195 protein-coding genes, 5 tRNA genes, 3 pseudogenes and 2 riboswitches (2 of these 205 cut by a window edge) are annotated in these 227,879 nt (G+C 71.9%); of the genes and pseudogenes, 144 read left to right on the top strand and 59 right to left on the bottom strand.

The features are described from left to right. Together ACIQFX_RS29225 and ACIQFX_RS29220 are read right to left on the bottom strand one after the other, a co-directional pair. A protein-coding gene (locus ACIQFX_RS29225) for a M4 family metallopeptidase (protein WP_402469309.1) crosses the window boundary here: on the bottom strand, nucleotides 1-382 show its start. The gene continues 1,649 nt to the left of window position 1, outside the view; 382 of the gene's 2,031 nt are visible here — the first part of the coding sequence; its start codon is at nucleotides 380-382; its stop codon lies off the left edge, out of view. 204 nt (nucleotides 383-586) lie between these two features. Continuing rightward, nucleotides 587-1,483, bottom strand: a complete 897-nt coding sequence (locus ACIQFX_RS29220) for a TetR/AcrR family transcriptional regulator C-terminal domain-containing protein (protein WP_402469307.1) — start codon at nucleotides 1,481-1,483, stop codon at nucleotides 587-589. Between the two features lie 125 nt (nucleotides 1,484-1,608). Between ACIQFX_RS29220 and ACIQFX_RS29215 the strand changes: the two genes are divergently transcribed. Further along, on the top strand, nucleotides 1,609-3,096 hold the full coding sequence (locus ACIQFX_RS29215; RefSeq protein WP_402469304.1) for an MFS transporter: 1,488 nt from the start codon (nucleotides 1,609-1,611) through the stop codon (nucleotides 3,094-3,096). Between the two features lie 106 nt (nucleotides 3,097-3,202). Here the strand turns inward: ACIQFX_RS29215 and ACIQFX_RS29210 are convergent. Both ACIQFX_RS29210 and glgX read right to left on the bottom strand, forming a co-directional pair. Next, nucleotides 3,203-6,840: pseudogene (locus ACIQFX_RS29210) on the bottom strand (ATP-binding cassette domain-containing protein); the annotation flags it as partial. A 372-nt stretch (nucleotides 6,841-7,212) separates the two neighbouring features. Beyond that, the gene (gene glgX, locus ACIQFX_RS29205) at nucleotides 7,213-9,417 is read right to left on the bottom strand and encodes a glycogen debranching protein GlgX (RefSeq protein ID WP_402469302.1); all 2,205 of its coding nucleotides are present in this window, start codon (nucleotides 9,415-9,417) and stop codon (nucleotides 7,213-7,215) included. Between the two features lie 164 nt (nucleotides 9,418-9,581). Between glgX and ACIQFX_RS29200 the strand changes: the two genes are divergently transcribed. The 6 genes from ACIQFX_RS29200 (at nucleotide 9,582) to ACIQFX_RS29175 (ending at nucleotide 16,087) form a co-directional block, all read left to right on the top strand. Next, nucleotides 9,582-10,799 (top strand): Ig-like domain-containing protein, encoded by a 1,218-nt coding sequence (locus tag ACIQFX_RS29200; protein WP_402469299.1) that lies wholly within the window; start codon nucleotides 9,582-9,584, stop codon nucleotides 10,797-10,799. A gap of 176 nt (nucleotides 10,800-10,975) precedes the next feature. Next, nucleotides 10,976-12,241, top strand: coding sequence for an Ig-like domain-containing protein (locus ACIQFX_RS29195; protein ID WP_402469295.1), 1,266 nt, complete (start codon nucleotides 10,976-10,978; stop codon nucleotides 12,239-12,241). 90 nt (nucleotides 12,242-12,331) lie between these two features. Beyond that, entirely contained in the window at nucleotides 12,332-13,099 is a 768-nt protein-coding gene (locus tag ACIQFX_RS29190) for an enoyl-CoA hydratase/isomerase family protein (RefSeq protein ID WP_402469292.1), read from the top strand. A gap of 97 nt (nucleotides 13,100-13,196) precedes the next feature. After that, complete coding sequence (locus ACIQFX_RS29185; protein ID WP_402469289.1) at nucleotides 13,197-13,703, top strand: ATP-binding protein; 507 nt, start codon at nucleotides 13,197-13,199, stop codon at nucleotides 13,701-13,703. A 396-nt stretch (nucleotides 13,704-14,099) separates the two neighbouring features. Beyond that, nucleotides 14,100-14,906 (top strand): polysaccharide deacetylase family protein, encoded by an 807-nt coding sequence (locus tag ACIQFX_RS29180; protein WP_402469286.1) that lies wholly within the window; start codon nucleotides 14,100-14,102, stop codon nucleotides 14,904-14,906. Beyond that, the gene (locus tag ACIQFX_RS29175; protein ID WP_402469284.1) at nucleotides 14,906-16,087 is read left to right on the top strand and encodes a PQQ-binding-like beta-propeller repeat protein; all 1,182 of its coding nucleotides are present in this window, start codon (nucleotides 14,906-14,908) and stop codon (nucleotides 16,085-16,087) included. Before ACIQFX_RS29180 ends, ACIQFX_RS29175 begins: the two co-directional genes overlap by 1 nt. Before the next feature lie 101 nt (nucleotides 16,088-16,188). On the opposite strand, the gene ACIQFX_RS29170 is transcribed toward ACIQFX_RS29175, so the two are convergent. Next, nucleotides 16,189-16,824 carry a GNAT family N-acetyltransferase gene (locus tag ACIQFX_RS29170; protein WP_189830808.1) on the bottom strand — a complete coding sequence of 212 codons (636 nt, stop codon included), beginning with the start codon at nucleotides 16,822-16,824 and terminating at the stop codon, nucleotides 16,189-16,191. Nucleotides 16,825-16,898: 74 nt separating this feature from the next. Here ACIQFX_RS29170 and ACIQFX_RS29165 point away from each other — a divergent pair, with 74 nt between their 5' ends. Continuing rightward, nucleotides 16,899-17,114: an EF-hand domain-containing protein gene (locus ACIQFX_RS29165; protein ID WP_189830809.1), complete on the top strand. Its 216-nt coding sequence runs from the start codon at nucleotides 16,899-16,901 to the stop codon at nucleotides 17,112-17,114. Between the two features lie 73 nt (nucleotides 17,115-17,187). After that, a pseudogene (locus tag ACIQFX_RS29160) lies at nucleotides 17,188-17,679 on the top strand (CopD family protein); the annotation flags it as partial. A gap of 295 nt (nucleotides 17,680-17,974) precedes the next feature. Here ACIQFX_RS29160 and ACIQFX_RS29155 read toward each other — a convergent pair. From ACIQFX_RS29155 to gcvT, 5 genes are all read right to left on the bottom strand, one after another. Continuing rightward, a complete protein-coding gene (locus tag ACIQFX_RS29155) occupies nucleotides 17,975-18,250 on the bottom strand; it encodes a hypothetical protein (RefSeq protein ID WP_402469281.1) in 276 nt (91 codons plus the stop codon). Nucleotides 18,251-18,535: 285 nt separating this feature from the next. Further along, complete coding sequence (locus tag ACIQFX_RS29150; protein ID WP_402469278.1) at nucleotides 18,536-19,906, bottom strand: L-serine ammonia-lyase; 1,371 nt, start codon at nucleotides 19,904-19,906, stop codon at nucleotides 18,536-18,538. A 139-nt stretch (nucleotides 19,907-20,045) separates the two neighbouring features. Further along, nucleotides 20,046-21,314 carry a serine hydroxymethyltransferase gene (gene glyA, locus ACIQFX_RS29145; protein WP_402469275.1) on the bottom strand — a complete coding sequence of 423 codons (1,269 nt, stop codon included), beginning with the start codon at nucleotides 21,312-21,314 and terminating at the stop codon, nucleotides 20,046-20,048. Nucleotides 21,315-21,338: 24 nt separating this feature from the next. Next, entirely contained in the window at nucleotides 21,339-21,716 is a 378-nt protein-coding gene (gene gcvH, locus ACIQFX_RS29140) for a glycine cleavage system protein GcvH (RefSeq protein ID WP_376490566.1), read from the bottom strand. Nucleotides 21,717-21,793: 77 nt separating this feature from the next. Beyond that, on the bottom strand, nucleotides 21,794-22,909 hold the full coding sequence (gene gcvT, locus ACIQFX_RS29135; RefSeq protein WP_402469272.1) for a glycine cleavage system aminomethyltransferase GcvT: 1,116 nt from the start codon (nucleotides 22,907-22,909) through the stop codon (nucleotides 21,794-21,796). A gap of 172 nt (nucleotides 22,910-23,081) precedes the next feature. Further along, nucleotides 23,082-23,182, bottom strand: a riboswitch (glycine riboswitch). A gap of 160 nt (nucleotides 23,183-23,342) precedes the next feature. On the opposite strand from gcvT, the gene ACIQFX_RS29130 reads away from it, so the two are divergent. The 11 genes from ACIQFX_RS29130 (at nucleotide 23,343) to ACIQFX_RS29080 (ending at nucleotide 35,565) form a co-directional block, all read left to right on the top strand. Continuing rightward, nucleotides 23,343-24,005, top strand: a complete 663-nt coding sequence (locus ACIQFX_RS29130) for an AAA family ATPase (RefSeq protein ID WP_402469269.1) — start codon at nucleotides 23,343-23,345, stop codon at nucleotides 24,003-24,005. A gap of 110 nt (nucleotides 24,006-24,115) precedes the next feature. After that, complete coding sequence (locus tag ACIQFX_RS29125) at nucleotides 24,116-24,856, top strand: enhanced serine sensitivity protein SseB (RefSeq protein ID WP_402469266.1); 741 nt, start codon at nucleotides 24,116-24,118, stop codon at nucleotides 24,854-24,856. Nucleotides 24,857-24,971: 115 nt separating this feature from the next. After that, the gene (locus tag ACIQFX_RS29120; RefSeq protein WP_402469363.1) at nucleotides 24,972-25,763 is read left to right on the top strand and encodes an enhanced serine sensitivity protein SseB C-terminal domain-containing protein; all 792 of its coding nucleotides are present in this window, start codon (nucleotides 24,972-24,974) and stop codon (nucleotides 25,761-25,763) included. A gap of 361 nt (nucleotides 25,764-26,124) precedes the next feature. Continuing rightward, nucleotides 26,125-27,153 (top strand): ABC transporter permease, encoded by a 1,029-nt coding sequence (locus tag ACIQFX_RS29115; RefSeq protein ID WP_402469264.1) that lies wholly within the window; start codon nucleotides 26,125-26,127, stop codon nucleotides 27,151-27,153. Nucleotides 27,154-27,263: 110 nt separating this feature from the next. Continuing rightward, nucleotides 27,264-29,030: an ABC transporter substrate-binding protein gene (locus ACIQFX_RS29110; protein ID WP_402469261.1), complete on the top strand. Its 1,767-nt coding sequence runs from the start codon at nucleotides 27,264-27,266 to the stop codon at nucleotides 29,028-29,030. 114 nt (nucleotides 29,031-29,144) lie between these two features. Beyond that, on the top strand, nucleotides 29,145-30,143 hold the full coding sequence (locus ACIQFX_RS29105) for an ABC transporter permease (RefSeq protein WP_402469259.1): 999 nt from the start codon (nucleotides 29,145-29,147) through the stop codon (nucleotides 30,141-30,143). Next, nucleotides 30,140-31,243, top strand: coding sequence for an ABC transporter ATP-binding protein (locus tag ACIQFX_RS29100; protein ID WP_402469256.1), 1,104 nt, complete (start codon nucleotides 30,140-30,142; stop codon nucleotides 31,241-31,243). The genes ACIQFX_RS29105 and ACIQFX_RS29100 overlap by 4 nt, the downstream gene beginning before the upstream one ends. Before the next feature lie 8 nt (nucleotides 31,244-31,251). Beyond that, nucleotides 31,252-32,439, top strand: coding sequence for an ABC transporter ATP-binding protein (locus ACIQFX_RS29095; protein ID WP_402469361.1), 1,188 nt, complete (start codon nucleotides 31,252-31,254; stop codon nucleotides 32,437-32,439). A 145-nt stretch (nucleotides 32,440-32,584) separates the two neighbouring features. Further along, on the top strand, nucleotides 32,585-33,262 hold the full coding sequence (locus ACIQFX_RS29090) for a trimeric intracellular cation channel family protein (RefSeq protein WP_402469252.1): 678 nt from the start codon (nucleotides 32,585-32,587) through the stop codon (nucleotides 33,260-33,262). 23 nt (nucleotides 33,263-33,285) lie between these two features. Continuing rightward, nucleotides 33,286-34,149: a thioesterase family protein gene (locus ACIQFX_RS29085; protein ID WP_402469249.1), complete on the top strand. Its 864-nt coding sequence runs from the start codon at nucleotides 33,286-33,288 to the stop codon at nucleotides 34,147-34,149. A 252-nt stretch (nucleotides 34,150-34,401) separates the two neighbouring features. Then, nucleotides 34,402-35,565 carry a cysteine desulfurase family protein gene (locus ACIQFX_RS29080; protein WP_402469247.1) on the top strand — a complete coding sequence of 388 codons (1,164 nt, stop codon included), beginning with the start codon at nucleotides 34,402-34,404 and terminating at the stop codon, nucleotides 35,563-35,565. A 168-nt stretch (nucleotides 35,566-35,733) separates the two neighbouring features. Here ACIQFX_RS29080 and ACIQFX_RS29075 read toward each other — a convergent pair whose 3' ends face one another. Continuing rightward, nucleotides 35,734-36,402, bottom strand: a complete 669-nt coding sequence (locus ACIQFX_RS29075; RefSeq protein ID WP_402469244.1) for an N-acetylmuramoyl-L-alanine amidase — start codon at nucleotides 36,400-36,402, stop codon at nucleotides 35,734-35,736. A 61-nt stretch (nucleotides 36,403-36,463) separates the two neighbouring features. Here ACIQFX_RS29075 and mnmA point away from each other — a divergent pair, with 61 nt between their 5' ends. Then, on the top strand, nucleotides 36,464-37,591 hold the full coding sequence (gene mnmA, locus ACIQFX_RS29070) for a tRNA 2-thiouridine(34) synthase MnmA (RefSeq protein WP_402469241.1): 1,128 nt from the start codon (nucleotides 36,464-36,466) through the stop codon (nucleotides 37,589-37,591). 144 nt (nucleotides 37,592-37,735) lie between these two features. On the opposite strand, the gene ACIQFX_RS29065 is transcribed toward mnmA, so the two are convergent. Further along, the gene (locus ACIQFX_RS29065; protein ID WP_402469358.1) at nucleotides 37,736-38,593 is read right to left on the bottom strand and encodes an alpha/beta fold hydrolase; all 858 of its coding nucleotides are present in this window, start codon (nucleotides 38,591-38,593) and stop codon (nucleotides 37,736-37,738) included. Between the two features lie 98 nt (nucleotides 38,594-38,691). On the opposite strand from ACIQFX_RS29065, the gene ACIQFX_RS29060 reads away from it, so the two are divergent. The 15 genes from ACIQFX_RS29060 (at nucleotide 38,692) to ACIQFX_RS28990 (ending at nucleotide 58,754) form a co-directional block, all read left to right on the top strand. Further along, nucleotides 38,692-39,231, top strand: a complete 540-nt coding sequence (locus ACIQFX_RS29060) for a TIGR00730 family Rossman fold protein (RefSeq protein ID WP_402469238.1) — start codon at nucleotides 38,692-38,694, stop codon at nucleotides 39,229-39,231. A 7-nt stretch (nucleotides 39,232-39,238) separates the two neighbouring features. Beyond that, the gene (locus ACIQFX_RS29055) at nucleotides 39,239-39,937 is read left to right on the top strand and encodes an SDR family oxidoreductase (protein WP_402469236.1); all 699 of its coding nucleotides are present in this window, start codon (nucleotides 39,239-39,241) and stop codon (nucleotides 39,935-39,937) included. Nucleotides 39,938-40,077: 140 nt separating this feature from the next. Next, nucleotides 40,078-41,076, top strand: a complete 999-nt coding sequence (locus ACIQFX_RS29050; RefSeq protein ID WP_402469356.1) for a methionine synthase — start codon at nucleotides 40,078-40,080, stop codon at nucleotides 41,074-41,076. Between the two features lie 32 nt (nucleotides 41,077-41,108). Continuing rightward, nucleotides 41,109-43,289 carry an NAD-dependent DNA ligase LigA gene (gene ligA / locus ACIQFX_RS29045; RefSeq protein ID WP_402469233.1) on the top strand — a complete coding sequence of 727 codons (2,181 nt, stop codon included), beginning with the start codon at nucleotides 41,109-41,111 and terminating at the stop codon, nucleotides 43,287-43,289. A gap of 253 nt (nucleotides 43,290-43,542) precedes the next feature. Continuing rightward, nucleotides 43,543-45,657, top strand: a complete 2,115-nt coding sequence (locus tag ACIQFX_RS29040) for a putative bifunctional diguanylate cyclase/phosphodiesterase (RefSeq protein ID WP_402469231.1) — start codon at nucleotides 43,543-43,545, stop codon at nucleotides 45,655-45,657. 94 nt (nucleotides 45,658-45,751) lie between these two features. Continuing rightward, a complete protein-coding gene (gene gatC / locus ACIQFX_RS29035; protein WP_056567875.1) occupies nucleotides 45,752-46,048 on the top strand; it encodes an Asp-tRNA(Asn)/Glu-tRNA(Gln) amidotransferase subunit GatC in 297 nt (98 codons plus the stop codon). A gap of 6 nt (nucleotides 46,049-46,054) precedes the next feature. Continuing rightward, complete coding sequence (gene gatA, locus ACIQFX_RS29030) at nucleotides 46,055-47,554, top strand: Asp-tRNA(Asn)/Glu-tRNA(Gln) amidotransferase subunit GatA (RefSeq protein ID WP_402469227.1); 1,500 nt, start codon at nucleotides 46,055-46,057, stop codon at nucleotides 47,552-47,554. After that, nucleotides 47,551-47,796 (top strand): hypothetical protein, encoded by a 246-nt coding sequence (locus ACIQFX_RS29025; RefSeq protein WP_402469225.1) that lies wholly within the window; start codon nucleotides 47,551-47,553, stop codon nucleotides 47,794-47,796. The genes gatA and ACIQFX_RS29025 overlap by 4 nt, the downstream gene beginning before the upstream one ends. Nucleotides 47,797-47,825: 29 nt before the next feature. Continuing rightward, nucleotides 47,826-49,337, top strand: a complete 1,512-nt coding sequence (gene gatB / locus ACIQFX_RS29020; protein WP_402469223.1) for an Asp-tRNA(Asn)/Glu-tRNA(Gln) amidotransferase subunit GatB — start codon at nucleotides 47,826-47,828, stop codon at nucleotides 49,335-49,337. Nucleotides 49,338-49,586: 249 nt separating this feature from the next. After that, nucleotides 49,587-51,665: a phosphocholine-specific phospholipase C gene (locus ACIQFX_RS29015; protein ID WP_402469221.1), complete on the top strand. Its 2,079-nt coding sequence runs from the start codon at nucleotides 49,587-49,589 to the stop codon at nucleotides 51,663-51,665. A gap of 181 nt (nucleotides 51,666-51,846) precedes the next feature. Next, nucleotides 51,847-54,087 carry an MMPL family transporter gene (locus ACIQFX_RS29010; RefSeq protein ID WP_402469218.1) on the top strand — a complete coding sequence of 747 codons (2,241 nt, stop codon included), beginning with the start codon at nucleotides 51,847-51,849 and terminating at the stop codon, nucleotides 54,085-54,087. Further along, complete coding sequence (locus ACIQFX_RS29005; protein WP_402469215.1) at nucleotides 54,065-54,631, top strand: GNAT family N-acetyltransferase; 567 nt, start codon at nucleotides 54,065-54,067, stop codon at nucleotides 54,629-54,631. The genes ACIQFX_RS29010 and ACIQFX_RS29005 overlap by 23 nt, the downstream gene beginning before the upstream one ends. A gap of 35 nt (nucleotides 54,632-54,666) precedes the next feature. After that, entirely contained in the window at nucleotides 54,667-55,311 is a 645-nt protein-coding gene (locus ACIQFX_RS29000) for a hypothetical protein (RefSeq protein ID WP_402469211.1), read from the top strand. Between the two features lie 181 nt (nucleotides 55,312-55,492). Further along, nucleotides 55,493-55,690, top strand: a complete 198-nt coding sequence (locus ACIQFX_RS28995) for a hypothetical protein (RefSeq protein ID WP_402469209.1) — start codon at nucleotides 55,493-55,495, stop codon at nucleotides 55,688-55,690. A 7-nt stretch (nucleotides 55,691-55,697) separates the two neighbouring features. Beyond that, nucleotides 55,698-58,754 carry an AAA family ATPase gene (locus ACIQFX_RS28990; protein ID WP_402469207.1) on the top strand — a complete coding sequence of 1,019 codons (3,057 nt, stop codon included), beginning with the start codon at nucleotides 55,698-55,700 and terminating at the stop codon, nucleotides 58,752-58,754. On the opposite strand, the gene ACIQFX_RS28985 is transcribed toward ACIQFX_RS28990, so the two are convergent. The 3 genes from ACIQFX_RS28985 to ACIQFX_RS28975 all read right to left on the bottom strand — a co-directional run bounded on the left by ACIQFX_RS28985 (nucleotide 58,638) and on the right by ACIQFX_RS28975 (nucleotide 61,197). Then, on the bottom strand, nucleotides 58,638-58,943 hold the full coding sequence (locus ACIQFX_RS28985) for a DUF6191 domain-containing protein (RefSeq protein WP_402469354.1): 306 nt from the start codon (nucleotides 58,941-58,943) through the stop codon (nucleotides 58,638-58,640). The two genes, ACIQFX_RS28990 and ACIQFX_RS28985, sit on opposite strands and share 117 nt — an antisense overlap. A gap of 13 nt (nucleotides 58,944-58,956) precedes the next feature. Then, a complete protein-coding gene (locus tag ACIQFX_RS28980; RefSeq protein ID WP_402469205.1) occupies nucleotides 58,957-60,099 on the bottom strand; it encodes a PQQ-dependent sugar dehydrogenase in 1,143 nt (380 codons plus the stop codon). 96 nt (nucleotides 60,100-60,195) lie between these two features. Continuing rightward, nucleotides 60,196-61,197, bottom strand: a complete 1,002-nt coding sequence (locus ACIQFX_RS28975; protein WP_402469203.1) for an aldo/keto reductase — start codon at nucleotides 61,195-61,197, stop codon at nucleotides 60,196-60,198. 75 nt (nucleotides 61,198-61,272) lie between these two features. Here ACIQFX_RS28975 and ACIQFX_RS28970 point away from each other — a divergent pair, with 75 nt between their 5' ends. The 7 genes from ACIQFX_RS28970 to ACIQFX_RS28940 all read left to right on the top strand — a co-directional run bounded on the left by ACIQFX_RS28970 (nucleotide 61,273) and on the right by ACIQFX_RS28940 (nucleotide 72,094). Beyond that, nucleotides 61,273-62,238 (top strand): 2-hydroxyacid dehydrogenase, encoded by a 966-nt coding sequence (locus ACIQFX_RS28970; protein WP_402469201.1) that lies wholly within the window; start codon nucleotides 61,273-61,275, stop codon nucleotides 62,236-62,238. Between the two features lie 758 nt (nucleotides 62,239-62,996). Continuing rightward, on the top strand, nucleotides 62,997-65,837 hold the full coding sequence (locus ACIQFX_RS28965; RefSeq protein WP_402469198.1) for a putative bifunctional diguanylate cyclase/phosphodiesterase: 2,841 nt from the start codon (nucleotides 62,997-62,999) through the stop codon (nucleotides 65,835-65,837). Nucleotides 65,838-66,065: 228 nt separating this feature from the next. Next, nucleotides 66,066-67,916 carry an acetolactate synthase large subunit gene (locus tag ACIQFX_RS28960; protein ID WP_402469195.1) on the top strand — a complete coding sequence of 617 codons (1,851 nt, stop codon included), beginning with the start codon at nucleotides 66,066-66,068 and terminating at the stop codon, nucleotides 67,914-67,916. 31 nt (nucleotides 67,917-67,947) lie between these two features. Further along, complete coding sequence (ilvN, locus tag ACIQFX_RS28955; protein ID WP_017236011.1) at nucleotides 67,948-68,475, top strand: acetolactate synthase small subunit; 528 nt, start codon at nucleotides 67,948-67,950, stop codon at nucleotides 68,473-68,475. Nucleotides 68,476-68,594: 119 nt separating this feature from the next. Beyond that, on the top strand, nucleotides 68,595-69,596 hold the full coding sequence (ilvC, locus tag ACIQFX_RS28950; protein ID WP_017236010.1) for a ketol-acid reductoisomerase: 1,002 nt from the start codon (nucleotides 68,595-68,597) through the stop codon (nucleotides 69,594-69,596). 236 nt (nucleotides 69,597-69,832) lie between these two features. Then, complete coding sequence (gene serA / locus ACIQFX_RS28945; protein WP_402469191.1) at nucleotides 69,833-71,422, top strand: phosphoglycerate dehydrogenase; 1,590 nt, start codon at nucleotides 69,833-69,835, stop codon at nucleotides 71,420-71,422. A 90-nt stretch (nucleotides 71,423-71,512) separates the two neighbouring features. Continuing rightward, a complete protein-coding gene (locus tag ACIQFX_RS28940) occupies nucleotides 71,513-72,094 on the top strand; it encodes a TetR/AcrR family transcriptional regulator (protein ID WP_402469189.1) in 582 nt (193 codons plus the stop codon). On the opposite strand, the gene ACIQFX_RS28935 is transcribed toward ACIQFX_RS28940, so the two are convergent. Both ACIQFX_RS28935 and ACIQFX_RS28930 read right to left on the bottom strand, forming a co-directional pair. Then, on the bottom strand, nucleotides 72,075-73,058 hold the full coding sequence (locus ACIQFX_RS28935) for an NAD(P)-dependent alcohol dehydrogenase (RefSeq protein ID WP_402469186.1): 984 nt from the start codon (nucleotides 73,056-73,058) through the stop codon (nucleotides 72,075-72,077). The genes ACIQFX_RS28940 and ACIQFX_RS28935 overlap by 20 nt on opposite strands. Nucleotides 73,059-73,179: 121 nt before the next feature. After that, on the bottom strand, nucleotides 73,180-74,292 hold the full coding sequence (locus tag ACIQFX_RS28930; protein WP_402469184.1) for a PucR family transcriptional regulator: 1,113 nt from the start codon (nucleotides 74,290-74,292) through the stop codon (nucleotides 73,180-73,182). Between the two features lie 182 nt (nucleotides 74,293-74,474). Here ACIQFX_RS28930 and ACIQFX_RS28925 point away from each other — a divergent pair, with 182 nt between their 5' ends. Together ACIQFX_RS28925 and pruA are read left to right on the top strand one after the other, a co-directional pair. Beyond that, entirely contained in the window at nucleotides 74,475-75,401 is a 927-nt protein-coding gene (locus tag ACIQFX_RS28925) for a proline dehydrogenase family protein (protein WP_402469181.1), read from the top strand. Between the two features lie 30 nt (nucleotides 75,402-75,431). Then, nucleotides 75,432-77,063, top strand: coding sequence for an L-glutamate gamma-semialdehyde dehydrogenase (gene pruA / locus ACIQFX_RS28920; RefSeq protein WP_402469178.1), 1,632 nt, complete (start codon nucleotides 75,432-75,434; stop codon nucleotides 77,061-77,063). A gap of 74 nt (nucleotides 77,064-77,137) precedes the next feature. Here pruA and ACIQFX_RS28915 read toward each other — a convergent pair whose 3' ends face one another. Then, entirely contained in the window at nucleotides 77,138-78,019 is an 882-nt protein-coding gene (locus ACIQFX_RS28915; protein ID WP_402469175.1) for an alpha/beta fold hydrolase, read from the bottom strand. A 125-nt stretch (nucleotides 78,020-78,144) separates the two neighbouring features. On the opposite strand from ACIQFX_RS28915, the gene ACIQFX_RS28910 reads away from it, so the two are divergent. Continuing rightward, complete coding sequence (locus ACIQFX_RS28910; RefSeq protein ID WP_402469173.1) at nucleotides 78,145-78,681, top strand: GNAT family N-acetyltransferase; 537 nt, start codon at nucleotides 78,145-78,147, stop codon at nucleotides 78,679-78,681. Between the two features lie 134 nt (nucleotides 78,682-78,815). Here ACIQFX_RS28910 and ACIQFX_RS28905 read toward each other — a convergent pair whose 3' ends face one another. Next, nucleotides 78,816-79,823 carry a zinc-binding dehydrogenase gene (locus tag ACIQFX_RS28905; RefSeq protein ID WP_402469171.1) on the bottom strand — a complete coding sequence of 336 codons (1,008 nt, stop codon included), beginning with the start codon at nucleotides 79,821-79,823 and terminating at the stop codon, nucleotides 78,816-78,818. 101 nt (nucleotides 79,824-79,924) lie between these two features. Between ACIQFX_RS28905 and ACIQFX_RS28900 the strand changes: the two genes are divergently transcribed. From ACIQFX_RS28900 to ACIQFX_RS28885, 4 genes are all read left to right on the top strand, one after another. Next, entirely contained in the window at nucleotides 79,925-80,800 is an 876-nt protein-coding gene (locus ACIQFX_RS28900; RefSeq protein WP_402469168.1) for a LysR family transcriptional regulator, read from the top strand. Nucleotides 80,801-81,030: 230 nt separating this feature from the next. Continuing rightward, the gene (locus ACIQFX_RS28895; RefSeq protein ID WP_376482920.1) at nucleotides 81,031-81,162 is read left to right on the top strand and encodes a hypothetical protein; all 132 of its coding nucleotides are present in this window, start codon (nucleotides 81,031-81,033) and stop codon (nucleotides 81,160-81,162) included. Nucleotides 81,163-81,252: 90 nt separating this feature from the next. After that, nucleotides 81,253-82,293 (top strand): 3-isopropylmalate dehydrogenase, encoded by a 1,041-nt coding sequence (locus ACIQFX_RS28890; RefSeq protein WP_402469166.1) that lies wholly within the window; start codon nucleotides 81,253-81,255, stop codon nucleotides 82,291-82,293. Nucleotides 82,294-82,548: 255 nt separating this feature from the next. Beyond that, nucleotides 82,549-83,637 carry a branched-chain amino acid aminotransferase gene (locus ACIQFX_RS28885; protein ID WP_402469164.1) on the top strand — a complete coding sequence of 363 codons (1,089 nt, stop codon included), beginning with the start codon at nucleotides 82,549-82,551 and terminating at the stop codon, nucleotides 83,635-83,637. A 3-nt stretch (nucleotides 83,638-83,640) separates the two neighbouring features. On the opposite strand, the gene ACIQFX_RS28880 is transcribed toward ACIQFX_RS28885, so the two are convergent. Further along, nucleotides 83,641-85,062 (bottom strand): cytosine permease, encoded by a 1,422-nt coding sequence (locus ACIQFX_RS28880; protein ID WP_402469161.1) that lies wholly within the window; start codon nucleotides 85,060-85,062, stop codon nucleotides 83,641-83,643. 143 nt (nucleotides 85,063-85,205) lie between these two features. Between ACIQFX_RS28880 and ACIQFX_RS28875 the strand changes: the two genes are divergently transcribed. The 5 genes from ACIQFX_RS28875 to ACIQFX_RS28855 all read left to right on the top strand — a co-directional run bounded on the left by ACIQFX_RS28875 (nucleotide 85,206) and on the right by ACIQFX_RS28855 (nucleotide 91,568). After that, on the top strand, nucleotides 85,206-86,222 hold the full coding sequence (locus ACIQFX_RS28875; protein WP_402469158.1) for an agmatine/peptidylarginine deiminase: 1,017 nt from the start codon (nucleotides 85,206-85,208) through the stop codon (nucleotides 86,220-86,222). A 117-nt stretch (nucleotides 86,223-86,339) separates the two neighbouring features. Then, nucleotides 86,340-86,879, top strand: coding sequence for a TetR/AcrR family transcriptional regulator (locus tag ACIQFX_RS28870; RefSeq protein WP_402469352.1), 540 nt, complete (start codon nucleotides 86,340-86,342; stop codon nucleotides 86,877-86,879). Between the two features lie 81 nt (nucleotides 86,880-86,960). Next, nucleotides 86,961-88,289 (top strand): MFS transporter, encoded by a 1,329-nt coding sequence (locus tag ACIQFX_RS28865; RefSeq protein ID WP_402469156.1) that lies wholly within the window; start codon nucleotides 86,961-86,963, stop codon nucleotides 88,287-88,289. 281 nt (nucleotides 88,290-88,570) lie between these two features. After that, nucleotides 88,571-90,187, top strand: a complete 1,617-nt coding sequence (gene cimA / locus ACIQFX_RS28860; RefSeq protein ID WP_402469153.1) for a citramalate synthase — start codon at nucleotides 88,571-88,573, stop codon at nucleotides 90,185-90,187. Nucleotides 90,188-90,230: 43 nt separating this feature from the next. Beyond that, nucleotides 90,231-91,568 (top strand): hypothetical protein, encoded by a 1,338-nt coding sequence (locus tag ACIQFX_RS28855; RefSeq protein ID WP_402469151.1) that lies wholly within the window; start codon nucleotides 90,231-90,233, stop codon nucleotides 91,566-91,568. A gap of 46 nt (nucleotides 91,569-91,614) precedes the next feature. On the opposite strand, the gene dnaN is transcribed toward ACIQFX_RS28855, so the two are convergent. Further along, entirely contained in the window at nucleotides 91,615-92,718 is a 1,104-nt protein-coding gene (gene dnaN / locus ACIQFX_RS28850) for a DNA polymerase III subunit beta (RefSeq protein WP_402469149.1), read from the bottom strand. 159 nt (nucleotides 92,719-92,877) lie between these two features. On the opposite strand from dnaN, the gene ACIQFX_RS28845 reads away from it, so the two are divergent. Then, nucleotides 92,878-94,029, top strand: coding sequence for a serine hydrolase domain-containing protein (locus ACIQFX_RS28845; protein ID WP_402469146.1), 1,152 nt, complete (start codon nucleotides 92,878-92,880; stop codon nucleotides 94,027-94,029). A gap of 159 nt (nucleotides 94,030-94,188) precedes the next feature. Here the strand turns inward: ACIQFX_RS28845 and ACIQFX_RS28840 are convergent, their stop codons facing one another. Then, nucleotides 94,189-94,800, bottom strand: a complete 612-nt coding sequence (locus tag ACIQFX_RS28840; protein WP_402469143.1) for a YceI family protein — start codon at nucleotides 94,798-94,800, stop codon at nucleotides 94,189-94,191. A gap of 225 nt (nucleotides 94,801-95,025) precedes the next feature. On the opposite strand from ACIQFX_RS28840, the gene ACIQFX_RS28835 reads away from it, so the two are divergent. The 4 genes from ACIQFX_RS28835 to ACIQFX_RS28820 all read left to right on the top strand — a co-directional run bounded on the left by ACIQFX_RS28835 (nucleotide 95,026) and on the right by ACIQFX_RS28820 (nucleotide 101,562). Next, nucleotides 95,026-95,535: a hypothetical protein gene (locus tag ACIQFX_RS28835; protein WP_402469141.1), complete on the top strand. Its 510-nt coding sequence runs from the start codon at nucleotides 95,026-95,028 to the stop codon at nucleotides 95,533-95,535. A gap of 128 nt (nucleotides 95,536-95,663) precedes the next feature. Then, nucleotides 95,664-99,527 carry an endo-alpha-N-acetylgalactosaminidase family protein gene (locus tag ACIQFX_RS28830; protein ID WP_402469139.1) on the top strand — a complete coding sequence of 1,288 codons (3,864 nt, stop codon included), beginning with the start codon at nucleotides 95,664-95,666 and terminating at the stop codon, nucleotides 99,525-99,527. Between the two features lie 236 nt (nucleotides 99,528-99,763). After that, nucleotides 99,764-101,347: an acyl-CoA carboxylase subunit beta gene (locus tag ACIQFX_RS28825; protein ID WP_402469137.1), complete on the top strand. Its 1,584-nt coding sequence runs from the start codon at nucleotides 99,764-99,766 to the stop codon at nucleotides 101,345-101,347. Nucleotides 101,348-101,361: 14 nt separating this feature from the next. Then, nucleotides 101,362-101,562, top strand: a complete 201-nt coding sequence (locus ACIQFX_RS28820) for an acyl-CoA carboxylase subunit epsilon (RefSeq protein WP_402469134.1) — start codon at nucleotides 101,362-101,364, stop codon at nucleotides 101,560-101,562. Nucleotides 101,563-101,697: 135 nt separating this feature from the next. Here the strand turns inward: ACIQFX_RS28820 and ACIQFX_RS28815 are convergent, their stop codons facing one another. The 8 genes from ACIQFX_RS28815 to ACIQFX_RS28780 all read right to left on the bottom strand — a co-directional run bounded on the left by ACIQFX_RS28815 (nucleotide 101,698) and on the right by ACIQFX_RS28780 (nucleotide 112,329). After that, the gene (locus ACIQFX_RS28815) at nucleotides 101,698-102,279 is read right to left on the bottom strand and encodes an ATP/GTP-binding protein (protein WP_017235983.1); all 582 of its coding nucleotides are present in this window, start codon (nucleotides 102,277-102,279) and stop codon (nucleotides 101,698-101,700) included. Beyond that, nucleotides 102,260-102,811 carry a DUF742 domain-containing protein gene (locus tag ACIQFX_RS28810; RefSeq protein WP_402469131.1) on the bottom strand — a complete coding sequence of 184 codons (552 nt, stop codon included), beginning with the start codon at nucleotides 102,809-102,811 and terminating at the stop codon, nucleotides 102,260-102,262. The genes ACIQFX_RS28815 and ACIQFX_RS28810 overlap by 20 nt, the downstream gene beginning before the upstream one ends. A 106-nt stretch (nucleotides 102,812-102,917) precedes the next feature. Further along, complete coding sequence (locus tag ACIQFX_RS28805) at nucleotides 102,918-103,331, bottom strand: roadblock/LC7 domain-containing protein (RefSeq protein ID WP_026057603.1); 414 nt, start codon at nucleotides 103,329-103,331, stop codon at nucleotides 102,918-102,920. Nucleotides 103,332-103,338: 7 nt separating this feature from the next. Further along, the gene (locus tag ACIQFX_RS28800; protein ID WP_402469128.1) at nucleotides 103,339-106,578 is read right to left on the bottom strand and encodes a nitrate- and nitrite sensing domain-containing protein; all 3,240 of its coding nucleotides are present in this window, start codon (nucleotides 106,576-106,578) and stop codon (nucleotides 103,339-103,341) included. 348 nt (nucleotides 106,579-106,926) lie between these two features. Next, nucleotides 106,927-107,508 carry an ATP/GTP-binding protein gene (locus tag ACIQFX_RS28795; RefSeq protein ID WP_367823048.1) on the bottom strand — a complete coding sequence of 194 codons (582 nt, stop codon included), beginning with the start codon at nucleotides 107,506-107,508 and terminating at the stop codon, nucleotides 106,927-106,929. Beyond that, complete coding sequence (locus ACIQFX_RS28790) at nucleotides 107,489-107,893, bottom strand: DUF742 domain-containing protein (RefSeq protein WP_017235980.1); 405 nt, start codon at nucleotides 107,891-107,893, stop codon at nucleotides 107,489-107,491. The genes ACIQFX_RS28795 and ACIQFX_RS28790 overlap by 20 nt, the downstream gene beginning before the upstream one ends. A 158-nt stretch (nucleotides 107,894-108,051) precedes the next feature. Beyond that, nucleotides 108,052-108,465, bottom strand: a complete 414-nt coding sequence (locus tag ACIQFX_RS28785) for a roadblock/LC7 domain-containing protein (protein ID WP_030496942.1) — start codon at nucleotides 108,463-108,465, stop codon at nucleotides 108,052-108,054. Nucleotides 108,466-108,474: 9 nt separating this feature from the next. Continuing rightward, nucleotides 108,475-112,329, bottom strand: coding sequence for a nitrate- and nitrite sensing domain-containing protein (locus ACIQFX_RS28780; RefSeq protein ID WP_402469124.1), 3,855 nt, complete (start codon nucleotides 112,327-112,329; stop codon nucleotides 108,475-108,477). Nucleotides 112,330-112,898: 569 nt separating this feature from the next. Here ACIQFX_RS28780 and ACIQFX_RS28775 point away from each other — a divergent pair. The 9 genes from ACIQFX_RS28775 to ACIQFX_RS28735 all read left to right on the top strand — a co-directional run bounded on the left by ACIQFX_RS28775 (nucleotide 112,899) and on the right by ACIQFX_RS28735 (nucleotide 116,953). Next, nucleotides 112,899-113,102: a hypothetical protein gene (locus tag ACIQFX_RS28775; RefSeq protein WP_402469350.1), complete on the top strand. Its 204-nt coding sequence runs from the start codon at nucleotides 112,899-112,901 to the stop codon at nucleotides 113,100-113,102. A gap of 118 nt (nucleotides 113,103-113,220) precedes the next feature. After that, complete coding sequence (locus ACIQFX_RS28770; RefSeq protein ID WP_402469121.1) at nucleotides 113,221-114,006, top strand: fumarylacetoacetate hydrolase family protein; 786 nt, start codon at nucleotides 113,221-113,223, stop codon at nucleotides 114,004-114,006. Then, entirely contained in the window at nucleotides 113,999-115,474 is a 1,476-nt protein-coding gene (gltX, locus tag ACIQFX_RS28765; protein WP_402469118.1) for a glutamate--tRNA ligase, read from the top strand. Before ACIQFX_RS28770 ends, gltX begins: the two co-directional genes overlap by 8 nt. A gap of 117 nt (nucleotides 115,475-115,591) precedes the next feature. Continuing rightward, entirely contained in the window at nucleotides 115,592-116,314 is a 723-nt protein-coding gene (locus tag ACIQFX_RS28760) for an HAD family hydrolase (protein WP_402469115.1), read from the top strand. A gap of 95 nt (nucleotides 116,315-116,409) precedes the next feature. Next, nucleotides 116,410-116,481 (top strand) — tRNA-Gln (locus tag ACIQFX_RS28755). Between the two features lie 42 nt (nucleotides 116,482-116,523). Further along, a tRNA-Glu gene (locus ACIQFX_RS28750) sits at nucleotides 116,524-116,596 on the top strand. An 84-nt stretch (nucleotides 116,597-116,680) separates the two neighbouring features. Beyond that, nucleotides 116,681-116,753 (top strand) — tRNA-Glu (locus ACIQFX_RS28745). 14 nt (nucleotides 116,754-116,767) lie between these two features. Further along, nucleotides 116,768-116,839, top strand: a tRNA-Gln gene (locus ACIQFX_RS28740). A 41-nt stretch (nucleotides 116,840-116,880) separates the two neighbouring features. Next, nucleotides 116,881-116,953 (top strand) — tRNA-Glu (locus ACIQFX_RS28735). A gap of 145 nt (nucleotides 116,954-117,098) precedes the next feature. Here ACIQFX_RS28735 and ndgR read toward each other — a convergent pair. Continuing rightward, nucleotides 117,099-117,815 (bottom strand): IclR family transcriptional regulator NdgR, encoded by a 717-nt coding sequence (gene ndgR, locus ACIQFX_RS28730; RefSeq protein ID WP_017235973.1) that lies wholly within the window; start codon nucleotides 117,813-117,815, stop codon nucleotides 117,099-117,101. Between the two features lie 140 nt (nucleotides 117,816-117,955). On the opposite strand from ndgR, the gene leuC reads away from it, so the two are divergent. The 4 genes from leuC (at nucleotide 117,956) to ACIQFX_RS28710 (ending at nucleotide 121,160) form a co-directional block, all read left to right on the top strand. Next, complete coding sequence (leuC, locus tag ACIQFX_RS28725) at nucleotides 117,956-119,380, top strand: 3-isopropylmalate dehydratase large subunit (RefSeq protein WP_402469113.1); 1,425 nt, start codon at nucleotides 117,956-117,958, stop codon at nucleotides 119,378-119,380. A 6-nt stretch (nucleotides 119,381-119,386) separates the two neighbouring features. After that, the gene (gene leuD, locus ACIQFX_RS28720; RefSeq protein ID WP_402469110.1) at nucleotides 119,387-119,980 is read left to right on the top strand and encodes a 3-isopropylmalate dehydratase small subunit; all 594 of its coding nucleotides are present in this window, start codon (nucleotides 119,387-119,389) and stop codon (nucleotides 119,978-119,980) included. 104 nt (nucleotides 119,981-120,084) lie between these two features. Further along, entirely contained in the window at nucleotides 120,085-120,312 is a 228-nt protein-coding gene (locus ACIQFX_RS28715) for a hypothetical protein (RefSeq protein WP_030206244.1), read from the top strand. 143 nt (nucleotides 120,313-120,455) lie between these two features. Further along, a complete protein-coding gene (locus tag ACIQFX_RS28710) occupies nucleotides 120,456-121,160 on the top strand; it encodes an HU family DNA-binding protein (RefSeq protein ID WP_402469108.1) in 705 nt (234 codons plus the stop codon). A 92-nt stretch (nucleotides 121,161-121,252) separates the two neighbouring features. On the opposite strand, the gene ACIQFX_RS28705 is transcribed toward ACIQFX_RS28710, so the two are convergent. Beyond that, nucleotides 121,253-121,462: a hypothetical protein gene (locus tag ACIQFX_RS28705; RefSeq protein WP_367824174.1), complete on the bottom strand. Its 210-nt coding sequence runs from the start codon at nucleotides 121,460-121,462 to the stop codon at nucleotides 121,253-121,255. A 10-nt stretch (nucleotides 121,463-121,472) separates the two neighbouring features. Further along, entirely contained in the window at nucleotides 121,473-122,120 is a 648-nt protein-coding gene (gene cofC, locus ACIQFX_RS28700) for a 2-phospho-L-lactate guanylyltransferase (RefSeq protein WP_402469104.1), read from the bottom strand. 125 nt (nucleotides 122,121-122,245) lie between these two features. Here cofC and ACIQFX_RS28695 point away from each other — a divergent pair, with 125 nt between their 5' ends. The 3 genes from ACIQFX_RS28695 to ACIQFX_RS28685 all read left to right on the top strand — a co-directional run bounded on the left by ACIQFX_RS28695 (nucleotide 122,246) and on the right by ACIQFX_RS28685 (nucleotide 125,402). Then, the gene (locus ACIQFX_RS28695; protein WP_402469102.1) at nucleotides 122,246-122,998 is read left to right on the top strand and encodes a lysophospholipid acyltransferase family protein; all 753 of its coding nucleotides are present in this window, start codon (nucleotides 122,246-122,248) and stop codon (nucleotides 122,996-122,998) included. Further along, nucleotides 122,995-123,996: an NAD(P)H-dependent glycerol-3-phosphate dehydrogenase gene (locus ACIQFX_RS28690; protein WP_402469099.1), complete on the top strand. Its 1,002-nt coding sequence runs from the start codon at nucleotides 122,995-122,997 to the stop codon at nucleotides 123,994-123,996. Before ACIQFX_RS28695 ends, ACIQFX_RS28690 begins: the two co-directional genes overlap by 4 nt. 266 nt (nucleotides 123,997-124,262) lie before the next feature. Beyond that, nucleotides 124,263-125,402, top strand: a complete 1,140-nt coding sequence (locus tag ACIQFX_RS28685) for a D-alanine--D-alanine ligase family protein (RefSeq protein ID WP_402469097.1) — start codon at nucleotides 124,263-124,265, stop codon at nucleotides 125,400-125,402. A gap of 31 nt (nucleotides 125,403-125,433) precedes the next feature. On the opposite strand, the gene ACIQFX_RS28680 is transcribed toward ACIQFX_RS28685, so the two are convergent. Next, on the bottom strand, nucleotides 125,434-125,928 hold the full coding sequence (locus ACIQFX_RS28680; protein ID WP_402469347.1) for a DUF3515 domain-containing protein: 495 nt from the start codon (nucleotides 125,926-125,928) through the stop codon (nucleotides 125,434-125,436). Nucleotides 125,929-125,951: 23 nt separating this feature from the next. Further along, nucleotides 125,952-126,185, bottom strand: a complete 234-nt coding sequence (locus ACIQFX_RS28675) for an Lrp/AsnC family transcriptional regulator (RefSeq protein ID WP_015036438.1) — start codon at nucleotides 126,183-126,185, stop codon at nucleotides 125,952-125,954. Nucleotides 126,186-126,418: 233 nt separating this feature from the next. Between ACIQFX_RS28675 and ACIQFX_RS28670 the strand changes: the two genes are divergently transcribed. Together ACIQFX_RS28670 and thiD are read left to right on the top strand one after the other, a co-directional pair. Continuing rightward, nucleotides 126,419-127,381 carry a thiamine-phosphate kinase gene (locus ACIQFX_RS28670; protein ID WP_017235962.1) on the top strand — a complete coding sequence of 321 codons (963 nt, stop codon included), beginning with the start codon at nucleotides 126,419-126,421 and terminating at the stop codon, nucleotides 127,379-127,381. Beyond that, a complete protein-coding gene (thiD, locus tag ACIQFX_RS28665; RefSeq protein ID WP_402469092.1) occupies nucleotides 127,378-128,178 on the top strand; it encodes a bifunctional hydroxymethylpyrimidine kinase/phosphomethylpyrimidine kinase in 801 nt (266 codons plus the stop codon). The genes ACIQFX_RS28670 and thiD overlap by 4 nt, the downstream gene beginning before the upstream one ends. Nucleotides 128,179-128,302: 124 nt before the next feature. On the opposite strand, the gene rpmB is transcribed toward thiD, so the two are convergent. After that, nucleotides 128,303-128,488: a 50S ribosomal protein L28 gene (gene rpmB, locus ACIQFX_RS28660; protein WP_003957616.1), complete on the bottom strand. Its 186-nt coding sequence runs from the start codon at nucleotides 128,486-128,488 to the stop codon at nucleotides 128,303-128,305. Nucleotides 128,489-128,724: 236 nt separating this feature from the next. Here rpmB and ACIQFX_RS28655 point away from each other — a divergent pair, with 236 nt between their 5' ends. The 9 genes from ACIQFX_RS28655 (at nucleotide 128,725) to mutM (ending at nucleotide 138,653) form a co-directional block, all read left to right on the top strand. Continuing rightward, nucleotides 128,725-130,344, top strand: coding sequence for a DAK2 domain-containing protein (locus ACIQFX_RS28655; protein WP_402469090.1), 1,620 nt, complete (start codon nucleotides 128,725-128,727; stop codon nucleotides 130,342-130,344). Nucleotides 130,345-130,403: 59 nt separating this feature from the next. Beyond that, complete coding sequence (locus ACIQFX_RS28650; protein WP_402469087.1) at nucleotides 130,404-133,613, top strand: helicase-related protein; 3,210 nt, start codon at nucleotides 130,404-130,406, stop codon at nucleotides 133,611-133,613. 67 nt (nucleotides 133,614-133,680) lie between these two features. Beyond that, a complete protein-coding gene (rsmD, locus tag ACIQFX_RS28645; protein WP_402469085.1) occupies nucleotides 133,681-134,265 on the top strand; it encodes a 16S rRNA (guanine(966)-N(2))-methyltransferase RsmD in 585 nt (194 codons plus the stop codon). A 26-nt stretch (nucleotides 134,266-134,291) separates the two neighbouring features. After that, on the top strand, nucleotides 134,292-134,771 hold the full coding sequence (gene coaD / locus ACIQFX_RS28640; protein ID WP_402469344.1) for a pantetheine-phosphate adenylyltransferase: 480 nt from the start codon (nucleotides 134,292-134,294) through the stop codon (nucleotides 134,769-134,771). A 110-nt stretch (nucleotides 134,772-134,881) separates the two neighbouring features. Beyond that, nucleotides 134,882-135,907 (top strand): ATP synthase F0 subunit B, encoded by a 1,026-nt coding sequence (locus ACIQFX_RS28635; protein ID WP_402469083.1) that lies wholly within the window; start codon nucleotides 134,882-134,884, stop codon nucleotides 135,905-135,907. A 128-nt stretch (nucleotides 135,908-136,035) separates the two neighbouring features. Next, nucleotides 136,036-136,689, top strand: coding sequence for a YceD family protein (locus ACIQFX_RS28630; protein WP_402469341.1), 654 nt, complete (start codon nucleotides 136,036-136,038; stop codon nucleotides 136,687-136,689). Nucleotides 136,690-136,691: 2 nt separating this feature from the next. Then, nucleotides 136,692-136,865 carry a 50S ribosomal protein L32 gene (rpmF, locus tag ACIQFX_RS28625; protein ID WP_015036448.1) on the top strand — a complete coding sequence of 58 codons (174 nt, stop codon included), beginning with the start codon at nucleotides 136,692-136,694 and terminating at the stop codon, nucleotides 136,863-136,865. Between the two features lie 19 nt (nucleotides 136,866-136,884). Next, a complete protein-coding gene (gene rnc / locus ACIQFX_RS28620; RefSeq protein WP_402469081.1) occupies nucleotides 136,885-137,679 on the top strand; it encodes a ribonuclease III in 795 nt (264 codons plus the stop codon). 113 nt (nucleotides 137,680-137,792) lie between these two features. Beyond that, nucleotides 137,793-138,653 (top strand): bifunctional DNA-formamidopyrimidine glycosylase/DNA-(apurinic or apyrimidinic site) lyase, encoded by an 861-nt coding sequence (gene mutM / locus ACIQFX_RS28615; RefSeq protein WP_402469078.1) that lies wholly within the window; start codon nucleotides 137,793-137,795, stop codon nucleotides 138,651-138,653. A gap of 145 nt (nucleotides 138,654-138,798) precedes the next feature. Here mutM and ACIQFX_RS28610 read toward each other — a convergent pair whose 3' ends face one another. Further along, nucleotides 138,799-139,185 (bottom strand): winged helix-turn-helix transcriptional regulator, encoded by a 387-nt coding sequence (locus tag ACIQFX_RS28610; protein WP_402469076.1) that lies wholly within the window; start codon nucleotides 139,183-139,185, stop codon nucleotides 138,799-138,801. A 132-nt stretch (nucleotides 139,186-139,317) separates the two neighbouring features. Here ACIQFX_RS28610 and ACIQFX_RS28605 point away from each other — a divergent pair, with 132 nt between their 5' ends. Next, complete coding sequence (locus tag ACIQFX_RS28605) at nucleotides 139,318-139,902, top strand: flavodoxin family protein (RefSeq protein ID WP_376489076.1); 585 nt, start codon at nucleotides 139,318-139,320, stop codon at nucleotides 139,900-139,902. 262 nt (nucleotides 139,903-140,164) lie between these two features. Here ACIQFX_RS28605 and ACIQFX_RS28600 read toward each other — a convergent pair whose 3' ends face one another. Both ACIQFX_RS28600 and ACIQFX_RS28595 read right to left on the bottom strand, forming a co-directional pair. Beyond that, nucleotides 140,165-140,389, bottom strand: a complete 225-nt coding sequence (locus tag ACIQFX_RS28600) for a cold-shock protein (protein WP_402469074.1) — start codon at nucleotides 140,387-140,389, stop codon at nucleotides 140,165-140,167. Nucleotides 140,390-140,778: 389 nt separating this feature from the next. Further along, the gene (locus tag ACIQFX_RS28595) at nucleotides 140,779-141,249 is read right to left on the bottom strand and encodes a DUF4231 domain-containing protein (RefSeq protein ID WP_402469072.1); all 471 of its coding nucleotides are present in this window, start codon (nucleotides 141,247-141,249) and stop codon (nucleotides 140,779-140,781) included. A gap of 1,893 nt (nucleotides 141,250-143,142) precedes the next feature. Here ACIQFX_RS28595 and ACIQFX_RS28590 point away from each other — a divergent pair. After that, nucleotides 143,143-143,502, top strand: a pseudogene (locus ACIQFX_RS28590) (tyrosine-type recombinase/integrase); the annotation flags it as partial. Between the two features lie 20 nt (nucleotides 143,503-143,522). On the opposite strand, the gene ACIQFX_RS28585 reads toward ACIQFX_RS28590, so the two are convergent. Then, entirely contained in the window at nucleotides 143,523-144,458 is a 936-nt protein-coding gene (locus ACIQFX_RS28585; RefSeq protein ID WP_402469070.1) for a CAP domain-containing protein, read from the bottom strand. A 181-nt stretch (nucleotides 144,459-144,639) separates the two neighbouring features. On the opposite strand from ACIQFX_RS28585, the gene ACIQFX_RS28580 reads away from it, so the two are divergent. The 4 genes from ACIQFX_RS28580 to ACIQFX_RS28565 all read left to right on the top strand — a co-directional run bounded on the left by ACIQFX_RS28580 (nucleotide 144,640) and on the right by ACIQFX_RS28565 (nucleotide 151,062). Next, nucleotides 144,640-144,921 (top strand): acylphosphatase, encoded by a 282-nt coding sequence (locus ACIQFX_RS28580; protein ID WP_078905263.1) that lies wholly within the window; start codon nucleotides 144,640-144,642, stop codon nucleotides 144,919-144,921. A gap of 389 nt (nucleotides 144,922-145,310) precedes the next feature. Further along, nucleotides 145,311-145,529, top strand: coding sequence for a hypothetical protein (locus ACIQFX_RS28575; protein ID WP_015036455.1), 219 nt, complete (start codon nucleotides 145,311-145,313; stop codon nucleotides 145,527-145,529). 166 nt (nucleotides 145,530-145,695) lie between these two features. Further along, complete coding sequence (locus tag ACIQFX_RS28570) at nucleotides 145,696-149,448, top strand: AAA family ATPase (protein ID WP_402469067.1); 3,753 nt, start codon at nucleotides 145,696-145,698, stop codon at nucleotides 149,446-149,448. 204 nt (nucleotides 149,449-149,652) lie between these two features. Then, the gene (locus tag ACIQFX_RS28565; RefSeq protein ID WP_402469338.1) at nucleotides 149,653-151,062 is read left to right on the top strand and encodes a sugar porter family MFS transporter; all 1,410 of its coding nucleotides are present in this window, start codon (nucleotides 149,653-149,655) and stop codon (nucleotides 151,060-151,062) included. A 77-nt stretch (nucleotides 151,063-151,139) separates the two neighbouring features. On the opposite strand, the gene ACIQFX_RS28560 is transcribed toward ACIQFX_RS28565, so the two are convergent. Then, nucleotides 151,140-152,111, bottom strand: coding sequence for an LLM class flavin-dependent oxidoreductase (locus ACIQFX_RS28560; protein WP_402469064.1), 972 nt, complete (start codon nucleotides 152,109-152,111; stop codon nucleotides 151,140-151,142). A gap of 200 nt (nucleotides 152,112-152,311) precedes the next feature. Here ACIQFX_RS28560 and ftsY point away from each other — a divergent pair, with 200 nt between their 5' ends. Continuing rightward, nucleotides 152,312-153,526 carry a signal recognition particle-docking protein FtsY gene (gene ftsY, locus ACIQFX_RS28555; RefSeq protein WP_402469061.1) on the top strand — a complete coding sequence of 405 codons (1,215 nt, stop codon included), beginning with the start codon at nucleotides 152,312-152,314 and terminating at the stop codon, nucleotides 153,524-153,526. A gap of 72 nt (nucleotides 153,527-153,598) precedes the next feature. On the opposite strand, the gene ACIQFX_RS28550 is transcribed toward ftsY, so the two are convergent. Next, the gene (locus ACIQFX_RS28550) at nucleotides 153,599-154,252 is read right to left on the bottom strand and encodes a bifunctional DNA primase/polymerase (protein WP_402469059.1); all 654 of its coding nucleotides are present in this window, start codon (nucleotides 154,250-154,252) and stop codon (nucleotides 153,599-153,601) included. Between the two features lie 427 nt (nucleotides 154,253-154,679). On the opposite strand from ACIQFX_RS28550, the gene ACIQFX_RS28545 reads away from it, so the two are divergent. The 6 genes from ACIQFX_RS28545 to ftsH all read left to right on the top strand — a co-directional run bounded on the left by ACIQFX_RS28545 (nucleotide 154,680) and on the right by ftsH (nucleotide 164,462). After that, the gene (locus tag ACIQFX_RS28545; protein WP_402469056.1) at nucleotides 154,680-156,155 is read left to right on the top strand and encodes a hypothetical protein; all 1,476 of its coding nucleotides are present in this window, start codon (nucleotides 154,680-154,682) and stop codon (nucleotides 156,153-156,155) included. A gap of 325 nt (nucleotides 156,156-156,480) precedes the next feature. Then, nucleotides 156,481-157,830 carry an ammonium transporter gene (locus ACIQFX_RS28540; RefSeq protein WP_402469054.1) on the top strand — a complete coding sequence of 450 codons (1,350 nt, stop codon included), beginning with the start codon at nucleotides 156,481-156,483 and terminating at the stop codon, nucleotides 157,828-157,830. Then, nucleotides 157,827-158,165, top strand: a complete 339-nt coding sequence (locus ACIQFX_RS28535) for a P-II family nitrogen regulator (protein ID WP_004924863.1) — start codon at nucleotides 157,827-157,829, stop codon at nucleotides 158,163-158,165. The genes ACIQFX_RS28540 and ACIQFX_RS28535 overlap by 4 nt, the downstream gene beginning before the upstream one ends. Nucleotides 158,166-158,186: 21 nt before the next feature. Beyond that, on the top strand, nucleotides 158,187-160,628 hold the full coding sequence (locus ACIQFX_RS28530; RefSeq protein ID WP_402469051.1) for a [protein-PII] uridylyltransferase: 2,442 nt from the start codon (nucleotides 158,187-158,189) through the stop codon (nucleotides 160,626-160,628). A gap of 225 nt (nucleotides 160,629-160,853) precedes the next feature. After that, nucleotides 160,854-162,407, top strand: coding sequence for a signal recognition particle protein (ffh, locus tag ACIQFX_RS28525; RefSeq protein WP_402469048.1), 1,554 nt, complete (start codon nucleotides 160,854-160,856; stop codon nucleotides 162,405-162,407). A gap of 132 nt (nucleotides 162,408-162,539) precedes the next feature. Then, nucleotides 162,540-164,462 (top strand): ATP-dependent zinc metalloprotease FtsH, encoded by a 1,923-nt coding sequence (gene ftsH, locus ACIQFX_RS28520; protein ID WP_402469046.1) that lies wholly within the window; start codon nucleotides 162,540-162,542, stop codon nucleotides 164,460-164,462. Between the two features lie 9 nt (nucleotides 164,463-164,471). Here the strand turns inward: ftsH and ACIQFX_RS28515 are convergent, their stop codons facing one another. After that, nucleotides 164,472-165,197, bottom strand: coding sequence for a methyltransferase domain-containing protein (locus tag ACIQFX_RS28515; protein ID WP_402469042.1), 726 nt, complete (start codon nucleotides 165,195-165,197; stop codon nucleotides 164,472-164,474). Between the two features lie 401 nt (nucleotides 165,198-165,598). Between ACIQFX_RS28515 and ACIQFX_RS28510 the strand changes: the two genes are divergently transcribed. From ACIQFX_RS28510 to ACIQFX_RS28430, 17 genes are all read left to right on the top strand, one after another. Beyond that, nucleotides 165,599-166,192 carry a hypothetical protein gene (locus ACIQFX_RS28510; RefSeq protein ID WP_402469039.1) on the top strand — a complete coding sequence of 198 codons (594 nt, stop codon included), beginning with the start codon at nucleotides 165,599-165,601 and terminating at the stop codon, nucleotides 166,190-166,192. 154 nt (nucleotides 166,193-166,346) lie between these two features. Beyond that, entirely contained in the window at nucleotides 166,347-166,790 is a 444-nt protein-coding gene (gene rpsP / locus ACIQFX_RS28505; protein ID WP_030325634.1) for a 30S ribosomal protein S16, read from the top strand. A 2-nt stretch (nucleotides 166,791-166,792) separates the two neighbouring features. Continuing rightward, entirely contained in the window at nucleotides 166,793-167,032 is a 240-nt protein-coding gene (locus tag ACIQFX_RS28500; RefSeq protein WP_005311361.1) for an RNA-binding protein, read from the top strand. Nucleotides 167,033-167,151: 119 nt separating this feature from the next. Next, nucleotides 167,152-167,712: a ribosome maturation factor RimM gene (gene rimM / locus ACIQFX_RS28495; RefSeq protein ID WP_402469037.1), complete on the top strand. Its 561-nt coding sequence runs from the start codon at nucleotides 167,152-167,154 to the stop codon at nucleotides 167,710-167,712. Further along, entirely contained in the window at nucleotides 167,709-168,530 is an 822-nt protein-coding gene (gene trmD, locus ACIQFX_RS28490; RefSeq protein WP_402469034.1) for a tRNA (guanosine(37)-N1)-methyltransferase TrmD, read from the top strand. Before rimM ends, trmD begins: the two co-directional genes overlap by 4 nt. A gap of 126 nt (nucleotides 168,531-168,656) precedes the next feature. Next, nucleotides 168,657-169,007 carry a 50S ribosomal protein L19 gene (rplS, locus tag ACIQFX_RS28485; protein ID WP_317874030.1) on the top strand — a complete coding sequence of 117 codons (351 nt, stop codon included), beginning with the start codon at nucleotides 168,657-168,659 and terminating at the stop codon, nucleotides 169,005-169,007. A 69-nt stretch (nucleotides 169,008-169,076) separates the two neighbouring features. Beyond that, on the top strand, nucleotides 169,077-169,853 hold the full coding sequence (lepB, locus tag ACIQFX_RS28480) for a signal peptidase I (RefSeq protein ID WP_402469030.1): 777 nt from the start codon (nucleotides 169,077-169,079) through the stop codon (nucleotides 169,851-169,853). Next, nucleotides 169,846-170,847 (top strand): signal peptidase I, encoded by a 1,002-nt coding sequence (gene lepB / locus ACIQFX_RS28475; RefSeq protein ID WP_402469028.1) that lies wholly within the window; start codon nucleotides 169,846-169,848, stop codon nucleotides 170,845-170,847. The genes lepB (ACIQFX_RS28480) and lepB (ACIQFX_RS28475) overlap by 8 nt, the downstream gene beginning before the upstream one ends. Further along, the gene (gene lepB / locus ACIQFX_RS28470) at nucleotides 170,816-171,715 is read left to right on the top strand and encodes a signal peptidase I (protein WP_402469335.1); all 900 of its coding nucleotides are present in this window, start codon (nucleotides 170,816-170,818) and stop codon (nucleotides 171,713-171,715) included. The genes lepB (ACIQFX_RS28475) and lepB (ACIQFX_RS28470) overlap by 32 nt, the downstream gene beginning before the upstream one ends. Nucleotides 171,716-171,769: 54 nt before the next feature. Continuing rightward, nucleotides 171,770-172,537, top strand: a complete 768-nt coding sequence (gene lepB / locus ACIQFX_RS28465) for a signal peptidase I (RefSeq protein ID WP_402469026.1) — start codon at nucleotides 171,770-171,772, stop codon at nucleotides 172,535-172,537. Then, nucleotides 172,534-173,061 carry an NUDIX hydrolase gene (locus ACIQFX_RS28460; protein ID WP_402469023.1) on the top strand — a complete coding sequence of 176 codons (528 nt, stop codon included), beginning with the start codon at nucleotides 172,534-172,536 and terminating at the stop codon, nucleotides 173,059-173,061. Before lepB (ACIQFX_RS28465) ends, ACIQFX_RS28460 begins: the two co-directional genes overlap by 4 nt. A gap of 55 nt (nucleotides 173,062-173,116) precedes the next feature. Next, a complete protein-coding gene (locus ACIQFX_RS28455) occupies nucleotides 173,117-173,425 on the top strand; it encodes a DUF2469 domain-containing protein (RefSeq protein ID WP_005311352.1) in 309 nt (102 codons plus the stop codon). Between the two features lie 144 nt (nucleotides 173,426-173,569). Beyond that, a complete protein-coding gene (locus tag ACIQFX_RS28450) occupies nucleotides 173,570-173,935 on the top strand; it encodes a YraN family protein (RefSeq protein ID WP_402469021.1) in 366 nt (121 codons plus the stop codon). Beyond that, nucleotides 173,935-175,548: a YifB family Mg chelatase-like AAA ATPase gene (locus ACIQFX_RS28445; RefSeq protein ID WP_402469018.1), complete on the top strand. Its 1,614-nt coding sequence runs from the start codon at nucleotides 173,935-173,937 to the stop codon at nucleotides 175,546-175,548. The genes ACIQFX_RS28450 and ACIQFX_RS28445 overlap by 1 nt, the downstream gene beginning before the upstream one ends. Next, a complete protein-coding gene (gene dprA, locus ACIQFX_RS28440; protein WP_402469014.1) occupies nucleotides 175,545-176,894 on the top strand; it encodes a DNA-processing protein DprA in 1,350 nt (449 codons plus the stop codon). Before ACIQFX_RS28445 ends, dprA begins: the two co-directional genes overlap by 4 nt. Nucleotides 176,895-177,133: 239 nt before the next feature. After that, complete coding sequence (gene whiG, locus ACIQFX_RS28435; RefSeq protein ID WP_402469011.1) at nucleotides 177,134-177,970, top strand: RNA polymerase sigma factor WhiG; 837 nt, start codon at nucleotides 177,134-177,136, stop codon at nucleotides 177,968-177,970. Nucleotides 177,971-178,023: 53 nt separating this feature from the next. Beyond that, on the top strand, nucleotides 178,024-178,617 hold the full coding sequence (locus tag ACIQFX_RS28430; RefSeq protein ID WP_402469332.1) for a TetR/AcrR family transcriptional regulator: 594 nt from the start codon (nucleotides 178,024-178,026) through the stop codon (nucleotides 178,615-178,617). Nucleotides 178,618-178,768: 151 nt separating this feature from the next. On the opposite strand, the gene ACIQFX_RS28425 is transcribed toward ACIQFX_RS28430, so the two are convergent. Continuing rightward, nucleotides 178,769-179,242, bottom strand: coding sequence for a peptidoglycan DD-metalloendopeptidase family protein (locus ACIQFX_RS28425; RefSeq protein WP_402469009.1), 474 nt, complete (start codon nucleotides 179,240-179,242; stop codon nucleotides 178,769-178,771). A 253-nt stretch (nucleotides 179,243-179,495) separates the two neighbouring features. On the opposite strand from ACIQFX_RS28425, the gene rpsB reads away from it, so the two are divergent. The 10 genes from rpsB (at nucleotide 179,496) to ACIQFX_RS28375 (ending at nucleotide 191,037) form a co-directional block, all read left to right on the top strand. Beyond that, the gene (rpsB, locus tag ACIQFX_RS28420) at nucleotides 179,496-180,392 is read left to right on the top strand and encodes a 30S ribosomal protein S2 (RefSeq protein WP_376480832.1); all 897 of its coding nucleotides are present in this window, start codon (nucleotides 179,496-179,498) and stop codon (nucleotides 180,390-180,392) included. A gap of 102 nt (nucleotides 180,393-180,494) precedes the next feature. Next, nucleotides 180,495-181,331: a translation elongation factor Ts gene (tsf, locus tag ACIQFX_RS28415; RefSeq protein WP_402469006.1), complete on the top strand. Its 837-nt coding sequence runs from the start codon at nucleotides 180,495-180,497 to the stop codon at nucleotides 181,329-181,331. Between the two features lie 163 nt (nucleotides 181,332-181,494). Next, complete coding sequence (gene pyrH, locus ACIQFX_RS28410) at nucleotides 181,495-182,259, top strand: UMP kinase (protein ID WP_055646001.1); 765 nt, start codon at nucleotides 181,495-181,497, stop codon at nucleotides 182,257-182,259. A 95-nt stretch (nucleotides 182,260-182,354) separates the two neighbouring features. Beyond that, nucleotides 182,355-182,912 carry a ribosome recycling factor gene (frr, locus tag ACIQFX_RS28405; RefSeq protein WP_026057589.1) on the top strand — a complete coding sequence of 186 codons (558 nt, stop codon included), beginning with the start codon at nucleotides 182,355-182,357 and terminating at the stop codon, nucleotides 182,910-182,912. Further along, entirely contained in the window at nucleotides 182,912-184,015 is a 1,104-nt protein-coding gene (locus ACIQFX_RS28400) for a phosphatidate cytidylyltransferase (protein ID WP_402469003.1), read from the top strand. Before frr ends, ACIQFX_RS28400 begins: the two co-directional genes overlap by 1 nt. Before the next feature lie 131 nt (nucleotides 184,016-184,146). Next, the gene (locus ACIQFX_RS28395) at nucleotides 184,147-185,766 is read left to right on the top strand and encodes an MFS transporter (RefSeq protein WP_402469000.1); all 1,620 of its coding nucleotides are present in this window, start codon (nucleotides 184,147-184,149) and stop codon (nucleotides 185,764-185,766) included. 58 nt (nucleotides 185,767-185,824) lie between these two features. Then, on the top strand, nucleotides 185,825-186,931 hold the full coding sequence (gene rlmN / locus ACIQFX_RS28390; RefSeq protein ID WP_402468997.1) for a 23S rRNA (adenine(2503)-C(2))-methyltransferase RlmN: 1,107 nt from the start codon (nucleotides 185,825-185,827) through the stop codon (nucleotides 186,929-186,931). Nucleotides 186,932-186,960: 29 nt separating this feature from the next. Next, nucleotides 186,961-187,071, top strand: a riboswitch (TPP riboswitch). Nucleotides 187,072-187,142: 71 nt separating this feature from the next. Next, nucleotides 187,143-188,237: a thiamine ABC transporter substrate binding subunit gene (locus ACIQFX_RS28385; RefSeq protein WP_402468995.1), complete on the top strand. Its 1,095-nt coding sequence runs from the start codon at nucleotides 187,143-187,145 to the stop codon at nucleotides 188,235-188,237. 38 nt (nucleotides 188,238-188,275) lie between these two features. After that, nucleotides 188,276-189,889 carry an ABC transporter permease gene (locus ACIQFX_RS28380; protein WP_402469329.1) on the top strand — a complete coding sequence of 538 codons (1,614 nt, stop codon included), beginning with the start codon at nucleotides 188,276-188,278 and terminating at the stop codon, nucleotides 189,887-189,889. Continuing rightward, a complete protein-coding gene (locus tag ACIQFX_RS28375) occupies nucleotides 189,889-191,037 on the top strand; it encodes an ABC transporter ATP-binding protein (RefSeq protein ID WP_402468992.1) in 1,149 nt (382 codons plus the stop codon). Before ACIQFX_RS28380 ends, ACIQFX_RS28375 begins: the two co-directional genes overlap by 1 nt. A gap of 246 nt (nucleotides 191,038-191,283) precedes the next feature. Here ACIQFX_RS28375 and ACIQFX_RS28370 read toward each other — a convergent pair whose 3' ends face one another. The 5 genes from ACIQFX_RS28370 to ACIQFX_RS28350 all read right to left on the bottom strand — a co-directional run bounded on the left by ACIQFX_RS28370 (nucleotide 191,284) and on the right by ACIQFX_RS28350 (nucleotide 196,428). Continuing rightward, nucleotides 191,284-192,423, bottom strand: coding sequence for an LOG family protein (locus ACIQFX_RS28370; RefSeq protein WP_402468989.1), 1,140 nt, complete (start codon nucleotides 192,421-192,423; stop codon nucleotides 191,284-191,286). Between the two features lie 49 nt (nucleotides 192,424-192,472). Continuing rightward, nucleotides 192,473-193,621 carry a hypothetical protein gene (locus ACIQFX_RS28365; protein ID WP_402468986.1) on the bottom strand — a complete coding sequence of 383 codons (1,149 nt, stop codon included), beginning with the start codon at nucleotides 193,619-193,621 and terminating at the stop codon, nucleotides 192,473-192,475. Next, on the bottom strand, nucleotides 193,603-194,331 hold the full coding sequence (locus ACIQFX_RS28360) for an ABC transporter ATP-binding protein (protein ID WP_402469326.1): 729 nt from the start codon (nucleotides 194,329-194,331) through the stop codon (nucleotides 193,603-193,605). The genes ACIQFX_RS28365 and ACIQFX_RS28360 overlap by 19 nt, the downstream gene beginning before the upstream one ends. A gap of 226 nt (nucleotides 194,332-194,557) precedes the next feature. Then, on the bottom strand, nucleotides 194,558-195,937 hold the full coding sequence (locus tag ACIQFX_RS28355; protein ID WP_402468983.1) for an aspartate aminotransferase family protein: 1,380 nt from the start codon (nucleotides 195,935-195,937) through the stop codon (nucleotides 194,558-194,560). Then, a complete protein-coding gene (locus tag ACIQFX_RS28350) occupies nucleotides 195,922-196,428 on the bottom strand; it encodes an Lrp/AsnC family transcriptional regulator (RefSeq protein ID WP_402468980.1) in 507 nt (168 codons plus the stop codon). The genes ACIQFX_RS28355 and ACIQFX_RS28350 overlap by 16 nt, the downstream gene beginning before the upstream one ends. Before the next feature lie 190 nt (nucleotides 196,429-196,618). Here ACIQFX_RS28350 and ACIQFX_RS28345 point away from each other — a divergent pair, with 190 nt between their 5' ends. From ACIQFX_RS28345 to ACIQFX_RS28335, 3 genes are all read left to right on the top strand, one after another. Next, complete coding sequence (locus ACIQFX_RS28345; RefSeq protein WP_402468977.1) at nucleotides 196,619-198,055, top strand: gamma-aminobutyraldehyde dehydrogenase; 1,437 nt, start codon at nucleotides 196,619-196,621, stop codon at nucleotides 198,053-198,055. Between the two features lie 147 nt (nucleotides 198,056-198,202). Beyond that, nucleotides 198,203-199,366, top strand: coding sequence for a spermidine/putrescine ABC transporter substrate-binding protein (locus ACIQFX_RS28340; protein WP_402469323.1), 1,164 nt, complete (start codon nucleotides 198,203-198,205; stop codon nucleotides 199,364-199,366). 109 nt (nucleotides 199,367-199,475) lie between these two features. Further along, a complete protein-coding gene (locus ACIQFX_RS28335; RefSeq protein WP_402468974.1) occupies nucleotides 199,476-200,021 on the top strand; it encodes a hypothetical protein in 546 nt (181 codons plus the stop codon). Here ACIQFX_RS28335 and ACIQFX_RS28330 read toward each other — a convergent pair. The 5 genes from ACIQFX_RS28330 to ACIQFX_RS28310 all read right to left on the bottom strand — a co-directional run bounded on the left by ACIQFX_RS28330 (nucleotide 200,018) and on the right by ACIQFX_RS28310 (nucleotide 205,042). Beyond that, nucleotides 200,018-201,202: a serine hydrolase domain-containing protein gene (locus ACIQFX_RS28330; protein ID WP_402468971.1), complete on the bottom strand. Its 1,185-nt coding sequence runs from the start codon at nucleotides 201,200-201,202 to the stop codon at nucleotides 200,018-200,020. The genes ACIQFX_RS28335 and ACIQFX_RS28330 overlap by 4 nt on opposite strands. A 128-nt stretch (nucleotides 201,203-201,330) precedes the next feature. After that, nucleotides 201,331-202,014 carry a response regulator gene (locus ACIQFX_RS28325; protein ID WP_402468968.1) on the bottom strand — a complete coding sequence of 228 codons (684 nt, stop codon included), beginning with the start codon at nucleotides 202,012-202,014 and terminating at the stop codon, nucleotides 201,331-201,333. Beyond that, nucleotides 202,011-203,180, bottom strand: coding sequence for a sensor histidine kinase (locus ACIQFX_RS28320; protein WP_402468965.1), 1,170 nt, complete (start codon nucleotides 203,178-203,180; stop codon nucleotides 202,011-202,013). The genes ACIQFX_RS28325 and ACIQFX_RS28320 overlap by 4 nt, the downstream gene beginning before the upstream one ends. A gap of 121 nt (nucleotides 203,181-203,301) precedes the next feature. Continuing rightward, complete coding sequence (locus tag ACIQFX_RS28315; protein WP_402468962.1) at nucleotides 203,302-203,991, bottom strand: glycerophosphodiester phosphodiesterase; 690 nt, start codon at nucleotides 203,989-203,991, stop codon at nucleotides 203,302-203,304. Nucleotides 203,992-204,010: 19 nt separating this feature from the next. Next, the gene (locus ACIQFX_RS28310; protein ID WP_402468959.1) at nucleotides 204,011-205,042 is read right to left on the bottom strand and encodes an adenosine deaminase; all 1,032 of its coding nucleotides are present in this window, start codon (nucleotides 205,040-205,042) and stop codon (nucleotides 204,011-204,013) included. A gap of 75 nt (nucleotides 205,043-205,117) precedes the next feature. Here ACIQFX_RS28310 and ACIQFX_RS28305 point away from each other — a divergent pair, with 75 nt between their 5' ends. Beyond that, nucleotides 205,118-205,810: a DUF4190 domain-containing protein gene (locus ACIQFX_RS28305; RefSeq protein ID WP_402468956.1), complete on the top strand. Its 693-nt coding sequence runs from the start codon at nucleotides 205,118-205,120 to the stop codon at nucleotides 205,808-205,810. Nucleotides 205,811-205,977: 167 nt separating this feature from the next. Here the strand turns inward: ACIQFX_RS28305 and ACIQFX_RS28300 are convergent, their stop codons facing one another. After that, entirely contained in the window at nucleotides 205,978-206,526 is a 549-nt protein-coding gene (locus ACIQFX_RS28300; RefSeq protein ID WP_402468953.1) for an NADAR family protein, read from the bottom strand. Between the two features lie 175 nt (nucleotides 206,527-206,701). On the opposite strand from ACIQFX_RS28300, the gene ACIQFX_RS28295 reads away from it, so the two are divergent. The 8 genes from ACIQFX_RS28295 to ACIQFX_RS28260 all read left to right on the top strand — a co-directional run bounded on the left by ACIQFX_RS28295 (nucleotide 206,702) and on the right by ACIQFX_RS28260 (nucleotide 216,484). Continuing rightward, nucleotides 206,702-208,216, top strand: a complete 1,515-nt coding sequence (locus ACIQFX_RS28295) for a gamma-aminobutyraldehyde dehydrogenase (protein WP_402468950.1) — start codon at nucleotides 206,702-206,704, stop codon at nucleotides 208,214-208,216. 49 nt (nucleotides 208,217-208,265) lie between these two features. Further along, nucleotides 208,266-209,513, top strand: a complete 1,248-nt coding sequence (locus ACIQFX_RS28290) for a PotD/PotF family extracellular solute-binding protein (RefSeq protein ID WP_402468947.1) — start codon at nucleotides 208,266-208,268, stop codon at nucleotides 209,511-209,513. A 44-nt stretch (nucleotides 209,514-209,557) separates the two neighbouring features. Continuing rightward, nucleotides 209,558-210,727, top strand: coding sequence for an ABC transporter ATP-binding protein (locus tag ACIQFX_RS28285; protein WP_402468944.1), 1,170 nt, complete (start codon nucleotides 209,558-209,560; stop codon nucleotides 210,725-210,727). Further along, complete coding sequence (locus ACIQFX_RS28280; RefSeq protein ID WP_402468941.1) at nucleotides 210,724-211,653, top strand: ABC transporter permease; 930 nt, start codon at nucleotides 210,724-210,726, stop codon at nucleotides 211,651-211,653. Before ACIQFX_RS28285 ends, ACIQFX_RS28280 begins: the two co-directional genes overlap by 4 nt. Beyond that, nucleotides 211,653-212,450 (top strand): ABC transporter permease, encoded by a 798-nt coding sequence (locus tag ACIQFX_RS28275; protein WP_402468938.1) that lies wholly within the window; start codon nucleotides 211,653-211,655, stop codon nucleotides 212,448-212,450. Before ACIQFX_RS28280 ends, ACIQFX_RS28275 begins: the two co-directional genes overlap by 1 nt. A 36-nt stretch (nucleotides 212,451-212,486) precedes the next feature. Next, nucleotides 212,487-213,905, top strand: coding sequence for an NAD(P)/FAD-dependent oxidoreductase (locus tag ACIQFX_RS28270; protein WP_402468935.1), 1,419 nt, complete (start codon nucleotides 212,487-212,489; stop codon nucleotides 213,903-213,905). 115 nt (nucleotides 213,906-214,020) lie between these two features. Continuing rightward, nucleotides 214,021-214,500 carry a hypothetical protein gene (locus ACIQFX_RS28265; protein WP_402468931.1) on the top strand — a complete coding sequence of 160 codons (480 nt, stop codon included), beginning with the start codon at nucleotides 214,021-214,023 and terminating at the stop codon, nucleotides 214,498-214,500. A 244-nt stretch (nucleotides 214,501-214,744) separates the two neighbouring features. Then, nucleotides 214,745-216,484, top strand: a complete 1,740-nt coding sequence (locus ACIQFX_RS28260; protein ID WP_402469320.1) for a chitinase — start codon at nucleotides 214,745-214,747, stop codon at nucleotides 216,482-216,484. On the opposite strand, the gene ACIQFX_RS28255 is transcribed toward ACIQFX_RS28260, so the two are convergent. Both ACIQFX_RS28255 and gabT read right to left on the bottom strand, forming a co-directional pair. After that, the gene (locus ACIQFX_RS28255; protein WP_402468928.1) at nucleotides 216,420-217,184 is read right to left on the bottom strand and encodes a phosphatase PAP2 family protein; all 765 of its coding nucleotides are present in this window, start codon (nucleotides 217,182-217,184) and stop codon (nucleotides 216,420-216,422) included. The two genes, ACIQFX_RS28260 and ACIQFX_RS28255, sit on opposite strands and share 65 nt — an antisense overlap. 118 nt (nucleotides 217,185-217,302) lie before the next feature. After that, nucleotides 217,303-218,637: a 4-aminobutyrate--2-oxoglutarate transaminase gene (gene gabT / locus ACIQFX_RS28250; RefSeq protein ID WP_402468925.1), complete on the bottom strand. Its 1,335-nt coding sequence runs from the start codon at nucleotides 218,635-218,637 to the stop codon at nucleotides 217,303-217,305. A gap of 349 nt (nucleotides 218,638-218,986) precedes the next feature. On the opposite strand from gabT, the gene ACIQFX_RS28245 reads away from it, so the two are divergent. Beyond that, nucleotides 218,987-221,218, top strand: a complete 2,232-nt coding sequence (locus ACIQFX_RS28245; RefSeq protein WP_402469318.1) for an ATP/GTP-binding protein — start codon at nucleotides 218,987-218,989, stop codon at nucleotides 221,216-221,218. Between the two features lie 173 nt (nucleotides 221,219-221,391). Then, on the top strand, nucleotides 221,392-222,945 hold the full coding sequence (locus ACIQFX_RS28240) for a PucR family transcriptional regulator (protein ID WP_402468922.1): 1,554 nt from the start codon (nucleotides 221,392-221,394) through the stop codon (nucleotides 222,943-222,945). A 236-nt stretch (nucleotides 222,946-223,181) separates the two neighbouring features. Here ACIQFX_RS28240 and ACIQFX_RS28235 read toward each other — a convergent pair whose 3' ends face one another. After that, nucleotides 223,182-223,397 (bottom strand): hypothetical protein, encoded by a 216-nt coding sequence (locus ACIQFX_RS28235; protein ID WP_402468920.1) that lies wholly within the window; start codon nucleotides 223,395-223,397, stop codon nucleotides 223,182-223,184. Nucleotides 223,398-223,550: 153 nt separating this feature from the next. Here ACIQFX_RS28235 and ACIQFX_RS28230 point away from each other — a divergent pair, with 153 nt between their 5' ends. Next, nucleotides 223,551-224,522, top strand: a complete 972-nt coding sequence (locus ACIQFX_RS28230; RefSeq protein WP_402468917.1) for an EamA family transporter — start codon at nucleotides 223,551-223,553, stop codon at nucleotides 224,520-224,522. A gap of 184 nt (nucleotides 224,523-224,706) precedes the next feature. Continuing rightward, entirely contained in the window at nucleotides 224,707-226,152 is a 1,446-nt protein-coding gene (locus ACIQFX_RS28225) for an aldehyde dehydrogenase family protein (protein WP_402468914.1), read from the top strand. Nucleotides 226,153-226,377: 225 nt separating this feature from the next. Here the strand turns inward: ACIQFX_RS28225 and ACIQFX_RS28220 are convergent, their stop codons facing one another. Then, nucleotides 226,378-226,680 (bottom strand): putative quinol monooxygenase, encoded by a 303-nt coding sequence (locus ACIQFX_RS28220; RefSeq protein WP_402468912.1) that lies wholly within the window; start codon nucleotides 226,678-226,680, stop codon nucleotides 226,378-226,380. A gap of 251 nt (nucleotides 226,681-226,931) precedes the next feature. On the opposite strand from ACIQFX_RS28220, the gene ACIQFX_RS28215 reads away from it, so the two are divergent. Next, nucleotides 226,932-227,879, top strand: the 5' end (the start) of a protein-coding gene (locus ACIQFX_RS28215) for an acyl-CoA dehydrogenase family protein (protein ID WP_402468910.1). Its footprint extends 975 nt past the window's final position; the window shows 948 of its 1,923 coding nt (coding positions 1-948); its start codon is at nucleotides 226,932-226,934; the stop codon falls past the right edge of the window.

Below are 227,879 nucleotides of genomic sequence, written 5' to 3'. Positions count from 1 at the left end.
CCTTGGACTCCTCGACGATCAGGTCGCCGCCCAGGACGGGCAGTCCGGCGTAGGTGCGCTCGTAGCGCGTGTGGGTCGTGCCGTCGCGGTCCTGCACGACGTCGCGGACGACCAGCTTCTCCTGGGCGCCGAGGCCGAGGGACTTGGCCGTGGCGGCCTTGTCGGCGTCGGCCGCCTTGATGAGCGCGATGCGCTCGGCGGGGGTGAGGTCGGCCGGGAGCTTGCCGGGGTTCGCCGAGGTGCCCTGCTGGGCCTGGGGGGCGGCGCTCCAGGGGGAGTTCGCCGCGGTGGCGGAACCCGTCTGGACGCCGACGGCGATCATGGCGGCGGCGGCGATCAGAGCGCCGGTCGCGGTGGCACGACGGCTGGGCGTGGATCTCACGCAGACTCCTTATGCGAGGGGGGTACCGGCGGACTTGGGTGAGCCCGTCCGGGCGGAGCAAGGAGAGCTGTGGAGCACGTGCGGGTGAAGCGCTGAACATTGATGCGAAGGACCGGGGAGAGAGTGACAGGAATGACGGGGACCTGTCAGGAGCGCATCGACAAGTTGGCCGGAAATCGTCCGCTGCCCGTACGTCGGTGTTCGTTAACCGGACGTTTCGCCGATCATGGCCGCGATGCCGTCCAACGTTCTGCGGAGCCCGAATTCGAAGAACGAATCCAGGTCCAGACCGAAGCCTCCGGCGCTGGTCACCGCCGCGAGCTCCGGGTACGAGCCGGCCGCCTGGATCGCGTCGAACCGTGGCTCATTCTGTTCCATCCACTCGCCGTCGGAGATCCCCGTGTCCTGGCGCGCCTGCTCCTCCAGATCGTCCGCCATCGACAGGCCCTGGACGTACGCGAAGATCAGCAGATGGGCGTGGAGCTTGTCCGAGGGCGACAGCGGCGTGCCCCGCAGCGCCCGCAGCACCCACTCCGTGTACGCCATCGCGTTCGGCGTCGCGACCGGCCGCGTGAACGAGGCCATCGCGTGCGCCATCCACCGGTGCCGGGTGTACACCGCCCGCAACCAGCGCGCCCCCACCTCCAGCCCCGTCCGCCAGTCCGCCGGCACCGGACCCAGCGGCACCTCCCCGCACGCCGCGTCCGCCATCAGCCGCACCAGCTCGGCCTTGCCCGGCACATGGCGGTACAGCGTCATCGTCGACACCCCCAGGACCGTCGCCACCCGCCGCATCGTCAGCGCGTTCAGCCCCTCGGCGTCGGCGAGTTCGAGCGCGGCGGCCACGAGCCGCTCCCGCGACAGGGGCGCCGCGTCCGGATCCGCGAGGGCGACGACCATCGTGCCCACGCCCGGCTCCGCCCGTACGAGACCCTCCTGGCGCAGCACCCCCAGCGCCTTCGTCGCCGTGGCCATCGCCACGCCCCACTCGCGGGTGATGGCCCGCGTCGACGGCACCAGCGCGCCCGGGAGCAGCTCGCCGGTCCGGATGCGGCGGCGGAGCTCGGCGGCGATGGAGAGGTAGGGCGGAGGAGTCGGCACGGCGGGGAGTGTACTAGTGCGGTCGAGACGGTGTACGCGGTGCCGAACTGCGGCTTCCCGGCCACCGTCCGAGGTGCACTAGGGCGGGAGTGGCGCCGTACACCACTGGCTGCTTCCTTCCCCCCATGACACTCACCGCGAGCCCCGGACCCACGACAGGACCCGACCGCGCCGGCCGGCGCGAATGGACCGCGCTCGGCGTGCTCATGCTGCCGCTGCTCCTCGTCTCCATGGACGTCTCCGTCCTCTACTTCGCGATCCCCGCCATCGCCGCCGACCTCCGCCCCGGCGCGACCCAGCAGCTGTGGATCCTCGACATGTACGGCTTCGTGCTCGCCGGACTCCTCGTCACCATGGGAGCCCTCGGCGACCGCGTCGGACGCCGCAGGCTCCTCCTCCTCGGCGCCGCCCTCTTCGGCGTCGCCTCGGGCGCCGCCGCCTACGCCCACACCCCCGGCGCCCTCATCGGCGCCCGCGCGCTCCTCGGCGTCGCCGGCGCCTGCCTCATGCCGTCCACCCTCGCCCTCATCCGCACCCTCTTCCGGGACGCGGCCCAGCGCGCCAAGGCCGTCACCCTGTGGACCGCCGTCATGGCGAGCGGCATCTCGCTCGGGCCCGTCGTCAGCGGAGCGCTCCTCGAACACTTCTGGTGGGGCTCGGTGTTCCTCGTCAACCTGCCCGCGATGCTGCTGCTGCTCGTCCTCGCGCCCCTGCTGCTGCCCGAGTCCAAGCCGGCCTCGGGCGGCGGCCGGTTCGACCTCGTCAGCGCCGGGCTCTCCCTCGCCGCCCTGCTGCCGCTGATCCACGGCGTCAAGGAACTCGCCCAGGACGGCTGGGCGCCCCTGCCCGCGCTCGGCGTGACCTTCGGGCTGTTCCTCGCCCTCGTCTTCGCCCGCCGCCAGGCCCGCCTCGCCCACCCCATGGTCGACCCGGGGCTCCTCCGGACCCCCGCCTACGGCGGGTCGCTCCTCGTCAACCTGCTCGCCATGGCCGCGACCGTCGGCTACGCCGTCTTCCTCACCCAGTACCTCCAGTCCGTCCTCGGCCAGAGCCCCCTCGAAGCGGCCCTGTGGAGCCTCGTCCCCACCGGCGGCGTCCTGCTCGCCGCGCCGGTCGCCGCGGTGCTCGCCGGACGGATCGACCGGGCGTACGTCATGGGCGGCGGGCTCCTCGTCTCCGCCGCCGGGTTCGGCTGGCTGGCCGCCGTCGACCGGGCCACGCCGTTCTGGGCCGTCCTCGTCGGAAGCGCCGTGTACGCCTCCGGGCTCGTGTCGGCCATGACCCTCGCCAACGAACTCGCCCTCGGCGCCGCGCTGCCCGAGCGCGCGGGATCCGCCGCCGCCGTCATGGAGGCGGGGCAGGAACTCGGCGGGGCGCTCGGCATGGCGCTGCTCGGCTCCCTGGGCGCGGTCGTCTACACGGCGGCCGTGCCCGCGACCGCGCCCGCCGCCGCCCGGGAGACCCTGGGCGGCGCGCTGGGCGGTTCGCCGGCCGTGCTCGACGCGGCCCGCACGGCGTTCGTCGACTCCATGGGGGCCGCGGCCGCGGGCGCCGCCCTCCTGATGCTGATCGCGGCGGGCTCGGCGGTACGACTGCTCCGGCGGCGGGCGTGAGGCGGCGGGCGTGAGGCCGGCAGGGCGTGAGGCCGGCAGGCGTGAGAGGGGCGTCGGGCCGGCGGCGGGCCGAGGCGGCCCGCCCGGTGCCGCCCCGCCCGGCGCGTCAGCCCACCAGGCTGTCGCGCCAGGCCTGGTGGAGACCGGCGTAGTGGCCGTCGCCGGCGACGAGCGAGCGGGGGCTGCCGTCCTCGACGATGCGGCCCGCGTCCATGACGAGGACCCGGTCCGCCACCTCGACGGTGGACAGCCGGTGGGCGATGACGACGGCGGTCCGGCCGGCCAGGACGGTGTCCATGGCCTGCTGGACGGCCCGCTCGCCCGGCACGTCCAGGGAACTGGTGGCCTCGTCGAGGATGAGGACGGCCGGGTCCGCGAGGAGGGCGCGGGCGAAGGCGACCAGCTGGCGCTGGCCGGCCGAGATGCGGCCGCCGCGCTTGCGGACGTCCGTGTCGTAGCCGTCGGGGAGGGCCGCGATGAAGTCGTGGGCGCCGATGGCCTTGGCCGCCGCCTCGATCTCGTCGCGGCTCGCGTCCGGGCGGCCGATCGCGATGTTCTCGGCGACCGTCCCCGAGAACAGGAAGGCCTCCTGGGTGACCATGACGACCCCGCGCCGGAGGTCCGGCGTGCTCAGGTCGCGCAGGTCGACCCCGTCCAGGAGGACCCGGCCCTCGGTGGGGTCGTAGAAGCGGGCGAGGAGCTTGGCGAGCGTCGACTTGCCGGCGCCGGTGGCGCCGACGACGGCCACCGTCTGGCCCGCGGGGACGGTCAGGTCGAAGCGGGGGAGGACCTCGCCGCCCGTGCGGTAGGCGAACCGGACCCCGTCGAAGACGACCTCGCGGCCCGGGGTGCCCGTGCGCCCGGGGAGGGCGCGGGGCGCGGTCGTCTCGGGCACGCCCGGCTCCTGGGCGAGGAGGCCGGCGATCTTGGCGAGGGACGCGGCCGCCGACTCGTAGGAGTTGAGGAACATGCCGAGCCGGTCGATGGGGTCGTACAGGCGCCGCATGTAGAGCACGGCGGCGGCCAGGACGCCCAGGGCCAGGGAGCCGTCGGCGACGCGGTACGCCCCCCAGAGGCACATGCCGGCGACCGCCGTGTTCGCGACCAGGCGGGAGCCGACGACGTAGCGGGCCATCTCCAGGAGGGCGTCGCCGTTGCTGATCTCGTGGCGGTGGTTGAGGACGGCGAACTCGGCGTCGTTGACCGCCTCGCGGCGGAACGCGCGGACCGGGCGGATGCCGTTCATCGTCTCCGCGAACTTCACGATCACGCCCGCGATGGCCGTGGAGCGCTCGGTGTAGACCTGGCCGACCCGCCGGCGGTAGCTGCCGACCAGCAGGTACAGCGGTGCGAAGGAGAGGACGGCCACCGCGCCGATGCCCAGGTCGAGCCAGAGGAGGACGAGGGAGATGGAGACGAAGGAGAGGACCACGCCGACGAGTTCCTGGAGCCCCTCGGACAGGAGCTCGCGCAGGGACTCGACGTCGGTGGTGGAGCGCGAGATCAGCCGGCCCGAGGTGTAGCGCTCGTGGAAGTCGACGCTCAGCACCTGCGCGTGGCGGAAGATCCGGCCCCGCAGGTCGAGCAGCACGTCCTGGTTGACGCGGGCGGCGCCCCGGACGAAGACGTACTGGAGGAGTCCGGACAGGGCCGCGCAGAGCAGGTAGCCGAGCGCCACCGCGATGACGGGGCCGTGGTCGCCGGCCCGGAAGGCCGGGACGCCGCGGTCGATGGCGTACGCGACGAGCAGCGGGCCCGCCTGGACGGCGCCCTCCTTCACCAGGAGGACGAGCGCGGCGAGCGCGACCCGGGCCCGGTGCGCGGCGAGCAGGGAGCGCAGGAGCGCGCCCGTCGCGCCGCGCGGGGCGGGCAGGTCGTCCTGGTCGAAGGGGTCGGACGGCGGGGCGGACCCCTTTGCGGGCTTCTTCTCGAGGGTGGTGTCCGTCATCGCTTCTCCTGGGTCCCGCCGGACATCAGCCAGGCGTACTCCTCGCTGCTCCGCAGCAGTTCCTGGTGGGTGCCGACCGCCGCGATGCGGCCCCGGGACAGCAGCGCGACCCGGTCGGCGAGCATGACCGTCGACGGGCGGTGCGCCACGACCAGGGCCGTCGTCTCGCGCAGGACCTCCCGCAGGGCGGCCTCGACCCGGGCCTCGGTGTGGACGTCCAGCGCCGACAGCGGGTCGTCCAGGACCAGGAACCGGGGGCGGCCGACGACCGCCCGCGCCAGGGCGAGCCGCTGCCGCTGGCCGCCCGAGAGGCTCAGGCCCTGCTCGCCGACCTCGGTGGCGACGCCCTCGGGCAGCCGGTCGACGAAGGCGTTCGCCTGGGCCACGCCCAGGGCGCGCCGCAGTTCCGGCTCGCCGGCGGTCTCCCCGGCGCCCATCAGGACGTTGTCGCCGATGCTCGCCGAGAAGAGCGTGGGCTCCTCGAAGGCCATCGACACCAGGGACCGCAGTCGCGCGCGGTCCATCAGGGCGATGTCCTCGCCGTCCAGCAGGATCCGGCCGCCGGTCGTCTCGTGCAGGCGGGGGACGAGCGCGGTGAGCGTCGTCTTGCCGGAACCGGTGCCGCCGACCAGGGCGAGGGTCTCGCCGGGCCGGATGTGGAGGTCGACGCCGTCGAGGACGGGCGGGGCGTCGTCGGGCGCGTCGGGGTAGCGGAACGTCACTCCCTCGAAGCGCACCCCGCCCGGGCCGCCGTCCGCGGACGCCGTCGCCGAGGCGGTGTCCGCTTCCTCCTCGGCGTCCATCACCTCGAAGTACCGTTCGGTGGCGGTCGCCGCCTCCTGGCTCATCGCCAGCAGGAAGCCGATCGACTCCACCGGCCAGCGCAGCGCGAGCGCCGTCGACAGGAAGGCGACGAGGGTGCCCGCCGACAGGTCGCCGTCGGCGACCTGCACGGTGCCCAGGACGAGCGCCGCTCCGATGGCCAGCTCGGGTACGACGGTGATGACCGCCCAGATCATCGCGAGCAGCCGCGCCTTGGCCAGCTCGGTGCCGCGCAGCCGCTCCGAGAGCGCCCGGAAGGCCTCCGCCTGGCTGCGGTGCCGGCCGAAGCCCTTGACGATCCGGATGCCGAGGACGCTCTCCTCCACGACCGTCGTCAGGTCGCCGACCTGGTCCTGGGCCCGCCGCGCCACCACCCCGTAGCGGTTCTCGAACAGCGAGCAGACGATCACCAGCGGCAGCACGGGCGTGAGCAGCACCAGGCCGAGCGACCAGTCCTGGGCGAGGAGCAGCACATAGCCCGCGATGATGGTGACGCCGTTGACCAGCAGGAACGTCAGCGGGAACGCCAGGAACATCCGCACCAGCATCAGGTCGGTCGTCCCGCGCGAGAGCAGCTGCCCCGAGGCCCAGCGGTCGTGGAAGGCGATCGGGAGCCGCTGGAGCTTCCGGTACAGATCGGCCCGCATCCCGGCTTCGACGGCCGACAGGGGCCGTGCCACCAGCCACCGCCGGAAGCCGAACAGCACCGCCTCCGCGATGCCGAGGAGCAGCAGGCCGAGCGCCCCCCACCACACGCCGCCCGGGTCCCGGTCCGCGACCGGCCCGTCCACCATCCACTTCAGCACGAGCGGGATCACGAGCGACAGGCACGACGCGACGACCGCCACGACCGCCGCCGTGAACCACCGCCCCCGCACGGGTCGTACGTACGGCCACAGCCGGAGCAGGACGCGCACCGCCGACCGGTCGGCGGTGCGCGGGGGATTCACTGGGTTCACAGGTTCCTCGGGCATCAGGTCCGACTTTACGGTTCACCACTGACACGTCTCATCCGGTTTTCCGGCCGTACCCGCCGGCCGTACCCGCCGGCCGTACCCGCCGGCCGTACCCGCCGGCCGTATCTGACGGCCGTACCCGCCGGCCGCCCCCGCCGGTCGCGGCACCGCGCGTGCGCGCAGGGTCAACGAGCCGTGCGCCGTGCGCCAAAGACAGGGGTGAGGACGTGCCCCGACACTGATCGGACGCGCGGGCCGTCGCACGGGGGCTCGAAGGACGGCCCGCCGCACGGGTGCTTCCGCGGGCCGCGTCCCGGCCCGCGGCGACGAGCACCCCCGCTCCGCCCGGCCACCGCCGTCGCGCCGTGGTGGCCGGGCCAGGAGTGTCCGTCAGGCCCCGACCCGCAGCAGGACCGTCGAGCGGGCGCCCACCGTGATCGTGCCGCCGCCCTCGTGGAGGGTGCCGGGCGCGCGGGACTGGTCGGTGCGCGCGGTGTCCACGACGAGTTCGTACGTCGCCGCCCAGGGAGGTCCCGGGAGACGGAACTCGAGGGGCCGCGGGCCCGCGTGGAGGACGGCGAGGAAGCTGTCGTCGGTGATCCGCTCGCCGCGCTCGTCGCGGCCCGGGATGTCGCGGCCCGACAGGTACAGGCCGAGGGTGGCGGTGGGCGCGTACCAGTCCCGCTCGGTCATCTCGGTGCCCTCGGCGGTGAACCAGGCGAGGTCCCGCAGTCCGTCCGCGCGCTGCGGCCGGCCGGAGAAGAAGGCCCTGCGGCGCAGCACCGGGTGGCGGTGGCGCAGGGCGAGGAGCCGGCGGGTCAGGGCGAGGAGCTGGCCGCGGCCCGGGTCGTCCGGCAGGGACCAGTCGAGCCAGCCGATCTCGTTGTCCTGGCAGTACGCGTTGTTGTTGCCGCCCTGGGTGCGGCCGGTCTCGTCGCCGGCGACGAGCATCGGCACCCCGGTGGACAGCAGGAGGGTGGTGAGCAGGTTGCGCTGCTGGCGCAGCCGCAGCGCGTTGGTCCCGGGGTCGTCGGTCTCGCCCTCGGTGCCGCAGTTCCAGGAGCGGTTGTCGTGGGTGCCGTCCCGGTTGCCCTCGCCGTTGGCCTCGTTGTGCTTGCGCTCGTACGTGACGAGGTCGCGGAGGGTGAAGCCGTCGTGCGCGGTGACGAAGTTGACGGAGGCGTAGGGCCGCCGCCCGCCCCAGGCGTACAGGTCGCTGGAGCCGGAGAGCCGGTAGCCGAGGTCCCGCACGTCGGGCAGCGCGCCCCGCCAGAAGTCCCGTACGGCGTCCCGGTAGCGGTCGTTCCACTCGGTCCAGAGCGGTGGGAACGCGCCGACCTGGTAGCCGCCGTTGCCGACGTCCCACGGTTCGGCGATGAGCTTGACCCGGCGCAGCACCGGGTCCTGGGCGATCACGGCGAGGAACGGCGACAGCATGTCGACGTCGTGCATGGAGCGGGCGAGGGCCGCCGCCAGGTCGAAGCGGAAGCCGTCGACACCCATCTCGGTCACCCAGTACCGCAGCGAGTCGGTGATGAGCCGCAGCACCTGGGGCTGCACGACGTGCAGGGTGTTGCCGCAGCCCGTGTAGTCCGCGTACCGGCGGGCGTCGGACTGGAGCCGGTAGTAGCCGCGGTTGTCGATGCCCTTCAGGGAGAGGGTGGGGCCGAGCTCGCCGGCCTCCGCCGTGTGGTTGTAGACGACGTCGAGGATGACCTCGATCCCGGCCGCGTGCAGGGCCCGCACCATCCGCTTGAACTCGCCGACCTGCTGCCCCGCCGTCCCGGACGAGGAGTAGCCCGCGTGCGGGGCGAAGTAGCCGACCGAGTTGTAGCCCCAGTAGTTGCGCAGCCCGCGCCGCAGCAGGTGGTCCTCGTGCGCGAACTGGTGCACCGGCAGCAGCTCGACCGCCGTCACCCCGAGCCCCGTGAGGTGCTCGATCGCCGCCGGGTGCGCGAGCCCCGCGTACGTGCCCCGCAGGTGCTCGGGGATGCCGGGGTGGAGCTTGGTGAAGCCCTTGACGTGCACCTCGTAGATGACGGAGTCCTGCCAGGGCGTCTTGGGCCTGCGGTCGTCCGACCAGTCGTCGTCGTCGTGGACGACGACCCCCTTCGGCACGTGCGGGGCGGAGTCCCGCTCGTCGCGGACGGTGTCGGCCACGTGCTGCTGCGGCCAGTCCCTGACGTGTCCGTACGCCTCCGGGGGCAGCGCGGCGAAGTCGCCGTCGACGGCCCGCGCGTACGGGTCGAGGAGCAGCTTCGCCGGGTTCCAGCGGGCGCCCGTCCACGGGTCCCAGCGGCCGTGCACCCGGTAGCCGTACCGCTGCCCCGCTCCGACGCCCGGCACGAAGCCGTGCCAGATCTCGTGGGTCAGCTCGGTCAGCGGCAGCCGCGTCTCCGTGCCGTCCGCCTCGAAGAGGCACAGTTCGACGGCCTCCGCGCCGCCCGCCCACAGGGCGAAGTTGGTGCCCGCCGTCCCGCCCGGACCGACCCGGCAGCGGGCGCCGAGCGGCGTCGGCGCACCCGGCCATACGGGTGGCACCGCCCGCTCCGGGGCATGCTCGGATACCGCCTCCTGCTCGGCTGCGCTCGCCACCGTCCCGGCCTCCCGCGGCTCGTCGGGCCCGCACCCGCGGGAGCGGCGGCGTCCCGGCCGCCGCTCCCGCGCGTGGTTCTCCCCCTGTTCTGCCCGGACGGCCGGGCTCCCAACATGCCCCGCACGCACGTTTCCCCTGGAGGGTGGCCGTCGTTGGGCCGAGCGTGAATCGAGTATGGAAGCGGACGAGGTACGCCCTGGCGGTCGCGGGACTGGTCGCCGGCCTTGCGGGCTGCACAGGGGCGGACGGCGGAGGGGGCATCGACATCTCCCTGCCGGGCAAGGCGCGGGCCCCCGGCGACGTCATCCGGGTGAGCCCGGAGGACGGCAGCAAGGCGGTTCCGGCGGAGGGCCCGGTCGAGGTGCGGATCGACAGCGGCCGGCTGGAACGGGTGACGGTCGTGCAGGTCGAGGACGCCCAGCGGACCCGGATCGCCGGGGAGATCTCCGCGGACGGGCTGCGCTGGCGGCCGAAGGCGGACACCCGGCTCGCGCTGTCCGCGAAGTACAGCGTGGACGCGGTCGCGCTCGACGCGCACGGGCGCCGCTCGGCCCGCCACACCACCTTCACCACGGTGGTGCCGGAGAGCCGCTTCATCGGCTACTTCAAGCCGGAGAACCGTTCCACGGTCGGCACCGGCATGATCGTCTCCTTCGGCTTCAACCGGCCCGTCGAGAACCGGGCCGCGGTCGAGCGGGCCATCCGCGTCACCTCCGTGCCGCCGGTGGAGGTGGTCGGCCACTGGTTCGGCAAGGAGCGGCTCGACTTCCGCCCCGCCGCGTACTGGCGGCCCGGCACGAAGGTCACCGTCGAGCTCGGCCTGCGGGACGTCGAGGGGGCGCCCGGCGTGTACGGCATCCAGCGCAAGAAGATCGGCTTCACCATCGGCCGCTCCCAGGTCTCCACCGTCGACGCCGCCGAGCACACCATGGTGGTCCGGCGGGACGGCGAGGTCCTGGCCACCGTGCCGATCACCGCGGGAGCGCCGAAGACGACCACGTACAACGGCAGGATGGTCGTCACGGAGCTGTACGACGTGACGCGGATGGACGGCCGGACCGTCGGCTTCGGCGGCGAGTACGACATCAAGGACGTGCCGCACGCGATGCGCCTCACCGACTCGGGCACCTTCCTGCACGGCAACTACTGGGCCGCGGCCTCCACCTTCGGCTCCGCCAACGTCAGCCACGGCTGCGTGGGGCTGCGCGACGACAAGGGCGGCAGCGCCGACTCGCCCGCGGGCTGGTTCTTCGACCGGACGCTCATCGGCGACGTGGTCGAGGTGGTCAACTCCCGCGACAGGACGGTCGCTCCCGACAACGGCCTCGGAGGCTGGAACCTGGACTGGAAGCAGTGGCGGGAGGGCTCCGCGCTCGACTGACCGGCCGCCTTCCCCCCGCGCCGCCGTTCCTAGCACGTCGACTGGGACTGAACGGTGACATTTACGAGGAACTTTCGTGTCCTGCGGTGTGATTATCTAGCGCTGTGTGCGCGGATGGATGCGCACGGGGGTGGGGCCGTGGCGGTTGCCAGGCCGTGCGAGGGGAGACGACCACAGTGAACGGGCAGCCGATATCGGGGGCATCGGTAGGCGCGACGGCGCGGCGCGGCCGGCGGCGCGGAGGCGTCCGCCTCCAGGCCGTGGCGGCGGGAGCGCTGCTCCTCGTGCTCACCGCCTGCGGCGGCGGGACCGCCGACGGCGGTACGGGCGGCGGGCAGGGCCCGGCGGCCCAGGGCGGCGGCAAGCAGGACAACGCGGCCTCCCAGGCGGTCGTCACGATCCTTCCGAAGGACGGCGCCGACGCGGTCGCCACCAGCGGCGCCCTCAAGGTCACCGCGGAGCAGGGCAAGCTGACCACGGTCACGGTCGCCGACTCCAAGGGCACCGAGGTCGAGGGCAAGATCGCGGCGGACGGCGCCAGCTGGTCGCCCACCGCCCACCTGGCCGCGGGCACCCAGTACAAGGTCCACGCCATCGCGAAGGACGGCGAGGGCCGCGAGTCGGCGAAGGACACCACCTTCACCACGCTGGTCCCGAAGAACACCTTCATCGGCCACTACACGCCGGAGGACGGTTCGACCGTCGGCGTCGGCATGCCGGTCTCCATCAACTTCACCCGGGGCATCACCGACCCGGAGGCCGTCGAGAAGGCCATCAAGGTCACGGCCGAGCCGGCCGTGCAGATCGAGGGCCACTGGTTCGGCAACGACCGCCTCGACTTCCGCCCGGAGAAGTACTGGGCCGCCGGCACCAAGGTGACCGTGCACCTCAACCTGGACGGTGTCGAGGGCCGCCCGGGCGTCTACGGCAAGCAGAAGAAGACGATCAGCTTCACCATCGGCCGCCGCCAGGTCTCCACCGTCGACGCGACCGCCAAGACGATGAAGGTCGAGCGCGACGGCGCCATCATCAAGACGCTGCCCATCACCGCGGGCGCCCCGTCCACGACCACGTACAACGGTCAGATGGTCATCAGCGAGAAGTACAAGGTGACGCGCATGAACGGCGCCACCGTCGGCTTCGGCGGCGAGTACGACATCAAGGACGTGCCGCACGCCATGCGCCTGTCCAACTCGGGCACGTTCGTGCACGGCAACTACTGGGCCCCGGCCTCCACCTTCGGCTCCACGAACGTCAGCCACGGCTGCGTCGGCCTGCAGGACGCGCGCGGCGCGGGCGACAGCTCGACCCCGGCGGCCTGGTTCTTCGACCGCTCGCTCATCGGCGACGTCGTCATCGTGAAGAACTCCAAGGACAAGCAGATCAAGCCGGAGAACGGCCTGAACGGCTGGAACATGGACTGGTCGGAGTGGATCGCCTAGGCGGTCCCGTCCCGAGCGACCGATGAGGGACCCGGTGCTGTGAGCAACAGCACCGGGTCCCTCCGCGTTAACGCCGACTAACCTTCCCCCATGACTGTGAACCTCGAAGTCGCCGAAGGCGTCGGCACGATCCGCCTCGACCGCCCCCCGATGAACGCCCTGGACATCGCCACCCAGGACCGGCTGCGCGAGCTGGCCCAGGAGCTGACCGACCGCGACGACGTGCGGGCCGTGGTCCTGTACGGCGGCGAGAAGGTGTTCGCTGCCGGTGCGGACATCAAGGAGATGCAGGTCATGGACCACGTGGCCATGGTCAAGCGGTCGCGCGCCCTCCAGGACTCCTTCACCGCCATCGCCCGCATCCCCAAGCCCGTCGTGGCCGCGATCACCGGTTACGCGCTCGGCGGCGGCTGCGAGCTCGCGCTCTGCGCCGACTACCGGATCGCCGCCGACAACGCGAAGCTGGGCCAGCCGGAGATCCTGCTCGGCCTGATCCCGGGCGCGGGCGGCACCCAGCGCCTGTCGCGGCTGATCGGCCCCTCCCGGGCCAAGGACCTCATCTTCACCGGCCGGATGGTGAAGGCCGACGAGGCCCTGACGCTCGGTCTGGTCGACCGGGTCGTCCCGGCCGCCGAGGTGTACGAGCAGGCGCACGCCTGGGCCGCCAAGCTGGCGCAGGGCCCGGCCGTCGCCCTGCGGGCCGCCAAGGAGGCGATCGACCAGGGCCTGGAGGCCGACATCGACACCGGCCTGGCCATCGAGCGCACCTGGTTCGCGGGCCTGTTCGCGACCGAGGACCGCGAGCGCGGGATGCGCAGCTTCGTCGAGGAGGGCCCGGGCAAGGCGAAGTTCGCCTGACGTGTGCCCCGGCGCGTCACCCGGAAGGTGATCCCGCGGGGGCCGATTCCACCGGAACGGCCCCCGCGGAGGGCTTCGTGCGGCCATGATGGGGGGCATGGCGGGCCTGGAGGGTAGGGAACAACCTTGGCAGCGCGGCAGCGCCGCCGCCGCGCGCTGGTCACCGGCCGCGGAGGACGAACAGGCCGCCGAAGCAGTGGAGTTGTACGGCAATCCGGCCGAGGAGGACGTCCGGCTGCCGTCCCGGCCCGAATCGGCGTGGGTGGCCCGCAGGCTGACCCAGCACGTGATCCTGCGTCAGTGGGGCCTCGGCCCGCAGATCGCCGAGCACGCGGTGCTCCTCGTCTCGGAGCTCGTGGGGAACGCGGTCCGGCACACCGGCGCCCGGGTCTTCGCGCTGCGGCTCCAGCGTCGCCGAGGCTGGATCCGGATCGAGGTCCGGGACCCCTCGCGCGGGCTGCCCTGCCTGATGCCGGTGCACGAGCTCGACACGAGCGGCCGCGGGCTCTTCCTCGTGGACAAGCTCTCGGACCGCTGGGGCGTGGACCTGGCGCCGCGTGGCAAGACGACGTGGTTCGAGATGCGCGTCGCCGACCGCCCCTGAGTGCGCCCTCCCGACCGCCCCCGCACGCACGGAAGCCCCCGTGTGCCGTGGTGGGGCGCCTGGGGGCTTCCGTGTGATGCGCCGTGGACGGGGGGGTGTATCCACGGCAGCTATGTCGACCTGGCCCGGGTCAATGGGGGTCGGTGACTCCGACTATGTCAGACGGGTGGCCTTCCCGCCAAAAGTCCCTACCGGGGCAATCAAGGTCAAAACAGGACGGTTTAATAGTGAATCGTTGGTGACGTGTAGCACTCGCCTTGTAAATAGTGAATGACTATGCGGTTCACTGCTTGTTTGCCCGGCCCGTCCGCATGCTGGACGCCCTTGCGAGGGTCGCAAACGTCCTGAAATGGCCTAATCGTAATAAATCGAGCCAGATCCCCCTTGAATGGTCGCGTGAAGCCGACCGACCGCCGAGGAGCCCTCCGGGCGGGCGCGGCCGCCGCCGTCGCGGGAGCCCTCGCCACCGCCTGCGGTACGGAACCCCGCCCCGCACCCACCCCCGCCGCCGCACGGCGCCCCGCGCCCACCTCCACCCCCGCCGCCGTGCGGCGTCCCGCCCCCGCGCCCGCCGTCGCCCCCGCGCCCCGCCGGTTCCCCGGCCTGCCCGACGAGATCGCGCACGGCCCCCGCGACCGGCCCCGGGTCGCCCTGACCTTCCACGGACAGGGCGACCCCGCCCTCGCCCGCACCCTCCTCGGCCAGGCGGAGAAGGCGGGCGCCCGCGTCACCGTCCTCGCCGTCGGCAGCTGGCTCGACGACCACCCCGCCCTCGCCCGCCGCGTCCTCGACGGCGGACACGACCTCGGCAACCACACCCAGCGCCACCTCGACATCAACGCCATGACCGAGGCCGAGGCCCACGCCGAGATCGAGGCCTGCGCCGCCCGGCTGCGGCGCCTCACCGGCTCCGTCGGCAGCTGGTTCCGGCCCTCCCGGACCCGGCACGCCGCCCCCGCCGTCCTGCGCGCGGCCCACCGCGCCGGATACCCGCACGTCCTCTCGTACGACGTCGACTCCCTCGACTTCACCGCGCCCGACGCCGCCACCGTCGTCCGCGACGTCACCGGGGCCGTCCGGGCAGGCTCCGTCGTCAGCCTGCACTTCGGCCACCCGGTCACCGCCGCCGCGCTGCCCCTCCTCCTCGCCGACCTCGACCGCCGCGGACTGCGCGCGGTCACCACCACGGAGCTGCTGACCTGATGGCCCACCCCACGAAGAGAACCAGGACCCTCCTCGCCGCCGCGCTCCTCGCCGCCCTCGCGGGCTGCGGCACCGGGGACCCCGGCGGCGGCGCCACGGCCGTGAAGAAGGCGGCCGCCCCCGCCGTGCCCAAACCCGCCGCCGCCCCCGCCGGACTGCCCGGCATGCCGCCCCTGCTCGACCCGAACGACGTCTACGCCGCCGACCGGCCCGGCCGGCTCTCCCCGGTGGTGCGGAACTTCCCCTCCCGGGTCTACGTCCCGAACACCAACTCCAACACCGTCTCGGTCATCGACCCCGCCACCTACAAGGTCGTCGAGACCATCCCGGTCGGCGTCCAGCCCCAGCACGTCGTCCCGTCCTGGGACCTGAAGACCCTCTGGGTCAACAACAACCGGGGCCACACCCTCACCCCCATCGACCCCGCCACCGGCGTCGCCGGCAAGCCCGTCGAGGTCCACGACCCGTACAACCTCTACTTCACGCCCGACGGCAAGTACGCCGTCGTCATGGCGTCCCTCGACCGCGAACTCGTCTTCCGCGACCCGCACACCATGGAGCGGAGGAAGTCCGTCCCGGTGAGCTGCTACGGCGTCAACCACGCCGACTTCTCCGCCGACGGGCGCTACTTCGTCGTCTCCTGCGAGTTCTCCGGCGAACTCCTCAAGGTCGACACCGAGAAGATGGAGGTGGTCGGCCAGCTGAAACTGCCCTTCGAGGGCGCCATGCCGCAGGACGTGAAGATCTCCCCGGACGGGAAGACCTTCTACGTCGCCGACATGATGGCCCACGGCATGTGGGTGCTCGACGGCGAGAAGTTCACCGTCCCCAGCCTGCTGCCCACCGGCAAGGGCGCCCACGGCCTCTACGTCAGCCGGGACTCGCGCGAGATGTACGTGCCCAACCGCGGCGAGGGCTCCGTCTCCGTCTTCGACTTCGCGCAGAACAAGCTCACCAAGAAGTGGCGGCTCCCCGACGGCGGTTCGCCCGACATGGGCGGGGTCTCCGCCGACGGCAAGGTCCTCTGGCTCTCCGGCCGGTACGACTCCGAGGTCTACGCCATCGACACCACCACCGGCCGGCAGATCGCCCGCATCCCGGTCGGCGGCGGCCCCCACGGCCTCGCCGTCTACCCCCAGCCCGGCCGCTACTCCCTCGGCCACACGGGCGTCTTCCGCTAGCGGCCGCCCGGACGGACAGGTCTGTCGGCCCGCGGTCCGTCGGCCCGCGGTTCCGTCAGCCCGCGGTCCGTCGGTCCGGGGCCCGTCGGTCCGGGGTTCCGTCAGCCCGCGATGAGCAGGGCCTCCGACGCCACCGGGCGGTAGCCGGCCGCCTGGAAGGCCCGGACGCTGCGGGCGTTGCCGGGGGACTGCTGGGCCCACACCACGTCGCCGGGCGTGAGGTGGCGGGCCGCCGTGGCCAGCGCGCGGCCCAGCCCCCGGTGACGGACCTCCTCGTCCACCTCGACCGCCGCCTCCCAGCGGCCCGCGACGCCCCGGCCCAGGACCAGCACCCCGCCGTCGGCCGCCCACACCCGGACGTCGTCGCGGAACTTCAGGGCCCGCGCCACCCGGGGGTGCTCAGGGTCCTCGATCTCGCGGAGCTCCAGCGGGGGAGCGCCCGGCAGGCGGTCGGCCACCGTCAGGAGGTCGATCGTGTTCATGTGCAGGCCGGTGCGGGCCATCAGGGCAACCAGGAAGGCCGGGTTCATGCTCGCCGCGAGCGGGTCGCTCGACGTGGCCGCCAGCTCGGCCCGCACCCATGCCGGGTCGGCGTCCGTGAAGACCACCGAGTGGGCGGTGAAGGCCAGCACCCCGGCGTCCCGGGGGTTCGGTGGGGGCACCACCGTCGTCGTGCCGTCCGGGGCGGGGAACCGTCCGCTCGCCGCGTCCGCCAGGATCCGTGCGACCTCGTTCATACCCCCATCATCCGGCAGCGGCGGGCCAGCTAATCTGACCCCCGTCAGATAAGCACCGAGAAGGGGCGGAAGCAGTGGCGGACATCGAGTCGGCACGTACGGCATTCAACCAGTTCGACGCGGACGGCGACGGCTTCATCACCGCCGCGGAGTACAAGAGCCTCATGGCGCGCCACGGCGACTTCCACGTCACCGAGACGGTCGCCGAGGTCCTCATCAAGCAGCGTGACGACAACGGCGACGGCGTCCTGTCCTGGGACGAGTTCTGGGCGCACTACAACAAGGCCTGACCCGCCCGCCCGGGTGGGCGCCGCAACACCGAGTTGCCGCCCGCCCGGGGCCCGGTGACGACCGTCCGGTGACGCTTCCCGGCGACCCGGCCTCGCCGTCCTGCCGCTCGCCGTCGCCGTCGGCGCCGAGGCGATGCGCGCCCATCCCGAGGCGCACCAGCAGGTCCTCGGGACCTGCCTGACCGTCGTCCACCTCACGGCCGCCTCGCTGTGGGTGGGCACCCTCCTGTACGTGCTCCGCACCATGGGGCTGCGCGGCGGCGGACGGCAGGTGCTGGTCCGCTACGCCCGGACGGCCGCCCGGGCGTACGCCGCGCTGGTGGTCACCGGGACCGCCTCGACGCTCCGCAGGCTGCCGCCGGACGCCGTCCCGAGCACCGCCTACGGCCGGCTCCTCCTCGTGAAGCTGGTGCTCTTCGGCGGGGCCGGCCTGCTTGCGCTCGCCGCCCGCGGCCGGATGCTGTCCGGCGGGAACGCCCAGGCGCCCGCGCGGGCCGAGGCCTCCGTGCTCGTGGCGATCGTGCTCGTCTCGGCGCTGCTCACCGTGGTCCCGGATCCGCACGGGCTCGTGCCCCGAGGCCGGGCGCCCCGGGGGCGTCGGCCCCGCGGGGAGACGTGGAAGGACGAGCCCCAGAGCACGAGCGCCGCACCCAGGCCCACCACCGCCCGGACCGTCTCCGCGGAGGCGCCCGCCGCGAGGGCGGCGAGCCCGGTCGGCGCGACCGCCGCCAGGAGGATCGCGGTCCAGGTGTACTGCCGCTGGTCGAAGAGACGGGCCGGCGGGAAGAAGTGCAGGCCCACGACGAGGGCGGTCCCGATCGGGATCGGCTCCGGCCGGCCCGAGGCGTTCGACGCGGCGATCACCGCGAAGACCGCGACCACTTCGGCCGCGTTGACCAGACCGACCCCCGGTTCCACTTCTCGGGCAGCCGTACGGTGCGCCTCACGGGCCCGGCGGTGCCCCGGAAGGCCACGACCACCGCACCGGCCGACACCAGGGCCGCCACGACGCCGACCGGCAGGGCGGCGGGGGTGCCCGAGCCGCCCGCGAGCGCCCAGACCAGGGCGAACGCGGCGAGGACGATCGCGCCCCTGCGCCGCAGGCTCCGCGTGAGGTCGAGGCAGGCGGCGGCCACGTGTTCGATGGTCAGGGCGCGGACACTGCAGCGGAAACCCGACCGCGGTGCCGGTTTCCGCCGACCCCTCGGGGGATCGGCCCAGACCTATTGTGCGGCGATCCCTGCGGCTCGTACGCCGAATGCCAGGCCGCGGGCCGGGCCGGCTACCGGATCCGGGGCCCGGTCTTCTCCTGCCGGCCCTTCAGCGCCGACCGCCCGGACGTCATCGTCCCCCGGGTCCGCGCCTGACGCGGCACGGCCGGCCCCGGGCAACCCCGGGGCCGGCCGTGCCGGGTGAACGGTTCAGCACTCGATGATGTTCACCGCGAGACCACCGCGCGCGGTCTCCTTGTACTTGACGCTCATGTCGGCGCCCGTCTCCTTCATGGTCTTGATGACCTTGTCGAGGGAGACCAGGTGGCTGCCGTCGCCGCGCATCGACATCTTGGCCGCCGTGACGGCCTTGACCGCCGCCATGCCGTTCCGCTCGATGCACGGGATCTGGACCAGGCCGCCGACCGGGTCGCAGGTCAGGCCCAGGTTGTGCTCCATGCCGATCTCGGCGGCGTTCTCCACCTGCTCCGGGCTGCCGCCCAGGACCTCGGCGAGAGCACCCGCCGCCATCGAGCAGGCCGAGCCGACCTCGCCCTGGCAGCCGACCTCGGCGCCGGAGATCGAGGCGTTCTCCTTGAAGAGCATGCCGACCGCGCCGGCCGCCAGCATGAAGCGGACGATGCCGTCGTCGTCGGCGCCGGGCACGAAGTTCATGTAGTAGTGCAGGACGGCGGGGATGATGCCCGCCGCGCCGTTCGTCGGGGCGGTGACCACCCGGCCGCCCGCCGCGTTCTCCTCGTTCACGGCCATCGCGTAGAGGGTGATCCACTCCATCGCGTGCGCGGTCGGGTCGCCCTCGGAGCGCAGCTTGCGGGCCAGGGTGGAGGCGCGGCGGCGGACCTTCAGGCCGCCGGGCAGGATGCCCTCGCGGGACATGCCGCGCGAGACGCAGGCCTGCATGACCCGCCAGATCTCCAGGAGGCCCTCGCGGATCTCCTCCTCGGTGCGCCAGGCCTTCTCGTTCTCCAGCATCAGCGAGGAGATCGAGAGACCGGTCTCCTTCGCGAGGCGCAGCAGCTCGTCACCGGTCCGGAAGGGGTACTTCAGGACGGTGTCGTCGGGGACGATCGGGTTCTCGCCCTGCACGGCGTCCTCGTCCACGACGAAGCCGCCGCCGACCGAGTAGTACGTCTTCTCCAGGACGAGCCCGCCCTCCGCGTCGTACGCGAAGACCGTCATGCCGTTGGCGTGGTACGGGAGCGCCTTGCGCCGGTGCAGGATCAGGTCGGCGTCGAAGTCGAAGGGGATCTCGTGGGCGCCGAGCAGATTGATCCGGCCGCTCTCCTTGATCCGCTCGAACTCCTCGTCGGCGGTCTCGACGTTCACGGTGCGGGGCGAGTTGCCCTCCAGGCCGAGGAGCACCGCCTTGGGGGTGCCGTGGCCGTGGCCGGTCGCGCCCAGCGAGCCGTACAGCTCCGCTCGTATCGTCGCCGTGTGGGCGAGCAGGCCCTCGTTCTTCAGTCGGCGCGCGAACATCCGCGCCGCGCGCATGGGCCCCACCGTGTGGGAGCTCGACGGGCCGATGCCGATCGAGAACAGGTCGAAGACCGAGATGGCCACGGGAGGACTCCTTGTGGGGGGCTAGACGCCGTTGTCTGCCGGGGTGGAGCAGAAAGGCTGAGCATGGGACGGGGCACCGCGCTCACTGTCCAGTGTGCGCGGTGCCCCGGAGCTTTCGTACGAACAAAAGCGTACGAAATTACTTCAGGCCGGGGTACAGCGGGTGCTTGTCCGCCAGGGCGGTCACCCGGGCCTTGAGCGCCTCGGCCTTGTCGGCGTCGAAGCCCGGCTTCAGGGTCTCCGCGATGATGTCGGCGACCTCGGTGAAGTCGTCCGCCTGGAAACCGCGGGTCGCGAGCGCCGGCGTGCCGATGCGCAGACCGGAGGTGACCATCGGCGGGCGCGGGTCGTTCGGAACGGCGTTCCGGTTGACCGTGATGCCGACCTCGTGGAGGCGGTCCTCGGCCTGCTGGCCGTCCAGCTCGCTGTCGCGCAGGTCGACGAGGAGCAGGTGCACGTCCGTGCCGCCGGACAGGACCGAGACGCCGTGCGCGGTGACGTCGTCCTGGACCAGGCGCTCGGCGATGATGCGGGCGCCGTCCAGGGTGCGCTGCTGGCGCTCCTTGAACTCCTCCGAGGCCGCGACCTTGAAGGAGACGGCCTTGGCCGCGATCACGTGCTCCAGCGGGCCGCCCTGGAAGCCGGGGAAGACCGAGGAGTTCAGCTTCTTCGCGAACTCCTTCTTCGCGAGGATGATGCCGCCGCGGGGGCCGCCGAGTGTCTTGTGCGTGGTGGAGGTCACCACGTCCGCGTACGGGACCGGGTTCGGGTGCAGACCGGCCGCGACCAGGCCCGCGAAGTGGGCCATGTCGACCCACAGCTTCGCCTCGACCTCGTCGGCGATCCGGCGGAACTCCGCGAAGTCCAGCTGGCGCGGGTAGGCGGACCAGCCCGCGATGATCACCTTCGGGCGGTGCTCCTTGGCGAGGCGCTCGACCTCGGCCATGTCGACCAGGCCGGCCTCGTCCACGTGGTACGCGACCACGTTGAACTGCTTGCCCGAGAAGTTCAGGCGCATGCCGTGGGTCAGGTGACCGCCGTGCGCCAGGTCCAGGCCCAGGATCGTGTCGCCGGGCTGGGCGATGGCGAACAGGGCGGCCTGGTTCGCGGAGGCGCCGGAGTGGGGCTGGACGTTGGCGTACTCGGCGCCGAACAGGTCCTTGATCCGGTCGATCGCGATCTGCTCGGCCACGTCGACGTGCTCGCAGCCGCCGTAGTAGCGGCGGCCCGGGTAGCCCTCGGCGTACTTGTTGGTGAGGACGGAGCCCTGGGCCTCCATGACGGCGACCGGAGCGAAGTTCTCCGACGCGATCATCTCGAGGGTGGACTGCTGACGGCGGAGCTCGGCGTCGACGGCGGCGGCGACGTCGGGGTCCAGCTCGTGGAGGGGAGTGTTCAGAAGCGACATGAATCGATCCCTTGGGGGTCTCGGTTAGCCGGCGGTGAAGGCGGTGTACTCGTCGGCGGAGAGCAGGTCCTTCGGCTCGTCCGCGAGGCGCACCTTGAACAGCCAGCCGCCCTCGAACGGGGCGGTGTTCACCAGCGCCGGGTCGTCGACGACGTCCTGGTTCGCCTCGACGACCTCGCCGGTCACCGGGGAGTACAGCTCGCTGACGGACTTGGTCGACTCCAGCTCGCCACATTCCTCGCCCGCGGTCACGGTGCTGCCGACCTCGGGGAGCTGGACGTACACGATGTCGCCGAGCGCGTTCGCCGCGTGCTCGGTGATGCCGACGGTCGCGACGCCGTCAACGGCGTCCGTCAGCCACTCGTGCTCCTTGCTGTAGCGAAGCTGCTGGGGGTTGCTCATGGCCTGATTCTCCTGGATCGGGGGAGTACTGATGTACGTGGGTCTTGCGGGGTGAGACGCCGGGTGAGACGAATGCGTCACTTCTGGCGCTTGTAGAACGGCAGCGCCACGACCTCGTAGGGCTCGTGGGTGCCGCGGATGTCCACACCTACACCCGCGGTGCCGGGAGCAGCGTGCGCCGCGTCGACGTACGCGATGGCGATCGGCTTGCCGAGGGTCGGGGACGGGGCGCCCGAGGTGATCTCGCCGACGACCTCGCCGCCGGAGACGACCGGGAAGCCGGCGCGCGGGACGCGGCGGCCCTCGGCGATCAGGCCGACCAGCTTGCGCGGCGGGGCGGTCTCGGCGCGCTCGGCGGCGGCCTCCAGCGCCTTGCGGCCGACGAAGTCGCCGGGCTTCTCGAACTTCACGACCCGGCCGAGACCCGCGTCGAAGGGGGTGAGGGCGGTGGTGAGCTCGTGGCCGTACAGCGGCATGCCCGCCTCCAGGCGGAGCGTGTCACGGCAGGACAGGCCGCAGGGGATCAGGCCGACGCCCGCGCCCGCCTCGGTCAGCGCCGTCCAGACGCCCTCCGCGTGCTCCGGCTTCAGGAACAGCTCGAAGCCGTCCTCACCGGTGTAGCCGGTACGGGCGATCAGCGCGGGCACGCCCGCGACCGTGCCGGGCAGACCGGCGTAGTACTTCAGGCCGTCCAGGTCGGCGTCGGTGATCGACTTCAGGATGCCGGGGGACTCCGGGCCCTGGACCGCGATCAGGGCGTACGCGTCGCGGTCGTCGCGGACCTCGGCGTCGAAGCCCTCCGCGCGGGCCACCAGCGCGTCCAGGACGATCTGCGCGTTGGAGGCGTTGGCGACGACCATGTACTCCGTCTCGCCGAGGCGGTAGACGATCAGGTCGTCGAGGATGCCGCCGTCCTCCTGGCAGATCATCGTGTAGCGGGCGCGGCCGTTGCCCACCGTGGAGATGTTGCCGACGAGGGCGTAGTCCAACAGGTCGACGGCCTGCGGGCCGGTGACCGTGATCTCGCCCATGTGGGAGAGGTCGAAGAGGCCGGCCTTCGTGCGGACGGCGTTGTGCTCGTCGCGCTCGCTGGCGTACCGCAGCGGCATGTCCCAGCCCGCGAAGTCGGTCATGGTCGCGCCCAGCGAACGATGCAGGGTATCGAGGGCGGTCAGACGGGGGGCAGTGCTCATGGGGTGGCTCCCGGGTCCCAAGGGCGTGATCGGTGACGAAACACATGACGGCGAGGACGTCCTCCCCATCTGTCATGGAACCTGAGAGGTTCACCGAGAGCATCTCGTCACCGAGAGATCGGCTTGCACCTTGGGTGGGGACACGGCACGGTGTCCCGCTTTTCAGATCTGCCTCATCCGCGCGGTACGGGGCCTGAGAGATTCAAGGGAGGGTCTTGCTCCTTCGGCGTCCGGACGCCCTGGGGCGGCCCGGAACTCTCCCGCGCGGATTCGAGCGGCCGGTATGCGATTGTGTGGCGACTGTGCGCGCCTGGCGGGCACATCATTGCACGCGGTGTCGGCGGGGCAAATCGCTTGTGTCTCATTACCGTTTCTTTACACTTTGTGGGCAAGGGTCTCCTCAGGTCTCCTGAGACCCGACAGGGGGAGAACGATGAGGATCGAGCACACCGGCGCGTACGCGACCGGCACCGGCATACCGGCCCAGCGGGCCCGCGCCAGGACGCGCCGCCGCGGCCGGCTCCTGCGCGACCTCCGCGAGCGCGGCGGCCGCGGCCCCAGGGCCCTCGTCTTCGCCGCCGGCGACCTCGTCGTCGTCTCCGGCCTGCCCGGCAGCGGCAAGTCCACCCTCATGAAGCGCGCCGCCGAGGGCCACGGCATCGACTCCCAGGACACCCGCGAGCGCTGGGAGGCCCGCATGCCCCGCCTCCTGCCGTACGCCGTCTACCGCCCCCTCGTCCGCCTCGCGCACTACGCCGGGCTCCGCCGCGTCCTGCGCTCCGGCGCGAGCGCGATCGTCCACGACTGCGGCACCCAGTCCTGGGTGCGCGGCTGGCTCGCCCGCGCGGCCCGCCGCCGGGGCGGCGCCCTGCACCTCGTCCTCCTCGACGTGACCCCGGACACCGCGCGCGCCGGGCAGGACGCCCGGGGCCGCGGCGTCTCCGCCTACGCCTTCGCCCGCCACCGGCGGGCCGTCGGCCGGCTGCTGCGGGCCGCCGAGGCCGGCCGCCTCCCGCCCGGCTGCGCCTCCGTCACCCTCCTCGACCGCGCCGCCGCCGACACCCTCCGCCGCATCTCCTTCCGCGACGCCGTCTGACCGCTGCGGGGGCCCGTACCCTCCCTTTTGGCCACGGCGGTGCCGGGGCGGCGTTAGGGTGCTGCCGGGCGGCCGGTACGGCAGGCCGTGCGAGAAGGGGAAACGCGACCGTGGACGTGACGTGGCCGGGCAACGAGCTCGAAGAGGTCCTTGCCGCCTCACTCGGCAACCCCGCGGCGGGAGGCCGGCTCGTCGAGGTGCTGGGCCGCAGCCAGGTCTGGGTGCCCCTGCCGAACGGCGGCGGACCCGACAGCCCCGACCTCGACCTCCCCACCATGGAGATCGACGGCGCGGCCTACGTCCCCGTCTTCAGCTCCGAGCAGCAGTTCCTCGCCTGTGTCGGTGACCACATGTCGTTCGCCGTCGCCCCCGCCCGCGACTTCGCCCGCGGCCTGCCCCCGCAGCTCGGCATCGCCCTGAACCCGGGCGGCGCCGCCGGGGTCCCGCTGCCCCCGCCCGCCGTCGCCGAACTCTGCCGCACCGGCCGCACCCCGCTCGACGGCCCCGCCACCGGCGGCCGCGTCCGGCTCTTCGAGCCCGACTGGCAGGACGACCCCGTCGACTTCCTCGCCGCGGCCTCCGCCGAGTTCGAGGCCACCGGCGTCGTCACCAGCGCCCGCCGCGCGCTCGCCAGCGTCGAGGGCACCGAACCCGCCCTCTTCATCGGCGTCCAGCTCGCCCACTGGGAGGGTGCCGACCGCAACGCGCCCCTGGACGCCCTCGGCCGCGCGCTCGGCCGGGTCGAGGTCGCCTGGCCGGTCAACCTCATCCTGCTCGACATGGCGCAGGACCCGGTCGGCGACTGGATGCTGGAGCGGGTGCGCCCGTTCTACCAGCGCGCCGCCGTGTGAGCGGCCCCCTGTTTAAGCTGAACTGACCGGTGAGCCGAGCCGACCAGGCAGCGGCACGGAAGCCGCGCGGAAGCCGCGCGGACATGGTGGACGGAATGAGGGGCGGGGACCCATGGTGAGCGCGTCAGGCACCGCTGCGGCCGGCGAGGTCGAGCGCATGCTGCGCGAGGTGGCACCCGGACGCTACGACGCGTACGAGCAGTTGCTGCACGCCCTCGCCGACGGCGAACTCTGGATGCTGCTCTGGCACGGTTCGCCCGGCTCCTCCGACGCCCAGTACGGGAACATGGAGGTCGACGGCTTCGGCTACGCGCCCTGCGTCACCTCCCCCCAGGAACTCGCCGCCTCCGGCTGGAACCGCGCCCACGAGCTCGTCACCGGCCGCGACATCGCCCGCGCCCTCTACCCCGACCGCTGGGGCGTCTGGCTGAATCCGCACGCCCCCGGCGGCGGCGTCGGCATCCCCTGGGCCGACCTGCGCCGGATCGCGACCGGCCTCGACCGGATGCCCGCCGGACCGCTCCGCGTCTCCGAGCCGGCCCTGGAGATCCCGCAGTTCTACGCCCTGCTCACGCAGAACGCGCACCGCACCCCGGCCGTCCGGGCGCTGCGCCGCGGCTGGGTGCAGCCTGCGCTCGGCTCCCCGTACCTCGTCATCGGCCTCGACCTGTACGACACCTCCGCGGCGGCCGTCGACACGGTCCGCTCGATGATGCGCCAGTCGATCGGCTCCGTACCGGACGGGCTGCCCGTCTCGACGGTCGCCCTCTCCGACGCGTACGACCCGGTGGCGCTCTGGCTGCGGGCGAACGCGCGCCCGTTCTACGACCGCGAGGCGCACGCGGGCCGCGGTTCCGCCCCCGTTCCGGGGTACGGATACCCGCCGCAGGCGCCGTCCGGATACTGAGACACCTCGCTTCTCCCGTACGCCCCGGAGGCCCCGCAAGGCCTCTTCGGGGCCTTTCTTTCGCCCCAATTGAGGTGCCCAAAGGCCTCGTTGGGCGACATGCCCGATTGTGGTGAAGAGGACCCGAGATGGTCCGCTCACGTGATCACGACGTCCGGATAACGGAAGTCGCAGCACCGCATCACGTTTGAGCAAACATTCCTCGTCAGGGCTGGCGGGTGATCGCAAGCGCATTGAAGACTCCCCGGAACACCGGGTGTTCGGCTCCTTTCGAGCAGATGCCCAGCAGGTTGTTCCACCGAGCCGCTACCCGCGGCGGGCAAGGGCCGGCTACCGGCGGCCGAGAGGGGTCCTCACCACGATGACGGCACCACTGCACGAGACGAGTGCGGGCGAGGCGACCGCCACCGTCGACGGCGCGCCCGACGCACCCGGCACCCCGGACGGAACCGGCGCGGCCGCCAAGGCGATCGAGGGCCGCTCGCCCTGGAAGATCGCCTGGACCCGCCTCAAGCGCGACAAGCTCGCCCTCGCCGGCGCCGTCGTCGTCGGCTTCCTGGTCCTGGTCGCGATCTTCGCCCCGGTCATCGTCGGCCTCCTCGGCCACCCGCCGGACGAGTTCCACGAGGACCAGATCGACCCGCTCTTCGGCACCCCGATCGGCTCCTGGGGCGGCGTCAGCTCCGAGTTCCTCTTCGGGGTCGAGCCCGTCAACGGCCGCGACGTCTTCAGCCGCATCGTCTACGGCGCCCGGATCTCGCTGCTCGTCGCCTTCCTGGCGGCGGTCTTCGCGGTCGCCCTCGGCACGGTGCTCGGCATCATCGCCGGCTACTTCGGCGGCTGGATCGACGCGGCCCTCAGCCGGGTCATGGACGTCATGCTCGCCTTCCCGCAGCTGCTCTTCACGATCGCCCTGGTCTCGGTGCTGCCGAACAAGCTCCTCGGACTCGACGGATCGGGCGTCCGCATCGCCGCCCTGGTGCTCGTGATCGGCTTCTTCGGCTGGCCGTACGTGGGCCGCATCGTCCGCGGCCAGACCCTCTCGCTACGCAACCGCGAGTACGTCGAGGCCGCCCAGAGCCTGGGCGCCGGCCGCTTCTACATCCTGCGCCGCGAGCTGCTGCCCAACTTGATCGCACCGATCACGGTGTACGCGACCCTCATGATTCCCACCAACATCCTCACCGAAGCGGCGCTCAGCTTCCTCGGCGCGGGTGTGAAGCCTCCCACCGCGTCCTGGGGGCAGATGCTGTCGACGGCCATCACCACCTACGAAGCGGACCCCCTCTTCATGGTGATCCCCGGCCTCGCGATCTTCATCACCGTCCTGGCGTTCAACCTCTTCGGCGACGGCGTGCGTGACGCGCTCGACCCGAAGGGCTCCCGCTGACCGTTCGCCGACGACACGCAAGACCCGCCCCTGCCGCTGGCGACAGGAGGCCCATCCCCACTCGGCGGACCGCCGTAACGGCCGCCACTATCCCGGAGGTTGTTGGACCCATGCTGAAGAGCTCCCAGCGCAGAATCGCCGCGGGCGCGCTGCTTGCCGCGGCCACGATGGTTGCCGCCACGGCTTGTGGTGGCGGTGCCAAGTCCGGTGACGGCGGCAACGGCAAGGCGAGCGCGGCCGGCTTCAACGCCGCCGTGAACAAGGTCGCCAGCCCCTCCACCAAGAAGGGCGGCGAGCTGAAGTTCATCGGCTCGCAGGAGGCCGACTCGTGGGACCCGCAGCGCGGTTACTACGGCTTCGTGTGGGACTTCCAGCGCTACTACACGCGCCAGCTCGTCACCTTCAAGGCCGAGCCGGGCTCCGCCTCCACCGAGCTCGTCCCGGACCTCGCCACCGACGCCGGCAAGATCTCGGCGGACGGCCTCACCTACACCTTCACGCTGAAGGACGGGGTGGCCTGGGAGGACGGCAAGCCGATCACCTCCAAGGACATCAAGTACGGCATCGAGCGCATCTGGGCCCAGGACGTCATCTCCGGCGGCCCGATCTACCTCCAGCAGGTCCTCGACCCCAAGGGCGAGTACAAGGGCCCCTACAAGGACACCTCCGCGGACAAGCTCGGCCTGAAGGCCATCGAGACCCCGGACGACAAGACCATCATCTTCAAGCTGCCGGTCGCCAACGGCGACTTCCTGCAGATGCTGGCCATGCCCGCCGCCTCCCCGGTCCGCCAGGACAAGGACACCAAGGCCAAGTACGGCCTGAACGTCTTCTCCTCCGGCCCGTACAAGTGGCAGTCGTACACGCCGAACAAGTCCATGAAGCTGGTCCGCAACGACAAGTGGGACCAGAAGACGGACACCGTCCGCAAGGCGCTCCCCGACACCATCAGCGTCACGTTCACCACGAACGCCGACGACATGGACAACCGCCTGATCGAGGGCGAGTACGACCTCGACATCAACGCGACCGGTGTCGGCGCCTCCGCCCGCCAGAAGGTGCTCCAGCAGCACAAGGAGAACGCGGACAACCCGCAGACGGGCTTCATCCGCTACGCGGTCTTCCCGCAGACGGTCATCCCCAACATCGAGTGCCGCAAGGCGATCATCTACGCCGCCGACTCGAAGTCCCTCCAGACCGCCCGCGGTGGCCCGCAGGCCGGTGGCGACATCGCCACCAACATGCTCCCGCCGGGGCTGAAGGGTGCCGACGCGAAGGCCGACCCGTACGGCAAGCTCGGCGGCGCGCCGGACCTGGCCAAGGCCAAGGAAGCGCTCGCGAAGTGCGGCAAGCCGAACGGCTTCAAGACCACGATCGCGGTCCGCAACAACAAGAAGATCGAGATCGCGACCGCCGAGTCCCTCCAGCAGTCGCTGAAGGCCGTCGGCATCGAGGCCGAGATCGACCAGTTCGACGGCGCCCAGACCTCCGGCATCATCGGTTCGCCGAAGGTCGTCAAGGACAAGGGCTACGGCATCATCATCATGGGCTGGGGCGCCGACTTCCCGACCGGTCAGGGCTTCCTCCAGCCGCTGGTCGACGGCCGCTTCATCCTGCAGAGCGGTAACAACAACTTCTCCGAGCTGAACGACAAGGCCATCAACGGCCTGTTCGACCAGGCGCTGAAGGAGACCGACCCCGACAAGGCCGGCGAGCTCTACAAGCAGATCAACACGAAGGTGTCGGAGGCCGCGGTCTACCTGCCCTTCACCCACGAGAAGAACATCATCTGGCGCAGCTCCCGGCTGACCAACGTCTACACGGCGGACGCCTACAACGGCCGCTACGACTACGCGTCGCTCGGCGTCGTCAAGTAATCCGACCCGCTCCACCGGCGCACCACCCGCCGCCAGGTCCGAAGGGCAGGTGATGGCCGTGGGCGGCCGCCGGGGAACCCGATCGGGTTCCCCGGCCGCCGACCGGCCGACCGCATGCTTGCATACATAATCCGACGGCTCTTCGCAGTCGTCGTGATGCTGCTCGTCGTCACGCTCGTGACGCTCAGCATCTTCTTCCTCATCCCCAAGATGACCGGCAGCGACCCTGCCGCGATGTTCGTCGGCAAGCAGGCGGATCCGGCTTCCATCGAGGCCGTCCGGCAGAAGCTGGGCCTGGACGAGCCGATCCTGGTGCAGTTCTGGCACTTCGTCTCCGGCATCTTCGTCGGCCGGGACTACACCGGCGGCGGCGACACGATCCACTGCGCCGCGCCGTGCTTCGGCTACTCGTTCCGCACCGAGCAGGACGTCTCGACGATGCTCGTCGACGCGTTCCCGGTCACCCTCTCCATGGTCATCGGCGCCGCCGTGCTGTGGCTGGTGCTCGGCGTCTCCACGGGTGTGGTCTCCGCGCTCAAGCGGGGCACGATCGTCGACCGCGCGGCGATGATCACCGCGCTGGCCGGCGTCTCGCTCCCCATCTTCTTCACCGCCATGCTGGCGATGCTCGTCTTCCGCACCCAGCTGGGCTGGCTCAACGCCAGCTACGTGCCGATCACCGAGTCCTTCGGCGGCTGGTTCGGCGGCCTGCTCCTGCCGTGGGTCACCCTCGCCTTCCTGTACGCGGCGATGTACGCGCGGCTCACCCGCGCCACCATGCTGGAGGTCCTCGGCGAGGACTACATCCGCACCGCCCGGGCCAAGGGCCTGCCGGAGGCCGTCGTGCTCGGCAAGCACGCCATGCGCTCCACCATGACCCCGATCCTGACCATCTTCGGCATGGACCTCGGCGCCCTCGTCGGCGGCGCGATCCTGACGGAGACCGCGTTCAGCCTGCACGGCCTCGGCGGCCTCGCCATCAAGGGCGTGAGCGAGCGCGACCTGCCGCTGATCCTGGCCGTCACCCTCATCACCGCCGCGTGCGTCGTCATCGCGAACCTCGTGGTGGACCTGCTGTACGCGGTGATCGACCCCCGAGTGAGGCTCGCATGACGGACAAGCTGACGAAGACGGGCGCGGCGGTGGGCGAACCCGTCGCCACCGGCTCCGCCCCCTCCGACGCGTTCCTCGACGTCCGCGACCTGAAGATCCACTTCCCGACCGACGACGGTCTGGTCAAGTCGGTCGACGGCCTCAGCTTCCAGCTGGAGAAGGGCAAGACCCTCGGCATCGTGGGCGAGTCCGGCTCCGGCAAGTCGGTCACCTCGCTCGGCATCATGGGCCTCCACACGGTCGGCCAGTACGGCCGCCAGAAGGCGCGGATCTCCGGCGAGATCTGGCTGAACGGCCGCGAGCTGCTCTCCGCGGACCCGGACGAGGTCCGCCGGATGCGCGGCCGCGAGATGGCGATGATCTTCCAGGACCCGCTGTCCGCGATGCACCCGTACTACACGGTCGGTCACCAGATCGTGGAGGCTTACCGGGTCCACCACCCCGTCGACAAGAAGACGGCCCGCCGTCGGGCCGTCGAACTCCTCGACCGGGTCGGCATCCCCGAGCCCGACAAGCGGTTCGACAACTACCCGCACGAGTTCTCGGGCGGCATGCGCCAGCGCGCGATGATCGCCATGGCGCTCGTCAACAACCCCGAACTGCTCATCGCCGACGAGCCGACCACCGCGCTCGACGTCACCGTGCAGGCCCAGATCCTCGACCTGATGCGGGACCTCCAGAAGGAGTTCGGCTCGGCGGTCGTCATCATCACCCACGACCTCGGCGTCGTCGCCGAGCTCGCCGACGACATCCTCGTCATGTACGGCGGGCGCTGCGTCGAACGGGGCCCGGCCGAGTCCGTCTTCTACGAGCCGCAGCACCCCTACACCTGGGGCCTGCTCGGCTCGATGCCGAGGATCGACCGCGACCAGACCGACCGGCTCATCCCGGTCAAGGGCAACCCGCCCAGCCTCATCAACATCCCGAGCGGCTGCGCCTTCAACCCCCGCTGCCCGTACGCGGACGTCCCCAAGGGCGGCATCACCCGCACCCAGCGGCCCGAACTGGCCCTGGCCGGAGAGCGCCACTACTCGGCCTGCCACATGCCGCAGGAGGAGCGCACCCGCATCTGGACCGAAGAGATTGCGCCGAAACTGTGAGCGACAACATGGAACCCCTGCTCAGGGTCAGCGGCCTGAAGAAGCACTTCCCCATCAGGAAGGGGCTTCTCCAGCGCCAGACCGGCGCGGTCAAGGCGGTCGACGGGATCGACTTCGAGGTCTACCCCGGTGAGACCCTCGGCGTCGTCGGCGAGTCCGGCTGCGGCAAGTCCACGATGGGCCGGCTCATCACCCGGCTCCTCGAACCCACCGACGGCACCGTCGAGTTCCAGGGCACGGACATCTCCCACCTCGGCGTCGCGGGCATGCGGCCGTTCCGCCGGGACATCCAGATGATCTTCCAGGACCCGTACGGCTCGCTGAACCCGCGCCACACGGTCGGCACGATCGTCTCCGCGCCGTTCAAGCTCCAGGGCGTCGTGCCCGAGGGCGGCGTGAAGAAGGAGGTCCAGCGCCTCCTCGGCCTGGTCGGCCTCAACCCCGAGCACTACAACCGCTACCCGCACGAGTTCTCCGGCGGCCAGCGCCAGCGCATCGGCATCGCCCGCGCGCTCGCCCTCAAGCCGAAGCTCGTCGTCGCGGACGAGCCCGTCTCCGCCCTGGACGTCTCCATCCAGGCGCAGGTGGTCAACCTCCTGGACGACCTCCAGCAGGAGCTCGGCCTCACGTACGTGATCATCGCGCACGACCTCTCGGTCATCCGCCACGTCTCGGACCGCATCGCCGTCATGTACCTCGGCAAGGTCGTCGAGCTCGCGGACCGCAAGTCGCTGTACGAGAACCCGATGCACCCGTACACCCGCGCCCTGATGTCGGCGGTCCCCATCCCGGACCCCCGCCGCCGCGGCGGCAAGAACGAGCGCATCCTCCTCACCGGCGACGTCCCGTCCCCGATCGCCCCGCCCCCGGGCTGCCGCTTCCACACCCGCTGCTGGAAGGCCACCGACCTCTGCCGGACCCAGGAGCCGCCGCTCATCGAGCTCCGCCCCGGCCAGCGCGTCGCGTGCCACCACCCGGAGAACGCGGAGTCCCTGACCGTTCCCGCCGCGCGCGAGTCGGTCGAGGTGGTGATCACCCCGAAGCCGGAGCCGTCGGAGCCGGTGGTGGCCGAGGACGAGGCTGCTGAGGGCGAGGCCGCTGAGGCCTCCTCGAAGCCCGCCTCCGAGGACGCTTCTGAGCCCGCCTCCGAGCCCGCTTCCGAGTCCGTCTCCGAGGGCGACGCGCCGAAGGCGTGACCCCCCGAGGGCCCCGAGGCCCCCGGCGCCCCACGGTGCCGGGGGCCTCTGCCGTGCCCGCGACCACCCGCCCGGTGACGGGCGTCGGCGGCCCCGTGGTGGGGCGGGCGCGTGGGGCCAGGGGGACAACCGGGACAATGGGCGCGTGCTCCACGATCTGTTCAGCCCCGATGTCCAGCACGCCCTGGACCTCGTCGGCATCTTCGTCTTCGCCATCTCCGGCGCCCTCCTCGCCGTCCGCAAGAACTTCGACGTCTTCGGCATCGCCGTCCTCGCCGAGGTCACCGCGCTCGGCGGCGGCCTCTTCCGCGACCTGGTCATCGGCGCGGTGCCGCCCGCCGCGTTCACGGACCTCGGGTACTTCCTGATGCCGCTGGTCGCGGCCGTCCTGGTCTTCTTCCTGCACCCGGAGGTCGAGCGGACGCAGACGGCGGTGAACGTCTTCGACGCGGCGGGCCTGGGGCTGTTCTGCGTGACGGGGACGACGAAGGCGTACGACTACGGGCTCGGGCTGACGTCCTCCGCCGCGCTGGGCCTGGCGACCGCCGTCGGCGGCGGTGTGCTGCGCGACGTGCTGGCGAACGAGGTGCCCTCGCTGCTCCGCTGGGACCGCGACCTGTACGCCGTGCCGGCGATCGTGGGGGCGACGATGGTGGTGCTGTGCATCCGCTTCGACATGCTGAACGCCTTCACCAGCGGCACCGCCGTCCTCACGGCCTTCGTGCTCCGCCTGCTGGCGATGCGGTACCACTGGCGGGCGCCGCGCGCCTGGAACCGCCGTTCGTCCGCACGGGAGGAGCCGGAAAAAGCTACCGCTCAGTAATTACCTGCGGTACCGTCGAAACCATGAGCACGAGCACCGAGACGAACCACCGGGCGAGCGCCGTCGCCACCAGCGAGTTCGACCGCGACACCGCCGTCACCCTCCGGGAGCCCGGCGTCTACGACGCGGACCTCTCCGCCGGCTGGACGATCATCCACGCCGTCAACGGCGGCTACCTCCTCGCCCTGCTCGGCCGCGCCCTCGGCGACCACCTCCCGCACCCCGACCCGTTCACGATCTCGGCGCACTACCTCACGCCGTCCGTGCCCGGCCCCGCGGTGATCCGCGCCGAGACGGTCCGCACCGGCCGGTCGCTCTCCACGGGCCAGGCGTCCCTCTTCCAGTACGCCGAGGACGGCACCGAGGTCGAGCGGATCCGCGTCCTCGCCTCCTACGGCGACCTCGACGCCCTCACGGACGACGTCCGCACCAGCGCGGCGCCCCCGGCGATGGCCGCGATCGAGAACTGCTTCAGCGCCGCCGACAACCCGGCTCCGCGGATCCCCGGCTCGTCCGCCATCGCCGACCGCCTCGACCTCCGCCTCGACCCGGCCTGCGTCGGCTGGGCGGTCGGCGCCCCGTCCGGCAAGGGCGAGATGCGCGCGTGGTTCGGCCTCGCCGACGGCCGCGAGCCCGACGCGCTGTCCCTGCTCCTCACCGTCGACGCCCTGCCGCCGACCTCCTTCGAGCTGGGCCTCAAGGGCTGGACCCCGACCGTCGAGCTCACCACCCACGTCCGCTGCCGCCCGGCCCCCGGCCCGCTGCGCGTCTCCATCACCACCCGCAACCTCGCCGGCGGCTTCCTCGAAGAGGACGCCGAGGTCTGGGACAGCGCCGACCGACTCGTCGCCCAGTCCCGCCAGCTGGCCCGCGCCCCGCGCGACTGAACCCGGGAGACGGCGCACTCCGGGCGCCCGTGCCGTGGCGGGTGCCCTGTGCGGCCGTGCCTGGTGGGTGCCCGTGCAGGCCCGCGCTGCGGCGGGTGCCCTGCGCGGCCCGTTCCGTGGTGGGCACCTCGTACGGCCCGTGCCGTGGCGGGTGCCCTGTGCGGCCTGCGCCGTGGTGGGCGCCCCGTGTGGCCGCGCCTGGTGGGCGCCCCGTACTGCCGTGCCGTGGTGGGCTCGTAGAATCGACCCACCATGGCTTACCTCGACCACGCCGCGACCACGCCCATGCTGCCCGAGGCGATCGAGGCGATGACCGCCCAGCTCGCCGTCACGGGCAACGCCTCCTCCCTGCACGCCCCCGGCCGACGGGCCAGGCGGACCGTCGAGGAGGGGCGCGAGACGCTCGCCGCCGCGCTCGGCGCGCGGCCGAGCGAGGTGGTGTTCACCTCCGGCGGCACGGAGGCCGACAACCTCGCCGTGAAGGGCCTGTACTGGGCCCGCCGGGACGCCGACCCCCGCCGCACCCGCGTGCTCGCCAGCCCGGTGGAGCACCATGCCGTGCTCGACGCCGTCGACTGGCTCGCCGCGCACGAGGGCGCCGACGTGGAGTACCTGCCGGTGGACCGGTACGGCCGGGTGCGCCCCGAGGCGCTCCGCGAGGCGATCGCCCGCGATCCGGGGTCCGTCGCCCTGGCCACCGTGATGTGGGCCAACAACGAGATCGGCACCGTCATGCCGGTCCGCGAACTCGCCGACGCGGCGGCCGAGTTCGGCGTACCGCTGCACGCCGACGCCGTCCAGGCCGTCGGTCAGGTGCCGGTCGACTTCGCCGCCTCCGGCCTCGCCGCGATGACCGTCTCGGGCCACAAGATCGGCGGCCCCTACGGGATCGGCGCGCTGCTCCTGGGCCGCGAGCACACCCCCGTACCCGTGCTGCACGGCGGCGGCCAGGAGCGGCACGTCCGCTCGGGCACCCTCGACGTGCCCGCGGTCGCCGCGTTCGCCGTGGCGGCCGAGCTCGCGACCGAGCGGCGCGAGGAGTTCGCCCGGGAGGTCGGCGCCCTGCGGGACGAGCTCGTCGCCGCCGTCCGCGCGGTCGTCCCCGACGCGATCCTCGGCGGCGACCCCGTCGAACGGCTCCCCGCCAACGCCCACTTCACCTTCCCGGGCTGCGAGGGCGACTCCCTGCTCCTGCTGCTCGACGCGGCCGGCATCGCCTGCTCCACCGGCTCCGCCTGCACCGCCGGCATCGCCCAGCCCAGCCACGTCCTCCTCGCCACCGGCACCGACCCGGACCTCGCCCGCGGCACCCTGCGCTTCTCCCTCGGCCACACCTCCACCAAGGAGGACGTGGCCGCGGTCGCCGACGCCATCGGCCCGGCCGTGGAACGCGCCCGAACCGCCGGCCTCAGCTGACCACCACAACCCCCGCCGTCGGCCCGAACCGAGGCGCTGCCGGCCTCAACTGACCGCCACCGTCACCGCCGGCCCGAACCGAGGGCCGCACCCGGTCTGCGCCGCCGGGTCGCGCGCCGCCGGGTCGCGTGTCGGCGAGCGCCGTCCCCGCCGCCCGGCGGCACGCCCTCACGCGGTCTTCTTCGACGCCTCGCGCACGAGCTTCAGGTAGCGGTCCCAGTCCCAGTGCGGGCCCGGGTCGGTGTGGTCGCTGCCCTCGACCTCCACGTGCCCGATGATGTGCTCCCGGTCGACGGGTATCCCGTGGCGGGCGCATATGTCGGCCGTGAGCCGCGCCGACCCCGCGTACATCGCCGCGGTGAAGTCCCGCGGCCGGTCGACGAAGCCCTCGTGCTCGATGCCGATGCTGCGCTCGTTCATGTCGCGGTTGCCGGCGTGGAAGGCGACGTCGAGCTCCCGGATCATCTGCGCCACGTGACCGTCCTTGCGGACCACGTAGTGGGCGGCGGCCCCGTGCCCCGGGTTCTTGAAGACCTTCAGGGCGGTCGCGTAGCTGCCCTGGACGACGTGGATCACGACCCGGTCGATCCGGTAGTCGTCCGGCCGGTCGGCCCGGCGCCAGTTCGCCCGCGCCGCCGCCGTCCACTCGGCGCCCTTGTGGTCGAGCTCGCCTTGGACCCGCTTCTTCTCCGTTCCCGGCAGCCGCCACCAGAACCGCGCGAGCTCGTCCTTGGCCAGCGCGCCGGCGCCGAGCACCGCCACACCGCCGCCGAGCAGCACCGCGCGCCGCCCCACCCGCCTGCCGGACGCGTCCGACCTCTTGCCCTTGCTCCCCATGCCACCGAGAACGCTTACTCCCGCGCCTCCGGTTCCCGGCGCCCCGTACCCTGGTAGGGCTATGACTCAGACTCCGCCCCCGCGCCCCCTCCGCGTCCTCGCCGCCATGTCGGGCGGAGTGGACTCCGCCGTCGCCGCCGCCCGTGCCGCCGAGGCGGGCCACGACGTGACCGGCGTGCACCTCGCCCTCTCCGCGAACCCGCAGTCCTTCCGCACCGGAGCCCGCGGCTGCTGCACGATCGAGGACTCGCGCGACGCGCGCCGGGCGGCCGACGTCATCGGCATCCCGTTCTACGTGTGGGACCTGGCCGAGCGCTTCCGCGAGGACGTCGTCGACGACTTCGTCGCGGAGTACGAGGCCGGCCGCACGCCCAACCCGTGCCTGCGCTGCAACGAGAAGATCAAGTTCGCGGCGCTGCTCGACAAGGCGCTCGCGCTCGGCTTCGACGCGGTCTGCACCGGCCACTACGCCACCGTCGTCCTGAACGAGGACGGCACCCGCGAGCTGCACCGGGCCTCCGACGAGGCCAAGGACCAGTCGTACGTCCTCGGCGTGCTGGACGAGAAGCAGCTCGCGCACGCGATGTTCCCGCTGGGCGACACCCTCACCACCAAGGACGAGATCCGGGAGGAGGCCGAGCGGCGCGGGCTCGCCGTCGCGAAGAAGCCCGACAGCCACGACATCTGCTTCATCGCCGACGGCGACACGCAGGGCTTCCTCGCCTCCCGCCTCGGCAAGGCGGAGGGCGACATCGTCGACGAGGCCGGCAACCGGATCGGCAGCCACGAGGGCGCGTACGGCTTCACCATCGGACAGCGCAAGGGCCTGCGGATCGGCCACCCGGCCGCGGACGGCAAGCCCCGCTACGTCCTCGACATCTCGCCCGTGAACAACACCGTCACGGTCGGCCCCGCCGAGGCCCTCGACGTCACCGCCCTCACCGCGATCAAGCCCCGCTGGTGCGGCACCGCCCCGGACGGCCCCGGCCGCTACACCGCCCAGCTCCGCGCCCACGGCGGCGAGACGCCGGTCGACGCGCTGATGGAGGACGGCGAGCTGAAGGTCTCCTTCGACGAGCCCGTCCGCGGCGTCGCCCCCGGCCAGGCCATCGTCCTCTACGACGGCACCCGTGTGGTCGGCTCCGCCACCATCGCCACGACGGTACGCCGCACCCCGACCCCCGCGTAGCCCGGGCCCGCACCCCGACCCAGGGCCGCACCCCGGCTCCCGGGTGGCCCCGGGGCGCGCCCCGACCCCGTAGCCCCGGCCCGCCCCAGGATCCCGCGTGGCCCCGGGGCGCGCCCCGGCTCCCGCGTGGCCCGCCGGAGCGTTCTACGCCACCCCCGCGGCCTCCCTGTCCTCGGTCAGGAACTCCTCGACGACCGGGGCCAGGACGTGCGGGGCGACCTCATGGGTCTGGCCCGTCAGAGTGCGGTGCCGGGCCCGGGGGAGGGCCGCCGCCAGGGCACGCGCCGCCTGCCGGGTCCCCACCGGGCTGGCACCCCCGTCGACCACGAGCACGCGCGCGTGGACCCGGGCGAGCCACCGCTCCGGCACCCGCCCGTCGCTGTCTCCGTCTCCGTCTCCGACGCCGACACCAAGGCCGACGCCGTCTCCGACGACGACGACGTCGTACGCGAGCATGCGGGCCGCCTCCGCGATGCCCGGCCGCAGTTCCGTCACCCCGGGCGGCGGCCCCGGGGACCCCGCCGAGTGCGCCAGGAACAGGTCGAGCGCCGCCGCCCGCCGCCCCCGGTCGAGCAGGGCGGCCACGCGCCGCCACCGCTCGCGCTCCTCCGCCGCGTACGGAGGCTCGTACAGGGACACCGGACCCGCGGGCACGCCGGCGGCGACCGCGGCGAGGGCCAGTGCGCCTCCCGTGCCCGTCCCGTGCAGGGCGGCCCCCGCCCCCGCCTCCCCGACGACCGCCGCGAGGTCCTCGATCTCCCGCTCCACCGCGTACGGCCGGGTGTCACCGCTCGCGCCGCGGCCCCTCCGGTCGTACGCCACGACCGAGAAGCGCCCGGCCAGGAGCCCGCCGAGGGCCCGCTCGCCCGCGGCCGTGCCCAGGGCGCCGCTCACCAGGACGAGCGGCGGCCCGTCCCCGTACCGCTCGTACGCGATCGGCGTCCCGTCCCGTGACGTGACCCGCCCCCGGATCCTGCCCGGCGTGGTGCTCACCTCGTCCATGGCAGGGCAGACCGAGGACGTCACCGGAACTCATCGCCGCCCGGCGGTATTCGTCGAAGAAAATCAGTAGGCGCTGGTCAGGGCCTACGGTGGAGCGCATGAACATCTGCGTCTTCCTCTCCGCCGCCGACCTCGACGAGCGCTACACGGCCCCCGCCCGCGACTTCGCCCGCCTCCTCGGCAAGGCCGGCCACACCCTCGTCTGGGGCGGCTCGGACACCGGCCTCATGAAGGTCGTGGCGGACGGCGTCCAGGAAGCGGGCGGTCGACTCGTCGGCGTCTCCGTCGACTTCCTCGCCCACAAGGCCCGTCCGGACGCGGACGAGATGGTCGTCTCCGAGGACCTGGCCGCCCGCAAGGCCCTGCTCCTCGCCAAGTCCGACGCCGTCGTGGTCATGGTCGGTGGCACCGGCACCCTCGACGAGGCCACCGAGATCCTGGAGCTGAAGAAGCACGGCAAGCACACCAAGCCCGTCGTCCTCCTCAACACCGCCGGCTTCTACGACGGCCTGAAGACCCAGTTCCACCGCATGGAAGCCGAGGGCTTCCTCCCGCTGCCCCTCACCGACCTGGTCTTCTTCGCGGACGACGGCCCGACCGCCCTCGCCCACCTGGAGGAGAACATCGCCTCCCGCTGATGCGAGCATGGTGCCCATGGCTACTCATGTGATCACCGGAGCCGGTTCCGGCATCGGCGCGGCCGTCGCGCGCCGTCTGCACGCGCGCGGGGACGAGCTCGTGCTGCACGCGCGCGACGCGGGGCGGGCCAAGGAGCTCGCTGCGCAGTTCCCCGGCGCGCGGACGCTGGTGGGGGACCTCGCCGACCCGGACCGGCTGTCCTGGGCGTTCTCGCACCAGACCATGCCCGAGCGGGTCGACAGCCTGCTGCACATCGCGGGCGTGGTCGACCTCGGCCCGATCGGCGAGCTCACCCCGAAGACCTGGCACCACCAGCTCAACGTCAACCTCGTCGCCCCGGCCGAGCTGACCCGCCACCTCCTGCCCCAGCTGCGGGTCTCGCAGGGCCACGTCGTGTTCGTGAACTCCGGTGCCGGGCTGACCGCGCACGGCGAGTGGGGCGCGTACGCGGCCTCCAAGCACGGCCTCAAGGCCCTCGCGGACGCCCTGCGCCACGAGGAGCACGCCAACGGCGTGCGGGTCACCTCCGTCTACCCGGGGCGCACCGCGAGCCCCATGCAGGCGAAGGTGCACCAGCAGGAGGGCAAGGAGTACGACCCGTCGAGGTGGATCGACCCCGAGTCCGTCGCGACGGCTATCCTCACCGCGATCGACCTGCCGCGCGACGCCGAGATCAACGACCTCACCGTCCGCCCGGGACGGTAGACATGGGCGAGACGACAGACCGCGAGACGACGGGCCGCGACACCACGGGCCGCGACACCACGGGCCGCGACACCACGGGCCGCGACACCACGGGCCGCGGGACGACGGGCGGCGGGACGACGGGCGGCGGGACGAAGGACATGAGCGACACGAAGCCCTGGGGTCCGGCCACCGGCGTCGGCTCGCTGCCCGGCGGTGACGCCCGCGAGGCCGCGAAGGCCGCCACCGGATCGTTCGAGGACTTCCCTTTCCTCCCCGAGCTGCCGGCCCGCGGCCCGGGTGCCGACATGATCGGCCGGACCATCGGGATGCTCGTCGACCTCTACGCGCACGTGGAGCCCAGCGGCTGGCGCGTCAGCGACCGGCCCGGCCGCGACACCAAGCGCGCCCGCTCCTGGCTCGGCGAGGACCTGGACGCCCTGGAGGAGTTCACCCAGGGGTACGAGGGCCCGCTCAAGGTGCAGGCCGTGGGGCCGTGGACGCTTGCCGCCGCCCTCGAACTGCGCGGCGGGGAGGCGGCCCTCGGCGACGCGGGCGCCTGCCGCGACCTCGTCGGCTCCCTCGCCGAGGGGCTCCACGGGCACCTCGCCGAGCTGCGCAAGCGCGTCCCGGGGGCCAGGCCCGTCCTCCAGCTCGACGAGCCCTCGCTCACCGCGGTGCTGCGCGGCCGGGTCCGTACGGCCAGCGGCTACCGCACCTACCGGGCCGTCGACCGCCAGGTCGTGGAGAGCGCCCTGCGGGACGTGGTCGCCGTCCACGACGGGCCGGTCGTCGTCCACTCCTGCGCCCCCGACGTCCCCTTCGCCCTGCTGCGGCGGTCCGGCGTCGCCGGCGTCTCGTTCGACTTCGGGCTGCTCACCGAACGTGACGAGGAGCCGATCGGCGAGGCCGTGGAGGCCGGGACGAAGCTGCTCGCCGGTGTGGTGCCGTCCACTGACGGCCCGTTGTCGGACCCGGGCGGTAGCGTCATGGGTGTCAGGACGCTGTGGCGCAGGCTGGGGCTGAATCCGGGGACTCTCGCCGAGTCCGTGGTCGTCACCCCCACGTGCGGGCTCGCGGGCGCTTCGCCCGCCTATGCCCGTGCGGCGCTGGCGCACTGCGCCCGGGCGGCGAAGTCGCTCGCGGACAACCCGGAGTGACCGGGTTCCGAGGTACGGGAGGACGGACGAAGGTGGCAGTCGAACAGGGGGCCCTGCCCGCCGAGGCACGGGAGAAGCACGCCGACCTCGCCGAACAGGTCGAGGAGCACCGCTTCCGGTACTACGTGAAGGACCAGCCGGTCATCAGCGACGGCGAGTTCGACAAGCTCCTGCGCGCGCTCGAGGCGCTGGAGGAGGAGTACCCGGAACTGCGGACCCCGGACTCGCCGACCCAGAAGGTCGCGGGGCAGTACGAGACCGAGTTCACCTCCGTCGAGCACCGGGAGCGCATGCTCTCCCTGGACAACGCCTTCGACGACGAGGAGCTGGCCACCTGGGCCGAGCGGGTCGCGCGGGACGTCGGCACCCCCGACTTCCACTACCTGTGCGAGCTCAAGGTCGACGGCCTCGCGGTCAACCTCACGTACGAGCACGGGCGGTTGACCCGCGCCGCCACCCGCGGCGACGGCCGCACGGGCGAGGACATCACGCCCAACGTGCGGACGATCGCCGACGTCCCGGAGCGGCTGCGCGGCGACCGCGTCCCGGACCTCGTGGAGATCCGCGGCGAGGTCTACTTCCCGATGGAGGGCTTCGAGGGGCTCAACGCCCGTCTGGTGGCGGCCGGCGACAAGCCCTTCGCCAACCCGCGCAACGCGGCGGCCGGCTCCCTCCGCCAGAAGGACCCGAAGGTCACCGCCTCCCGCCCGCTCCACATGGTCGTCCACGGCATCGGCGCCCGCGAGGGCTTCGACATCTCCCGGCTCTCGGAGGCGTACGCGCTGCTGCACGAGTGGGGGCTGCCCACCGCCCGGCACAACCGGGTGGTCGACTCGCTCGACGGGGTGCGCGAGTTCATCGCGTACTTCGGGGAGAACCGTCACTCCGTGGAGCACGAGATCGACGGGGTGGTCGTCAAGCTCGACGAGATCCCGCTCCAGGGCCGGCTCGGCTCCACGGCCCGCGCCCCGCGCTGGGCCATCGCGTGGAAGTACGCGCCGGAGGAGGTCAACACCAGGCTGGTCGACATCAAGGTCGGCGTCGGCCGGACCGGGCGCGTCACGCCGTACGCGCAGGTGGAGCCGGTGACCGTGGCCGGTTCCGAGGTCGAGTTCGCCACCCTCCACAACCAGGAGGTGGTGAAGGCCAAGGGCGTGCTGATCGGTGACACGGTCGTGCTGCGCAAGGCGGGCGACGTCATTCCGGAGATCCTCGGTCCGGTCGCCGACCTGCGGGACGGCACCGAGCGGGAGTTCGTGATGCCGGCCGAGTGCCCGGAGTGCGGGACGCCGCTGAAGGCGATGAAGGAGGGCGACATCGACCTCCGCTGCCCGAACGCCCGGACCTGCCCGGCGCAGCTGCGCGAGCGGGTCTTCTTCCTGGCCGGGCGGCAGTGCCTGGACATCGAGAGCTTCGGCAAGGTGGCCGCGGCGGCGCTCACCCGCCCACTGGAGCCGGCCGAGGCGCCCCTGGTGGACGAGGGCGACCTCTTCGACCTGACCATCGAGCAGCTGCTGCCGATCAAGGCGTACGTCCTCGACCAGGACAGCGGACTGCCCAAGCGGGACCCGAAGACCGGCGAGGAGAAGATCGTCACGGTCTTCGCCAACCAGAAGGGCGAGCCGAAGAAGAACGCCCTGGCGATGCTGGAGAACATCGCGGCGGCGAAGACCCGCCCGCTGGCCCGGTTCATCAACGGGCTCTCCATCCGGCACGTCGGGCCGGTCGCGGCCGAGGCGCTGGCCCGCGAGTTCCGCTCCCTGGAGCGGATCGAGCAGGCGAGCGAGGAGGAGCTGGCGGCCGTGGACGGCGTCGGCGGGATCATCGCGACCGCGGTGAAGCAGTGGTTCGCCGAGGAGTGGCACCGCGAGATCGTGCGCAAGTGGCGGGCCGCCGGAGTCACCCTGGAGGACGAGGGGGCCGGGGAGGACGAGGGGCCGCGTCCGCTGGAAGGCCTCACGGTCGTGGTGACCGGCACCCTGGAGAAGTTCACCAGGGATGGCGCAAAAGAGTCGCTCCAGGGCCTCGGAGCGAAGGTGACCGGTTCCGTTTCGAAGAAGACCCACTTCGTGGTGGTCGGCGAAAACCCTGGTTCGAAGTACGACAAGGCGATGCAGCTGAAGGTTCCGGTTCTGGACGAGGAAGGCTTCTCCGTCCTGCTCGAACAAGGGCCCGAGGCCGCCCGGGAGGCCGCGGTCCCGGTCGCCGAGTAGCCGCCCGCCACCCCGCGGAAGTTCACCCGTTCGGCGCATACCAGATCGTTACGGGTGGCCGGGTCGCATTCGGGCAAGAGAAGGAGAGCGCTGCCCGTCGGAGCCCTCGGCGGCCTAGGGTGGTGACCGTGCGTCTCGTCCCGCACGGCCGCCGGGGGCTCCGCCCCGCCGCGCGCCGGCCGGACGACGGACGGCCGCGTCACCGCGACCCCGCGCACACCCGACGGCACCGCCGCCTGTGAGAGGGACGGGAATGGAACCGACCGAGAGCGCCGCCCCGGTCCCACGGCCACACGGCCGTGCGGTCACCCCGGACTTCACCTCCCGGCTGCCCGCAGCCGTGGTGGGCATCGCCGTCGTCGTGCTCGTCGTCGGGCTCCAGCAAGCCCTGAGCACCGGTCACGGACTCTTCCCCGGCGGGGTCCCCGGCTGGTCCCTCGCCCTCCTCGCCGGCCTCATCGTCGGCCACCTGGTCGCCCTCGGCCGCGACCGCTGGTGGGGCGGCACCGGCTCCGGCGCCGCCCTCACCCTCGCCGTCCTGCTCCTGTACGGCTGGGTCCCCGCCGGCCTCGTCTCGCTGACCGTCGTCGCCCTCGTCGGCGCCGCCCGCAGTCACCGCTGGCGCCAGGGCGTGCTGCACGGCGCCGCCGACGTCCTCGGCGTGGCCGCCGCCGCCCTCGTCCTCGGTCTCTTCGGAGACGTACCGACCGTCGAAGTGCCCTGGCAGCCCCTCGACTGGACCATCGGGGACCTCCCGGAAGTCGTCCTCGCCGCGGGCGCCTACCTCGTGGTGACCCGGCTCCTCCTGTGGTACACCCTCGCGCCTCAGGGCCGGGGCCTGCCCACCGTCGCCCGCAGCGCCCTCCTCCGGCAGGGCCTCGTCGCCGTCGCCCTGCTCGGCATCGCCCCGCTCATCTGCGTCGTCGCCGCCAGCCGGCCGGTACTGCTGCCGCTCTTCGCCGTCCCCCTCATCGCCCTCGACTCCACCCTGTGGATCGCCCGCGCCCGCGCCGAGGAGCAGCTCCGCGACCCGCTCACCGGGCTCCCCAACCGCCAGTGGCTCCTGGAGCGGGCCTGGACCGCCCTGGAGGAGGCCGAGGGCGAAGGGGCCCGCGCCGCCCTCGTCCTGATCGACCTCGACCGCTTCCGCTCGGTCAACGACACCCTCGGACACCTCGCGGGCGACCGACTGCTCCTCCAGATCGCCGAACGGCTCCGCCTCGCCCTGCCCCGCGGCGCCGAGGCCGCCCGGCTCGGCGGCGACGAGTTCGCCGTCCTGCTGCCCACCGCCGACTCCACCACCAGCGCCCAGCGGGTCGCCCGCCACCTCGTCGCCGAACTCTCCTCCCCGCTCGACCTCGACGGACTCACCCTCGTCCTGGAGGCCAGCGCCGGCGTCGCCGTCTTCCCCGACCACGCCCTCGACGCCGAAGGCCTGCTGCGCCGCGCCGACGTCGCCATGTACCAGGCCAAGCGGGACCGCACCGGCGTCGAGGTCTACGAGTCCAAGCGCGACTCCAACACCCCCGACCGGCTCGGCCTCCTCGGCGACCTCCGCCGCGCCCTCGACGCCGGCGAGGTCGAACTCCACTACCAGCCCAAGGTCCGCTTCGACGGCCAGGTCGCCGGCCTGGAGGCGCTCGTCCGCTGGGTCCACCCCGAGCGCGGCAAGGTCCCGCCTGACGAGTTCATCGCCATCGCCGAGTCCTCCGGCCTGATGCCGCACCTCACCGAGTACGTCCTGGAGACCGCGCTCGCCCAGGTGGCCCGCTGGCGCGCCCAGGGCCTCAACGTCCCGGTCGCCGTCAACGTCTCCCCGCGCGACGTCCACACCCCCGGCTTCGCCGGCGCCGTCGCCGCCCGGCTCGCCCGCCACGGCGTCCCGGCCGGCGCCCTCCAGCTGGAGATAACGGAGCACGTCCTCCTGGAGGACCCCCAGCGGGCCGCCGACACGCTGAACGGCCTCACCGGCCACGGCGTCAAGATGTCCCTCGACGACTTCGGCACCGGCTACTCCTCCCTCGTCCACCTCCGCCGGCTGCCCGTCAGCGAACTGAAGATCGACCGCTCCTTCGTCGCACGGCTCGCCGTCGACACCGAGGACGCCGAGATCGTCCGCTGCACCGTCGACCTCGCCCACTCCCTCGGCCTGCTCGTCGTCGCCGAGGGCGTCGAGGACGACGAGACCTGGGAACGCCTCCGCGACCTCGGCTGCGACGCCGTCCAGGGCTGGCTCGTCGCCGCCGCCATGCCGCCCGTCGAAGCCACCGCCTGGCTCCTCGCCCGCGGCGAGCACGGCTGGCGCCGCCCCGCCGACCTCGCCGCCCAGGTCGACCTGGACCACCCCTCGGGCCAGGTCGTGCAGTGACCGACCCCGTCCGGGGGCAAACCGTTTCACGGGCAGCGGTGTCAGCCCCATAGGATTGGGCCAACACCATCAAGCTCACCCCGTGAGGATCCGCATGCCTGGCATCACGCGCGAGGAGGTCGCCCACCTCGCACGGCTGGCGCGTCTGGAGCTGCGCGGCGAAGAACTCGACCACTTCGCCGGTCAGCTCGACGACATCATCGGCGCGGTCGCCCGCGTCGCCGAGGTCGCCGACCAAGACGTACCGCCGACCTCCCACCCGCTGCCGCTGACCAATGTCATGCGCGCGGACGAGGTCCGTCCGTCGCTCACCCCCGAGCAGGCGCTCTCCGGCGCCCCGGCCCAGGAGCAGCAGCGTTTCAAGGTGCCGCAGATCCTGGGGGAGGACTAAGAAGTCATGACGGACAACACCATCATCAAGCTCACGGCCGCCGAGATCGCCGGGAAGATCGCCGCGGGCGAGCTCACCGCCGTCGAGGTCACCGAGGCCCACCTCGCCCGCATCGAGGCCGTCGACGAGAAGGTCCACGCCTTCCTGCACGTCGACCGCGAGGGCGCCCTCGCGCAGGCGCGCGCCGTCGACGAGAAGCGCGCCCGGGGCGAGAAGCTCGGCCCGCTGGCCGGTGTGCCGCTCGCGCTCAAGGACATCTTCACCACGCTCGGCATGCCGACGACCGTGGGCTCGAAGATCCTCGAGGGCTGGATCCCGCCGTACGACGCGACCTTGGTCAAGAACCTGAAGGCCGCCGACGTCGTCATCCTCGGCAAGACCAACATGGACGAGTTCGCGATGGGCTCCTCCACGGAGAACAGCGCCTACGGCCCGACCGGCAACCCCTGGGACCTGACCCGGATCCCCGGCGGCTCCGGCGGCGGCTCCTCGGCCGCCCTCGCCGCGTACGAGGCCCCGCTCGCCATCGGCACGGACACCGGCGGTTCGATCCGCCAGCCCGCCGCCGTCACCGGCACCGTCGGCGTCAAGCCGACCTACGGCGCGGTCTCCCGCTTCGGCATGGTGGCCTTCTCGTCCTCCCTCGACCAGGGCGGCCCCTGCGCCCGTACGGTCCTGGACGCGGCCCTCCTGCACGAGGCCATCGCCGGGCACGACCCGCTCGACTCGACCTCCATCGACGCCGAGGTCCCGCAGGTCGTCGAGGCCGCGCGCAACGGCTCGGTCGCCGGCATGCGCGTCGGCGTCGTCAAGCAGTTCCGCGGCGAGGGCTACCAGGCCGGTGTCGTGCAGCGCTTCGACGAGTCCGTCGAGCTGCTCAAGGAGCTGGGCGCCGAGATCGTCGAGCTGGACTGCCCGACGTTCGACCTCGCCCTTTCGGCGTACTACCTGATCGCGCCCTCCGAGTGCTCCTCGAACCTGGCCCGCTTCGACGCCATGCGCTACGGCCTGCGGGTCGGCGACGACGGCACGCGGTCCGCCGAGGACGTCACCGCCCTCACCCGTGAGGCCGGTTTCGGCGACGAGGTCAAGCGCCGCATCATCCTGGGCACGTACGCGCTGAGCTCCGGCTACTACGACGCGTACTACGGCTCGGCCCAGAAGGTCCGCACCCTCATCACCCGCGAGTTCGAGAAGGCCTTCGAGGAGGTGGACGTGATCGTCTCCCCGACGACGCCCACCACCGCCTTCCCGATCGGCGAGCGTGCCGACGACCCGATGGCGATGTACCTCGCGGACCTGTGCACGATCCCGACCAACCTGGCCGGCAACGCCGCCATGTCGCTGCCCTGCGGCCTGGCGCCCGAGGACGGTCTGCCGGTCGGCCTGCAGATCATCGCTCCCGCCATGAAGGACGACCGTCTGTACAAGGTCGGCGCCGCCGTCGAGGCCGCCTTCGTGGAAAAGTGGGGGCACCCGCTGCTCGAGGAGGCTCCGTCGCTGTGAGTACCAGTGCACTGCAGAAGGCCAAGGGCTTCAAGAAGTCCAAGACCGGCACGTACCTGTCCATCGGCACCACCGCGTTCGGCCTGCTGAACGTGGTCAAGCGGGGCCGTGCGGCCCGCAGTGAGCACGACACGCTCAAGCTGGTCGACGCCGTCGTGTCCGCCGCCGCCATCGCCACCGGCGTCGCTCTCCTCGTGCGCGAGCTCAAGCGCATCGGTGACGACGACGTCCTGTTCGGCTGAGACCGAAGGCATCAGAGGGAATTCTCACCGTGACTGTCACTGAACTGCTGTCGTACGACGCGGCCCTCGCGGCGTTCGACCCCGTCATGGGCCTGGAGGTCCATGTCGAGCTCGGCACCAAGACCAAGATGTTCTGCGGCTGCTCGACCGAGCTGGGTGCGGAGCCGAACTCGCAGACGTGCCCGACCTGCCTCGGCCTGCCCGGCTCGCTGCCGGTCGTCAACGCGATCGGCGTCGAGTCCGCCGTCAAGATCGGCCTCGCGCTGAACTGCGAGATCGCCGAGTGGTGCCGCTTCGCCCGGAAGAACTACTTCTATCCGGACATGCCGAAGAACTTCCAGACCTCCCAGTACGACGAGCCGATCGCCTTCAACGGCTACCTGGACGTCCAGCTGGAGGACGGCGAGATCTTCCGCGTGGAGATCGAGCGCGCCCACATGGAGGAGGACACCGGCAAGTCCACCCACATCGGTGGCGCGACCGGCCGCATCCACGGCGCCTCGCACTCGCTGCTCGACTACAACCGGGCCGGCATCCCGCTCATCGAGATCGTCACCAAGCCGATCGAGGGTGCGGGCGAGCGGGCCCCCGAGGTCGCCAAGGCGTACGTCGCCGAGCTGCGCGAGCTGATCCGAGCCCTGGGCGTCTCCGAGGCGCGCATGGACAAGGGCCAGATGCGCTGCGACGTGAACCTGTCGCTGCGTCCGAACGGCACCAAGAAGTTCGGCACCCGTTCGGAGACGAAGAACGTCAACTCGCTCCGTTCGGTGGAGCGTGCGGCGCGCTTCGAGATCCAGCGCCACGCGGCCGTGCTGACCTCCGGTGGCACGATCGTGCAGGAGACCCGTCACTTCCACGAGGACGACGGCTCCACGACCTCCGGCCGCATCAAGGACAACGCCGAGGACTACCGGTACTTCCCGGAGCCCGACCTCGTCCCCGTCGCCCCGGCCCGCGAGTGGGTCGAGGAGCTCCGGAAGGGGCTGCCCGAGCTGCCGCGCGTGCGCCGGAACCGGCTCCGCGAGGAGTGGGGCGTGTCCGAGCTGGAGATGCAGTCGATCCTCAACGCGGGGGCGGTCGACCCGATCGTCGCCACGATCGAGGCCGGCGCGGACGCGGCCTCGGCCCGCAAGTGGTGGATGGGCGAGCTCGCCCGCAACGCCAACGAGCAGGGCGTGTCCCTCGAAGAGCTGGCGATCACGCCGGCGGACGTGGCCCGGGTCTCGGCCCTGGTCGCCTCGGGTGACCTCAACGACAAGCTGGCCCGTCAGGTCATCGAGGGCGTCCTCGCCGGCGAGGGCACCCCGGACGCGGTCGTCGAGAAGCGCGGTCTGAAGGTCGTCTCCGACGACGGCGCGCTCGGCGCGGCCGTCGACGAGGCCATCGCGGGCAACGCGGGCATCGCCGACAAGATCCGCGGCGGCAAGGTCGCCGCGGTCGGCGCCCTGGTCGGCGCGGTCATGAAGGCCACCCGCGGCCAGGCGGACGCGGCGAAGGTCAAGGACCTGATCCTGGAGAAGCTGGGCGTCACCGAGGGCTGATCCCCTCCCGGGGACCTCGTACGAGGGCGGTACGGCTGTCGCGAGACGGCGGTACCGCCCTCTGTCCTTGCCCGGGGTCCGGGCGGGTACCGCTGCCCGGGCCCTCTGTGGCCGTTCATCGCCATGTCCCCGCGGGGTCTTCTCGCCGTCACCGCGTCTCACTACCGTCCCCGGCGTACCACCCAATGGCTCGAAGGCGAACCATTGGTCGTCTACTGGAGGTCGGTCTTGTCCCCCGAGAAGTCCCGGATGTCCCGCAGAAGGCTGCTCGCGCTGGGCGGAGGCGCCGTCGGCGCGGCCGCGGCGGGATCGCTGCTGCCGCCGTCGCTGCAGGCGGCGATGGCCGCGGAGCCCCCGGCCGGGGGGATGGCGGCGGTGCGGCACGTGGTGGTCCTGATGCAGGAGAACCGTTCCTTCGACCACTACTTCGGCACCCTCCGCGGCGTCCGCGGATTCGGCGACCGCAACGCGATCGAACTGCCCTCCGGTCGACCGGTCTTCGAGCAGCCGGCCGCGCTCGGCCGGACCGTGCTGCCCTTCCCGATCCGCGCCGCCGCCGAGGCGCAGCGCAAGGACCTCCAGTACATCGGCGACCTCGACCACTCCTGGGGCGGCGGCGCCAAGGCCTGGCGCGGCGGCTGGATGGACGGCTGGGTCTCGGCCAAGACCGCGGCGACCATGGCGTACTACGACCGGCAGGACATCCCCCTGCACTACGAGCTCGCCGACACCTTCACCGTCTGCGACGCCTACCACTCGTCGATCCACACCTCGACGAGCCCCAACCGCAACCACCTGTGGTCCGGCTGGACCGGCTTCGAGGCCGACGGCAGCCGGGCCGTCACCAACGCCGCCTACGCCGAGGGCACCCACCCCGGCTACGGCTGGTCCACCTACGCCGAGCGCCTCGAAGCGGCCGGGCGGAGCTGGAAGACGTACACCGAGTGGGAGAACTTCACCGACAACAACATCGAGTTCTTCACCACCTTCAAGGACATCGCCCGCAAGGCGCTCGCCAAGACCGGCGGGCACACCTTCATGGAGTCCTTCTACGCCGCCGTCCGCGACACCGACGACGCCGCCGAGCGGACCAGGCTCCTCGGCCTCCTGGAGGAGGGCGTCGCCGACCTGACCGCGGCCGAGCGCTCCCTCTTCGAGCGCGGGCTGCGCCGCGTCGAGTCCGGCACCCTCGCCGACGCCTTCCGCGCCGACGTCGCCGCCGGCACGCTCCCCGAGGTCTCCTACCTCGTCCCCTCCGCGATCGACTCCGAGCACCCCGGCTCCTCCTCGCCGGTCGCCTCCGCCACCCTCGTCTACAAGGTGCTCGACGCCCTCGGCGCGCACCCGGACGTGTGGCGCCACACCGTCGTCCTGATCAACTACGACGAGAACGACGGCTTCTTCGACCACGTGCCGCCGCCGGTCCCGCCCGCCGAGGACACGGACGAGCGCTGGAAGGGGCAGCCCACCGGCCTCGGCATCCGGGTCCCGCTGCTCGTCGTCTCGCCCTGGTCCGTCGGCGGCTACGTCTGCTCCGAGACCTTCGACCACACCTCCGTGGTCCGCTTCCTGGAGCGGCTCACCGGCGTCCGGGAGCCCAACATCACCCCCTGGCGCCGGGCCGTCACCGGCGACCTCACCTCCGCCTTCGACTTCCGGCGGGGCCGCCGGCAGCCGCCCGTCGACCGGCCGGGGCCGATCCCGCCGTTCACCGGCCGCTGGCGGCCGCAGCCCCCTGCCGTGCAGCGGATGCCGCTCCAGGAGCCCGGCGTCCGCCCGGCCCGCCCCCTGCCGTACCAGCCGGACGCCTCCGCCACGACCGGTGCCGGTTCCGTGACCGTCACGCTCGGCAACACGGGCAGGGCGAGCGCGCACTTCGCCCTCTACCCGTACGCGGGCGAGTTCGCCGTCCCGCAGCACCGGGACGTCCGGGGGACGGGGGAGTGGACCGTCCCCGTCCCGGGCGAGCGCTACCGCTTCACGATCACCGGCCCCAACGGCTTCCGCCGCGAGTTCGAGGGCCCCGCGACGGGCGGCGCCGAGGTGGCCTCGCGCATCGACCACCACGACCGCGACCTGCACGTCACCCTGCGCAACATGGGCACCGAGCGGCTGACCTTCACGATCAGGCCGCTGGGGTACGTGGACGAGGACGACCTCGTCGACTGGACCCGGACCGTCACGGTGAAGCCCGGGAAGACCCGTACCGTCGTGCACTCGGCCGCCGACGCGCACGGCTGGTACGACGTCGAGGTGACCGCGCCCGCCGGCTTCCGCCGCCGGCTGATGGGGCACATCGAGAACGGTCGCCCGAGCGTCTCCGGGTGATGCCCGCGGCGGGTGCGGGGAGCCCGGGACCCCGGTCCCTTATCCCCCGCACACGCCTGTGAGCATCGACACGAAAGGGGCAAACGATCACGTTTGGCTGTAAGAGTGGACGCACGTAGGTCATGCGTTCTTCTCGGGCTGTTCCCGTGCAAGATCCACGAACCACCAGGGAGCACGTCCTTTGGCAGCCATCGCCCGATGGTGCATCCGGCACCGTCTCGTCGTCGTCCTCCTGTGGCTCCTCGCGCTCGGCGGGGTCGGCACGGGCGCGGTCATCGCCGGCAGCGCCTACTCCAACGACTACGAGGTGCCCGGCACCGAGTCCGGCCGCGCCACCGCCCTCCTCGACCAGGGCTTCCACGGCCTCGGCGGCGACAGCGACACCATCGTCTGGCACACCGACCGAGGCAGCGTCCGCGCCGACGCCGTCGAGCAGCGGATGACCGCGATGCTCGACAAGGCCGCCGACCTGCCCGGCATCGCCGCCGTCACCTCCCCGTACGGGGCCACGACCGGCCAGATCAGCGAGGACGGGCGCACCGCCTACGCCACCGTCACCTTCGACGAGCAGGCCGACGACATCCCCGAGGCCCAGGCCCGCGCCCTCGTCGACACCGCGAAGGCCGCCGAGGACGACGGGCTCCAGGTCGAGCTCGGCGGCAGCGCCGTCGCCCTCACCGAGGCGCCCGGCGGACACATCGCCGAGGTCGTCGGCGTCGCCGTCGCGGCCGTCGTCCTCTTCCTCGCCTTCGGCTCCCTCGCCGCCTCCGCGCTCCCCATCGCGACCGCGCTCGTCAGCGTCGGCATCGCGTACTCCGGGATCGTGCTCCTCGGCCATCTGATGACCGTCGCCGACTTCGCCCCCATGCTCGGCATGCTGGTCGGCCTCGGCGTCGGCATCGACTACGCGCTCTTCATCGTGACCAGGCACCGCAAGGGCCTCAAACGCGGACGCCCGGTCGCCGAGGCGGCCGAGACCGCCGTCGCCACCACCGGCCGTGCCGTCGTCTTCGCCGGGGCCACCGTCTGCATCGCGCTGCTCGGCATGCTGATCCTGCGGCTCGGCTTCCTCAACGGCGTCGCCATCGCCGCCTCCCTCACCGTCGTCCTCACGGTCGCCGCCTCCGTCACCCTGCTGCCCGCGCTGCTCTCGTTCATCGGCCCGCGGGCGCTGTCCCGGCGCGAGCGGCGGACGCTCGCCGAGCACGGGCCGGCACCCGAGCTCCCCACCGGCTTCGCGGCCCGCTGGTCCGCCTTCGTCGAGCGCCACCCCAAGCTCCTGGGGGCCGTGGCCGTCGTCGTCATGGGCGTCCTGGCGCTGCCGACCCTCTCGCTCCACCTGGGCACCTCCGACCAGGGCAACAACCCGGCCACCGCGACCACGCGCCAGGCGTACGATCTGCTCGCCGAGGGCTTCGGGCCGGGCGTCAACGGGCCCCTCACCCTCGTCGCCGGGATCGACGGCGCCGACGACCGGGTCGCCCTCGACGCGCTCCCGGCCGCGCTCTCCGCCACCCGCGGGGTCGCCTCCGTTTCCCCGGTCACCTACAACGGCGCCGGCGACACGGCCGTGCTCACCGTCGTCCCCGACTCCTCGCCGCAGTCCAAGGCCACCAGCGAGCTCGTCGACCGGCTCCGCCAGGACGTCCTCCCGGATGCCGAGGCCGGCACCTCCCTCCAGGTGCACGTCGGCGGTGTCACCGCCTCGTACGACGACTTCGCCGAGATCATCGTCGGCAAGCTCCCGCTCTTCGTCGGCGTGGTCATCGCCCTGGGCTGCCTGCTGCTCCTGCTCGCCTTCCGCTCGATCGGCATCCCGCTCAAGGCCGCCGCCATGAACGTCGCCGCCGTCGCGGCCGCCTTCGGCATCGTCGTGGCGATCTTCCAGTGGGGCTGGGGGAGCGAGCTCCTCGGCCTCGGCAGCGCCGGGCCCATCGAGCCCTTCCTCCCCGTGATCATGGTCTCGGTGCTCTTCGGCCTCTCCATGGACTACCAGGTCTTCCTGGTCAGCCGGATGTACGAGGAGTGGCTGGAGACCGGCGACAACCGGCGGGCGGTCCGGGTCGGCCTCGCCGAGACCAGCCGGGTGATCAACTCCGCCGCCGTCATCATGATCTCGGTGTTCCTCGCCTTCGTGCTCTCCGGCGACCGGGTCATCGCGATGTTCGGCATCGCGCTCGCGGCGGCCGTCGCCCTCGACGCCTTCGTCCTGCGCACGCTCCTCGTCCCCGCGCTCATGCACCTGCTCGGCGGGGCGAACTGGTGGCTGCCGAAGAGCCTCGACCGTGTCCTGCCCCGGATCAGCATCGAGCCGCCCGAGTGCCGGGTGGCCGCCGACACCCGTGCGAAGATCCCGGGACAGCGTGTGACGGCTCCGGCCGCGGAGGAGAGGAACGACGATGTTCGCGACATCGCTGGGTGACGACGGCGCCGAGCTGCGGCCCCTCGAGCCCTGGCAGGCGGAGGAGTTCCTCGCCCACATGGACCGGGGCCGGGAGTTCATCGGGCGGCACATCGCCCTCCCCGACTTCGTCGCGGACCTCGACTCCGCCCGCGCCTACCTCACCTCGTACGCCGAGAAGGCCGCGAAGGACACCGGACGCCTCTACGGCGTCTGGGCCGACGGCACCCTCGTCGGCGGCGCCCTCTTCCGGATCTTCGACGCCGCCGGCGGGACCGCCGAGGCGGGCTGCTGGCTGGAGCCGTCCGCCGCCGGGAAGGGCCTGATCACCCGGGCCTGCAAGGCCATCATCGACTGGGCGATCGAGGAGCGCGGCATCCACCGCGTCGAATGGCTCGCCTCCTCGGCGAACGGGCCGAGCATCGCCGTCGCCCGCCGCCTCGGCATGACCAGGGACGGCGTGCTGCGGGAGAACTACCTCTACCGCGGCAACCGCTCGGACACGGAGGTCTGGTCCGTCCTCGCCCCCGAATGGCGCGCGGCGAAGGCGGCGGCCGCTTCTTAAGGCCGCTCTCATGTGGGCCCCCTAGCGTGCGCCGCATGGACATCAAGACGACCGAGAAGACCGAGAAGACCGCAGAGAAGGCGTCGCCGGCGGAGGCCGAGGAGGCCGCCGCCGAAACCGCCGGGACCGTGGCCGAAGCCGTGGACGCCCCTGCGGCCGAAACCGCCGAGGGCGTGCGCGACGCCTCGGACGGCGACCCGAAGGCCGCCCCGAGCGGTGCCGCGGACGAGGACGGCCTCGACGACGAGCTCGACGACGAGGCCGACGACGAGCTCGACGACGAGACCGTCGGGGCGGAAACGGCCGGCGGCACCGGTACCGGCGCCGCCGCGGTCGTCTCCGCCGCCCTCGGCGCCGTCGCGCTCACCGGCACCTGGACCGGCAAGGTCGTCTCCGAGCGCGAGACGCTCATCGGGCAGATCACCACCTCCCAGAGCGGCTCCCCGGCCCAGCAGATCTCCGAGATCTACGGCGACGCCTGGCACAGCACCGCACTGGTGAACGGCGTCTTCGCCCTGCTCGCACTGATCGTCGCCCTCGTCGTGCTCACCCTTCCCCGGCGCGCCGGCTGGGTCCGCGCCGTCGCCGTCGCCGGCGCCGTCCTGGGCGGCCTGGGCCTCCTCCTGTCGATCGGCACCTACTTCGACCTGTTCCTGACCCTCCCGACCGCGGGCTCCTGAGGCGGGTCGGGTGGCTCCTGAGGGGGGTCCCAGGTCCGCCTAAGGCCCTCCCGGGCCCCGCCTAAGGACCCCCGTACGCCGAACATGCGGCAGTCGACCGATGTGGCCGCACCCCCTGGGAAACGAGAGTGGAGGCATCGCAAGGAGCGATACCGAAACCGAGAAGACCAGGGAGCACCCCGTGTTCGAGTACGAACTCCAGCGCATGAACCACGCCGAGCTCATCCGCCGGGCCGCCGCCGAGCGCCTGTCGCACGAGGCCGCCGAGGCCGCCGGCGCCACCCGGGGCCTGCGCCTCTTCGGCCGTCGGCACGGCGACCACGGAACGGAGGGGCAGGTGAACGGCGGCGAACACGGCCGCTTCGTCCGGGCCGCGTGACCCCCTTATGAGCGACAGCGCGGATGGTTGTGCGATGCTCGGCGCCGTGGAGACCAGGTCAGTCAGCCCCGTCTTCGTCGGCCGGGCCGGCGAACTCACCGCCCTCACCGAGGCGCTCTCCCGCGCGACCGCGGGAGAGCCGCAGGCCCTGCTCATCGGCGGCGAGGCGGGCGTCGGCAAGACCCGGCTCATCGAGGAGTTCCTCGACACGGCCTGCGACCGGGGGGCCGTCGTCGCCGTCGGCGGCTGCGTCGAACTCGGCGCCGACGGACTGCCCTTCGCGCCCTTCGCCACCGCCCTGCGCTCGCTCCGCCGCAAGCTCCCCGACGAACTGAACGCCGCCGCCGACGGCCACCAGGGCGAACTCGCCCGCCTGCTGCCCGAACTGGGCGACCCCGGCAGCCACGAGCCCTCCGACGAGGACTCCACCGCCCGCCTCTTCGAACTCACCGTACGGCTCCTGGAACGGCTCGCCGCCGACCGTACGATCGTGCTCGTCCTGGAGGACCTGCACTGGGCCGACACCTCCACCCGGCACCTGTTCACGTACCTCCTGCGCACCCTGCGCCGCGGCCGGATCGTGGTCGTCGCCAGCTACCGCGCCGACGACATCCACCGCCGCCACCCGCTGCGCCCCCTCCTCGCCGAACTCGACCGGCTCCGCACCATCCGCCGCATCGAACTCGCCCGCTTCACCCGCGCCGAGGTGCACCGCCAGCTCACCGGCATCCTCGCCGCCGAACCCGACCCCGGCCTCGTCGAAGAGGTCTTCGAACGCTCCGACGGCAACGCCTTCTTCGTCGAGGAGCTCGTCGTCTCCCACGAGAACGGCTGCGCCGTCGGCCAGCTCAGCGACTCCCTGCGCGACCTCCTGCTGGTCCGGGTCGAGACGCTCCCCGAAGACGCCCAGCGGGTCACCAGGATCGTCGCCGAAGGCGGCTCCACCGTCGAGTACGGGCTGCTCGCCGCCGTCGCCCGGCTCACCGAGGACGAACTCATCGAGGCGCTGCGGGCCTGCGTCGGCGCCAACATCCTGCTCGCCGTCCCCGACGGCGACGGCTACCGCTTCCGCCACTCCCTGGTCCGCGAGGCCGTCAGCGACGACCTGCTCCCCGGCGAACGCTCCCGCATCAACCGGCACTACGCCGAGGTCCTGGAAGCCGGCCCCGGGCTCGTCCGCCCCCACGAGCGCACCACCCGGCTCGCCACGTACTGGTACCACGCGCACGTCCCGGAGAAGGCCCTCCCCGCCGTCCTCCGGGCCTCCGTCGAGACCCGCAAGCGCCACGCCTACGCCGAGCAGCTCAGCCTCCTCGAACGGGCCATGGAGCTCTGGGACAAGGTCCCCACCGAGACGCGCGACTCGCTGCGCCCCATCGACTACGCCGACGCCTACCCCGCCTGCGGCTGCGACCCCGAGACCACCTCGCTGCGCTACCTCGACCTGCTCGCCGAGGCCGCCGTCGCCGCCCGGCTCAGCGGAGAGCGGGAGCGGGCCGCGAAGATCTGCCGGACGGCGCTCCGGATCCTCGACGGCGACGAGAGCGACCCGCTGCGCGCCGCCTGGTTCTGGACGGAGATGGCCCGGCTCCAGTCGAACCTCGGCCGGGGCGACGGCTGGCCCGAGATCGCCCGCGCCCAGGAACTCGTCAAGGGCCTCCCGCCGTCCGCCGTCCACGCCACCGTCCTGGTCGGCGCGGCCGGCTGGGGCATGCTCCGCAACCCCGGCCCCGACGCCCTCGCCGCCGCCGAACGCGCCGTCGAGTACGCCCGGTTCGTCAAGGCCGAGGCCATCGAGCTGAACGCCCGCATCACCCTCGGCACCATCATGGTGTCGGCCGGCGACACCGAGGGCGGACTCGCCGCCATGAGCGAGGCGCTCGAACGGACCATCGCCCTCGGCCAGTTCCACGAGGCCGCCCGCGCCCATGTGAACCTCTCCTCCTCCATGGAGTCCCTCGGCCGCTCCCGCGAGGCCGTGGAGACGGCCACCACCGGCATCGAACTGGCCCGCTCCCGCGGCCTCGTCGACAGCGCGGGCTGGATCCGCGCCAACCTCGCCGAGTCGCTCCTCTCGCTCGGCGAGTGGGAACGCAGCAAGGAGGAGGCCGAGGTGCTGCTCCGCTCCGCGGCCGGCAGCACCAAGCCGGGCGGCACGGCCCTGCTCCAGCTCGCCCACCTCGCCACCTTCCGCGGCGAGCCGGCCAGGGCCGCCGAGCACCTCGCCGAGGCCCGCACGCGCTACGGCTCCCGCGACCCCATCCCGCAGTACACCCTGCCCATGGCACAGGCCGAGATCGCCGCCGCCGCCGCGGAGGGACGCCTCGCGGACGTACGGGACCACCTCGCCGCCACCGCCGCGACCGGCTTCCCGCCCGGCACCCACCGCTACGGCTGGCCGCTCGTCCTCACCGCCGTCACCGCCGAGGCCGACAGCCGCGGACTGCCCGCCGCCGACGAGGGCCGCGCCGACGCCCTGGCCCTCGTCCGCAGCTGCGTCCGCGCCCTCGCCACCCCCGCCCCGATCTGGCAGGCCTACTCCCTGCAGGTGTCCGAGGAGCTCGCCCGCGCCGAGAACCGCGAGACCGCCGCCCGCTGGGCCGAGGTCGTCGCCGCCTACGAGCCGCTCGAACGCCCGCACGAGCTGGCCCGCGCCCGCCACCGCCTCGCCGACGCCCTGCTCGTCGAGGGCGGCCGCCGCGAGGAGGCCGCGGCCCTGCTCCGCGAGGCCCACGCCACCGCCGTCCGCCTCGGCGCCCGCCCGCTCCGCGAGGACACGGAACTCCTCGCCGCCCGTGCCCGCCTCTCCCTCGCCCCCGAGAAGCCCGCCCCGGCACCGGCGGAGCCCGGCGACGACAGCTTCGGCCTGACGCCCCGGGAACAGGACGTCCTGAGGCTGGTCGCGGCCGGCCGCACCAACCGCCAGATAGCCGAGGAGCTGTTCATCTCACCGAAGACGGCCAGCGTCCACGTCTCCAACATCCTCGCCAAGCTCGGCGTCGCCGGCCGCGGCGAGGCCGCCGCCCTCGCCCACCGCCTCCACCTCCTCGACGCGCCCCTCTGACCCCGGGCGGGGAGCCGGAACCGCGCCGGCGCCGGGGACCCGTATCGTCACGCGGCCCGAGCTCAGGTCTATCGGGCCGCGCGCCGGATCGGCGTCCCCCGGGTCCTCCCGGGTCAGGGCCTCTCTGCGCCGCTCATCCTCGATGTGCCTGCGTGCGGGCGCGAAGAACTCGTCCAGTCCACCGAACACGGTCACCGCCTCCTCACCTCACCTCCAGCCGGAGGATCCTGTCGTCCCCGGGCTCGGGCGTCCCCCGGGTGTCGGTCTCGCTCGTCACCAGCCAGAGCCGGTCGCCGCCCGCCGCCACCACCGTGCGCAGACGCCCGTACTCACCCGACAGGAACGCCTCCGGGTCCCCCGAACGTTCCGCTCCGGAAAGCGGCACGCGCCACAGCCGCTCGCCCCTGAGCCCGGCCATCCAGATCGCGCCCCGCGCGTACGCGATCCCGCTGGGGGAGGCCTCCGAGGTCGGCCACTGCGCCACCGGGTCCACGAACCCCGCGCGCCCGGCCCGCCCCTCGGCCTCCGGCCAGCCGTAGTTCCGCCCGGGCTCGATCAGGTTCAGCTCGTCCCAGGTGTTCTGCCCGAACTCGGCCGCCCAGAGCCGCCCCTCCGCGTCCCAGGCGATCCCCTGCACATTGCGGTGGCCGTACGAGTAGACCACCGACCCGGGGAAGGGATTGCCCGGCGCCGGTCTGCCCTCCGGGGTCATGCGCAGGATCTTCCCGCCCAGCGAGGAGCGGTCCTGGGAGAGCCCCGTCCGGCCCGTCTCGCCCGTCCCCGCGTACAGCATGCCGTCCGGTCCGAACGCGATCCGCCCGCCGTCGTGCACGAACCCCTTCGGGATGCCGGTCAGCACCGGCTGCGGCGCCCCGAGCGCGTCGCCGGCCCCGCCGCCGTACCGCATGCGCACGATGCGGTTGTCGGAGGCGGCCGTCAGGTACGCGTACACCCAGCCGTCCCGGACCGCGAGGCCCAGGAGCCCGCCCTCCCCGCCCGGCACGACCCCCGGCACCTCGCCGAGGACGGTCCTCGCGCCGGTCCGCCCGTCCACCCGGGTGATCGTCCGCTCGTCCCGCGAGGACACCAGCAGGTCCCCGTCGGGCAGCTGGGCGAGCCCCCAGGGCGACTCGAGCCCGTCGGTGAGGGTGCCCGCCACGGACACCCTCCCGCCGGCGGGCGCGGTCGCCGATCCCGAGGGCGAGGCGGGCGGGGACGCCGGCGCCGAGGCCGACGTCGGCGGAGCCGCACCGGGCTGCTCCTCGGTTCCTCCCGAGGAGCAGCCGGCCACGAGGACCAGCACGGCGGCGCCCCACAGGGCCTTCACAACAGCAGGACGGCTCATGGTCCGGTCCCTTCGACGAGTCGAGCGGCATCCCTTCACTCTTGATACACCGCTCGACCCGATCAGGTTCCCGGTCGCCGCCGAGCTCCACCCGGTTCAGTCCCAGGAACCCCGCGGGGCCGGAAGCGCGGCGATCTCCGCGAGGTCCTCCGCCGTCAGCCGCAGCCCGGCCGCCCGCGCGTTCTCCACCACCCACCGCTCCCGCTTCGCCCCCGGCACCGGCACGACGTGCGCGCCGCGGCCGAGCACCCACGCCAGCGCCACCTGCGCGGGGGTGACGTCCGCCCCGTGCCGCGCGGCCACCCGCCGCAGCCCCGCCACCAGCGGCTGGTTCGCGGCCATCATCTCCGCCGTGAAGCGGGGGTGCCGGGCGCGCGGGTCGTCCGGCTCGAAGCCGCCGCCGGGGGTGAGGGTCCCGGTCAGGAACCCGTTCCCCAGGGGCATCGCCGCGAGGAAGCCGACGCCCCGCGCCTCGCACCACGGCAGCAGGCGCGCCAGCGCCTCCGGCGACCACACGGACAGCTCGGCCTGCACCGCCGCCACCGGGAAGACCTGCTGGATCCGCTCCAGTTGGCGGATCGTTCCCTCGAACCGGTCACGGACCGCGCCGCGGCGGGCCGACCGGGCGCCGACCGCGCACAGCCCGAGCGCCCGTACCTTGCCCGCCGACACCAGCTCGGCCATGGCGCCCCAGGTCTCCTCGACCGGCACCTCGGGGTCGGCCCGGTGCAGCTGGTAGAGGTCGATCACATCGGTCTGGAGCCGCCGCAGCGAGGCGTCGCACGCCCGACGCACGTACCCGGGACTGCCGTTGGCGACGACGTGCCCGTCGCCGACGAGCAGTCCGCACTTCGTCGAGACGAAGGCCTCCGCCCGACGCTCCTTCAACACCCGCCCCAACATCAGCTCGTTGGTGAACGGTCCGTACATGTCGGCGGTGTCGAGCAGGGTCACCCCGGCGTCAAGTGCCGCGTGCACGGCCCGTGATGAGAGGTCCCCCCGCTGCTGCGAACGGCTGTAGGCCCAGCTCATCGGCATGCACCCCAGGCCGATCGCACCCACGTCGAGCGCCGTCGCCCCGATAGTCCTGCGCTCCACCTGCCGGTACCCCTCCCTGTGCCGTCCCCCAAAGTAACCAATGGCGCGCGGGATTCTTCGCATAGCCTCCCGGTCATGAGATTCGAAGACACGGCCGCCGACGTGTGGCTTCCGGTTCCCGCGGAAGAGATCGAGGGACTCCCCGCCCCGGACGCGTCGGGCCTGAACTACCGTTTCTGGGACGGCGGGCCCGATTTCCCCGCCGATCCGGCGCGCTGCGCCTTCTACGTGGTGCCGTACATGAAGGGGCAGGAGATCGCGGTCCGGCCGCTGGCCGCGATGACCTCGCTCCGGGCCGTGCAGACCCTGTCCGCGGGCATCGACCACGTCACGCCCGGCATCGGCCTGCTGCCGCCGGGCGTCGCCCTGTGCAACGCGAAGGGCGTCCACGAGGCCAGCACGGCCGAGCTCACCCTCGCGCTGATCCTGGCCTCGCTGCGCGGCATCCCCGGGTTCGTGCGCGGCCAGGACGCCGAGGAGTGGCGGGCGGGCTTCTACCCCGCCCTCGCCGACAAGTCCGTCCTGATCGTGGGGTACGGGTCGATCGGCGCCGCCATCGAGGACCGGCTCGCGCCCTTCGAATGTGCGCGGGTGGCGCGCGTCGCACGCTCCGCGCGCGCCACGGAGCGCGGTCCGGTCCAGGCGCTCACCGAGCTCCCCGCGCTTCTTCCGGAGGCGGACGTGGTCGTCCTCTCCACGCCGCTCACCCCCGCCACCAGGCACCTCGCCGACGCCGGCTTCCTGGCGCGGATGAAGGACGGCGCCCTCCTGGTGAACGTCGCCCGCGGGCCGGTCGTCGACACGGCCGCGCTGCTCAAGGAGGTCGAGAGCGGCAGGATCACGGCGGCACTGGATGTCACCGACCCGGAACCGCTGCCGGCCGGGCACCCGTTGTGGCACGCTCCCGGTGTCCTGATCAGCCCGCACGTGGGAGGTTCCACCTCGGCCTTCATGCCGCGCGCGAAGCGGCTGATCGCCGGACAGCTGCGGCGCTTCGCGGCGGGTGAGGAGCTGGTCAACGTGCTGCTCACCACCGGCTGAGCGGTGGCGGGCCGCCCCCGGGACGAGGGGGCCGGACGGGTGAAGCGCGCCCCGACACGCGCGGCGCGCAAGCCCCCCGATGGTCACTGAGAGTACTGCGACCCTGTCCCTGAGTGACGGTCCTGGTGTATCGTCCCGGAGCGGGGGACTGCGTCGAGTACGGGCTGACGCTGGGGAGCGAAGTGACGGGACATCAGATTCCGAGGGGGGCGACGGGTGAAGCACGGCCGAAAGACCGACGATCCGACGCGGCGACGCCGCCGTCGGCAAGCCTTCCTCGCCTCGCCGCAGACCTCGCACGATCGGTACCGGACCAGGCCGCGCAGCACTGCGCGTCCCACACCGCCGGGCCGTCCGACAGCGGACCGCGCGCGTCCGAAACCGGGCCCCGCGCGCCTGAAACCGGAGCGCACACACCCGACAGCAGAACGCACGGGACCGCCTCCGGGACACGCGCGTCCGACTCCGGATCCCACGCGTCCGAATCCGGACTTCACGCAGCCGGTACTGGACCGCACGCGCCCCGCACCGAACCTCCCGCGTCCGACCTCGAACCTCGCGCGCCCGACCTCGGATCGCACGCGTCCGACCCCGGACCGTGCGCGGGAGCCGGGTGGAGCGGCGGCGAGGGCCACGCCGCCGCGCTCCCGGACGCGGGCCCCGGCGACTGCCACGGGCACGCGCCCGGTGGTTCCGACGAGCCGACGGCGCGCCCGCACGAACCGGTCGGGTGCGGTGGCGCGGCGCCGGAGGGCCCGGTGAGCGCGCCCGGGGCGGTCCTCACCCGCCGCCCCGTCGGCGGTGGTGGCGGCGGCCCCGGGCATCCGGACCCCGGGCGGCCCGGCGTCGGCGCGGTCCTCGCCCAGATCGCCCTGGGGCTGATCTGCGCGGGCTACACGACCGGAGCCTCGCTCGGCTGGGGCTCCCCGCGGCTCGCGCTCGTCATGGGCGACTTCGGGCTCAGCGCCGCCGCGCTCACCGCGGCGGTCTCCTGCTTCCTCTACGGCCGCGCCCACCGCGGCAGCGCCCGCCCCGCCTGGCTGCTCTTCGCCTTCTCCTCGCTCATGGCCGCCTCGGGCAACGCGGTCTGGGGCTGGTACGAGGTGGTGCTTCGCACGGACGTGCCGGACTCCTCCGTCGCCGACCTGTTCTTCCTGCTCTTCGCACCGCCCGCCATCGTCGGCCTCCTCGTCCTCGCCAAGAAGCCCGTCACCCGGGCCGGCTGGATCTGCCTGGGGCTCGACGCCTGGCTCATCGGGGGCTCGCTGCTCACGCTGTCCTGGAGCCTGGCCCTCGCCCGTACGGCCCATTTCGAGGGCGAGTCCGTCGCCCAGGCCGCGCTGTCGCTCGCGTACCCGCTGCTCGACATCGTGCTCGTCAGCATGGTCCTGGTCCTGCACTTCCGGCGCTCGCAGGCGAACCGGTCGGCGACCAACACCGCCATCGCCGCGCTCGCCCTCACCGTGCTGTGCGACGCCCTGTTCACCTCGCCGCTGCTCCGCGAGAGCTACGCCTCGGGCCAGCTGCTCGACGCCGGCTGGTTCGCCGGCTCCCTGCTCCTCGCCTATGCGCCCTGGGGGGTGCGCCGGCTGCCGGACGCCGCGGTCGCCGCCCGCGGCCCGCTGCTCCACAGCCGCCCGGTCGCCGGGTCGCTCGCCGCCCTCACCCCGTACCTCGCCGCCGCTGTCTGCACCCTCGGCATCCTGTACAACGTCGTCGAGGGCCGCAGGATCGACCGGGTCGTCGTCCTCACCGGCTGCGCGGTGGTGCTCGCCCTCGTCGTGCGGCAGGGCATCATGCTCCTCGACAACATCGCGCTCACCCACGAACTGGCCCAGAAGGAGAACCACTTCAGGTCCCTCGTGCAGGGGTCGAGCGACGTCATCATGATCGCCGCGCCGACCGGGGTGCTGCGCTACGTGAGCCCGGCCGCGACCGGGGTCTACGGGCGCGAGGCCGAGGAGCTGATCGGCTCCGAGCTGGCCTCCCTCATCCACCCCGAGGACCTCGGCGCCGTCGTCCACGAGGTCCGGCGCTTCCTCGCCGTCTCGCCCGCCGAGGAGCCCACCACCCGGATCGAGTGCCGCTTCCGCTCCGGCCGCGGCGACTGGCTCAACGTGGAGTCGACGGTCAACCGGCACCAGGGCGGCCTGATCTTCAACAGCCGGGACGTGACCGAGCGCGTACGCCTCCAGGCCCAGCTGCAGCACAACGCCGAGCACGACCCGCTCACCGACCTGCCCAACCGGGCCCTCTTCACCCGGCGCGTCCGGCAGGCGCTCAGCGGCCGCCGCTCCTCGGACCACGGCACCGCCGTGCTCTTCATCGACCTCGACGGCTTCAAGGCGGTCAACGACCGGCTCGGCCACCAGGCCGGCGACGACCTCCTCGTCCAGGCCGCCCGCCGCCTCCACGACTCCGTACGCGCCGGGGACACCGCCGCCCGGCTCGGCGGCGACGAGTTCGCCGCCCTCATCCTCGGCGACGGCGGACGCGAGCAGGCGGCCCGCGAGAACCAGGTCCAGGAGATCGCCGACCGCCTGCGGCTCACGCTCTCCCAGCCGTACCGCGTCGACGGCGGCAACGAGGTGCGGGTCGCCGCCTCCATCGGCGTCGCCTTCGCCGAGCCCGGCATCGAGGCCGGTGACCTGCTGCGCAACGCCGACCTCGCCATGTACCGCGCCAAGGCCGGAGGCAAGGACCGCGTCGAGCTCTACAGGCCGCAGATGCAGGCCGAGGTGGTGCGCCGCACGGAGCTGGCCGCCCGGCTGCGCACCGCGCTCCACGACGGCGAGTTCGCCCTGCTCCACCAGCCGGTCGTCGACCTCTCCACCGGCCGGATCACCGCCGTGAGCGCCCAGGCGCGCTGGCGGTCGACCCAGGGCATCCTCTTCACCCCCGCGGAGTACCTCCGGGTCACCGACGACGGCGAGCGCACCGCCGAGCTCGGCCGCTGGCTCCTCGAGGAGGCCGTGGAGCAGGCCGCCGAGCGGGCGGGAATCGGTCACCGCACCCCGGTCGCCATCCGCCTCTCCGCCCGCCGCCTCCTCGACCGCTCGCTGCCGATGGGCTCGGTCGAGTCCCTGCTCACCCGGCACGGGCTGCCGTCCGGCTCGCTGATCATCGAACTGGCCGACAGCGACGCCAGGACCCCGCTCGACGAACTCGAACAGCGCCTCGTCACCCTGCGCCGCCTCGGGGTGCGGATCGCGCTCGACGGATTCGGCGGCGGACATGTGGCGTTCAACGCCCTGCGGAGGCTTCCGGTCGACATACTGAAGCTGGACCGGGGCCTCGTCGAGGGTGTGGTCGAGTCGGCCCGGCTCCGCAAGATCACGCGTGGTGTGCTGCGGATCGCCGGCGAGCTCGGCATCCAGACCGTCGCCGACGGGGTCGACGTGCCGGAGCAGGTCGTCGCCCTGCGGGCGATGGGGTGCGGCCACGCCCAGGGCATGGCCTTCTCGGGCCCGCTCGACGAGTACCGGCTGCGCAGGGCGCTGGTCCGGGACGAGTACCCGCTGCCCGGCGGGGTCCCCGTTCCGGCCGGAAACCGTCCCCCGATCCGCTCAAATAATGAGACGCCCGTCCCACCCACTTGACAGTGGTGAGGGCCGAGAGGGAGGGTCAGTGCCATGCGCACCCGAATTCTCGTACTTGGAAAGCGCGTCGGCTGAAGCAGGGCCATGACAGGCCCGGCTTAGAACGCACCCGACGCGCTCCCCTCGCTTGCCTCCCGGCACGAGGGGTTTTTTGTTGCACCGACCCATTGCCAAGTCGTTGCGAACCCCCGCAAAACACCTCGCAAAAACCCTCTGCTTCGAGAAGAGATGCTGATGACCGACCAGGCCACCGGGCACCATCCGCAGCCGCGGCCGCGTGGCGGCGCGCAGTCCGCCACCGCCGTCGAGCACGTCACGGGTGCGCAGTCCCTCATCCGTTCTCTCGAGGAAGTGGGCGCCGACACCGTCTTCGGCATTCCGGGCGGCGCGATCCTCCCGGCCTACGACCCGATGATGGACTCGCAGCGAGTGCGCCACATCCTGGTCCGGCACGAGCAGGGCGCGGGCCACGCGGCCACCGGCTACGCCCAGGCGACCGGCAAGGTCGGCGTCTGCATGGCGACCTCGGGTCCCGGCGCGACCAACCTGGTCACCCCGATCGCCGACGCGCACATGGACTCGGTCCCGCTGGTCGCGATCACCGGCCAGGTCGCCTCGAAGGCGATCGGCACGGACGCCTTCCAGGAGGCGGACATCTGCGGCATCACGATGCCGATCACCAAGCACAACTTCCTGGTCACCAAGGCCGAGGACATCCCGCGGACGATCGCCGAGGCCTTCCACATCGCCTCCACCGGCCGCCCGGGCCCGGTCCTGGTCGACATCGCCAAGGACGCGCTCCAGGCGAAGACCACGTTCAGCTGGCCGCCGCAGACCGACCTGCCCGGCTACCGCCCGGTGACCAAGCCGCACGCCAAGCAGATCCGCGAGGCCGCCAAGCTGATCTCCGCCGCCAAGCGGCCCGTCCTGTACGTCGGCGGCGGCGTCATCAAGGCCGGCGCCACCGCCGAGCTGAAGATCCTCGCCGAGCTCACCGGCGCCCCGGTCACCACCACCCTGATGGCCCTCGGCGCCTTCCCCGACAGCCACCCGCTGCACGTGGGCATGCCGGGCATGCACGGCGCGGTCACCGCCGTCACCGCGCTGCAGAAGGCCGACCTGATCGTCGCCCTCGGCGCCCGCTTCGACGACCGCGTCACCGGCAAGCTCGACAGCTTCGCCCCGTACGCCAAGATCGTCCACGCGGACATCGACCCGGCCGAGATCGGCAAGAACCGCGCCGCCGACGTCCCGATCGTCGGTGACGCCCGCGAGGTCATCGCCGACCTGGTCCAGGCCGTCCAGGCCGAGCACAGCGAGGGCAACAAGGGCGACTACACCGCCTGGTGGAGCGACCTGAGCCGCTGGCGCGAGACCTACCCGCTCGGCTACGACCTGCCGGAGGACGGCAGCCTCTCGCCGCAGCAGGTCATCCAGCGCATCGGCCAGCTCGCCCCCGAGGGCACGATCTTCGCGGCGGGCGTCGGCCAGCACCAGATGTGGGCCGCCCACTTCATCGACTACGAGAAGCCGGCCACCTGGCTGAACTCCGGCGGTGCCGGGACGATGGGGTACGCGGTCCCCGCCGCGATGGGCGCCAAGGCCGGCATGCCGGACCGCACGGTCTGGGCGGTCGACGGCGACGGCTGCTTCCAGATGACCAATCAGGAGCTCACCACCTGCGCCCTGAACAACATCCCGATCAAGGTCGCCATCATCAACAACGGCGCGCTCGGGATGGTCCGCCAGTGGCAGACCCTGTTCTACAACCAGCGCTACTCCAACACGGTCCTGCACTCCGGCCCGGACGACGTCCAGGCGAACAAGGGCACCCGCGTCCCCGACTTCGTCAAGCTCTCCGAGGCCATGGGCTGCGTCGCCCTGCGCTGCGAGGACCCGGCCGACCTGGACAAGGTCATCGCCGAGGCCAACGCCATCAACGACCGCCCCGTCGTGATCGACTTCATCGTCCACGAGGACGCCCAGGTCTGGCCGATGGTCGCCGCCGGAACCTCGAACGACGAGGTCATGGCCGCGCGGGGCGTCCGCCCCGACTTCGGCGACGGCGAAGACGACTGAGCGAGCAGAGCGAAAAGGAAGAGACCCAGACATGTCCACCAAGCACACGCTCTCCGTTCTCGTCGAGAACACGCCCGGCATCCTCGCCCGGATCGCCGCGCTGTTCTCCCGCCGAGGCTTCAACATCGACTCCCTCGCCGTCGGCATCACCGAGCACCCCGACATCTCCCGCATCACCATCGTGGTCAATGTCGAGGACCTGCCCCTGGAGCAGGTGACCAAGCAGCTCAACAAGCTGGTCAACGTCCTGAAGATCGTCGAACTCGAGCCCAGCGCTGCGATCCAGCGCGAGCTCGTCCTGGTGAAGGTCCGCGCCGACAACGAGACCCGCTCCCAGATCGTCGAGATCGTGCAGCTGTTCCGTGCCAAGACCGTGGACGTCTCGCCCGAGGCGGTCACCATCGAGGCCACCGGTTCGAGTGACAAGCTCGACGCCATGCTCAAGATGCTGGAGCAGTTCGGCATCAAGGAGCTCGTGCAGTCGGGCACGATCGCCATAGGGCGTGGATCCCGGTCCATCACGGACCGGTCCCTGCGGGCCCTCGACCGCAGCGCCTGAGAGTCGTCGGACGTCGACCGCCGGTCCAATCGGCGGTCCGACTGACGAGACCCGAAAACCTTCCTCCCGCTCCCCGCCGTACGGTGGGACGCAACACCAGCACCTCAAGGAGATTTCCAGTGGCCGAGCTGTTCTACGACGCCGATGCCGACCTGTCCATCATCCAGGGCCGCAAGGTCGCGGTGATCGGCTACGGCAGCCAGGGACACGCCCACGCGCTGTCGCTCCGTGACTCCGGTGTCGACGTCCGCGTCGGCCTCCAGGAGGGCTCGAAGTCGAAGGCCAAGGCCGAGGAGCAGGGCCTGCGCGTCGTGTCCGTCGCCGAGGCCGCGGCCGAGGCCGACCTCATCATGATCCTGACCCCGGACCCGATCCAGGCCAAGGTCTACGAGGAGTCCATCAAGGACAACCTGAAGGCGGGCGACGCGCTCTTCTTCGGTCACGGCCTCAACGTCCGCTACGGCTTCATCGAGGTCCCCGAGGGCGTCGACGTCGCCCTGGTCGCCCCGAAGGGTCCGGGCCACCTGGTCCGTCGTCAGTACGAGGAGGGCCGCGGCGTTCCGTGCATCGCCGCCGTCGAGCAGGACGCGACCGGCAACGCCTTCGCGCTGGCGCTCTCGTACGCCAAGGGCATCGGCGGCACCCGTGCGGGCGTCATCAAGACGACCTTCAAGGAGGAGACCGAGACCGACCTGTTCGGTGAGCAGGCCGTCCTCTGCGGTGGCACCGCGGCTCTGGTCAAGGCGGGCTTCGAGACCCTGACCGAGGCCGGCTACCAGCCGGAGATCGCGTACTTCGAGTGCCTCCACGAGCTGAAGCTCATCGTCGACCTGATGTACGAGGGCGGCCTGGAGAAGATGCGCTGGTCGGTCTCCGAGACCGCCGAGTGGGGCGACTACGTCACCGGCCCGCGGATCATCACCGACGCCACCAAGGCCGAGATGAAGAAGGTCCTCGCGGAGATCCAGGACGGCACCTTCGCCAAGGAGTGGATGGCCGAGTACCACGGCGGCCTGAAGAAGTACAACGAGTACAAGACCCAGGACGAGAACCACCTCCTGGAGACCACCGGCAAGGAGCTGCGGAAGCTCATGAGCTGGGTGAACGACGAGGAGGCGTAAGCCTTCGGGGAGGGGCCGGACAGGTTGTCCGGCCCCTCCCCGCATCGTTGGACACCTCGTCCAACCACGGACGGGTGATCCTTCCAACGAGGCGCATGAAGTGCGCCGGCACAGCACTACACTGCTCAACAACATACGCGTCAGGCCCACAGCGTCGTGCGCTTTCACGCGGCAAGCCCCCTCCACCGCCTGCGGCCGTCGGGACGGCCGTCCGCACTGGACCTGTGAGGACTCACGTGAGCTCGAAACCTGTCGTACTCATCGCTGAAGAGCTGTCGCCCGCCACCGTCGACGCGCTGGGCCCGGACTTCGAGATCCGGCACTGCAACGGCGCCGACCGCGCCGAGCTGATCCCCGCCATCGCCGATGTGGACGCGATCCTGGTCCGCTCCGCGACCAAGGTCGACGCGGAGGCCCTCGCCGCCGCGAACAAGCTCCGGGTCGTCGCCCGTGCCGGTGTCGGTCTGGACAACGTCGACGTCTCCGCCGCCACCAAGGCCGGCGTCATGGTCGTGAACGCCCCGACCTCGAACATCGTCACCGCCGCCGAGCTCGCGTGCGGTCTGCTGGTCGCCACCGCGCGCAACATCCCGCAGGCCAACACCGCGCTGAAGAACGGCGAGTGGAAGCGCAACAAGTACACGGGCGTCGAGCTGAGCGAGAAGACCCTCGGCGTCGTCGGCCTCGGCCGCATCGGCGTCCTGGTCGCCCAGCGCATGTCGGCCTTCGGCATGAAGATCGTCGCGTACGACCCCTACGTGCAGCCCGCCCGCGCCGCCCAGATGGGGGTGAAGCTGCTGGCCCTGGACGAGCTCCTGGAGGTCGCGGACTTCATCACCGTCCACCTGCCGAAGACCCCGGAGACCATCGGTCTCATCGGCGACGAGGCGCTGCACAAGGTCAAGCCCTCCGTCCGGATCGTCAACGCCGCGCGCGGCGGGATCGTGGACGAGGCGGCGCTCTACACCGCCCTCAAGGAGGGCCGGGTCGCCGGCGCGGGCCTCGACGTGTACGCGAAGGAGCCCTGCACGGACTCCCCGCTGTTCGAGCTCGACCAGGTCGTCTGCACCCCGCACCTCGGCGCGTCCACGGACGAGGCCCAGGAGAAGGCCGGCATCGCGGTCGCCCGTTCGGTGCGCCTGGCGCTCGCCGGCGAGCTGGTCCCGGACGCGGTCAACGTCCAGGGCGGCGTCATCGCCGAGGACGTGAAGCCGGGTCTGCCGCTCGCCGAGAAGCTCGGCCGGATCTTCACCGCCCTCGCGGGCGAGGTCGCGGCCCGCCTCGACGTCGAGGTGTACGGCGAGATCACCCAGCACGACGTGAAGGTCCTCGAACTCTCCGCGCTCAAGGGCGTGTTCGAGGACGTGGTCGACGAGACCGTGTCCTACGTCAACGCCCCGCTGTTCGCGCAGGAGCGCGGTGTCGAGGTGCGTCTGACGACCAGCTCCGAGTCGCCCGACCACCGCAACGTGGTCACCGTCCGCGGCACGCTGTCGAACGGCGAGGAGGTGTCGGTCTCCGGCACCCTGGCCGGTCCCAAGCACCTCCAGAAGATCGTCGCGGTCGGCGACTACGACGTGGACCTGGCGCTCGCCGACCACATGGTCGTGCTGCGCTACGAGGACCGTCCGGGCGTCGTCGGCACGGTCGGCCGGATCCTCGGCGAGGCCGGTCTGAACATCGCGGGCATGCAGGTCTCGCGCGCGGAGGAGGGCGGCGAGGCGCTCGTCGTGCTCACCGTGGACGACACGCTGCCGGCGCCGGTGCTCGCGGAGATCGCCCAGGAGATCGGCGCCGCCTCGGCCCGCTCGGTCAACCTGATCTGACGCGGCCCGTACGCGGACCCGCGCGGACTCGTACCCGGCCGATAGACGATCGTCTTACACGATTGTCTATCGGCCGGGTACAGTGCTGTCATGGGACACAAGGAAGACCTGCTCGAAGGCGCCAAGCGCTGTCTCCTGGAGAAGGGGTACGGGCGCACCACGGCGCGCGACATCGTCGCCGCCTCCGGCACCAACCTGGCCTCCATCGGCTACCACTACGGCTCCAAGGACGCCCTGCTCCAGCAGGCCTTCCTCGCCCTCACCGAGGAGTGGGGCGAGCAGGTCGGCCCCGCCGGCTCCGGCGAGGAGGAGCGGGAGCTGCCGGCCGACCCGTACCGGCGCTTCCACGCCGTCTGGGAGCAGGTCATCGGCGCGGCCGAGGCGAGCAGGCCGGTCTGGAAGCTCCAGACCGAGATCGTCACCCGGCTCGACGACGACGAGAAGCTGCGCGACGCCATCAAGGAGCCGCAGCGCGAGGGCCGGCTGGGGATGGCCGAGGGCTTCCTGGGCCTCGACCCCGAAGCCGACCCCGAGAAGGCCCGGGTCGCGGGACTGCTCTGTCAGGCCCTCGCCACCGGCGTCATGATCCAGTGGATGGTCGACCCGGAGACGGCGCCGACCGCGGACGACCTCACCGCGGGCCTCAAGGTCCTCATGGGGGAGGACAGCTGAGGACCACCTTCGCGCGGGCGTGCTCCTCCTCGACGTACCGCAGGGCCCGCGCCGCCTGGTCCAGCGGATAGGTCCGCTCGACGACCGGGGCGATGCCGCCGCTCTCGGCGAGCTCCCGCAGCGCCGCCAGGTTCTCCCGGCGCGGTTCCGCCGTGAGGACGCGGAGCCGCCGGCCGGAGAACAGGGAGAGCAACTGGCCCTTGAGGATCAGCCCCATCGGCCCGAAGGCGCTGCCTCCCTCGAAGACGCCGCCGCCGGACAGCACGAGCACGCCCGTGGGGGAGAGGACCCGCCGGAGCTCGGACAGCGACCGGTTGCCCACCAGGTCGAAGACCAGGTCGTAGCGGTCGTGGCCGGTGGTGAAGTCCTCGCGGGTGTAGTCGACGACGCGGTCCGCGCCGAGTCCGAGGACCAGCGCCGCGTTCCGGGTGCTGCACACCCCCGTCACCTCGGCGCCGAAGGCCTTCGCGAGCTGGACGGCGAAGGTCCCGACGCCGCCCGAAGCCCCGTTGACCAGCACCTTCGAGCCCGGTCGCACCTTCCCCAGGTCCCGCAGTCCCATCAGGGCGGTGTTGCCCGCCAGCGGTATCGCCGCCGCCTGCTCGAACGTCAGGCCGGCCGGCTTGCGCTCCGTCGCCTCCTCGGAGGCGCACACGTATTCGGCGAAGGATCCGGGGGCCTCCCCGAAGACCTCGTCCCCGGGGCGCAGCCCGGTCACCCCGGCGCCCACGGCCTCGACGCGGCCCGCGAAGTCCCTGCCCCGGATCCGCTCCTTCGGTCTTCGCAGGCCGAGGGCGAGCCGGGCCACGTAGGGGTCGCCCCGCATCAGGTGCCAGTCCGCCGCGTTCACCGCGGCGGCGTGGACGCGGACGAGCACCTCCCGCTCGCCCGGCACGGGCCGCTCGACCTCCGCGAACTCCAGCACGTCCGCCGATCCGTACCGGTCCTGCACCCACGCCTTCATGACGCCCCCTCGCCTGTTCGCCGTCCGACGCTCGCACCACTCACGACGGTAGGGCCTCCGGCGCCGCCGGGACATCGGGGACGACCCCGACACGGCCCTGAGGCGCCGTCGTCCCGAAGGCCTACAGCCTGGCCGACTTCAGGGACATGTGGAGCAGGAGGCGGTCCTCGCCGTCGTCGAGGTCCAGGCCGGTGAGCTGTTCGACGCGGGACAGCCGGTAGTAGAGGGTCTGGCGGTGGATGCCGAGGGCGGCCGCCGTACGGCCCGCCTGGCCGGCGTTGTCGAGGAAGACCTCGGCGGTGCGGGCCAGTTCGGTGTGGGCGGGGGCGAGGAGCGGGGCGACGACGGGATCGATCTCGGGGTGGTAGAGCGCCGCGAGCAGGCGGTACGGGCCGATCCCGGCCCACTCGGCGACCGGCCCCAGCGTCGGCTGCGCGGTGGCGGCCCGGGCCGCCGTGTTGGCCTCGCGCCAGGCCGCCGGAAGGTCCGCGAGGCCCCGGCGGGGGGTCGCGATGCCGGCCGGCGCGGCGCCGCGCAGCCGGTCGGCGGCCGTGTGGGCGGGGGAGAGGTCCTCGGCGGTGCGCAGCCGTACGAGGACGGCGAGGGACTCGCCCTCGGGCAGGGTGGCGACCGCCGCCGCGCCGGGGACCGCGCGGATCGAGGGGGCCTCGCCCTGCCAGGGGGTCACGCAGACGAGGGTGTGCAGGCCGTCCGCGCTGGGGCCGAGGGCCGCCCGGAGGGCCGCGACGGCCATGTCGCTCTGCCAGCCGCGCCCGGCGGTCAGCACCGCGACGAACTCGCGGGAGAGGTCGGCGCCCGCGCGCTCCTCGTCGGCGAGGAGGTCGCCGATGCGGGCGGCGACGTCCATCGCGGCGGTCAGCCGTTCGGGTGAGGGGCCGGGCTCCGCGTCGAGCAGCCACACGTATCCGAGGACCACGCCCCGATGGCGCACGGGAAGGCAGATGCGGTCCCGGAACACGCCCGCGTCCGGGGCGGCCGGGATGCGGACCGGCCCGGTGGCCCGGGTGATGCCGAAGCCCTCGAACCAGGCGCGGACCGCCGGCGTGGACTTCCGGGTCAGGATCGACCGCGTCCGGACGGGGTCCATCGCCGTGTCGTCGTCGCTGTCGTGCGCCCCGAAGGCGATCAGTCCGAAGTCGCGGTTCTCCAGCGTGGCGGGGGCGCCGAGCAGCGCGGAGATCTCGTCGACCAGTTCTTGGTAATCGCCCTTCACGGCGCCATTCTCGCACCCCTTCAGACATGTGTATGAGATGCCGCGCACGGATGCGTGACAGCTGTCGATGGCAGAGGATCGGAGCGATCCATAGGTTTCACGGTGGTTCTCCGTGCTGTTCCCGGTTCGTTCCCTTACTCCGGGTATGGCCCCGTTCTGCTTCTGCCTTCTGGAGGTGCCCCGTGCTGGGTCCCGTGATCCTCGCCGCGTCGCGCAGCGACAAGATGCGCCGTCTCGTGTCGGCCGCCCCCGGGACCAAGCAGGTCGTCGCCCGCTTCATCGCCGGCGAGACGGTCGACGACGTCGTCCCGATCGTCTCCGAGCTGAGCGGCCGCGGCCTGGAGGTCACCCTCGACGTGGTCGGTGAGGACATCACCACCGTCGAGCAGTCGTACGCCGCCCGCGACGCCTACCTGGAGCTCATCGGCCGACTCAAGGAGCTGGGCCTGGGCGCCCGCGCCGAGATGTCCGTCAAGCTGTCGATGTTCGGCCAGTCGCTCGAGAACGGTCACGAGCTGGCCCTCGCGAACGTCCGCCCGGTCGTCGAGGCCGCCGCCGAGATCGGCACCACGGTCACCCTGGACGCCGAGGACCACACCACCCTCGACTCGATGTTCGCCATCCACGACGAGCTGCGGAAGTCCTTCCCGCAGACCGGCTGCGTCATCCAGGCGTACCTCTTCCGCACCGAGGACGACGCCCGCCGCCTCGCCGCGAACGGCTCCCGCGTCCGGATCGTGAAGGGCGCCTACAAGGAGCCCGCCTCCGTCGCCATCCAGGACAAGCCCGAGATCGACAAGGCGTACGTCCGGATCATGAAGATCCTGATGGACGGCGAGGGCTACCCGATGATCGGCTCGCACGACCCGCGCCTGATCTCCATCGGCCAGGAGCTGGCCCGCCGCGCCGGGCGCAAGCTGGACGAGTACGAGTTCCAGATGCTGTACGGCATCCGGAGCGAGGAGCAGAACCGCCTCGCCGCCGAGGGCCACCGCATGCGCGTCTACACCGCGTACGGCACCGACTGGTACGGCTACTTCATGCGCCGCCTCGCGGAGAAGCCGGCCAACCTCCTCTTCTTCGTCCGCTCCATCCTCACCAAGGGCTGAGCCCACCTCTCACAAGGAGTATCGAGACTCATGGACGCTGTCACCCAGGTCCCCGCTCCGGTCAACGAGCCGGTGCACAGCTACGCCCCCGGTTCCCCCGAGCGCCTCCGCCTGGAGACCAAGCTCAAGGAGCTGGCCGAGAACCCGCGCGAGCTGCCGATGACCATCGGCGGCGTGAAGCGCCTCGGCGGCGGCGAGGAGTTCAAGGTCGTCCAGCCGCACAACCACAAGGCCGTCATCGGCACCTTCCGCGGCGCCACCACGCAGGACGCCCAGGACGCCGTCGACGCGGCCCTGGCCGCCGCCCCGGCGTGGCGCGCGATGTCCTTCGACGACCGTGCCGCGATCATCCTGCGCGCCGCCGAGCTGCTCGCCGGCCCGTGGCGCGAGACGCTGGCCGCGTCCACCATGCTCGGCCAGTCGAAGACCGCCCAGCAGGCCGAGATCGACACCCCGTGCGAGCTCGTCGACTTCTGGCGCTTCAACGTGGCGTACGCCCGCCAGATCCTCGCCGAGCAGCCCCCGGCGAACTCCCCGGGCGTGTGGAACCGCCTGGACCACCGCCCGCTGGAGGGCTTCGTCTACGCGATCACGCCGTTCAACTTCACGGCCATCGCGGGCAACCTGCCCACCGCCCCCGCCCTCATGGGCAACGTGGTGGTCTGGAAGCCGTCCCCGACGCAGACCCACTCCGCCGTGCTCCTCATGGAGCTCCTGGAGGAGGCCGGCCTGCCGAAGGGCGTCATCAACCTGGTGACCGGCGACGGCATCGCCGTCTCCGAGGTGGCCCTGAACCACCCCGACCTGGCCGGCATCCACTTCACCGGTTCGACCAAGACCTTCCAGCACCTGTGGAAGACGGTCGGCACCAACATCGAGAAGTACCGCTCGTACCCGCGGATCGTCGGCGAGACCGGCGGCAAGGACTTCGTCGTCGCGCACCCCAGCGCCGACCGCGCCATCCTGAAGACCGCGCTGACCCGCGGCTCCTTCGAGTTCCAGGGCCAGAAGTGCTCCGCGTCCTCCCGCGCGTACGTCCCGGCGTCCATCTGGAACGACGGCTTCAAGGAGGAGTTCGCGGCCGAGGTCGACGGCATCACCATGGGTGACGTCACCGACCTGTCGAACTTCATCGGCGCCGTCATCGACGAGCGCTCGTTCGCCAAGAACAAGGCCGCGATCGACCGTGCCGCGGCCGACCCGACCTGCACGATCATCGCCGGCGGCACCTACGACGACTCGGTGGGCTACTTCGTCCGTCCGACCGTCATCGCCTGCACCGACCCGGAGAACGAGGTCTTCAAGGCCGAGTACTTCGGCCCGATCCTCGCGGTCCACGTCTACGAGGACGAGAAGTACGACGAGATGCTGACCCAGATGGAGTCGGTCTCGGACTACGCCCTCACCGGCTCGGTCATCTCCGGCGACCGCGCCGCCGCCGCGTACACGATGGAGAAGCTCCGCTTCGCCGCGGGCAACTTCTACATCAACGACAAGTCGACCGGTGCCGTCGTCGGCCAGCAGCCCTTCGGCGGCGGCCGCGCCTCGGGCACCAACGACAAGGCCGGCGCCCCGCAGAACCTGATGCGCTGGACGCTGACCCGCGCCATCAAGGAGACGCTGGTTCCGCCGACCGAGTACGGCTACCCCCACATGGGCTGACGCCCACCCGCCGCGCGAGCGGCCCCTGATCACCGCCCCCCTCCTCTTCCCCCAATTGAGGACGGGGGCGGTTCTCATTCCCCGACGCGGCGCTTCAGGAAGTCGCCGATCAGGTCGGCGATCGCCGGGGCGTGGGTCTCCAGGGCGAAGTGGCCGGTGGGGAGGAGGTGGACCTCGGCGTCGGGGAGGTCGCGACGGAAGGCCTCGGCGCCGGCGGGGACGAAGACCTGGTCGCCCTCGCCCCAGACGGCGAGGAGCGGCACCCCGCTGGTGCGGAAGTACTCCTGGAAGGCCGGGTAGAGGGCGAAGTTGGCGCCGTAGTCCGCGATGAGGCCGAGCTGGATGCCGTCCTGGCCCTCGCGGGCCATGAGGGCGGCGTCGTGGTGCCAGGCGTCGGGGCTCAGCCGGTCCCGGTAGCCCTCCGGGACACCGGTCTCGTACTGCCACCTGATGCCGTCGAGGGAGCGGATCGCGCGGACCGGCTCCTCGGTCTCGGGGGTGCGGTTCTCGATCAGGGCGAGGACCGGCGCCCAGGCCTCGGCGCCGAGGCCCTCCTCGTACGCGTTGCCGTTCTGGCTGACGATCGCGGTGACGCGCTCCGGGTGGGCGAGGGCGAGGCGCAGGCCGATCGGCGCGCCGTAGTCCTGGATGTAGAGGGCGTACCGGTCCAGGCCGATGGTCTCGGTGAACTCGGCGGTCATCGAGGCGAGCTCGTCGAAGGTGTACTCGAACTCGGCGGCGGAGGGGGCGGCGCTGCGGCCGAACCCCAGGTGGTCGGGGGCGATCAGCCGGTACCTGTCCGCGAGCAGCGGGATCAGGTCCCGGAACATGTGCGAGCTGGTCGGGAAGCCGTGCAGCAGCAGGAGCACGGGGGCGTCGACCGGACCCGCCTCGCGGTAGGCGATCTCGTGGCCCCGGACGGTGACGGTGCGGTGGTGGGTCGGCAGCACGGACATCGTTCTAACCCCTTAAATGCTTGTCACTGGTTACGAGTCGACTTAACCAGGCCCCTCTCTAACCTGTCAATGTCATTTTAAAGGTTAGGTTGAGGGGTGGGGTGTGGGAGGGTGTGGGGGTGCCCATGACCGTGAGGACCGCACCCACCCATGAACTCGGGGCCGCCCGGCTCCGCGCCGTGCGCGAGATGCTCGACGCCGCCTTCGGCGGGGACTTCTCCGACGACGACTGGGACCACACCCTCGGCGGCGTCCACGCCTGGATCGAGGACGAGCGGGGTGTCGCCGCCCACGGCGCCGTCGTCCTGCGGCACGCGCTCCACCGCGGCCGCTCGCACCGCGTGGGATACGTCGAGGGGGTCGCCGTACGGGAAGACCTCAGGCGGCGGGGGCTCGGCGGCGCCGTCATGGCCGAGCTGGAGCGGGTCGTCGACGGCGCGTACGTCCTCGGGGCGCTCGGCACCTCGGCCGACGGGGCCGCGCTCTACCGCGGGCGGGGCTGGGAGGTCTGGGCGGGCCGGCTCGAAGCGCTGGGGCCCGGCGGGATCGTACGACTCGCCGAGGAGGAGGGGTCCGTCCTCCTGTGGCGCGCGGCCGGCCGGCCCCTGCCGGACCCGGCCGATCCGCTGGTCTTCGACTGGCGCGACGGCGACGTGATGTGACGGACCGGCGGGAGCCGGGGCGGGCCCGGCGGATCGGCCGGGGGCGAGGCCTGGCCGGGGGTGTCCGGTGAACGCGATCGGGACAGGGGTGCGACGGCTGGTGCTGTGACCGGCAAGCCTTTCCGATCGCAGCACTAGGCGGCGGTGACCAGCATCTTGCCGAGGTTCTCGCCGCGCAGCATGCCCAGGAAGGCGTCCACGATGTGCGCGAAGCCCCGCACCTCCGTCACGTCCGGCGACAGCGCCCCGCTGCGCAGGTGCGGCACGACGAGGTCGTACAGCTCCTCCTGGGCGTCCATGTGGTTGCGCACCAGGAAGCCCTCCAGGCGGATGCTCTTCTCGACCAGGTCGAACAGGTTGCGCGGGGCCGGCGGGGGAGTGGAGAGCGAGTGGTACTGGGCGACCGCGCCGACCCAGGCGATCCGGCCGTACTCGCGCAGGGAGGCGATCGACGCCTCCAGGTGGTCGCCGCCCACCCCGTCCAGGACGGCGTCGAGCCCGTCCGGGGCCGCTTTCGCGAGCAGCTCCGCGACCGGCCCCTCGTGGTGGTCGAAGGCCGCGTCGAAGCCGATCTCCTCCGTCAGGTACGCGACCTTGCGGGCCGACCCCGTGCTGCCGACCAGGCGCCCGGCGCCGAGGAGCCGCGCGATCCGCCCGGCCGCCGTGCCCACCCCGCCGGCGGCCGCGGACACGAAGAGGTCCTCGCCCGGCTGGAGGCGCGCGATCCGGGTCAGACCCACGTAGGCCGAGAGGCCCGTACCGCCGAGGATGCTCAGATGGGCCGCGGGCGGGACGCCGGGGCCGAGGTCGGGGACCGGGCGGACCTCGTCCCGGGCGACCAGCGCGTGCGTGCGCCAGCCCTTGCGGTGGAGGACGAGGTCGCCGGGCCGCAGGGACGGATCGCGGGAGTCGAGCACCCGGCCCAGGGTGCGGCCCTCCATGGGGGAGTCCAGGGTCCACAGCGCGTCGTCGTCCATCGCCTCGCGGTGGTACGGGTCGACCGACCACAGGAGGTTCTCGACGAGTGCGGTGCCGGGCCCGGGGGAGGGGATCCGGGACTCGACGAAGGCGAAGTGGCCGGGGGTGGGGAAGCCGTCGGGGCGGGCGGTCTGCTGAACGGTGATCATGGTGTCGTTCGTCATGCGACCGACCGTAGGAAGGAATCGGACCGCCGGGCAGAGGGTTGCCCTCATGGCACGGACCGATCCATGAATCCCGCTCATACTTCGAGGTGGAAGCCCCCATGACCGATCTCTCGCCCCGCGAGCTGCGCGTCCTCGTCGCCGTCGGGAGCGAGGGCGGCTTCTCGGCCGCCGCCGTCGCGCTGGGCATGACCCAGTCCGCCGTCTCGCACTCCGTCCGCGCGAGTGAACGCAAGCTCGGGGCCGTCCTCTTCGAGCGGGGCCGGAACGGGGCGACCCCGACCGAGGCCGGCGTGCGGGCCCTCGGCCACTCCCGCCGGGTGCTGCGGCTCCTGGAGGTGATGGCCTCCGAGGTGCGCGGCGGCGGCGCGGGGCCGGGCGCCCTCGCAGGACCGCTGCGGATCGCGGCCTTCCGCAGCGCCGCCCTGCACCTGCTGCCGCGGGCCCTGGCGCGGCTGACCGCCCGGCACCCGGAGGTCGTGCCGGAGGTGCGGATCGTGCGGGAGGTGGGGCGCGGTACGGCGGGCGAGGTGCTCGACGGGCGGGCCGACATCGGCATCGCGACCGTCGGGACCACGTCGCCGGTGCCGCCGGAACTGGTCGGCGGGGTCCTGGTGGAGGAGGGGTACGCGCTCGTGCACCCGGCGGGCCATCCGGCGCCGCGCACGCTGCCGCTGGTCGACTGGACGGAGAACTGCACCTCGTACACCCGGGAGTGGTGGGCGGCCCAGGAGTGGCTGCCGGCGGCGACGGTGGAGGCGGAGGACGACGGAGCGGTGCTCTCGATGGTGAGCAGTGGTTTCGGGATGGCGGTGATGCCGGAACTGTCCCTGATCGGAGCGCCGCCCTCGGTGGAGATCACTGATCTCGGCGCGGAGCGCCCGACCCGCTCGGTCGGCTATGTCACCACCCCTGAGCTGGCACGATCCCTCGCCGTGCGGGCCCTGATCCGCGAACTGAGGGACCGGACGGCCTGATCGCCGTCTCAGATAGTAGGAAGTCCGAGTAATTGTGGAGACAGATGAGGAGGCCTGCCCTAGCTTTGTAGAAGCCGAACGTCTCGCTACATCAGCGAATGGCGGCCGAGAGCGCGACGCCCCTGTGCAGGTAACCCCTGCGGCGGCGCTCCCCGCCCCTTCCGGCACCTTCGATCATCACTGATCTCCGCACGCCCGGATCACCACTGATCTCAAGGAGTCGATCCCCCATGGCCGTTCAGACCGCCCGCCGCGTCCGCCACTCCGCCAACCGTCCCAGCGACGAGGCCCGCCAGAATGCCGCGGCAGCCCTCCAGCGCGCCCTCGACCGCCGTGACAACGGCGGCTCCACCGGCCACTGACACGTTCCGACGCGCCCGCGTCCGGTTGTCCGTTCGTCCACATGGCGGACGGAACGTGTCAGACGGTGGGACGACGAGTAGGGTGCCGACATGTCTCACAGCATCAATCTCGCAGTCATCCCCGGCGACGGCATCGGCCAGGAGGTCGTGGCCCAGGGCCTCAAGATCCTCTCGGCCGTCCTTCCCCAGGACGTGAAGCTGGAGACGGAGGAGTACGACTTCGGCGCCAAGCGCTACCACGCCACCGGTGAGACCCTCACCGACGCCGACCTCGACTCCCTCAAGAAGCACGACGCCATCCTGCTCGGCGCCATCGGCGACCCGTCGGTGCCGTCCGGCGTCCTGGAGCGCGGCTTCCTCCTGAAGCTCCGCTTCGCCTTCGACCACCACGTGAACCTGCGTCCGTCGAAGCTGCTCCCCGGCGTGGCCACCCCGCTCGCCGGTCAGCCCGCGATCGACTTCGTCGTGGTCCGCGAGGGCACCGAGGGCCCGTACACGGGCAACGGCGGCACGATCCGCAAGGGCACCCCGCACGAGGTCGCCACCGAGGTCTCGGTCAACACCGCGTTCGGTGTCGAGCGCGTGGTCCGGGACGCCTTCGCCCGCGCCCAGGCCCGCCCGCGCAAGAAGCTGACGCTGGTCCACAAGAACAACGTGCTGACCTTCGCCGGCCACCTCTGGACGGACATCTTCACCAAGGTGGCCGCGGAGTTCCCCGAGGTGAGCACCGACTACCTGCACGTCGACGCGGCGACGATCTTCCTCGTCACCGACCCGGCCCGCTTCGACGTGATCGTCACCGACAACCTCTTCGGCGACATCATCACCGACCTCGCCGCGGCCGTCTCCGGCGGCATCGGCGTCGCCGCCTCCGGCAACATCAACCCGAGCGGCGAGTTCCCGTCCATGTTCGAGCCGGTCCACGGCTCCGCGCCGGACATCGCGGGCCAGGGCAAGGCCGATCCCACGGCCACGGTCCTCTCGGTCGCCCTCCTGCTCCGCCACCTCGGCTACGAGGCCGAGGCCGCCCGGGTCGAGGAGGCCGTCGCGGCCGACCTCACCGAGCGCGGCGACGCCGTCCGCACGACGGACGAGATCGGCGACGCGCTCGCCGCGCGAGTAGCGAGCTGACCCGCGCCGACTGACTTTCCACAGCAGCCGCCGGGTCGCCTCAGCGCCCGGCGGCTGTACCTGTGCGGCCGCAGGGTGCCACCATCGATCCCTGGACCGTGTTCACCCGTTTCGTGCACCGGCCCCCACGAGCGATAATCGAACGTGGGGCCGCGGCATGCGGGCATGCTCGGACGTCCTCGTACCGGGGGCGTCAGCCGCAGACTGAGGTGTGAGCGCGGTCCGACCCACACAACCGGTGAAGGACACGCACTCATGACGACGCCCACCATCGAGCTCAAGCCCTCCTCCAGCCCGCTGTCCGACGCGGAGCGCGAGGCGATCCTGGCCAACCCGGGATTCGGCCGCCACTTCACCGACCACATGGTCACCATCCGCTGGACCGAGGGCCGCGGCTGGCACGACGGCCAGCTCGTGCCGTACGGCCCGCTCCACCTGGACCCGGCCACCAACGTCCTGCACTACGCGCAGGAGATCTTCGAGGGTCTGAAGGCCTACCGCCGCCCCGACGGCTCCGTCGCCAGCTTCCGCCCCGACGCCAACGCGCGCCGCTTCCAGGCGTCCGCCCGCCGCCTGGCCATGCCGGAGCTGCCCGTCGAGACCTTCGTCGAGGCCTGCGATCTGCTCGTCCGGCAGGACAAGGCATGGGTTCCGGAGCACGGCGGCGAGGCCTCGCTGTACCTGCGTCCGTTCATGATCGCGACCGAGGTCGGCCTGGGCGTCCGCCCGGCCAACGAGTACCTCTTCGTCGTCATCGCCTCCCCGGCCGGCCCGTACTTCCCCGGTGGCGTCAAGCCCGTCTCCATCTGGCTCTCCGAGAACCGCGTCCGGGCCGTCCCCGGCGGTGTCGGCGACGCCAAGACCGGCGGCAACTACGCGGCCTCCCTGCTCGCGCAGGCCGAGGCGGCCGCGAAGGGCTGCGACCAGGTCGCGTACCTGGACGCCGTGGAGCACAAGTGGGTCGAGGAACTCGGCGGCATGAACCTGTACTTCGTGTACGGGAACAAGCTGGTCACGCCCACCCTCACCGGCTCGCTGCTCGCCGGCATCACCCGTGACTCGCTGCTCAAGCTGGCCGCGGACCTCGGCCTGGAGCCGGAGGAGGGCCGCGTCTCCATCGACCAGTGGCAGGCCGACAGCGCGAACGGCACCCTGACCGAGGTCTTCGCGTGCGGCACCGCCGCCGTCATCACCCCGGTCGGCACGGTCAAGTCCGAGCGGGGCGAGTGGCAGCAGTCGGGCGGCGAGCCCGGCGAGGTCACGATGAAGCTGCGCGAGGCGCTGCTCGCCGTCCAGACCGGCAAGGCCGAGGACGTCCACGGCTGGATGCACCAGCTGGGCTAGTCGCTACTCGGCGGCCGTCAGGGCTTCCGGGACAGTCGAGGTCCCGGGGGCCCTGTTCGGCGTCAGCGCGGCGTACAGGGCGCCGCCGACGGCGCCCGAGAGCACGAAGCTGCAGTCGATCCCGCCGGTCAGGGCGAGCAGCGGCCCCTGGTAGAGGGGCGTCGACACCCCGGCGAGGCCGACGGCCGCGCCGATCGCCCAGGAGGCGGTGGCGCGCGGGTGCCAGCCCGCCGAGAACCAGTAGATCCCGCCGCGCGAGCGGTTGTTGAAGACCTGGAGCGCCTCCGGGTCGTACGTCCCGCCGCACCGGGCGTGCCCGATCAGGGTGATCACCGCCCACGGGGTGCCGATCGCGGTGAGGAGCAGGACGAAGGAGGTCATCGCGGTCTGCGCGTCCGAGGCGAAGTGGCCGAGGAAGACGAAGGCGGTCGCGACCGCGGCGACCACGAGCGTGGCGTGCGCGCGGGTGGCCCTCGGCAGGATCGCGTCCAGGTCGAGCCCCATCGAGTACAGCATCAGGCCGGCGTTGCCGACGGAGCCGGCCGTGGCCGCGATCAGCAGCGGTACGAGGTACCAGGCGGGCGAGGCGGCGACGAGAGGGCCCGCGTAGTCGAGCCCGCCGCGGGACGCGAGCGCGGTGAACGTGCCGAAGAGCTGGGGGACGAGCAGGCCGACGAGCAGGCCGAGACAGGTGGCCCGCCAGACCTTCGCCGGGCTGTGCCGCTCGGGGGAGACGTACCGGGTGTAGTCGCCGAGCAGCGTGATGAAGGCGACCGGTCCGCTGAGGCCCGCCGCGACGGCGGCGAGCAGCCAGGTCGGCCAGAACGAGCCGAGCATGTACGGGGTGTCCGCCACCGCCGCCGTCGTGAAGTCCCCGGCGTAGGCGGCGATTCCGACGGCGAGCAGCACCGTCATGCCCACCGCGAGCGCCTTGCTGAGCCTGAGCAGCAGCCGGTAGCCGTACACCGCGGCGACCACCGTGCAGGCGGCGAGCAGCGCGTAGACGGTGGCGTGCGCCGCCCCGCCGGTCGGCAGGCCGGTCAGCCGGGCGAGGGTCCCGACCATCACGTCGCCGCCGATCCACAGCGTCAGGGCGGTGTAGCCGAGCGAGAGCAGCAGCCCGACCACCGAGCCGACGAGCCGGCCGCGGACGCCGAAGAAGGCGCCGGACGAGGTGGAGAGGTTGGTCGCGGTGCGGAGGGACACGAGCGCGAGCGGGGCGGTGACGGCGACCCCGACGATCGTGCCGGTGACGACGGAGGTCACCGAGGCCCAGAAGCCGAGGCCGAAGGAGACCGGGAGCCAGCCGAAGACGATCACCCCCAGGCAGAGGTTGGATCCGAGCAGGATCGAGACGAGGTCGCGGGGGCCGCTGGTGCGTTCGGCCTCGGGGACGGTGTCGACTCCGCGCTGTTCTATCGGCATGGGGACTCCCTGCGGGGACGGGCGGGGTTGTTTTAGAGTGCCGCTCAATGTGACCTGAAGTCGACGGTCAGGTCAATGCTTGGGGGCGAGCGCCTGAGCGTTTAGAGTATTGCTCAAACAGGAATCACTCCTTAGGACACCTCATGACCTTCCGCATGCCCGCCGAGTGGATGCCGCACGAGCGCACCTGGATGGCCTGGCCCGGCGCCAACCCCACCTTCACCACCGAGGAGGAGCTCGCCGAGGCGCGCGCCGCCTGGGCGTCGGTGGCGCGGGCCGTCCGCGCCTTCGAGCCGGTCACGGTGGTCGTCGCCCCCGGCGACACCGAGTCGGCCGCCGCGCTGCTCGGCCCCGAGGTCGACCTGGTCGAGCGCGAGCTGGACGACGCCTGGATGCGCGACATCGGCCCCACCTTCGTCACCGACGGCACCGAACTCGCCGCCGTGGACTGGGTGTTCAACGGCTGGGGAGCCCAGGACTGGGCCCGCTGGGAGCACGACTCCAAGATCGCCCGCCATGTCGCGGACGCGGCGGGCGTCCGCGTACTGCCGTCGCCGCTGGTGAACGAGGGCGGCGCGATCCACGTCGACGGCGAGGGCACCGTCCTCCTCACCGACACCGTCCAGCTCGGCCCCGGCCGCAACCCCGAGTGGACCCGCGAGCAGGTCGAGGCGGAGATCCATGCCAAGCTCGGCACGACGAAGGCGATCTGGCTCCCGCACGGCCTCGCCGGGGACTACGGCCTCTACGGCACCCAGGGCCACGTCGACATCGTCGCCGCCTTCGCCCGCCCCGGCACCGTCCTGGTCCACAGCCAGCAGGACCCGAACCACCCCGACTACGAGCGCTCCCGGCTGTACGTCGACCTCCTGCGCGGCCGGACCGACGCCCGCGGCCGCCTCCTGGAGGTCATCGAGGTCCCGGCCCCCACCGTCCTCAAGGACGAGGAGGGCGACTGGGTCGACTACTCCTACATCAACCACTACCTCTGCAACGACGGCGTCGTCCTCTGCTCCTTCGACGACCCCCACGACGAGGTCGCCGCCGAGATCTTCCGTCGCCTCTTCCCCGACCGCACGGTCACCCTCGTCGACGCCCGCGCGATCTTCGCCGGCGGCGGCGGCATCCACTGCATCACCCAGCAGCAGCCGAAGGTCTGACCCGGGCGGACCATGAGGTAGAACGTACGGGTGAGTCAGAGCAGCGACCCCACTCCCGCCCCTTCCCGCCGGCGCAACCAGGCAGCCCCGCCGCAGGAGGACGTGCTCGCGGCGGCGATGGACACCATCGCCGAGCGGGGGCTCGACGGGCTGACCATGGCCGGGCTCGGGCGGCAGGTGGGGATGAGCAGCGGCCACCTGCTCTACTACTTCCGCACCAAGGACGAGCTGCTGCTGCGGACCCTGGAGTGGAGCGAGGGGCGGCTCGGTGCCCGGCGGAGCGCGCTGCTGTCCCGGCCCGGGACGGCCCGCGAACGGCTCGACGGGTACGTGGAGGTGTACGTGCCCGTCGGGCCGCGCGACCCGCACTGGACGCTGTGGCTGGAGGTCTGGAACCGGTCGCAGGGCGCCGACGCCGACGCCCGGGCCCGCCAGGCAGCCATCGAGGGGGCCTGGCACCGGGACCTGGTCGCGATCCTGGCCGAAGGGGTGTCGCGGGGGGAGTTCCGGGCGGTCGACCCGGACCGGTTCGCCACCCGGACGAGGGCACTGCTCGACGGCTTCAGCGTGCACGTCGCCGTGGGCATCCCGGGCACGGGGAGGGAGCAAGTCCTCGCCCACGTAAGGGAGTTCATCGCCGAAACCCTGATTGCGTGATCTTTAGGAACGCAAGTACCCCAGATCGTTGCGTGTTGCACCCTTGTTGACGCCCGGTCGTCTCCGGCACGGTTCCGGTCCATGGGACGAGAGCACGGGAAGAAGATCTGGGTCGGCTCGGCCGGCAACATGGTCGAGTGGTTCGACTGGTTCGTGTACGCGAGCTTCGCGACCTACTTCGCGGGGGCCTTCTTCCCCGACGGCGACGACACCGCCAAACTCATGAACACCGCAGGCATCTTCGCCGTCGGCTTCTTCATGCGCCCGGTCGGCGGCTGGCTGCTCGGCCGGGTCGGCGACCGCAAGGGCCGCAAGGCGGCACTGACGCTCACCGTCACCCTGATGTCCGCCTCCGCGCTCCTCATCGCCGTCGCGCCGACCTACTCCGTGGCCGGCTACGGCGGCGCCGCCGTCCTCCTGGTGGCCCGCCTCCTCCAGGGCCTCTCCGTCGGCGGCGAGTACGCCGCCAGCGCCACCTACCTCACCGAGGCCTCCGCGCCGGGCCGCCGCGGCTTCGCCTCCAGCTTCCAGTACGTGTCGATGACCGCGGGCCAGGTCCTCGGCCTCGGCCTGCTCCTCGTCCTCCAGCACACGATGTCCGCCGAGGCCCTGCACGCCTGGGGCTGGCGCGTCCCGTTCGTCATCGGCGCCCTCGGCGCGGCCGTCGTCTTCTACCTGCGCCGCACCATGCTGGAGACCGAGGTGTACGAGGAGACCGCGGGCGACGGCGTCGCCCGCGGCGAGCAGGGCACCCTCAAGGCCCTCTGGGCACACCGGCGGGAGGCCTTCCTCGTCGTCGCGCTCACCATGGGCGGGACCGTGGCGTACTACACGTACACCACCTACCTCACCAAGTACCTCTCGAACTCCGCAGGACTGCCGAAGCAGACCGCGACCCTGGTCTCCTTCTGCGCCCTGATCGCCTTCGCCTGCCTCCAGCCGCTGGCCGGCGCGCTCTCCGACCGGATCGGCCGCCGCCCGCTGCTCATCACCTTCGCCGTCGGCTCCACCGTCCTCACCGTGCCGATCCTGGCCCTGCTGAAGCACGCGGACTCCTTCTGGCCGGCCCTCGGCCTGTCCCTGCTCGCCCTCCTCGTCGTCACCGGCTACACCTCCATCAACGCGTGCGTGAAGGCCGAGCTGTTCCCCACCGGCGTCCGCGCCCTCGGCGTCGCCCTGCCGTACGCGATCGCCAACGCCCTCTTCGGCGGCACCGCCGAGTACGTGGCCCTGTGGTTCAAGGACGCCGGCATCGAGTCCGGCTTCTCCTGGTACGTGGCCGGCTGCGCCGCCGTCTCCCTGGTCGTCTACCTCGCGATGCGCGAGACCCGGGACACCGACCTGGCCCGGGTCGGGGCGGGCGACTCCGACGTCCCCGGGCAGCGGCGCGACGGCCTGCCCGTATCGTGAGACCCTGTCCCGCCGAACCGCCGGCTGTGTCAGACTTCCGGCGTGCTTGCTACCACGATGATTATCGGCAGCAGCGCGCCGGTCCGCAGTGGCCACTGAATCGCGGTACGACCCCCGCGGCAGTGGACACCGTGCCTCAGACCCGCGCGCAGACCTCTCGCACCCGCGAGGGGTTTTTTCGTTTTCCGGCCCCACCCACGCCGGAAACGGACGACGCGTGAGAATGGGGGCAAGTGGATCCAGACCTTCCGGAGCCACATCCGACAGGAGCCATCACAGTCATGACCACGGAGAACGCCGAGAGCGCGCCCCTCGACGACAGCTTCCATGTCTTCGACACGACGCTGCGCGACGGGGCGCAGCGTGAAGGCATCAACCTCACCGTCGCGGACAAGCTGACCATCGCACGGCACCTCGACGACTTCGGCGTGGGCTTCATCGAGGGCGGCTGGCCCGGCGCCAACCCGCGCGACACGGAGTTCTTCGCCCGCGCCCAGCAGGAGATCGCGTTCAAGAACGCGCAGCTCGTCGCCTTCGGCGCCACCCGCAGGGCCGGCGGCAACGCCTCCGAGGATCCGCAGGTCAAGGCGCTGCTCGACTCCGGCGCTCCGGTCGTCACCCTGGTCGCCAAGTCCCACGACCGGCACGTCGAGCTGGCCCTGCGCACCACCCTCGACGAGAACCTGGAGATGGTCCGCGACACCGTCGCCTTCCTGACCTCCCAGGGCCGCCGCGTCTTCGTCGACTGCGAGCACTTCTTCGACGGCTACAAGGCCAACCCCGACTACGCCAAGGCCGTCGTCCGCGCCGCGCACGAGGCCGGCGCCGACGTCGTCATCCTCTGCGACACCAACGGCGGCATGCTCCCCGCCCAGATCCAGGCCGTCGTCGCCACCGTCATCGCCGACACCGGCGCCCGCCTCGGCATCCACGCCCAGGACGACACCGGCTGCGCCGTCGCCAACACCCTCGCCGCCGTCGACGCGGGCGCCACGCACGTCCAGTGCACCGCCAACGGCTACGGCGAGCGGGTCGGCAACGCCAACCTCTTCCCCGTGGTCGCGGCCCTGGAACTCAAGTACGGCAAGAAGGTCCTCCCCGACGGCGCGCTCGCCGAGATGACCCGCATCTCGCACGCCATCGCCGAGGTCGTCAACCTGACGCCCTCCACCCACCAGCCGTACGTCGGCGTCTCCGCCTTCGCCCACAAGGCCGGACTCCACGCCTCGGCGATCAAGGTCGACCCCGACCTCTACCAGCACATCGACCCCGAGCTGGTCGGCAACACCATGCGGATGCTCGTCTCCGACATGGCCGGCCGCGCCTCCATCGAGCTCAAGGGCAAGGAGCTCGGCGTCGACCTGGGCGGCGACCGCGAGCTCGTCGGCCGGGTCGTCGAGCGGGTCAAGGAGCGCGAGCTCCGGGGCTACACGTACGAGGCCGCCGACGCCTCCTTCGAGCTGCTCCTCCGGGAGGAGGCCGAGGGCCGGGCCCGCCGCTACTTCCGCACGGAGTCCTGGCGCGCGATCGTCGAGGACCGCCCCGACGGCACCCACGCCAACGAGGCCACGGTGAAGCTGTGGGCCAAGGGCGAGCGGATCGTCGCCACCGCCGAGGGCAACGGCCCCGTCAACGCCCTCGACCGGGCGATGCGGGTGGCGCTGGAGCGCATGTACCCGCCGCTGGCCAAGTTCGAGCTGATCGACTACAAGGTCCGCATCCTGGAGGGCCGCCACGGCACCGAGTCCACGACCCGGGTCCTGATCACCACCAGCGACGGCAACGCCGAGTGGTCCACGGTCGGCGTCGGCGAGAACGTGATCGCCGCCTCCTGGCAGGCCCTGGAGGACGCCTTCACGTACGGACTCCTGCGGGCCGGGATCGACCCCGCAGAATAGTCCAGACATGTTCCGTTCGTCCCAGTTCGGGTAATTTCGAACCATGAGGACCAGGGTGCTGTCCACGTGGTCCGCCCTCGGCGGGCTGGTACTGCTGCTGCTCCTGGCCCTGGCCCCGCTCGCGGGCGCCAGGGCCACCGGAGTGCCCGACGCGGCCGCCGCGCTGAGACAGGGCCCGGTGTACGTCGACCCGGGAGCCGCCGGGCAGCTCTCCACGGCCGACGCGAAGTCCCTCGCCGCGAAGATCGAGGCCGCCGACAAGCCGCTCTTCGTGGCCGTCCTGCCGGCGAACGCGCAGTTCCCGCCCCAGGGCCTCATCGACAACCTGCGGGCCCAGACCGGCATCGCCGGGCTGTACGCGGTACGCCTCGGCGACCGCTTCGACGCGGGTGTCGACCCCGCCGTGATGTCCCCGGCCGCCGTGGACAACCTCGTCACCTCCGTACGGCAACCGGGTGCCGACGCGGCCACCGAGCTGAACGCCTTCGTCGACCAGGCCCTGCCCGCCATGCGCGGCTCCGCCCCCGCCTCCTGGAGCTCCGCCGGCGCGGACTCCGGCGTCCCGGTCGCCGGGCTCGTCACCCTCGGCGCGGTCGTCGTGGCCGGCGGCGCGGGCGCGTACGCCGTCGTCCGCCGCAACCGGCTCCGCAAGGAGGCCGAGGAGCGGGCGGCCCTCGACCGGCTCCGGGTCGTCGTCGACGAGGACATCACCGCCTTCGGCGAGGAACTGGAACGCCTCGACTTCCACCCCGCCGAGCCCGGCGCCGACGACGCCATGCGCGGCGACTACGAACGCGCCCTCGACTCGTACGACTCGGCCAAGTCCCTCATGGCCTCCGCCGCCCACCCCCACGACGTCCGGGGCGTCACCCAGGCCCTGCAGGACGGCCGCTACTCCCTCGCCCTCCTCGCCGCCCGCCGCGAGACCCGGCCGCTGCCCGAACGCCGCCCGCCGTGCTTCTTCGACCCGCGCCACGGCACCGCCGTCGACGACCGCACCTGGACCCCGTCCGGCGGCGCCCCCCGCCAGGTCCCCGTCTGCGCCGCCGACGCCTCCCGCCTCGACGACGGCCTCGACCCCCAGGTCCGTACGGTCGACACCGACGGGGGCCGCCGTCCCTACTGGGAGGCCGGGCCCGCCTACGGCCCCTGGGCCGGCGGCTACTTCGGCGGCGGCATGCTCCCCGGCCTCCTCGTCGGCACCATGCTCGGCTCCGCGCTCGCCACCCCGGCCTACGCCTCCGAGTACGGCGGCGGCGAGTTCCAGGGCGGCGACTTCTCCGGCGGCGACTTCGGCTCCGGAGACTTCGGTTCGAGCGACTTCGGCGGCGGCGGCGACTTCGGCGGGGGCGGCGGCTTCGACGGCGGCGGCGGGTTCTAGCCCCCCTCAGCGCTGCCGTTCTGGCCGCCCCGGGGACCGCCGGGGCTCACACCAGCGGCTTGACCGACATCAGGAGGTGGCGGTGGGTGGGTTCGGGGCCGTCCGTGAGCAGGGCGCGCTGGCCCGGGCCGAGCAGGTGGAAGTGGAGGGCGGGCGCGTCCAGGGAAGTCAGCGCGTCCAGCAGGTAGCCGGGGTTGAAGGCGACCGTGAGCGATTCCGAACCGGTGAGCGTGGCGGGGAGGAGCTGGGAGGCGACGTCGTCGCCGTAACCCGCCTGGAGGTGGAGGCCCTCGGGGGAGAAGGCCAGCTGGACCGGGCTGTCGCCCTCCGCGACGACCGCGACCCGCTTGACGGCCTCGGTGAGCGGGGCCCGCTCGGTGACCGCGAGGGCGTGCTCGCCGAGGGTGAAGAGCTTGTCGTGCCGGGGGAGCCGGCCGTCGAGCAGCCGGGTGGTGGTGCGGGTCCCGGCGTTCTCGAAGCCGAGCGAGCCGGAGTCGAGGGCGAGGCGGGCAGGCCCCGTGCCGGCGAGGGAGCGGGCGATCTCGGTGAGACGGCGGGCGGGGACGACCACGTCGGCGCCCTCCGCGGGGGCACCCTCCCGCGGCTCCCACTCCAGGGTGCGGACGGCGTAGCGGTAGCGGTCGGTGGCGGCCAGGGTCATGGTCGTGCCGTCCAGGGCGAGCCGTATGCCGGTGAGGACCGGCAGGGAGTCGTCCCGGCCCGCGGCGACGGCGACCTGGGCGACGGCCGAGGCGAAGGCGTCGCCGTCGACCAGGCCGCGCACCTCGGGCAGCGCGGGCGCGGCGGGGTAGTCGTCGAGCGGCAGCAGGGAGAGGCCGAATCGGGCGTCCCCGGAGGTCACCGACAGGCGGGCGTTCTCGACGGCGAGCTCGGCCTGTCCGCGGGGGAGCACCCGGCAGATGTCGACCAGCCGCCGCCCGAGGACCAGCGCGCGGCCCTCGACGGCCGTGTCGGCCTCGACCTCGACGCGCGCCGAGGCCTCGTGGTCGAGTCCCGAGACCCACAGCCGGCCGTCCGCCGCCTCCAGGAGCAGTCCGCCGAGCACGGGCATCGGGGAACGGGCAGGCAGGACGCGCGCGGCCCAGGCCACGGCATCGGTCAACACACCGCTGTCGATACGGATTTCCATGCCGCCGACGCTAGACGCCACCACTGACAACGCCGTTGACCAGCGCTTTCGCCGCACCACTGCCGGGACCGGGGTGAACTCGGCCGCACGGGAGGGCCATCGCGTCTAAGGTCGTTCTGTTGTTCGAACTCGACGGCGACAGGCAGGGGGAGCAGGGACATGGCCAACGTCCACGGCACGGTGGAGCCCGGATTCGAGTCCGTACGGGAGGTCTTCGCGGCGATCGCCGCCGACGAGGCACGGGACGGCGGCGCCCAGCTCGCCGTGCACCACCACGGCCGGCTCGTCGTCGACCTCTGGGGCGGCGAAGGCGTCGACGGGGACTCGCTGCTCCCGCTCTACTCCTCCTCCAAGGGGGCCATGGCCCTGGTCGCCGCCCTCCTCGTCCAGGACGGCGTCCTCGACCTGGACCGCACGGTCGCCTCCTGGTGGCCCGAGTTCGCCGCCGAGGGCAAGGGCGGGCTCACCCTCCGGCAGCTGCTCGCCCACCGCTCGGGCGTGATCGGCGTGGACGGCGGCTTCTCGCTGGAGGAGCTCGCCGACGACCGCCGGACCGCCGAGCGCCTCGCGGCGCAGCGCCCTTTCTGGGAGCCGGGCACCGGCCACGGCTACCACGCCCTGGTCATCGGTGCCCTCGTCGGCGAGGTGATCCTGCGGGCCACCGGCCGGACGACCCGGGAGCTCTACGAGGAGCGGGTCCGCGCCCCGTACGGGCTGGACTACTACCTGTGCCTCCCCAGGGAGCTCGAACCCCGCTTCCGCGCGGCCCTGCCGCTGCTGCCCACGCCCGACGAGCGGGCGTTCCTGGCGGCGAACCCGATCGCCCCCGACAGCCTCATGGGCATCGCCTTCGACCTGAACGCCGACCCGCCGCTCGACAACGTGGCGTACGGCAACGACCCCGGCGTCCGGGCGAAGGCACCGCTCTCCGGCGGTGGCGTCGGCACCGCGCGCGGCCTCTCCCGGATGTACGCGACGATCGCCGGCGCGCTCGACGGCCGGCCGCCGCTCCTCGCCCCCGGCGTCCTGGCCGAGTTCGCCCGCGTCCACTCCCGCGGCACCGACCTGGTGACCGGCGGGGACAACGCCTTCGGCCTCGGTTTCGTCCCCCTGGCCACCCGCTACCCCTCGCTCACCCCCGCCGCCGTCGGCCACAGCGGCGCCCCCGGCTCGCAGGCCTTCGCCGACCCGGCGACCGGCCTGGCCTACAGCTACGCCCGCCGCCGCTTCGGCTTCATGGCGGGCCCGGGCGCGGCCGAGAACGACCGCCTGGTCCCGGCGGTCGTCGAGGCGGCCGCGAAGTCGGCCTGACGCCTGACCCCTGATGCCTGACGTCCGATGCCCGACGTCTGACGGCCGGGGTCGGGGGCCGCGGCCCGGGGAACGCCGAGCGCCCGCCTTCCGCTGCTGCGGAGGGCGGGCGCGCTCGTGTGTCCGGAGCCCCGGACGGGGCCGGAGGGGAGTCCGGGGTCAGGCGGCGTTCTTGATCGCGGAGATGTCGAAGTTCAGCTTCACCTTGTCGCTGACCATCACGCCACCGGTCTCCAGGGCCGCGTTCCAGGTGAGGCCCCACTCGGAGCGCAGGATCTCGGCGGAGCCCTCGAAGCCGACGCGCTCGTTGCCGTAGACGTCCGTGGCGGTGCCGTTGAACTCCAGGTCGATGGAGAGCGGCTTGGTGACGTCCTTGATGGTGAGGTCGCCGGTGATCCGGTACTTGTCGCCGCCCAGCTGTGCGGCCTCGGTGGAGCGGAAGGTCATGAGCGGGAACTGCTCGGCGTCGAAGAAGTCGCCGCTGCGCAGGTGGCCGTCGCGGTCGCCGATGCCGGTGTCGACGGAGGCGATCCTGACGTCGATGGAGGCGGTGGAGGCGCCCGGGTTCGCGCCGTCGAGCTTCAGCGCGCCCTCGTGCTCCGCGAAGGTGCCGCGGACGTTGGTGACCATCGCGTGACGGACGGTGAATCCGATGCTGCTGTGCGCCGGGTCGATGCTGTACTCGCCGGTCAGGGCGGCGAGGGCGGGGTCGACCGGGAGGGTGGCGACGGCGACGGCGGACTCGTTGTTCTTGCGGTTGAAGAGGCCCATGACATGCTCCTTGTCGGTGTTTGTTGAAGCTTCAACGAGAACGACTGTAACCCTATTCCGTTCAACTTTCAACATCTATGGAGAACGTTCACCGGGAAGGCCCCACGCCGTCGCCGACGCCCTCTGGCGGACGCGCGTAGAACTACGGCACCATCTCCCTGCGCGACGAGCACCACCTGCACAGCCGTCCCCACCCGTCACGGTCACCAGCAGGAGGAACCCCCCGTGAAGCTCCGCTCCGTCCTCACCGCACTCGCCCTCGTCCTGGGCGCCCTCTTCGCACCGGGATTCGGCGCCCTCTCCGGCGCCACCGACGCCCACGCCGTCACCAAGATCAGCCACGCCACCGCGACCTCGATGTTCCGGTCCTCCGGCATCACCTGGTCCTCGTCCGGCGGCTGCTCGGACCGGAACAACCCCACCTGCACGTCCTTCGAGCAGCTCAACCTCGCCACCGCCCAGGGCGCCCAGACCCTCAAGAGCGCCAGCGGCTGCGCCCTCAACATCACCGGCGGCACCGAGACCGGGCACGCGAGCGGCACGTACTCCCACTGGAACGGCTACAAACTCGACTTCGCCAAGTACACCTGCGTCGGCAACTACATCAAGAACACCTTCACCTACATCGGGCTCCGCGGCGACGGAGCCCCGCAGTGGAGGTCCGGCGCCGGCAACATCTACGCCGACGAGGGCAACCACTGGGACGTGACCTTCTACAACTGCGGCGGCTGCTGACCCCGGCAGCCCCCAAGAAGCCCCCTTCGGCGGTCACTTGGACTAACCGAAGGGGGTTCTTGGACTGGAGGGGCCCGCGCGGCGCGATCTCGTTGACGGTGCCTCCGGGGCGCGGCTGACTGGTCCGCATGTCCTTCCCCCTCTCGCCCAGAGTCCGCGCCGCCTGCGCGCTCGCGGCGGCGTCGGCCACCGTGCTCGCCCTGCCGGGGCCCGCCCTCGCCGAGGTCGCCGCGGTCACCGACACCCCGGCCGCCACCGCCACCGCCACGTCCCCCGTCATCGGCTCCGACCTGCTCTCCGTCGCCGTCGCCGAGGACTTCCCCCGCGTCCTCTCGTACACCGACCGCGCGACCGGCGCCCGCCTCCTCGGCAGTACGGCCCCGGTCACCCAGGTGGTCCTCAACGGCACCGGCCACGCCGTCCGGGCCAAGGGCGCGCCCGCCCTGACACCCACGTCCGCCGCGTACACGCTCACCTTCCCCGACCTGCCCGGCGTCGAGATCGACGCGCTCCTGGGCGTGACCGGCCGGACCACCACCTTCCGGGTGACCGCGGTCCGCGACACCGAGGCCTTCCGGGTCGGCACCCTCGACATACCCGGCCACGACCTCGTCTCCGTGGGCTCGGCGGACGGCGGCGCCGCCACCGCCTTCACCCGCCTCGACCCGGACTCCACCCGCACCGCCGACGTCTTCGCCGAGGTCACCGACGCCACCGCGGCCGAGGCGAACCCCGTCGGCGCCAGCTACGCCCTCGTCAGCACCGGACGGCTGGCCGCCGCCGTCGAGTCCAACTCCAGCTACGACAAGCCCGCCGGCGCCTCCGCCCGCGACGGCGCCCGCTTCTGGCACCAGGCCCGCAAGAGCGGCACGGAGACCCGCGTCGGCGTCTGGTCCGGCCAGTGGACCTACCGGGGAGCCGGCGCCCCGCGGCCCGAGAGCGGAGACGCCCTGCCCTGGGCCAAGGTCGTCGTCACCCCCGACGCCAACGCCGACGGCACCACCGACTGGCAGGACGGCGCCATCGCCTTCCGTACGATCGGGATCAAGGCCCCCGGCAGCGACGCGACCCCGGACCGGGTCGTCGCCCACATCCCGTTCAACTTCGCCTCCCAGGCCACCCACCCCTTCCTGCGCACCCTCGACGACGTCAAGCGGATCTCGCTCTCCACCGACGGACTCGGCCAGTTCGCCCTGCTCAAGGGATACGGCTCCGAGGGCCACGACTCCGCCCACCCCGACTACGGCGGCAACTACAACAAGCGGGCCGGCGGCCTCGGCGACCTCAACACCCTCCTCAGGGAGGGCCGGAAGTGGGGCGCCGACTTCGGCGTCCACGTCAACGCCACCGAGGCGTACCCCGAGGCGAAGAACTTCAGCGAGACCCTCGTCGACAGGACGAAGCCCGGCTGGAACTGGCTCAACCAGAGCTACTACGTCGACCAGCGCCGCGACGTCAACAGCGGTGACCTCGCCCGCCGCTTCCAGCAGCTGCGCGACGAGACCGACCGCAACCTCTCCACCCTCTACATCGACGTCTACTACACCCACGGCTGGATCGCCGACAAGACGGTGCAGGCCGTCCAGGCCCAGGGCTGGAACGTGGCCACCGAGTGGTCCGAGAAGTTCGAACGGGCCTCCCTCTGGTCCCACTGGGCCAACGACCTCGACTACGGCGGCGCCACCAACAAGGGCCTCAACTCCCAGATCGTGCGCTTCATCCGCAACGGCGAGAAGGACGTCTGGAACGACCACCCGGTGCTCGGCCAGACCGCCCTCGTCGACTTCGAGGGCTGGACCGGCGAGACCGACTGGAACGCCTTCTCCGCCAACATCTGGCAGCGCAACCTCCCCGCCAAGTACCTCCAGCGGCAGCGGATCACCCGCTGGGACGGCGACGGCATCACCTTCACCGGCGGCGTCCGCGGCACCGTCGAGAACGGCCGCCGCACCTTCTACGAGAACGGCCGCAAGGTCCTCGACGGCGACAGCTACCTGCTCCCCTGGGACGGCGGCGCGAAGCTCTACCACTACGCGAAGAGCGGCGGCACGACCAGCTGGGCCGTCCCCGCCGGGGTCCGCTCGTACACCGTCTACGCGCTCACCGACAACGGCCGCGTGCGGACCGCCACCGTGCGGCCCGTGAACGGGCGGATCACCCTCGACGCCGTCGCCGGACAGCCCTACGTCCTCTACCCGGCCGCCGCCCCCGCCCAGACCGCCCCGCGATGGGGCCAGGGAACCCCGGTGAAGGACCCGGGCTTCAACGACGCGCGGCTCGGCGCCTGGAGCAAGGCCGGCACCGTCACCCGGCACACCGACGCCCAGGGCCGCAACAGCGCCGCCCTCACCGGCACCGCCACCGCCTCCGTCCGCCAGCGGATCACCGGCCTCACCCCCGGCGCGCGCTACACCGCCTCCGCCCTCGTCGAGGTCGAACCCGGCGCCACCCGGCCCACCACCCTCTCCGTCGGCGGACGGACCGTCACGGTCGAACGGTCCTCCGTCGAGGACCGGGTCGCCGCCTCCGACTGGAACGGCACCCGCTTCCAGCGCGCCAAGGTCACCTTCACCGCACCGGCCGACGGCTCCACCCCGCTCCTCGTCCAGGCCGCCGGCGGCAGCGCGGCGACGGTCCGGATCGACGACGTGCGGATCGTGGCCAACGACCCCGCCACCCGGGCCGGGTCCCTGGTCCACGAGGACTTCGAGGCCGTCGACCAGGGCTGGGGCCCCTTCCTCAAGGGCGACGCCGGCGGCACCACCGACCCGCGCACCCACATCGCCCAGCTCCACGCCCCCTACACCCAGGCCGGCTGGAACGGGAAGCCCGTCGACGACGTCCTCGGCGGCGCCGAGTCCCTCAAGTCGCACGACGAGAACAGCGGCCTGGTCTACCGCACCGCGCCCTGGACCGTCCCGATGAAGGACGGCCGCCACTACCGCGTGGAGTACGACTACCAGTCGAGCCACGCGGGCGCGTACGAGTGGATCACCGGCTACGACCGCACGCACGGCACCGGGACGGCCGTCGAGACCCGCCGCACGCCGATCGGGCAGCAGCGGACCACCGGGCACTTCGCCGAGACCGTCACGGCAGGCTGCGGCGACACCTGGACCGGGCTCCGCAAGCGGGCCGACGCCCCCGACGGCGCCGACTTCGTCCTCGACGCCTTCACCGTCACCGACCTCGGCCCGGCCGCCGAGCCCGCCGCCTGCGGCACGCTCGCCCTCGCCGCGCCCGAGACCCTGGAGCCCGGCCGCCCCCACGAGGTCACGGCCACCTTCGACAACGACGAGGCCGCCGACGCCACCGGCACCCTCGCCGAACTCACCCTCCCCGCCGGCTGGACCGCCGAGCCGGCCGCGCCGGTCGCCCTCGGCACCGTCGCGCCCGGCGCGAAGGCCACCGCCACCTGGCGGGTGACACCGCCGGCGGACGCCGCCCACCAGCCGTACGAGCTCGGTGCCGCGCTCACGTACGCCGTCGGCGGAGGCAGCCGGAAACTGACCCGGACCACCACCGTCCGGACCCTGCCCCCGCCGCCCACCGCCGACAGCTGGGCGAGCGACCTGGAGTGGACCTCGGCCACCAACGGCTGGGGACCCGTCGAGCGCGACCTCTCCAACGGCGAGACCGGCACCGGCGACGGCTCCCCGCTGCGCATCGGGGGAGTGGCGTACGCCAAGGGCCTGGGCAGCCACGCCCCCGCCCGGGTCCGCTACTACCTGGGCGGGCGGTGCACCTCGCTCACCGCCGAGGTCGGCGTCGACGACGTCCAGACCAGCCGCGGCAGCGTCCGGTTCACCGTCCTGGCCGACGGAACCGAGAAGGCGAAGTCCCCGGTTCTGAAGGCAACCGACAACGCATGGCCGCTCACCGCGGACCTCACCGGCGCCTCGTACGTCGACCTCGTGGTCGACGACGGCGGCGACGGCAACGGCAACGATCACGCCGACTGGGGGAACGCGCGCTTCCACTGCGCGGACTGAGCCCACCCCGGCACCCGGAAGGCGTTATGGTCAGGCGGTCGCTCTCCCGGTCAGCCGGGGAGTGATCGTCTTTCCGTACTTCCCGTCTATGTGGGACCCCTACAAACGCGGGGGTACCTGGCTGTCGACTCGGTCGGGGCAGGTGATGGTTCTGTCCAGCCCCACCAGGATTCGACACGGGAGACTGTACGGAGTCGACGGCGGAGTTTTCTTGGATGACTTCGTAGGGTCGGTACATGACCGTTGTGGACCAGATCCCGAGCGAGCCCGCTGACGCCCGTGGCCGAGTGGCCGAGCTGCACGTCCTGCGCGAGCAGGCCCTCCGCGGCCCGAGTGACCGCGCGACCGAGGCCCAGCACGCCAAGGGCAAGCTGACGGCGCGTGAGCGCATCGAGCTCCTGCTCGACCCTGGTTCCTTCAGCGAGGTCGAACAGCTCCGCCGCCACCGCGCCTCCGGCTTCGGCCTGGAGGCGAAGAAGCCCTACACCGACGGCGTCATCACCGGCTGGGGCACGGTCGAGGGCCGCACGGTCTTCGTCTACGCCCACGACTTCCGGATCTTCGGCGGCGCCCTGGGCGAGGCCCACGCGACGAAGATCCACAAGATCATGGACATGGCCATCGCGGCCGGTGCCCCGCTGGTCTCCCTGAACGACGGCGCCGGCGCCCGCATCCAGGAGGGCGTCTCCGCCCTCGCCGGCTACGGCGGCATCTTCCAGCGCAACACCCGCGCCTCGGGCGTCATCCCGCAGATCTCGGTCATGCTCGGCCCGTGCGCCGGTGGCGCGGCCTACTCGCCGGCCCTCACGGACTTCGTCTTCATGGTCCGCGAGACCTCGCAGATGTTCATCACCGGCCCGGACGTCGTCAAGGCGGTCACCGGCGAGGAGATCACCCAGAACGGCCTCGGCGGCGCCGACGTCCACGCCGGCACCAGCGGCGTCGCGCACTTCGCGTACGACGACGAGGAGACCTGCATCGCCGAGGTCCGGTACCTCCTGTCGATGCTCCCGCAGAACAACCGCGAGAACCCGCCGACCGTCGCCTCCGAGGACCCGGCGGACCGCCGCTCCGACGTCCTGCTCGACCTGGTCCCGGCCGACGGCAACCGCCCGTACGACATGCACAAGGTCATCGAGGAGCTCGTCGACGACGGCGACTACCTGGAGATCCACGAGCGCTGGGCCCGCAACATCATCTGCGCCCTGGCCCGGCTCGACGGCCAGGTCGTCGGCATCGTCGCCAACCAGCCCCAGTCGCTGGCCGGCGTCCTCGACATCGAGGCCTCCGAGAAGGCCGCCCGCTTCGTGCAGATGTGCGATGCGTTCAACATCCCGATCATCACCCTTCTGGACGTCCCCGGCTTCCTCCCGGGCGTCGACCAGGAGCACGGTGGAATCATCCGCCACGGCGCGAAGCTGCTCTACGCGTACTGCAACGCGACCGTGCCCCGGATCTCGCTGATCCTGCGCAAGGCCTACGGCGGCGCTTACATCGTGATGGACTCCCAGTCCATCGGCGCCGACCTGACGTACGCCTGGCCCACCAACGAAATCGCGGTCATGGGCGCCGAAGGCGCCGCCAACGTGATCTTCCGCAAGCAGATCGCCGAAGCCGAGGACTCCGAGGCCATGCGCGCCCGCATGGTCAAGGAGTACAAGGCCGAGCTGATGCACCCGTACTACGCGGCCGAGCGCGGACTCGTCGACGACGTCATCGACCCCGCCGACACCCGCCAGGTGCTCATCCGGTCCCTCGCGATGCTCCGCACCAAGCACGCCGACCTGCCGTCCCGCAAGCACGGCAACCCGCCTCAGTAAGAGGAGTCATCCACGTGACAACGCCTGCCAACCTCCTCCGCGTCGAAAAGGGCCACGCCGACCCCGAGGAGCTCGCCGCCATCACGGCCGTGCTGCTCGCCCGCGCGGCCTCCCAGCCCACCGAGGACGCCCACCACCACGGCGGCCGCACCCAGGCCGGCTGGCGCCGCCTGGAGCGCGAGCACGGCTTCCGCGCCCCGCACAGCTGGCGCTGAGACCCCACGGCACGCGAGGGCCCCGCACCGACACCGGTGCGGGGCCCTTCCGCGTTCCCGCTCCCTCCCGCACGCACGACGAAGGGCCCCGCACCGGTCGGTGCGGGGCCCTCCTGCCGTGCGTCCGTCGGGGACTTACCGCAGGCGCGCCATGAGGGCGTGCTCCACCAGGGTGATGAGCGCGCTCTTGGCGTCCGCGCGGTGGCGGGCGTCGGTGGTGATGATGGGGGTGTCGGGACCGATCTGGAGGGCCTCGCGGACCTCCTCCGGCTGGTACGGCTGGTGTCCGTCGAAGCCGTTGAGGGCGATGACGAACGGCAGGCCGCTGTTCTCGAAGTAGTCGACCGCGGGGAAGCAGTCGGCGAGACGCCGGGTGTCGACGAGGACGACGGCGCCGATGGCACCGCGGACCAGGTCGTCCCACATGAACCAGAACCGGTCCTGGCCCGGCGTACCGAAGAGGTACAGGATCAGGTCCTGGTCCAGGGTGATGCGGCCGAAGTCCATGGCGACAGTCGTCGTCGTCTTGTCGCCGGTGTGCGTGAGGTCGTCGATGCCCGCGGACGCGGACGTCATGACGGCTTCGGTACGCAGCGGGTTGATCTCCGAGACGGCGCCGACGAACGTGGTCTTGCCCACGCCGAAGCCGCCCGCCACCACGATCTTCGCGCTGGTGGTTGAACGGGCCGCGCCGCCGCTAGAGCTTGCGAAGTCCACTGAGCACCCTTTCGAGCAGTGTCACGTCTGGCTGACCGCCGGCGGCCTCGTCGCCGCCCGGCTGGTGGATGGCGACGAGTCCGGCCTCGGCCAGGTCGGCGACGAGGATTCGGGCGACGCCGAGGGGAATGGAGAGAAGGGCCGAGATCTCCGCGACCGACTTGATCTCGAAGCACAGCCGGCAGATCCGCTGGTGCTCGGGCAACTGCCCCTGCAGCCGGGCCGGATCGGCCGTCGTACTGACCAGTGCCTCGATGGCGAGCTGGTAGCGCGGCCGGGTCCGGCCGCCGGTCATCGCGTAGGGACGCACGAGCGGGTTGTGCCCGCTCGAACCGCCCGCGGCGGAGGAAGCGCGCGGGGCGCTCGGGGAGCCCGCCGGGGCGGACTGGGGGTGCGGCTGCCGGTAGGACTGCGACGTGCCCTCTCTGCTCGGGGCGGAGGGAAAGTTGAACCGGTTCTGCGCAGGGTCGCCCAGCGGCGCCTGGTGCGCGTCATAACCGTTGTAAGGGCTCGCGCCCGGTGGTGTTCCCACGTCTCCTCCTCCGACTGCCTCGCGGTCCATGTCCCTTGGAGCCGCGCCACCGCACCCTACGGTGCGGTGGCGCGAAACGCACTGTCTGTCTGTTGGTTGAGAACTGTTAGTTGAGAAGACTTCCCTGAAGTTCCGCCCGGAGGTCGGGAGTCAGGACGGTGCCCGCGCGGTCCACGAGCAGGGCCATCTCGTAGCCCACGAGGCCGATGTCGGCCTCGGGGTGGGCGAGGACGGCCAGCGACGAACCGTCCGAGATCGACATGATGAAGAGGAAGCCGCGCTCCATCTCCACGACGGTCTGGTTGACCGCACCGCCCTCGAAGATGCGGGACGCGCCCGCGGTCAGCGAGGTCAGTCCGGAGGCGACGGCCGCCAGCTGGTCGGCGCGGTCGCGGGGGAACCCCTCGGACATCGCCAGCAGGAGTCCGTCGGCGGAGACCACCACCGTGTGCGACACCCCGGGGGTGTTGTCCACGAAGTTGGTGATCAACCAGTTCAGATTCTGCGCCGCCTGGCTCATGCTCACACTAACGCTCCTGGTTGTAGGTACTGCCCGGGCCGAGGCCCGATCCGTTCGTGTCCGTTCCCGCGCTGCGTCCCTGCTGGACGCCGCGGCGCAGGTTGCTCAACCTGCCCCGTACGTCCTCGGGAGCGCGGGAGACCTGGGGGCCGCCCTGCGGCGTCTGCTCCGCCGTGCCCTCGACCAGGTTGGCCTTCGGGACCCGCCGGGGGAGACCGGACGAGGTGACCCCGCCCGCCTTGGGGTCCTTCAGCTTCCCGGCCCGCTGCCAGCGCTCGTCGTTCGTCGAGCGCCATTCGTCGGAACCGTCGGCTTCGCTCTGCTGTTCCGGCTGCGAGGGCTTCGGCGGCTGCGGCGCCTGACGCGGCACCTGCTGGGTCGGCGGGGCGACGCTGCCGCGGCGCGGCAGACCGGCGTCCGTCATCGCGTGGCCGGCGTCCGGGGCGGGGCTGTGCGCCGGACCCGGACGGTCGAAGCCTACGCGGTCGTGGGCCTGTTCGGGAGCGTTCGGAGCAGATTCCGATTCCGCTCCGTACTCCTGACCGTAGCCGTTCTGGTAAGCGCTCTGTTCCGGCCATTCTGCCTGGTGAGACTGGGGTTCGAACGTGTTCTCGTACTGCTGGTGTTCGGTTCCCGGGGTCTCGTACGAGGCTTCCGCATAGCCCTGCTGCGGGTACGCCTCGTAACCCTGCTGGGGGTAGGCGTAACCGTCCTGCTGCGGGTATCCGGCCGCGTACTCCTGCGCCTGCTGCGGCTGGCCGTACTCCTGCGCCTGGTACTGCTCCGCGGGGTACTCCTGCGCCTGCTGCTGCGCGTACTCCTGGCCGTACTCCTGCGCGGGCTGCCCGTACTCGTCGGCCTGCTCGGCCTCGTCGCGGAACAGCGGCCGGTCCCCGGCCTGCGCCTGGGCGCCCAGGGCGGCACGACGGCCCTCGCGGTTCAGGGAGCGGTTGACCGGGTCGAGCTGGAGCTCCTCCTCGGCCGGCTGCTCGTAGCGCGAGTCGTCGAAGCCGAGGTCGGCGGCGGTCAGCATCGGCTGCTGCTGCGGAGCGGCCTCGAAGGCGCTCTGCTGCTGCTGCGGAATGATCTGCGAGACGGTGAAGTCGTCCTGCAGCGGCTGCTCGCCACCACCACCGTGGGTGATCGCGTCCGGCAGCATGACGAGCGAGGTCGTCCCGGCCTGCTCGCCCGAGGGGCGCAGCTGGACCCGGATGCCGTGCCGGTCGGCGAGCCGGCCGACCACGAAGAGGCCCATGCGCTGGGAGACGGCCGCGTCCACGGTCGGCGGGTTGGCCAGCTTGTGGTTGATGTCCGCGAAGTCCTCGGCGGTGAGACCGATGCCCTTGTCGTGGATCTCGACCATCACGCGGCCGTCGGGGAGACGGGTCGCGGTGACGCGGACCTTGGTCTGCGGAGAGGAGAACGTGGTGGCGTTCTCCAGGAGCTCGGCGAGCAGGTGCACGAGGTCGGTCACGGCCTGGCCGTGGATCTCGGCCTCCGGGACACCGGCCAGCTCGATGCGCTCGTACTGCTCCACCTCGGAGGAGGCGGCGCGCATGACGTCGACCAGCGGGACCGGCTGGTCCCAGCGGCGGCCCGGCTCCTCGCCGGCGAGGACGAGGAGGTTCTCGCCGTTGCGGCGCATACGGGTCGCCAGGTGGTCCAGCTTGAAGAGGTTCTCCAGCTGGTCCGGGTCGGCCTCGTTGTTCTCCAGGTCGGTGATGAGGGTCAGCTGGCCCTCGATCAGCGACTGGTTGCGGCGCGAGAGGTTCGTGAAGATCGCGTTGACGTTGCCCCGGAGCATGGCCTGCTCGGCGGCGAGCCGGACGGCCTCGCGGTGGACCTGGTCGAAGGCGCGGGCGACCTCGCCGATCTCGTCCTGCGAGTCGATCGGGATGGGCTGCACCCGGGTGTCGACCCGGCCGGGCTCGGTACGGGACAGCTGGTCGACCAGCATCGGCAGGCGCTGCTCGGCGATGCCGAAGGCGGCGGTCCGCAGCTCGCGCATCGAGCGGCTCATCTGGCGGGCCATCATGCCGGCGAGGATGAAGGCGGCGAGCAGGGCGACGACGACGATGCCGCCGTTGACCCAGGCGTCCGTCTTGGACTCGTCGGAGATCTTCGCGGCCTCGGCCACGGCCTTGTCGACGAGGGCCTTCTCGACCTCGGTGTAGCCGTCGAACTTGGCGGTGGCGACGGCCATCCAGCTCTCGGCCGTGATGCCCTTGGACTTCAGGGCCGCCAGGCCCTCCGGGCCCTTGGCGCTGCCGATGGCGGAGGCCACGCCGGAGTAGACGGAGCCGTCCTTGCCCTTGGGCAGTTCGACGCCGGCGGCCTGCATCTGCTTGGCGCCGTCGGCGGCCTTGCCGGCCATGACCTTCTTCAGCAGCTCGACGTCCTCGGGCGCACCGCCGGAGCTGAACTCGCCGAGGGCGATCTGCTCCAGGTAGTTGTACGAGTTGAACGCCACGGACTGCTGGGCGAAGACGGCCTCCTGGCGGCTGGGCCGGACCAGGAGCTGGGTGCCGATGGAGCGCTGGAGCGACTCGGCGCCCTTGGCCAGCTGGATCGCGTAGACGCTGCGGCCGTAGCTGGTGACGTTGCCGGTGCCGAGGCCGAGCTCGTTGGAGAACTCGGTGAGGTAGTGCTGGACGCCGGTGTAGCCGAGCTGGGTGTTCACCGGGTCGAGGGCCCGCGTGTACGCGGCCTTGCGGAGCGCGTCGAGCTTGGGCTCCTCGTCCTTGAACAGCCGCAGGCGGCGCTCGAGGCCCTGGCCCGAGGGCAGGTTCTTGGCGGCCTCGTCGAACTTGGCGCGGGCGGCGTCGGTGGCGGCGTACGCCCGCGTCACCTCGTCGCCCTTGCGGTCCTCGGCGCTCTTCGCGGCGAGGAGGGGGGCGGCGGTCAGGTCGCGCTCGTTGAGCAGGGCGGTGCTGTACTCCGAGGCGGCGCGCACGATGAGCGCCGTCTTCTCGGCGTCCTGCGCCTCCTGCCAGGTGTCGATCGACCCCTTCACCTGGAAGCCGCCCATGACCAGGCCGACCAGCACGGGTATGAGGAGGATCGCGTTCAGCCTGGTCGGCACCCGCCAGTTGCGGGGCGAGAGCTTGCTGGAGCTGCCCGTGGCGGCGGCCGCGGCCGGCGGCGGCGTCACGGGCACGTCCGCGGGCGACATCGCCGCGCGCGACGGCGGGGTGAAGTTGCCCCGCGCCGCCTCCTGCTCCGCGGAGCTTTCCTTGCTGCGCCTCACTCGACCAACAACCTCTCGGCGTCGGCACCTACGTTGTGCCGTGTTTCGTTCAGGGCCGTACTACTCGGGAGTTCATGAATTGCAGCACGTGAAGGGGGTCCGTTCCAAACAGTGGGACAGAGCCTCTTCTCACGGTCCGGAGCGCACGTAAAACGGGCATAAAGAGCGAGCCCCGCCAAAAGGCGGGGCTCAGGTGAGCGCAGTGACACCGATCGGATGCGTCGGGTGTCCGGGGCGCCCCAATTCTCTGTCGAAATGTTATGAACGCGGGGGCGGTCGTGTCGAAGGACACAGATCGTCCCGGCAGGGGCATATGACAGCCGCCCCGGCCGGTTCCGCTCCGCCGTCCTACTTGAGCCGCGCCATGAGGGCGTGCTCCACGAGCGTGATGAGCGCGCTCTTGGCGTCCGCGCGGTGGCGGGCGTCGGTGGTGATGATGGGGGTGTCGGGACCGATCTGGAGGGCCTCGCGGACCTCCTCCGGCTGGTACGGCTGGGCGCCGTCGAAGCCGTTGAGGGCGATGACGAACGGCAGGCCGCTGTTCTCGAAGTAGTCGACCGCGGGGAAGCAGTCGGCGAGACGCCGGGTGTCGACCAGTACGACGGCGCCGATGGCACCGCGGACCAGGTCGTCCCACATGAACCAGAACCGGTCCTGGCCCGGCGTACCGAAGAGGTACAGGATCAGGTCCTGGTCCAGGGTGATGCGGCCGAAGTCCATCGCCACCGTCGTGGTGGTCTTGCCCCCGGTGTGGGTCAGGTCGTCGATCCCCGCCGAGGCGGAGGTCATGACGGCCTCGGTACGCAGCGGGTTGATCTCCGAGACGGCACCGACGAACGTGGTCTTGCCCACGCCGAAGCCGCCCGCCACCACGATCTTCGCGCTGGTGGTCGACCGGGCCGCGCCGCCGCTAGAGCTTCCGAAGTCCACTGAGCACCCTTTCGAGCAGAGTCACGTCCGGCGTGCCGCCGGTCTCTCCGTTGCCCGGCTGGTGGATGGCCACCATGCCGGCCTCCGCCAGGTCGGCGACGAGGATCCTGGCGACGCCGAGCGGCATCGACAGGAGGGCCGAGACCTCGGCGACCGACTTGACCTCGCGGCACAGGTGGCAGATCCGCTGGTGCTCGGGCAGCAGCGTGGCGAGGTGTGCCGGGTCGGCCGTGGTGCTGACCAGCGCCTCGATGGCGAGCTGGTAGCGCGGCCGGGTCCGGCCGCCGGTCATCGCGTAAGGACGCACCAGCGGCTGGTCGCCCTCATGTCCGTACTCGTCGACTGAGGCGCCGTACGGATCGTGAGAGGCGGGGGGCGGGGTCATGAATCCTCCGGGCGTGACAGCAAACTCTCTGCCGTCTGATGGGGCCGGTGGGGGGCCGGGTGGGGCGGCCGTACGGTGAACGGTGACGGGGCGGTACGGAGGGGCGTACCGCCCTGTCGGTCAGTCGTAGTGAAGGGCTGTCCGGTCCAGGGAACCGGCTAGTGCAGCAGGCTGCCCTGGAGCTCCGCGCGGAGATCCGGGGTGAGGACGCTGCCGGCCCGGTCGACCAGCAGCGCCATCTCGTAGCCCACGAGGCCGATGTCGCACTCGGGGTGGGCGAGTACGGCCAGCGAGGAACCGTCGGAGACCGACATGAGGAAGAGGAAGCCGCGCTCCATCTCCACCACCGTCTGCGCGACGGGACCGCCCTCGAAGATCCGGGACGCGCCCGCGGTCAGCGAGGTCAGTCCGGATGCGACCGCCGCCAGCTGGTCGGCGCGGTCGCGGGGGAATCCTTCGGACATGGCCAGCAGGAGTCCGTCGGCGGAGACCACCACCGTGTGCGACACCCCGGGGGTGTTGTCCACGAAGTTGGTGATCAACCAGTTCAGATTCTGCGCCGCCTGGCTCATCGCGTTCAACTAACGCTCCTGCTGATGGTTCGGACCGAGGGGGAAGCTACCCGTGGTCGAGTTGTTCGCCTGTCGGCCCTGCTGGATGCCGCGGCGCAGATTGGTCAGCCGGCCGCGGACGTCGTCGGGTGCACGCGAGACCTGGGGGCCGGCCGTGTGGGCCTGCTCCTGTGCGGTCCCGGGTACGAGGTTGGCCTTCGGCACGCGCCGGGGAAGGCCGGAGGTGGTGACGCCGCCGGCCGCGGGCTTGCGCACCCGCTCGGCCTGGCGCACCAGCTCGTCGTTGGGCGAGGTCCGCCAGGCGGCCCCGTTCTGCCGGCCGCCGTCGGCGGGCGCCGGGGCGGACGGCTGGGCGACGACCGGGGTCTGCGTCGTCTGCGCCACGTCCGCCGGCGCCTGCTGCTGGGCCTGCTGCTGGGCCGCCTGGTCCTGGTGGAACCAGTTGGTCTCCAGCGTGTCGTACAGCGGAGTGCGACCGTCACCCGTACCGGCCGGCGGCAGCGCCTCCGGACGGCGCGGCTGCTGCAGCGCCGGCTGCTGCGGCTGCTGCCGGCCGGGCTCGGCCCCCTGGCGCGGGGCGCCGAAGTCGGCGCCGTTCCGCTGCCGAGGAGCCGGGGCCTGCGCCTGCGGGGCCTGCTGCTGGGCCTGCGGCACATAGGGCTGCCGGCCGAACTGCTGCTGCTGGCCGCCCTGGTAGCCCTGCGGGGCCTGCGGCTGCGGGGGACGACCCTGCAGCGGGGCCTGCTGGGGCGCGCCGAAGTCGGGGCGCGGGAACTGGCCGGTGGAGCCGGGACCCTGCGGGGCACCGAAGTCGGGGCGCGGGAACTGCGCCGTCGACGCCGGGTCCTGGACACCGCCCTGGTACGCCTGCGGGGCCTGCTGCTGCTGAGCCTGCGGGGCCTGCTGGGGCGCGCCGAAGTCGGGGCGCGGGAACTGGCCGGTGGAACCGGGACCCTGCGGGGCCGCCGGACCGCCGAACAGGCCGGCCGTGTCCTCGTGGCCGCGCGGGGCGTCCAGCGGGGTCATCTCCTGCTGCGGGCGCCGGACCGGCTGCTGCGCCGGGTCGTTGCCCCAGCTCGCGGCCTGCGGGCGCTGCGGCTGGGGGTTGCCCCCCGGGAGCTCGGCGTGCGGGAAGTCGTAACCGCCGGGCTGGTTGCCCTGCGGGGCCTGGCCCTGCGGGGCGTGCTGCGGCGCGCCGGGCCCGGCCGACGGGCCGGTCTGGCCGCCGCCCTGGTTGCCCTGGCTGCCCCACACGTCCGTACGGGACGGGATGGCGCTGGCCGCACCGCCGATGAGACCGCCGCCGCCCGGGCCCGGGCGCAGCGCGTCCGGGTTCTGCGGGGCCTGCGGCAGCTGACCGGTCTGGTCGAGCTGCGCGTTCTGCGGCTGCGGGGTGCGCTGCTGCGGGGCGGCCTGCTGCGGGGCGCCCTGCGGCGCGCCGTCGCGGGCGGGCAGCGCGGCCCGGGGACCGCTCGCGCCGACCTGGCCGCGCGCGGCACCGGCGCCGATCCGGCCGGCCGCCGACTGCGGCGCGCCACCGGGACCGCCGGGACGTCCGCCGCCGGGGCCACCGGCCGCGCCCGGGCCGCCGGGGAGCCGGCCGCCGGGGGCGGAGGCACCCTGCGGCATCGCGCCCTGGCCGCCGGCGCCCGGCTTGGGCATCGGCTTCTTGCCGCCCTGGGCGACGTCGACGGGGAGCATGACGAGCGCGGTGGTGCCGCCCGAGTCGGAGGGGCGCAGCTGGATGCGGATGCCGTGTCGCAGGGACAGGCGGCCGACCACGAAGAGACCCATGCGGCGGGAGACCGAGACGTCCACGGTGGGCGGCGAGGCGAGCCGCTCGTTGATCGCGGCGAGGTCCTCGGGGGAGAGGCCGATGCCGGTGTCGTGGATCTCGACGAGCACGCGGCCGTCGGGCAGGGCGTGACCGGTGACCCGGACCTTCGTCTGCGGGGAGGAGAACGAGGTGGCGTTCTCCAGCAGCTCGGCGAGGAGGTGCACGAGGTCGTTGACGACCCGGCCGGCGACCTCGGTCGCCGGGACCGCGGCCAGTTCGATGCGCTCGTACTGCTCCACCTCGGAGGCGGCGGCACGGAGCACGTCGACCAGCGGGACCGGGCGGGTCCAGCGGCGGCCCGGCTCCTCGCCGGCGAGGACGAGGAGGTTCTCGCCGTTCCGGCGCATACGGGTCGCGAGGTGGTCGAGCTTGAAGAGCGAGGAGAGCTGGTCCGGGTCGGCCTCGCGCGACTCCAGTTCGGAGATGAGCGACAGCTGACGCTGGATGAGGCCCTGGGAGCGGCGCGAGAGGTTGGTGAACATCGCGTTGACGTTGCCCCGGAGGAGGGCCTGCTCGGCGGCGAGGCGGACGGCCTCGCGGTGCACGTCGTCGAAGGCCGCGGCCACCTGGCCGATCTCGTCCCGGGAGTGCACACCGACGGACTCGACGGAGGTGTCGACGTCCTGCGGGTCCGACTCGGAGAGCTGCTTGACGAGCTCGGGCAGACGGTCCTGGGCGACCTTGGTCGCGGTGTCCTGGAGGCGCCGCAGCGAGCGGATCATGGACCGGGCCACGACGAAGGCGCCGATGAGCGAGACGCCGAGGACGAGCAGGATCAGCGCACCGTTGATGATGGCCTCGCGCTGCGACTCCTGCCGCAGCTCACGGGCCATCGTCTCCATGTCGCCGAGGAGGCCGTCCTCGATGACGTTCATGGCGTTGATCTTGATGCCGTACTCGTCGGTGAAGTTCAGGTGACCCCGCCGGGTGCCGCCGGGCATGGCGTCGTCCGCGTTGAGGACGCGCTCGGCGTACTTGTCGGCGGCGACGATCGACGGGTTGGCGCCGGTGAGGGACGCGGTCTTCTCGGCGGCGTCGCCACCGGTCGACTCGTAGATCGCCTGGAACGACTTGAACTCGACGCCCTCGGAGTTGAGCGCGGCGTCGGCGTACAGGCGGTCACCCTGCTGGATGCGGCCCGGGGTCTTGTCGTTCGGGGGCAGCGCGGCGGCGATGATCGCCTGCTGGATGGAGGCGTACTCCTTGGCGGACGAGAACGCGGCGAGCGCACGGGTCCGCTTGATCATCTCCGGGTTGCTGGTCGCCTGCGCCATGTCCTGGGACAGGCTGAGCAGCGAGCGGACGAGACGGCTGTACGCCTCGACCGTCACCGAGTGGGCGACGCCCTTCTCGTAGGCGTTGCCGCGGATCGTGTTGAGCTGGATGACCTGCGAGGCGATCTGGCTGACGTTCTGGCGGATGCTCCGCAGCGCCTCGTCGCCCTCGGTGGTCGGGATGTCCTCGGTGGCGTCGAGGAAGGCCTTGTACTCGCGGTCCGTCTTCCGGCGCGGGTTGGCGACCTGGTAGTCGCTGACCGGGCGGCCGTTGGCCAGCGGACCCGCGGACAGGTCGCGCTCGGACTGCAGGGCCTGCGCGAGGTCGGTCGCCTCACGGGTCAGCTTGGTGAGCAGCTGCATGTGGTCGAGCTGCTCCATGTCCTGGAGTGACTCGTTGATGCGGATGCCGCCCAGGGTGGTCGCCGCCACCACGGGGAGGGTGAGGAGGGCGACGAGGCGCGTGGAGATGCGCCAGTTGCGCAGGGCTATTCGCGGGCCGACCTCGTTCTCGGCGCGGGGCTTTGCGGGCGCGGCCGGCGGCTCGGCCGCTGAGGCCTTGCCCTTCTTGCCGTTCGCGCGCCTGCCGGCGTCGCCGGCGTCGCCGGACGGTCCCTGACCCTGGTTCGGGGTGTGCGGGGCCGAGGGACCGCGGTCGGTCCCGGCGCGCGGTTCCTGCTCCGCCTGAGCTTCCGCTCGGCTCTGGCGGGCCTGGGGAGAACCCGAGCCATCCCTCTTGAAACGTCCCTGCACTAGCGTCGCAACCTTTTGACCAGGCGTCCTTCCGGGTGAACGGAGCGGACGGTGTCGGCGTCAGTCGAGGTACGTGAGTACCCCAGGTGGTCATCGGTGACCGGCGCAGTTCCCCCTTCCCCGCCACTCGGCCGGCGCTGCGTCGCGCCTCCTGCGCGCCGGCTTGTAAACCTGCGGCGGTGCGTGGAATTCCAGCACAGTGCCGGATCTCCAACAAGGGCCGCGTGTCGCACTGTGAGGGGAATGACAACCTGTGCACGTTGTGTCACCCCATGTAGAAGATGATCACGGAGATTTCGGACTTTCCCCCTCCAATGAACCGGCATCCCCGTGTGTCCCAGTCGGCATGATCAGGAGCGGAATGCAGCATTCAGTGGCGGAATGTCCCTTTCCGTGGTGACCGGCAACCATCCGTAATGCCCGGAATGTGGCGTGAGTGGTGAGCAAACTCACACGCGAATCGATGTCTCAGCCATGCATTCGAAGGGAATCGCATGTTTAGCCTGACGCTTTACACCCCTTCGCGCCCGCACGTGGCGCCCGTCCCGGAACAAGGGCAGATCACCGCGATGAACACGACGACGCTCCGCACCACGGCCAACCCCCGCCGCTCCACCCTCGCCCACCTCGCGGACGCCGCAGAGCTCGGCCGGGGCGCCCAGCCGGAGTACGCGGTCGAGCTGCCCGGCAACACGGCCAACCCCCGCCGCACCGTCCTCATGCAGGCCCCGGCCCCGTACGAGCCCCAGCCGTACGCCGCCGCCTCCCGCTGACCCGGACGGGCGTCGCCCGCGCCGTCCGCCCCGGCTATATCGCCGGGGGCCGCACCCCCACCGCGTTAGCCTGGAGCGTCAGACTCCAGCCAGTAGCAAGTGAGGGGCGACAGCACTCGTGCGCATCGCCAGATTCTCCATCGACGGCAACGTGGCCTTCGGCGCCGTCGAGGGCGAGGGAACCGTCGAGTCCGGCGGCCTCGTCCTCGACATCATCAAGGGCATCCCGTACACCGACTTCGAGCTCAGCGGCACCAAGGTCCCGCTGAGCAAGGTCCGGCTCCTGCCGCCCGTGCTCCCCAACAAGGTCGTGGCGGTCGCCCGCAACTACGTCGAGCACGCGGCCGAACTCGGCAACGAGGTCCCTGAGGTCCCCGTCACCTTCTTCAAGCCCACCACCTCGGTGATCGGCTCCGGCGACGCCATCGAGTACCCCTCCTTCTCCAATGAGCTGCACCACGAGGCCGAACTGGCCGTGGTCATCGGCCGCATGTGCCGCGAGGTGCCCCGCGAGCGCGTGAAGGACGTCGTCTTCGGCTACACCTGCGCCAACGACGTCACCGCCCGCGACGCCCAGCAGCGCGAGAAGCAGTGGGCCCGCGCCAAGGGCTTCGACACCTCCTGCCCCCTGGGCCCCTGGGTGGAGACCGACCTCGACCCGAGCGACCTGGCCATCCAGGCCACGGTCAACGGCGAACAGCGCCAGCTGGGTCGGACGAGCGACATGATCCGCTCCATCGAGGACCTGGTCGTCCACATCACCGAGGCCATGACGCTGCTCCCGGGCGACGTCATCCTCACCGGCACCCCCGCCGGGGTCGGCCCCCTCAACGTCGGCGACGAGGTCGCCGTCACCATCGAAGGCATCGGCACTCTCACCAATAAGGTGATCAAGCGTGGCTAACGCGAACATCCGCGTCCGTTTCTGTCCCTCGCCGACCGGCAACCCCCACGTGGGCCTGGTCCGCACCGCCCTCTTCAACTGGGCCTTCGCCCGGCACAACGAGGGCACCATGGTCTTCCGCATCGAGGACACCGACGCTGCCCGCGACTCCGAGGAGTCGTACAACCAGCTCCTCGACTCGCTGAAGTGGCTCGGCCTCGACTGGGACGAGGGCCCGGAGGTCGGCGGCCCGCACGCGCCGTACCGCCAGTCGCAGCGGATGGACATCTACAAGGACGTCGCCGACAAGCTGCTCGCCGGCGGCTACGCGTACCCCTGCTACTGCACCACCGAGGAGCTCGACGAGCGCCGCGAGGCCGCCCGCGCCGCCGGCCGCCCCTCCGGCTACGACGGCCACTGCCGCGACCTCACCGCCGAGCAGAAGGCCGCCTACGAGGCCGAGGGCCGCGCGTCGATCGTCCGCTTCCGGATGCCCGACGAGCCGATCACCTTCACCGACCTGGTCCGCGGCGAGCTCACCTTCACCCCGGAGAACGTGCCGGACTACGGCATCCTCCGAGCGAACGGCGCCCCGCTCTACACCCTGGTCAACCCGGTCGACGACGCCCTGATGGAGATCACCCACGTCCTGCGCGGCGAGGACCTGCTCTCCTCCACCCCGCGCCAGGTCGCGCTCTACAAGGCGCTGATCGAGCTCGGCATCGCCAAGGAGATCCCCTCCTTCGGCCACCTGCCGTACGTCATGGGCGAGGGCAACAAGAAGCTCTCCAAGCGCGACCCGCAGGCCTCCCTCAACCTCTACCGGGAGCGCGGCTTCCTCCCCGAGGGCCTGCTGAACTACCTCTCGCTCCTCGGCTGGTCCTTCTCGGCCGACCAGGACCTCTTCACCATCCCCGAGATGGTGGCGAAGTTCGACATCGCCGACGTCAACGCCAACCCGGCGCGCTTCGACCTCAAGAAGGCCGAGTCGATCAACGCCGACCACATCCGGATGCTCGACGTGAAGGCGTTCACCGAGGCCTGCGAGCCCTGGCTCGACGCCCCGCACGCCAACTGGGCCCCCGAGGACTTCGACCGCGCCGCCTGGGAGGCCATCGCGCCGCACGCCCAGACCCGCATGACGGTCCTCTCGGAGATCACGGCCAACGTCGACTTCCTCTTCCTCCCGGAGCCGGTCTTCGACCAGCCCTCGTGGGACAAGGCGATGAAGGGCGAGCCGGCCGCGCTGCTCACCACGGCCCGCGAGAAGCTCGTGGACGCCGACTGGAGCGACCCCGAGTCGCTCAAGAACGCGGTGCTGGCCGCCGGCGAGGCCCACGGCCTCAAGCTCGGCAAGGCCCAGGCCCCGGTCCGCGTCGCCGTCACCGGCCGCACGGTCGGCCTGCCCCTCTTCGAGTCCCTGGAGATCCTGGGCAAGGAGAAGACCCTGACCCGCATCGACGCGGCCCTGGCGAAGCTCGCCGGCTGAGCCCCGTCCTCCGTCCCGTGGGGGCGGCGACCGGTACCCCGGTCGCCGCCCCCACGGGCGTTCCGGGTCCGGGGAAAAGAGCCCCGCGGGCCGGGGGAGCGGCGGTACGGTCGTGCCATGGCCATCCGAGCCGTCCTCTGGGACGTGGACGACACGATCTTCGACTACGAGAGCGCCGACCGTGCCGGGATGCGCGGCCACCTGGCGGCCGAGGGGCTGCTCGACGGATACGACTCCGTGGACCAGGCCCTGGACCGCTGGAAGGAGCTCACGCTCCTGCACTGGCGCCGCTTCGAGATCGAGGGCGGCGACTTCCAGGACCAGCGGCGGGCCAGGGTCCGCGACTTCCTCGGCGAGCCCGGACTCTCGGTCGCCGGGGCCGACGACTGGTTCGACCGGTACGTCGCCCACTACGAGGCCGCCTGGGAGCTCTTCCCCGACGCGCTGCCCGTCCTCGACCTGCTCGCGGGCGACTACCGCCACGCCGTGCTGTCGAACTCCAGCATCCACGCCCAGGAGCCCAAGCTCCGCGCCCTGGGCGTGCGCGATCGCTTCGAGGCCGTCCTGTGCGCCGCCGAGCTCGGCTTCGCCAAGCCGGCCCCGGAGGCCTTCCACGCCGCCTGCGCGGCCCTGGGCCTGGCCCCGGAGGAGATCGCGTACGTCGGGGACCAGCCCGACACCGACGCCCGGGGCGCGGCCGAGGCGGGGCTCCTGGGCATCTGGCTGGACCGCGCGGACGCCGGCGGGAGACCCGAGCTGCGACGGATCACGGACCTCCGCCAGCTCCCCGCCCTGCTCCGCGGGCATACCCGTTTTGGAGCACCGTCCACCTTCGGGTAATGTTCTTTCTGCGCCGAGGGGAACAAGCCGAAAGGCAAGAACCCGGAAAGCGCAAGCCGAGACAAGATCCCCCCTGGTGGGGGAGGTTGCCACGGTGGCCTATGGTGTAATTGGCAGCACGACGGTTTCTGGTTCCGTTAGTCTTGGTTCGAGTCCAGGTAGGCCAGCTCGCAGAGCTTTATCTGCAACCTGTGGATGGCATCCACAAAGCCCCCGTTGTGTAGCGGCCTAGCACGCCGCCCTCTCAAGGCGGTAGCGCCGGTTCGAATCCGGTCGGGGGTACAGATCCATCCTGCGGATCACTTGGGTAGCTCCCGGTGAATCCGCGGTGACATCACCCGACTCGTGTCGGGTGGGATCGCTAGGGCCCCCGTTGTGTAGCGGCCTAGCACGCCGCCCTCTCAAGGCGGTAGCGCCGGTTCGAATCCGGTCGGGGGTACGGTGTAACCACTATGGCCTATGGTGTAATTGGCAGCACGACGGTTTCTGGTTCCGTTAGTCTTGGTTCGAGTCCAGGTAGGCCAGCTCGCAGAGCTCATCTGCACCCGCGGATCTGATCCGCAAAGGCCCCCGTTGTGTAGCGGCCTAGCACGCCGCCCTCTCAAGGCGGTAGCGCCGGTTCGAATCCGGTCGGGGGTACAGAACGAGGAAGCCCTTCCCTTCGGGGGAGGGCTTCTTCGCTGTTCGGTGCCGGCCGCGGCCCCCGTGCCGTACGCGGACACAACTCCGGCCCACCGCTGCGGCGTTGAAGCGGTGGGCCGGGACGAACAGGGGGACGGAGGGGTCAGCCGTTGCGGCGGAGCGCCTCGGAGAGGCGGGCCGCCGCGTCGATGACCGCCTGGGCGTGCATACGGCCCGGGTGGCGCGTCAGGCGCTCGATCGGACCCGAGACCGACACGGCGGCCACCACGCGGTTGGACGGGCCCCGGACGGGCGCGGAGACGGACGCGACGCCCGGCTCCCGCTCACCGATCGACTGGGCCCAGCCGCGGCGCCGTACGCCCGACAGGGCGGTCGCCGTGAAGCGGGCGCCCTGGAGGCCGCGGTGCAGCCGCTCGGGCTCCTCCCAGGCCATCAGGATCTGCGCCGAGGAGCCGGCCTTCATGGTCAGCGTCGAGCCGACCGGCACGGTGTCCCGCAGGCCGGAGAGGCGCTCGGCCGCCGCCACGCAGATGCGCATGTCGCCCTGCCGGCGGTAGAGCTGGGCGCTCTCGCCCGTGACGTCGCGCAGATGCGTCAGCACGGGGCCGGCGGTCGCGAGCAGGCGGTCCTCGCCGGCCGCGGCCGCGAGCTCCGAGAGGCGCGGTCCGAGGATGAACCGGCCCTGCATGTCACGCGCCACCATCCGGTGGTGTTCCAGTGCCACGGCCAGTCGGTGTGCCGTGGGTCGTGCGAGTCCCGTCGCCGCGACCAGTCCTGCGAGGGTGGCCGGACCGGACTCCAGGGCGCTCAGGACAAGGGCTGCCTTGTCGAGAACGCCTACGCCGCTAGAGTTGTCCATGCAACGATATTCGCGTCTCACTCTGTGAAACGCAAGTTCAATTTTCCGAGGACCTTGGCACTCTGGTGAGGCGGCCGCACAACGGCCCGCGAAACGGGTCTCTAGTTGTGCCGGCGTAGACGTCGGCCGGAGGGAAAGCGATGGGTAGGACACTCGCGGAGAAGGTCTGGGACGACCATGTCGTCCGGCGCGCCGAGGGCGAGCCCGACCTCCTCTTCATCGATCTGCACCTGCTGCACGAGGTGACCAGCCCCCAGGCCTTCGACGGCCTGCGCCAGAACGGCCGGCAGGTGCGGCGCCTCGACCTCACCATCGCCACCGAGGACCACAACACCCCGACCCTCGACATCGACAAGCCGATCGCCGACCCGGTCTCCCGCGCACAGCTGGAGACCCTCCGGAAGAACTGTGCCGAGTTCGGCGTCCGGCTGCACCCGCTCGGCGACGTCGAGCAGGGCGTCGTCCACGTCGTGGGCCCCCAGCTGGGCCTGACCCAGCCCGGCACCACCGTCGTCTGCGGCGACTCCCACACCTCCACGCACGGCGCCTTCGGCGCGCTGGCGTTCGGCATCGGCACCAGCCAGGTCGAGCACGTGCTCGCCACCCAGACGCTGCCGCTGGCCCGCCCGAAGACCATGGCCATCACGGTCGACGGCGAACTGCCCGAGGACGTCACCGCCAAGGACCTGATCCTGGCGATCATCGCCAAGATCGGCACCGGCGGCGGCCAGGGCTACATCCTGGAGTACCGCGGCTCCGCCATCGAGAAGCTCTCGATGGAGGCCCGGATGACCATCTGCAACATGTCGATCGAGGCCGGCGCCCGCGCGGGCATGATCGCCCCCGACGAGACCACCTTCGCCTACCTGGAGGGTCGTGCGCACGCCCCCGAGGGCGAGGACTGGGACGCCGCCGTCGCGTACTGGAAGACCCTGAAGTCCGACGAGGACGCCGTCTTCGACGCCGAGGTCGTCATCGACGGTCCCTCGCTGGCGCCGTTCGTCACCTGGGGCACCAACCCCGGCCAGGGCGCGCCGCTTTCGGCGAACGTCCCCGACCCGGCTTCGTACGAAGACGCTTCGGAGCGCCTGGCCGCCGAAAAGGCCCTGGAATACATGGGGTTGACCGCCGGACAGCCGCTGCGCGACATCAAGGTCGACACCGTCTTCGTAGGCTCCTGCACCAACGGCCGCATCGAGGACCTGCGCAACGCGGCCTCGCTCCTGGAGGGCCGCCGGGTCGCCGACGGCGTCCGGATGCTGGTCGTCCCCGGCTCGGTCCGGGTCGCCCTGCAGGCCGTGGAGGAGGGCCTGGACAAGGTCTTCAAGGAGGCCGGCGCCGAATGGCGGCACGCGGGCTGCTCGATGTGCCTGGGCATGAACCCCGACCAACTGGCCCCCGGTGAGCGCTCCGCGTCCACCTCCAACCGCAACTTCGAGGGCCGGCAGGGCAAGGGCGGCCGCACCCACCTGGTCTCGCCCCAGGTCGCCGCCGCCACCGCCGTCCTGGGCCACCTGGCCTCCCCGGCCGATCTGTCCGACGTCGCCACCACCGCGGGGGTCTGAGGAACCATGGAAGCTTTCACCACGCACACCGGCCGGGCCGTCCCGCTGCGCCGCAGCAACGTCGACACCGACCAGATCATCCCGGCGCACTGGCTGAAGAAGGTCACCCGCGACGGCTTCGAGGACGGCCTCTTCGAGGCCTGGCGCAAGGACTCCGAGTTCGTCCTCAACCGCCCCGAGCGGCAGGGCGCCACGGTCCTGGTCGCCGGCCCCGACTTCGGCACCGGCTCCTCCCGCGAGCACGCCGTCTGGGCGCTCCAGAACTACGGCTTCCAGGCGGTCATCTCCGCCCGCTTCGCCGACATCTTCCGCGGCAACTCGCTGAAGAACGGCCTGCTGACCGTCGTCCTGCCGCAGGAGACGGTGGACGCGCTCTGGGAGCTGACCGAGGCCGACCCGACCGCCGAGATCACCGTCGACCTGGAGCGCCGCAAGGTCCTGGCCGCCGGGATCGACGCCGACTTCGAGCTCGACGAGAACGCCCGCTGGCGTCTGCTGAACGGCCTCGACGACATCAGCCTCACCCTTCAGAACGAAGCCGACATCGCCGCCTACGAGGCGGCGAGGCCGACCTTCAAGCCCCGTACAATTACGGTCTGAGCAGCGCTTTTCCAAGACTGCGCCCCCCACCTCGCGGTGGGGGGCGCAGTCGCTTGTTGGGACCCTGTCGGGCGACAACTCGCCCTAGATGGCACAATCGGTGCATGGAACGCGACAGCCAACTCGAGCTCTACGAGGCAGTCGCCGCCCGATTGAAGGAAGCGCACACAAGGGTGCGCTCACTGCAAGTCCCGGAGGGCGTAAGGATGGCGCTGTCCCGGAAGCTGCTGGTCGTGACGGCCGCGGCGAAGCACGATCTCAAGGACGCGGCAGCGCGTCTGGACCGGTTGATGAAGGACCTCGACGAGGGCCGATTCCCAGAGGACGACTGACACCAGGAACTCCGCAGCGGCTCTTCCGCGTTGCGGCACTAGGGTGATTAGCCCGTTTCGTGTTTGATTTGCGGTATATACATGCCTAACGTGCGAAAAAGCTTGAACACTTTCGTTCTGGCAATGTCTCCGAAGGGGAAGACGTGAACAAGGCGCAGCTCGTAGAAGCGATTGCCGACAAGATGGGCGGTCGTCAGCAGGCCGCCGAAGCCGTCGACCACGTGCTCGACGCCATCGTGCGTGCCGTGGTCGCCGGTGACCGGGTCTCGGTCACGGGCTTCGGCTCGTTCGAGAAGGTCGACCGTCCGGCCCGCTACGCCCGCAACCCCCAGACGGGTGAGCGCGTGCGGGTCAAGAAGACCTCGGTCCCGCGCTTCCGTGCAGGTCAGGGCTTCAAGGACCTGGTCAGCGGCTCGAAGAAGCTCCCCAAGGGAGGCGAGGTCTCCGTCAAGAAGGCGCCCAAGGGCAGCCTCACCGGTGGCGCCTCCGCGACGGTGAAGAAGGCCGCCGCGAAGAGGGCCACCACCGCCAAGAAGGCCGCCGCGAAGAAGGCGACCCCGGCGAAGAAGGTCACGACGGCCGCCGCGAAGAAGGCGACGCCCGCGAAGAAGGCCACCACCACGGCCGCCGCGAAGAAGGCGACCCCGGCGAAGAGGGCCACCACCACGGCCGCCGCGAAGAAGGCGACCCCGGCGAAGAAGGCCACCACGGCCGCCGCCAAGAAGGTCACCAAGGCCGCGGCGAAGAAGACCGCGCCGGCGGCGAAGAAGGCCACGGCGACGAAGGCGCCCGCCAAGAAGACGACGGCGCGCAAGACGACCGCCAAGAAGGCCGCCGCCAAGAAGTAACGACGTGCGGTACACATCCGCCGGGCCGGGCTCCCCCCAGGGAGCCCGGCCCGCGGCGCGTCCACGCCCCCCGGCGGCGCGGGAGGCCCGGGTCAGAAGGTCTGCAGCGTCACCAGCGTGATCCGCGACCCGGCCCCCGAGGTGCCGGGCTCCGTCTCGATCCGCACCCGCTGGCCCGGCCGCAGCAGGAGCAGCCCGCCCGCCTCGAAGGCCTCCGCCCCGAACTCCACGGGGGTGCCGTCGTCGAGCAGCACACTGCCGCTGCGGGTCTCGGGGTCGTACGTGAACGCGGTCGCCTGCATGGACCGCAGCCTATCCGGCCACCGGCAGCCACCGGGCGGCCGTCCGCGGGCCGAGCCCGAGCGCCCCGGCCGCCGCGAGGTCCTCCCCGGTGTCCACGTCCCGGCGTACGGAATCCACCCCGGCGAGCCGGATTTCCACCGCTCCCGAAGACAAATGCCGCAACCTCGACGCGCCGCCGAATGCCGGTTCCAATTCCACCCCCGGACCCGCCGAGAGGAATGTCGTACCTATTTCGGCGGCATCCGCGAGAAATGCCCTCGGAAAATTCCGGGCCGCGTCCAGGACCCGGGTCAGCTCCGCGGGCCGCAGCGCCGGCAGGTCCGCGTTGAGCGCGGCCACGCGCGCGTGCGGCCGACCGGCCCGCACCGCGCGGACCCCGTGCCCGAGCGCCGCGTTGAGCCCCGCCGCCGGGAGGTCCGGCACGATCCGGGCGCCGAGGGCCGCGAGCGCCGCGCCGGCCGCGGGATCGTCCGTGACGACCACCACATTCCGTACCCGCGCGCAGTTCAGCACCGCCCCCACGGTGTCCTCGGCGAACGCCAGCGCGAGCCGGGGGCGTAACCGGGCTCCCGCCGCCGCTGCCAGTCTGCTCTTCGCCAGGGCAAGGGGCTTCAGAGGTACGACCAGCGACCAGTCGTCGTCCGTGTCCGTGTTCATCGCGGCCCATTCTGTCCCGCCCACGCGGCCCGCGGCGGGGTCCGGGGCGTACGGTGTCCTCGACACAGCAGGAGCACGGGGCGAGACTTGACCCCCTGCCAGCCAGTCCGGAGAAAGGTGTCCGAGTGCCCCGCCGCAGAATCGGCTTCTGGTACCGCCTCGCGGCGGTCATCGCCAAACCCCCCCTGGTGGTTCTGTTCAAGCGGGACTGGCGCGGTATGGAGCACGTTCCGGCCGACGGCGGATTCATCACCGCGGTCAACCACAACTCCTACCTGGACCCGTTGTCGTACGCGCACTACCAGTACAACACCGGGCGCGTCCCGCGCTTCCTCGCCAAGGCGGGCCTCTTCAAGGGCGGCTTCGTCGCCACCATGCTCCGCAACACCGGGCAGATCCCCGTCTACCGCGAGACCACCAACGCGCTGGACGCCTTCCGCGCCGCCGTCGACGCCATCGAGCGCGGGGAGTGCGTCGCCTTCTACCCCGAGGGCACCCTCACCCGCGACCCCGAGATGTGGCCCATGGCCGGCAAGACCGGCGCCGCCCGCGTCGCGCTGCTCACCAAGGCCCCCGTCATCCCGGTGGCCCAGTGGGGCGCCAACCTCGCGATGCCGCCGTACGCCAAGGAGAACAAGCTCAGCCTGTTCCCCCGCAAGACGCTGATCGTGCAGGCCGGTCCGCCCGTCGACCTCTCCCGCTTCCACGGCCTCGAACCGACCCCCGAGGTGCTCCGCGAGGCCACCGAGGTCATCATGGCCGCCGTCACCGCCCTCCTGGAGGAGGTCCGCGGCGAGAAGGCGCCCGCCGAACCGTACGACCACCGCAGGGCCCGCCTGGAGCAGCGGCGCAAGGCCGCCGAGGAGGGCACCAAGTGACCAAGGCAGCCGTCTTCGGCAACGGATCCTGGGGCACCGCCTTCGCCATGGTGCTCGCCGACGCGGGGTGCGAGGTGAGCCTCTGGGGCCGCCGCGCCGAACTCGCGAAGGAGATCAACACCACCCGGACCAACCCCGACTACCTCCCCGGCGTCGAACTCCCGGGGGCGATCACGGCCACCGCGGACCCGGCCGAGGCCGCCCACGACGCCGACTTCACCGTCCTCGTCGTCCCCTCCCAGACCCTGCGCGGCAACCTCGCCGCCTGGAAGCCGCTGCTCGCCCCGGACACCGTCCTCGTCTCCCTCATGAAGGGCGTCGAACTCGGTACCGCCAAGCGGATGAGCGAGGTGATCACCGAGGTCGCCGACGTGCCCGCCGGGCGCGTGGCCGTCCTCACCGGCCCTAACCTGGCCAAGGAGATCGCCGCCCGGCAGCCCGCCGCCGCCGTCGCCGCCTGCGTCGACGAGACGGTCGCCCAGCGGCTCCAGGCCGCCTGCATGACCCCGTACTTCCGCCCGTACACCAACACCGACGTGGTGGGCTGCGAGCTCGGCGGCGCCGTGAAGAACGTCATCGGCCTCGCCGTCGGCATCGCCAACGGCATGGGCCTCGGCGACAACTCCAAGGCCACGCTCATCACCCGCGGCCTCGCCGAGACCACCCGCCTCGGCCTCGCCATGGGCGCCGACCCGCTCACCTTCTCCGGCCTCGCCGGTCTCGGCGACCTGGTCGCCACCTGCTCCTCGCCGCTCTCCCGGAACAACACCTTCGGCACCAACCTCGGCCGCGGGATGACCCTCCAGGAGACCATCGCGGCCACCAAGCAGACCGCCGAGGGCGTCAAGTCCTGCGAGTCCGTGCTCGATCTGGGCCGCCGCCACGGCGTCGACATGCCGATCACCGAGACCGTCGTCTCGATCGTCCACGACGGCAAGCCGCCGATCGTCGCGCTCAAGGAACTGATGTCGCGCTCGGCCAAGCCCGAACGCCGCTAGGGCCTGTCCGACAATTCCCGCTGGGTCCGGCCCGCCCGGCACGCACGCTCGGCGCACGGCCGAAACGCCCAAGTAGCCCGGCTACGAGGGCGCCCCGGCCGCACACCGATCGCACGCACCGAACGCCCCGGCCTGATCCGACGCGAATTGTCAGACAGGCCCTGGAACCCCCTCCGGCCGTCCGCCGCGCGCCCGCTGCGCCGTACGCGCGCGGCGGCAGCGGGGCGCTCAGCAGTTCGGGAGTCGCAAGGTACGCTCATCGCGATATGAGCGAGAACACCCAGAGCCCCCGCAAGCCGCGCGTGGCCGTCGTCTTCGGCGGACGCAGCTCCGAGCACGCCATCTCCGTCGTCACGGCCGGCGCCGTCCTGAGCGCCATCGACCGGGACAAGTACGACGTGCTGCCCATCGGCATCACGACGGACGGGCGCTGGGCGCTCACCGCCGACGCCCCCGAGCGCATGGCCATCGCCGACCGCGCCCTGCCGAACGTCGCCGACCTGGCCGAGTCCGCCGAGGGCGGCGTCGTCCTCTCCGTCGACCCCGCCAACCGCGAGGTCGTCCTCACCGAGGCCGGCACCGTGCCGAAGGCCCTCGGCGAGGTCGACGTGGTCTTCCCCATGCTCCACGGCCCGTACGGCGAGGACGGCACCCTCCAGGGCCTCCTGGAGCTCTCCGGCGTCCCCTACGTCGGCGCGGGCGTCCTCGCCTCCGCCGTCGGTCAGGACAAGGAGTACATGAAGCGTGTCTTCGTCTCCTTCGGCCTCCCGGTCGGCCCGTACGAGGTCATCCGCCCCCGCGAGTGGGAGCAGAACCCGGCCGCCGCCCGCAAGAGGATCGTCGAGTTCGCCGCCGACCACGGCTGGCCGCTCTTCGTGAAGCCGGCCCGCGGCGGCTCGTCCATGGGCATCACCAAGGTCGACGACCTCTCCGGCCTGGACGAGGCCATCGAGGAGGCCCGCCGCCACGACCCCAAGATCCTCGTCGAGTCGCTGCTGCGCGGCCGCGAGATCGAGTGCGGCGTCCTGGAGTTCGAGGACGGCCCGCGCGCCAGCGTGCCGGCCGAGATCCCGCCGGTCACGAACCACGACTTCTACGACTTCGAGGCCAAGTACATCGACTCGGCCTCCGGCATCGTGCCCGCCCCGATCGGGGACGAGGCCACCGCCGAGGTCCAGCGCCTGGCCGTCGCCGCCTACGAGGCCGTCTCCTGCGAGGGACTGGTCCGCGCGGACTTCTTCCTCACCGAGGACGGCGAGTTCGTCATCAACGAGATCAACACCATGCCGGGCTTCACGCCGATCTCCATGTACCCGCGCATGTGGCAGGAGAGCGGCGTCGGCTACCCGGAGCTCGTCGACCGGCTCATCCAGGCGGCGCTGAACCGCTCCACGGGTCTGCGCTAGACGCACCGGAACGCACGGTCCGGGGTGCGGGTCAGCCGCACTCCGGATCCAGGCCGCAGGGGATCGTCCTCGCCACGGGGGAGGCGAGATCCACCAGCGGACCGACGTCGTGCGCGAACCGCTCGTCGAGGCTCACCTCGACGTAGGTCTTCCGGTACACCGTGGTGAAACGGGGGCCGCCGCCCTCCGCGAACTCCAGCATCCAGCGCACGCCGTTCGCGGAGACGCCCTGCGACTTCGGGTCGCTCATCTTTTCGGGCCGGGGGACCCCGCAGCGCAGTACGATCGCACCGTCACCCCACCCGGCGGTCAGCTCGGAGCCGGGCTCCGGATCACTCCGTTCCAGCCCCGCCACGGTGTCGGGAAGCTCCTTCGCCAAGGCCTGGCAGAGGGCGGCCTCCTCCACCGGGGGGCTGGGAACCTCGACGGACGCCGCGGCGCCCGTCGAGGAGCAGCCGGCGACGGCCAGCAGCAGGACGGCGGTCGACACGGCGGCGGGCAGGCCGAAAGGCCGGTGGGCAGACATCACCGGCCAAGGGTAGACGGGGGCTACAGATGAACGACCGGGCAGGTGAGGGTGCGCGTGATGCCGTCCACTTGCTGGACCTTGGCCACCACCATGCGGCCGAGCTCGTCGACCGTGTCCGCCTGCGCGCGCACGATGACGTCGTAAGGACCGGTCACGTCTTCCGCCTGGAGCACCCCCGGGATCTTGGAGATGGTGTCGGCGACGGTCGACGCCTTGCCCACCTCGGTCTGGATGAGGATGTACGCCTGAACCACGGAACCTCCAGGGCGACCACGAGGATCTTGTGGGAGAAAGAGACGCCACGGTACCGCGTCGCCGCGGGCCGCGGGGAGACCCCCGCGTTCCGGGGCACCCGGGGTGTGGCGTACGCAGGACAGAAGTTGACGGTCTACTTGACGGTACCCAGCACGGTGACGGCCCGCGACCCGCGGCGCGCCCAGACGCGCCCCCGCCCGCCCGCCGGCACGAAGACACGAGGTGAGACGCGGTGAAGGGCACAGTCGGAGAGCTGGGCGAGTTCGGGCTCATCAGAGAGCTCACGTCCCGGCTCACCTCCACCCCGGCGGTGCGGATCGGGCCCGGCGACGACGCCGCGGTCGTCTCCGCCCCCGACCGGCGCGTGGTGGCCAGCACGGACATCCTCCTCGAAGGACGTCACTTCCGCCGCGACTGGTCGACGGCCTACGACGTCGGCCGCAAGGCCGCCGCGCAGAACCTCGCCGACATCGCGGCCATGGGCGCGGTCCCCACCGCGCTCCTCCTCGGCCTCGTCGTACCCGCCGAGCTCCCCGTCACCTGGGCCACCGAACTCATGGACGGACTGCGCGATGAATGTCAGGTCGCGGGCGCGGCGGTGGTCGGCGGCGACGTCGTCCGCGGCGACACGATCATGGTGTCCATCACCGCGCTCGGCGATCTGCGCAACCACGACCCGGTGACCCGGGGCGGGGCCCAGCCCGGCGACGTCGTCGCCTACACCGGCTGGCTCGGCTGGTCCGCCGCCGGATACGCGGTCCTCTCCCGCGGCTTCCGGTCCCCGCGGGCCTTCGTCGAGGCGCACCGCAGGCCCGAACCGCCGTACCACGCGGGCCCGGCGGCCGCCGGACTCGGCGCCACCGCCATGTGCGACGTCAGCGACGGGCTCATCGCCGACCTCGGCCACATCGCCGAGGCCAGCAAGGTCCGCATCGACCTGCGCTCCGGGCTCATCGACATCCCCACCCAGATGAACGACATCGGCCAGGCCGTCGGCGTCGACCCCATGCAGTGGGTGCTCACCGGGGGAGAGGACCACGCCATCGTGGCCACCTTCCCGCCCGACGTGAAGCTCCCCGCCCGCTGGAAGGTCATCGGCGAGGTCCTCAACCCGTCCGCGCTGCCGCAGGTCACCGTCGACGGGGCGCCCTGGCACAGCGTGGGCGGCTGGGACCACTTCGGAGAGACGGAGTGACCTCCCGGCCCCCGCTCGTGCTGACCGTCGCCGGATCCGACTCCGGCGGCGGCGCCGGCATCCAGGCCGACCTGAAGACGATGCTCGCGCTGGGCGTCCACGGCATGAGCGTGCTCACCGCCGTCACCGCCCAGAACTCGCGGGGCGTCCAGGGCGTCTGGGAGCTGCCCGAGGACGCCGTGCGCGCCCAGTACCGGGCCGTCGTCGACGACATCGGCGTCCAGGCCGTGAAGACCGGCATGCTGGCCTCCGCCGCGCTCGTGGAGACCGTCGCCGACCTCCTCGACGGCACCGGTGCCCCCGTCGTCGTCGACCCGGTCGGGGTCTCCAAGCACGGGGACTCCCTCCTCGCCGAGGCCGCGCTCGACTCCGTCCGCACGAGGCTGCTGCCCCGCGCGACCGTCGCCACCCCCAACCTGGACGAGGTCGCGCAGCTCACCGGCGTGCACGTCGTCGACGAGGGCGGCATGCGGCCGGCCGCCGAGGCGGTCCTGGCCCACGGGCCGCGCTGGGTCCTGATCAAGGGCGGGCACCTGCCCGGCGGTGCGGACGCCGTCGACCTGCTCACGGACGGCACCGAGGAGCACTGGCTGCGCGCCCCCCGCCACGACAACCGGCACACCCACGGCACGGGCTGCACCCTCGCCTCGGCGATCGCCTCGGGGCTCGCCAAGGGCCTGCCGGTGCCGGAGGCGGTACGGCAGGCCAAGGACTACGTGACGGGGGCCATCGCCGCCGGATTCGCCCTGGGCGGGGGCATCGGCCCCGTCGACCACGGCTGGCGCTTCGAGGCCTGACGGCGGCCCCGGGCCCGGGTGTCCCCGGTCCGGGTGCCCCCGGGCATGGCAAAAGGCCGGTTCACCGAGGTGAACCGGCCTTTCAAGGCAACCGCAGGGGCTGCGCTACGACAGAACGTCGCAATTAGCGCGAGACCTTGCCGGCCTTGATGCACGAGGTGCAGACGTTGAGCCGCTTCGGCGTCCGACCGACCACGGCACGCACGCGCTGGATGTTCGGGTTCCAGCGACGGGACGTACGGCGGTGCGAGTGCGAAATGTTGTTGCCGAAGCCCGGCCCCTTGCCGCAGACGTCGCAGTTGGCAGCCACGGGTCACTCCAAAGACTTCAGGATTACAGTGAAATCCGGCGCACCGGAATCAGGAGTCTGAAGTGGCTTGCCGGGGAACGGCCCGGTGTGGACCGGGCAACCGAAGCAGCATACAACGCCTGCTCCGGTGGAACGAAACTACCATGGTCTCCGCCGACCTCGCCCCGGGCCCAGGTCACGGGCCGGACACCCCGGGTCTACCCTGCGGTGAGCTCACCGCAGAAGGAGGACCCCCGTTGTCGCGAGCCCTTCAGCCCTTCGAGGAGCTCGTCGAGCTCGACGCCGAAGCCCTCCGGACCTGGTGCGCGCGGACGCTGGACGCCCTCGGCCGGGAGCGCGAGGACATCGACGCGATCAACGTCTACCCGGTCGCCGACGGGGACACCGGCACCAACCTCTACCTGACCGCGGAAGCCGCCCACCAGGCCGTCGAAGCCGTCTTCGCCTCCTCCGCGCCCGACACCGCGGAGACCGTACACGCCATGGCCCACGGCGCCCTCCTCGGCGCCCGCGGCAACTCCGGGACCATCCTGTCCCAGCTGCTGCGCGGCATGGCCGGAATCCTCGCCACCGGATGTGACGGGGATCACCTCGCCCGTGCCCTCGCCGAGGCGGCGACCTCGGCCCGCAGGGCCGTCGCCCACCCCGTCGAAGGCACCATCCTCACCGTCGCCACCGCCGCCGCCGGGGCCTGCGCCCCGGGCGGCACCCTCGTGGAGGTGGCCAGGAACGCCTACGACGCCGCCAGGACGGCCCTGGCGGCCACCTCGGGGCAGCTGGACGTCCTCGAACGCGCCGGCGTCGTCGACGCCGGCGGACGCGGCCTCGTGACGGTCCTGGGCGCGCTCCTGGAGACCGTGACCGGACAGGCCCCGCCCGACCCCGCCACGGCACCCCACCGCCCCGTCGCACCCGACCCCGGCGAGGACTGCGCCACCGACGGCGGACCCGCCTACGAGGTGATCTACCTCCTGGAGGCCGACGACACCGCCGTCGAACTGCTCCGCGGCCGACTGGACGCCCTGGGCGAGTCCCTCGTCGTTGTCGGCGGCGACGGGCTCTGGAACGTCCACGTGCACGTCGACGACGCCGGAGCCGCCGTCGAGGCCGGCGTCGAGGCCGGTCGGCCGCACCGGATCCGCATCACCCACTTCGCCGCCGACGGCGCCGCCGCGGCCGGACGCGGCGAACGCGCCCAGCGCGCCGTCGTCGCCGTCGTCCCCGGCGAAGGCCTCGCCGGACTCTGCGCCGAGGCCGGCGCGACCACCGTCCAGACCCGCCCCGGCGAACAGCCCGCGGGCGACGAACTCGTCGACGCCATCCGCCGGGCTCACGCGCGCGAGGTCGTCCTCCTCCCCAACGACACCGACCTGCGGCAGACCGCCGCGGCCGCCGCCGAACGCGCCAGGGCCGAGGGCATCCGCGTCGCCCTCATCCCCACCCGGGCCGCCGTCCAGGGCATCGCGGCCCTCGCCGTCCACGAACCCGACCGGCGCTTCGACGAGGACGTCGTCGCCATGACCGCCGCCGCCGGAGCCACCCGCTACGCCGAACTCGCCGTCGCCGAACGCCAGTCCTTCACCTCGGCCGGCGTCTGCCAGGCCGGCGACGTCCTCGGCCTCATCGAGGGCGACGTCGCCGTCATCGGCACCGACCTCGCCGAGACCGCCCGCACCGTCCTGGACCGCATGCTCTCGGCAGGCGGCGAACTCGTCACCCTCGTCGTCGCCGACGACACCCCGCCCGACCTCGCCCCCGACCTGGAACGGCACGTCCGCCGCGGCTACCTCGCCGTCGACACCACCACCTACCACGCGGGCGCGGGGGCGCCGCCGCTGCTCATCGGGGTGGAATAGGCCTCTTTCCCGGCGGTCGTCCACAGCCTTCGCCGCGACTGTCGGTCCCTTGGTGTGGAATGGAACGCGTGCCCGCGCTCGACGAACCACTCAAGAAGTCCCTCGGCCCCGCCACCGCCAAGGTGATGGCCGAGGCGCTCGACCTGCACACGGTCGGCGACCTGCTCCACCACTACCCCCGCCGGTACGCCGAGCGCGGGGAGCTGACCACCCTCGCCGACCTGCCGCTCGACGAGCACGTCACGGTGGTCGCCCAGGTCGCCGACGCCCGCGTGCTCACCTTCAACGGCTCCAAGGGGCGCGGCCAGCGCCTCGAAGTGACCATCACCGACGGCAGCGGCCGCGTACAACTGGTCTTCTTCGGCAAGGGCGTCCACAAACCGCACAAGGACCTGGTCCCCGGCACCCGCGCGATGTTCGCCGGCAAGGTGTCGCTCTTCAACCGGCGCCTTCAGCTCGCTCACCCCTCGTACGAACTCCTCCGCGGCGACAGCGACGAGGCCGTAGACACCTGGGCCGGCGCCCTCATCCCGATCTACCCGGCCACCACCAAGATGGAGTCCTGGAAGGTCGCCAAGGCCGTCGACGCCGTCCTGCCCGGCGCCGTCGACGCCGTCGACCCACTCCCGCCCGCCCTGCGCGAGGGCCGCGGCCTCGCCGACCTGCCCGACGCCCTGCGGAAGATCCACCGGCCCCGCAGCAAGGCCGACATCGCCGACGCCCGCGAACGGCTCAAGTGGGACGAGGCGTTCGTCCTCCAGGTCGCCCTCGCCCGCCGGCGGCACGCCGACACCCAGCTGCCCGCCGTCCCCCGCCGCCCCGCCCCCGACGGCATCCTCGACGCCTTCGACGCCAAGCTGCCCTTCACCCTCACCGACGGCCAGCAGAAGGTCTCCCGGGAGATCTTCGACGACCTCGCCACCGACCACCCCATGCACCGCCTCCTCCAGGGAGAAGTCGGTTCGGGAAAGGCGCAGCCCCTCGACTCGCTCGTCCTGACGCCTGAGGGCTTCAGGCGGATGGGGGACATCTCCGTGGGAGACCAGGTCGTGGTCCCCAGCGGGGAGATCAGCCTGGTCGACGGCGTCTTTCCCCAAGGCGAGCGGGACGTATGGCGTCTCGTACTGTCCGACGGCACTTCCGTGGAATGCGATGACGAGCATCTGTGGATCGTCGGAACAAGTTGCGCCTGGGACCGGGGACAGGCCCCGAAGGTCATGACGACGCGCGAGATCCGCGCGGATACGTTCAAGGCCAACGGTTCTTCGAAGTGGTACATCCCGGTGGCCACCCCGGTGGATCTGTACGACGGCTCGGCACCGCCTCTCGACCCCTACCTGTTCGGTCTGCTGCTGGGAGACGGATCCTTCCGGCACAACCTGCGCATTTCGACGGCGGACGAGGAAATTCTGGCTGCCGTGCGTTCGACTCTGGCTCCGGACTGCGCGGTCACACCGGTTCCCGGCTCGCGCTGCGACCACACCATCGGGCTGGCGGGCCCCAGAGATGGCACCCGGCGGAACCCAGTGATCAGCGTGTTGCGTGAGCTCGGTCTCTGGGGGCTCACTTCGCACGACAAGTTCCTGCCCCTCGCCTTCAAGAACACATCGATCAAGAACCGTCTGGCGGTCCTGCAAGGGCTCATGGATACGGACGGGACGGTGGATGTCCAAGGCATGAGCGTGTCGTTCTGTTCGGCCTCCAGGCCGCTGGCCGACGACGTGGCATGGCTGGTTCGGTCGCTGGGAGGACGGGCCCGAGTGCTGCCGGAAAAGGCAGCGTTCAACGTATCGATCGCATTGCCGGACGAGTACGTCCCGTTCCGACTTGCCCGGAAGGCGCGTCGCATGCGCCCGAGGCCGAAGTACAACACCTTCCGGCGGGGGATCCGCGCGGTCGAGTACGTCGGACGCAAGCCCGTGCAGTGCATCAGCGTCACCCACGCGAGTCATGCCTACGTGACTGATCACTTCACCGTGACGCACAACACGATGGTGGCCCTGCGCGCCATGCTCGCCGTCGTCGACGCCGGGGGACAGGCCGCGATGCTCGCCCCCACCGAGGTCCTCGCCCAGCAGCACCACCGCTCCGTCACCGAGATGATGGGCGAACTCGCCGAGGGCGGCATGCTCGGCGGCGCCGACCGCGCCACCAAGGTCGTGCTCCTCACCGGCTCCATGGGCGTCGCCGCCCGCCGCCAGGCCCTGCTCGACCTGGTCACCGGCGAGGCCGGGATCGTCATCGGCACGCACGCGCTGATCGAGGACAAGGTGCAGTTCCACGACCTGGGCCTGGTCGTGGTCGACGAGCAGCACCGCTTCGGCGTCGAGCAGCGCGACGCCCTCCGCGGCAAGGGGAAGCAGCCGCCCCACCTCCTCGTGATGACCGCCACCCCCATCCCGCGCACCGTCGCCATGACCGTCTTCGGCGACCTGGAGACCTCCGTCCTCGACCAGCTGCCCGCCGGCCGCTCGCCGATCGCCAGCCACGTCGTCCCCGCCGCCGACAAGCCCCACTTCCTCGCGCGCGCGTGGGAGCGGGTCCGCGAGGAGGTCGGGAACGGCCACCAGGCGTACGTGGTCTGTCCCCGCATCGGAGACGAGGAGGACCAGAAGAAGAAGTCCAAGGCGTCCCCGGAGGACGAGGCCGAGAAGCGCCCGCCGCTCGCCGTCCTCGACGTCGCCGAGAAGCTCGGCGCCGGCCCCCTCACGGGCCTGCGGATCGCCGTCCTGCACGGCCGCATGCACCCCGACGACAAGGACGACGTGATGCGCCGCTACGCCGCCGGCGAGCTCGACGTCCTCGTCGCCACCACCGTCATCGAGGTCGGCGTCAACGTCCCCAACGCCACCGTCATGGTGATCATGGACGCCGACCGCTTCGGCGTCTCCCAGCTGCACCAGCTCCGCGGCCGCGTCGGCCGGGGCTCCGCCCCCGGCCTGTGCCTCCTCGTCAGCGAGATGCCCGAGGCCAGCCCCGCCCGGCAGCGGCTGAACGCCGTCGCCGCCACCCTCGACGGCTTCGAGCTCTCCCGCATCGACCTCGAACAGCGGCGCGAGGGCGACGTCCTCGGCCAGGCCCAGTCCGGCGTCCGCTCCTCGCTGCGGGTGCTCACCGTCATCGACGACGAGGACGTCATCACCGCCGCCCGCGAGGAGGCCACCTCCCTCGTCCTCGCCGACCCCGACCTCACCGCCCACCCCGGGCTGCGCACCGCGCTCGACGCGCTGCTCAGCGAGGAGCGCGAGGAGTACCTGGAGAAGGGCTGACCACACCGCGCCGACCGCGGTCATATCCTGAGACGTACGCACTGGACGACGCAGGACGAGGACACCGATGACCCGCGTGATCGCCGGCACGGCCGGCGGGCGCCGCCTGGCCGTGCCGCCAGGCAACGGCACCCGCCCCACCTCCGACCGGGCGCGCGAGGGCCTCTTCTCCACCTGGGAGGCGTTCCTCGGCACCCTCGACGGAGCCAGGGTCGCCGACCTGTACGCGGGCTCCGGAGCCGTCGGTCTGGAGGCGCTCTCCCGGGGCGCCGCCCACGCCCTCCTCGTCGAGGCGGAGCCCCGCGCCGCCCGGACGGTCCGCGAGAACATCGCGTCGCTCCGCCTGCCCGGCGCCGAACTCCGCACCGGCAAGGCCGAGCAGATCGTGACGGGACCGGCCCCGGCCGACCCGTACGACCTGGTCTTCCTCGACCCGCCGTACGCCGTCTCGGACGGCGAACTCCGCGAGATTCTCCTCACACTGCGCTCGGGGGGCTGGCTGAGCGAGGATGCCCTCGTCACCGTGGAGCGCAGCACCCGAGGCGGTGAATTCGGCTGGCCGACCGGTTTCGAACCCCTGCGGTCCCGTCGCTACGGCGAGGGAACGTTTTGGTACGGTCGCGCCGCCTCTACGTGCGAAGACGCACGATGACCGGACCGGAGAGCGAGGGACCCACGTTGCGCCGCGCCGTCTGTCCGGGGTCATTCGACCCCATCACCAACGGACATCTCGACATCATCGCCCGCGCGTCCAAGCTGTACGACGTCGTGCACGTCGCGGTGATGATCAACCAGTCGAAGAAGGGCCTCTTCACGGTCGACGAGCGGATCGAGCTGATCCGCGAGGTCACCACCGACTTCGGCAACGTCGAGGTGGAGTCCTTCCACGGCCTCCTCGTCGACTTCTGCAAGCAGCGCGACATCCCCGCCATCGTCAAGGGCCTGCGCGCGGTCAGCGACTTCGACTACGAGCTGCAGATGGCCCAGATGAACATCGGCCTCACCGGAGTGGAGACGCTGTTCGTCCCCACCAACCCGACCTACAGCTTCCTGTCCTCCTCGCTGGTCAAGGAAGTGGCGGCCTGGGGCGGCGACGTCTCCCACCTGGTCCCCCCGGCGGTCCTCGGCCGGCTGACCGAGCGCCTCACCGGGAAGTGACGCGCGGCCACCGCCGTTGACAGTCCGTCACCTGGTGTCGGACGGGAGCCGACTGCCCGTACAGTCGTCCCGTCCGTCTCCATCCAGCTGTAGAGAGTGGCGAGCACCCGGTGGACGTGCAGAAGAAGCTCGACCAGATCGTCGCGACCGTACAGGGCGCCCGCTCCATGCCCATGTCGGCATCCTGCGTGGTCAACCGGGCCGAGCTGCTCGCCCTGCTCGACGAGGTGCGGGAGGCCCTGCCCGGCTCCCTCGCCCAGGCCCAGGAGCTGATCGGCGGCCGTGAGCAGCTGGTCGAGCAGGCCCGCCAGGAGGCGGACCGGATCATCGAGGCCGCCCACGCCGAGCGGGGCTCGATCGTCTCCGACACCCAGGTCGCCCGGCAGTCGCAGGAGGAGGCCGACCGGATCCTCTCCGAGGCCCGCCGCGAGGCCGAGGAGGTCAAGGCCGAGGCCGACGACTACGTCGACTCCAAGCTCGCCAACTTCGAGGTCGTCCTCAACAAGACCATCGGCTCCGTCGACCGGGGCCGCGAGAAGCTCCTCGGCCGCGGCCCGGGCCTCGACCAGGACGGCTACGCGGACCCGGACGCCCCCGAGTACAGCGCCGACCCGCAGACCCTGATCCAGCGGGCCGACGAGTACGTGGACGCCAAGCTCGGCGCGTTCGAGGCGGTGCTCAGCAAGACCCTGGAGGCGGTCGGCCGCGGCCGGCAGAAGCTGCACGGCCGGATCGCCACGGACGACCTCGGCGAGCACATGGCCGCCCAGGACGGCCTCGGCGGCCCGGTGCACACCAGCGACGCCGACTACCTGGCCGGCCTCGCGGAACTCGCCGACCCCGAGCCGGCGCAGGTCCAGCCCCCGGCGCAGATCCCCGCCCAGCAGCAGCCCGACCCGTACGGCTACCAGCAGCAGCCCCAGCAGGACCCGTCCTACGGCTACCAGCAGCAGGACCCCTACGCGTACCAGCAGCAGCCCGACCCGTACGCGTACCAGGGTCAGTACGGCTACGACCAGCAGGCGTACGCCCCCCAGGCCCAGCCCCAGCAGGCCGCCGCGCTCGACGAGACCAGCTTCTTCGACACGAGCATGATCGACCTGGAGCAGCTCCGCCGGTACGAACAGGGGCACTAGCCCCGGATTGGGCCCAGAGCGAAGCGTCCAGTATCCTGGCTCTTCGGTCGCGCGTATGCCCGCGATCCTTGCTGCCCACCGTCCGGCAGCCTCCTCACGTTGAGAACGATCCGAAAGCAGGAAGAGCCCTGAGCACGCGCCTCGACCACCGCAACCCCCTCGTGTTCGACACGCACGAGCTGGGGCGGCGTCCTGGTGCCCTCCAGCGGCTCTCGCGTTCGGTCGAGGCCCCCACGGCCCTCGGCGTCGAAGGAGTGATCGGAGTGCCCGAGGGCGCTCCGGTGGACATCGATCTCCGTCTTGAGTCGGTCATGGAAGGGGTGCTTGTCACAGGCACCGCCCGTGCATCGGCCGAGGGGGAGTGCGTAAGGTGTCTGGAGCCCGTCGAGCTTGATCTCGACGTGGACTTCCAGGAGATGTTCTCGTACCCCGACTCCGACGACCGGGGCCGCTCCAAGGCGGCCGCGGACGACGAAGCCGAGGACGACGAGGACATGATCCCCCTCGAGGACGGCATGTTCGACCTCGAACCCGTGCTGCGTGATGCGGTGGTGCTCGCACTGCCGATGCAGCCGGTGTGCCGGGAGGACTGTGCGGGTCTGTGCTCCGACTGCGGGGCCAACCTGAACGAGAACCCGGACCACCACCATGACGCCGTCGACATTCGTTGGGCGGCACTGCAGGGACTCGCCGGTTCGCTGGGAACCGATGAGAAGGACAACATGAGCGGCAAAGCCTCTGACGGGGACGTCCGAAGCGCCGCCGAGAAGCAGGAGAAGTAGCCGTGGCTGTTCCGAAGCGGAAGATGTCGCGCAGCAACACGCGCCACCGCCGGTCGCAGTGGAAGGCTGCGGTCCCCACCCTGGTTTCGTGTGAGCGTTGCCAGGAGCCGAAGCTGCAGCACATCGCGTGCCCGAGCTGCGGCACCTACAACAAGCGCCAGGTCCTCTCGGTCTGAGTGGCTGGTGAGAGGCACGATGTCTGAGAACATCAGCGCAGCCTCGTCCCACACGCTTCTGGAAGGGCGGCTCGGCTATCGGCTCGAGTCCGCCCTTCTGGTGCGTGCGCTGACGCACCGCTCGTACGCGTACGAGAACGGCGGTCTGCCCACCAACGAGCGTCTCGAGTTCCTCGGGGACTCGGTGCTCGGCCTGGTGGTCACCGACACGCTGTACCGCACCCACCCCGACCTGCCCGAAGGCCAGCTGGCCAAGCTGCGGGCCGCGGTGGTCAACTCTCGTGCGCTGGCGGAGGTCGGTCGCGGCCTCGAACTCGGCTCCTTCATCCGGCTCGGCCGGGGCGAAGAGGGCACGGGCGGCCGGGACAAGGCGTCCATCCTCGCCGACACCCTCGAAGCGGTGATCGGCGCGGTCTATCTCGACCAGGGCCTCGAAGCGGCGTCCGAGCTGGTGCACCGGCTCTTCGACCCGCTGATCGAGAAGTCCTCGAACCTCGGTGCCGGACTGGACTGGAAGACCAGTCTCCAGGAGCTCACCGCGGCCGAGGGCCTGGGTGTGCCGGAGTACCTCGTCACCGAAGAGGGTCCGGACCACGAGAAGGTCTTCACGGCTGCCGCCCGCGTCGGTGGTGTCTCGTACGGCACCGGCACCGGCCGCAGCAAGAAGGAAGCGGAGCAGCAGGCCGCCGAGTCCGCGTGGCGCGAGATTCGCGCGGCCGCGGACGAACGCGCGGCGGCGGCGAAGGCCGCTGCCGAGGCGGGCACGGGAGAGGTCGCCGACCCCTCTCCGACCGCCCACCCGGCGTCGGCCTGACGGCCCGGCCCACCGCTTCCCGAGAACCCCGCCCCAGGGCGGGGTTCTCGTCTTTCCGCCGCGCGTACGCCGGTAGGGTTGAGGCGCTGTCGAAGACGTCCTGAGGAGTCCCCGTGCCCGAGCTGCCCGAGGTCGAGGTCGTACGGCGCGGTCTGGAGCGCTGGGTCGCCGGACGGACCGTGACCGAGGTCGAGGTGCTGCACCCCAGGGCCGTACGGCGCCATCCGGCGGGCGGCGAGGACTTCGCGGCCCGGCTGAAGGGGCAGCGGTTCGAGGTGGCGCGCCGCCGAGGCAAGTACCTCTGGCTCCCGCTCGCCGACACCGGCACCTCCGTGCTCGGCCACCTCGGCATGAGCGGCCAGCTCCTCGTCCAGCCGGAGGACGCCCCGGACGAGAAGCACCTCCGCATCCGGCTCCGCTTCGACGACTCCGCCGGCACCGAGCTCCGCTTCGTCGACCAGCGCACCTTCGGCGGGCTCTCGCTCCACGACCAGACCCCGGACGGGCTGCCCGACGTCATCGGGCACATCGCCCGCGACCCGCTGGACCCCGAGTTCGACGACGCCGCCTTCCAGGCAGCGCTGCGGCAGCGCCGTACGACGATCAAGCGCGCGCTGCTCGACCAGTCGCTGATCAGCGGCGTCGGCAACATCTACGCGGACGAGGCGCTCTGGCGGTCCCGGCTGCACTACGACCGGCCGACGGCGACCCTGACCCGGCCGCGCTCGGCCGAGCTCCTCGGGCACGTCCGCGACGTGATGAACGCGGCCCTCGCCGTCGGCGGCACCAGCTTCGACAGCCTGTACGTGAACGTCAACGGCGAGTCCGGCTACTTCGACCGCTCTCTCGACGCCTACGGGCGCGAGGACGAGCCCTGCCGCCGCTGCGGCACCCCCATGCGCCGCCGCGCCTGGATGAACCGCTCCAGCTACTTCTGCCCCCGCTGCCAGCGCCCGCCACGCCCGACGGCGTAACACCGGGGCGCGGCCGGCGGGGGCCGGGTCGGCGGGTGCACCGCGGTCGGGCGCCCGGCGGGCAGCAGCCCGGCCGGCAAGGGTCCGATCGGCAGGCGTCCGGCCGTCAGCGGCCCGGCCTGCGGGGGCCCGTCGGCGGGGTGCGTCAGGTGGTGACGGAGGCCGCGCGCTCCGTGTCGTAGCTCTCCCGCGCCGCTTCGACCTGCGGCATGCGGCCCTCGACCAGCTGGATCAGGCCCATGAGCCGTTCCGCGATCTCGCGGCCGAGCGGGGTGAGCCGGTAGTCGACCCGGGGCGGGTTCACGGGCTGCGCCTCGCGGTGGACGAGGCCGTCGCGCTCCAGGGCGTGCAGGGTCTGCGACAGCATCTTCTCGCTGACGCCGTCGACCCGCCGCCGCAGCTCGTTGAAGCGGAACGTCCCGTCGTGCAGGGCGGCCAGGGTCAGGCTGCCCCAGCGGCCCGTCACGTGTTCCAGCGTGCCGCGGGAGGGGCAGGCGCGCGCGAACACGTCGTAGGCGAGGTCGTCAGTCATGCCCCCACCGTACTCCCGCGCAGCGCTTACCACCATGAGTGCGCTATCCGATCGCTTGCGCTTTCTAAAAGTTAGTGCTCTACTTCTGGTCGTTCCCCGCCGACCTTTTCGAGCCCTACCGAGGAGCCCGCTGTGACCACCCCCGTCGTCTCCATCGCCTACCACTCCGGCTACGGCCACACCGCCGTCCTGGCCGAGGCCGTCCGCGCCGGTGCCGCCGACACGGGCGCCACCGTCCACCTGATCAACGTCGACGGGATCACGGACGCGGAGTGGGAGCTCCTCGACGCCTCCGACGCGATCGTCTTCGGCTCCCCGACCTACATGGGCACGGCCTCCGGCGCCTTCCACAAGTTCGCCGAGGACACCTCGAAGCGCTGGTTCACCGACGCCTGGCTGGACAAGCTCGCCGCCGGCTTCACCAACTCCGGCTCGAAGAGCGGCGACAAGCTGCACACCCTGCAGTTCTTCCAGACCCTCGCCGGCCAGCACGGCATGACCTGGGTCAACCTCGGCCTGAAGCCCGGCTGGAACAGCAGCGAGGCCTCCGAGAACGACCTCAACCGCCTCGGCTTCTTCGCCGGCGCCGGCGCCCAGACCCACACCGACCTCGGCCCCGAAGGCGTCCACAAGGCCGACGTCGCCACCGCCGAACACCTCGGCCGCCGCGTCGCCCTCACCGCCCGCACCTTCGCCGCAGGCAAGGCCGCCGCCTGACCTCCCCACCCCACCCGCACACGCAAGGGCCCCGCCACCACGAAGGTGACGGGGCCGGGCTGGGAGCCCACGCGGAGTGGCTCGCCCTTCCAGCTCGACCAGTCCCCCCGGCTTCTCTCCCTTGTTTTGAAGGTGCTGGGAGATCACCGCTTTACAAGTTCGATCCGAGCCTGCTCCGGCGGCTGATGTCGACGGACGTGACGGCTGGACAGGGGTGTTGGCGTATGCGCCCGTCCAGCGTTGTTGATGTCAGCTGTGGATGTCAGGTACGCCGAGGCTCAATGCTGACCGCGCGGTAGTCGTATCCGTCCTGTTTGAAGCCCGGAGCCTCCCACTTGAGGTCCACCTGTTGTCCGGGCGACAGAGTGCGGAAGCCGGGCGCCTGGATGTCGGAGTAGTGGCCGAAGCAACCACCGGGGGTCTCGGGGGAGTCGAGCACACCCCACCCTTCCTCGTCGCTCCACTCGCGGACAGTCGCAGTCACCATGGGCGGCATGCTACGGGCTTCGTATGCGCCGACGCACTTGGTACCTCAGCTTGGAAGCTTAGGTTCCTTGGTAGCGGTTGCTGTGCTGACCTGCGCCGGGAGTGTCTGATCCTCAGCCGGCGGCAGTCAGCCACGACGGCGGGTGCGCCGACCGATCACGCACGCGTATGCCTCGCCGCGCCCCCACCGGCCTCAGCCACGCCGCCATGTCGTCGACGAGAGCAAGCCGCGCCGGCGGAAGCGTGACGTTGAGTGAGGACCTCTTCGTCCCGAAGCAACTCGGGTGGGGCCGCTGCCGTGCGGTGGTGCGGCTCTCACCTGTGCTGATGGTCCACAGACGTTCGCACTCATCCGCCATTGTTCGTCGGCGTTGTCACGCAGATAGACACTCACCCGGTGCTGCTGCTCGTGCTTGGGGTGGCAGGGCGAGGGAGGCGCTGGGCCCAGGTACCTGTCTCGACTGCGGCGATGTTCTCCACGCGTACAGCAAGAATTCCTGGAGCAGCGGCCGCGTCGCTGTACTCATCCAAGGCTTGCTTGTAGCGAACCACCTCGGTTTCGATCTGTAGATTCGCCTGGGCGAAAGAGATCCAGTCTCCTTGAGGGTCGAAGACATGGCGCATCCCTGTAAGCAGGGAGGTGAGGGAGCCTAGAAGCGCAACAACCCAGTTACCAGCCTTGATCGCGACAACAAAGGGCACCCCCGCAGCTAGAACCAGGATCGTCAGATCCAGCAGCCTGGCCCTCCAGCGGGCACTGTGCATGTTCTGCTGGTACCACGTTCCGCGCGCGATGACGCTTGGCGGAACATCGGGCCACCTAACCTTGGCCAGGCCCTCCCACCAGGCTTGTGATCCCAAGGAGTGCTACCTCTCGAACGCCACGATGGAGCTGATCCACTCAGCCTGCGGCTTATCTTGAGATCGCACCGGAGCGAAAACCGCGTGTCTCCGCAGCACGCGGTCGCGTTCATCCTCGTGGTGTAACCCATCGTCGCTCGATGGGGTGTCTTGAACGGCTTCCGCTGGACCCGGGCGAACGGCGGGAAGTGGCCCCACCTCTCGAACGGGTAGCCGACGGCTCACCCGGGCCCCAGACGGCCTCTTCTCGCTGGCTGCGCCTGTGCGCGGGCCACCCACCGCCCCGCCGGTCGAACGCTTGGCGGAGCCACTTCGCACCGTTCCGGTGGGGCCACCGGAGACCGTCGCAGACAACTACTCCCCCTGGTGCCATCGGACGGACAGACCAGCCGAGTGCGTCGAGCGCTCCTGGCTCTGCGGAAGGCGCATGCGGGCGCGCGCCTCTTGCCGATGGAGGCACTGGGGCGCACGGGAGCTGAGACCACCTCTTTACAAGAGAGGGAGGGCGGACCTACGCCTGACCTGCACGGTCGGGGGGCTGTACTGATCCCCTGCGCGGGCTCCGACAGTGCCCCGCATTCCCGGGCTGCCCCGCCCGATCTGGCCGCATCTGGCACGGCCAGTCTGCGGTCCGTGGCTTCAGCCGGATCGGTCGGACCGCGTCGTGATGAACGAGCCACCAGCGGGCGTGGTAAACGGTCTAACCTGTCGCTCGTGCAGCTTCAAGACGTTCCCTCCCTATGGCACCTCCGCATGGTCAACGGGGGCCTCGCCCACATCTGGGCCGACGGCTACGCGGAAGTCGACGGTTCTTACGTCTTCGATGTCCTGGCCACGGCACCTCTTGACTACCAGGCACACGTGGCCGTCACGTCCTCAGCGCCAGCACGTCCCGAAAGGGTGTGCGTCACGGTCGCCCGTATTCCCATGAACGCTGTGGAAGAGCTGCACACTGCCAAGATCGGCATGGATGCCCCTACTGCGACTGCGACCGCAGGTGAAGGTGGCCGGCAGTCCGCACGAGACGGGCACGGCTGGGCCCGGCCTGCGCGACTGACGGACGGTCTTGAAACCGTCGTGGCAGCGATGTCACCGTGGGTTCAAATCCCACCCCACCGCATTTGAGCGGCCCCTGACCAGGCAGATCGGTCGGGTGCCGTTCGCATGTCCGTGCACCGTGGCTGCCTGGTGTTCTCCGTGATTCCCCGTTCTATGCGGCACGAGAAGGGCACGGCTACCGACTGAGAGCCTCAGCGAGGTCCAGGGACAGCGATATGCCAAAGATGGCGACAGCTACGGCCCCGGCCACCAACAGGGTCACGATCAACGCGATCGCCATCGTGATCCGTGTGCGTCTCACGGCCGACCTGTATTCGCTGTCGTCGTCCCAGTCCTGATCGTGCATGGCGCCCCCTTGGCAGGCGCCGTACAAGAGGCCTGTGGAGCGGCTTTGGGTGGCCTGACGACACGCTCATCAGCCACGGTGATACCGGCACCGACGCGGAGCGACCACACCGGTCTGTGCCGCATCGCGGCAGCAGCTGCTCCCCACCCGCCCATTTCCGGTGGTGTGGTCGCCTCCCGCTCCCGTCATCCGTGACGGCGGGGGAACGGCGCCCCGCCCTACTCGGGCCTGACAGTCGGCTGGCCATGCGCAAGAGACCCCCTCCCTCGCTGCTCGCCGTCCTCTGGACGCCCGTCTTGGCCGCAGTCGGCAGTGCTCGTGGCTCTACGCATGCCATGTGACGGTTGCCGCGCCTGAAGGCCTGCTTTGGCTGCCCATCAACCCAAGCTGTCAGGCGTACGGACGGCGCCCGGGCTGGAGCGGGGTGTCAGACAGGAGCGCAGGCCCGGGCGACGGGCCGCGCGCGCCGCGCCGCATGCGGCGGGTGCCTTGACGGCCCTCTGGTCACGGCGACGCTGATCTTCCGGAGTCCGGAGGGACTCTCCCTCAACCGGAACCGTTTCAACGACCACCGATGGCGTCCGGCTCTCCGTGCCGCCGGCATCGTCAGCGGACGGGACAACGGGATGCACGCGCTCCGCCACTTCTACGCGTCCGTGCTCTTGGACGCGGGGGAGAGCATCAAGGCGCTGAGCGAGTACCTCGGCCACCACGACCCCGGGTTCACGCTGCGGACCTACACCCACCTCATGCCGTCGAGCCAGACGCATACGAGGGCCGCCGTGGACGCAGTGTGGGCCGCCCCGGATGCCGATCACGGCCCCGGGACGGCCCACGAGAGTTCATAGGGCTCTGACCTGCGGAAATCTCAGTAGCCGAAGTCCTGGGTCCACCAGGGGCCGCCGTCGGCGAAGTGGACGCCGACGCCGAGGGTGGTGAAGTCGCAGTTGAGGATGTTGGCGCGGTGGCCGTCGCTCTTCATCCAGGAGGTCATGACGGCGGCGGCGTCGACCTGGCCGCGGGCGATGTTCTCGCCGCCCATGCCGGTGACGCCGGCCTGCTGGGCGCGGGCCCAGGGGGTGTCGCCGTCGGGGTCCGTGTGGTTGAAGAAGCCGCGGGTGGCCATGTCGGCGCTGAGGGCGCCGGCGAGCGAGGCGAGGCGGGCGTCGGAGCGGACCGGGGTGCAGCCGACCTTGGCGCGCTCGGCGTTGACGAGGCGGAGGACCTCGGCCTCGGCGGCCCGGCCGCGGTCGGCGGTGGAGGCGACGGGGGCCTTCCGGGTGGGCGCCGCCGTGGTGGGGTCCGGCTCGGGGGCGGGTGCCTTGGTCGCGGGTGCCTTCTTCGCGGGCGCCTTGGTCGCGGGCGCGGCCGGGGTCTTGGACGGCGTCGGCTTCACGGCGGCCTTCGTCGTCTTCGACGGGGTCGGGGTGGGCTTGGGGGTGGCCTTCGGGCTCGGCTTCGTGGACGGGGTCGTCGACGGGGCGGCTCCGCCGCCGGTCGTGCCCGTGCCGCCCGACGCGAGGGCGGGGGTCTGGGTGGCGCCGCCCTGGGTGGTCAGCTCCGGAGCCTGGCGGGACTGCTGGGTCCGCTGCTCGCTGCTGCCGACGCTGCCGACGGTGAAGGTGTCCCCGCCCGGCAGCAGGCCGGAGGCGACGGCGACGGCGCCGACGGCGACCGCCGCGGAGGCGCCGAGCAGCCCGGTGCGCACGGGCCGCCTGCGGCGGGCACCCGGGTGCCGGTGGCCCGAACCGGCCGCGTAGTCTTCTGCGGCGGGTGCGGCTCCGGAGCGACGGTGGCGTCCCATCTGCTCTGCCTTCCTGCTGGTCCTTGCTGGGTATTTGCTGATCTTTGCTGTCGGTACCGATCCGGATCGACAGGCGAACGGCTCGCGCCCGAATGGGTGAGGCGTGTTTGTCGGGACTGTACGCGAGTGGGAACTGGGGGGCGATGTGCTCAACAGGGAATCCGCCCGTTAGCGTGCAGCCATGAGTGACGACGTACGGATGACCGCCTGGGTGCGCGGCCGGGTGCAGGGAGTGGGCTTTCGCTGGTTCACCAGGGCAAACGCACTGGAGATCGGCGGCCTGGTGGGCTTCGCCCTGAACCTCGACGACGGCCGGGTGCAGGTGGTGGCCGAGGGTCCGCGTGAGAATTGCCACCGTCTGCTCGACTGGCTGCACTCCGCCGACACACCCGGGCGCGTGGACGGCGTCACTGAGATCTGGGACACCCCGCGCGGCGGTTACGAGAGCTTCGCCATCCGCTGAGCGTGACGCTCCGGCGTCCCGTCCGGTGACCGAGAGGGGCGCCGGGCGGACGCGCCGTAACGGTCGCGTGAGGGGAAAAGAGCCTGGTGGTTGCCAATGCGCGCCCGTCGTGCAAGGCTGCCGCTTAAGGATGATCGCGACGCCCCGAGGCACCGAGTTGCGAGGACCCACCGCACATCGAGCGGTGGTGGCCCCCTCGGTCGGCCCTTCAAACGGGGCGTGATCGTGTTGACCGTCAAACTTTTTGGTGAGACGCTGGAATCCCCGCGCACCTTAGCTGTTTGGCAGTGGAACCGGCACGACAAGCAGTACTGCCGAGCACCGCGGGTGCGAATCCCTCACGACCCACACCGCTACGGTCGGTCACTCATTGTGGAGGACCATCCATCATGGCAAAGGCGCTTCTCGGTTACGTCGGCGGCTCCGACCCGCGACTCCTCGCCGAGATGCGACGGCTTCAGCAGCGCGTCCAGGACCTCGAATCCGAGCTGGTACGGATTCAGTCCGAGAACGACTCGCTCGCCGCTGCCGCCGCTCAGCACCAGGGAGAGTCGCTGCTGAACAGCATCGACCTCGACGTACCCCAGGCGGAGCCTGCGCTCACCTGACAACCCAGCCCCGAGGGGCCAGGTGGGAAACACTCCTTGCAAGGGGCGCTTCGGCGTCCCTTCTCTCTTTCACCCGCCGTTTCCCCCGTGTCCCACCCCTCCTCACCGGATGATCTGCCCTGCACCTTCGCGGGTGAAACGCACGTGCCCCGGTAGAGTCCCCGGGGTGCACCTCAAGGCCCTGACTCTCCGCGGATTCAAGTCGTTCGCATCGGCCACCACCCTGCGGTTCGAACCAGGGATCACCTGTGTCGTGGGACCCAACGGATCGGGCAAGTCCAACGTCGTGGACGCCCTGTCCTGGGTCATGGGCGAGCAGGGCGCCAAGTCGCTGCGCGGCGGCAAGATGGAGGACGTCATCTTCGCCGGCACGACCGGGCGCCCGCCGCTCGGCCGCGCCGAGGTCTCGCTGACCATCGACAACTCCGACGGCGCCCTGCCCATCGACTACGCCGAGGTCACCCTCACCCGGATCATGTTCCGGGGCGGCAGCAGCGAGTACCAGATCAACGGCGACACCTGCCGGCTGCTCGACTTCCAGGACCTGCTCTCCGACTCCGGCATCGGACGCGAGATGCACGTCATCGTCGGACAGGGCCAGCTCGACTCCGTGCTCCACGCCGACCCGATGGGCCGCCGCGCCTTCATCGAGGAGGCCGCGGGCGTCCTCAAGCACCGCAAGCGCAAGGAGAAGGCGCTGCGGAAACTGGACGCGATGCAGGCCAACCTCGCGCGCGTGCAGGACCTCACCGACGAACTGCGCCGCCAGCTCAAGCCCCTCGGCCGGCAGGCCGCCGTCGCCCGCCGGGCGGTCGTCATCCAGGCCGACCTGCGCGACGCGCGCCTCCGCCTCCTCGCCGACGACCTCGTCCACCTCCAGCGGGCCCTCACGGCCGAGGTCGCCGACGAGGCGGCCCTGCTCGCCCGCAAGGAGGCCACCGAGGCCGAACTGCGCGCCGCGCTCGCCCGGGAGGCGGACCTCGAAGCGGAGGCCCGCGCCCTCGTTCCCCGCCTGGAGCGCGCCCAGCAGAGCTGGTACGCCCTCTCCCAGCTCGCCGAGCGCGTCCGCGGCACCGTCTCGCTGGCCGACGCGCGCGTGAAGAGCGCCACCGCCGCCCCCGCCGAGGAGCGGCGCGGCCGCGACCCGGAGGACCTGGAACGCGAGGCGGCCCGCGTCCGCGAACAGGAGGCGGAGCTCGAAGCCGCCCTGGAGGCGGCCGAGCGCGCCCTGGAGGACAGCGTCGCCCACCGCGCCGAACTCGAACGGTCGCTGACGGAGGAGGAGCGGCGCCTCAAGGACCTGGCCCGGGCCATCGCCGACCGGCGAGAGGGCCTCGCCCGGCTCCACGGCCAGGTCAACGCCGCCCGCTCGCGCGCCGCCTCGGCCCAGGCCGAGATCGACCGCCTCGCCGCCGCCCGCGACGAGGCGGGGGAGCGGGCCGCCGCCGCCCAGGAGGAGTACGAGCAGCTCAAGGCGGAGGTCGACGGCCTCGACGCGGAGGACACCGAGCACGCCGAGCGGTACGAGGCGGCCCGCCGCGAGCTGGCCGAGGCGGAGGCCGCGCTGAGCGCCACCCGCGAAGCCGCGGGCGCCGCCGAGCGCCGCCGCGCCGCGACCAGGGCCCGGCACGACACCCTCGCCCTCGGCCTGCGCCGCAAGGACGGCACGGGAGCGCTCCTCGCCGCCGGCCTCACCGGAATCCTCGGACCGGCCGCCGAACTCCTCACCGTCACCCCGGGATACGAGGTCCCCGTCGCCGCCGCCCTCGGCGCGGCCGCCGACGCGGTCGCGGCCACCGGACCCTCGGCCGCCGCCGACGCGCTCCGCCTGCTGCGCAAGCAGGACGCGGGCCGCGCCTCACTCCTCCTGACCGGCGCCTCCGAGCCGTCCGGCACCTTCGAGCCGTCCGGCACCCCCGAGCTGACCGACATCTACGAGCTGCCCGGTTCCTCCGAGCTGCCCGACGTCCCCGAGTCGACCGACGTCCCCAAGCCGTCCGGCGTCCCCGAACCGGCTCCCGCCCCGGACGCCGACGGCCATCGGCGCGCCGCGGACCTGGTCCGGTGCCCCGCCGAACTCCTGGGCGCGGTCCGCAGGTTGCTGGCCGGAGTCGTGGTCGTCGAGGACCTCGACGAGGCCGCGGAACTGGTCAGGGCCAGGCCCGCGCTGACCGCCGTCACCGCCGAAGGGGACCTGCTGGGCGCCCACTTCGCCCAGGGCGGCTCCGCCGGGGCGCCCAGCCTGCTCGAAGTCCAGGCCTCGGTGGCCGAGGCCGCCGCGGAACTCGACGAACTCACCGTGCGCTGCGAGGAGCTGGCCGCCGGGCAGCGTGAGGCCGACGAGCGGCGCCGTACCGCGGGGGCGCTCGTCGAGGAGCTCGACACCCGCCGCCGCGCCGCCGAGCGCGAGAAGTCCGCCGTCGCCCAGCAGCTCGGCCGGCTCGCCGGCCAGGCCAGGGGAGCGGCGGGGGAGGCCGAGCGGACCGCGGCAGCCGCCGCCCGCGCCCAGGAGGCCCTGGAGAAGGCCACCGTCGACGCCGAGGAGCTGGCCGAACGCCTGCTCGTCGCCCAGGAGGCCACCGTCTACGGGGACGGCGAGGACGAGCCCGACACCTCCGTCCGCGACCGCCTCGCCATCGACGGCTCCAACGCGCGCCAGACCGAGATGGAGGCGCGGCTCCAGGTCCGTACCCACGAGGAGCGGGTCAAGGGGCTCGCCGGACGGGCCGACTCGCTCGACCGGGCCGCCCGCGCCGAGCGGGAGGCACGTGTGCGCGCCGAGCAGCGCCGGGCCAGGCTGCGCCACGAGGAGCGGGTCGCGGGCGCGGTCGCCGCGGGTGCCCGCACGCTCCTCGCCCATGTGGAGGTCTCGCTGGTCCGCGCCGAGCGGGAGCGGGTGGCCGCCCAGGCCGCCAGGGCCGATCGCGAGGAGGGGCTGACGGCCGCCCGGACCCGTGCCCGGGACCTCAAGGGCGAGCTCGACAAGCTGACCGACTCCGTCCACCGGGGCGAGGTGCTCGGCGCCGAGAAGCGGCTGCGGATCGAGCAGCTGGAGGCGAAGGCCCTGGAGGAGTTCGGCGTCGAGTCGGCCGATCTGGTCGCCGAGTACGGTCCCGACCAGCCCGTTCCCGCGCCGCCGACGGAGGGCGGAGCCGACCGGGACGGAACCGGCCGGGACGTCACCGACGCGGCCGGAACCGCGTCAGGCGCCCCAGCCCCGGCCCCCGCCTCCGCCCTCACCCCCGCCCCCGTTCCCGCCTCGCGCCCCTTCGTCCGTTCGGAGCAGGAGAAGCGGCTCAAGGCCGCCGAACGGGCGTACCACCAGCTCGGCAAGGTGAATCCGCTGGCGCTGGAGGAGTTCGCGGCCCTGGAGGAGCGGCACCGGTTCCTCTCGGAGCAGTTGGAGGACCTGAAGAAGACCCGGACCGACCTGCTTCAGGTCGTGAAGGAGGTCGACGTGCGCGTCGAGCAGGTCTTCACGGAGGCGTACCGGGACACGGCCAGGGAGTTCGAGGGCGTTTTCTCGCGGCTCTTCCCGGGCGGCGAGGGCCGGCTGATCCTCACGGACCCGGACAACATGCTCACCACCGGGGTGGACGTGGAGGCCCGGCCGCCGGGCAAGAAGGTCAAGCGCCTGTCGCTGCTGTCGGGCGGCGAGCGGTCGCTCACGGCCGTGGCGCTGCTCGTCTCCATCTTCAAGGCGAGGCCCAGCCCCTTCTACGTGATGGACGAGGTCGAGGCGGCGCTCGACGACACCAACCTCCAGCGGCTGATCCGGATCATGCAGGAGCTCCAGGAGTCCTCGCAGCTGATCGTGATCACCCACCAGAAGCGGACGATGGAGGTCGCGGACGCGCTGTACGGGGTGTCCATGCAGGGCGACGGCGTCTCGAAGGTGATCAGTCAGCGGCTCCGCTGAACCTCGGTCGTTCAAGTCTTGAACATATGGACCTTGATCTCTCGTATAAAGTCACATGACATTGGCTATTGACTTCGAAACTTGAAGGCATAGTCTCTGCAACGTTGCTTTTACCTTCACGTGGTGGGCGGCGTGAAGTTGTGCGCCACTGGAAGGGCTTCCCCCCACCGAGGAGTCCATGTGACCAACACCGAGCAGGCGCCCATGCCGCCGCCTTCCGAAGGCCGAGCCGCCCACCCGGACCACCTCGGCCACGTCATCTTCATCACGGCCTCCGCCGCGATGGGTGGATTCCTCTTCGGATACGACAGCTCCGTCATCAACGGCGCCGTCGAGGCGATCCGCGACCGGTACGACATCGGCTCCGGCACCCTCGCCCAGGTCATCGCCATCGCCCTGATCGGCTGCGCCATCGGCGCCGCGACCGCCGGCCGGATCGCCGACCGGATCGGCCGCATCCGCTGCATGCAGATCTCCGCGGCGCTCTTCGCGGTCAGCGCCGTCGGCTCCGCGCTCCCCTTCGCCCTGTGGGACCTGGCCTTCTGGCGGATCATCGGCGGCTTCGCCATCGGCATGGCCTCCGTCATCGGCCCCGCCTACATCGCCGAGGTCGCCCCCGCCGCCTACCGCGGCCGCCTCGGCTCCTTCCAGCAGGCCGCGATCGTCATCGGCATCGCGATCTCCCAGCTCGTCAACTACGGCATCCTCCAGCTCGCCGACGGCGACCAGCGCGGCGAGATCGGCGGCCTGGAGGCCTGGCAGTGGATGCTCGGCGTGATGGTCGTCCCCGCGCTCCTCTACGGCATGCTGTCCTTCGCGATCCCGGAGTCCCCCCGCTTCCTCATCTCCGTCGGGAAGACCGACCGGGCCAAGGAGGTCCTGGCCGAGGTCGAGGGCCACGGCGTCGACCTCGACCACCGCGTCGCCGAGATCGACCGGGCCATGCGCAGCGAGCACAAGTCCACCTTCAAGGACCTGCTCGTCGCGGGGAGCACGTACAGGCTGCTGCCCATCGTCTGGGTCGGCATCGGCCTCTCGGTCTTCCAGCAGCTGGTCGGCATCAACGTCGCGTTCTACTACTCCGCGACCCTCTGGCAGTCCGTCGGCATCGACCCGTCGAGCTCGTTCTTCTACTCGTTCACCACGTCGATCATCAACATCATCGGCACCGTGATCGCGATGGTCCTGGTCGACCGGGTCGGCCGCAAGCCGCTCGCCCTCGTCGGCTCCGTCGGCATGGCCGTCGCCCTCGCCGTCGAGGCGTGGGCCTTCTCCGCCGACCTCGTCGACGGCAAGCTGCCCGAGACGCAGGGCGTCGTGGCGCTCGTCGCCGCCCACGTCTTCGTGCTCTTCTTCGCCCTCTCGTGGGGCGTGGTCGTCTGGGTCTTCCTCGGCGAGATGTTCCCCAACCGGATCCGCGCCGCCGCCCTGGGTGTCGCCGCCTCCGCCCAGTGGATCGCCAACTGGGCCATCACCGCGAGCTTCCCGTCCCTCGCGGACTGGAACCTCTCCGGCACCTACGTCATCTACACGGTCTTCGCCGTGCTCTCGATCCCCTTCGTGCTCAGGTACGTCAAGGAGACCAAGGGCAAGGCGTTGGAGGAGATGGGCTAAACCCCGCTGCCCCGCTCCTCACCCACGGAACTGCCCCGGCCCGAGGTCCTGCGCCTCGCGCCGGGGCAGTACACCGTTCAGGCCGCGAGCCGCGGCACCACCTCGTCGCAGAACAGCCGCAGGCTCCGCCACCCCTCCTCCACCGGCATTCCGCCGCACAGCGGGTGCAGCACCACGCTCTCCAGGCCGAGCGCCAGGCACTCCTCCGGCGTCACGACCCGGTACACCCCCTCCGCCCGCAGCTCCGGCACCGTCGTCGCGGTCGACCGCACCGCCGAGGTGATGTCCTTCGACTGCCAGGAGGCGTACGTCCGGGCCTCGTGCAGGAAGTGCTCCCCGTACTCCGCCCACGTCCGGTCCGGATCCTCCGACAGGTGCAGCAGCGGGGTCTCCTCGGCCGGCATCATCGTCCAGCCCTCGGTGCCGTACTCCGCGCACCGCTCCCGGTAGTACGCGTCGAGCTCCGGCAGGTGCGCGCTCGGGAAGAACGGCAGCCCCAGCCGGGCCGCCCGCCGCGCCGCCGCCCGCGACGAACCCCCGACGAGCAGCATCGGATGCGGCTGGGTGAGGGGGCGCGGGGTGACCCGTACCGTACGGCCCCGGTACGTGAACGGCTCGCCGGTCCAGGCCGCGAGCAGGGTCTCCAGGAGCTCGTCCTGGAGCCGGCCGCGCCTGCCCCAGTCGACGCCCCGCTCCTCGTACTCCTCCGGCCGGTAGCCGATCCCCGCCACCGTGACCAGCCGGCCCCCGCTCAGCAGGTCGAGGACCGCGATGTCCTCGGCGAGCCGCAGCGGGTCGTGCAGCGGCCCGATGATCGCCGACACGGTGACCGCGATCCGCCGCGTCGCGCCGAAGACCGCGCCCGCGAAGGCGAAGGGCGAGGGCAGCCAGTTGTTCGCGACGCCGTGGTGCTCCTCGGTCTGGACGGTGTCGACGCCGTGCGCGTCGGCGTGGGCGGCCATCTCGACGGCGGCCCGGTAGCGGGCGGCGAGGGAGACGGGGGTCGCGTGCGGATCGACGAGGTTGAACCGTACGACTGTGAAGGGCATGGGGAGTCCCCCTCCGCGTGGGATACCGGCGAAGGGGGACGTTAGCTGACGCGGTGTCAGATGAGAACGGTCGCGCGGACCCCGAGGAGGACCGGGGGAGCGATGGCCGCCGCCATCGGGAGTACTCCGCACAGGTGCGGGAAACCCACGCAGCGTAGTGCTCCGTCTCCGGTCGCTTCTTGGCCGATACTGGTCAGGTTATGGAACTCATCCTTGCTGTAGTCATCGCTCTGGTCGTCGCGGTCGCCGTGACGAGCGGGCTCGTGATCAGCGGTCGCAAGAAGAAGCAGCTGCCGCCGGCCGAGCCGCCGTCCACCACGCCGACCATCACCGCTCCGCCCGCCGAACCGCACGTCGGCGAGGAGGCGGAGACGCCGCGGGAGGAACCACGCCGCACGGTCGAGGAGGTCCAGCTCCCCACCGGAGCGACCCCCGAGGCCCCGGTCGCCGAGGAGCCCGAGGCCCCCGCCGCCCCCGAGATCGAGGTCCCGGAGCCCACCGCCGGCCGACTCGTCCGGCTCAGGGCCCGGCTCGCCCGCTCCCAGAACTCGCTCGGCAAGGGGCTGCTCACGCTGCTGTCCCGCGAGCACCTCGACGAGGACACCTGGGAGGAGATCGAGGAGACCCTCCTCACCGCCGACGTCGGCGTCGCCCCCACCCAGGAGCTCGTCGAGCGGCTGCGCGAGCGGGTCAAGGTGCTCGGCACCCGCACCCCGGACGAGCTGCGCGGCCTGCTCCGTGAGGAGCTCGTCGCGCTCCTCGGCCCCGACCTCGACCGCACGGTCAGGACGGAGAGCCCCGCTGACGTCCCGGGCATCGTCATGGTCGTCGGCGTCAACGGCACCGGCAAGACCACCACCACCGGCAAGCTGGCCCGCGTCCTCGTCGCCGACGGCAAGTCCGTCGTCCTCGGCGCCGCCGACACCTTCCGCGCCGCCGCCGCCGACCAGCTCCAGACCTGGGGCGAGCGCGTCGGCGCCCGGACCGTGCGCGGCCCCGAGGGCGGCGACCCCGCGTCGATCGCCTTCGACGCCGTCAAGGAGGGCATCGCCGAGGGCGCCGACGTCGTCCTCATCGACACCGCCGGCCGGCTGCACACCAAGACCGGCCTCATGGACGAGCTCGGCAAGGTCAAGCGGGTCGTCGAGAAGCACGGCCCGCTCGACGAGATCCTCCTCGTCCTCGACGCCACCACCGGCCAGAACGGCCTGATCCAGGCCCGCGTCTTCGCCGAGGTCGTCGACATCACCGGCATCGTGCTGACCAAGCTCGACGGCACCGCCAAGGGCGGCATCGTCGTCGCCGTCCAGCGCGAGCTGGGCGTCCCGGTCAAGCTGGTCGGCCTGGGCGAGGGCCCGGACGACCTGGCCCCCTTCGAGCCGGGTGCCTTCGTCGACGCCCTGATCGGCGACTGACACCCCGCACGGCACACGGAAGGGCCCTCGCCACCGCGTGGAGAGGGCCCTTCCGCGTACCCGGGGCAGGAGTCAGAACCGCGTCCGGTGGCAGATGTACGCCAAGGTGCCGAGCAGCAGCCGCGCCTGCGGCGGCGCGCCCGCCGTGTCCAGCGTCGGCGGCCGCAGCCAGCGCACCGGCCCGAGCCCGCCCAGGTCCGACGGGGGAGCGGTGATGTGACTGCCGGGGCCCAGGCAGTGCAGGTCCAGATCGGCGTCGTCCCAGCCCATCCGGTACAGCAGCTGGGGCAGCTCGGCCGCCGCGCCGGGCGCCACGAAGAACCGCGCCCGGCCGGTCGGGGTCGCGCACACCGGGCCCAGCGGCAGACCCATGCGCTCCAGGCGCACCAGCGCCCGCCGGCCCGCGGCCTCCGCGACCTCGATCACGTCGAAGGCCTTGCCCACGGGCAGCAGCAGCGCCGCGCCCGGGTAATCGGACCACGCCTTGGCGGCGTCGTCGAGGCCCGCGCCGGCCGGGACCGGCTCCGCGAAGGAGAGGGGGTGCACGCCCGGCGCCGCGCACGCCCGGTCCCCGCAGGAGCACTGGCCGGAGACCGCCCGCGCCCCGGGGACGACGTCCCAGCCCCACAGTCCCGTGTACTCCGCCACCGCTGTGCACTCCGTGGTGCGTACGCGGCGGCGTGCGCCGGACCGCATCTCACGAATGCCGCCGATCGTGAAACCCATGCCCCCTCCAACGGGTCGAGCGCGCCGGTGGTTACGACCCGGAGGACCGTCGTCACCCTTCGTCACTCTCCGTCGCGCCGACCTGGCGCGCGGTCGTGCTCGGGGTGGTGCGGACCGCCGCGCGCGCCTCTCCGCGCATCCGTCCACCGACTCCGGTTCGTCGCCTGTCAAGTGAATCGCGTTCCACGCGCGGCGAGTTCATTCGAAGGGGTGGCGAATGGTGGCGTTTCTTGAATCGCCCTCGTAGAGGGGTGATCGTAGGATTACTTTCGGTACTCGAACCCCGGGGTCTTCGGCACGCGCGGGTATGCCGGAGGCAACCCGGTTTCCAGTTCGAAGGAGTGCGAACGCCGGACGGGTGCCGCGAGACACGGCATTCTGGTAAGGGTTCGTCAGGACAGGCAATCAGGTGGATGGGGGCGTTCCAGTGGGCGGCAACGGCGCAGACGGTACGACTGCCGGCAAGCGCCCGAACGAGCAGCTGGGCTCGTGGTTCGTGCGCAGCGGCTGGTCGAAGGGCGAACTCGCGCGGCAGGTGAACCGCAGGGCGCGCCAGATGGGCGCGCACCACATCTCCACGGACACCTCGCGGGTGCGCCGCTGGCTCGACGGCGAGCAGCCGCGCGAACCCATCCCGCGGATCCTCTCCGAGCTGTTCTCCGAGCGCTTCGGCTCCGTCGTCGCCATCGAGGACCTCGGCCTGCGCACCGCCCACCAGTCGCCGTCCGTCTCCGGCGTCGACCTGCCCTGGGCCGGCCCGCAGACCGTCGCCCTGCTCAGCGAGTTCTCCCGCAGCGACCTCATGCTCGCCCGCCGCGGCTTCCTCGGCTCGTCCCTGTCACTCGCCGCGGGACCCTCCCTCATCGAACCGATGCAGCGCTGGCTCGTGCCCACCCCGGCCGGCGACTTCGAGCGGCCCGACCCCCTCGCCGACGCCCGCCGCCCCAACCGGCTCTCCGAGGTCGAGCTCGACCTCCTGGAGTCCACCACCGCCATGTTCCGCAAGTGGGACGCCCAGTGCGGCGGCGGACTGCGCCGCAAGGCCGTCGTCGGACAGCTCCACGAGGTCACCGACCTCCTCCAGGAGCCGCAGCCCGTCGCCACCGCCAAGCGCCTCTTCACCTGCGCCGCCGAACTCGCCGAACTCGCCGGCTGGATGAGCTACGACGTGGGCCTCCAGCCCACCGCCCAGAAGTACTTCGTGCTCGCCCTGCACGCCGCCAAGGAAGCCGGCGACAAGCCCCTCGGCTCGTACATCCTCTCGTCCATGAGCCGCCAGATGATCCACCTCGGACGGCCCGACGACGCCCTCGAACTCATCCATCTGGCCCAGTACGGCAGTCGTGAGTGCGCCACCCCCCGGACCCAGGCCATGCTGTATGCGATGGAGGCCCGCGCCTACGCCAACATGGGCCAGCCCTCCAAGTGCAAGCGGGCCGTCCGGATGGCCGAGGACACCTTCGCCGACGTCGGCCTCGACGGCGAGCCCGAGCCCGACTGGATCGGCTTCTTCTCCGAGGCCGAACTCAACGGCGAGAACTCCCACTCCTACCGCGACCTCGCCTACGTCGCCGGACGCTCCCCGACCTACGCCTCGCTCGCCGAACCCGTCATGGAGCGGGCCGTGGAGCTCTTCGAGAAGGACCCCGACCACCAGCGGTCGTACGCGCTCAACCTCATCGGCATGGCCACCGTCCACCTCCTCAAGCGCGAGCCCGAGCAGTCCGTCGTCCTCGCCGAGAAGGCCCTCGGGGTCGCCCGCAGCATCCGCTCCGAGCGGGTCAACACCCGGCTCCGCAAGACCGTCGACCACGCCGCCCGCAACTACAGCGACGTCGCCGAGGTCGTCCAGCTCACCGACCGGCTCACCCTGCTCCTGCCCGAGGCCGCCGAAGCGGTCTGAATCCCGGCCCCGCGGGCCCGCACAGTCCCCGGCCGCGCCAGACGTCCCGTACTGCCCGACTCGGCTCCCCCGCCGCAAGGTCACACGGACGCCGGGCGCGGCCGGTCCCATGTGTGCGGAGGATACGGGCGTTACCTCGTCGTGACACGGCCGTTCACGGCCGCGTAACACGCCCCACCCCTTCGTCACTGCGCCGAAACATCGAGCGGCATCGACGGAAACCGCGCTGCGCGAATCTCTGGCCCATAACCGGCCACGCCCCTCACGGCCGCCGTTCTCTCCGGCCCCGCCCCGCACAGGCCGTACCGACGACGAGGAGACGCCGATGGCACCAGCCATCACGACCCTGGCAGCAGACGCCCCCGAGCTGTCCGCCGCCAACACCGGGTTCATGCTCATCTGCTCCGCCCTGGTCATGCTGATGACCCCGGCTCTCGCCTTCTTCTACGGAGGCATGGTCCGCGTCAAGTCCACCCTCAACATGCTGATGATGAGCTTCATCAGCCTCGGGATCGTCACGATCCTGTGGGTGCTCTACGGCTTCAGCATCGCCTTCGGCACCGACTCCGGATCGCTCATCGGCTGGTCCTCCGAGTACGTCGGCCTCAGCGGCATCGGCATCACCGAGCTCTGGGACGGCTACACCATCCCGGTGTACGTCTTCGCCGTCTTCCAGCTGATGTTCGCGATCATCACGCCCGCGCTCATCAGCGGCGCCCTCGCCGACCGCGTCAAGTTCACGGCCTGGGCCCTCTTCATCACCCTCTGGGTCACGATCGTCTACTTCCCCGTCGCCCACTGGGTCTGGGGCTCCGGCGGCTGGCTCTTCGAGATGGGCGTCATCGACTTCGCCGGCGGCACGGCCGTCCACATCAACGCCGGTGCCGCCGCCCTCGGCGTCATCCTCGTCATCGGCAAGCGCGTCGGCTTCAAGAAGGACCCGATGCGCCCGCACAGCCTCCCGCTGGTCATGCTCGGCGCCGGCCTCCTCTGGTTCGGCTGGTTCGGCTTCAACGCCGGCTCCTGGCTCGGCAACGACGACGGCGTCGGCGCCGTGATGTTCGTCAACACCCAGGTCGCCACCGCCGCCGCCATGCTCGCCTGGCTGTTCTACGAGAAGATCCGCCATGGCGCCTTCACCACCCTCGGCGCCGCCTCCGGCGCGGTCGCCGGACTCGTCGCCATCACCCCGGCCGGCGGCGCGGTGAGCCCGCTCGGCGCCATCGCCGTCGGCGCCATCGCCGGTCTGCTCTGCGCCATGGCCGTCGGCCTCAAGTACAAGTTCGGCTACGACGACTCCCTCGACGTCGTCGGCGTCCACCTCGTCGGCGGAGTCATCGGCTCCCTCCTCGTCGGCTTCTTCGCCACCGGCGGCGTCCAGTCCGACGCCAAGGGCCTCTTCTACGGCGGCGGCCTCGACCAGCTCGGCAAGCAGGCCATCGGCGTCTTCGCGGTCCTCGCCTACTCTCTGATCGTCTCCGCGGTCCTCGCCCTGGCCATCGACAAGACGATGGGGATGCGGGTCAGCGAGGACGACGAGGTCTCCGGCATCGACCAGGTCGAGCACGCCGAGACCGCGTACGACTTCAGCGGAGCCGGCGGCGGCGCGTCCTCGCGCTCCACCGCCGCAGCCCCCGCCCCGGCCGTCACGCAGAACAAGAAGGTGGACGCATGAAGCTCATCACCGCGGTCGTGAAGCCGCACCGGCTCGACGAGATCAAGGAGGCCCTCCAGGCTTTCGGCGTCCACGGCCTCACCGTCACCGAGGCCAGCGGCTACGGCCGCCAGCGCGGCCACACCGAGGTCTACCGGGGGGCCGAGTACACCGTCGACCTCGTCCCCAAGATCCGCATCGAGGTCCTCGTCGAGGACGATGACGCCGAACAGCTCATCGACGTCGTCGTCAAGGCCGCCCGAACCGGCAAGATCGGTGACGGCAAGGTGTGGAGCGTGCCGGTCGAGACCGCCGTACGGGTCCGCACCGGCGAGCGCGGTCCGGACGCACTGTAAGCACACGTGAGGAGCCGCCGGGTGACGAGCCTCGAAGCGAGTGAAGAGACCGAAGATTCGGGACCCGGCGGTTACGCGGCGGCCCGGCTGCTCCTTCTCCACGAGAAGGAGCGGTCCGGGCCGCCGCGCCGTTCCGCCCTGGCCCGGCTCACCGACGACTGGCTGGTCGGCCTCTTCGCCGCAGCCGCACCACCCCGCGGGGTCGCCCTCGTCGCCGTCGGCGGCTACGGCCGCGCCGAACTCTCCCCGCGCAGCGACCTCGACCTCCTCCTGCTCCACGACGGCAGCGCCGACAAGGCCGCCGTCGCCGCCCTCGCCGACCGCATCTGGTATCCCGTCTGGGACCTCGGCCTCGCCCTCGACCACTCCGTCCGCACCCCCGCCGAGGCCCGCGCCACCGCCGGCGAGGACCTCAAGGTCCAGCTCGGCCTCCTCGACGCCCGGCCCGTCGCCGGAGACGCCGGCCTCGTCGCCGCCCTGCGCACCACCGTCCTCGCCGACTGGCGCAACCAGGCACCCAGGCGCCTCCCCGAACTCGACGAACTCTGCCGCGAGCGGGCCGAACGCATGGGGGAACTGCAGTTCCTCCTCGAACCCGACCTCAAGGAGGCCAGAGGAGGCCTCCGCGACGCCCAGGCCCTCCGTGCCGTCGCCGCCTCCTGGCTCGCCGACGCCCCCCGCGAAGGCCTCGACGACGCCCGCCGCCGCCTCCTCGACGCCCGCGACGCCCTCCACCTCGCCACCGGACGGGCCACCGACCGGCTCGCCCTCCAGGAACAGGACGCCGTCGCCGCCGAACTCGGCCTCCTCGACGCCGACACCCTGCTCCGCGAGGTGTACGAGGCCGCCCGGACCATCTCGTACGCCGCCGACGTCACCTGGCGCGAGGTCAACCGCGTCCTCAAGGCCCGCTCCGCCCGGCCCCGGCTGCGCTCCCTCCTGAGCCGCGGCGGCACGAAACCCCCCGTCGAGCGCACTCCGCTCGCCGAAGGCGTCGTCGAGATGGACGGCGAAGCCGTGCTCGCCCTCAGCGCCCGACCCGAACGCGACCCCGTACTGCCCCTGCGGGCCGCCGCCGCGGCCGCCCAGTCCGCCCTGCCGATCTCCCTGCACGCCGTACGCCGCCTCGCCGCGGCCGCCAAACCCCTCCCGGTGCCCTGGCCCGCCGAGGCCCGTGAGGAACTCGTCACCCTCCTCGGCGCCGGCGAGGCCACCGTGCCCGTCTGGGAGGCCCTGGAGGCCGAAGGCCTCGTCACCCTGCTGCTCCCCGACTGGGAACGCGTCCGCTGCCGGCCCCAGCGCAACCCCGTCCACACCTGGACCGTCGACCGCCACCTCGTCGAGACCGCCGTCCGCGCCTCCTCCCTCACCCGCCGCGTCGGCCGCCCCGACCTCCTCCTCGTCGCCGCCCTCCTCCACGACATCGGCAAGGGCTGGCCCGGCGACCACTCCGTCGCCGGCGAGACCATCGCCCGCGACGTCGCCACCCGCATCGGCTTCGACCGCACCGACGTCGGCGTCATCGCCACCGTCGTCCGCCACCACCTCCTCCTCGTCGAGACCGCCACCCGCCGCGACCTCGACGACCCCGCCACCGTCCAGTCCGTCGCCCAGGCCGTCGGCACCGTCGGCACCCTCGAACTCCTGCACGCCCTCACCGAGGCCGACGCCCTCGCCACCGGCCCCGCCGCCTGGTCCTCCTGGCGCGCCTCGCTCGTCGCCGACCTCGTCAAACGCGTCGCGGGCGTCCTCGCCGGCGACACCCCGCCCGACCCCGAGGCCGCCGCGCCCAGCGCCGAACAGGAACGCCTCGCCGTCGAGGCGCTCCGCACCGGCGAACCCGTCCTCGCCCTGCGCACCGAACCCGTCGTGGCCGAGCCCGAGGAACCCGAGCCCGTCGGCGTCGAACTCCTCATCGCCCTCCCCGACCAGCCCGGCGTCCTCCCCGCCGTCGCCGGCGTCCTCGCCCTCCACCGGCTCACCGTCCGCGCCGCCGACCTCAGGGCCGTGGAACTGCCCACCGCGCTCGGCTCCGGCTCCGTCCTCGTCCTCGACTGGCGCGTCGCCGCCGAGTACGGTTCGCTGCCCGAAGCGGCCAGGCTCCGCGCCGACCTCGTCCGCGCCCTGGACGGCACCCTCGACGTCCCCGCCCGCCTCGCCGAACGCGACGCCGCCTACCCGCGCCGGCGCGGCCTCACCGCCCCGCCGCCCCGCGTCACCGTCGCCGCCGCCGACTCCCGCCTCGCCACCGTCATCGAGGTCCGCGCCCAGGACGCCCCCGGCCTCCTCCACCGCATCGGCCGCGCCCTGGAGGGCGCGACCGTACGCGTCAGGAGCGCCCACGTCTCCACGCTGGGCGCCAACGCCGTCGACACCCTCTACGTCACCCGCCCCGACGGCTCCCTCCTCCCCGACGAGGAGGCCATCGACCTGGCCCGGACCCTGGAGGAGGCGCTGCGGTGAGGGCGTGACCCGATCGGCACGCCGGCCGCTGCGCACGGAGTGCTCCCCGCGCGAGCGGGGACGGACCCCTCCGCGGCAAGGGCCGCCCGTCCGGGGCGGCGTGCTCCCGCAGCAGCGGGGTTCCCGCCCTTGCCGGTCCATTTCGACCGGCAAGGGCGGTCGTGTCCTGGGGCCGGATACCCTGGGTGGCGACCATCCCGCCCCGACCCGAGGATCGCGACCACCGTGTTCGATACGCTTTCCGACCGCCTCAGCGCGACTTTCAAGTCCCTCCGGGGCAAAGGCCGCCTCTCCGAGCAGGACATCGACAGCGCGGCCCGGGAAATCCGTATCGCCCTCCTCGAGGCCGATGTCGCCCTGCCGGTCGTCCGTGCGTTCATCAAGAACGTCAAGGAGCGGGCGCTCGGCGCCGAGGTCTCCAAGGCGCTGAACCCCAGCCAGCAGGTCATCAAGATCGTCAACGACGAGCTGGTCTCGATCCTCGGCGGCGAGACCCGCCGACTGAGGTTCGCGAAGACCGCGCCGACCGTGATCATGCTGGCCGGTCTGCAGGGTGCCGGTAAGACCACCCTCGCCGGAAAGCTCGGCCTGTGGCTGAAGGAACAGGGGCACTCGCCGCTGCTCGTGGCGTGCGACCTCCAGCGCCCGAACGCCGTCAACCAGCTCTCGGTGGTCGCCGACCGCGCCGACGTCGCCTTCTACGGCCCGCAGCCGGGCAACGGCATCGGTGACCCGGTCCAGGTCGCCAAGGACTCGATCGAGTTCGCGCGGACCAAGATGTACGACGTCGTGATCGTCGACACCGCCGGCCGCCTCGGCATCGACCAGGAGCTGATGCAGCAGGCCGCGGACATCCGCGACGCCGTCAGCCCCGACGAGATCCTCTTCGTCGTCGACGCCATGATCGGTCAGGACGCGGTCAACACCGCGGAGGCGTTCCGCGACGGCGTCGGCTTCGACGGCGTCGTGCTGTCGAAGCTCGACGGCGACGCCCGCGGTGGCGCGGCGCTCTCCATTGCGCACGTCACCGGCAAGCAGATCATGTTCGCCTCCAACGGCGAGAAGCTGGACGACTTCGACGCGTTCCACCCGGACCGCATGGCGTCCCGCATCCTCGGCATGGGCGACATGCTCTCCCTCATCGAGAAGGCCCAGCAGACCTTCGACGAGGAAGAGGCCGCCAAGATGGCCTCGAAGCTCGCGTCGAAGAAGGGCCAGGAGTTCACGCTCGACGACTTCCTGGCGCAGATGGACCAGGTCCGTCGCATGGGCTCCATCTCGAAGCTCCTCGGCATGCTCCCGGGCATGGGCCAGATGAAGGAGCAGATCGCCAACATCGACGAGCGGGACGTCGACCGCATGGCCGCCATCATCAAGTCGATGACCCCGGCCGAGCGCCAGGACCCGACGATCATCAACGGCTCCCGCCGGGCCCGTATCGCCAAGGGTTCGGGTGCCGAGGTCAGCGCGGTCAAGGGCCTGGTCGAGCGGTTCTTCGAGGCCCGCAAGATGATGTCCCGCATGGCGCAGGGCGGCGGCATGCCGGGGATGCCGGGCATCCCGGGCATGGGCGGCGGCCCCGGCCGGCAGAAGAAGCAGGTCAAGCAGGCCAAGGGCAAGCGCAAGAGCGGCAACCCGATGAAGCGGAAGGCCGAGGAGCAGGCCGCGGCCGAGCGCCGTGAGCAGGCGCAGGCGGGCGGCGCGTTCGGCCTCCCGGCGGCGGGGCAGGCCCCCAAGGACTTCGAGCTCCCGGACGAGTTCAAGAAGTTCATGAGCTGACGGCTCGTACGGGAGGGGCCCGGGGCGGTGCGAAACCGCCCCGGGCCCCTTCTCACCCCTGCGGACCGTCCGCGATGCCGGGTTCGTCCCGCTCTTCGATACTGGGGCAACTGCCGCCCCGAGGAGAGCCACGTGGCCAACCCCGTACCCCCGCGCGACCGGACCGATCAGCCCTGGCGCTCGGAGGGGGCCCCGCCACCCCCGCCGCCGAAGAAGCGCCTGCCGGGGAGCTGGGGCAGCCTCATCCTGACCGCGCTCGTCGTGTACCTGCTGGCCAACATCGTCCTGTCGTTCTTCAACGACGGCGACGGGCCGACGATCTCGTACACCGAGTTCGACAAGCAGGTCGCGGCCGGGAACGTCACGAAGATCTACTCCAAGGGCGACGCGATCCAGGGGCAGCTGAAGAACAAGCAGCCGGTCCCCGACGGGGACGGCGACTACACCAAGTTCACCACCCAGCGGCCGGCGTTCGCCGACGACGACCTGTGGGCGCAGCTCACCAAGCAGAACGTGGTGGTCACCGCCGAGCCGGTCGTCAAGGAGCGCAGCTTCCTCGCCAACCTGCTCATCTCGCTCGCCCCGATGCTGCTGATCATCGTGCTGTGGGTGTTCATCGCCCGGCGGATGAGCGCGGGCATGGGCGGCGGGGCCGGTGGCATGCTCGGCCGCAAGACCCCGCCCAAGCCGGTGGAGCTGGAGGGCGGCAAGCGGACGACGTTCGCCGACGTCGCCGGCATCGACGAGGTCGAGGGCGAGCTCAACGACGTCGTGGACTTCCTGAAGAACCCGCAGGCCTACCGCGAGATGGGTGCCAAGATGCCCCGCGGCGTGCTCCTCGCGGGCCCTCCCGGCACCGGCAAGACCCTGCTGGCCCGGGCCGTCGCGGGCGAGGCCGGGGTGCCGTTCTTCTCGGCCTCCGCCTCCGAGTTCATCGAGATGATCGTGGGCGTCGGCGCCTCCCGGGTCCGCGAGCTGTTCGCCGAGGCGCGCAAGGTCGCGCCCGCGATCATCTTCATCGACGAGATCGACACCATCGGCCGGGCGCGCGGCGGCGGCTCCGGGATGGGCGGGCACGACGAGCGCGAGCAGACCCTCAACCAGATCCTCACCGAGATGGACGGCTTCACGGGGTCCGAGGGCGTGATCGTGCTGGCCGCCACCAACCGCGCCGACGTGCTCGACCCCGCCCTCACCCGGCCGGGCCGCTTCGACCGGATCGTCCACGTCAACCCGCCCGACCGGGGCGGCCGCGAGGCCATCCTCAGGATCCACACCCGGGAGATCCCGCTCGCGCGGGACGTCGACCTGGAGCACGTGGCCCGGACGACCCCGGGCATGACGGGCGCCGAGCTCGCCAACCTCGCCAACGAGGCCGCCCTCCTCGCGGTCAAGCGCGAGCAGAAGGCGGTCACCCAGTCCGACCTCTCCGACGCCCTGGAGAAGGTGCAGCTGGGCGCGGAGCGGCCGCTGGTGATGCCGGCGGAGGAGCGGCGCAGGACCGCGTACCACGAGAGCGGGCACGCGCTGCTCGGGATGCTCCAGCCGGGCGCCGACCCGGTCCGGAAGATCACCATCGTGCCGCGCGGCCGGGCCCTCGGCGTCACTCTCTCGACCCCGGACTCGGACAAGTACGCGTACACCGAGGACTACCTGCGCGGCCGGATCATCGGCGCCCTCGGCGGCATGGCGGCCGAGCAGGTCGTGTTCGGCGTCATCACCACCGGCGCCGAGAGCGACCTCGAACAGGTCACCAACATCGCCCGGGGCATGGCGGGCCGCTGGGGCATGAGCGAGCGCGTCGGCCGCCTCACCGCCATCCCGGGCGACGCCCAGCAGGCGTACGGCCTGTCGGCGGCCCCGGCGACCCTCGACATGGTGGACGAGGAGATGCGCCGGATCGTCGACGAGTGCTACGAGAGCGCGGTGCGGCAGCTCCGCGAGCACCGTGACCGGTTGGACGCCCTGGCCGAGGCCCTCCTCGCGAACGAGACCCTGGAGGAGGACGCGGCCTACCGGGCGGCGGGGATCACGCGGCTGTCCAAGAAGTCCTGAGCCGCCGCGTCACCGCACCCGGGCGACGACGTAGCGGAAGACGGTCGGCATCCAGACCGTCCCGTCCGCGCGGACGTACGGCGCGAGCGCCTCCGCGATCTCCTTCTCGACCTGGGTGGGGTCGGTGGCGCGCACGGCCTCGTCGAACGCGCCCGTCGAGAGCAGCCCGCGCACCGCGCTGCCCTCGCTCGCGTACCCGAAGGGGCAGGCCACCCGGCCGGAGCCGTCCGGGAGCAGCCCCGCGGCGGCCACCAGGCCGTCCAGGTCGGCGCGGAACCCCGGCGGGCGGTCCGCGAGGCGGGCCGCGACCCGCAGGGCCGGCTCCGTGGCGCACCGCTCCGGGGGTCCCCAGCCGCCGAGGACGACCGCCGCACCCCGCTGCGCCGAACGGGTGAGGGCGGTCAGTTCGGGGAGGATCCCGTCGGTCGCGTGGAAGAACGTGAGGACGTCGTACGGGAGGTCCTCGGGCACGTCCTCCGCGACCACGACGTCCTCCGGCAGCCTCTCCCTGGCGAGCTCCGCGCGCGCGTGGTCCCGGTCCACTCCGGCCACCCGCGCGCCCCTGGCCGCCGCCATCAGCAGCGCCAGGCCGGAGCCGCAGCCGAGGCCGAGGACGCGGGTGCCGGCTCCCACGCCGAGGCGCTCGTACACCGCCTCGTAGAGCGGGACGAGCATGCGTTCCTGGATCTCGGCCCAGTCGCGCGCGGGGTGGTGCGGGACGAGCGTAGGTGTCATGGAAAGAGCCCCAATCCGTGCCTGGACGACAGCCCCCCGTAGTCAGGGAACTGCGCATCCCGGGCGGCGTCCAGTGCTCGCGCCGGACCTGTTCGTCCGGGGGAGGGGCGGTGCGCGGTCCCGCACCCGGACCCGGTAATGTCCCTGCAACACTCCGGCCGGACGCCGTCCGGGCTCGGACCCGGCGCTGAAGAGGCGCTTCCGGGGGGCGCACGTACCGCGGCTACGCGCCGGGGCGTATGCGCTACTACGCACCAGCTTGACGCCCCCTGCGCGGCTTCTCCGCAGATCGGCGCACTGGCCCTCGTCAGGACGCATCAACGGCAACTGACGGGTACGTGCAAAATATTTGGGATGCCCCGGAATGGAACCCGGGGGCACTTCGGCTCGTTGTACGCGACGTGAGCACGACACCACCTGTTCTCGCCGCAGAGCTGGCACAGGCGTGGGCCGACATTCAGCGGCACCACTCCGAGCTGCCGGATCTTGCCGCGCCCGAGTCCCTGATCGGAGAGTCCTCGTCCGCCTGTGGCGCCGAACTCTCCTTCGAACGACTGCTCCACGAGGCAGTCCACGGCATCGCCGCCGCCCGGGGGGTCCGCGACACCTCCCGCGCCGGCCGCTACCACAACCGCAGATTCCTCGCGATCGCCGAGGAGATGGGCCTCGACCACCCCGAGGAGCCGCACGCGAGCAGCGGCTTCTCCCTGGTCACGCTCACCCCGGAGGCCAGGCGCCGCTACCGGCCGACCATCGAGCGGCTCCAGCGGGCCCTCAAGGCCCACACGGTCGCCACCGCCGCCGACACCAAGCGCTCCTTCCGCGGACCGGCCGCCCGGCACGGCTCCTCGGGCGGCGGCGTGCGCGTCAAGGCCGTCTGCGACTGCGGACGGAACGTGCGCGTGGTGCCGTCCGTGCTGGCCCAGGCCCCGATCGTCTGCGGCGGCTGCGGCAAGCCCTTCCGGATCCCGGAGACGGTGGGCGCCGCCACCTGACCCGGCGGCGTGTGGCACAATGGCTAGCTGTACTCGACAGTCGCATAGGACCCCTCTCTCCTCCGGCTGACGCGTCCATCGGGCATCCGAGTACCGCAACCCCACGTGGCATCTCAAGTGCCCAACCACGTCAAGACCAGGAGACACCACTCCAGTGGCAGTCAAGATCAAGCTCAAGCGCCTCGGTAAGATCCGCCAGCCGCACTACCGCATCGTCGTCGCCGACTCGCGCACCCGCCGCGACGGTCGCGCGATCGAGGAGATCGGCCTCTACCACCCGACGTACAACCCGTCGCGTATCGAGGTCGACTCCGAGCGTGCGCAGTACTGGCTGTCCGTCGGCGCCCAGCCGACCGAGCCGGTCCTCGCCATCCTGAAGCTCACCGGCGACTGGCAGAAGCACAAGGGTCTGCCGGCCCCCGAGAAGGCGCTGCTCGTCCCCGCGACGAAGGAGGCCAAGCGCGCTTCGTTCGACGAGTTCGCGAAGGCCCTCGAGGGCGGCGACGACAAGGGTGAGGCCATCACCCCCAAGGCCAAGAAGGCCGACAAGAAGGCTGACGAGGCCGAGGCCGCGTCGACCGAGTCGACCGAGGCCTGAGCATGCTCGAGGAGGCTCTCGAGCACCTCGTGAAGGGCATCGTCGACAACCCCGACGATGTGCAGGTCGCCTCGCGCAACCTGCGTCGTGGCCGCGTGCTTGAGGTCCGGGTGCACCCCGACGACCTCGGCAAGGTGATCGGCCGCAACGGCCGCACCGCACGCGCGCTGCGTACCGTCGTGGGCGCCATCGGCGGCCGTGGAATCCGAGTCGACCTCGTCGACGTGGACCAGGTCCGCTGAGCAAGTCGGCCACATCGGTTGAATGATGTGCCGGCACGGGCCGGGGAGGGCTTACGAGCCCACCCCGGCCCGTTGTCGTTTTTCGTCGTACGAGCTGTGTGACAGGAGAGTGTGGAGCAGTGCAGCTGGTAGTCGCGCGGATCGGCCGCGCCCACGGCATCAAGGGCGAGGTCACCGTCGAGGTGCGGACGGACGAGCCCGAGCTGCGGCTCGGCCCCGGGGCCGTCCTGCTCACGGACCCGGCCTCCGCCGGGCCGCTGACCATCGAGTCCGGCAAGGTCCACAGCGGCAAGCTGCTGCTGCGCTTCGAGGGCGTCCGCGACCGCAACGCCGCCGAGGCCCTGCGCAACACCCTCCTCATCGCCGAGGTCGACCCCGCCGAGCTGCCGGAGGAGGAGGACGAGTACTACGACCACCAGCTCATGGACCTCGACGTCGTCCTCGCCGACGGCACCGAGGTCGGCCGGATCACCGAGATCTCCCACCTGCCGTCGCAGGACCTCTTCATCGTCGAGCGCCCCGACGGCACCGAGCTGATGATCCCCTTCGTCTCGGAGATCGTCGTCGAGATCGACCTGGAGGAGCAGCGGGCCGTCATCGACCCGCCGCCCGGCCTCATCGACGACCGCGCCGAGATCGCCTCCTCCCGCGACGACGCCGAGCAGGGTGACGACGCATGAGGCTCGACGTCGTCACGATCTTCCCCGAGTACCTCGAACCGCTGAACGTCTCCCTCGTCGGCAAGGCACGCGCGCGTGGACAGCTCGACGTCCACGTCCACGACCTGCGCGACTGGACCTACGACCGGCACAACACGGTCGACGACACCCCGTACGGCGGCGGCCCCGGCATGGTCATGAAGACCGAGCCCTGGGGCGACGCGCTCGACCAGGCGCTCGCCGACGGCTACGAGGGCGGCGCCCACGGCCCGGTCCTCGTCGTCCCGACCCCCAGCGGCCGGCCCTTCACCCAGGAGCTGGCCGTCGAGCTCTCCGAGCGGCCCTGGCTGATCTTCACCCCGGCCCGCTACGAGGGCATCGACCGCCGCGTCATGGACGAGTACGCGACCCGGATGCCCGTCTACGAGGTCTCCATCGGCGACTACGTGCTCGCCGGCGGGGAGGCCGCGGTCCTCGTCGTCACCGAGGCCGTCGCCCGCCTCCTGCCCGGTGTCCTCGGCAACGCCGAGTCCCACCGCGACGACTCCTTCGCGCCCGGGGCCATGGCCAACCTCCTGGAGGGCCCCGTCTACACCAAGCCCCCCGAGTGGCGCGGCCGCGGCATCCCCGACGTCCTCCTCAGCGGGCACCACGGCAAGATCGCCCGCTGGCGGCGGGACGAGGCCTTCCGCCGCACCGCCGCCCACCGGCCCGACCTCATCGAGCGCTGCGATCCGGCGGCCTTCGACAAGAAGGACCGCGAGATCCTCTCGATGATGGGGTGGGCGCCCGAGCCCGGCGGCCGATTTTGGCGCAGGGTCGAAGGCGTGGAAGAATAGGCCGCTGTCGTCCGTCCGGCGCGCGCCCCTGCCACAGGGGGAACGACGCCGTCAGAGACGTACGGCCTCCCGATCATCCGAACGTACCGCTGATGACCTGTGGCATCAGCGAGGAAAGAGACCTCCATGGCCTCCCTGCTCGACCAGGTCAACGCGGCCGCGCTCCGCTCCGACCTCCCCGCCTTCCGCCCCGGCGACACCGTGAACGTCCACGTGCGCGTCATCGAAGGCAACCGCTCCCGCATCCAGCAGTTCAAGGGTGTCGTCATCCGCCGCCAGGGCTCGGGCGTCAGCGAGACCTTCACGGTCCGCAAGGTCTCGTTCTCCGTCGGCGTCGAGCGCACCTTCCCGGTGAACAGCCCGATCTTCGAGAAGATCGAGCTCGTGACCCGCGGTGACGTCCGTCGCGCCAAGCTCTACTACCTGCGTGAGCTGCGCGGCAAGGCTGCCAAGATCAAGGAGAAGCGCGACCGCTGAGCTTCGGCTCCCGGCACGCTCGACGCTTCCCGGTCCGCGCACAGGCTCGCCGGATAGGCTCTGCCAGCGATGGACACCGAAGCACAGCACCCGGAGCGCGACCCCTCTTCCGACACGGAGGAAGGGTCGCGCTCCGCGCGCGTTTCCGAGGACTCCAGGACCCCGCCCTCGTGGCGGCGGACCGTCGCGGTGGGCGCCGCCTGCATGGCCTTCCTGCTGCTCCTGAGCCACTTCGTGATGCAGCCCTTCCTGATCCCCAGCGGCTCGATGGAACCGACGCTCCAGGTCGGCGACCGGATCCTGGTCAACAAGCTGGCGTACCGTTTCGGCACGGAGCCGGGCCGGGGCGACGTCGTCGTCTTCGACGGCACCGGCTCCTTCGTACGGGAGGAACCGGAGGGCGATCCGGTCACCGGACTCCTGCGCGGCGCCGGGGCCGCCCTCGGGCTCGCCGAGCCTGCCGAGACCGACTTCGTGAAGCGGGTCGTCGGCACCGGCGGCGACCGGGTGGTCTGCTGCGACGCGGACGGCCGGATCACGGTCAACGGCGTCGCCGTCCAGGAGCGCTACCTGATGCCCGGCGACCAGCCGTCCAGCGTGGCCTTCGACATCGTCGTCCCTCCGGACAGGCTCTGGGTCATGGGCGACCACCGCAGCCAGTCCAGCGACTCCCGCGACCACCTGGGCAACCCCGGCGGCGGGATGGTTCCCGTCGACAAGGTCGTCGGACGCGCCGGCTGGATCGCCTGGCCCTTCGGCCGCTGGTCCGCGCTGCCCGACACGGGCGCCTTCGGCGCCGTACCGGCCCCGCCGGCCGGCGGACACGGGGTGGGGGCCCATGGGTAGCCGCGGCCGCCCCGCCGGCGGATCCGCCCGCGGCGGCGACGCAGACCAGGGCCCGGTTCTGCCCGGCCGCGCGGAGCGGCGCAAGCTCGCCCGCAAGGTCAAGCGACGCCGGCAGCGCTCGGCGATCCGGGAGATCCCCGTCCTGATCACGGTGGCCGTGCTCATCGCCCTCGTCCTCAAGACCTTCCTGGTCCAGGCGTTCGTCATCCCCTCGGGCTCCATGGAGCAGACGATCCGGATCGACGACCGGGTCCTGGTCGACAAGCTCACCCCGTGGTTCGGCTCCCGCCCGGAGCGCGGCGACGTCGTCGTCTTCAAGGACCCCGGCACCTGGCTCCAGCACGACGCCGCGCCGCCCGCCGACGACCCGATCGTCATCAAGCAGGCCAAGCAGGCGCTGACCTTCATCGGGCTGCTGCCCTCGGCCGACGACCGGGACCTCATCAAGCGGGTCGTCGCGGTCGGCGGCGACACCGTCCGCTGCTGCGACAAGGACGGGCGGCTCACCGTCAACGGCGTACCGCTGGACGAGCCGTACCTGCACCCCGGGAACCAGCCGTCCGAGATCCCCTTCGAGGTGAAGGTCCCGCAGGGGCGGATCTTCGTCCTCGGCGACCACCGGTCCGATTCGGCCGACTCCCGCTTCCACCTGGACGAGGAGGGGCACGGCACCGTCTCCGAGGAGCAGGTCGTCGGGCGCGCCGTGGTGATCGCCTGGCCCTTCGCGCACTGGAAGCGCCTGGAGGAGCGGCAGACGTTCAGCGCGGTGCCGGACGCCGGACCGGACACCAGTACGAGTTCCGAGTCGGCGCTCGGTCTGTCGCATAGTGTGTCCCAGCGGAATCTGAACGGATTGCCCGGGCTCCCGACCCCTGCGGAACTTCTGCTCGTTATGGGAGTGGTGGGCCTGTCCCTGTTCCGGGGCAGGCGTTCGCACGGATTGAGGAGTGGATGTGGGGGATTTGGCCGTCGGCGCACGATCCGGACGCGATGAGCCCGAGAAGAGGGCCGACGAGGCCACCGGCGAGGGTGTGACGGGTGACGACGTGACGGGTGACGAGGTGTCGCACGACGACGCGGCGGACGGACCCAGGGGCCCGAAGAAGCAGCGTTCCTTCTGGAAGGAACTGCCGCTCCTCGTCGGCATCGCCCTGGTGCTCGCCCTGCTGATCAAGACCTTCCTGGTGCAGGCGTTCTCGATTCCCTCGGAGTCGATGATGAACACCCTCCAGAAGGGCGACCGGGTTCTCGTCGACAAGCTGACCCCTTGGTTCGGCTCCGAGCCCGAGCGCGGCGAGGTCGTCGTCTTCCACGACCCGGGCGGCTGGCTGGAGGGCCAGGAGGCGCCCAAGCCCAACGTCGTGCAGAAGTTCCTCAGCTTCATCGGCCTCATGCCGTCCGCCGAGGAGAAGGACCTCATCAAGCGCGTCATCGCCGTCGGCGGTGACACCGTGTCCTGCAAGGAGGGCGGCAAGGTCGTCCTCAACGGCGTGGCGCTGGACGAGACCTCGTACCTCTACCCGGGCTCCGTGCCCTGCCAGGACTCGTTCGGTCCGATCAAGGTCCCCGAGGGCCGGATCTGGGTCATGGGCGACAACCGGCAGAACTCGCTGGACTCGCGCTTCCACCAGCAGCTCCCGGGCGGTGGCACCGTCTCCAACGACGAGGTCGTCGGCCGCGCCGTCGTCATCGCCTGGCCGGTGACCCGCTGGGCCACGCTCCCCGTGCCGGACATCTTCGACCAGCCCGCCCTCAACCAGGCCCTGGCCGCCGCCCCCGTCGGCGCGGCGAGCCTGGCCGGAGCGCTGCCGCTGGTGCTGTGGCGCCGGAAGAAGCGCACCTCGGGGCATACCGCCGAGTAGCAACCCGCGGGTAGGGTGCCGTCCCGGACCGTCGACAGACATCTGGGGTTGCACATGAGCGGAAAATCAGGGACCCAGGGCGGCCACGGCCGCCTCGGCAGCGTGCTGTCGGGGCTGGCCGTGGCCGTCGGCTGTCTGCTGTTCCTCGGCGGCTTCGTCGGCGGGGCGCTGCTCTACCAGCCGTACAGCGTCCCCACCGACTCCATGACGCCGACCCTCGACGTCGGGTCCAAGATCCTCGCCGAGCGCGTCGACGGCGACGAGGTGCGCCGCGGCGACGTCGTCGTCTTCAAGGACCCGCTCTGGGGCGACTCGCCCATGGTCAAGCGGGTCGCCGCCGTCGGCGGCGACACCGTCGCCTGCTGCGACCCGGACGGGCGGCTGACCGTCGGCGGCAAGCCGGTCGTCGAGCCGTACCTGAGGCCGGGCGTCGGCGGCCGCGCGGTCGCCTCGGACAAGGAGTTCTCCGTGACCGTCCCGGAGGGCAGCCTGTTCCTCCTCGGCGACGACCGGCACACCTCGCTCGACTCCCGTACGCACCTGGAGGAGGCCGGCCAGGGCGCCGTGCCGCGCTCCACCGTCGTCGGCAGGGTCGACGCGGTCGTCTGGCCGACCAAGGGCCTCCTGGAGCCCCCGACGGGCTACGCGGACCTCCCCGGCGGCATCTCCCGACCGGGCCCCTTCGAGGCCCTCTTCACGGCGATCGTCGCCGGGTGTGTACTGATTTTCGCGGGGGCGGCGTACGGGCCGGTGGCGCGGCGGCTGACCCGGCGGCCGGCCGGAGGAGGGCCCGCGAGGAAGCGGGAGAAGGTGGGCGCGTGACGGAGCGCGGGACGGACCCGCAGACGACCGGCGCCGGCGGTACGCGGCGGGTGGCGCGGGTCGTGCTGCTCGACCCCGACGACCGCATCCTCCTCATGCACGGCCACGAGCCGGACGACCCCGCGGACACCTGGTGGTTCACCCCGGGCGGAGGCCTGGAGGGCGAGGAGACGCGGGAGCAGGCGGCGCTGCGCGAGCTCGCCGAGGAGACCGGCATCACCGACGTCGAGCTCGGCCCGGTGCTGTGGAAGCGGTACTGCTCCTTCCCCTTCGATGGGCGCCGCTGGGACCAGGACGAGTGGTACTACCTCGCCCGCACCCGCGGGACCGGGCCCGTGCCCGGGCCGCAGGCCCTCACGGAGCTGGAGACCCGGAGTCTGGCGGGCCTGAGATGGTGGACCTCCGCCGAACTGTCGGCGGCGCGTGAGACGGTGTACCCGACCAGGCTCGCCGAACTGCTGCACAGGCTGCTCGACGAGGGACCTCCCAGTGCACCGGTGGTTCTCGCCCCGGAAATCGTTTAGGGGCGCGCACGGCTGGCGCACAATAGGGGGACGCACGGCTGAAGGGGAACATGCCATGAGCGCCGAGGACCTCGAGAAGTACGAGACCGAGATGGAGCTGAAGCTCTACCGGGAGTACCGCGACGTCGTCGGGCTGTTCAAATACGTGATCGAGACCGAACGGCGCTTCTACCTCACCAACGACTACGAGATGCAGGTGCACTCGGTCCAGGGCGAGGTCTTCTTCGAGGTCAGCATGGCCGACGCCTGGGTCTGGGACATGTACAGGCCGGCCAGGTTCGTCAAGCAGGTCCGCGTCCTCACCTTCAAGGACGTGAACATCGAGGAGCTCAACAAGAGCGACCTCGAACTCCCCGGCAGCTGAACCCACGAGGAGCGGACGGCGCACGAAGGAGGGCGGGACATTCACCCTCGGGAGTGACGCCGTTCTCCACAGTCCCCCGGCCGTCCACAGCGCCGCACGCGGTCCGCCGCACTCCGTCACAGTCGGTGACGGAGGTGGTACCGCATGAACAAGACCCAAGCCCTCGGACGGTACGGGGAAGAGCTGGCGACCCGCCGGCTCACCGAGACCGGCATGCACATCCTCGCCCGCAACTGGCGCTGCGGCCGCACCGGCGAGATCGACATCGTCGCCCGTGACGGCGACACCCTCGTCATCTGCGAGGTCAAGACCCGACGCCACGGCACGTACGAACACCCGATGGCCGCCGTCACACCCCGCAAGGCCGACCGGCTCCGCCGCCTCGCGGACTGCTGGCTCGACCGCAGCGGCACCCCGGCCCCCGCCGGCGGCGTCCGCATCGACCTCGTCGGCATCGTCCTGCCCCGGCGCGGCGGCCCCGTCCTCACCCACGCCCAGGGGGTGGCGTGATGGGATTCGCCCGCACCTGCTCCGTCGCCCTCGTCGGCGTCGAGGGCGTCGTCGTCGAGGTCCAGGCCGACCTCGAACCCGGTGTCGCCGCCTTCACCCTCGTCGGCCTCCCCGACAAGAGCCTCAGCGAGAGCCGGGACCGCGTCCGCGCCGCCGTCGTCAACTCCGGTGCCGAATGGCCCCAGAAGAAACTCACCGTCGGACTCAGCCCGGCCTCCGTCCCCAAGGGCGGAAGCGGATTCGACCTCGCCGTCGCCGCTGCGGTGCTCGGCGCCGCCGAGCGCATCGACCCGCGCGCCATCGCCGACCTGGTCCTCATCGGCGAACTCGGACTCGACGGACGGGTCCGGCCCGTCCGGGGCGTCCTGCCCGCCGTCCTCGCCGCTGCCGACGCCGGCTACCGGCAGGTCGTCGTCCCCGAGCAGACCGCCGGCGAGGCCGCGCTCGTCCCCGGCATCTCCGTCCTCGGCGTCCGCAGCCTCAGGCAGCTCATCGCCGTCCTCACCGACGAACCCGTGCCCGAGGAGGAGACCGCCGAGGAGGGGCGGCCCGACGCCATGCTCGCCGGACTGCTCGTCCCCGGCGCCGGCGTCGGCACCGGGCTCGCCGCCGACCCCGCCGAAGGGCCCGACCTCGCCGACGTCGCGGGCCAGCACCGGGCCCGCCGGGCCCTGGAGATCGCCGCCGCCGGCAGCCACCACCTCATGCTCTCCGGCCCACCGGGCGCCGGAAAGACCATGCTGGCCGAACGGCTGCCCGGCATCCTCCCGCCCCTCACCCGACAGGAGTCCCTCGAAGTCACCGCCGTCCACTCCGTCGCCGGCATCCTCCCGCCCGGCGAGCCCCTCGTCCGCCGCGCCCCCTACTGCGCGCCCCACCACTCCGCCACCACGCAGTCCCTCGTCGGCGGCGGGAACGGCCTGCCCAGGCCCGGCGCCGTCTCCCTCGCCCACCGCGGAGTCCTGTTCCTGGACGAGGCACCCGAGTTCTCCGGCAAGGTCCTCGACTCGCTCCGCCAACCCCTCGAATCCGGGCACGTCGTCATCGCCCGCGCCGCCTGCGTCGTCCGCCTCCCGGCCCGCTTCCTGCTCGCCCTCGCGGCCAACCCGTGCCCCTGCGGGCGCCACACCCTCCAGGGCTCCGGCTGCGAATGCCCCTCCGCGCTCATCCGGCGCTACCAGGCACGGCTCTCCGGGCCCCTGCTCGACCGCGTCGACCTGCGCGTCGAGGTCGAACCCGTCACCCGCGCCGACCTCCTCGGCCAGGGCGGCCGGGGCGAGACGACCGCCACCGTCGCCGACCGCGTCCGCGAGGCGAGGGACCGCGCGGCGGCCCGCCTCGCGGACACCCCCTGGAACGTCAACAGCGAGATCCCCGGACACGAACTCCGTACGCGCTACCTCGCCGCCCCCGGCGCGCTCGCCACCGCCGAGCGCGACATGGAGCGCGGGTTCCTCACCGCCCGCGGCCTCGACCGGGTCCTCCGCGTCGCCTGGAGCGTCGCCGACCTCGCCGGGCACGACCGGCCCGACGGCCAGGACCTCGCCCTCGCCCTCGAACTGCGCACCGGCATCGCGCGCGGCGTGCCCGTGGGAGCGGGGGAGTGCGCATGACCGCCACCGACGAGCGCACGGCGCGGGCCGCGCTGACCCGCGCCGTCGAACCCGGTGACGAGCACGCCGGCCGCTGGCTCCGCCACCTCGGCGCCCCCGCCTTCCTGGACCGCCTCCTCCACCCGGCGGACTACGGGCCCGAGGGTGTGGGCCCGGGCGCGGGCGGGGGCAAACACGCGGCGGAGTACCGGGGCGAGTACCCGGCCGAGCAACGGCCCGAGCGTCCGGACGAGCTCCGGGACGGCGTGCGGGGCGACGCGGGGGGTGCCGCGCGGCACGGCGTGCGGGGCGACGCCCTGTTCGGTGTCCCGGGTGAGGCTGCCGGTGACGGCCTGTTCCCCGGCACCGGCGCGCGGCGGGTCGACGGCTGGCGGCGGCGCGCCCAAGCGGCCGAGCCCGCCAGGGACCTCGACACCGTGCACCGCCTCGGCGGCCGCTTCGTCATCCCGGGCGACGCCGAATGGCCCCGGCAGCTCGACGACCTCGGCGACGCACGGCCCGTCGGGCTCTGGGTCCGGGGCCCCGCCGACCTGCGTGCCTGGGCCCTGCGCTCGGTCGCCCTGGTCGGCGCCCGCGCCTGCACCCCGTACGGCGCGCACACCGCCGCCGACCTCGCCACCGGCCTCGCTCGGCACGGCTGGGTCGTGGTCTCCGGAGCCGCCTACGGCATCGACGGCGCGGCCCATCGGGGCGCCCTCGCCGCGGGCGGGGCCACCGCGGCCGTCCTCGCCTGCGGGGTCGACACCCCCTACCCCCGGGGCCACGACCGGCTCATCCGCCGCGTGGCGGAACAGGGACTCGTGATCGGGGAGCTGCCGCCCGAGAGCCACCCGACCCCCAGCCGCTTCATCCTCCGCAACCGCGTCATCGCCGCCCTCACCCGGGGGACCGTCGTCGTCGAGGCCCAGCACCGCAGCGGCTCGCTCGTCACCGCCCGCGCCGCCGCACGGCTCGGCCGCCACACCATGGGCGTACCGGGACCCGTCACCAGCGCCCTCTCCGCCGGCGTCCACGAACTGCTGCGCGGCGACGCCACCCTCGTCACCGACGCCGACGAGATCGTCGAACTCGTCGGCGACATGGGCCAGCTCGCCCCGGTCCGCCGCGGTCCCGTCCTGCCCAGGGACCTCCTCGCCCCCGCCGCGGCGCACGTCCTGGAAGCCGTGCCCGCCCGCGGCCCCACCCCCGCCGGCGTCATCGCCCACCGGGCCGGAACCACCCCCGACGACACCCTCGCCAAGCTGTACGAACTCCACTCGCTCGGCTTCGTCGAACGTCAGGGAGAGGGCTGGAGGTTGACGAACAGGACCACTCCGCCGTCGAACGCGCGGCGAGGCGGTACTTGACCTGGAGCATTCGGGTGAAAGGGTTGAGGCGATGAGCAATCGAGTTCTCTCGGCCGCACCCGAGGGGCCGACACGTGCCACGGCCCGGGTTCGAAGATGCGACCGACGGCGTCCACCCGGAGCGGCGCGATCCGCCGACGTTCGCGCACCGCGACGGCGCACTCACGCTACGCTCACCAGAATTCCCACCAGGACACCCACACCGACACACCCGACAGCAGAACGGCTCAAGGCAACGCATGCCCCAGCACACCTCCGGGTCTGACCGCGCTGCGGTGCCCCCAGCAGCCCGGGGCACCGTGCGACCGCCCGCACCGACCTCGCTCGACGAACTCTGGCGGTCGTACAAGGACACGGGCGACGAGCGGCTGCGGGAGCAGCTGATCCTGCACTACTCGCCGCTCGTCAAGTACGTTGCCGGACGCGTCAGCGTGGGTCTGCCGTCCAACGTGGAACAGGCCGACTTCGTCTCGTCCGGGGTCTTCGGCCTCATCGACGCCATCGAGAAGTTCGACGTCGAGCGGGCGATCAAGTTCGAGACGTACGCCATCACCCGCATCCGCGGCGCGATGATCGACGAGCTCCGGGCGCTGGACTGGATCCCGCGCTCCGTCCGGCAGAAGGCGCGCAACGTCGAGCGCGCCTACGCCACCCTGGAGGCCCAGCTCCGGCGCACCCCCTCGGAGAGCGAGGTGGCCGCGGAGATGGACATCACGCTGGAGGAACTGCACGCGGTTTTCAGCCAGTTGTCCCTGGCGAACGTGGTGGCCCTGGAGGAGCTGCTGCACGTGGGCGGCGAGGGGGGCGACCGGCTCTCCCTGATGGACACCCTGGAGGACACGGCCGCCGACAACCCCGTCGAGGTCGCCGAGGACCGTGAGCTGCGCCGACTGCTCGCCCGCGCCATCAACACGCTCCCCGAGCGGGAGAAGACCGTGGTCACGCTCTACTACTACGAGGGCCTCACCCTCGCCGAGATCGGGAACGTCCTCGGCGTCACCGAGAGCCGCGTCAGCCAGATCCACACCAAATCCGTCCTGCAGCTCCGGGCCAAGCTGGCCGACGTAGGACGCTGAGCGTCCGGGGCCGGTCGTACAGTGGATCCGTGCCCAGGATTCGAGCGGCCTCGGTGGCCGAGCACCGGACGATGCAGCGCGGCGCCCTCCTGGACGCCGCGCGATCCCTGCTGTCCGAGGGCGGGACGGAGGCGCTGACCTTCCCCGCACTCGCCGAGCGCACGGGCCTCGCCCGTTCCTCCGTGTACGAGTACTTCCGGTCGCGCGCGGCCGTCGTCGAAGAACTCTGCGCCGTCGACTTCCCCGTGTGGGCCGCCGAGGTCGAGGCCGCCATGGCCGGTGCCGCGACGCCCGGCGGCAAGGTCGAGGCCTACGTCCGCACGCAGCTGGAGCTGGTCGGGGACCGCCGCCACCGGGCCGTCGTCGCCATCTCCGCGAGCGAGCTCGACGACGGCGCCCGCGAGAAGATCCGCGCCGCCCACGGCGGACTCGTCGCCATGATCGTCGAAGCCCTCGCCGCCCTCGGCCAGCCGCAGCCCCGCCTCGGCGCCATGCTCCTCCAGGGCGTCGTCGACGCGGCCGTCCGCCGCATCGAGCTCGGCGCCGCCGAGAACCCCGCGGAGATCGCCGAGGCGGCGGTCTCGATGGCCCTCCACGGCGTCAACGGCACCCCGGCCGACCCGTCCTCGACAGCGCCCACGGCCTGACCCGTCCCTCCGTGGCGCTCACGGCCTGGCCCGTACCTCAACCGGCGCCACGGCCGACCCGTCCTCGACGCCGCCCACGGCGTTGCCCGTCTCTCCGTGACGCCCACGGCCTGACCCGTCCCTCCGTGGCGCTCACGGCCCGGCCCGTACCTCAACGGCGCCGCGGCCCGGCCCTTCCCTCCCCGAGCGGCAGCAGCCGCGAGGGCGGTCGGTCCGTCAGGAGCAGCGGGTTCAGATACGTCCTGCCGCGCAGCAGCCCCCAGTGGAGGCACGACTCCGGGCAGTGGGTGCCGGGCGCGACCCGGGCGATCGGGGTGCCCGCGCGGACCCGGGCGCCCGCCCCCAGCAGCGGGACGACCGGGGTGAAGGTGGTCCGGAGCGGGGGAGTGCCCGTGCCCGGCAGAGTGAGGGTGAGGACCCCGCGGCCGCCGACCGGGCCCGCGAACGAGACCGTCCCCGCGGTGGGGGCGAGGACCGGCGTGCCCGGCGCGGCGGCGAGGTCGACGCCCCGGTGGCCGGCGGCGTAGGGGCCGGGCGGCGGCTGCCAGCCGCGGACGATCTCCGGCGGCGGGGGGCCCACCGGCCAGAGCAGCCCGAGGACGAGGAACAGTGCGGTGAGGTTCATGGGGAAAGGCTTCACCCGTTGACCGTTTCGGACGGTTCCGCGGCGGTTTCTGTGGACTACTCGTCGGTTGTGGACGGGGTCGTCACCCGTCGCTCCCGGGGTCCCGTACACTTCCTATGGCGACCCGGGTCACCGGGTCGACTTCGCACGCCCCGCCACTGCCCTCACCGGCCGTGGCAGCGCCTTTCGGTCCCTCGTGGGCATGGCGCGCCGGGGCGTCAGGAACACAACCGAGAAAACCAAGGAGATGGCCATGGCCGTCGTCACGATGCGGGAGCTGCTGGAGAGCGGCGTCCACTTCGGTCACCAGACCCGTCGCTGGAACCCGAAGATGAAGCGCTTCATCTTCACCGAGCGCAACGGCATCTACATCATCGACCTGCTCCAGTCGCTGTCGTACATCGACCGCGCCTACGAGTTCGTCAAGGAGACCGTCGCGCACGGCGGCTCCATCATGTTCGTGGGTACGAAGAAGCAGGCCCAGGAGGCCATCGCCGAGCAGGCGACCCGCGTCGGCATGCCGTACGTCAACCAGCGTTGGCTCGGTGGCATGCTCACCAACTTCTCCACCGTCTACAAGCGTCTGCAGCGCCTCAAGGAGCTCGAGCAGATCGACTTCGAGGACGTGGCCGCCTCCGGCCTCACCAAGAAGGAGCTCCTGGTCCTCTCCCGCGAGAAGGCCAAGCTGGAGAAGACCCTCGGTGGTATCCGCGAGATGCAGAAGGTGCCGAGCGCCGTCTGGATCGTCGACACCAAGAAGGAGCACATCGCCGTCGGTGAGGCGCGCAAGCTCCACATCCCGGTCGTCGCGATCCTCGACACCAACTGCGACCCCGACGAGGTCGACTACAAGATCCCGGGCAACGACGACGCGATCCGCTCCGTCACCCTGCTCACCCGCGTGATCGCCGACGCCGTCGCCGAGGGCCTCATCGCCCGTTCCGGTGCCGCGACCGGTGACTCGAAGCCGGGCGAGAAGGCCGCCGGCGAGCCCCTCGCCGAGTGGGAGCGCGACCTGCTCGCGGGCGAGAAGAAGGCCGACGAGACCGTCGAGGCCCCCGCCGCCGAGGCCGCTCCGGCCGAGGCTGCTCCGGCCGAGGCCGCTGCCGAGGCCACCGAGGCTCCGGCCGCGGACGCCGAGCAGGCCTGACCCTTCAGGACCTTCGGGTGACGACGGCGGGGGCTCGCGAAGCCCCCGCCGTCCACCCGTGGACCCGCCCGATCTTTCAGACTTCGAGAGAGAAACAGACTCATGGCGAACTACACCGCCGCTGACGTCAAGAAGCTCCGCGAGCTCACCGGCGCCGGCATGATGGACTGCAAGAAGGCCCTGGACGAGGCCGACGGCAACGTCGACAAGGCCGTCGAGGCGCTGCGCATCAAGGGCCAGAAGGGTGTCGCCAAGCGCGAGGGCCGCTCCGCCGAGAACGGTGCCGTGGTCTCCCTCATCGCCGACGACAACACCTCCGGTGTCCTCGTCGAGCTGAAGTGCGAGACGGACTTCGTCGCCAAGGGTGACAAGTTCCAGGCCGTCGCCAACCAGCTGGCCGCGCACGTCGCCGCCACCGCCCCGGCCGACATCGAGGCGCTGCTCGCCTCCGAGATCGAGGCCGGCAAGACCGTGCAGGCCTTCGTCGACGAGGCCAACGCCAACCTCGGCGAGAAGATCGTCCTGGACCGCTTCGCGCAGTACGCCGACGGCTTCGTCTTCGCGTACATGCACCGCACGATGCCGGACCTCCCGCCGCAGATCGGTGTCCTCGTCGAGTTCGACAAGGCCGACGCCGCCGTCGCCAAGGGCATCGCCCAGCACATCGCCGCCTTCGCGCCGAAGTACCTCACCCGTGAGGACGTCCCGGCCGAGGTCGTCGAGACCGAGCGTCGCGTCGCCGAGGAGACCACCCGCGCCGAGGGCAAGCCCGAGGCCGCGCTCCCGAAGATCGTCGAGGGTCGCGTGAACGGCTTCTTCAAGGACGCGACGCTGCTCGGCCAGCCGTACGCCCTTGACAACAAGAAGTCCGTCCAGCAGATCCTGGACGAGGCCGGTGTCACCCTGAAGCGCTTCACCCGCATCAAGGTCGGCATCTGAGTCCGTACGCGAACGCGACGGACACCGGACCCCGGTAGGGTCTGAGGCAGTCGTCCGCGCACGCGCAGGACGACCGCAGATCTGACGAGGAGGCCATTGCCGTACGGGATACCGCGAGGACCCAAGGCAATGGCCTCCTTCGTATGTGCACGAGGAGATCTCCATGAACCAGGGCGCCGTACAGGGCGACGACAACAACGGCAAGAAGGCCGGCCGCTACATGCTGAAGCTGTCCGGAGAAGCCTTCTCCGGCGGTACCGGCCTGGGTGTCGACCCCAACGTCGTGCACGCCATCGCGCGTGAGATCGCGGCGGTCGTCCGCGACGGCGCCGAGATCGCGGTGGTGATCGGCGGCGGCAACTTCTTCCGTGGCGCCGAGCTCCAGCAGCGCGGCATGGACCGGGCCCGCTCCGACTACATGGGCATGCTCGGCACCGTGATGAACTGCCTCGCCCTCCAGGACTTCCTGGAGAAGGAGGGCATCGACTCCCGCGTCCAGACCGCCATCACCATGGGCCAGGTCGCCGAGCCGTACATCCCGCTGCGCGCCGTGCGCCACCTGGAGAAGGGCCGTGTGGTCATCTTCGGTGCGGGCATGGGCATGCCGTACTTCTCCACGGACACCACCGCCGCCCAGCGCGCCCTGGAGATCGACGCCGAGGCCCTGCTCATGGGCAAGAACGGTGTGGACGGCGTCTACGACTCCGACCCGAAGGCCAACCCCGGCGCGGTGAAGTTCGACGCGCTGGAGTACGGCGAGGTGCTCTCCCGCGACCTCAAGGTCGCCGACGCCACCGCCATCACCCTGTGCCGGGACAACAAGCTCCCGATCCTCGTCTTCGAACTGCTCACCGAGGGCAATATCGCTCGCGCGGTGAAGGGTGAGAAGATCGGCACGCTCGTGAGCGACCAGGGCACCCGGGCCTGACACCCGAACCGGGAACCGCCCCGCAAGGGGATGGACAGAGCCCTGCCGGTCGTACACCGTGCAGGACACAACGCGACGACACGCAGGAGCATGTGGTGATCGAAGAGACCCTCCTCGAGGCCGAGGAGAAGATGGAGAAGGCCGTCGTGGTCGCCAAGGAGGACTTCGCCGCGATCCGCACCGGCCGTGCGCACCCGGCGATGTTCAACAAGATCGTGGCCGACTACTACGGTGCCATCACCCCCATCAACCAGCTGGCGTCCTTCTCCGTCCCGGAGCCCCGGATGGCCGTGGTGACCCCGTTCGACAAGAGCGCGCTGCGCAACATCGAGCAGGCGATCCGTGACTCGGACCTCGGCGTCAACCCGAGCAACGACGGCAACATCATCCGTGTGGTGTTCCCGGAGCTGACCGAGGAGCGCCGCCGGGAGTACATCAAGGTCGCCAAGGGCAAGGCCGAGGACTCGAAGATCTCGATCCGCTCGGTGCGCCGCAAGGCCAAGGAGACCATCGACAAGCTCGTCAAGGACGGCGAGGTCGGCGAGGACGAGGGCCGCCGCGCCGAGAAGGAGCTCGACGACACCACCGCGAAGTACGTCGCGCAGGTGGACGAGCTGCTCAAGCACAAGGAAGCCGAGCTGCTCGAGGTCTGATGAACGACTCTTCCTGGGGTGCCCCGGCCGGTTCCGGCCGTGGGGGACCCGACCAGGGTCCCGCCCCGGCGGGTCCCGCATACGATCGGCATCAGGCGGCGCAGACTCGGCCCATGCCCATCGTGCCCGACGTTCCCGCCGGCGGATTCCAGGACGGTCACGGTCGGGGGGCCGCTCATCCGAGCGGTCCCCTGTTCCGTGACGAGACGCCGCACGAGCACCCGCAGGAGCCCATGCCCAGGCCCACCCCGCCTCCGCCGCCCGCGCCGCCGGCGCCACGGCAGAAGAAGAGCGCGGGGCGCGACCTGGGCGCGGCCATAGGGGTCGGGGTCGGACTCGGCGCCGTCATCATCGCGTCGCTGTTCATCTGGAAGCCGGCGTTCATCGGCGTGATAGCGGTCGCCGTGGTGGTCGGCCTCTGGGAGCTCACCTCCCGCCTCCAGGAGCGCAAGGCCATCAAGGCCCCGCTGGTGCCGCTCGCGGTCGGCGGTGCGGCGATGGTCGTCGCCGGCTACGTCCGGGGCGCCGAGGGCGCCTGGGTGGCGATGGCGCTCACGGCGCTCGCGGTGCTGGTGTGGCGGATGACGGAGCCCCCCGAGGGCTACCTGAAGGACGTCACGGCGGGCGTCTTCGCCGCGTTCTACGTGCCGTTCCTGGCGACGTTCGTGGCGCTGCTGCTGACCGCCGACGACGGCCCGCAGCGGGTGCTGACCTTCCTGATCCTGACGGTGGTCAGCGACACCGGGGCGTACGCCGTCGGCTGGCGCTTCGGCAAGCACAAGCTGGCCCCGCGCATCAGCCCCGGCAAGACCCGCGAGGGCCTGGTCGGCGCGGTGGCGTTCGCCATGGCGGCGGGCGCGCTGTGCATGGAGTTCATGATCGACGAAGGTGCCTGGTGGCAGGGACTGATCCTCGGTCTCGCGGTGGCGGCGAGCGCGACGCTCGGCGACCTGGGCGAGTCGATGATCAAGCGCGACCTCGGCATCAAGGACATGGGGACGCTGCTCCCCGGTCACGGCGGCATCATGGACCGGCTCGACTCGCTGCTGCCGACGGCGCCGGTGGTGTGGCTGCTGCTCGCGCTGTTCGTCGGGACCGGCTGAACCGTTCGTTCCGTGGGACGGGCCCGCTGCCTTCACGGCAGCGGGCCCGTCCTCGTTCCGGTGTCCGCCATGTGGGGGAAGCGGGCGGCGGATCGGCGGCCCGGCGCCCCGGCGCGGGAAGGATGCCGAGCATGACAGCACCCACGGCCCGCTCCGCCGAACGGCCCCCGGGGGCCCTCTCGGTCCTGCTGACCCTCGCGGCGGGGCAGTTCCTCATGGCGCTCGACAGCTCCGTCATGAACGTCTCCATCGCGACGGTGGCCGAGGACGTCGGCACCACCATCACCGGCATCCAGGGCGCCATCACCGCGTACACGCTGGTGATGGCGATGCTGATGATCCCCGGCGGCAAGGTCGGCACCCTCATCGGCCGCAAGCGGGCCTTCATGATCGGCTGCTGCGTCTACGGCGCCGGCTCCCTCACCACGGCCCTCGCCCCGAACCTCCCGGTGCTGCTGTTCGGCTGGTCGTTCCTCGAAGGCGTCGGCGCGGCGCTCATCATGCCCGCGATCGTGGCCCTGGTGGCCGGCAACTTCCCCACCGAGCGCCGCCCCATGGCGTACGGCGTCGTCGCCGCCGCGGGCGCCGTCGCCATCGCCGCCGGGCCCCTCATCGGCGGCATCGCCACCACGTACTTCTCCTGGCGCTGGGTCTTCGCCGGCGAGGTCCTGGTGGTGCTGGTGATCCTCGTCTTCGCCCGCCGCATCGCCGACGCCGTCAGCGAGGAGCGCCCGCGCGTCGACCTCTTCGGCGCGCTGCTCTGCGCGGCCGGCCTCGGCACCTTCGTGTACGGCGTGCTCCGCTCGGGCGAGTGGGGCTGGCTCCAGCCCAAGCCCGACGCGCCCGCCTGGCTCGGAGTGTCCCTGGTCGTCTGGCTGATGCTGGCGGGCCTCTTCCTGCTGTGGCTCTTCCTGCGCTGGGAGGCGCGGCTCGTCGCACGCCGGCGAGAACCGCTCATCTACCCGGACATGCTGCGCAACCGGCAGCTCACCGGTGGCCTCACCATGTTCTTCTTCCAGTACCTCGTCCAGATGGGCGTCTTCTTCGTCGTCCCGCTCTACCTGTCGGTCGCGCTGGGCCTGTCGGCGCTCAGCACCGGCGTCCGGATCCTCCCGCTGTCCGTGACCCTGCTCGCCGCCGCCCTCCTCATCCCCCGGCTGTTCCCCGACGCGTCCCCCCGCCGTGTGGTGCGGATCGGGGTGCTCGCGCTGCTCGCCGGCGCCGTCGTGCTGATGGCCGCCCTCGACGCGGACGCCGACGCCGCCGTCGTCACGATCCCCCTGCTGCTCGTCGGCTTCGGGATGGGCGCCCTGGCCTCCCAGCTCGGCGCCATCACCGTGTCCGCCGTGCCGGACGAGCAGAGCGCCGAGGTCGGCGGCATCCAGAACTCCGTCACCAACCTCGGCGCCTCCATCGGCACCGCCCTCGCCGGCTCCCTCATGATCACCGCGCTCACCTCCTCGTTCCTCACCAGCGTCGAACAGAACCCGGCCGTCCCCACCGAGGTGAAGGAGCAGGCCGTCGTCCAGCTCCAGAGCGGCATCCCCTTCCTCTCGGACGCCCAGCTCACCGACGCCCTCGACGAGGCCGGCGCCACCCAGGCGGTCACCGACGCCGCCCTCGACGCCAACGCCGAGGCCCGCCTCGACGGCGTCCGCGCCGCCCTCGCCATCCTCGCCGCCGCCTCCGTCCTCGCCCTCTTCTTCACCTCCCGCATCCCCCGCACCCCACCCGGCCGCCCCACCCCGTGACCACCCCCACCCGCCACGCGCCGGGACACCCGCGCCCGTCTGCGACACTGGTAGCACCATGCCCAAGCCCGGAGAACTCACTTTTGTCGCCCCCCGCGGAGCCAAGAAGCCGCCGCGGCACCTGGCCGACCTCACGCCTGCCGAGCGGAAGGAGGCTGTCGCCGCGATCGGTGAGAAGCCGTTTCGCGCGAAGCAGCTGTCCACGCACTACTTCGCGCGGTACGCGCACGACCCGCAGGAGTGGACGGACATTCCGGCCGCTTCGCGGGAGAAGCTGGCGGGGGAGCTGCTGCCCGACCTGATGTCGGTGGTGCGGCACATCTCGTGCGACGACGACACCACCCGCAAGACGCTGTGGCGGCTGCACGACGGGACGCTCGTCGAGTCGGTGCTGATGCGGTACCCGGACCGGGTGACCATGTGCATCTCGTCGCAGGCCGGCTGCGGGATGAACTGCCCGTTCTGCGCGACGGGGCAGGCGGGGCTCGACCGGAACCTGTCGACGGCCGAGATCGTGCACCAGATCGTGGACGGGATGCGGGCCCTGCGGGACGGAGAGGTGCCCGGGGGACCGGCGCGGCTGTCCAACATCGTCTTCATGGGCATGGGGGAGCCGCTCGCGAACTACAAGCGGGTGGTGGGGTCGATCCGGCGGCTGACGGACCCCGAGCCGGACGGGCTGGGGCTGTCGCAGCGCGGGATCACGGTCTCGACCGTGGGTCTCGTGCCCGCGATGCTGCGGTTCGCCGACGAGGGCTTCAAGTGCCGGCTCGCGGTCTCGCTGCACGCGCCGGACGACGAGCTGCGCGACACCCTGGTGCCCGTGAACACGCGCTGGAAGGTCCGCGAGGTCCTCGACGCGGCCTGGGAGTACGCGGAGAAGTCCGGGCGCCGGATCTCCATCGAGTACGCGCTCATCCGGGACATCAACGACCAGGCCTGGCGCGGTGACCTGCTCGGCAAGCTCCTCAAGGGCAAGCGGGTGCACGTCAACCTGATCCCGCTGAACCCCACGCCGGGTTCGAAGTGGACGGCCTCGCGTCCCGAGGACGAGAAGGCGTTCGTGGAGGCCATCGCGCGCCACGGCGTGCCGGTGACCGTGCGGGACACCCGGGGCCAGGAGATCGACGGTGCCTGTGGACAGCTGGCGGCGGCCGAGCGCTGACCTTGTAGTCTGAGCTCGAACACATCTTCATATTCCGACAGGGGAGCGCCACAGCGCTGAGAGTGCGGTCACCGTAGGACCGCAGACCCTCTGAACCTCGCCCAGGTCATTCTGGGTAGGGAGTTCGGTCGTAACTCGAGCTGTTGCGCCCCGCCCACCTCCGGGTGGGCGGGGCCGCGTCTCTTCCTGGTCACACCCAGGAGGAAATCCAGTGAGCATCAAGAAGGCAGCCGCCGCCGCGCTCGTCGCGGCGCTCGGCGTCACCAGCCTGGCCGCCTGCGGCACCGAGGACGTCAGGGACGCGGCCGGCAAGACCGGAGCGCCCGCGCCGAAGACCGTCACGCTGGTCAGCCACGACTCGTTCAACGCCTCCAAGGAGGTGCTGGCCGAGTTCACGAAGCAGACCGGCTTCACGGTCAAGGTCCTCAAGAGCGGCGACGCCGGCGAGGCCGTCAACAAGGAGATCCTCACCAAGGGCTCCCCGCAGGGCGACGTCTTCTTCGGCGTCGACAACACCCTGCTGTCCCGCGCCCTCGACAACGGGATCTTCGTCCCGTACGAGGCGAAGGGGCTCGACCGGGTCCCGACCGCGTACCAGCTGGACAAGGAGCACCGGGTCACCCCGATCGACTCCGGTGACATCTGCGTCAACTACGACAAGAAGTACTTCGCCGACAAGAAGCTGGCGCCGCCGGTGACCTTCGCCGACCTGGCGAGGCCGGCGTACAAGGACCTGCTCGTCGTCGAGAACCCCGAGCGGTCCTCCCCGGGCCTCGGCTTCCTCCTCGGCACGGCCGCCGCGTACGGCGACGAGGGCTGGCAGGACTACTGGAAGCAGCTCAAGGCCAACGGGGTGAAGACCGTCGACAGCTGGGAGCTCGCCTACAACCAGGAGTTCTCCGGCTCGGCCGGCGGCAAGCAGGCCAAGGGCGACCGGCCGCTGGTCGTGTCGTACGCCTCCAGCCCGCCCGTCGAGGTGCTGTACGGCGAGCCGCAGCCGAAGGTGGCGCCCACCGGCGTCTCCACCGGCACCTGCTTCCGGCAGACGGAGTTCGCGGGACTGCTGAACGGGGCGAAGAACCCCGAGGGCGGCAAGGCGCTGATCGACTTCCTGATCTCCAAGAAGTTCCAGGAGGACATGCCGCTCCAGATGTTCGTGAACCCGGTGGCGAAGGACGCGGCGCTGCCCGAGCTGTTCACGAAGCACGGCGTGGTCGTCGAGAAGCCCGAGACCATGGCGCCCGAGAAGATCGCCGAGAAGCGTGACGCGTGGATCCAGCAGTGGTCGTCGCTCGTCGTGAAGTGAGGCGCGACGCCAAGGGGAGCGCGGCGCGGCTGGGGCTCATGGCCCTGCCGCTCGCGTTCTTCGGCGTCCTCTTCGCCTGGCCCGTCGCCTCCATCGTGGAGCGCGGGCTCCGCCCCGACGGCACCTGGGACCTCGGACGGATCGGCGAGACGCTGAGCCGGCCCGACATCCTCGACGTCCTCGGCTTCACCGCGTGGCAGGCCCTCGCCTCGACGGCGCTGACGCTGCTCGTGGCCCTGCCGGGGGCGTACGTCTTCGCCCGCTTCGACTTCCCCGGCAAGAACGTGCTGCGGGCCGTCGTCACGGTGCCGTTCGTGCTGCCCACCGTGCTGGTCGGCACCGCCTTCCTGGCGGTCGTCGGACGCGGCGGGCTCACGGACGAGCTGTGGGGGCTGCGGCTCGACACCAGCGTGTGGGCGATCCTCCTCGCCCACGTCTTCTTCAACTACGCCGTCGTCGTCCGGACCGTCGGCGGCCTCTGGTCCCAGCTCGACCCGCGCCAGGAGGAGGCCGCCCGGGTCCTCGGCGCCTCGCGCTGGACCGCCTGGCGGACGGTGACGCTGCCCGCGCTGGTACCGGCGGTGTCGGCGGCCGCGCTGATGGTGTTCCTCTTCACCTTCACCTCGTTCGGCGTCGTGCAGATCCTCGGCGGGGACGCGTACTCCACCCTGGAAGCCGAGATCTACCGGCAGACTGCCCGCCTGCTCGACCTCCGGACGGCCGCCGTGCTCACGCTCGTGCAGTTCGCCGCGGTCGGCGCGATCCTCGCCGTGCACGCCCGGACGGTACGGCGACGGGAGACCGCGCTGCGGCTCGTACCGCCGGAGCGGACCGCGCGCCGGCCGCGCGGCGCCGGCCAGTGGACGCTGCTCGCGGGCGTGCTGCTCTCCGTGGCGCTGCTGATCCTGCTGCCGCTCGGCGTCCTGGTCGAGCGCTCCTTCGCCGGGTCCGGCGGGTACGGGCTCGGGTACTACCGGGCGCTGGGCTCGCTCGACGAGAGCGGCACGTTCCTGGTGCCGCCGCTGGAGGCCGTCGGGAACTCGCTGCGGTACGCGGTGGCCGCCACCGCCATCGCGGTGCTGATCGGCGGACTCGCGGCGGCGGCCCTCACACGCCGTGCCGGACGGCTCGTGCGCGGCTTCGACGCCCTGCTGATGCTGCCGCTCGGGGTCTCCGCGGTCACCGTCGGCTTCGGCTTCCTCATCACCCTCGACGAGCCGCCGCTCGACCTGCGGGCCAGCTGGATCCTCGTCCCCCTCGCGCAGGCGCTGGTCGGCGTCCCCTTCGTCGTACGGACCATGCTGCCGGTGCTGCGGGCCGTGGACGAGCGGCTGCGGGAGGCGGCGGCCGTGCTCGGCGCGTCGCCGTGGCGGGCCTGGCGGGAGGTGGACCTGCCGCTCGTGCGGCGGGCGCTGCTCATCGCCGCCGGGTTCGCGTTCGCCGTCTCGCTGGGCGAGTTCGGCGCGACCGTCTTCATCGCCCGGCCCGACAGCCCCACGCTGCCCGTGGCGGTGGCCCGGCTGCTCGGCCGGCCGGGCGAACTCAACTACGGCCAGGCCATGGCCCTGTCGACGATTCTGATGGTGGTGTGCGCGGCGTCCCTGCTGCTGCTCGAACGGCTGCGCACCGACCGGACCTCCGGGGAGTTCTGATGCTTTCGATCGAGGGCGCGACCGTACGGTTCGGGGAGCGGGCCGTGCTCGACGCCGTGGACCTGGAGGTCGCCGAGCACGAGATCGTGTGCGTCCTCGGCCCCAGCGGCAGCGGCAAGTCCACACTGCTGCGGGCCGTCGCCGGGCTGCAGGAGCTCGACGGCGGCCGGGTGCTGCTCGGCGGCGCCGACCAGGCCGGGGTGCCGGTGCACCGGCGGGGCGTCGGCCTGATGTTCCAGGACCACCAGCTGTTCCCGCAGCGGGACGTCGGCGGCAACGTCGCCTTCGGGCCGCGGATGCGGGGGGCCGCGAAGGCGGAGCAGGCCGAGCGGGTGCGCGAACTGCTCGACCTCGTCGGACTGCCCGGCGCCGAGCGGCGGTCCGTCGCCGCGCTCTCCGGCGGCGAGCAGCAGCGGGTGGCGCTCGCGCGGGCGCTCGCGCCGCGGCCCCGGCTGCTCATGCTGGACGAGCCCCTCGGCCAGCTCGACCGCGGTCTGCGCGAACGGCTCGTCGTCGAACTGCGGCAGCTCTTCGGGCGGCTCGGCACGACGGTCCTCGCCGTCACCCACGACCAGGGCGAGGCCTTCGCCCTCGCCGACCGGGTCGTCGTCATGCGCGACGGGCGGATCGCGCAGTCCGGCACGCCCGTCGACGTGTGGTCCCGCCCCGCCTCGGAGTTCGTCGCCCGTTTCCTCGGCTTCGACAACGTGGTGGGCGCGAGGGTGAACGGCGCGGTCGCGGACACGCCCTGGGGGCGGATCGCCGTCCCGGACGGCTCGCCGCAGGGGGTGCGGCGGGTGCTGGTGCGGCCGGGGGGCGTGCGGCTCGTGGGCGTGGGCGGGGACGTGAGCGGTGACGTGGGCGTGGGCGCGGGCTGGACGGTGGAGTCCCGGACGTTTCGTGGCGACCGGGTCGCCGTGCGGCTTCGTCCGGTGGACGGGCCGGTGCTGGAGGCGGAGCTGCCGTTGCGGGAGGCGCCGGAGGAGGGCGGGCGGGTCGGGGTGGAGTTCCGGGTGGAGGACGTCGTGGTGTTGGCCGATGCCGTTGATGTCTCCGGTGCCTCTGGTACGTCCGTGGGGGCCGATGCCTCTGGTACCTCCGGTGCCATCGATTCCTTCGATGCCTCGGGTGCCTCCGGCGTTCGCTAGCGGCGTGCGCGGGGCCTGCGGGGCGCGGGCCCCGCAGGTGCGGGTTCGGGCATCGGGGGCGGAGGCGCCGCCGAGGGCGCCGTCCCGTGTGCCCACCCTCCCCCCGGACTCCGTCCGGGGGGACCCCCACGCCCCAGCGGGACGATTGCCCACACGGGGGTGGGTGGGCCGGGTGGGCGCGCTGATCCACGCAGGGGTGGGTGGGCGGGGGCGGGACTTTGGCCGCGCGGGGCCCACGGGGGTGGGTCAGGTTTTTGCTAGGCGGTTCAGTGCTGCCGGGGCTTCGTCGACGGAGTCGACGAGGGCGATGCGGGTGGACATGGGGCGGTCGGTGGCGAGGGCTTGGAGGAGGGGCCAGGCGGGGAGGCGGTGGGTCCAGTGGGCGCGGTCGACGAGGACCATGGGGGTGGGGGTGCCGAGGGACTCGTAGTAGTTGGGGGTGGCGTTGGCGAAGATCTCCTGGACGGTGCCGGCGGCGCCGGGGAGGAAGACGACGCCGGCGGTGGAGCGGGCGAGGAGGCCGTCCTCGCGGAGGGCGTTGGCGAAGTACTTGGCGATGTGGGCGGCGAAGGGGTTCGGCGGCTCGTGGCCGTAGAACCAGGTGGGGATGGCGACCGAGGCGCCGCCGTGCGGGAGGCGGGCCCGTACGCGGAAGGCGGCGCGGGCCCACTCCGTGACCGAGGGGGTGAAGGACGGGACCTCGGCGAGCAGCGCGAGGGCCTCGGGCAGGGCGGGGTCGGGGAGCGGGGCCAGGTAGGCGCCGAGGTTGGCGGCCTCCATCGCGCCCGGTCCGCCGCCGGTGGCGACGGTGAGGCCGGCGCGGGCGAGGGACCTGCCGAGCCGGGCGGCGCCCGCGTACTCCTCGGTGCCCCGGCCCGTCGCGTGGCCGCCCATGACGCCGACGACCCGGGCCCCGGCGAGGAGTTCGTCGAGGGCGTCGGAGACGGCGTCGTCGTGGAGCGAGCGGAGCATCGAGGAGAAGACGTCGCCGTCGGCGCGGGTCCGCCCGAACCAGGCGTACGCGCGCGCGTCCGGGGTCCCCTCGTATCCCTCGTCGGCGAGTCCGTCGTAGAGCTCCCCGGGGGTGTAGAGCCGTGCCCGGTAGGGGTCGAAGGGCAGGTCGGGCACGGGTGGGAAGACGAGGGCCCCGTCGGCGCGGACCTTGGCGGCGGCCTCCGGCTCCATGGGGCAGCCGAGGAAGACGGCGTCGGTGGTGGTCGCGGCGAGCAGGGCGAAGGTCCGGTCGGTGAGGTCGATCGACTGGATCCGCAGGCCGCGGAGGGAGCCCGGGCGGGCGAGCGCCGCGTCGAACTCGTCGAGGTCGTGGATCTCGTGACCGTGCCCGCGCGGGCCGGGCGGGCGGTGGGCCGGGGGGAGCGTCGCCATGGGCCCACGATAGGGGCCGCCGCGCGGGGCGGCCCCTCCCGAGGGCTTCTCAGCCGGTGAGCGGCAGGGCGGCGAGCCGCGCCACCACCCAGGTGAGGGGCAGGAAGACGGCGAGCAGGGCGCCGACGCGCATCAGGGCTGCCGTGCGCAGGACCGTGGACGGTGCGCCGAGGCGGAGCAGGGCCTCGGTGGTGTGGGTCCGGCACTGCTTGGACTCCAGGGCCGCCGTGACGAGCGTGGCGGTGGTGCAGGCCAGGACGAGGGTCGCGCCGAGGCCGGTGAGCGGGCCGAAGACGGCGGGGCCGGTGTCGGCGTCGTACAGCGCGGAGGCGGCGAGGGTGCCGGAGAGCACCGCGCTGACGACGCCTAGGGGCCGGCCGATGCGGCGGGACTCGTCCATGAGGACGCGGCCGGCGAGGAGCCGGGTGGCGCCGGGCCTGAGGGTCTGGAGGAGGCGGCCGCCGAGGTGGGTGAGGCCGGGGCCCGCCATCGCGAGGCCGGCCGCGGTGAGGACCCAGCCGACGAGGACGCCGGCCGGGTTGCCGTCGAAGCGGCCGGGCATCGGGACGCCGCCCCCGCCGCCGCGGCCCGCGTACGTCTCGACCGCGAGGCCGACCGCGACGAGGGCGACTCCCCAGGGCAGGCCGGACGGCACCGGCCGTTCCGCGCCCTCCGGGGCCGGGGCGGCCGTGCGCGGCCGGAGCGCCAGGCCCGCCGCGGTGGCGGCGACGACCGGCAGGACCGCGAGGAGGGTGAGGGCCGCCGCGACCGGCATCGGCTGGTCGGCGGCGAGCAGTTCGGCGGCTGCCCCGTCGAAGGGCAGTCCGGTGATGTCGCCGCGCAGGTGCAGGTAGAACAGCAGTGCGACCGTCGAGCCGAGGGTGCAGGCGATCGCCGTGGACGCGGCGGCGATGGCGGTGAGCCGGGCGGGGCCGAGGCCGACCGCGGAGAGTCCGGGGCGCGGCCGGGTGCTGGGGTCGGTGCGGGCCACGGCGACGGCGAACTGGACCGTGGCGGCGAGCGGCAGGACGCACCACAGCAGCCGCAGGACCGAGGCCGAGGAGTGGGTCGGGTGCCCGACGGCGTATCCGAGGGTGCAGAGCAGGAGGAAGCCGACCCCCGCGGCCGCGGCGGCGACGAGGAGCCGCTGCGTGAGGACGAGGGGGTGGGTCCCGCGGGCTAGACGGAGAGCGAGCACGCGGCGACGCCCTCCGCCCCTGACGCCGGGGGTACGGTGCCCGTCCTGCGTCCGTCGAGGAGTCCGACCGTGCGGTCGGCGAGCCCCGCGACCTCGCCTTCGTGGGTGGCGAGGAGCACGGTGATGCCGTGCGAGCGGGCGGCGGCGGTCAGCGTGCGCAGGACCTGCGCGCCGTCGGCCTGGTGCAGGGCGGCGGTGGGTTCGTCGGCGAAGAGCACCGAGGGGGTGGTGACGAGGGCGCGGGCGAGGGCGATCCGCTGGCGCTGGGGGTGGGTGAGGGCGTGCGGCCGTTTGCGGGCGCTCGCGCCGATGTCGAGCCGGTCGAGCCATTCCAGGGCGGCGGCCTTCGCGGCCCGGTGGGAGGCCCCGCGGAGCAGCAGCGGCAGGGCGGCGTTCTCCCAGCCGGTGAGTTCGGGGACGAGGCCGGGTTCGGGGCCGATCCAGCCGAAGCGGTCGCGGCGGAGCCGTTCGCGCTGGGCCGGGCTCAGCGTGTGCACGGGGCTGCTGTTGAACCAGACCTCGCCCTGCTGGGCGACGAGCTGGCCGGAGAGGCAGCGCATGAGGGTGGTCTTGCCGCTGCCGCGCGGGCCGGCGAGGGCGAGGATCTCGCCCTCGTGGACGCCGAGGGAGACGCCGGTGAGCGCCTCCGTGCCGCCCAGGGAGCAGTGCAGGGAACGCGCCCAGAGCACGTCGTTGTCCGGTGGGGCCATCGCGTACACCTCGATGTCGGATCTGATGTGTTCCCCCGTACGGGGGAACGAGGAGACGGGGCTGGGGGTCACTCGGCACCGTAAGGATTCAGATCCGCTCATACGGACAGCACGCGGCCCGGGCCGCCGCCATCCACTCGGATGGCGGCATGCCCGGGCCGGGGTCACGCCGTGAGGGCGGCGTGATGCTGGGGGACCGTGACCGGTCGGTCCGTTCAGCGGGGTCCTACAGCTTGGTCCACGCCTCGGTGAGCACGGAGCGCAGGATTCCCTCGATCTCGTCGAAGGTGCCCTGGTCGGCGATCAGCGGCGGGGCCAGCTGGATGACCGGGTCGCCACGGTCGTCGGCGCGGCAGTACAGGCCGTTCTCGTACAGCGCCTTGGAGAGGTAGCCGTACAGCACGCGCTCGACCTCTTCGTCGTTGAAGGACTCCTTGGTGACCTTGTCCTTGACGAGCTCGATGCCGTAGAAGAAGCCGTTGCCGCGGACGTCGCCGACGATCGGCAGGTCGTGCAGCTTCGACAGCGTCGAGAAGAAGGCGCCCTCGTTGTCCAGCACGTGCTGGTTGAGGCCTTCCTTGTCGAAGATGTCGAGGTTGGCGATGGCGACCGCCGAGGAGACCGGGTGGCCACCGAAGGTGTAGCCGTGCAGGAAGGTGTTGTCGCCCTTGTAGAACGGCTCGGCGATGCGGTCCGAGACGATGCAGGCGCCGATCGGGGAGTAGCCCGAGGTCATGCCCTTGGCGCAGGTGATCATGTCCGGCACGTAGCCGAACTTGTCGCAGGCGAACATCGTGCCGAGGCGGCCGAAGGCGCAGATCGTCTCGTCGGAGACGAGCAGCACGTCGTACTGGTCGCAGATCTCGCGGACGCGCCGGAAGTACCCGGGCGGCGGCGGGAAGCAGCCGCCGGCGTTCTGCACCGGCTCCAGGAAGACGGCCGCGACGGTCTCGGGGCCCTCGAAGAGGATCTGCTGCTCGATCTGGTCGGCGGCCCAGCGGCCGAAGGCCTCCGGGTCGTCGCCGTGGATCGGGGCGCGGTAGATGTTGGTGTTCGGCACCTTGTGCGCGCCGGGGACCAGCGGCTCGAAGGGGGCCTTCAGGGCCGGCAGACCGGTGATGGACAGTGCGCCCTGCGGGGTGCCGTGGTAGGCGACCGCACGCGAGATGACCTTGTACTTGGTGTGCTTGCCCTGCAGCTTGAAGTACTGCTTGGCGAGCTTCCAGGCGGTCTCGACGGCCTCGCCGCCACCGGTGGTGAAGAAGACCTTGTTCAGGTCGCCGGGGGCGTAGTGCGCGAGGCGCTCGGCCAGCTCGACGGCCTTGGGGTGCGCGTACGACCACACGGGGAAGAACGCGAGCTCCTGCGCCTGCTTGTACGCGACCTCGGCCAGCTCCTGTCGGCCGTGTCCCGCGTTGACCACGAAGAGACCCGCGAGACCGTCGAGGTAGCGCTTGCCCTTGTCGTCGAAGATGTAGGTGCCCTCACCACGCACGATCGTGGGAACAGGCGAGTTCTCGTACGACGACATGCGGGTGAAGTGCATCCACAGGTGGTCGTAGGCAGTCTTGGAGAGGTCCTGGGTCACGGTTATCTGGTTCCCCACATATAGGTCTGCTTCTTGAGCTTGAGGTACACGAAGCTCTCGGTGGAGCGCACGCCGGGGAGGGTGCGGATCCGCTTGTTGATCACATCGAGCAGGTGGTCGTCGTCCTCGCAGACGACCTCCACCATCAGGTCGAAGGAGCCCGCGGTCATGACCACGTACTCGCACTCGGCCATGGCCGTGAGCGCTTCAGCGACCGGATCCAGGTCACCCTCGACGTTGATGCCGACCATCGCCTGCCGTCGGAAACCCACGGTGAGGGGGTCGGTGACGGCGACGATCTGCATGACGCCCTGGTCGAGCAGTTTCTGGACGCGCTGCCGCACGGCTGCTTCGGAGAGGCCGACGGCCTTTCCGATCGCCGCGTAGGGGCGGCGACCGTCCTCTTGGAGCTGCTCGATGATCGCCAGGGAGACGGCGTCGATCGTCGGGGACGAACCGGTTCCGGTTCTGGAGTCTGCGCTTCGACTGGCCACGGCTCCACTGTGCACCGAGATTGTCTGTCGTGCAAGCCCGGATCGATGAAATTCGTTGTGTAGAGCCCTCGATCTCACCGAATCCGAAGTTGCGGGGGGTCGGGGCTGTTGAAAGCGTCAGTCGAGCGATTAGGCTGGGGTGTCTCGCCCATCGGGACGCCGCACAAGGACGTGCGAAGACAGAACGTGACAGGAGGGGTGGCAAGTGACCACCGAGCTGCGCCGGCTGCGTAACTACATCAACGGGGAGTTCCGCGACGCGGCCGACGGCCGCACCATCGAGGTGGTCAACCCGGCCACCGGAGAGGTGTACGCCACCTCCCCGCTCTCCGGGCAGGCCGACGTCGACGCCGCCATGGAGGCCGCCGCGGCCGCCTTCCCCGCCTGGCGTGACAGCACGCCGTCCGAGCGCCAGAAGGTCCTGCTCAAGATCGCGGACGCCTTCGAGGAGCGGGCCGAGGAGCTCATCGCCGCCGAGGTCGAGAACACCGGCAAGCCGGTCGCCCTCACCGCGAGCGAGGAGATCCCGCCGATGGTGGACCAGATCCGCTTCTTCGCCGGTGCCGCCCGCCTGCTGGAGGGCCGCTCGGCCGGCGAGTACATGGAGGGCATGACCTCCATCGTCCGTCGCGAGCCGGTCGGCGTCTGCGCCCAGGTCGCGCCGTGGAACTACCCGATGATGATGGCCGTGTGGAAGTTCGCCCCGGCGCTCGCCGCGGGCAACACCGTCGTCCTCAAGCCCTCGGACACGACCCCCGCGTCGACCGTCCTGATGGCCGAGATCATCGGGCAGATCGTGCCCAAGGGCGTCTTCAACGTCGTCTGCGGCGACCGCGAGACGGGCAAGGCCATGGTCGAGCACCCGACCCCGGCGATGGCCTCCATCACCGGCTCGGTCCGCGCCGGCATGCAGGTCGCCGAGTCGGCGGCCAAGGACGTCAAGCGCGTCCACCTGGAGCTGGGCGGCAAGGCCCCCGTCGTGGTCTTCGAGGACACCGACATCGCCAAGGCCGTCGAGGACATCTCCGTCGCGGGCTTCTTCAACGCCGGTCAGGACTGCACGGCCGCCACCCGCGTCCTCGTCCACGAGTCGATCCACGACGAGTTCGTGGCGCAGCTGGCCAAGGCCGCCGCCGACACGAAGACCGGTCAGCCGGACGACGAGGACGTGCTGTACGGCCCGCTCAACAACGCCAACCAGCTGAAGCAGGTCACCGGCTTCATCGAGCGCCTCCCGGCCCACGCCAAGGTCGAGGCCGGCGGTCACCGCGTCGGCGACAAGGGCTACTTCTACGCCCCCACCGTCGTCTCCGGCCTCAAGCAGGACGACGAGATCGTCCAGAACGAGGTCTTCGGCCCGGTCATCACCGTCCAGTCCTTCGTGGACGAGGCCCAGGCCCTGGAGTTCGCGAACGGCGTCGAGTACGCCCTCGCCTCCTCCGTCTGGACCAAGGACCACGCGCGCGCGATGCGCATGTCCAAGTCGCTCGACTTCGGCTGCGTGTGGATCAACACCCACATCCCGCTGGTCGCCGAGATGCCCCACGGCGGCTACAAGAAGTCCGGCTACGGCAAGGACCTCTCCGCCTACGGCTTCGAGGACTACACCCGCATCAAGCACGTCATGACCTCGCTGGGCTGATCCCCGCCCCGCCCCGCGCCGCGCGGCCCCGGCACCCTTGATCGACAGGGTGTCGGGGCCGCGCGCCGTCGCTCGACGGACCGTCCATTGCCGCAGGTGACGGGCGCCCGGGATGCTGGCCGGGTGAGAGCGACAGTCAGCAACCACGTGTCCCGCCGGTCCCTGCTGCGCGGCGCCGGAGGTGTCGGGGCCGCGGCCCTGCTCGCCGGCTGCGGCGTGCCCGCCGCCTACGTCGACGAGGACGACCGGGCCGGCCGCGACCTGTCCGCCCGCGACCGGACGGTCGACTTCGCCAACTGGCCGCTCTACATCGACACCGATGACGAGGGCAAGGCGAAGCGCCCCACCCTCGACGCCTTCAGGGAGCGCACCGGGATCTCCGTCCGGTACACCGAGGAGATCAACGACAACGACGAGTTCTTCGGCAAGATCGGCCCGTCGCTGATGAACCGCCAGGAGACCGGCCGCGACCTGATCGTCGTCAGCGACTGGATGGCCGCCCGCTTCGTCCGCCTCGGCTGGGTCCAGGAGATGGACCGCGCCGCCCAGCCGAACGTCGCGCGCAACCTCAACCCGCAGCTCCGCTCGCCCGCCTTCGACCCGGGCCGGCTGCACAGCGTGCCCTGGCAGTCCGGGATCACCGGCATCGCGTACAACCGGAAGAAGCTCGGCCGGGAACTCCGCTCGACCAAGGAGCTCTGGGCCGACGACCTGCGCGGCAAGGTGACCCTGCTCTCCGGACTCGACGAGTCGTTCGCGCTGCTCATGATGGGCAACGGCGTCGACGTGACCCGGTGGACCGCCGACGACTTCCACGCGCTGTGCGAGCAGATCGAGGGCCTCGTCCGGGCGCGGCACATCCGGCGCTTCACCGGCAACGACTACATCAAGGACCTCTCCACCGGCGACGTGCTCGCCTGTCAGGCGTACTCGGGCGACGTCATCCAGCTCCAGGCCGACAACCCGGACATCGAGTTCGTCGTCCCCGAGGAGGGGGCAGAGCTGTGGGCCGAGTCGCTGCTCGTCCCCAACCGCGCCCAGCACAAGGGCAACGCCGAGAAGCTCGTCGACTACTACTACGAGCCCGAGGTCGCCGCCGAACTCGCCGCCTGGGTCAACTACGTCTGCCCGGTGCCGGCCGCCCAGGCCGTCCTCGCCGACTCCGGCGACGAGGAGCTGGTCGCGCTCGCCGAGGACCCGCTGATCTTCCCCGACGCCGCCATGCGGGAACGGCTCGCCATCGCCCGGGACATCAACGCGGACGAGCGCCAGGAGTTCGCGAAGAGGTGGAACGCGATCGTCGGCCTGTGAGGCGCGCGGCCCGGTCCTGGAGGCGGGGGCGACGGTGGTCCCGCACGCCGTCGCGCGACGACCCGCACCCCGTTTCTGAACACGTTCAAGAAGGGCGTACGCTGTCCTCGTGAGCGACACGAACGGGCCGAGAGCCCTCCTCAGGAACATCCGCGTCTGGCTGGTCGTCTTCGTCGTCTGCCTGGTCCTGAGCGGGGCCACCGCCTTCCCGCTAGTGACCGAACTCCGGCTCCTCGACTCCGCGTTGACCGGCTGGGCCGCACCCGTCGCCGACCTGCTCCCCGGACTCGCCGAGTGGATCCACCGGGTGCGGGACGGCCTCGCCGCCACCGACCGGGACGCCCCGTACGTCCTCTACGGCACCGACTGGCTGGCCTTCGCGCACCTCGTCATCGCGGTCGCCTTCTACGGGGTGTACCGCGACCCCGTCCGCAACATCTGGGTCGTCGAGTTCGGGATGATCGCCTGCGTCGGCGTCATCCCGCTCGCCCTGATCTGCGGCCCGATCCGGGGCATCCCCTTCTGGTGGTCGGTCATCGACATGTCGTTCGGGGTGATCGGCATCCTGCCGCTGCTCCACGTGCGCCGGCTGATCAAGCGCCTGGAGGCCGCGACGGCGCCGCAGGCCCCCGTGGGCGGGGCCGTACCCGCCTAGGACCGGTCGGGGAGGCCGTAGGCCGACACCATCAGGGTCAGGGCGGTGCGGTTCACGTCCTGGCCCTTGGCGTCGGTGGCGTTGACGCTGTAGACGAGGGTGCGGGAGCCGTCGCGGGTCGAGGCGACGGCCGTGTTGTAGCCCCAGCGACCGCCGGTCTTGCCCCACACCTCGCGCCCGCCGAGCCGCTTCATGGACAGGCCGGCGGAGTACGCGGCCGGGTCGCCGGACTTCAGGTCCGTCACCTTCGGCAGGGTGAACATCTCCTCCAGGAGCGGACCCCGCACCACCCGGCCCGCGAACAGGGCCCGGGTGAACCGCTCCAGGTCGGCGGTGGTCGAGACGAGGTCGCCGGCGGCCCAGCCGTCCGTCACCCCCCACTCCGAGACGTCGCGGAGCCCGGTCGTGCCGTCGTCGAGCCGCATGGTCTGGTAGCCGTGGTTGTACGGCCCGGTGATCCCGGCGGCGGTACCGGGGAAGTACGTGTCGCGCAGGCCGAGCGGCCGCAGGATCCGGCGCTCCACCTGGTGCGCGTACGAGTCGCCGGTCACCCGCTCCACGATCAGGCCGACGACCGTGTAGCCGATGTTGAGGTAGTGCTGCCGGGTGCCGGGCGCGAACTCGCGCGGCTTGGCCGTCGCCGAGCGGACCATCTCCTCGGGGGTGTGGACGACGAACCGGTTCGCGTACCACTCCTCCACCGTCTCACCGGGCATGTCGGCGGCCGGGATGCCGTGCGTGTGGTTCAGGAGCTGGCGCACGGTCACCCGGGCGTACCGTCCGGGGATCAGGTCCGGGAGGTACGAGCGGGCCGAGCGGTCCAGGTCGATCCGGCCCTCGGCGGCCAGCTGGAGCACGGTCGCCGCCGTGAACACCTTCGTCACCGAACCGGCCCGGAAGCGGGCCGCCGGGTCCGCCGGGGCGTTCGACTCCAGGTCGTGCACGCCCGCGCTGCCCTGCCACGAGCCCTCGGAGCCGCCGACCCGGACCAGCGCGGCCGTCGCGTCGGCGCGCGGCAGACCGGCGATCGCCGCGCTCAGGTCCGGGCTCGAAAGGGCCGGCGCGGCCGCCGGGGACGCGGCCGCCGGGGGCTCCGCCGCGAAGGCCGGGGCGAGCGCGGGCCCGGAGGCGACGCCCAGGACCAAGGCGGCGGCGAGCAGCGTGCGGGTGGACTTCCTCATGGTCAACTCCGTTGGTGTGAGCCGTTGTTCTCGATGGCTCCATCCTGCTGACCTGCGGCGCTCCGCGGATCGCCCGCACCGGCGGTCTCCGGCGGGCCTGTTCCTCACCGACACGGGGGAGGAGCGGGCTACCCGCCTCCCCCGGGCGGGGGAGAGCCCGCCGCGACCAGACCCGTCTCGTACGCGCAGATCACCGCCTGGATCCGGTCGCGCAGCCCCAACTTGGCCAGGACGTTGCCCACGTGCGTCTTCACCGTGTGGTCGCTGACCACCAACTCCGCCGCGATCTCCGCGTTGGAGAGACCGCGCGCGAGCAGCAGCAACGTCTCCCGCTCGCGGCCGGTCAGCACGTCGAGCCGGGGGTCGGGGCCCCGGGCCGCCCCGCGCGGCCCGCCCGCCGTGTACTGCTCCACGAGCCGACGGGCCACCGACGGCGCGAGCAGCGAGTCGCCCGCGGCCACCACCCGTACCGCGTGCACCAGGTCGTCCCGGCGCACGTCCTTGAGGAGGAAGCCGCTCGCGCCCGCGTGCAGCGCCTCGTACACGTACGCGTCGGTGTCGAAGGTCGTCAGGATCACCGTCCGGCAGCCGGACTCCGCGCCGATCAGCCGACAGGCCTCGATGCCGTCCGTCCGGGGCATCCGGATGTCGAGCAGCGCCACGTCGGGCGCGAGGCGGCGCACCGCCTCGACGGCCTCGGCCCCGTCCCCGGCCTCCGCGACCACCTCGATGTCCGGCTGCGCGTCCAGGATCATCGCGAAGCCGCTCCGCACCAGTTCCTGGTCGTCCGCGACCACCACCCGGATCGTCATCTCCCCACCTCCGCCGTCTCCGTCCCCGGGGGCACGGGCAGCAGGACCCGCACCTCGAAGCCCCGGCCGCCCGGGCCCGGGCCCATCGCCGCCGTCCCGCCGTGCGCGGCGGCCCGCTCCCTGATGCCGACGAGCCCGTGCCCCGACCCGGACCCGGGCCGGGGGCCGCGGCCGTCGTCCGTCACCGTGACCCGCAGGACGCCGTCGCCGTAGGCCAGCCGGACGTCCGCCGCGCGGGCCTGGGCGTGCTTCACCACGTTCGTCAGCGCCTCCTGGACGATCCGGTACGCGCTCGCGCCGGTCGCCGCCGGCAGCGCGCGTACCCCGCCCTCCGTCTCGTACCCGACGGCGAGGCCGCTGGCCCGGACCCGTTCCACCAGGTCGGGGATGCCGCCGAGGTCCGGCTGCGGCTCCCTGGGGGCCGCGCCCTCGTCGCCCTCGCGCAGCAGCCCCAGCATGTGGCGCAGCTGGGCCATCGCCTCGCGGCCGGTCTCCGAGATCGCCTCGAACGCGGCCTCGGCGCGCGCGGGCGCGGCCCGCACCGCCACCGGACCGGCCTCGGCCTGCACGATCATCAGGCTCACCGCGTGCGACAGGATGTCGTGCATCTCCCGTGCGATCCGGGCCCGTTCGCGTGCGGCGGCCTGCTCGGCCTCGATCCGGTGCGCCCGCTGCCGGGCGTCCTGGAGCCGCCCGAAGACGTACGCGGCGCCGAACACGAAGAGCGAGAAGGTCAGTTCGCGTGCCGACTGGGTGTTGAGCCACACCGAGGCCGGCACCGCGACCACCAGCAGCGCCGCCGTCGTCAGCCGCTGCCGGGCCGGCGCGAGCGCGGCGATCGTGTAGACGCTGACGAGCCCGGTGTACGGCAGCGGCTGCCCCGGCCCCTCCAGGGCCAGCTTGTACAGCGCGCTCGCCGCCAGGATCGCGAGCAGGACGGCGAGCGGCGCGCGCCGCCGCCAGACCAGCGGCAGCACGGTGAGCGTCGTCAGGCCGTACGCGGGCCAGGTCGCCGGTTCGAGCTCGGGCCCGCGCGGCACCACGAACGGCATCGTCATCGCCGCCTGCACCAGGAGCGCGATCCCGATGTCCACCGCCCACGGGTTCGCCGCCCCCCAACTCCGGGTGCGTTCCCCGTGGTTCCTCAGATCCCCCCGTATGCCCATTACCGCTCGGCGCTCACGGCGCTCATGGCGCACGCCCGGGGGCCGGGGGCGGCGACGGTTCGGACTCGGCGGATCACGCGGTCGTTCACGCCGACGTTCAGGCGGTCGTTCGTCCGGTCGTTCACGCGGAGGCCTTTCCCAGGACGGCGGCGAGGGCGTCGACGCGGTTCGTGGTGATGGAGTCGACCCCGTTCGAGATCAGCTTACGCATGGTGCGCTGGGTGTCCGCCGTCCAGCAGGAGACCAGCAGACCGTTCCGGTGGACCCGCTCGCTGAGCTCCCGACTCACCAGGCCGAAGCGGTAGTTGAGCCAGCGGGGCCGCACCGCGTCGAGCAGCACCGGCCGGGGCGGGGCGAGCGTCGTCCAGGTCAGGGCGATCTCGGCGGCCGGGTCGGCGGCCCGCACCTGGAGCATGGCGACGGCCCCCGCGCAGTAGTACACCCGCTCACCGGCGCCGCACTCGCGGACCGTGCCGACGATCCGGCGGACCGACTCCTCGTTCCCGCCCGGCAGGTCCAGCATCAGCCGGTGGTCCCCGGCGGTGAGCAGCGCCTCGCGCAGGGTCGGCACCCCGTCGTGCGTCAACTCGCGCACCGTCTCGTACGGGAGCGCCGAGAGGGGGCGGTCGTGGCCCCAGAGTCGCTTCAGGGTGTCGTCGTGGAGGAGGACGGGCACGCCGTCCCCGGTCAGCCGGACGTCGATCTCGACGGCGTCCGCCCCCCGCTCGATCGCCGAGGCGATCGAGGGGAGCGTGTTCTCACGGACGCGGTACGGGTCGCCGCGATGGCCTACGACAGTGACGGAGCGCATGGCCCCATTCTCGTCGCCGTCAGCGCGCCAGCCAGTCGTTCGTGTACGTGTCGATCTCGGCGGCGATCCGGGCCTTGCCGGCCGCGTCGAGGAAGGAGGCCTCGACCGCGTTCTTGGCGAGGGCGGCGACACCGCGCTCGTCGAGGCCGAGGAGGCGGGCGGCGACGGCGTACTCGTTGTTGAGGTCCGTGCCGAACATCGGCGGGTCGTCGCTGTTGATCGTGACGAGGACGCCGGCGTCGACCATCTCCCGGATCGGGTGCTCCTCGAGGGTGGCGACGGCCCGGGTCGCGATGTTCGACGTCGGGCACACCTCCAGGGCGATCCGGTGCTCGGCGAGGTACGCCAGGAGCTCGGGGTCCTTGACGGAGCTGGTGCCGTGGCCGATGCGCTCGGCGCCCAGGTCGCGGATGGCGTCCCAGACCGTCTCCGGTCCCGTCGTCTCGCCCGCGTGCGGGACGGAGTGCAGGCCGGCCGCGCGGGCCAGGTCGAAGTACGGCTTGAACTGCGGGCGCGGCACGCCGATCTCCGGGCCGCCGAGGCCGAAGGAGACCAGGCCCTCCGGGCGCAGCCCGTCGGTCGTCGCGAGCCGCGCGGTCTCCTCGGCGGAGGCCAGGCCGGCCTCGCCGGGGATGTCGAAGCACCAGCGCAGGACCGTGCCGAACTCGACCTCGGCCGCCTTGCGGGCGTCCTCGATCGCCGCCATGAAGGCGCGCTCGTCGATGCCGCGCCGGGTGGAGGAGTAGGGGGTGATGGTGAGCTCGGCGTACCGGATGTTCTGCCGGGCCATGTCCCGGGCGACCTCGAAGGTCAGCAGCCGGACGTCCTCGGGGGTGCGGACCAGGTCGACGACGGACAGGTAGACGTCGATGAAGTGTGCGAAGTCCGTGAACGTGAAGTAGTCGGCCAGCGCCTCCGGGTCCGTGGGGACCTTGGAGTCGGGGTGCCGGGCTGCGAGCTCGGACACGATCCGCGGCGAGGCGGAGCCCACGTGGTGGACGTGCAGTTCGGCCTTGGGCAGGCCGGCGATGAAGGGATGGAGGTCGGTCATCGGGTCATGGTAGGCCGGGCGGGTCCCCCGGACGGGGGAGGTCGTAGCATGGCGTGACCATGATGGGGGAGGCCCATGTCTGACAACCGAGACCAGCCGCAGGGCGGGTACGACCCGGCGGACCCGTGGGCTCCGCCGAACCGCGACGGGGTGGAACTGAGCAAGTCGTCTACGCCGACGCCGCCGCCCGTGCACGACCAGATGACGGTCACGTCGATGCCCGCCGCCACCGGACCCGGCGGCGACGTCCCGCCGCCGCCGGTCGCCCCGGGCGGCCCCGCGGCCACGCCCGACGCCTACGGCTACCCGCCGGCCACGCCCGGCGCGTACGGCTACCCGGCGGCCCCGGCCCCGCAGCCGGTCGCGCCGACCGCCCCGGCGGTGTCGGGCTACGGATACCCGGGCTACGGCTCGGGGTACAACCAGCCCGGCTGGCAGCAGTCGCCGTCCAACGGCATGGGGACGACCGCGATGGTGCTCGGCATCATCGCGGTGGCCGGATTCTGCATGTACGGCCTGGGCATGATCCTCGGCATCCTCGCGCTGATCTTCGGCGTCATCGGCCTGAAGAAGGTCAACCGGGGCGAGGCGACGAACCGGGGCATGGCCATCGCCGGCATCGTGCTGGGCTCCATCGGCACCGTGGTGAGCGCCGTCTTCCTCGGCTTCATCATCTGGGCCATCGCCCAGGACTCCTCGTCCTTCGACGACTCCGGCACCGACGAGGACCCGTTCTCGTCGAGCCTGGTGCTCGAGATCGAGCGCTGAGCCGGGCCCGCACGGCACGCGAAGGCCCCGCACCTCACCGAGGTGCGGGGCCTTCGCGCATGCTCGGGATCCTCCGCGCGTATCAGGGTCCTCCGCGCGTGCCCGCGGAGCCCGTGCGTTCGCCCGAGGGCCGTGCGCCTGCCGGGGAGCCGTGCGCGTGGCGCGGGTCAGGCGCCGCGCAGCCGGTCCCGGGCCTCCATCAGGGCGAAGCCGAGGAGGTTCAGGCCGCGCCAGCGGGCCGGGTCGTGGGCGCCGGGGTCGTCGGCGGCCAGTCCGATGCCCCAGATGCGGTCCACCGGGCTGGCCTCCACCAGGATCCGCTCGCCGGTGCCCAGGAGGTACCCGCGCAGGGCCTCGTTCGAGGAGAACTTGTGGACGCTGCCCTCGACGACGATCCCGAAGCGCTCCCGCTCCCACACGGCGTCGTCGAATCCCCGGACGAGGCGGCCCGCCTTCTTGGCCTCCGCGGGGGTGCGGGCGGTCAGTGCGGCGCGCTCGGCTTCGGCGTCCCCGAAGAGGCGCGCCTTGGCCGCCATCATCCAGTGCTCGGCCGTCGCGTACGCCGTTCCGTCGACCGTGAAGGGGGCCGGCCACCACTGGCTCAGACAGCTCGCGGAAAGGCGCCCGTCCGGGTGGGGGCGGTGGCCCCAGAAGAGCAGCCACTTCGGACGGTCACCCCTGTTGACCTGCTGTGTCAGCTCGTCGATCTTGTCCATGCATGCGAGTGTGACAGCCGCCACTGACATTCCGTACGGAGATTTTCCGACCGCCTCGACACATGGTCGACCGATTCCGTCGCGTAACCAAAAGGAAACAACGGAATCACTTGTTGGGGCACTTTCACCATGTCAGGATCGGCACTCAATTCGAGCTGGGACAACGGAGAGCGTCATGGGCAACCGCTTCCAGGTGACGGACCGCTTCGCGGACGGCGCACAGTACATCGGCGGGCGGCTCCGGGCCGGAACCTCCGGTCAGGAACACAGCGTGATCGACCCGGCGACCGGGGACAGCGTCTACACCTACGCGCTCGCCTCCACGGCCGACGTGGACGACGCCGTCGCCGCCGCCAAGGCCGCCTTCCCCGGCTGGTCCGGCGCCACCCCGGGCGAGCGCTCCGACGCGCTGCACCGGCTCGCCGGAGTCCTCGCCGAGTGGGCGGACGACATCGCGCGGGTCGAGTCGCTGCAGTGCGGCAAGCCGCTGAAGCTCACCACGGAGTTCGACGTGCCCGGCACGATCGACAACACCGCGTTCTTCGCCGGCGCCGCCCGCCACCTCCAGGGCCAGTCGGCCGCCGAGTACGACGGTGACCACACCTCGTACGTCCGGCGCGAGGCGATCGGCGTCATCGGCTCCATCGCCCCCTGGAACTACCCGCTCCAGATGGCCGCCTGGAAGATCCTCCCGGCGATCGCCGCCGGCAACACGATCGTCCTCAAGCCCGCCGAGCTCACCCCGCTGACCTCGCTGATGTTCGCGCAGGCGGCGAAGGAGGCCGGTATCCCCGACGGTGTGATCAACATCGTCAGCGGCTCCGGACGGGTCGTCGGCGAGCACCTCGTCGGCCACCCCGACGTGGTCATGACCTCCTTCACCGGCTCCACGCCGGTCGGCAAGCGGGTCGCCGAGGTCGCCACCGCCACCGTCAAGCGGCTCCACCTCGAACTCGGCGGCAAGGCCCCCTTCGTCGTCTTCGACGACGCCGACCTGGAGGCCGCCGCCCACGGCGCCGTCGCCGCCTCCCTCATCAACAGCGGCCAGGACTGCACCGCCGCCACCCGCGCGTACGTCCAGCGCCCGCTCTTCGACGCCTTCGTCGCCCGGGTCGCCGAACTGATGGAGACCGTCCGCGTCGGCGACCCCTTCGCGGCGGACACCGACCTCGGCCCGCTCGTCAGCCACCGCCACCGCGACAGCGTCGCCGCCTTCGTCGAGCGCGCCCGCGGCTACGCCACCGTCGTCACCGGCGGCGAAGCCCCCGGCGGCGACCTCAAGGACGGTGCGTACTATCGTCCGACCCTGATCACCGGTGCCGCGCAGGACAGCGAGGTCGTGCAGTCGGAGATCTTCGGGCCGGTCCTGGTGGCCCTGCCCTTCGACGGCGACGACGAGGGCATCCGGCTCGCCAACGACACCCCGTACGGCCTCGCCGCCTCCGCCTGGAGCCGCGACGTCTACCGCGCCAACCGCGCCACGCGGGAGATCAAGGCGGGCTGCGTGTGGGTCAACGACCACATCCCGATCATCAGCGAGATGCCCCACGGAGGCACCAAGGCATCCGGGTACGGAAAGGACATGTCGGTGTACTCCTTCGAGGAGTACACGCAGGTCAAGCACGTGATGTTCGACAACACTGCGGTGGCCGCCAAGGATTGGCACCGCACGATCTTCGGGGACCGATAGCAGCTCGCCGCCCGACCAGCGGCCCACCCATCCCGAAAGGGCACAGCGCATGGAGCAGTACGAGCCCGACAGCCTGTCCGCCGCGCAGCTGGCGGCGATACGGCGCAGTATGACGAACGGCCGGGGCGCCCTCAGCCGGCGGTCGATGCTGCGCGCGGGTGGCGTCGGCGCGCTCACCGTCGGCGGCCTCGCCGGCCTGAGCGCCTGCGGGATCCCGCCGGCCAAGCGGGAGGGCCAGGGCCCCGCGTCCATCGACGTGTCGGCCAAGGAGAAGAGCGTCGCCTTCTCCAACTGGACCGAGTACATGGACGTCAGCGAGGACGAGAAGTCCCGCCCGACCCTGGAGGCGTTCGCCGAGCGCACCGGGATCAAAGTCAAGTACACCGAGGACATCAACGACAACGTCGAGTTCTTCGGCAAGATCAAGCCGCAGCTCGCGGCCGGCCAGGACACCGGCCGCGACCTGATCTGCGTCACCGACTGGCTCGCCGCCCGGATCATCCGGCTCGGCTGGGCGCAGAAGCTCGACGCCTCGAACCTGCCCCACGCGTACGCGAACCTCTCCACCCAGTTCCGCAGCCCCGACTGGGACCCGGGCCGCGCCTACTCGTACCCGTGGACCGGCATCTCCACCGTCATCGCGTACAACGTGAAGGCGACCGGCGGCAAGAAGGTCGACTCCGTGACCCAGCTCCTGGACGACCCGTCCCTCAAGGGCCGGGTCGGCTTCCTCACGGAGATGCGCGACTCCGTCGGCATGACCCTGCTCGACCTCGGCAAGGACCCGGGGAAGTTCACGGACGCCGACTACGACGCGGCGATCGGACGCCTCCAGAAGGGCGTCGACAAGAAGCAGATCCGCCGCTTCACGGGCAACGACTACACCTCCGACCTGGACAAGGGCGACCTGGCCGCCTGCCTCGCCTGGGCCGGCGACGTCATCCAGCTCCAGGCGGACAACCCGGACATCCGCTACGCCATCCCGTCCGCCGGATACATCACCTCCAGCGACAACCTGCTCGTCCCCGCGCAGTCCCGGCACAAGACGAACGCCGAGAAGCTCATCGACTACTACTACGAGCTCCCCGTCGCCGCCCAGCTCGCCGCGTACATCAACTACGTCTGCCCCGTCGACGGGGTGAAGGACGAGCTCTCCAAGATCGACCCCGAGCTCGCGAACAACACGCTGATCCTCCCGGACAAGGCGATGGCCAGGAAGTCGCACGCCTTCCGCTCGCTCACCAGCGCGGAGGAGACGGCGTACGAGGAGAAGTTCGCCAAGCTCATCGGCGCCTGAGCCCGACGTCGTCCACCTCACTCACTCCCCTGGGACCGCAACCCATGACTGACAAGACTGCTCACACCGGAAAGAACACTGGCGGCGGCGACGTCCGTCTCACCGGGATCAGCAAGTCGTACGGCTCGTTCACCGCCGTCCACCCGCTGGACCTCACCGTCCCGCAGGGCTCCTTCTTCGCCCTCCTCGGCGCCTCCGGCTGCGGCAAGACCACCACGCTGCGCATGATCGCCGGCCTGGAGGACCCGAGCACCGGCACCGTCTTCCTCGGCGACAAGGACGTCACCGACCTCCCGCCGTACAAGCGGCCGGTCAACACCGTCTTCCAGTCCTACGCGCTCTTCCCGCACATGGACATCACCGAGAACATCGCCTTCGGCCTGCGCCGCCGCGGCATCAAGTCGGTGAAGAAGCAGGTCGACGACATGCTGGAGCTCGTCCAGCTCGGCGACAAGGCCCGCCACAAGCCCCACCAGCTCTCCGGCGGCCAGCAGCAGCGCGTCGCCGTGGCCCGCGCGCTCATCAACCACCCGCAGGTGCTGCTCCTCGACGAGCCCCTCGGCGCCCTCGACCTCAAGCTGCGCCGCCAGATGCAGCTGGAGCTCAAGCGGATCCAGACCGAGGTCGGCATCACCTTCGTGCACGTCACCCACGACCAGGAGGAGGCCATGACCATGGCCGACCAGGTCGCGGTCATGAACGGCGGCCGGGTCGAGCAGCTCGGCGCCCCCGCCGACCTGTACGAGAACCCGCAGACCACCTTCGTCGCCAACTTCCTCGGCACCTCCAACCTCATCGAGGCCGAGGTCCTGGAGACCGGCTCGGACGTGCTCGCCACCGCCGGCGGCGGCAAGCTCCGGATCCCCGGCGACCGCTGTACCTCCGCCGTCCGCCAGGGCGGCAAGGTCCTCGTCGGCGTCCGCCCCGAGAAGATCTCGCTCGCGCACGCCGACGACGCGGGCTCGATCGCCGACGGCCGCAACCGGGTCACCGGCCGGATCGCCGACTCCTCCTTCATCGGCGTCTCCACCCAGTACGTGGTGAACTCGCCGGCGGGCGCGGAGCTCCAGGTCTACGAGCAGAACATCGAGCGCGACACCCGCCTGGTCCCCGGCGCCGAGGTCGTCCTGCACTGGAACCCGGCCCACACCTTCGGGCTCGACGCGGCGCAGGACATCGACGCGGGCGTGGAGACGGTGGAGGACGCCGGATGAGCACTCCCACGCTGACGAAGGAAGCGCCTCCGACAGAGGAACCGGTTCTGCGCAAGCCTTCGACCCGCAAGCGGCTCGTCCCGTACCTGCTGCTGCTCCCCGGCATCATCTGGCTGCTCGTCTTCTTCGCGCTGCCGATGGTCTACCAGGCCTCCACCTCCGTCCAGGAGGGCAGCCTGGAAGCCGGCTTCAAGGTCACCTGGCACTTCCAGACCTATGTGGACGCCTTCACGGAGTACTGGCCGCAGCTCCTGCGCTCGGTGCTGTACGCGGGCACCGCGACCCTGCTCTGCCTGCTGCTCGGCTACCCGCTCGCGTACCTCATCGCCTTCAGGGCGGGCCGCTGGCGCAACCTGCTCCTCGTCCTCGTCATCGCCCCCTTCTTCACCAGCTTCCTCATCAGGACGCTCGCGTGGAAGACGATCCTGGCCGACGACAGCATCGTCGTGGACCTGCTGAACGCCCTGCACGTCCTCGACGTGACCAGCTGGCTCGGCTGGACCGACGGCGAGCGGGTGCTCGCCACGCCCATGGCCGTGGTCTGCGGTCTGACGTACAACTACCTGCCGTTCATGATCCTGCCGCTCTACACCTCGCTGGAGCGGATAGACGGCCGGCTGCACGAGGCCGCGCAGGACCTCTACGCGTCCCCGTCCACCACCTTCCGCAAGGTGACCTTCCCGCTGTCGATGCCCGGCGTCGTCTCCGGCACCCTGCTCACCTTCATCCCTGCGAGCGGCGACTACGTCAACGCCGAACTGCTCGGATCGACCGACACCAAGATGATCGGAAACGTCATCCAGTCGCAGTTCCTCCGCGTCCTCGACTACCCGACGGCGGCCGCGCTCTCCTTCATCCTCATGGCGATCGTCCTGGTGATCGTCAGCCTCTACATCCGCAAGGCGGGAACGGAGGACCTGGTCTGATGCGCTGGCTCCGAAAGAACCTCGTCGTCCTGGCGGGCCTGTTCACGCTCGCCTACATGATCGTGCCGAACATCGTGGTCATGGTGTTCTCGTTCAACAAGCCGAACGGGCGCTTCAACTACTCCTGGCAGCGCTTCTCGCTCGACGCCTGGAAGGACCCCTGCGGCGTCGCCGACATGTGCGAGTCGCTCTCGCTCTCGCTCCAGCTCGCCGCCTGGGCGACGATCGGCGCGGTCGTCCTCGGTACGATGATCGCCTTCGCGCTGGTCCGCTACCGCTTCCGGGCGCGCGGCGCGATCAACTCGCTGATCTTCCTGCCGATGGCGATGCCCGAGGTCGTCATGGCCGCCTCGCTGCTCACCCTCTTCCTCAACATGGGGATCGAGCTGGGCTTCTGGACGGTCCTGATCGCCCACATCATGTTCTGCCTGTCGTTCGTCGTGACGGCGGTCAAGGCCCGGGTCATGTCCATGGACCCGCGCCTGGAGGAAGCGGCGCGCGACCTCTACGCGGGCCCCGCCCAGACCTTCCTGCGCGTGACCCTGCCGATCGCCGCACCCGGCATCGCCGCCGGCGCGCTGCTCGCCTTCGCGCTCTCGTTCGACGACTTCATCATCACCAACTTCAACGCGGGTCCCGACACCGTCACCTTCCCCATGTTCGTCTGGGGCTCGGCGCAGCGCGGAACCCCCGTTCAGATCAACGTCATCGGCACCGCGATGTTCGTCCTCGCGGTACTGGTGGTCGTGGCCGGGCAGATCATCGCGAACCGGCGCAGGAAAACAGCAACAGCCTGAGCGAAGGCCGCTCAGGCACCGAAGGAGTTGGAAACCATGGCCCCAGTCGCCATGCGTCTCGCTGCACAATCTCTCTCCGACGCCCAGCCCGTCCCCTTCTGGCTGGAAGACCCCGGCAAGCCCGGCGCCCTGCCCGCCCTCACCGGCACCGAGAAGTGCGATCTCCTCGTGGTCGGCGGCGGATACAGCGGACTGTGGACCGCGCTCCTCGCCAAGGAGCGCGACCCCGCCCGGGATGTCGTCCTGATCGAAGGCCGCGAGGTGGGCTGGGCCGCCTCGGGCCGCAACGGAGGCTTCTGCGCCGCCTCCCTCACCCACGGCTTCGGCAACGGCCTCGCCCGCTGGCCGGGCGAGCTGCCGAGGCTGGAGGAGCTCGGCGAGCGCAACCTCGACGACATCGAGGAGGCGGTCGCCCGCTACTCCCTGGACTGCGACTTCGAGCGCACCGGCGAGATCGACGTGGCCACCGAGCCGCACCAGGTCGAGGAACTCGCCGAGATGTACGCGGAGATCGACCGGCTCGGACTCGCGGACGGCCTCGAACTCCTCGACCGGGACGCCGTCCGGGCCGAGGTCGACTCGCCGACCTTCCTCGGCGGCCTCTGGGACCGCCGCGGCGTCGCCATGCTCAACCCGGCGAAGCTGGCCTGGGGCCTGAAGCGCGCCTGCCTCGACCTGGGCGTGCGGATCTTCGAGAACACCCCCGGTCTGGAGCTGGTCTCCTTCGGCGCCGGCATGGGCGTGCGCACCCCGTACGGCCGTGTCGTCGCCGAGAAGGTCGCGCTCGGCACCAACGTCTTCCCGTCGCTGGTCAAGCGCGTCCGGCCGTACACCGTCCCGGTCTACGACTACGCGCTGATGACCGAGCCGCTCAGCCCCGAGCAGCTCGCCTCCGTCGGCTGGAAGAACCGGCAGGGCCTCGGCGACTCCGCCAACCAGTTCCACTACTTCCGGATCACGGCGGACAACCGCATCCTGTGGGGCGGCTACGACGCGATCTACCCCTTCGGCGGCAAGCTCGACGCCGAGATGGACCAGCGCCCGGAGACCTACCTCAAGCTGGCCGAGCACTTCTTCCGCTGCTTCCCGCAGCTGGAGGGCCTGCGCTTCAGCCACGCCTGGGGCGGCGCGATCGACACCTGCTCGCGCTTCTCGGCCTTCTTCGGTACGGCGTACAAGGGCAAGGTCGCGTACGCGGCCGGGTTCACCGGCCTCGGCGTCGGCGCCACCCGCTTCGGCGGGGACGTGATGCTCGACCTGCTCGCGGGGGAGCGTACCGAGCGCACCGAGCTGGACATGGTCCGCTCCAAGCCGCTGCCGTTCCCGCCCGAGCCGATCGCCTGGGCCGGCATCGGCATCACCAAGTGGGCGCTGGCCCGCGCCGACGAGAACGGCGGCCGGCGCAACCTGTGGCTGAAGACCATGGACCGGCTGGGCCTCGGCTTCGACAGCTGAGCCCGTCCTGTGATGCAGGTCACAATCGACGGGTGGGCGAACCCGCGTAAGAGAAGCCCCCGTACCCGCTCTCTCCGTGTGGACACCGCGTCCACACGGAGAGGAGATCGTTGCGATGATCGGTGCGGGGGCTTCTGGTGCCAAGAATGCGGTGGAGTGGCTGGCCTCGGTCGCACCCGACCCCGACGCCTGCCGCTGGGAGTGGGAACGCAACCCGCACGGGGTCGCACTGCTGCCCGCCGGCCGGCGCTGGGACGTGCTGATCCTGCCGGCGGACCTCGGCCACCCCACCCTCGACGTGCTGACCCGGCTCGTGGACCGGCCGGGTCCCGTCCTGGCCGACTTCGGCGAATCCCGGATCGGCTTCTTCGTCCCGCCGGGCACCGCCGCCCGCTGGATCGGCACCGGGGTGCGCAGCGCCGGCGCCGGCACCTGGATCGTCGTCCCGTACCCCGGCCGGTCGACCGGCGGGGTCCGCTGGCTGGTCGCGCCGGACGGTGCGGGCACCCTCAACGACGCCTCGCTCCTGGAACTGGCGATGCACGAGGCGGCGGGACGGCTCGCCGGGGGCGAAGGGGGGGCCGGCGCGGTCTGACGCGGACGAACGGTGCTTCCGATGCGGTCCGGCGCGTACGAACGGCGATTCCGGCGCGGGTGAACGGCGGTTCGGGGAAGGCCGGGTGCGGACGAACGGCGAACAGAGGTCTTGACCACTTGATTGGTCTGGACCATGCTGTGGCGCGCCCCCACCCCGAATTCCCCCACTCCCGGAGGCAGTTGTGGACCGCACCAGACCCCTCACCCTGCTCCTGGCGGGCGCCCTCGCCGCCGGCGGGCTCATGGCGCTCACCCCCGCCGCCCAGGCCGCCGACACCGAACTCGCCCGCAACGGCGGCTTCGAGGCCGGCCTCGACGGCTGGACCTGCACGGCGGGCAGCGGAGCCGTCGTCTCCTCGCCCGTCCACGGCGGGACGAAGGCGCTCCAGGCCACCCCGGCCGGCAGCGACAACGCCCGCTGCTCCCAGACCGTCACCGTCAAGCCCAACTCCTCCTACACGCTGAGCGGTTGGGTCCGCGGCAGCTACGTCTACCTCGGCGCCACCGGCACCGGGACCACCGACGTCTCCACCTGGACCGGCTCAGCCCCCGACTGGCAGCGCCTCGCCACCACCTTCACCACCGGCGCCTCCACCACCTCGGTGACGATCTACACGCACGGCTGGTACGGCACCCCCGCCTACCAGGCCGACGACCTCTCCCTGTACGGCCCCGGCGGCGACCCCGTCCAGCTCCCGACCGCCCCCACCGGTCTCGCGGCGGGCTCCCCGACCTCCACCACCGTGCCGCTCACCTGGACCGCGGTCTCCGGCGCCACCTCGTACAACGTCTACCAGGGCGCCACCAGGATCCAGACCGTCACCGGCACCTCGGCCACCGCGACCGGACTCACCGCCTCCACCCCGTACAGCTTCCAGGTCGCCGCCGTGAACGCCGCCGGCGAGTCCCCGAAGTCCGCGGCCGTCACCGCCACCACGACCTCCGGCGGCGGAGGCGGCGGCGGCCTGCCCGCGCACGCCCTCGTCGGCTACCTCCACGCCAGCTTCGCCAACGGCTCCGGCTACACCCGCATGGCCGACGTCCCCGACTCCTGGGACGTCATCAACCTCGCCTTCGGTGAACCGACCTCGGTGACCTCCGGTGACATCCGCTTCAGCCTCTGCCCGGCCACCGAGTGCCCGAACGTCGAGTCCGTCGCGGACTTCAAGGCGGCGATCAAGGCCAAGCAGGCCGCCGGCAAGAAGGTCCTCATCTCCATCGGCGGCCAGAACGGCCAGGTGCAGCTCTCCACCACCGCCGCCCGCGACACCTTCGTCTCCTCCGTCTCGAAGATCATCGACGAGTACGGCCTCGACGGCCTCGACATCGACTTCGAGGGCCACTCCCTCTCACTCCAGACCGGCGACACCGACTTCCGGAACCCGACCAGCCCGGTCATCGTCAACCTCATCCAGGCGGTCAAGACCCTCAAGGCCAAGTACGGCGCCAAGTTCGTCCTGACCATGGCCCCGGAGACCTTCTTCGTCCAGCTCGGCTACCAGTACTACGGCTCCGGCCCCTGGGGCGGCCAGGACCCCCGCGCCGGCGCCTACCTGCCCGTCATCCACGCCCTCCGCGACGACCTCACCCTGCTGCACGTCCAGGACTACAACTCGGGCTCCATCATGGGCCTCGACAACCAGTACCACTCCATGGGCGGCGCCGACTTCCACATCGCCATGACCGACATGCTCCTCACCGGCTTCCCCGTCGCCGGCAACGCCGACCGCTTCTTCCCCGCCCTCCGCGCCGACCAGGTCGCCATCGGTCTCCCCGCCTCCACCCAGGCCGGCAACGGCCACACCGCCCCGGCCGAGGTCAACAAGGCCCTCGACTGCCTCACCAGGAAGACCGACTGCGGCACCTACCAGACCCACGGCACCTGGCCCGCCCTCCGCGGCCTCATGACCTGGTCGATCAACTGGGACCGCTACAACCAGTGGGCCTTCTCGAAGAACTTCGACGCGTACAACTGGAGCTGACCGCCAGGATCAGCAACCCCAGGCAGAGACTGGCCAGCACGTCCAGCGGCCAGTGGAAGCCCCGGAGGACGAGCCCGGTCCCCGTCACCGCCGTGAGCACGGCGGCGACGGGGACCAGCCGTCCCGACACGAGGAAGGCCGCGCCGAAGTAGGCGACCATCGCGGTCGCCGTGTGCCCGGACGGGTAGTAGCCGTGGGCCCAGGGCTCGAAGGGGCCGGGGCGGGCCGTCCACTCCTTGAGGGGGATCACGAGCAGCGGTACGGCGGCCATGGCGAGACCGGCGTGCAGGGCGGCGGCGCGGCGGCCCCGCCACACCGCGTACGCCATGGCGCAGGCGAGGACCGGGAGGGCGACCGTCAGGTTGCCGAGATCGGAGGCGAGTTCGCTCAGCCGCCGGGGGACCGAGTCCACCACCGCGCGGGACACCCGCTCGTCGAGCCTGGCCAAGGGGCCGTGGACGAGCACCTGCCAGGTCACGACGGCGAGGGCGACGAGCGCCGAGAAGAGAGCCGGCCGCCCTGGAACAGGGGGGGTGGTTCCAGGGCGGCCGAGGGGATCGGGCTGCCGCGCGCCCCGGGGGGTATGGGGCGTGCGGCCATCCGATCGGTGAGGAGTCCCGGAGCACGAGGCGCCGGCGGTGTGCGCGTAGGCACGGTCTGGACGGTGCTGGGGAGGCTCCGCCCGGGGTGTTTCTCTCATCTGCGGAAACCGTACGCCAGAGAAGAGGGGGCCGACAGCGGGAAATGCATCCCGCCATCGGCCCCCCACAGAGTCTTCACACCATGGATGAGATCCGGGCCCTTCGGACCCGGACGGCTCAGATCTGGGCGAACGCGTTCTCGATGACGTCCAGGCCCTCGTTCAGCAGGTCCTCGCCGATGACCAGCGGCGGCAGGAAGCGCAGCACGTTGCCGTAGGTGCCACAGGTCAGGACCATCACGCCCTCGGCGTGGCAGGCCTTCGCCAGCGCGCCCGCGACCTCCGGGTTCGGCTCCTTGGTGACGCGGTCCTTGACCAGCTCGATGGCGATCATGGCGCCGCGGCCGCGGATGTCGCCGATGGCGTCGAACTTCTCGGCCATCGCCGTCAGGCGGGCCTTCATGAGCTCCTCGATGCGCTGCGCCTTGCGGTTGAGGTCGAGCTCCTTCATCGTCTCGATGGAGCCCAGCGCGGCGGCGCAGGCCACCGGGTTGCCGCCGTACGTGCCGCCCAGACCGCCGCCGTGGACGGAGTCCATGATCTCGGCGCGGCCGGTGACGGCGGCGAGCGGCAGGCCGCCCGCGATGCCCTTGGCGGTCGTGATGAGGTCCGGGACGATGCCCTCGTCCTCACAGGCGAACCACTGGCCGGTACGGCAGAAGCCGGACTGGATCTCGTCCGCGACGAACACGATGCCGTTGTCGTTGGCGAACTTCACGATCGCCGGCAGGAAGCCCTTGGCCGGCTCGATGAAGCCGCCCTCGCCGAGGACCGGCTCGATGATGATCGCGGCGACGTTGTCGGCGCCGATCTGCTTCGTGATGTTGTCGATCGCCTGGGCGGCGGCCTCGGGGCCGCAGTTCTCCGGGCCGGTGGGCCAGCGGTAGCCGTAGGCGACCGGCACGCGGTAGACCTCGGGCGCGAACGGACCGAAGCCCTGCTTGTACGGCATGTTCTTCGACGTCAGCGCCATCGTCAGGTTCGTACGGCCGTGGTAGCCGTGGTCGAAGACGACGACCGCCTGGCGCTTGGTGTACGAGCGGGCGATCTTGACCGCGTTCTCGACGGCCTCGGCACCCGAGTTGAACAGCGCGGACTTCTTGGCGTGGTCGCCCGGTGTCAGCTCGGCCAGCGCCTCGCAGACCTCCACGTAACCCTCGTACGGGGTCACCATGAAACAGGTGTGGGTGAAGTCCTGGAGCTGCGCGGAGGCGCGGCGCACGACGGCCTCGGCCGAGGCGCCGACCGAGGTCACGGCGATGCCGGAGCCGAAGTCGATCAGGCGGTTGCCGTCGACGTCCTCGATGATGCCCCCGCCGGCCCGCGCGGTGAAGACGGGCAGCGTCGAGCCGACGCCACCGGCGACCGTGTCGAGACGGCGGGCCTGAAGCTCCTGCGACTTCGGGCCGGGGATGGCGGTGACGATGCGCCGCTCCTGCGGGACAGCGTTCATGCGGGGCTCCTGGGGGTGTTCTGGACGCACTTGCGGGTTTCCTCCGCAGGCTAGGCGCGGGAGGCCCCGTGAGGCATGCGCCGATCGGGAGTAGTGGGGTGCGTGTCGTTGTCCGGGATGGACATGGCCCCCTCCCCTTCCGCTTCCCGGAAGCGACTTCCCGATGATCGGCCGAACGCGTTGTCGAAACCCCTCCCGAGCGGTCCGCGCCCACTAGATTGACGGTGGCACAGACGCGGCGACCTGGCTGGTCAGGGGGCAGGGGTTCATGGAAACCGACGGCACGTACGAGTCACCCGACACCAGGGAGGGCGCGGTACCCCGCCCGGCGGGGCCGCCGATGCCGCAGATGCCGCCCGGACCACCACCGATGAGGCCGCCTCTCGTGTCACCGCCGCCCGCCCAGGCGCCGTCTCGGCCGGGGATCGTCGAATGGCTTCGGATCCCGAGGCCGGCGGCCCCTCCCGGCGTGTGGCGGCTCGCGTACCGGCCCCGTCCGAAGGAGGAATCCGAGCGGGTGCCCGGGCGACAGCTCATCAGCGGTGCCCTGATCGCCTACCTCTGCGGATGGCTGCTCTGGTCACTGCTCCAGAACGGCTATCTCGGGGGTTGGTGGATCTTCGTCGACGACTGGTGGTTGCTGCCTTTGCTCTGGGTGCTGCCCGATGAGTGGCGGCACACCACGAGCTCCCAGTTCGAGCTGTACATGTTGGCGACCTATCTCTGGAACGGGGTCGTCCTCGGGCTCATGGCCGTGGGCTTCGGACGGGTCGGCAACTGGCGCGAAGTCTGGCACCGCTACGGCGTACCGGTGTGGCCGCTGTTCGTCCTCGTGCCGGGAGTCTGGCGCGAGCTGCCTCGTACGGTCACCTGGTTCACGTGGGTCTTCAACATCTACTACGTGCTGCTGTTCGCGGCCGTCGTCGCCGCTGTGGGACGTGTCGGCACCTGGCCGGTGGTCCGCCGCCGCCTCGGGCTGGCCGTCGACACACCGCAGCCACCGCCCGCCTCGGATCCCGCCGACTGGCCCGACCTGAGGGACGCCGGCCTCACCGAGGCCGCCAAGAGGCTTTCCGACGCCACCCACCAGGGCGTTCTCGGGGACGTCGACTACGCCCGGATCCGCCGAGCGTGGCAGGGCGTGCGGACGCAGCCGGAGCGCCTCGCCGCCTTCAACGAGGCCGTGCGCATCCGGGGCGCCGCCGCCTGCGGCCACCCTTCGGGACTCCGCGACCTACCGGTCCGTACCGCCACTCATGACCTGGTCACCGGCCAGGTCCTCATCGGCACCGTCGCCGACCACCAGCGCAACCCCTACGCGCGGCGTACCACCCGTGTCGCTCTGGAGCCGGGCGTCCTCGGGACCTCGTTGCTCGCCGTCGGCCCCGCGGGGGCTGGGAAGACCACCCGTCTGGTGCGGCCGGTCGTCGAAGCGCTCTGTCTTCAGGCCCTCGCCAACCGCGCCGCGGTCGTCGCCGTCACCGCCCAGGGGGCTCTACTCGGCCCCGACGAGGCCTTCGACGTAGTCGTCTCCGTCGGCCAGCGCGGGTCCACCCACGACCTCGATCTCTACGGTGGCGCCGAGGATCCCGACGAAGCGGCCCGCGTTCTTGCCGAGGCCCTCGTGGGGGACCTGGTCGCCGACAGCCGTCGGGCCGCCACCGCGCTCGCCCAGCTGATCGGCCCGTTCCTGGCCGCGTACGGCCGCTTCCCCGGCGTGCCTGAGCTGCGAGAGCTGCTCGGTGAGGCGCCCGACGCGATTGCCGCCCTCCGGGCCGCCGTCGCCGACGACCCTGCCCAGTTGCGAGAGCTGGATGCGAGGCAGCGGCAGACGGAACGCGGCGACGAAGTCGGGGTCCTGCTTGCCGAGCGCATCGCCTTCCTCGACCGGCCCGCTTTCAGCGGCTTCTTTCGCACCGATGACAACGCCGACGGCCCGGAGCGGTCGCAGTTCTCGCTCAGGGCGGTCGAGCACCCGCTCCGAGTCCGCGTCAATCTGCCCGAGCGCGGCCACGCCGAAGCCTCCCGGATCGTCTCGCGGCTCCTGCTCGCCCAGTTCACGGAGGCCGCCCTCGCACGCCGTGACCGCTCCCTCTTCGCCTGCCTGGTCCTCGACGACGCCACCTACACCGCCACCGGTGACTCCGTACGGGCTCTGCAGAGACTGCGCTCCGTCAACGCCGGTGTCGTCCTCGCCCTGCGCAGCTTGGAGGACGTGCCGGAGGGGCTGCGAGCGCCCCTGCTCGGGGCCGTCGGCTGTCGCATGGCGTTCTCGGGGATCGCTGCTTGGGACGGCGGACGGTTCGCCGAGACCTGGGGCACCGAATGGGTACAGACCCGGGACGTCACCAACCGGCAGATCATCTCGGACGAGCCGCTGACCAAGGTCCTGCACTTCATGCGCCGACTGGTGACCGGTCGGGCGGCCACGGCGGAAGCCGTGACCGTGCGGGAAGTGGAGCGGCAGCGGTGGTCGGCGTCGGAGCTTGCCCATGCGGTGCCGCCGGGGCATGCAGTGCTCTCCCTCACGCATGTGCGCGGCGAGCACATGCCGCCGCTGCTCGTCGACCTTCGGGGCTGACCCGGTCAGGACGTGGCCGGACGGCCGGGGCGCGGCGAGCGGGAGGCATCCGCCCCGCTTGGCCGAGAGCGGTCGGTCTGTGTGGCTGAGCGGCTACGCATCGGGGCTGGCACAATCGGGGGCGCCGCTCGGCTGGGCGGTGCCCCCTCGCTCAAAGGTCCGACGGTTTCACGATGCCGCCCACCCTCGCCTCGCTTGTGCAGCACTCCGCCCTCAAGCTCATCGTCCGTGCCGGTGAGGACCGCCTCGACACGCCTGTGCGGTGGGCTCATGTGAGCGAGCTCGCCGACCCGGTGCCGTACATGGAGGGCGGGGAGCTGCTGCTGACGACGGCGCTGACGTTGGACGCGGAGGACCTGGAGGCGATGCGCCGCTATGTGCGGAGGTTGCTCGGGGCGGGGGTGGTGGGGCTGGGCTTCGCCGTGGGGGTGAACTACGACGAGATTCCGCCGGCGCTGCTCGACGCGGCGCGGGAGGAGCACCTGCCGCTCCTGGAGGTGCCGCGGAGGACGCCGTTCCTCGCCATCAGCAAGGCGGTGTCGGCGGCCATCTCCGCGGACCAGTACCGGGCGGTCACGGCGGGCTTCGAGGCGCAGCGGGAGCTGACGAGGGCGGCGCTCGCCGAGGGCCCCGAGGCCGTGGTCGCGCGGCTCGCGGCGCACGTGGACGGTTGGGCGGCGCTGTACGACACGTCCGGGACGGTCGTCGCGGTGTCGCCGGAGTGGGCGGCGCGCCGGGCCGCCCGGCTCACGGCGGACGTGGAGCGGCTCCGGGACAGGCCGGCGCCCGCGAGCGCGGTCGTCGGGGGTACGGACGACCGCGTCGAACTCCAGTCGCTGGGCACCGGGAGGCGGGTGCGCGGCGCCCTCGCGGTCGGCACGGGCGCGCCCCTGGGGACCGCCGAGCGGTACGCGGTGCACTCGGCGATCGCCCTGCTCACCCTGACGACGGAACGTTCCCGCTCACTCCAGGCCGCCGAGCAGCGGCTGGGCGCCGCGGTGCTGCAGATGATGCTGACGGGCGAGCCGGAGCACGCGCGCGCGGTGGCGGGTGACGTGTACGGCGAGCTGCTCGACGCCCCGTTCCGGGTGCTCGTCGCGGAGCCCGCCGGGGGAGAGGCGGCGGCCGAGCCTCCGCTGCCGGTACTCGCCGAGGCCCTGGAGGCGGCGGCCGCCCGCGCGGGCGAGGCGGTCCTCGCCGTTCCCGAGGGCGAGCAGCGGCTCGTCGTCCTCGCCGGGGACGGGGGCGCGGTCGTCGCCGCCTGCGAGGGGTACGCGGAGCGGGACGCGGACGACGCGGGTGTCGTCGTCGGACTTTCCGCGCCGGCCGGGCCGATCGCGGCCGCGACGGCGTTCAAGCAGGCCGAGCAGGCGCTCTCGGTGGCCCGGCGGCGGGGCAGGGCGCTCGTCGAGCACGAGGACCTGGCGGCGGGCTCGGTCCTCCCACTCCTCGCCGACGACGCCGTCCGCGCCTTCGCCGACGGCATGCTGCGGGCCCTGCGGGAGCACGACGCGACCGGCCGCGGCGACCTCGTCGCGTCCCTGCGCGCCTGGCTCTCCCGGCACGGCCAGTGGGACGCGGCCGCGGCGGACCTCGGCGTCCACCGGCACACCCTCCGCTACCGGATGCGCCGCGTCGAGGAGATCCTCGGCCGCTCCCTCGACGACCCGGACGTGCGCATGGAGCTGTGGTTGGCGCTGAAGGCCACGGGCGAGGGCACGGAGTAGCTGAGGAGCGGGGTAGCGGGGTAGCGGAGGCGGTCCGTGCCTTTGCAGGGGGCCTCGCCCCGAGGCCCCTACCTCGGGGCCTTCGCCTGCTTGGGCGGGAGCCCGCTGGCGCCGTCGCCCCAAGCAGTCGCCCCCGTGGCCGTCACCCCCGTGGCCGTCACCCCCGCGGCCGACGCCCTCGTGGCCGGCGTTCTGCGCCGAGACAGCCCCCGCCCTTCACCGGTCGCCCCCGCCCTTCACCCGTCGCTCCCGCTCCCGCCCCCGTCGCGCCCGCTCGTGTCGTCGTCCCCTCGCAGGCCGCGTCGGCGGCCGGCGCGGGCGAGCTCGCCGCCGAGGAGGGTGGCGGTGGCTACGACGCGGACCCATCGGGGGCCGCCGCGGGCGGCCCAGACGACGCAGACGCAGCCGAAGGCGGCGAGTGCGAGGACGGCGACGAGAGCGAACAGGATCATGGTCTTCCCCCTTGTGGTCCTGCGGTCGGGGCCATCCTGCCACCCGGTGGAGTGGGGGTCGCGGGCGGTGGGGCCGCCCGAATCGGGGTTCCCCTGCCCGGATCCGGGCAATTTTCTTGGTCTTTCGGCCGGGGACTCCCTAGTCTCCTGGGCATGACAAGACCCGCCGTGGATCCGGCACCCGAGGCGCACAAGGCCGTTCCCGAAGTCCCCGCCGTGACGGTGGGGGTGCCCGCGCGCCGGATCACCGGCGCCGTGTGGGCCGCGCTCGGCATCGTGTACGTCGTGTGGGGGTCGACGTACCTCGGCATCCGGATCGCGGTCGAGACGATGCCGCCGTTCCTGTCCTCGGGCACCCGCTTCATCACCGCGGGACTGCTGCTCGCCGGGATCATCGCCTGGCGGCAGGGGCCCGCCGCGCTGAAGGTCACCCGCAGGCAGCTCGGTTCCGCGGCGCTGATCGGTCTGCTCCTGATCCCCGGCGGCAACGGTCTGGTGGTCCTCGCCGAGACCTCCATCCCCTCCAGCCTCGCCGCGCTCCTCATCGCCGTCGTGCCCGCCTGGGTCGTCATCCTGCGGGCCTCCACCGGCGAGCGCCCGGGCCTCGGTGCCTTCGGCGGCGTCCTGCTCGGCCTCGCCGGCCTCGCGGTCCTCACGCTGCCGGGCCTGAGCGGCGAGGTGAAGATCGGGGGCGTGGTCCTGGTCGTCGCCGCGACCCTGCTGTGGTCGGTCGGTTCGTTCTCGTCCTCCCGCCTGCCGATGCCGCCGAACCCGTTCACGGCCAGTGCGTACGAGATGGTCGTCGGCGGCATCGCGGGGCTCGTGATCGGCGTCGTGCGCGGTGAGCAGCACGGCCTGGACGTGACCGCGATATCGGGGCGCTCGTGGGCGGCGCTCGCGTATCTGATCCTCTTCGGCTCGCTGCTCGCGTTCACGGCGTACGCCTGGCTCCTGCAGGCCGCGCCGCTGTCGCTCGTCGCCACCTACGCCTACGTGAACCCGGTCGTCGCCGTGTTCCTCGGCGCCCTCGTCCTGAACGAGGCCCTGACCTGGCCGCTCCTGCTCGGCGGCGCGGTCGTCGTCGGCGGGGTGTGTCTGATCGTCTCGACCGAACGCCGCGGGTGACCTGCGGGTGACCCGCAGGTCAGGGGGCTGGTGGCGGGCGGGTGCCACGGGCCCCTTCGGCCAATTCGGACAGAGCTTTCACCCCACCACTCCACACCGGACAAGCCCACGCCCGCCGCCCCGGCCCTAACGTGTCACGAGAGCAACCGCTCGCACCATCCGAAACGGAAAGGGCCGGGACGCAATGACGACCACCCACGCCTTCTGGCTCGCCGGCCGTGAGGCCACCGGCGACGCCACCTTCGACGTCACGAACTCCTTCGACGGACGTCTGGTCGGCAAGGTCAGCGTGCCCACCGAGGCCCAGGTCGAAGAGGCCGTCGCCGCCGCGCACGCCGTCGTCGACGAGTTCGCCGCGACCCCGGCGCACGTCCGCGCCGCCGCCCTCGACCACGTGTCGAAGCGGCTCGCCGAGCGCACGGAGGAGATCGCGCTGCTGATCTCCGCCGAGAACGGCAAGCCCATCAAGTGGGCCCGCGGCGAGGTCGGCCGTGCCGTCTCCGTCTTCCGTTTCGCCGCCGAGGAGGCCCGCCGCTGGAACGCCGGCGAGGCCCAGCGCCTGGACACCGAGGCCGGCGGCGCGGGCCGCCTCGCCCTCACCCGCCGCATCCCCAAGGGCGTCGTCCTCGGCATCGCGCCGTTCAACTTCCCGCTGAACCTCAGCGCCCACAAGGTCGCCCCGGCCATCGCCGTCGGCGCTCCGATCATCCTCAAGCCGGCCCCGTCGACGCCGATCTCCTCCCTGATCCTGGGCGAGATCCTGGCCGAGACCGACCTGCCGGCCGGCTCCTGGTCGATCCTGACCGTGCCGAACGACCGCATGCCCGCCCTCGTCCAGGACGAGCGCCTCCCGGTCATCTCCTTCACCGGCTCCGACAAGGTCGGTTACGCCATCCAGCAGTCCGTGCCGCACAAGCACTGCACGCTGGAGCTCGGCGGCAACGCCGCGGCCGTCGTCCTGCCCGACTGGTCCTCCGAGGCCGACCTGGACTGGGCCGCGAGCCGTATCGCCACCTTCTCCAACTACCAGGGCGGCCAGTCCTGCATCTCCGTGCAGCGCGTGATCGCCGACGCCTCGGTCTACGACCGCCTGGTGCCGAAGATCGTCGCCGCGGTCGAGGCCCAGGTCACCGGTGACCCGTCCGACGCCGCCACCGACGTCGGCCCGCTGGTCGACGAGGCCGCCGCCCAGCGCGTCGAGTCCTGGGTCGACGAGGCCGTCGAGGCCGGCGCCAAGCTCCTCACCGGCGGCAAGCGCGAGGGTGCCACCTACGCCCCGACCGTCCTCGCCGACCTCCCGGCCGGCGTCACCCTGGCCCGCGCCGAGGTCTTCGGCCCGGTCCTCACCGTCGCCCGGGTCGACGGCGAGGCCGAGGCGTTCGCCGCGGTCAACGACTCGGACTTCGGCCTCCAGGCGGGTGTCTTCACCCACGACCTGCAGACCGCGTTCCGCGCCCACCGCGCCCTGGAGGTCGGCGGCGTGATCGTCGGCGACGTCCCCTCGTACCGCGCCGACCAGATGCCGTACGGCGGTGCCAAGCGCTCCGGCGTCGGCCGCGAGGGCGTCAAGTTCGCGATGGACGACTACACCTACGAGCGCGTGCTCGTCCTGACGGGCCTCGCCCTCTAAGGCGTACGCCTCACCGGACCAGGCGGTCCGAGCCCACTGTGCGGGGGCTCGGACCGCCTTTCGGCGTTCCCCCTCCCGGAGCTACCCGGAGCTACCCGGAGCTACCCGGAACTCCCCGGGGCTCTCGGGGCTACCCGGGACCCGGGGCTACCCGGGGCTGCCGGAACTTCCCTGGGCTTCCCGTGGCCTCTCCCGCCCCATCGCCCGACCTCCCCGCGCTCCCCGTCAGGCCACAGGCGCGTCGACCAGTCGGACGACCTCGGCCGGCCCGGCGCGGAAGGCCTTGTTCGCCGCGTCCGCGGCCGCCATGTGCGGGGCCGCGTCGTGCGCGGCGAGGGCCTCGGCCGAGGCCCAGCGCTCGATCAGGACGAAGCGGTCGGGGTCGTCCGCCACCCGGTGCAGGTCGTAACGGAGGCACCCCTCCTCGGCCCGTACCAGCGGCGCGAGGGAGGCGAAGGCGGCCACCTGCTCCGCGCCCCGGCCCGGCAGGGTGGTGATGTGGATGATGAGCTTGATCGGCTGCGACATGCCGGGACCCTGGACGGCAGGCGTCGGGGACGGCCGGGCATTCCACCACGCGGACGTCCCGGGCCTCTCCTCGCTCCCGCCGCCTTTCCGAGCGCCCGCCCGCCTCTTCGCTCCCGCCGCCTTTCCGAGCGCCCGCCCGCCTCTTCGCTCCCGCCGCCTTTCCGAGCGCCCGCCCGTCTCTCCTCGCTCCCGCCGCCTTTCCGAACCCGCGGTTATCGGGTACGACGGACAGGAAGCCCCAGGAGGCGTCCATGACCGCACCCACCCAGCGGCCCAAGGTCACCGAACGCGAAGCCCGGCAGACGGCCGAGGCGGCGCGCGAGCGGGACTGGCACAAGCCGAGCTTCGCCAAGGAGCTCTTCCTCGGCCGGTTCCGGCTGGACCTCGTCCATCCCCACCCGCTCCCCGCGGACGAGGACGTACGGCGCGGGGAGGCGTTCCTCGCGACCCTGCGGGCCTTCTGCGAGACCCGGATCGACGGCGCCCGCATCGAACGCGAGGCCCGGATCCCCGACGAGACGATCGCCGGACTCAAGGAGATCGGCGCGCTCGGGATGAAGATCGACCCGGCGTACGGCGGCCTCGGACTCACCCAGCTGTACTACAACCGCGCGCTCGCCCTCGTCGGCTCCGCCAGCCCCGCCGTCGGCGCCCTGCTCTCCGCGCACCAGTCGATCGGCGTACCGCAGCCGCTCAAGCTCTTCGGCACCCAGGAGCAGAAGGACGCCTTCCTGCCCCGGCTCGCCCGTACGGACCTCTCCGCCTTCCTGCTCACCGAGCCGGACGTCGGGTCCGACCCCGCCCGGCTGGCCACCGCCGCCGTGCCCGACGGAGACGCGTACGTCCTCGACGGGGTCAAGCTGTGGACCACCAACGGGGTCGTCGCCGACCTGCTCGTCGTCATGGCCCGCGTGCCCGTGTCCGAGGGCCACCCCGGCGGCATCACCGCCTTCGTCGTCGAGGCGGACGCCCCCGGCATCACCGTCGAGCACCGCAACGCCTTCATGGGACTGCGCGGCCTGGAGAACGGCGTCACGCGCTTCCACGGCGTGCGGGTCCCGGCGGCCCACCGCATCGGCCCCGAGGGCGCCGGCCTCAAGATCGCCCTCACCACGCTCAACACCGGCCGGCTCTCCCTCCCCGCGGCCTGTGCGGGCGCCGCCAAGTGGTGCCTGAGGATCGCCCGTGAATGGTCGGCG

Source organism: Streptomyces sp. NPDC093089 (assembly GCF_044754405.1).
Classification (GTDB): domain Bacteria; phylum Actinomycetota; class Actinomycetes; order Streptomycetales; family Streptomycetaceae; genus Streptomyces.
Note: the sequence above shows the minus strand (reverse complement) of the source record. Positions and strands in the feature narration are given on the sequence as shown.

What these genes read in the sequence shown, in the direction of transcription:
- ACIQFX_RS29215 (WP_402469304.1), top strand. Translation starts at nt 1,609, where the DNA reads ATGACACTCACCGCGAGCCCCGGACCCACGACAGGACCCGACCGCGCC.
- ACIQFX_RS29190 (WP_402469292.1), top strand. Translation starts at nt 12,332, where the DNA reads ATGACTGTGAACCTCGAAGTCGCCGAAGGCGTCGGCACGATCCGCCTC.
- ACIQFX_RS29185 (WP_402469289.1), top strand. Translation starts at nt 13,197, where the DNA reads ATGGCGGGCCTGGAGGGTAGGGAACAACCTTGGCAGCGCGGCAGCGCC.
- ACIQFX_RS29175 (WP_402469284.1), top strand. Translation starts at nt 14,906, where the DNA reads ATGGCCCACCCCACGAAGAGAACCAGGACCCTCCTCGCCGCCGCGCTC.
- ACIQFX_RS29170 (WP_189830808.1), bottom strand. Translation starts at nt 16,824, where the DNA reads ATGAACGAGGTCGCACGGATCCTGGCGGACGCGGCGAGCGGACGGTTC.
- glyA (WP_402469275.1), bottom strand. Translation starts at nt 21,314, where the DNA reads ATGTCGCTTCTGAACACTCCCCTCCACGAGCTGGACCCCGACGTCGCC.
- gcvH (WP_376490566.1), bottom strand. Translation starts at nt 21,716, where the DNA reads ATGAGCAACCCCCAGCAGCTTCGCTACAGCAAGGAGCACGAGTGGCTG.
- gcvT (WP_402469272.1), bottom strand. Translation starts at nt 22,909, where the DNA reads ATGAGCACTGCCCCCCGTCTGACCGCCCTCGATACCCTGCATCGTTCG.
- ACIQFX_RS29130 (WP_402469269.1), top strand. Translation starts at nt 23,343, where the DNA reads ATGAGGATCGAGCACACCGGCGCGTACGCGACCGGCACCGGCATACCG.
- ACIQFX_RS29115 (WP_402469264.1), top strand. Translation starts at nt 26,125, where the DNA reads ATGACGGCACCACTGCACGAGACGAGTGCGGGCGAGGCGACCGCCACC.
- ACIQFX_RS29110 (WP_402469261.1), top strand. Translation starts at nt 27,264, where the DNA reads ATGCTGAAGAGCTCCCAGCGCAGAATCGCCGCGGGCGCGCTGCTTGCC.
- ACIQFX_RS29105 (WP_402469259.1), top strand. Translation starts at nt 29,145, where the DNA reads ATGCTTGCATACATAATCCGACGGCTCTTCGCAGTCGTCGTGATGCTG.
- ACIQFX_RS29100 (WP_402469256.1), top strand. Translation starts at nt 30,140, where the DNA reads ATGACGGACAAGCTGACGAAGACGGGCGCGGCGGTGGGCGAACCCGTC.
- ACIQFX_RS29095 (WP_402469361.1), top strand. Translation starts at nt 31,252, where the DNA reads ATGGAACCCCTGCTCAGGGTCAGCGGCCTGAAGAAGCACTTCCCCATC.
- ACIQFX_RS29085 (WP_402469249.1), top strand. Translation starts at nt 33,286, where the DNA reads ATGAGCACGAGCACCGAGACGAACCACCGGGCGAGCGCCGTCGCCACC.
- ACIQFX_RS29080 (WP_402469247.1), top strand. Translation starts at nt 34,402, where the DNA reads ATGGCTTACCTCGACCACGCCGCGACCACGCCCATGCTGCCCGAGGCG.
- ACIQFX_RS29075 (WP_402469244.1), bottom strand. Translation starts at nt 36,402, where the DNA reads ATGGGGAGCAAGGGCAAGAGGTCGGACGCGTCCGGCAGGCGGGTGGGG.
- mnmA (WP_402469241.1), top strand. Translation starts at nt 36,464, where the DNA reads ATGACTCAGACTCCGCCCCCGCGCCCCCTCCGCGTCCTCGCCGCCATG.
- ACIQFX_RS29065 (WP_402469358.1), bottom strand. Translation starts at nt 38,593, where the DNA reads ATGGACGAGGTGAGCACCACGCCGGGCAGGATCCGGGGGCGGGTCACG.
- ACIQFX_RS29060 (WP_402469238.1), top strand. Translation starts at nt 38,692, where the DNA reads ATGAACATCTGCGTCTTCCTCTCCGCCGCCGACCTCGACGAGCGCTAC.
- ACIQFX_RS29055 (WP_402469236.1), top strand. Translation starts at nt 39,239, where the DNA reads ATGGTGCCCATGGCTACTCATGTGATCACCGGAGCCGGTTCCGGCATC.
- ACIQFX_RS29050 (WP_402469356.1), top strand. Translation starts at nt 40,078, where the DNA reads ATGAGCGACACGAAGCCCTGGGGTCCGGCCACCGGCGTCGGCTCGCTG.
- ACIQFX_RS29040 (WP_402469231.1), top strand. Translation starts at nt 43,543, where the DNA reads ATGGAACCGACCGAGAGCGCCGCCCCGGTCCCACGGCCACACGGCCGT.
- gatC (WP_056567875.1), top strand. Translation starts at nt 45,752, where the DNA reads ATGCCTGGCATCACGCGCGAGGAGGTCGCCCACCTCGCACGGCTGGCG.
- gatA (WP_402469227.1), top strand. Translation starts at nt 46,055, where the DNA reads ATGACGGACAACACCATCATCAAGCTCACGGCCGCCGAGATCGCCGGG.
- ACIQFX_RS29015 (WP_402469221.1), top strand. Translation starts at nt 49,587, where the DNA reads ATGTCCCGCAGAAGGCTGCTCGCGCTGGGCGGAGGCGCCGTCGGCGCG.
- ACIQFX_RS29005 (WP_402469215.1), top strand. Translation starts at nt 54,065, where the DNA reads ATGTTCGCGACATCGCTGGGTGACGACGGCGCCGAGCTGCGGCCCCTC.
- ACIQFX_RS29000 (WP_402469211.1), top strand. Translation starts at nt 54,667, where the DNA reads ATGGACATCAAGACGACCGAGAAGACCGAGAAGACCGCAGAGAAGGCG.
- ACIQFX_RS28990 (WP_402469207.1), top strand. Translation starts at nt 55,698, where the DNA reads ATGAGCGACAGCGCGGATGGTTGTGCGATGCTCGGCGCCGTGGAGACC.
- ACIQFX_RS28980 (WP_402469205.1), bottom strand. Translation starts at nt 60,099, where the DNA reads ATGAGCCGTCCTGCTGTTGTGAAGGCCCTGTGGGGCGCCGCCGTGCTG.
- ACIQFX_RS28970 (WP_402469201.1), top strand. Translation starts at nt 61,273, where the DNA reads ATGAGATTCGAAGACACGGCCGCCGACGTGTGGCTTCCGGTTCCCGCG.
- ACIQFX_RS28960 (WP_402469195.1), top strand. Translation starts at nt 66,066, where the DNA reads ATGCTGATGACCGACCAGGCCACCGGGCACCATCCGCAGCCGCGGCCG.
- ilvN (WP_017236011.1), top strand. Translation starts at nt 67,948, where the DNA reads ATGTCCACCAAGCACACGCTCTCCGTTCTCGTCGAGAACACGCCCGGC.
- ACIQFX_RS28940 (WP_402469189.1), top strand. Translation starts at nt 71,513, where the DNA reads ATGGGACACAAGGAAGACCTGCTCGAAGGCGCCAAGCGCTGTCTCCTG.
- ACIQFX_RS28935 (WP_402469186.1), bottom strand. Translation starts at nt 73,058, where the DNA reads ATGAAGGCGTGGGTGCAGGACCGGTACGGATCGGCGGACGTGCTGGAG.
- pruA (WP_402469178.1), top strand. Translation starts at nt 75,432, where the DNA reads ATGGACGCTGTCACCCAGGTCCCCGCTCCGGTCAACGAGCCGGTGCAC.
- ACIQFX_RS28915 (WP_402469175.1), bottom strand. Translation starts at nt 78,019, where the DNA reads ATGTCCGTGCTGCCGACCCACCACCGCACCGTCACCGTCCGGGGCCAC.
- ACIQFX_RS28910 (WP_402469173.1), top strand. Translation starts at nt 78,145, where the DNA reads ATGACCGTGAGGACCGCACCCACCCATGAACTCGGGGCCGCCCGGCTC.
- ACIQFX_RS28905 (WP_402469171.1), bottom strand. Translation starts at nt 79,823, where the DNA reads ATGACGAACGACACCATGATCACCGTTCAGCAGACCGCCCGCCCCGAC.
- ACIQFX_RS28900 (WP_402469168.1), top strand. Translation starts at nt 79,925, where the DNA reads ATGACCGATCTCTCGCCCCGCGAGCTGCGCGTCCTCGTCGCCGTCGGG.
- ACIQFX_RS28895 (WP_376482920.1), top strand. Translation starts at nt 81,031, where the DNA reads ATGGCCGTTCAGACCGCCCGCCGCGTCCGCCACTCCGCCAACCGTCCC.
- ACIQFX_RS28890 (WP_402469166.1), top strand. Translation starts at nt 81,253, where the DNA reads ATGTCTCACAGCATCAATCTCGCAGTCATCCCCGGCGACGGCATCGGC.
- ACIQFX_RS28885 (WP_402469164.1), top strand. Translation starts at nt 82,549, where the DNA reads ATGACGACGCCCACCATCGAGCTCAAGCCCTCCTCCAGCCCGCTGTCC.
- ACIQFX_RS28880 (WP_402469161.1), bottom strand. Translation starts at nt 85,062, where the DNA reads ATGCCGATAGAACAGCGCGGAGTCGACACCGTCCCCGAGGCCGAACGC.
- ACIQFX_RS28875 (WP_402469158.1), top strand. Translation starts at nt 85,206, where the DNA reads ATGACCTTCCGCATGCCCGCCGAGTGGATGCCGCACGAGCGCACCTGG.
- ACIQFX_RS28870 (WP_402469352.1), top strand. Translation starts at nt 86,340, where the DNA reads ATGGACACCATCGCCGAGCGGGGGCTCGACGGGCTGACCATGGCCGGG.
- ACIQFX_RS28865 (WP_402469156.1), top strand. Translation starts at nt 86,961, where the DNA reads ATGGGACGAGAGCACGGGAAGAAGATCTGGGTCGGCTCGGCCGGCAAC.
- cimA (WP_402469153.1), top strand. Translation starts at nt 88,571, where the DNA reads ATGACCACGGAGAACGCCGAGAGCGCGCCCCTCGACGACAGCTTCCAT.
- ACIQFX_RS28855 (WP_402469151.1), top strand. Translation starts at nt 90,231, where the DNA reads ATGAGGACCAGGGTGCTGTCCACGTGGTCCGCCCTCGGCGGGCTGGTA.
- dnaN (WP_402469149.1), bottom strand. Translation starts at nt 92,718, where the DNA reads ATGGAAATCCGTATCGACAGCGGTGTGTTGACCGATGCCGTGGCCTGG.
- ACIQFX_RS28845 (WP_402469146.1), top strand. Translation starts at nt 92,878, where the DNA reads ATGGCCAACGTCCACGGCACGGTGGAGCCCGGATTCGAGTCCGTACGG.
- ACIQFX_RS28840 (WP_402469143.1), bottom strand. Translation starts at nt 94,800, where the DNA reads ATGGGCCTCTTCAACCGCAAGAACAACGAGTCCGCCGTCGCCGTCGCC.
- ACIQFX_RS28830 (WP_402469139.1), top strand. Translation starts at nt 95,664, where the DNA reads ATGTCCTTCCCCCTCTCGCCCAGAGTCCGCGCCGCCTGCGCGCTCGCG.
- ACIQFX_RS28825 (WP_402469137.1), top strand. Translation starts at nt 99,764, where the DNA reads ATGACCGTTGTGGACCAGATCCCGAGCGAGCCCGCTGACGCCCGTGGC.
- ACIQFX_RS28805 (WP_026057603.1), bottom strand. Translation starts at nt 103,331, where the DNA reads ATGAGCCAGGCGGCGCAGAATCTGAACTGGTTGATCACCAACTTCGTG.
- ACIQFX_RS28790 (WP_017235980.1), bottom strand. Translation starts at nt 107,893, where the DNA reads ATGACCCCGCCCCCCGCCTCTCACGATCCGTACGGCGCCTCAGTCGAC.
- ACIQFX_RS28785 (WP_030496942.1), bottom strand. Translation starts at nt 108,465, where the DNA reads ATGAGCCAGGCGGCGCAGAATCTGAACTGGTTGATCACCAACTTCGTG.
- ACIQFX_RS28775 (WP_402469350.1), top strand. Translation starts at nt 112,899, where the DNA reads ATGAACACGACGACGCTCCGCACCACGGCCAACCCCCGCCGCTCCACC.
- ACIQFX_RS28760 (WP_402469115.1), top strand. Translation starts at nt 115,592, where the DNA reads ATGGCCATCCGAGCCGTCCTCTGGGACGTGGACGACACGATCTTCGAC.
- ndgR (WP_017235973.1), bottom strand. Translation starts at nt 117,815, where the DNA reads ATGGACAACTCTAGCGGCGTAGGCGTTCTCGACAAGGCAGCCCTTGTC.
- leuC (WP_402469113.1), top strand. Translation starts at nt 117,956, where the DNA reads ATGGGTAGGACACTCGCGGAGAAGGTCTGGGACGACCATGTCGTCCGG.
- leuD (WP_402469110.1), top strand. Translation starts at nt 119,387, where the DNA reads ATGGAAGCTTTCACCACGCACACCGGCCGGGCCGTCCCGCTGCGCCGC.
- ACIQFX_RS28715 (WP_030206244.1), top strand. Translation starts at nt 120,085, where the DNA reads ATGGAACGCGACAGCCAACTCGAGCTCTACGAGGCAGTCGCCGCCCGA.
- ACIQFX_RS28705 (WP_367824174.1), bottom strand. Translation starts at nt 121,462, where the DNA reads ATGCAGGCGACCGCGTTCACGTACGACCCCGAGACCCGCAGCGGCAGT.
- cofC (WP_402469104.1), bottom strand. Translation starts at nt 122,120, where the DNA reads ATGAACACGGACACGGACGACGACTGGTCGCTGGTCGTACCTCTGAAG.
- ACIQFX_RS28685 (WP_402469097.1), top strand. Translation starts at nt 124,263, where the DNA reads ATGAGCGAGAACACCCAGAGCCCCCGCAAGCCGCGCGTGGCCGTCGTC.
- ACIQFX_RS28680 (WP_402469347.1), bottom strand. Translation starts at nt 125,928, where the DNA reads ATGTCTGCCCACCGGCCTTTCGGCCTGCCCGCCGCCGTGTCGACCGCC.
- ACIQFX_RS28650 (WP_402469087.1), top strand. Translation starts at nt 130,404, where the DNA reads ATGGAACGCGTGCCCGCGCTCGACGAACCACTCAAGAAGTCCCTCGGC.
- rsmD (WP_402469085.1), top strand. Translation starts at nt 133,681, where the DNA reads ATGACCCGCGTGATCGCCGGCACGGCCGGCGGGCGCCGCCTGGCCGTG.
- rnc (WP_402469081.1), top strand. Translation starts at nt 136,885, where the DNA reads ATGTCTGAGAACATCAGCGCAGCCTCGTCCCACACGCTTCTGGAAGGG.
- ACIQFX_RS28610 (WP_402469076.1), bottom strand. Translation starts at nt 139,185, where the DNA reads ATGACTGACGACCTCGCCTACGACGTGTTCGCGCGCGCCTGCCCCTCC.
- ACIQFX_RS28600 (WP_402469074.1), bottom strand. Translation starts at nt 140,389, where the DNA reads ATGGTGACTGCGACTGTCCGCGAGTGGAGCGACGAGGAAGGGTGGGGT.
- ACIQFX_RS28585 (WP_402469070.1), bottom strand. Translation starts at nt 144,458, where the DNA reads ATGGGACGCCACCGTCGCTCCGGAGCCGCACCCGCCGCAGAAGACTAC.
- ACIQFX_RS28580 (WP_078905263.1), top strand. Translation starts at nt 144,640, where the DNA reads ATGAGTGACGACGTACGGATGACCGCCTGGGTGCGCGGCCGGGTGCAG.
- ACIQFX_RS28575 (WP_015036455.1), top strand. Translation starts at nt 145,311, where the DNA reads ATGGCAAAGGCGCTTCTCGGTTACGTCGGCGGCTCCGACCCGCGACTC.
- ACIQFX_RS28565 (WP_402469338.1), top strand. Translation starts at nt 149,653, where the DNA reads ATGCCGCCGCCTTCCGAAGGCCGAGCCGCCCACCCGGACCACCTCGGC.
- ACIQFX_RS28560 (WP_402469064.1), bottom strand. Translation starts at nt 152,111, where the DNA reads ATGCCCTTCACAGTCGTACGGTTCAACCTCGTCGATCCGCACGCGACC.
- ftsY (WP_402469061.1), top strand. Translation starts at nt 152,312, where the DNA reads ATGGAACTCATCCTTGCTGTAGTCATCGCTCTGGTCGTCGCGGTCGCC.
- ACIQFX_RS28550 (WP_402469059.1), bottom strand. Translation starts at nt 154,252, where the DNA reads ATGGGTTTCACGATCGGCGGCATTCGTGAGATGCGGTCCGGCGCACGC.
- ACIQFX_RS28540 (WP_402469054.1), top strand. Translation starts at nt 156,481, where the DNA reads ATGGCACCAGCCATCACGACCCTGGCAGCAGACGCCCCCGAGCTGTCC.
- ACIQFX_RS28535 (WP_004924863.1), top strand. Translation starts at nt 157,827, where the DNA reads ATGAAGCTCATCACCGCGGTCGTGAAGCCGCACCGGCTCGACGAGATC.
- ACIQFX_RS28515 (WP_402469042.1), bottom strand. Translation starts at nt 165,197, where the DNA reads ATGACACCTACGCTCGTCCCGCACCACCCCGCGCGCGACTGGGCCGAG.
- ACIQFX_RS28500 (WP_005311361.1), top strand. Translation starts at nt 166,793, where the DNA reads ATGCTCGAGGAGGCTCTCGAGCACCTCGTGAAGGGCATCGTCGACAAC.
- trmD (WP_402469034.1), top strand. Translation starts at nt 167,709, where the DNA reads ATGAGGCTCGACGTCGTCACGATCTTCCCCGAGTACCTCGAACCGCTG.
- rplS (WP_317874030.1), top strand. Translation starts at nt 168,657, where the DNA reads ATGGCCTCCCTGCTCGACCAGGTCAACGCGGCCGCGCTCCGCTCCGAC.
- lepB (WP_402469030.1), top strand. Translation starts at nt 169,077, where the DNA reads ATGGACACCGAAGCACAGCACCCGGAGCGCGACCCCTCTTCCGACACG.
- lepB (WP_402469028.1), top strand. Translation starts at nt 169,846, where the DNA reads ATGGGTAGCCGCGGCCGCCCCGCCGGCGGATCCGCCCGCGGCGGCGAC.
- lepB (WP_402469026.1), top strand. Translation starts at nt 171,770, where the DNA reads ATGAGCGGAAAATCAGGGACCCAGGGCGGCCACGGCCGCCTCGGCAGC.
- ACIQFX_RS28455 (WP_005311352.1), top strand. Translation starts at nt 173,117, where the DNA reads ATGAGCGCCGAGGACCTCGAGAAGTACGAGACCGAGATGGAGCTGAAG.
- ACIQFX_RS28450 (WP_402469021.1), top strand. Translation starts at nt 173,570, where the DNA reads ATGAACAAGACCCAAGCCCTCGGACGGTACGGGGAAGAGCTGGCGACC.
- ACIQFX_RS28445 (WP_402469018.1), top strand. Translation starts at nt 173,935, where the DNA reads ATGGGATTCGCCCGCACCTGCTCCGTCGCCCTCGTCGGCGTCGAGGGC.
- dprA (WP_402469014.1), top strand. Translation starts at nt 175,545, where the DNA reads ATGACCGCCACCGACGAGCGCACGGCGCGGGCCGCGCTGACCCGCGCC.
- whiG (WP_402469011.1), top strand. Translation starts at nt 177,134, where the DNA reads ATGCCCCAGCACACCTCCGGGTCTGACCGCGCTGCGGTGCCCCCAGCA.
- ACIQFX_RS28425 (WP_402469009.1), bottom strand. Translation starts at nt 179,242, where the DNA reads ATGAACCTCACCGCACTGTTCCTCGTCCTCGGGCTGCTCTGGCCGGTG.
- rpsB (WP_376480832.1), top strand. Translation starts at nt 179,496, where the DNA reads ATGGCCGTCGTCACGATGCGGGAGCTGCTGGAGAGCGGCGTCCACTTC.
- tsf (WP_402469006.1), top strand. Translation starts at nt 180,495, where the DNA reads ATGGCGAACTACACCGCCGCTGACGTCAAGAAGCTCCGCGAGCTCACC.
- pyrH (WP_055646001.1), top strand. Translation starts at nt 181,495, where the DNA reads ATGAACCAGGGCGCCGTACAGGGCGACGACAACAACGGCAAGAAGGCC.
- ACIQFX_RS28400 (WP_402469003.1), top strand. Translation starts at nt 182,912, where the DNA reads ATGAACGACTCTTCCTGGGGTGCCCCGGCCGGTTCCGGCCGTGGGGGA.
- ACIQFX_RS28395 (WP_402469000.1), top strand. Translation starts at nt 184,147, where the DNA reads ATGACAGCACCCACGGCCCGCTCCGCCGAACGGCCCCCGGGGGCCCTC.
- rlmN (WP_402468997.1), top strand. Translation starts at nt 185,825, where the DNA reads ATGCCCAAGCCCGGAGAACTCACTTTTGTCGCCCCCCGCGGAGCCAAG.
- ACIQFX_RS28380 (WP_402469329.1), top strand. Translation starts at nt 188,276, where the DNA reads ATGGCCCTGCCGCTCGCGTTCTTCGGCGTCCTCTTCGCCTGGCCCGTC.
- ACIQFX_RS28375 (WP_402468992.1), top strand. Translation starts at nt 189,889, where the DNA reads ATGCTTTCGATCGAGGGCGCGACCGTACGGTTCGGGGAGCGGGCCGTG.
- ACIQFX_RS28370 (WP_402468989.1), bottom strand. Translation starts at nt 192,423, where the DNA reads ATGGCGACGCTCCCCCCGGCCCACCGCCCGCCCGGCCCGCGCGGGCAC.
- ACIQFX_RS28360 (WP_402469326.1), bottom strand. Translation starts at nt 194,331, where the DNA reads ATGGCCCCACCGGACAACGACGTGCTCTGGGCGCGTTCCCTGCACTGC.
- ACIQFX_RS28330 (WP_402468971.1), bottom strand. Translation starts at nt 201,202, where the DNA reads ATGAGGAAGTCCACCCGCACGCTGCTCGCCGCCGCCTTGGTCCTGGGC.
- ACIQFX_RS28325 (WP_402468968.1), bottom strand. Translation starts at nt 202,014, where the DNA reads ATGACGATCCGGGTGGTGGTCGCGGACGACCAGGAACTGGTGCGGAGC.
- ACIQFX_RS28320 (WP_402468965.1), bottom strand. Translation starts at nt 203,180, where the DNA reads ATGGGCATACGGGGGGATCTGAGGAACCACGGGGAACGCACCCGGAGT.
- ACIQFX_RS28315 (WP_402468962.1), bottom strand. Translation starts at nt 203,991, where the DNA reads ATGCGCTCCGTCACTGTCGTAGGCCATCGCGGCGACCCGTACCGCGTC.
- ACIQFX_RS28310 (WP_402468959.1), bottom strand. Translation starts at nt 205,042, where the DNA reads ATGACCGACCTCCATCCCTTCATCGCCGGCCTGCCCAAGGCCGAACTG.
- ACIQFX_RS28305 (WP_402468956.1), top strand. Translation starts at nt 205,118, where the DNA reads ATGTCTGACAACCGAGACCAGCCGCAGGGCGGGTACGACCCGGCGGAC.
- ACIQFX_RS28300 (WP_402468953.1), bottom strand. Translation starts at nt 206,526, where the DNA reads ATGGACAAGATCGACGAGCTGACACAGCAGGTCAACAGGGGTGACCGT.
- ACIQFX_RS28295 (WP_402468950.1), top strand. Translation starts at nt 206,702, where the DNA reads ATGGGCAACCGCTTCCAGGTGACGGACCGCTTCGCGGACGGCGCACAG.
- ACIQFX_RS28290 (WP_402468947.1), top strand. Translation starts at nt 208,266, where the DNA reads ATGGAGCAGTACGAGCCCGACAGCCTGTCCGCCGCGCAGCTGGCGGCG.
- ACIQFX_RS28285 (WP_402468944.1), top strand. Translation starts at nt 209,558, where the DNA reads ATGACTGACAAGACTGCTCACACCGGAAAGAACACTGGCGGCGGCGAC.
- ACIQFX_RS28280 (WP_402468941.1), top strand. Translation starts at nt 210,724, where the DNA reads ATGAGCACTCCCACGCTGACGAAGGAAGCGCCTCCGACAGAGGAACCG.
- ACIQFX_RS28275 (WP_402468938.1), top strand. Translation starts at nt 211,653, where the DNA reads ATGCGCTGGCTCCGAAAGAACCTCGTCGTCCTGGCGGGCCTGTTCACG.
- ACIQFX_RS28270 (WP_402468935.1), top strand. Translation starts at nt 212,487, where the DNA reads ATGGCCCCAGTCGCCATGCGTCTCGCTGCACAATCTCTCTCCGACGCC.
- ACIQFX_RS28265 (WP_402468931.1), top strand. Translation starts at nt 214,021, where the DNA reads ATGATCGGTGCGGGGGCTTCTGGTGCCAAGAATGCGGTGGAGTGGCTG.
- ACIQFX_RS28260 (WP_402469320.1), top strand. Translation starts at nt 214,745, where the DNA reads ATGGCGCTCACCCCCGCCGCCCAGGCCGCCGACACCGAACTCGCCCGC.
- ACIQFX_RS28255 (WP_402468928.1), bottom strand. Translation starts at nt 217,184, where the DNA reads ATGAGAGAAACACCCCGGGCGGAGCCTCCCCAGCACCGTCCAGACCGT.
- gabT (WP_402468925.1), bottom strand. Translation starts at nt 218,637, where the DNA reads ATGAACGCTGTCCCGCAGGAGCGGCGCATCGTCACCGCCATCCCCGGC.
- ACIQFX_RS28245 (WP_402469318.1), top strand. Translation starts at nt 218,987, where the DNA reads ATGCCGCCCGGACCACCACCGATGAGGCCGCCTCTCGTGTCACCGCCG.
- ACIQFX_RS28240 (WP_402468922.1), top strand. Translation starts at nt 221,392, where the DNA reads ATGCCGCCCACCCTCGCCTCGCTTGTGCAGCACTCCGCCCTCAAGCTC.
- ACIQFX_RS28235 (WP_402468920.1), bottom strand. Translation starts at nt 223,397, where the DNA reads ATGATCCTGTTCGCTCTCGTCGCCGTCCTCGCACTCGCCGCCTTCGGC.
- ACIQFX_RS28230 (WP_402468917.1), top strand. Translation starts at nt 223,551, where the DNA reads ATGACAAGACCCGCCGTGGATCCGGCACCCGAGGCGCACAAGGCCGTT.
- ACIQFX_RS28225 (WP_402468914.1), top strand. Translation starts at nt 224,707, where the DNA reads ATGACGACCACCCACGCCTTCTGGCTCGCCGGCCGTGAGGCCACCGGC.
- ACIQFX_RS28220 (WP_402468912.1), bottom strand. Translation starts at nt 226,680, where the DNA reads ATGTCGCAGCCGATCAAGCTCATCATCCACATCACCACCCTGCCGGGC.